This is a genomic window from Pseudoxanthomonas sp., assembly GCF_036845285.1.
In the GTDB taxonomy this organism is placed as follows: Bacteria; Pseudomonadota; Gammaproteobacteria; order Xanthomonadales; family Xanthomonadaceae; genus Pseudoxanthomonas_A.
This window is the reverse complement of record NZ_DAIUEE010000005.1, coordinates 1-230,686: the sequence shown is the minus strand read 5'-3', so window position 1 is coordinate 230,686 and position 230,686 is coordinate 1. Positions and strand designations below refer to the sequence as shown.

The following is a 230,686-nucleotide window of genomic DNA, read 5'->3' as shown; positions in this document are numbered from 1 at the left end:
GAGAAGGTGCCGAAGGCGGATGAGGGGCGCTCTTCGCGCGGAACCCTTCATGCCTGCTCGCAGACGCACGTTGAGCGCAGACCGCACCACCAGCATTCCCACTCCGTTCGCCCCTCACCCGCCCTCCGGGCACCCTCTCCCCGCTGACGCAGGGAGAGGGAGAGGGAGAGGGAGAGGGAGAGGGAAAGCGATGGCTCTTCGCGCACACGTGCAACACCACGATGCACCCGCGAAATGGCATCGCCCCGCCGCATTGCCTACACTGCCGCGATGACCGAATTCATCCCTCCCGGCACCCGCTTCCACCCCCTGCCCTCGCCATTCCGCATGAAGCGCGGCGGCGCGCTGCATGGGGCGCGGATGGCCTACGAAACCTGGGGCACGTTGAACGCACGCCGCGACAACGCGGTGCTGATCGTCACCGGGCTGTCGCCGGATGCGCATGCGGCGCGCAATCCGGGCAATGAGGCCGAGGGCTGGTGGGAGGCGATGCTCGGTCCGGGCAAGCCGATCGACACCGACCGCTGGTTCGTGGTCTGCGTGAATTCGCTGGGCAGCTGCAAGGGTTCCACCGGCCCGGCTTCGGTCAATCCGGATACCGGCGCGCTGTACCGCCTCGATTTCCCCGAGCTGTCGGTGGAAGACGGCGCCAACGCGGCATTCGACGTGGTGCGTGCGCTCGGCATCGAACAGCTGGCCTGCATCATCGGCAATTCAATGGGCGGGATGACGGCGCTGGCCTACCTGCTGCTGCATCCGGGCGCGGCGCGCACGCATATCAACATCTCGGGCAGCGCGCAGGCGCTGCCGTTCTCCATCGCGATCCGCTCGTTGCAGCGCGAGGCGATCCGGCTGGATCCCAACTGGAATGGCGGCCAGTACGACGACGATACGTACCCCGAATCCGGCATGCGCATGGCGCGCAAGCTGGGCGTGATCACCTACCGCTCGGCGCTGGAATGGGACGGCCGCTTCGGTCGCGTGCGGCTTGAATCGGACCGGCCGGACGAGGAACCGTTCGGGCTGGAGTTCCAGGTGGAAAGCTATCTGGAAGGCCATGCGCGCCGCTTCGTGCGCCGCTTCGATCCCAACTGCTATCTGTACCTTAGCCGATCGATGGACTGGTTCGATCTCGCTGAGTACGCCGATGGCGATGTGGCAACGGGGCTGGCGAAGATCCGCGTGCAGCGGGCGCTGGCGATCGGCGCCACCACCGACATCCTGTTCCCGCTGCAACAGCAGCAGCAGATCGCCGAGGGACTGGCGGCCGGCGGGGCGCAGGCGGAGTTCCTGCCGCTGGAGTCGCCGCAGGGCCACGATGCCTTCCTGGTGGATTTCGAGCGCTTCGGGCCGGCGGTGGCGGAGTTCCTGGGTTCGATCTGACTCGCTTTTCCCTTCTCCCTCCGGGAGAAGGTGGCGCGCAGCGCCGGATGAGGGTGTGCGTGCCGCCGAACCTCCACCACTTCGACGGACCCTCACCCCAACCCCTCTCCCGACGGGAGAGGCTCACCATCTCCATCGACAGACGTAGCGTGCGCCATGCGCACGACCTATGAACCCGACACCGCGCGTCGTGCGCACAGCGCACGCTACGGTCCCTTCTCCCCCCGGGAGAAGGTGGCGCGCAGCGCCGGATGAGGGTGTGCGAGCCGCCGAATCTCCACCACTTCGACGGCCCCTCACCCCAACCCCTCTCCCGACGGGAGAGGGGCTCACCATCCCCATCGACAGACGTAGCGTGCGCCATGCGCACGACCTATGAACCCAACACCGCGCGTCGTGCGCACAGCGCACGCTACGGTCCCTTCTCCCCCCGGGAGAAGGTGGCGCGCAGCGCCGGATGAGGGTGTGCGTGCCGCCGAACCTCCACCACTTCGATGGACCCTCACCCCAACCCCTCTCCCGGAGGGAGAGGGGCTATGGCGACCCCCATCCCGCACCGCAAGACGCCCTCCCCGGCCCAGCCGGCTAAAATGGCCGCACATTCTCAAGCGGGCCGTGCCATGACCCTCGATTTTCCTGGCGCCGACAAACTGATCGCCTCGCTGGACGCCGCCGTCACCCTGGGCGACGACCGTACCGTCACCGATGCGCTGCGCAAGACGCTGTGCGAACTGATCTGCGACGAGGACGTCAGCCTGCCCTCGTGCGTACTGGACCCGATCTCCGACCACTACGCGCGCCGCGAGCTGTACACCAGTCCGGAGCACGGCTACAGCGTGATCGCGATGACATGGGGGCCTGGCCAGGGTACGAAGATCCACGACCATTCGGGCATGTGGTGCGTGGAAGGCGTGTGGCGCGGGCGTCTGGAGATCACCCAGTACGAACTGGCCGAACACGACGACGTGCGGTACCGCTTCATCCCGGCGGGCACGATCGAAGCCGGCACCGGCTCGGCCGGCAGCCTGATCCCGCCGCACGAGTACCACACCATCCGCAATCCGAGCGACAAGGCGATCGCGGTCAGCCTGCACGTCTACCAGCGCACGATGGTCCGCTGCGGGATCTTCACGCCGGAGGAAGAGGCCGGCACGAACGGCTGGCAGCGCCGCGGCGAGCGCCTGCTGGGCACGGACCAGGTCAACTGAGGCACTGCAGGTCCGCGCCCCTGTCGGCCGGGGTCGCGCCTCGGCTATACTCCGCGTCCGCGCCGAAGTGGCGGAATGGTAGACGCAGCGGACTCAAAATCCGCCGCCCTTAAAAGCGTGTGGGTTCGAGTCCCACCTTCGGCACCAGTAAAAACAAAGGGTTAGGCTTCGCGGCCTAGCCCTTTTGTTTTGCCCGCACCACCTGTAGCCCGTGCATAGCCCGTCGCGAGGGCTACAAACTACTCCTCAACGCTACGCGCAACCTGCAGGGCTTCCCACGACGAGAACTACGTGTCATAGTTCAACCGTCGAGGTTTAACTCGACAACCACAGAGGAGCCGCAACTATGGTCACCGTCAAGCCATACAACCATCCCGTGAACAAAGAGAAGAAGAAACAGAATCGCGCGACAGCGTTCAGGCCATGAACACGACGCGAGGTTCCGTATGTTGAGCAAATTTGGAAAAACCTTAAGGAAGCTGCGGATAGATCACTCACGAACGTTAGGGCAACTGGGGAATGACATAGGCGTCAGCGCCGCGTTCCTTTCAGCCCTTGAAAGAGGCAAATCGGTACCTGGAGATCTAGTAGGGAAAATTGCATCAGCGATGAATCTCTCGTCGCAGGAACGATTGGAACTTCAACAGGCAGCCGATGCGCAGGTAAAGGAAGTAGCTTTAAAAATTGACACAAGGTCGGAGGCCACGAGGGAACTGGCCGTCGCGTTTGCACGCAGCTTTGAGTCAATGTCAGACGAAGAAATTAGGCGGATTCTCGAACCACTGAAGCAGCAAGCGTAAGAGGTAAAGGATGAGCAGGATCGATTACGAAGTCAGCCCTACCAGCAGGCAAGCCCTGATGCAGTTAGCCGCCGACATCCGAAACACCCTGCGCATCCATGCGCCTTACTTTCCCATTCTGGAAGTCGTTGAAATCGTTCTTCCCAAGGTGCAAGGCATGGAAGACTTCGCTTTAACGATAGGCGACATGACAGAAATGGGAGCGGACCATGGGCTGACCTACACAGACCGCAAGGAGATACGCCTCAGGGAAGATGTTTACGAGGGCGTGTACCGAGGTAAAGGGCGTGACCGTTTTACGTTGGCCCACGAGCTAGGCCATCTGCTGCTGCATGCAAATCAGGCTTATCAAAGGAACATGCGCTTGGCCGAGAATATTCCGCCTTACAAGAGTGCCGAGTGGCAGGCAAACACTTTCGCGGGAGCACTGCTAATGCCGCATGATTACCTGAAGCGCACGCAGGATGTTTTCACCGTGGTTGAAGAATGCGGTGTCACCGTCGATGCAGCTATGACGCACACGAGGCTGCTCCAAAAGGGCGGCCTCTTGTAGTAAAGGGCAAAGAAAAAGGCGAACCATGGACGGCTCGCCTTCGTAAACGGCGTGAAATGGAGCTAGCGCCGCTGCTTATTCAGTGGGTACAACAACCTTAAGCCGACACCATACAGGGTCAGGCACCCCACTGACAAGCATATGTGCTCCAAAAGGAGCAGTACGTTGACCCAGTCAACGAGCAATAAACCAGCCCCACCGGGCTGGAAGTGGGTGTGCTGCCGGCATCGTCGCGTCAAGGGGTCGAAAGATCGCTATCTGGACGCTCACGACTATGGCTATGAAGCGTGGTGCTTTCTGGTCCGCGCGTAACCAAACGGGGTGGCGGGTTCGCCTGCCACCCCTCTCTAAACTGTATGGAGAATTATCTATGTCCAAGATGACCGGGCCGAAAGCGGCCAAAGCTGCATCACATGTCCTGAACTCACCGAGCACGGGAAAGGCATCAAAGGCGGCGGCCGGTAGTGCGCTGACCCAGAGCCGCACCCGAGGTGAATCCACCTCGCCAAAGGCTGCTACCGCAGCATCGCAGGTGCTTCGCGATGGCCGTACGTCTGCAGCGTCCAAGACGGCGGCGGGTAGCGCGCTATCCCAGGCACGCGGCAAGAAGTAACCAGTAGGTGATGGGGCGGCGAAAGTCGCCCCATCTTTTTGGAGCTTTCAATGCCTCTGTACAAATATCTTCCGCACGACGACAGCATAGTCATCGGAAATCTTAAGTTGCGCTTCACCCGCCCCAGCGGCTTGAACGATCCATTCGAGTTAAAACCATACATCGAAGCGATTGCTACAGACGACGAGATTGCTCAGAAATTCTATGAAAAATTCAACATAGGTGAAGCCCTCGAACAGGTCTACGACAAGCTACCGAAGGAACTAACATCAAAGATTCCAAAAGCTGCATTTATGCAGTTCATGCATGACACGATTGCTAACAATAGAACTGAATTTGAAGGAAGCATTCAAGGATTATTGGACAAATTTTCCTCTGAACTACCGAGATACACCGCACAACTTAGAGACGAAATTCATAAGCATCTAGAGCGAGTTGGAATTCTAAGCCTTACGACTGCACCCGATAGCACTTACATGTGGACACACTATGCTGCATCGCACTGCGGCTACGCGGTCGAGTTCGATGAGACGCACCCCTATTTCAATAGACGCAGAACCGAGAAGGATGAGTTCTTCCACCTGCGAGAGGTCACCTACTACGAACAACTCCCAATTCACAAGACACTTAGCGATCTGGACGGAACGAAAGTTTTTTGCACGAAATCGTCTCAGTACGCGGAAGAAAAAGAATGGCGCATGCTCGTTCCTCTCCCCGATGTAACAAGCGAATCCAGCATTGCGGAAGAATTGTTCGACTTTCCTGCTGACGCGGTCAAAAGTGTAATCTTTGGTGAGCGAGCAAAAGACGAGTTCAAGGCGAAAGTGCATAAACGACTTGCAGATAACCCTGAGTTCTCACATGTCAAATGCAAACAGATCGTGGCTGATCACCGCACAGGTCATCTAGTCTTGCAGGACGTCTAACGCGCCCACTCGACCCGGACGGCGTCCACGGGGTCAGGGCGGGACAGGCCGAACACGGCCAGAGCCAAGGCCAGAACAAGGTCGTCGTGCGCCCCTTCGCGGGCGTTGAAAGTCGCGTTGCCGGCCTCGGTGAAACGCACACGAAAGTCCTGCAGTTCACGGGCCAGTACAGCCGCATCGGGCAAGCTGGCGGCGATGCGAAGGTCGCCCGAGTGCAGCAGGGCTTGTAGCTTCGACACCAGCTCCCCTTTCGGCACCGACCACCCTGCCCGGTTGCCCGAAACCTCGCGCCCGCCAGTAATCACCACGCCCTGCGCCATGCGCAGCAGCCTGCGGCCAGCGAACATGTCGAACACTGGGCGACCGACGCCCGTGTAATCGACCAGCACGCGAGGCTGTAGGCGGTTTAGCGGGCTGCGGCCCAGCAGCGCCTCCAGTTGATCCACCTGCTGCGGGTATGGCATTCCGAGCCGGAGCCTTTCGAGATGCGCAACTTCGTAACGCGGCTGCGGATACGGGTTCAACTCGGCGAACGTCGGATTCGTGGGGGTAGTGACGATCTTCGCGGCAACGCAGATAGCGGTCGGATCATGCGCCTGTCCTACGTCGATGCCGACTGCGTAGCTTCGCTTATGTAGCAGCGTGATCGGACCTTTCAATCGGGGATGCTTCGTGTCGAACATGGAATGAGTTTCTAGCTCCACAACGGGTCTACCTCGTGGCTGATAGCGGCTTCGATAAGCTCGCTGGAAAAGAACTGTTCGTCCGTATCGACAAACTCGCAGAGATACTCCTGCCGGAACTGCCAGTCGCCGATCAACCGCTTCTCGTCAGCCAGCCAGCCGGCATCGATGCGCGGGCAGTCGTGCGCGGTTACCTGCGTGCGGTGCCAGCCCTCGCCGAAGGCCCACGACTCGTAGAACCATCCGCGCTTGCCATACGGCGTGGTCAGAGCAACGAAGCGGCCATTGGTCGTCGCCAGCATCGGGCGCACGGCGGCGAAGAGTGCGTCGTCCACCCGCGATGCCTCGTCCACGATCACGGTCTTGGCACCGCTGTAGCCTCGGATAGTGCCCTCGGTACCGGGCAACGCGATGATGCGGCTACCATTCGCCAGTTCCATGCGCATGGCGCTTTCCTGCACGATACGGGGCACGTTCGGCAGCGCCCGGTAAACCTCGTTGACCTTGCGGAACAACTCAGCGCTCTGCCGCTGGGCCGGCGCGATGAGCAGCACGAGGCCCGGGTCATAGATGGCCTGATTCACTGCTAGCGAGGCGCACGTTGTGCTTTTCCCGCTTTGCCTCGAACACAACAACAGCATCCGCCGCGCGTCGCTGTTCAGCACATCTCGCTGCCACGGGTCGGCAGGCATACCAGCGTCCGCCATGATGCTGGCGGGGTCGAGCATTCGGGAGAGGTCACGAGCCAGTGCGGACACGGGTCGCCTCCCCTTCGATCACCTGGCGCTTGGCGCGACTGCGCCGGGTGACCTCGCGTGCCTTCGCCAGTGCGGGTTCCGCCGCTTCGCGCTCCTGCTCGCTCTCCACGTTCGGCAAGTCGGCCGACTGGAAGTGTTGCAGCGCCGCCACAACATCGGCCCGTGCATCGGGGTGACCACGCAACGCCTGCATGATTGTCGTGCGCAGCGCATGGAACTCCGGCATCACTAGGAGGTTGTTGGTGACGTTGACGGTTCCGGTTTTCAGGTCGCCTAGCAGCTTCGCCGTAGTCTCCAAGTTCTTCACGATTCGCTCGCCGATGGCGGCGGCGGCCTTGTAGTCGTCCTGCTGCTCGGCGACGTCCATCAGGCTGTACATGCGAGCGCGCACCGCCACGAGATGCTGTAGCACGCCCTCGGACTCGGTGACCCGCAGGTTTTCCAGCTCAACGGGCGTCATGCGACCACGCGTCATTAGCTGCGCATGCAATTCGGGCCTCATGTGATTCTTTGCGTGTCGCCACACAGCGTCGTGATGCACGCCGTACCGTTTGGCGAGCACTCGCGCAGGAACCTTGTTGGCGACTCCCAGTTCTATGCTCGCGCGGTCGGCGTGGTCGCACACCGTGCAGCGGATTCCTTTAAGACCCATGGCCTTCCACCTTGGCTTTGAGGACCTTGTATTCCTCGACTGCCGCGCCGATTCCGCACTCCAATTTGTGAAGAAGCTCCAGTTCCTGGCGCATGGTGGGTGTCACGAAGCCCCGATGGTCCGGGGTCAGCCCACGCATTGCATACTCGTGCCTACGGCGGTCGACTCTGGCGTCCACCTTGTCGCGCAGGATGCGTACGTCGCGCTCATGCATTCGGAGCTGGTAGCAGAATCCGTTCAGGCGTTCCCGCGTTGTGTCTTGCTGTGCGTTCTCCAACGCTTGCTGTACCCTCGGCGGCAGAAGGTGCTTCACCTCGTTGTACCGACTCATCACGCACCCCCTGCCAGCGAGCGCAGCGCATCCACGGCCTCAAAATCGACCATTTCGTTGATCGATTCTTCAAAGCCGGCCCGGCATCGCGCCAGTAGTTCGCGCTCCCGCTTGTACGCCTTCGGCATCGACAACAACTGCGGCCGCTTCAGAGCGAGAATCGTCGTGGTGATGTCCATTTTCTGGCCTTCGGCGACACCGCTCATCCACGCGGGCGCGCTCGCCACCGCATACATCAGTGCGTAGTAATCTTTACTGGTAGTCTTGGAAAGCAGGTCGTCCCGGTCACGCTCCGAAAGTCCACGCAGGTAGCTGCGAATCTCGGGAGCCAGAGCACGGAACTCGTTCGACGGCGGCTGCAGGAGCGAATCGACTTCCGCGTCCAACTCGCGAATACGTCTGTCGAAAAGTTCGATGGTTTCATCGATCTTGGCGAGCTGAGTTTGTGCAGCATTTCGGGCAAGTTCACCGGCAGCAATTTCAAGCCGTGCTGCATTCTCGGTTGGGTTTTGCCTCGTTCTCCGTACGTCAGTTTGAATTTTTGACGCAGAATTTTTCGAGCCAGCCCGCACTGATCTTCCTGCCCTCAGTGCCGGGTCCTCCGGGCTTTCCGGCCCATGGTCGCAGCAGCGTTCCTCTAGCAGAGCTTCGGAGAGCACGGTGCGCTGCGGCTCCGGCTGGGTAGCTTGTGCATGGGCGCGGCGCACAGCGCGGTCGGCTGCGGCCTGTACGGCAGGGTCGATGTTCGGCATGAGTAGCCCTCCGGGCTGGGGTAGGTACCCCGATGCTCGGGCCACACTTCGGTACGAAGCCATCGGCTTTGGCGTACCAGCCGCGAAAACGCGCCGCGATGCGCTGCACGGGCTACCCACGGGCTACAGCTATCAACGATGCCCCGAAACTCCGGCGGTACCGGAGTACGCAGGGGTTAACACGTAAGGCGCGTAATCAATGCGGCTCCGTTCTCCGGGGCGAGTAACGCGTTCTCGTCCGGAGGATGTGTGATCGGCTCGCCACACGACAGTGCAGAAATGAAGGCGTATGACGGCGCATTAATGCTGTTTTGGGGTACGCACGCGAAACAACTAAGTAGCTACTGGCTATTACAAAAACGCCAGAACGCGCCGTCATACGCCGTCATCGATGGTGTAGGCCGCCACACAGGGCACGGAGCACCGGGTACACCATCCGAAAAACCGCCGCTACCGGATCTGTAAGCCACGCCCACCCGGTGCCCGGTACTACCCCATCCGCCAGCCCTGCACGGGCCGCCTGCGGCCACTGGCGCGGCCGCGTAACTGGCAAGTTACCCACAGGCACGGCCTACCCGAAAGTTATGCACAGGGGAGCCAGGTCACAAGGCGTTTGACAACAATTCTGTTTGGCCCCATACCGGATGAAGTATCCGGAATTGAACACCATGGCGAAACGCGAACGGCAAACCAAAGACCTGCGATGCAACACCTGCGGCAAAGAGGGAACGCTCGCATGGACCGAAAACGAGAACCCTATGCACGCAGGCGGGATGATCGACCCGCAGGTTTCCACGCTATCGAAGGGCTTTATTCTCGGCCCGGATAGCCGCCGTGACAGCCTGCCCCCGGTCGAATGCGGCGATTGTGGAACAAGCGTAGGTTGACCCCTACGCCTGCCCCTTCATGCTTCCTGCACCGCGCAGCCGCAGACCCTGCCACGACCGGTTTCCGCGCCGGTCCTTGGCGGGCCTGTAGCCGTCGCCCTGGAGGCGCAGGCCCAGCGCCTTCTTCGACATTGCACGTTCGCCGTTCTCGGCGCACCAGTCCACGTACCGGGTATAGAGGATCGATGCGGCAACCGTGTGGAGCTTGCCATGCTCGCACTCGTCCGAAAGAAACTCGCCGAGAACGTCGCTCTCGGTGCGGTATTCCTTGGTCGCATCGGCTACGACTTTCGGCAGCGTCAGCTTTCGATTGTTCGCGTGGAACAGGCGGGCACCTTCCACGGCCCAGCGCAGAATACCCGGTGCCTCGGCCCGCAGCTTTTCGGTGAGGGCAGTATCGCGTTCCTCGTCGGGAATAACCTCGTTGAATGGCACCAGCAGCAGGCGACGCCAGATGCCTTCGTCCACGCCACGCACGATGGGCTTGTGATTCGTCATCAGGGCGAAGCTGTGCGACGGCGCGAAGGTGTAGAAGTCCTCACGCATGCGTCGCGCTGTAATCGGGTCAGAACCTGTGAGGGCCTTGATTCGTTCCTCGTCCAGCCGGCCCCCCTCGCTGGTTTCGGCGGCGACAACGAAGCGCTTGCCCTGTAGCGCGGCGAGTTCCGTTGGATGGCGCTCGCCGTACTTCGACATGAGCAACCCCGGTGGCGCAGCCATCGCGTATTCACCCATGGCGTACGTCAGCGCCGAAACGAGCGTGGACTTGCCGTTGGCACCCACGCCATAGAGCACGCTGAGGAACGGAGGGTCGGTAAGCCCCGTAAGCCAGTACCCGGCCAACTGCTGCACGAAAGGAATCAGGTCGGGGTTGCCGCGAAAGATTCGCTTGAGGAATGCGTTCCACGTCGGCGCAGTAGCAGCCGGATCGAACTCGATTCCCGTCGATTTAGTGATGTAAAGCGATGACTCGGATGGCACCAGCTTGCCTACACGCAGGTTTACCACGCCGTTGGGGCAGCCCAGCGCCCACGGGTCGGCATCTAGGGCGTCCGGTTCGGTCCGCAACAGGGGTTCGGCGGCCTTTAGGGCGGCTTCGATCTTGTTCACGTTTTCGGCTTGGCCAGCGAACTTGAACAACCTCTCGGCCTGTTCCTGCTCGCGATCGGATGCGTCCCGGTTGGTCAGCGTCGCCGCGTGCTGCATCATCGCGCCGGCTTCGGCGAGGATCACCCGGCCCAACTTGCTGGTAAGTCGGCGGGCTTCCAAGGCATCAGCCTTCCAGCGAGCACCATCCCACGCATGCCAACCGATACCGGGGGCAAAGAGAAGCGAGCCACCGAAGTGTCTGACGAGCCTATGCCCGTTTGCCGTGTCGCTGAACATGGATGCGGGACCATCGTCTAGCAGCATCCTCGGCGGGGACAGCGATACCTTGGCGAGCATTCCAGCGATATAGTCGAGGCGCTGGCCCTTTTCCCGCTGGGCGAGTTGCGATTCCAGCCACAGGCGTTCGACTTGCGACAGGTTTCCGCTGGCATCCCACAACATGCCGACGTAGGCAAAGTCCGCTTCGGATTGCGAGGGATACCCCGCAGCGCCCCAGTCGCCACGATGCAAAGCCAGAAACTTATCGCCGTTGGACACATTTTCGCCGGCACGCTCCAGGACGACGTTATCCGGCTCCTCAGCATCCTGCGTCGAAATCGACCTGCTCTGCATGGGCTTCGCCGGCCGCAGCGTCGCCGCGATGCTTGCGACCTCGCTTGAGCGCTCGGCGATCTTCTTCGGCTTACCATCCACATCGCCGGTGAAGGTCATAAAGTGCGCGTGGCCGTAGATTTCCACGTGCGCAGTTTTAAGCGGAGCGCCGAGTTCCGACTTGACGACGATATGGGTACCGCGACCGCTGCGACTGCGCTCGGTGTAGCTATCCAACCCTTCGATGATGTCGGAGAACATGCTCAGCGTATTGGCGTCCGCAGGCTTGTCTGCCTTGTTATCCAAATCGACAATGGCATACGGATCCGAGCTTGTCAGCGCGAGCGCCACGTAAGCATGTCCATACTTCTCGCAGGCTTCGGAGGCCTGCTCAATCGTTCCCCAGGTGCTGGGGTCGTTGCTCTTGGCGTGTGCGCCAGTGCGCGGGTTGACCGGTGCGCCGTCGTTAGCAGCGCAAACCCACTGAGGCAGCTTGCGGAGTTCGGACGGAATGTTCTTTACGAGGGTGCGGAGCTTCCCCGCCTTCCAGCTCGGGCACCTGCCCATTACTCACCCCTCGGGCTGCGCTTCTTGGTCCGACCGGGCATTCCGTTCTTCAGAATGTAGTCGCGCCATTCCTGCCGGGAGTAGTACCAGCGGACGCCCAGCTGGCGCGGCGCGGGACCTTGGCCTAGCGCCTTCCATCGCTTCAGCGTAACGACGTGGATGCCTAGTTCTTGGGCGGTCTGGTCGAGGGTGAGCAACCCCTCAAGAATGCTTTCTGCTTGGCCTTGCATAACGAAAACCCCCACGGGTAAGTGCGTGGGGGCCAGTGCAACACCGTGTAGCGGTACGAAACAAACGCCTAAAGCGTACCAAGGGCTAGTCGCCTTCCTCATCCTCGTCATCAGGAGGATCTTCGCGACGCACAGAGGCCTTCCACCTTAGAGTAGCCTTCATGCCGAAGACCGCCTCATGCTGATCCTCCAAGCGGACAATCTCTTTATCTACGGCGTCGTCCGACATCCCAGCTTCTCGCATCCGCATATCCTTATACGCACGTAGCGGCGTCAGATCGAAGTCGTCATCTATTGGGTCACCTTCGGTATAACGCGAGTACGGGGAAAAGGCTCCGGGTTTCGCGTCGCGGTTCTTGGCCCACCATTTCCTCGATTGTTCACCGAGCCATTTCTGGTAACGGCGCTCCCATTCCTCCCACATCGCGTGCCACATTTCTCTGCACTCATCTGCGGTGCGGATTTGTCTCAATGCAGTTTTTGACGGCTGAAGCTCACTGGCTTTCATGTAAGGAGGCAATACGCACGCCCTCACGGCATCGATCCTACATAGCAGTTCGCCATCCTCCGGCTTCAAGTGGTAGCCATCACGGATGTACTCGTGAGCTTTTTCCGCCCAGCGAATCGCGAATGGAGAATAGTATCGAGGGTCAATGTATTCCGCCTCGTACTCCCCGTCCGGAACTTCGTCCACTCCCTGCAGGTAGTCAGGCATAGGGTCGAGACCAGCGCGGTGCTTCCATTCTTGCAAGATTGGGTATCTAAAGCCGCTCATTTCGTCACCCCGCGCAGAGCCACGACGTTACTACGCTCGGGGACTAGCATCGACTCCAACCGTCGCGCCCACTTTTCCAGGGCCTCGCGCTTCTCGTCCTTGTAGTCGTGGACGTTGTAGTGCTTCCCACCCACGCTTGCGTCTACGTGGTTCAGCACCCTATCGCGGTATTCCTTCGGCACTCGCGCAGCAGCCATGCCCGTTTCCACTGTTCGGCGCAGGTCGTGAGTGGTGAATGGCTGCAACCCCAGCCGCGCCAGTCGGCGGCACGCATTACCCAGCGCCTCGCTCAGATGCTTGTCGTTCAAGTGGGAAGTGTGGGCGAACTTGCCCGGGAATACGTAATCACCCGTCGCCGACTCTTTGCGTTCGCGCAGCATCGCCACAATCGGCGGCAACAACGGCAGAAGATGGGCGCGCCGGTTCTTGCTGCGTTCCGCAGGGATAACCCATTCGCCGGCATCTAGGTCGAGTTCCGACCATGGCATCGCGGCAACCTCGTTTGCGCGCGCACCGGTTGCCAGCACCAGCCGCAGCGCGTCGGCAATGGTGCGACTCATGCGGCCTCGCGCTTCCCACGGGACGAATCGTGACCACCCTTTGCGCTTCGACTTCGTCCATGGACCTTCGGAATCGGTAATCCGCCAAAGCAGGCCCAGTTCCTTCGCTGTGGTTAGCGCGCGGTCGCGGGCTGCAATCTTCCCGCCCGGTGCCTTCATACGCAGACAGGGGTGCGATTCGATAATTCCCTTGTCCACGGCGAAGCTAAACATCTTGCGGATAACCGCGAGCCGGTGGTTCGCCTCGGCTGGGCGCGCTGGGGTGCCGTCGTCGGCGTTGCCTAGGGCTACAGGCGCGACAAGGGCATCCACGTCCGCCCTGCGAATGTCCTTTACCTTGCGGTCGCCCCACACTGGCCGTACATGCTTATCCAGCCTGCGCTCGTCCTCGGCCCATCGGCGTTTGCGTGGCCGCGCCCATTCCGCGACGTAGCGCTCAATAAGGCGACCTACCGTTATCTCCTGCTCGGCCACCTGCTTTTCCGCGCGGAGCCGCTGAGTCGCTTGTCGGCGAGTTTCCGGCGCGCTGCCGCTGCTTACCTCGGCGGCCATCTTCGCGGCGGCAGCTTCGGCGCGCGTCATTGCGCCATCGGCCTTGGTGAACTCAACGTCCAACGCGACTCGGCGCTCCACTCGCATTCCGCGAGCGTCGAGTTCTTTTGTCGTGTAGCACAGCAGATAGTGCTTACGGCCGTTGCCCGTTACGCGAACGGCAAGACCTGGCACCGAGTCCTTGAAGCGGTAGATGCGGTTCTTACCTTTCGGTGGCGAAGGTAGCGCCGCTATCGCGGCCTTCGTAAGCGGGATGCGGTTGTCAGACACAGTCGGTAGCTCCTTGGCGAAGTCACGGGCTATAGCCCGTATATAGCCCGTAGCGGGCGATACGCGGCCGGTTGCCGCCGCTACGCCACAATACGCCGAAGCTACATAAACGCAAGTATATCAATGGTTTACTGACACTTACGGGCTACGTTGCTCCGCCAAAACAACGACTTACAAGCGCTTCCGACCTTACTCAAAATCCGCCGCCCTTAAAAGCGTGTGGGTTCGAGTCCCACCTTCGGCACCACGATCAAGCCCTGGACCTCCGGGGTTTTTTCGTTTGTGGGGCCGGAACGTTTCCGCGGCATGGTTTCGACCGCGCATGCCTGCCAACGGCACCGCCGGCGTACGCATTCGCGTGTCTTCCACGGGTTTTCATCGCCCGGTCCGGCAATCCTTCCCTGCGGCGTAGTCCGTTGGCCCGACGCGTGGCAGCCTGGGCGTGGGGCGACGGGCCTCGCAACGAGGGACTCACCGGCATGGATTCCACACGACGCAGGCGTGACTTGTGCCGGCGTGCCATCGCGCTGGCGATGCTGGCGTTCTCTCCGGTCGTGATGGCGACCGGGCTGGAATCACCGCGTTGCGAGATCGGCAGTTACCGCCTGGAGGATGGCCGTACGCTCGACATCGGCCCGGGCAGCGAGACGGCACCGTTGCGCTGGCGCCTGACCGACGGCCGCACCGGCGCACTGACATCCAGCGCGCGTGGGCGATGGACCAGCACGCTCGGCTGGACAACGCGCACCGACGGCCATGTGTTGCGCTTCGACTGCGCGCAGGGAGCACTGCATTTCGATGCACTCAAGGGCACGCGCATTCCCCTGCTGGAAACGGCGACACGCTTCGCCGGCAGCGGCGTGACCCTCGCCGGCCGCTTGACCCTGCCGCCGGGCGATGGCGTGGTGCCGCTGGTGGTGCTGGTGCATGGCGCCGAACATGACGCGGCCCTGCCGCGCTACTCGCTGCAGCGCGAATTCGCCAGCGCCGGCATCGGCGTGTTCGCCTACGACAAGCGCGGGACCGGTGAATCCGGCGGCCATTACACGCAGGACTACCTGACGCTGGCGACCGACGCCATCCATGCCATGCGCGAAGCACGGCGGCTGGCCGGTGCACGCGCGGGCCGCGTGGGCTATCAGGGTGGCAGCCAGGGCGGTTGGGTGGCGCCGCTGGCCGCACGCATCGCACCGGTGGATTTCGTGATCGTCAGCTTCGGCCTGGCGGTATCGCCACTGGACGAGGACCGCGAAGCGCTCGCGTGGGACATGGAACGCGCGGGCTTCGGCGCGGACGCCACCGCCGGCGCGATGGCCATCGCCGACGCGACCGCCCTGCTGATCGACAGCGGGTTCACCGAGGGGTTCGACCAGCTCGCGGCGGTGAAGGCGAAATACGCCAACGCACCCTGGTACCCCTACGCGCGCGGCAACATCACGTGGTATCTGCTCGCCAACGAGGCCGACACCATCCGCGCACAGGCACCGGGCCTCGTCCGCGGCGTGCCTGCGCACTACGATCCGATGCCGCTGCTGGAAACGCTGGACGTGCCACAGCTCTGGTTGTTCGGTGGCCAGGACCGCGATGCACCACCGCACGAAAGCCTGCGCCGCCTGTCGAACCTGCAGCGTGCCGGCCGGCCGATCACGCACGCCGTGTTTCCGCACGCCGAGCATGGCATGTACGACTTCGAGATCGCAGCCGACGGCGAACGCCTGTCGACCCGCCAGCCCGACGGCTATTTCCACCTGATGGCCGATTTCATCCGAGGCCAGCCGTTGCAGCCCGTCTATGGCGAGGCGACGCCTGTGACGATGGATGTCCCTCGATGACGCACGTCCCGACACCGCTCACCAGGCAGGGCAACGCGTGCGAAACCCGACGCGCCGACGCCGGGCTTCACTTCCTGCCCTGGCCGTTCGCATCCGCGCGCGGCCTCATCGGCCTGCAGCGCCAGGCGTAAGCTGGCGCCATGACGACGCTCGCCTCGCTGCTCGGCACCGAACTTCCGCTCATCCAGGCGCCGATGGCAGGCGTGCAGGACGAGGCCCTGGCGATCGCGGTCGCCCATGCCGGCGGACTCGGTTCGATGCCGTGCGCCATGCTGGATTCCGCGCGACTCGAAGCCGCATTGCAGGCGTTCGCGCCGCTGGCGCAACCGGTCAACCTCAACTTCTTCTGCCACGCGATGGCCGAACCTGCTGCCGCGGAAGCGCAGCGTTGGCGCACCGCACTGGCGCCTTATTACGACGAATTCGGCATCGCGCCGCCCACTCCTTCCACTGCCGGCGCGCGCCGTCCGCTCGATGCCGCCACGGTGGATGTGCTGGAGGCCTTCCGGCCACGGATCGTGAGCTTCCACTTCGGGCTGCCTGATGCCGCGCTGCTGCTGCGCATCAAGGCATGGGGTGCGACGGTGCTGTCGTCTGCGACGACGCTGGAGGAAGGCGTGTGGCTGCAACGCCACGGCGTGGATGCGGTGATCGCGCAGGGCATCGAGGCCGGCGGTCATCGCGGCCACTTCCTTTCCGACGACCTGTCGGGCCAGCCCGGCACGCGGGCGCTGGTGGCATCGCTGTCGAAGACATTGACCGTGCCGGTGATCGGCGCTGGCGGCGTGGGAGACCGTGCCGATGTGCAGGCGCTGTTCGCGGTCGGCGCCAGTGCGGTGCAGGCCGGTACGGCGTACCTGCTGTGCCCGGACGCCACCACCTCGGCCGTCCATCGGACAGCGTTGCAGCAGCCTGAGCACGCAGGCGCCATCACCAACCTCTTCAGCGGGCGCGCCGCGCGCGGCCTGGTTAATCGCCTGATGCGCGATCTCGGGCCGATGTCCGACCTGCCGCCTGCATTCCCCTGGGCCGCGCAGGCCCTGGCACCGCTGCGTGCAGCGGCCGAAGCGCGTGGGCGCGATGATTTCTCGCCGCTGTGGTCGGGCACGCGTCCCGGCACGCTGGCGGGACGGAATGCCGCGCAGGTCACGCGCCAGCTGATGGGCGTGGCCTGAGGCCAGACACGCTGTGGCGCGGATCGCCCTTCGAACACCTGCCGTCGCCTGCGGCGTATCCGACGACATGGCGTCATGCATCCGGCGTCCGCCCTGACGCGTAACGTCAGTTTCAGGCATCCGATGGATGCGCGGTGGTGGCCCGTCCAGCCGCGTTCGCGCCTGGGCGCGCTGCAGCGCATGGCACGGGACTTGCTTGAAACGCCTTGATCAGACAGGGGACATCGATGGGATCGCCACAACGCGCATGGCAGACGTGGACCGGACTGCTGGCGCTGGCCTTCGCCCTGCTCCCGCATGCGCACGCCGCAGAGGTCCGCCTTGACGTCAGCAGCGCCGGCCGCCCGGTAGCCGATGCCGTGGTCAGCCTGCAGGGCGGCACGCCTTCGCCCCCGGGCACCGCCACCGCGCGCATGGAACAGCAGCACTCGGCCTTCGTTCCCGGCGTGCTGCCCGTGCAGGTCGGCACGGTGGTGTCCTTCCCCAACCGGGACAACATCCAGCACCACGTCTATTCGTTCTCGCAACCGCGCCAGTTCGAGATCCCGCTGTATTCGGGCGACAAGGCGGCACCGGTCCGTTTCGAGAAACCCGGCGTGGTGGTGGTGGGCTGCAACATCCACGACTGGATGATCGGCCACATCGTGGTGCTCGACACGCCCTACTTCGGCAAGACCGGTGCCGATGGCCGCCTGCGGCTGGACGTGCCGCCGGGCCGCTATACCGTTCGCGTATGGCATGTTCGCGGCGCGGGCGCACCGCTGGAGCGCACGCTGGTGGTACCCGCGGCGGGCACGTCGTCGTCGCTGCAGGTGGCACTGGTGGATGCCAGGGAAGAAGCGCGCGGCAACGAGCGCCTGCGCTCGCTGCAGGAGAAGTTCCGGCAATTGAAAGGCACGACGCCTTGACGCCACGCAGCTTCCAGACGCGCGTCATCGCGGTGATGATCGCGGTGGTGGCCACGGCGCAGCTGGCCACCTTCGCGGTGGTGACCGTGGCCACGCAACGCGCGGTGTCGTCGCGGCTCGAGCAGGAACTGCAGGTCGGCCATCGCGTGTGGGAGCAATTCCAGGAGAGCCGCGCGGAGCAGTTGCTGACCTCCGCCTCGGTGCTGGCGGACGACTTCGGTTTCCGCGCCGCCGCCGCCAGTGGCGATATCCCCACGCTGCGCTCGGCGCTGGCCAACCACGGCACGCGCATCGGTGCCGACCTGGCTTGGCAATTCACGCCCGACGGCCATTGGCAGGCCAGCGCGAACGACATGGCAGCGCCGCCTTCACGGGCGGTGGCCAGGCTGATGACGCAGGCACGCCAGGACGGCGTCGCCTTGCAGACCGTGGTCGCGCAGGACGCGCTGTACCTGGTCGTGATGCTGCCGGTGATGGCGCCGGAACGGGTCGGCTGGCTGGCGTTGGGACGCCGCTACGACGACACCGTCGCTCGCCAGTACCACCGCCTGACCGGACTGGAAGCGGCGTTCATCACGTCCAGCGCCACCACCACGCATGTCCACGCGTCGACCTTGCCCGTCGACCAGCGTGCCGCCTTCGCTGCCGCATGGAACGCCGACAACGCCACGTTGCGCCAGATGACCGTAGGTGAAGACCACTACCTGTCGGATTCGCAGCCGCTGGCGGGCGGCGATGCGCGCGTGGTGCTGCTCGATTCCTACGACCGTGCGCTGGCGCCCTACCGGACGTTGCGATCGCGCATCCTGCTGCTCTCCGGGCTGGCGGCGCTGCTGGCGGTCGTGGTGGCCGTGGCGCTGGGGCGCGGCATCAGCCGGCCGGTGTCGCGACTCGCGCAGGCCGCACGACGCATCCAGGCCGGCGACTACAGCCAGGCCCCGGTGTCGGGCGGCAGCCGCGAGATCGCGGAACTGGCGGGCGCCTTCGACCGCATGCGGTCGGACATCGCCGCGCGCGAGGAACGCATCCTCCACCAGGCGCACCACGACGGCCTGACCGGCCTGCCCAATCGCAGCCATGCCTATGACCGGCTGCAGGCGGCGATCCAGGCCGGCGGCGATGTCGCGGTGCTGGTGATGGACGTCAACCGCTTCAAGGAAATCAACGACACGCTGGGCCACGAATTCGGCGACCAGGTGCTGCGTGAGGTCGCGCACAGGCTGCGCGCCACGCTGGATCCCGGCCACCTGGTCGCACGCCTCGGCGGCGACGAGTTCATGGTGCTGCTGGCAGGCATGCCCGCGGATGCGGCGTACCGCCAGGCGCAGGCATTGTGGAACGGACTGAAACAGCCGCTCGACCTGCCCACCACGCGCGTGAGCGTGGAAGGCAGTTTCGGTCTGGCCTGCCATCCGCAGCACGGCCACGACCCCGATACGCTGCTGCGCCGCGCCGACATCGCGCTGTACGACGCCAAGGCCGCGCACGGTGGCGTGGCGGTCTACCAGCCCGGCCGCGACGAATCGCACCTGCGGCAACTGCAGCTGATGACCGACCTGCGCCAGGCGATCCGTGGCGGGCAACTGGAGTTGAAGTTCCAGCCCAAGCTGGATGCCGCGAGCGCCCGCGTGCAGCACGTCGAGGCGCTGGTGCGGTGGCGGCATCCCACGTTGGGCGCGGTGGCGCCGGACGAATTCATCCCGCTGGCCGAGCGCTCGGGCTTCATCCATGAACTCACCCGCTTCGTGCTGGACCAGGCCCTGGCCTGCAATGCCGCCTGGCGGTCCGGCGGCCTGGACCTGGGACTGGCGGTCAACTTGTCGGCGATGGACCTGCTGGACGCCGACCTGCCCGATTACATCGAACAGCGGCTGGCCACGCACGGCGTGCCGGCAGCGCGCGTGATCCTGGAAGTCACCGAAAGCGCGCTGATGCAGGACATCGAATACGCGCTGCGCATGCTGCACCGGCTGAAGGCCTGCGGCGTGCGCCTGGCGATCGACGATTTCGGCACCGGGTACTCGTCGCTGGCGCAGCTGAAGCGGATGCCGGTGGACGAACTGAAGATCGACAAGAGCTTCGTCATGCAGCTGGAAGAAGGCAGCGACGATGCGGTGATCGTGCGCTCCACCATCGAACTGGGACACAACATGGGCTTGTCGGTGATCGCCGAAGGCGTGGAGAACGACCGCGCACTCGCGCTGCTGCGCCGCTACCGCTGCGACATGGTCCAGGGTTACCTGTTCAGCGCCCCGCTGGGAAGCGCCGACCTGCTGGACTGGTGCCATCGCCGCGACCTGGTGTCCGCCACCGACGACGTTTCGCTGGAAGCCGACGCATGACCCCTGCCCTTCGCCATCACCTGCTCGCTATCGCGTGTGCGGCCGCAGCCGCGCTGTGCGCAGCACCGGCGTCCGCCGGCCAGGGCCGGCTGCTCGCGACCGGGGGCGCCACCCAGATCGAAGGCGCGGCCGGCGGCGGCATCGTGCCGTGGGCCGTGCTGTCCGGCTACGGTACCGACGAACAACAGGGTGGTGCCGCTTTCTACACGCGCGTCGACACCGGCGACTACGCGCTGGATGCCTACGGCGCGTCATACACCATCGCCAACCGGCTGGAACTGTCGTTCGCCCGCCAGTCGTTCGACCTGGGCGAACTGCAGCGGCGCCTGTCGCTGCCCTGGGACGCGCTGGAACAGGACATCTACGGCGCCAAGCTGCGCATCACCGGCGAGCTGGTCTACAGCCGGCATCCGCAAATCAGCGTGGGCGTGCAGCACAAGCGCCTGCGCGATGGCACGCTGCCCTTGGCGGTCGGCGCACGCGACGACCGCGGCACCGATGCCTACGTCAGCGCCAGCAAGCTGTTCCTCGATGCCGCCGGCGGCTATCAACTGCTGCTCAACGCCACCTTGCGGTCGACCAATGCCAACCAGACCGGATTGCTGGGTTTCGGTGGCGACCGGCGCAGCGCACGCGCCTGGGTCTGGGAGGGCTCGGCCGCGGTGTTGCTGGATCCATCCCTGGCGATCGGCATGGAGTACCGCCAGAAGCCGGACAACCTTGGTTTCGCGCGCGAGGACGACTGGCGCGATGTGTTCGTCGCCTGGTTCCCGAACAAGCACGTCGCGGTGGTCGGTGCATGGGCGGATCTTGGCGGGATCGCCACGCTGGACGACCAGCGCGGCGCCTATCTTTCCGTGCAGCTGAGCTTCTGAGGCGACGATCATGCGCATCGCAACCGTGCTCCTCGCCTGCCTGCTGTCCGTGGCCGGATGCGCCTCCACCGCACCGCGTACGGATACGCTGTACGCCGAACTCGGTGAACGCAGCGGCATCGAGGCGCTGGTGGAAACCCTGCTGTTCCGCGTCTCCGAAGATCCGCGCATCGCACACCACTTCGCCGACGTGGACATCATCCACCTCAACGACCGGCTGGTGGAGTTCCTGTGCGTGCAGTCCGGCGGCCCGTGCACGTACCGCGGCAAGGCCATGGCCGAAGCGCACAAGCACGTGACCGTGGGCGAAGCCGACTTCAATGCGCTGGTCGAAGACCTGATGTGGGCGATGGACGAGCGCGGCGTGCCGCGCACGGCCCAGAACCGCCTGCTGCGCCGCCTGGCGGCCATGCAGCGCGACGTCGTGCGGCGCGGACCACCGCAGGCGGAAGCGCCGCTGCTGCCGCCGTCCCGCTGACACCGGCGGGTCGTACCGTCGACATCCACCTCGTTGCGCCGGTCCCTTCGGTGGCGCCGCGCAACGCTTGCGCACGCATCGTTCATCGTCCGTCGACATCCTCGCGTCCACGACCCTGTAGGGTTGGCCTACCGTCGATTCCGCAGGAGGGCATGGTGCCTCACACGACGAAGCCTCCCGCCGATCGCGGGCAGGATGCAGGGCCAGCGGATGTCCGCATCCCGTCGCTGGACAGCGATGCCCGGCAGTTGCGGCTGCTGATCGACGGCGTGGCGGACCACGCCATCTACCTGCTCGATCCCGAAGGCTACCTGCGCAGCTGGAACACCGGCGGCGAACGCATCAAGGGCTACACCGCCGAGGAAGTGATCGGCACCCATTTCTCCCGCTTCTACACGCCCGAGGACGCCGCCAACGGTGCGCCGGCGCGCGGACTGCGCATCGCGCGCGAGGAAGGACGCTTCACCGCCGAAGGATGGCGCGTGCGCAAGGACGGCTCGCGCTTCCACGCCAGCGTGGTGATCGACCCGATCCTGGAAGGCGGCGAGCTGATCGGCTACGCGAAGGTCACGCGGGACACCACCGAGCGTTTCCAGCACGAGGAACGGCTGGGCGTGGCGCGCGATGCGCTGCTGCAATCGCAGAAGCTCGAGGCGATCGGCAAGCTGACGCTGGGGCTGGCGCACGACTTCAACAACCTGCTCAACATCGTCATCAACAGCCTGGAACTGGTCGAGCACTACACGCTGGAACCCAAGGCGAAACGGCACCTGCAGGGCGCGATGCGCGCGGCGGAGCGCGGCGCGTTGCTGACCCGCCAGTTGCTGACGTTCGGCAAGGGACACGCCCTGATCGCCGAACGCCACGCCGTGGGCCGCATCATCGGCGAGGCCATGGATACGCTGCGGCGTGCCTGCCGCGCCGGCGTGACGCTGGAAGCGCACCTGGCGGAAGACCTGCCGGAGATCGATGTCGACCGGGAGCACCTGGAAGCCGCCCTGCTCAACCTGGTATCGAACAGCCGCGATGCGATGCCTGGTGGAGGTCACATCGCGATCACGGCCTCGCTGCGAGACTGCGCGCCTCCCCATGCGACCGACCAGCCCGCCAGCCGGTTCGTCTGCATCGAGGTCAGCGACGACGGCGAAGGCATCGCGACCGAGGACCTGGTGCGCGTGTTCGAGCCGTTCTTCACCACGAAGGACATCGGCAAGGGCAGCGGACTGGGCCTGAGCCAGGTATTCGGGTTCGCACGCCAGTCCGGCGGCTTCGCCGAGCTGAAAAGCGCGCCTGGCGCGGGCACCACCGTCTCCGTCTGCCTTCCCGTTTCCCGAGAGTCCGAATGAGCGATGCCAGGCGCCTGCTGTTAATCGACGACGAAGTCGATCTGCTGGACATCCTCACGGATGCCTTCGAGATCGCCGGCTTCACCGTCGTGACGGCGAACGACGGCCGATCGGCGATGTCGTGCCTGCAGGAGGGAACGCGGTTCGACGTGGTGATCTCCGACATGGCCATGCCCGGCGGCATCTCCGGCATCGACGTGGCACGCGAGGCGACGGTCCTGCATCCGGGTGCGTGCGTGATCCTCGCCTCCGGCCATCCGCGCGCGGAGCTGCCTCCCCTGCCGGACCGTGTGCGTTACCTGCCCAAGCCCTACCGGGTAAGCCAGCTGCTGCAGACGATCGACGCCCGCGACTGAGCGCGTTACCCGTTCGCGCCGCGCCGGGACATCCGTTTCCATCCCGCCAGTCCCCGCTTTGGTCGTGCCTGACGGGATTCCATCGCACCACGCTGGCCGATGGCCGACGATGCCTGCACCCTGCCCGTGACCTCCTTTGTCCACGGGAATCCACCATGAAGACCCTCCTCGCCCTGCTCGCCTGGTGCCTGCTGTTCGTGCTGTGCTGGCCGCTCGCCCTGCTTGCACTGGTCGCATGGCCGCTGGTGTGGCTGTTGTCGCTGCCGTTCCGCCTCATCGGCATCACCTGCGCCGCGCTGTTTTCCTTCCTGCATGCCCTGCTGATGCTGCCCGCGCGCCTCATCGGCGGGCGTCCGCGTTCACCGATGGTGTCGGCATGAACGTCACCCGCCCGCGGAAGGTGAAGATGGCGCTGTCGTGCCTGCTGGGAACGGCGATGCTGGGGGGTGCCGGCGAGGCCATGGCGACCACGGAACGGACCGCGGAACAGCTCTCCCAGGCGATCGATGTCGTGGACGCCGCCGTGTTCGACGCGTTCAACCGGTGCGCCGACCCGGCGCAACTGGCGAAGCACGCGGCGTACTTCGATGAAGGCGTGGAGTTCTACCACGACAACGGCGGCGTCACCTGGACGCGCGACGAGATGATCGGGCGCACGCGCGCCAACGTCTGCGGGCACTACCGCCGCGAGCGCGTGCCGGGCACGCTGGCCGTGTTCCCGATCAAGGGCTTCGGCGCCATCGCGCAAGGCACGCACCGGTTCTGCGATCTGTCCGGCACGACGTGCGCGGGCGAGGCCGACTTCGTGATGATCTGGCGCGAACAGGACGGCCGCTGGCAGGTCACGCGCGTGCTGAGCTACGCGCACCGCCCGACGGTGCCCTGAGGCCGGCCACGACTTCGCACCCGCTTCACACCCACGCCGCGGTTCCCGCACGACGCCGACCCATCCTGTGCCCGGCACTTCCGCCGCCGACACCGGAGTCCGCGCCATGACCAGCGATACCTACCCCGTCGCGATCTGCTGGATCCGCGTGCTGCGGCCGCTGGTGTGGGGCGGTGCCGCATTGCTCCTGCCGGCCCCTTGGGTGGCGATGCGTTTCACCGATGAGGTCGCCTGGACCGGCAGCGACTTCGCGGTGTTCGGCGCGATGCTGCTGTCCGCCTGCGTGGCCTTCGAGATGGCCTCGCGCGCGGCGCGCGTTCCCAGCTACCTGGTGGCCAGCCTGATGGCGATCGGCGCCGCCTTCCTGCTGCTGTGGGCGAATCTGGCAGTGGGCATCGTCGATGCGCCCGGACATCCGGGGAACCTGCTCTTCATGGGAGTGCTGGGGATCGGTGTGATCGGCGCCGGGATCGTTCGCCTGCGGGCGCGCGGCATGGCCTGCGTCATGGTGGCGATGGCGGTTCTGCAGCTGCTGGCGGGCGGCCTTGCGATGCGGATGCACACGCAGGAGTCGCCGGCGTTCGTGCTGGCGTTCACCGGTCTGTATGTCGTGGCATGGCTGTCGTCCGCGCTGCTGTTCCGCAAGGCGGCGAACGCACGCGCCCATGGATGATCATCGTGGCTTCATGTGCCACAACGCGTTGACGATGATCCAGCGGTCGCCGTAGCGGCCCATGTGGAAGTGATCGACGAACCACGGCGTTTCCAGGCGCACGGCCGCAGTCTCGGCGGTGACGTCGAGGATGCGGCAGCTGCGGTTCCACTGCTCCCTGGGCGTCTTCAGCGCGCCCTGCCGCGTCAGCGACACCAGTTCGTCCTTCGACATGCGGCGCAGGCCGAGGCGCTCGTCCGGCGTGTCGCCGATGACGGAACGCTTGGCCAGGTCCGGATGCAGCGCGCGCGCCACGCGCGCGGGATCTCCCTCCAACTGGCCGTCGACATAGTCCAGGCAGGTGGCCTCGATGGCGGCCAGGGTGGCGGCATCCGCCATCGGGGCCGGTGCGGCGGCGGCGGAGGCCGCCATGACCAGGGACAGCAGGGACATCGGGAACTCCTTCATGCGGGTGGCATCGGGCAGATCGCCCGTCCGTCTACACGGCAGCGGGCGCGCCGACGGGTCATCCTCCACGCTGGCCGGCCATCAGGCACGTGCCAAACGTCCGTTGCCTGCGGATGGCGGTAGCTGACACTGGGATGGCCGCTGCCCGTATGGGGTTGCATGGCACGCCCGTCGTCCTGGATGTGCCCGGCGGCAAACCTGTGCATCTGGATCGACAGCAGCCGCACTCAGGGCAGCCAGAGCTTCTCCAGCTCGCGGAAGCCCCACTTCTCCGGCGACTCCACGCCGACGATGCGCTCGCGGTCGCCGCTGGCGGCCAGGTCGAGATCCGTCATGAGTACCTGCTTGCGCAGCTTGGTGGAATAGAACACGCGGACGCGCGGTGCCAGCAGCGTGGCCGGGTTCTGCTCCACCACCACCGCCAGCCGGTCGCTGGACAGGCGGACCAGCGCGCCGATCGGATAGATGCCGATGCTGCGCACGAAGGACTTCATCAATGCCTCGTCGAAATGGCCGTGCCAGCTGGCCATGCGGCGCAGCGATTCGGCCGGGTCCCAACCCGCCTTGTAAGGCCGGTTCGAAGTGATGGCGTCATAGACATCGCAGATCGCGCTCATGCGGGTCAGCAGCGGCAGCTCGGTACCGGACAGGCGCTGCGGGTAGCCGGCGCCGTTGACCTTCTCGTGGTGGTGGCGGGCGATGTGCAGGATCGCCTGGTGGGTGATGCCGCCATCGCGCAGCAGGCGTTCGCCATGCACGGGATGCTGGCGGACGATGTCGAATTCCTCGTCGGTCAGCTTGCCCGGCTTGTTGAGCACCTCGACCGGCAGCATCGCCTTGCCCATGTCGTGCAACAGGCCGCCGAGCGCGGCGTCGCGCACCTGGTCCTCGGGCAACTGGAGCTGCCGCGCCAACATCGCCATCAACGCGCCCACGGCGACCGAATGCAAGTAGGTGTAGCTGTCGGCATCCTTCAGGCGCGCCACGCTGACCAGTGCGGTGGGATGGCGGTCGACGGAACCGGTGATCTCGTCGAGCAGCGGCATCACGTGGCCGGCATCCACGCCACGGCCCAGGCGGACTTCGCGGAACATCGCTTCCACCGCGTCGCGCCCTTCGTCGCAGATGCGGCGGGCACGGGACAGTTCGGAGGCCAGGCTGACGGATCCGTCGACGACGACGCGGCGGCGCTCCGGCTCCGCTTCCGGAGAAATGCCTGGGCCTGTATCGGCGCCCACATCGGCGCCCGCGCCCGCCTCCGCGTCGGATACGACGTCGTCATCGATGCCGTCGACGGCGTCGTGTTCGCTGCGGGACAGATCCACCACCACCTGCTCCACCCCGCTGTCCTGCAGCTCGGCGATGCGCTCGTCATCCAGCAGGAACGAGGTGCGCCAGAACGGATGCTGCATCCACGGACCCAGCAACTTCTGCACGTACATGCCGGGCCGGAGGTCGGCGACATCGACGGTGTGCAGCATGCAGGGCTCCGGCGGGTGGAGGGGTCCGTTATGCTCCCGCCCATCGACCGGCACGGTGGGGCGACCCCAGTCCCCCGAACGGTATCGGCACGGGAACCCACATGCTGAAGACCTATACCGGCAGCTGCCATTGCGGCGCGGTCCGCTTCGAGGCCGACATCGACCTCACCCAGCCCACCTACCGGTGCAACTGCTCGATCTGCCGGCGCAACCGGTTCTGGCCGGCCATCGTGGCGCCCGACCGGTTCCGGCTGCTGGCCGGTGAAGGCGAGCTGGTCGAATACCGCTTCAACAGCCTGCGCAACTCGCACCACTTCTGTCGCACCTGCGGCGTGCGTCCGTTCGGGATCGGCAACGACGTACCGGGAGAAGCGCGCATCTACGGCGTGAACCTGGGCTGCCTGGAGAACGTCACGCCCGAAGCACTGGACGCCGCGCCGGTGACCTACGTAGACGGTGCGCACGACCGTTGGCAGGAAGCGCCCAACTACACGCGTTACCTGTAGCGCGGCGACGACCCGTCCGTCGTGCAGGTGTCACGGTCATACGACCTTTTTGCTAGGCTGGGGTCCACATTGCCACCCAGCCACGTGCAGGGACTTTCCGTGAGTATTTCCTCCGACCATCTGGAAAACGTTTTCAGCGACGCCTCCGAGAACGGCCTGCCGCTACGGCAGCGGCCGCAGGTGGAGTTGTGCCGTCGCGGCGAGATCCGCGCGGAGAAGTTCCTCGATGCCGCCACGGAAGTGTTCGCCGAAAAGGGGTACCAGCATGCGCGCCTGAGCGAGATCGTGGCGCGCGCCGGTGGATCGCTGGCCACGCTGTACCGCATCTTCGGCGACAAGGAGGGCCTGGCCTGCGCCATCCTGGAACGCCGGATGGACATGCACATCCATGTCCTCAGCGACCTCAACCTCACCGACCTGTCGCCGGAGCAGGCACTGCGTCGCGTGGCGATCCGCATGGCCCAGCTGATGGCAGGCACCGATTCGCAGGTGGTCTATCGCATCGTGATCGGCGAGGGACAATCCTTCCCGGCCCTGCGCGACTGGTTCTTCGACCACGTGGTGGCGTCCATCCGCCGCACGCTCGAACAGTACTTCGAACAGCAGGCGGCCGCGGGGCGGCTGCACCTGGCCTCGCCGAAAGCAGCAGCCGCACAGTTCTACATGAGCCTGTTCGGCGACCAGGTCCTCAGGCTGGCGGCCGGTGGCCCCCACCTGCCCGACGTGGACACCCTCGAAGCGCAGGCGCTGGCATCGGTGGACCTGTTCCTGCAGGGCGCACTGCCGCGCTGACCGCGCGACGCCTTCACCCGTCCCTGCCATCGGTCCTGCAAGCATGGCGGCCTGGTGACGAGGCTGGACGTGCATGGACCTGAAAAGCGGTTATCCCTTCTGGGCGGTGAGCAACGGCCTGATGCAGGCCTTTCCTCGCCTGGCCGCCGACCAGCGCTGCGATGTCGCCGTGATCGGCGGTGGCATCACCGGCGCGCTGGTCGCCAACGAACTGGCCGGCCACGGCTTCGACGTGGTCGTGCTGGAGCAACGCGACATCGGTTGGGGCAGCACGTCGGCCAGCACCGCATTGCTGCAATACGAGATCGACACGCATCTGGTCGACCTGGCCAAGCGCCATGGCGAAGCCGATGCCGCGCTCGCCTACCGGGCCTGCGCCGATGCCATCGATCAGTTGCACGACGTCGCGTCTGCGTGGCGCGATGTCGGCTTCGCACGCAACCGCAGCCTCTACTACGCCAGCCGCCGCCGCGACGTGCATGCGCTGGAGGAAGAACATGCCGCCCGCGAGCGCCATGGACTGGCGGTGGAACTGCTGTCCGCCGCGCGCGTGCGCGAGGACTACGGCTTCGATGCACCCGCCGCCCTGCTGAGTACCCAGGCGGCGCGGGTGGACCCGTACCGCCTGACCCACCGCCTGCTGCAGCGCTTGCAGAAGCGGGGAGCCTCCGTGTTCGACCGCACGCGCGTGGAGGACGTGAAGGCCACCTCGCGCGGCGTGACGCTGCGCACCGATACGGGCATGTCCGTGCGCGCGTCGCATCTGGTGATCGCCGCCGGCTATGCCAGCCAGCACTGGCTGAAAAAACGCGTGGCACGCAACCGCAGCAGCTATGCGGTCATCAGCGACCCGATGACGGACGCGCAACTGGGTTTTCTCGGCGACACGCTGTTGTGGGAAACCGCCCGCCCCTACCTGTACGCGCGCAGCACCTCCGACAATCGCCTGTTGCTGGGTGGCGAGGACGATGCCGTGGACATTCCCGCCAAGCGCGATGCCCGCGTGGAAAAGAAGGCGTGCACGCTGCTGAAGCGGCTGCACGACCTGTTCCCCGGCCTCGCGTTCACGCCGGCCTTTTCCTGGGCGGGCACGTTCGCCGAAACCGAAGACGGTCTTCCGTTCTTCGGGCCGCACCCGCAATGGGGGCCACGCGTGCAGTTCGCGATGGCGTACGGCGGCAACGGCATCACCTACAGCATGCTGGGCGCCGGCGTGTTGCGTGCGCTGATCGAGCGGCGCCGGCATCGGCTGTGGCCGCTGTTCTCGTTCCAGCGGATGGACCGCTGACAGCGACGTCGATGTCTTCGCCATGCCGCGCGGCGATGCGCAGGCGCACGCGCGACATCGCCACTCAACCGCCCGGCCACCACCCCTTGCCGGTCAGCGCGTACCGGTCCGCGGCACGCTCGAAGGGATTGCGAACGCTGACGCCGCCACACAGCAGGTAGACGGGCAGGAACAGCGGCCCCAGCACCATGTACTGGTAGACATGCGCGCGTTCGTGGTCGCCCAGCCGGATGCGCGGGTGCTGCATGCGCCCGGCGCGATGTTCGTACGTGATGCATTCCGATTCCAGCGTATCGCCGGTATGCAGGATGCTGTTGCCGAACGTGATGGCGCCGCCCGGTCCCCACGGCCAGCGATGGAACACGACCGCACAGTCCCGTCGATTCCATTCCGGTCGTGCGCCGAAGGGCATGCCCGCGGCACCGGCGACAAGACCGATCAGCGTATTCGGCACGGCCCATACGACACCGAGCGCGCGTGCGCACCAGAGCATGGCCGACGCCACGATTCAGTCCTGTTCGTTGGGCATCAGCAGCCAGAGGATGAGGTAGACGAGAATGCCGGGGAATGCAGCCGACGCGATCGATACGACCACGAAGATGATCCGCAGCAGCGTCGCGCTCCAGCCATAGCGGTGCGCGATGCCGCCCATGACGCCGGCGATCATGCGGTCGTTCAACGAGCGCGCGAACGGTTTGGATGCCGAGTTGTTCATCGCCGACTACTCCCCGCGGTGGTCTGGGCCGAGTCTAGCGCGTCAGCGGACCGGCGCGCCTGAACCGCGCAGCGCCTCGAGCTTCGCCGTGAACCACGTGGCGGCCGGCTGCGCGGGCTGTCCCGGACACCGTACCTGGTAGGCCTTTCCGCTCATGCTGCTCTTGCTCGCCGCGCGCTCGATGAATTGCTCCGCGGTATCCACCAGGTTCTTCTTCAGCAGGTAGTCGTACTTGCGTTGCAGGTGCTTGCGGGCTTCGTCACGCCCGTGCCACGTGCCGTTGCGCTGGAACTCGCAGGACGACGTGGACAACGCCTCCATCAGAGCCTGGATCTCGCGCTTGGCGGTCGCTGAAGGTGCGGCCGACGCGAGCGCGGAAAAGGCGATCAGACAGGTGGCGAAGGTGAGGCGCGACAGCATGGGATTACCCTGATACAACAAAGGTGAAGGGGACGCACTTATCGGGCGCGCTGGCCCAGCCAGTGGTGGATCGCCGTCGGCACTTCGCGCTGCGCACGGCTGGAGACGTAGATGCCGATGTGTCCGCCCTTGAAGCTCAGCTCGGTGTAGTCGGCGGTACCCACCACGTCCTTCAGCGCACGCGAGGCATCCGGCGGCACCAGGTGGTCCTGCTCGGCGTAGATGTTCAGCACCGGCATGTCGACGAAACCCAGGTCCACCGCTTCGCCGCCGATCTCGATGCCGCCCTTGATGAAGCCGTTGCGCTGGTAGAACTGCTTGATGAACTGGCGGAAGGCCTCGCCAGCGAGATTCGGCGAATCGAAGATCCATTTCTCCATCCGCAGGAAATCCTCGATCGCCCGCTTGTCGTCGAGGATGTCGACCAGTCCGACGTACTTCTGCAGGTTCAGTCGGAACGGCTTCAGCATCAGGTAGCAGGCGTTCATCATGTCCGCGGGCACGTTGCCCAGCGCCTCGACGAACAGGTCCACGTCCAGTTCGCGCGTCCAGTGCGACAGCATGTTGTCCGGCGTGTGGAAATCCACCGGCGTCACCATGGTGATCAGGTTCTTGACCTTCTCCGGATGCAGCGAGGCGTAGCACAGCGAGAACGCCCCGCCCTGGCAGATGCCGAGCACGTTCACGGCATCGCGTCCGCTGCTGTCGCGCAGGTGGTCCACCGCACCGTCGATGAAACGGTTGATGTAGTCGTCGAGTTCGAGGAAGCGATCCGAACGGTCCGGATAGCCCCAGTCGATGACGTAGACGTCCTCGCCCTGCGCCAGCAGCCCCTTCACCAGCGAGCGGTCGTGCTGCAGGTCCACCATGTACGGCCGGTTGACCAGCGCGTAGACGATCACCAGCGGGATCTTCGCCGTGGGTGCCTTTTCACCGATGAAGCGGTACAGCACCACCTTGCCGTCGCGCCAGACTTCCTGCTTCTGGGTCGCGCCGTAGTGGACGTCTTCCACTTCCGGCAGCGTATGCAGCCCTGCGGATAGCTTCTGCGTCAGCGTGGTGGCTTCCTGCGCCAGTGTCTCGGCGCTGAAATTGAGCGGTCCGTTCATTTGGCTTTACCCCGCTTCGTTTTCCTGCCCGCCCGGGGCGCGTCTGCGGCTCCACTGCGCGTCGCGTTGCGCGCCACCCAGTCCTTCATCGAGACGACCGATGTCGCCTTCGCGGCGGACGTCGCCGCCTTCTTCCGTGCTTTCCGGACGGGCGACGTTTTCGGCGCCACCTTGGCGGCCGCCTTCTTCACCTTGGCGGGCTTGCGTGCCGCAGCCTTGGTCATCGCAGGCGCGCGCTCCTGCTTGACGGCGGCAGGCGCGGCAGCGGCCACCGCCCTTCGTGCAGGCTTCTTCGGCGCGGCCTTCTTGGTCACCGCGCGTTTCTTGGGCGCGGTCTTCGCCGGTGCCAGCGTGCGGCGGGTCGGCGCGCGCTGCTGCTTCGCCTTCGGTTTCGCCGGTGCCGGCGCGGATGCCCGGGGCACGTCCGCCACCACCACTTCGACCGGCGCCGCGGCCCGCTGCACGGGCGCGCGACGAACCGGTGCCGCCTGCGCACGCGTCAGTTTGCGCATCGCGCGCTCCAACTCGACGATCTTGCGGTGGGCGGAATCGACTTCGGTGCGGGTCGGCATGCCGAACTGCGTGCAGATCTGCTCGACTTCACGCTGCACGCCTAGCCGCAGACGGGCCTGGGCGTTCGCGAGGCCACCATAGGCGTGGCGGAAATCGTCGGACATCGCGACCTTCGCATACGCCTCTTCAGCCGCGTCGATCCAGAGATCGAACAGCGCGCGGGCATTCTGCAACTGGCGACCGGGCTCGGCGTGTTCTTCCAGCTTGCGCTCGAAGCGGGCGAAAGCGTCCTGCGCGACCTGCAGCATCAATTGATCGTATTCGCCGACCTGTCGCTGGTAGTCCTGGTACGCCTGCGCCAGCTGCTGCCAGCGCTCCTGGTGTTCGCGCGACAGGCCGAAGGTCGGCAAGTGCATCCAGCGGTCGCCGTCGCGCTGCAGGTTCTCCAGCCACGGACGCACCTGCTGCATCCAGCCGTCCAGGCCGTGCGCGCCGCCCTGCATGCTGCGGAAGATGTCGGCGAACGGATTGTGCGCCGGGGTGGGATCGGCCATGCCGAGCGCCGAACGCCAGGCTCGGCCGATATCGGTGGCGTCATGGTCCCGGCCGGCGAACTGCGCGGCGACCTGCTGCATCTGCCCGAACCACTGGCCGGCCTGCCGCTGGAAGCGGCCGACGGCTTCGTCCACCTGCGGTTGTCCGCCCGGCACCAGCTTGGACCACCAGTCGACCGTCTGCTGCCAGCCCGGCGCGGCGCCGGGCATGGACATCGTCGGCGTTGCCCCCGCCTGTCGCAGGGCATCGCCCCACAGGCTCCAGTACTGCTGGGCCACCGATTCGAAATCGCCCGGCCACGGTGGAACGAAATTTGCCATGTGCCCTCCCTTCCCGGCCGATTCTAGCCGCGACCGGCGGCGCGCGCATGATGCGCCTTCACCTCGCGGTTCAGGGCTTGGGAATGCGCAGCGTCTTGCTGATCATCAGCGTGCCGGACACGGCGTACAGGAGCACCAGCGGGTGCAGCAGCCACGGCCCCAGCTTCACCACGCCCAGCCAGAGCTGCGGCCCGACATGGCCGAGATACGCGGCGATCGCCAGCAGCACCACCAGCAGCAGGCTGGTCGGGATCGGCGTGCCCTCGAAGAACTTCACCTTGTCGCCACCCTCGGCGAGCGACTCGGCCGTAACGTTGTAGCGCGCCAGCCGGCTGACCCCGCAGGCGACGAAGTACGACAGCACCAGCCAGTCCCAACCGCCCTGCATGCCGCAGGCGTAGGCCAGCGCGGCCGGGGCCATACCGAAGGAAATGACGTCGGCCAGCGAATCCAGTTCGCGCCCCAGCACCGAGGCCTGGTTGCGCCAGCGTGCGACGCGCCCGTCCAGTGCATCGAAGATGAAGGCCAGCGGGATCAACGCCATGCCGATCATCAGGTCGCGCAGGATGCCGTCCTGCAGGAAGCGCATCGACGCGAAGACCGCACCGGTGCCGCAGAACGCATTGCCCAGCGTGAACCAGTCGGCCAACTGGAAATCGCGGATCATCGAGAAATGTCGGGACATGGCGGCAGTCGTGACCGGGGACGGCCTACAGGGTAAGCCGAACCGGGTGAAGACGTTGCCGCATCCCCTCTCCCCGTTTACGGGGAGAGGGTGCCGAAGGCGGGTGAGGGGCGAACGAAGACCGGACAGGTCGATGCACGCGGTTGTACCGCGCCCTGCCCCTCATCCGCCCTTCGGGCACCTTCTCCCCGCCAGCGGGGAGAAGGCATTTCTCAGCGCGGAATCGCCAGCTGGCTGGCCTCAACGCTGCCCGCGCCACGCGGATTCGCGTTGATCAGCGCATTCGCCGGCATCTCGCGGCTGCCGTCCAGCGTGGCATTGACCTGATCCAGCGCGGCGTAGACATACGGCAGCAGCGGCACGTAGCGCGCCCCGTACGCCGGCAGTGCGAGGAAGCCGTCGAAATGCTGCGCATGGCGCACCTGCCAGTAGCGCACGTCGGGGTTGGCGGCGCGTGCCGCCGCCACGTAGGGTGCGCTGGAGAAGGCCGGCGGCACCAGGCCATCGTCGAGTCCATGGATCACCACCACGGGACGACGCGTCTTCGGGTAACGCGCCGCCGTCTGCGCGATGCCGGCCTGCACGCGGCGCGCATCGTCGCTGCTGCCGGTCTGCAACGCGCGCAGGCACTGCAGGCCCGGCAGGGTGAAGTCCGGCGGTGCGAGCTTCGTATCGACGATACCGACACCGGCACCTGGCGGAATGCCGCTGCCCTCGGACCACCACGCGGCGCGCTCGGCGGCCGTCGCGGCGCGTGCAGTGAAGTCCGCGTTCTGCGCGGAGAACGCGAAGCCGCACGGATGCTCGCCCACGCCATAGCGGCCGTAGGCGGACGCATACGTCACCGCGACCGCACGCCACAGGTCGAAACCCACGCTCAACGCGCCGGCGATCAGCGCCTCGTCGGTCCAGCCGTTCGCTTTCAACTGCGCACGTGCAGACGCGGCCTGCGCCTTCGCATCGGTCCCGGTCACCAGGCCAGCCGCCTTCAACGTGGCGCAACGTGCCGTCCACAGCGGTTCGACCTGTGCGCGCAGCGGCGGCTGCGGCAGCGATTCCGCAGGCAGGTCCAGCAATGCGCACGGCATCAGCAAGGCGGCTTCGGTGGTGTAGTCGTAGAGCGAGCGCGCACCGGGCGCATCGGCCGCCAGGATGTTCGGTTCGCCCGCGACCACCGCATCCAGCCAGCCGCCCTCCTCCTCGCTGGCGCGCAGTACCGCGCCGCCGCCATTGGAGATGCCGACCGCGATGACGCGGGTGTTGTCGAAACGGAACGGCGCCGCGTGCGGAAACGCCTGGTCCAGCGCGGCCAGCGCGAATTCCGCCGCCTGCTTCACGTGCCGGCCCCAGTCCGCCTCCGGATTGTCCTTGGAATGCGCGTGCTTGACCTCGACGCCAGTGGCGCCGACAGGCGCGTCGGGCGTGAAGGCCAGCGTGTCGACGCCGAGTTCGCCGATCGTGCCGTCTTCGCGTGCACCGCGCTGATCGGTCAGGTCGAAGTAGTCCGTGCCCGCGCCCTTGTCTGTATAGGCGACCGCGCAGCCTTTCGGCAGCGCCCACGGTGCAGCGACGGCGATGGCGCCATAGACGCCGCGCGAGCCGGACGCGGCGGTCACGACGACGCAGCGCTTCGTGGCATCGAAGTTGTCCGGCACCTGTACCAGCACGCGGTGCGGCTGCTTCGCGCCGGCGACTGTCGCCAGGGCGGAGTACTCGCGGCCGGGTACGCTGGCCACGCTGCCATAGGCCTGGCCGTAGTTGCCGGTCAACGACAGGTCGGCGATGCCGCGCCAGTTCGCCCAGATCGCGCGGCGACGCAGTTCGGCCGGAGTCGGATTGGCAGGATCGGCGAACGCAGGCGCCGCCATCGCGCGCAGGCCGTCCAGGCCCAGCCCGGCGGTGAGCAGGTCATCGGTACCACGATGGTCGGTGACGCGCTGGGGCTGGTTCATGTGGGCCACCGCTTCGGGCTTGGGCGGCGCGCTGCTGCAGGCGGCGAGTGCCGCACCAAGCAACAGGCCGCAGGAGATGCGCGTCTTCGCGTTCATGCGTGGAAAGCGTCCAGGGTTCCGGTCAGTGCCACGAAACTACCCTCTGCAGGAAGCCCCGTCATCGTACTTTGGTACCACGAACCGCGCGCGCCTGCCTGCTACCCTAGCGACGACACGCAGGAGTCCCCATGCAACCCACCCACACCGTCCTCATCACCGGCGCCGCCAGCGGCATCGGCGCGGGCATCGCCGCGCAGCTGGCCGAAGCCGGCCGCCACGTCATCGTCAGCGACCTCAACCTGGATGCCGCCGAAGCGGTCGCCACGCAGATCCGCAGCGAGGGCGGTTCCGCCGAAGCCGTCGCGCTGGACGTCACCTCGCAGGACAGCATCGACGCCGCGCTGGCAACGATCTCGCGGCCGATCGACGTGCTGGTCAACAACGCTGGCCTGCAGCATGTGTCGCCGCTGGAGGACTTCCCCATCGAGAAGTGGGACTTCCTGGTGCAGGTGATGCTGGTGGGCGTGGCGCGACTGACGCGCGCCGTCCTGCCCGGCATGCGCGAGCGCGGCTTCGGCCGCATCGTCAACATCGGCAGCATCCACGCGCTGGTCGCCAGCCCGTACAAGAGCGCCTACGTGGCCGCCAAGCACGGCCTGGTCGGTTTTTCCAAGGTGCTGGCGCTGGAAACCGCCGACACCGACATCACCATCAACACGGTCTGCCCCAGCTACGTGAAGACGCCGCTGGTGGACAGGCAGATCGCCGACCAGGCGCGCACGCGCGGCATCTCCGAGGCCGACGTGGTCAGCCAGGTCATGCTGAAGCCGATGCCGAAGGGCGTTTTCATCGGCCTGGACGAACTGGCCGGCATCACCGCCTTCCTCACCTCGCCCGCCGCCCGCAACATCACCGGGCAAACGATCGTCGTGGACGGCGGCTGGACCGTGCAGTAAGCCGCCTCGCATGCCCAACCTGCTGATCGCCGACGACCATCCACTGTTCCGGGCCGCCCTGCGCGGCGCGGCGGCGGATGCCGTGGCGCAGCTGTCGGTGCGCGAAGCCGAATCGCTGGACGGCGTCATCGCCACGCTGGAAGCGCACGACGACATCGACCTGGTACTGCTCGACCTGCACATGCCCGGCAACCACGGGCTGGCGGGACTCGCGGCGATCCGCGCGCAGTTCCCGGCGGTCGCAGTGGTCGTGGTTTCCGCCAACGACGATCCACGCGTGGTGCGCCGCGCGCTGGACCATGGTGCGGCCGGCTACCTGCCGAAGAGTTCCGGGCTGGATGAGCTGCGCGACGCCATCCGCAGCGTGCTCGCCTGCGAGCAGTGGTTACCGGCGTCGCTGCGCGGTGCGGTGGCGCGCTCGCAGTCTTCTGCACACGACACCGAACTGGCCGGCCGCCTCGCCAGTCTGTCGCCGCAGCAGTTCCGCGTGCTGACGCTGGTCGCGCAGGGCCTGTTGAACAAGCAGATCGCCGACCGCCTGGACGTGCAGGAGCGCACCGTCAAGGCGCATCTCTCCGCGATCTTCGACCGCCTGGGCGTGCGCAACCGCACCCAGGCCGGCGTGGTGCTGCGCGAACTGGAACTGGCGGATCCGGCAAGGCAGATCGAGTAAGCCGACGCATCGCGTCTGGATACGCAGTGACAATGAATCGTCATCCCGGCGAAGGCCGGGACCCAGCGACTTGCGTCGTTGCGGTGCATGGAAGAGCAAAGGCACTGGGTCCCGGCCTGCGCCGGGATGACGTATATGCGTGAAACATCCGCCATCGCACGACTGCCACAAGCACTGGTCATATTTTCACCACACATCTTGACAGCGTTGTGCCGCAACGGCTGTCGCCGCTTATCCACATGTTCGTCGACAGACCATCCACATGCGGTGTGGACAACACCGGGACCGACCCGTCACATGCTGGTCAAATTTTCGCCACGCATCTTGACAGGCATGCGGCACAAGGCGTCGCGCCGGTTATCCACATGGTTTCCCATGCACTCTCCACATGGCATGTGGACAAACGAATCGCGTGGAACAGGGGGTGACTCATTGTAGGAGCGACGTGAGTCGCGACCGTGGACCCGGCATGCCTTCCGTCAATGGACGATACGGACAAGGAGCAACTATTTCGTGGCCGCTCCGCCCATACAAAGCACAGTGGCCACTCTGCATACCGGTCGCGACTCACGTCGCTCCTACAGAAGCGGCGCGCGCCCCGGCAGTCTCAGATCCGTGAATAATCCCACGACACCATGCGACCGTCGTGGTAAGGCATGACGCCGTGGAAGCCACGCGGGTCGTCGTCGAACACCAGCGGCAGGAAATGGCGGTCGCCGTCCCACAGCGGCAGGTCCATGATCTTTTCCACGGGCACCCATTCCAGCGTGCCCTCCGGATTGGAGTCGAACGGCGTACCGCTGTACGCGGTAATGACGAACACGAAACCCAGCCAGTCCTCGCCATGCTTGCCGAATCCCGGCCAGCTGATCGTGCCGCGCAGCGTCATCTCATCGCAGTCGATGCCGGCCTCCTCGTGGATCTCGCGACGCATGCCCGCCACCACGTCTTCGTCGCGCTCAATCTTGCCGCCCAGGCCGTTGTACTTGCCCAGGTGCTGGTCGTCGGGGCGTGCGTTGCGGTGGATCAGCAAGACCTGCGAGCGGTCTGGCGACAGCACGTAACCGAGCGTGGCGACGATGGGGGTGTAGGGCATGGAGGCGCAGCCGACAGTTGGGGCCTGATTCTACCTGTGAACCATCAGCCGTCGTCCCAGCGAACGCTGGGACCCACTTTGCTTCTTGCGGGTTCGAGCACAGGGCGGAGGATGTGCGGAAAAAAAAAACAACATGGGTCCCAGCGTTCGCTGGGACGACGATGACTGCTACATCGCCCGCGCCGCCAACAACCGGTCCAGTACCGACTTCAGCGCCAGCGGCCGCACCGGCTTGGCCAGCAGCGGCAGGTCGGCATCGCGCACGGCACGACGCACGGCGTCGGTCTGGTCAGCGGTGAGGATCAGGCAGGGGCGCAGGCCATGCGTTGCGCGCAAGCGTCCGGTCAGCGCCACGCCGGTGTCGCCGCCGTCCAGGTGGTAGTCGAAGAGCCAGAGATCGGCGGCCTGCCCCTGCAATTCGCGCTCCGCCTCTGCGCCATCGCGCGCGACGGCGACACGGCATCCCCATCCTTCCAGCACCTGGCGCAGCGCGGACAACGCAACGGGATCGTTGTCCACCGCCAGGACATGGCGACCGGCAAGTCCGGGCTTGCCGAACGATGCCGGCGCGGGTGCGGGCGTGGCCACGCGCACCAGATCGACCGCGAAGACCGCACCGCGTCCGATGCGGCTGCGCAGCGACAGCGGGGCATCGAGCAGTGCCGCGATGCGATCGGCGATCGACAGGCCCAGACCCAGTCCCTGCCCCGGCACATCGTCGCCGCGACGGAATTCCTCGAAGATCCGGCGCTGGTCCACCTCGGCGATGCCCGGACCGGTGTCCCATACCTCCACGCGTACCTGGGCGCCGCGCCGGCGCACGCCCAGCCGCACACCGCCACGCGCCGTATAGCGCACCGCATTGGCGAGGAAGTTCTGCAGGATGCGGCGCAGCAGTTGCGGATCGGTGTGCACCCAGGCATGCGTCGGCACCATGTCGAACGACAGGCCGCGCTCGCGCGCCAGCACGCGGAACTCCGAGGCCAGCGGCTCCAGCACTTCCATCAGCGGCAGGTCGCGCGGCTCCGGCAGCAGGCCGCCCGCTTCCAGCCGCGACATGTCCAGCAGCCCGGTCAGCAGGTCGGTGGTGGAATCCAGCGCGCCGCGCACCTGCAATGCGGTTTCGCGCTGGCGCGTCTCCGGCAGTTGCTGCGACAGCGCATCGGTGAACAGTTGGGCGGCGTGCAACGGCTGCAGCAGATCGTGGCCGATCGCGGTCAGGAAGCGGCTCTTCGCGTCGTTCGCATGCTCGGCCTCGCGCTTGGCGGTTTCCAGCAACGCGGTGCGCTCGACGACGCGCTGCTCCAGCGTTTCATTCGCCTGCTTCAGTGCGCGCTCGGCCTGCCGCGATGCGGTCACGTCGGTATAGGTGGCGACGAAGCCGCCGCCCGGCATCGGATTGCCGCGGATCTCGACGATGCTGCCGTCGGGGAACACGCGCTCGGTCAGGTGCGGCGTGCCGGCGCGCATGAAGGCGAGCCGACGTTCGAGCGCACGATCGTCGTGGCCGCGTTGCGGCATGCGCTGCAGCGCCCAGCGGGTCAGGTCCGCGATCGGCCTGCCCACCTGCAACATGTCGTTGGGGAACCCGAACATCTGTGCATAGCGTCGGTTCCAGGCGACCAGCCGCTGCTCGCGATCGACCACGCTGATGCCCTGGCTCATGTTCTGCAGCGCGGCCTCCAGCACCTGCTGGTTGAAGCGCAGGTCCTGCGACACCTCGCCGACGATGGCGGCCACCGTATCCAGTTCGCCCCGTTCGCGCCGCGCCGCGTCCAGCAGCAGGCGCGCGGAAGCGGAACCCAGCACCGCCGCCAGCTCACGCTCCAGCCGCGCTTCGATTGGCGCGGGCACCGGTCCCTGTCGTGGCGCGTCCGCCAGCAGTTCCTCCACGCGCTCGCGCGGCAGGAAGCGTCGACCGGCATCGCGCAACGTCCTGGCATCGAATCCGCGACTGTCGTCGCGCCGCGGCGCGCTGCCGCGCCAGCCCATCGCCAGCAGCGTGACCACCGTGCCGAGGAACAGGCTGACGCCGACCGCGCGTCCCAGCCGGCTCCAGCCGGTCAGGCCGAAGAAGCCGTCGGGGGACAGGCTGGCGAGGCCGAACGGGCCACTCTGCAACCATGGCGGCGCGACACCGCGCGCATCCATCGCCACCGGCAGCAACAGCAGCCAGACCCACACCGCGAAGCCGGCGACGATGCCGGCGATCACCGCGCGCGGTGGCGTCTGCGGACGCCAGATGGCGAAACCCAGTGCCGGGGCCAGCGTGGCCAGCGCCGAGAACGACACGGCGCCCACGTCGGCCAGCGCGTCGTTGCCGGCCACCAGCCGGCTGTAGGCCCACGCCAGCAGCATCACCGCCACGATGCCGACACGGCGCTGCGCCAGCACGGCACCGCGCAGGTCGCCGCCGGTGCCGCGCAGCCAGCCGCCGCGCAACAAACCCGGCGCCAGCCAGTGGTTGCCGATCATCAGGCTCAGCGTCAGCGTGCTGACGACCACCATGCCGGTGGCCGCGCTGAGTCCACCAAGGAACGCCAGCAACGCCAATCCATGTTGCCCCTGCGACAGCGGCAGCGCCAGCACGTACAGGTCCGACGGCACGGTGTCGCCGAACAGCGCCCCGCCCGCCCGCGCCAGCGGCAACAGCGGCGCCGCCATCAGCACCATGTACAGCGGGAACAGCCAGCGCGCCGTGCGCACGTGGCGTTCGTCGCGGCATTCCACCACGCCTACGTGCACCTGGTGCGGGAGGGTGAACATCGCCAGCACGCCCAGCGCGACCAGCGGCAGGAAGCCGTAGGTGGTGGACGCAGGCGCCGACACGATGGGCACCGCCGGCAGGTCCGGCAATCCGAACCAGACGAACAGGCCCAGCGCCAGCATCGCCGCCAGCTTGAACAGCGACTCGAATGCCATCGCCAGAACCAGCCCGCGGTTGTGTTCCACCGCGCTCGCACGTCGCGTGCCGAACAGCATCGCGAACACCGCCATCGCCAGTGCCACGTACAGCGCGCTGTCCTGCCAGGCCGGCAGTGCATCGTTGCCCGGCGAACGCGTCAGCAGCGCGAAACTCATCGCCACCGCCTTCAGCTGCAGCGCGATGTAGGGGATCAGGCCCAGCGCGGCGACGAGGGTCACCGTCGCGGCCAGCCAGCCGTCCTTGCCCAGGCGCGTTGCGATCAGGTCGGCGAGCGAGGTCGCATTCGACTCGCGCGCCATGCGCACCAGCCGCCCCAGCAGGAACGCGCCGAACACGTACAGCAGGATGGTCCCGACGAAGGTCGGCGGCAGCGGCCAGCCGTAGCGCGCGGCCTGCGTCACCGTGCCGAAGAACGTCCACGAGGTGCAGTACACCGCCAGCGACAGCGCGTAGATGTAGGGCCATTGCATGGCGAACACATGCGGACGGCGCTCGGCGTACAGCGCGGACCCGAACAGCACGCCCAGCCACAGCAGGCCGGCCAGCACCACCATGCCGACGCTCAGCATGCGACACCCCACGTGGCGTGCGCCACGTTGCGGACACGCGTGGACATAAAACCAGCAGCAAAAGCCCGCCCCATCGTAGCGTGCGCTACGCGCACGACCTCCCGATGCCGGAACCCGCGCGAAGACAGCCCCATGACGTCCGACGCCGCATCACGGCCCAAGCCCATGTGAGGCATGAAGAGTTCCGTGGTCGTGCGCGCAGCGCACGCTACGTTGGGGACCCTACCCGTGGACATGAAACCCACGACCAAAGCCCGCCCCATCGTAGCGTGCGCTACGCGCACGACCTCCCGATGCCGGAACCCGCGCGAAGACAGCCCCATGACGTCCGACGCCGCATCACGGCCCAAGCCCATGTGACGCATGAAGGGTTCCGTGGTCGTGCGCGCGGCGCACGCTACGTTGCGGACACGCGTGGACATGAAACCCACGACCAAAGCCCGCCGCACCGTAGCGTGCGCCACGCGCACGACCTCACGATGCCGGAACCCGCGCGTCGATCCCATCACGACGGTCGATGCAGCTCCGCACCCGGACCATGCGAAGCGCACGGCGGATTCTGCGGTCATGCGCATGGCGCACGCGACGAGGCGGGAAGACATGCGCGGGAGCATAACGCAGCAACGGCGGGCTTTCGCCCGCCGTTGCCGTTCCCTCACCGCTTTCCTGCGCGTACTCAGAAGTCGTAGCGCGCGGTCAGGCTGTACTGGCGCGGCGGACCGTAGAAGCCGGTCAGCACGCCGTAGGCGGCGATGTTGTAACCGGTGGTGCGGTACTCCTCGTCGGCCAGGTTGCTGCCCTGCAGCGACAGGCTCCACGCGTCGTTGACCTTCCAGATCACGCCGGCGTTGACCAGGCCGTAGCCGTCCTGCTTGATCAGCGGACTCAGGTCGGTGGTGGGCCACACCTCGGACTGGTAGGAATAGCCCACGCGCGCCGACAGGTTGCCGCCGTTGGCCAGGTCGGTGCGGTACTCCACGTTGATCGCACCTGAGAACTCAGGCGCGTTGGTGAAGTGCTGCGTGGCGGCGATGTTGACGCCGCTGCTGATGAACTCGTCGTACTTCGCGTCCAGCCAGGCCAGGTTGCCGCTGATCAGCCAGTTGGCCGTCGGCAGGAACTGGTATTCGACTTCCACACCGTTGACGGTGCCCTTGCCGGCGTTGGTGAAGTCGCCGAAGAAGCTCTGCGTGTTGTTCGGCAACGTGTACGAGGTGAACACCGACAGCTGGATGTCCTTGTACTGGTTGTGGAACGCGGACAGGTTCAGGAACAGGCGCTGGTCGAACAGCGACATCTTGCTGCCGATTTCGAAGCTGTCGACCGACTCGTCGTCGAATGGCTCGCCCGAACGCGGCACGGCGGTGGTGTTGGCGCGGATGTTGTAGCCACCCGACTTGAAGCCGCGCGATGCCAGGCCGTAGATCATGATGTCCGGGGTCACCTGGTAATCCAGCGAGACCTTCGGCGAAACGTTCTTGAAGTTGACCGTCTTGTCGAAATTGGCCGCGGTACCCCAGGACGTCTCGTATGCCGTACTGGTGTAGAAGCGGTTCAACGCGACGGCGTGCTTGTCCTCATCGGTGTAGCGCGCGCCGACGTCCAGCGTCAGCCGGTCGGTGAGATCAAACGTCCAATCGGCGTACAGCGCGATGCTCTTGGTGTTGACCACGCCCTGGGTGTCGCCGAACAGCGGATTGGTCAGGCCGGTGGCCAGCAGCGGATTCCAGAAATAGTTCAGTACCTGGCCGCCGGCGTCGCCGTTGAACCAGTACAGGCCCATCACGCCGCGGGCGCGACCACCGCCGTCGTAGTTGACCTGGAATTCCTGGCTGACCTGGCTGTCGCTGTAGAACGCGCGCACGTCGACCAGCGGCCGCGGCGTGGTGTCGAAGTCGATGTTGGTCTCGGTGTCCGACTCGCGCTTGGCGGCCACGTACTTGAACGCCCAGCTGTCGTTCGGACGCCAGTTCGCCGTGACCGAGGCACCCTTCATTTCCGTGTCGTTGACGTTCTTCATGCCACTGCGGATGTCGTAGCGGTCATCGATCGGCGGGTAGGCCGGGGCCAGCGGGTTCGGCGCCAGCATCTTCGCGCCGCGCACGCCGGACTGGTCGTCCATGTAGTCGAACGCCACCTGCACATCGAAATCGTCCTGCGAGTACGCGCCCAGCTGCATGCGCATCGCATTGATTTCCTTGTCGCTGACCTCCTGGCCGGTGAACGTGTTGGTGCCGAAGCCGTCGCGGTTCATGCTGGCGACCGACACCCGGCCGCGCAGGCCGCTGTCCTTGCCGCCGATCTCGCCGCCCAGCGCCGCCTTGACGTCCAGCTGGTTGTAATTGCCCACGGTGACCGAGGCGAACCCGGTGGTTTCCTGCGGCAAGCCGCGCGAGATGTACTTGATCGCGCCGCCGATGGTGTTCTTGCCGTACAGCGTGCCCTGCGGGCCGCGCAGCACTTCGATGCGCTCGACGTCGAACACGTCCAGCAGGGCGCCCTGCGGACGGGCGATGTAGACGTCGTCCAGGTAGATGCCCACGCCCGGGTCCACGCCCCACAGCGGATCGGCCTGGCCGACGCCGCGGATGTAGGCGGTCACCGTGCTGGTGGAGCCGCGCGCGGCGTAGATGGTCAGGTTCGGCACCTGCGCGTCGAGGTCGCCGATGTCCTCGATGGCCAGCTTGTCCAGCGTCTCGGCGGTGAACGCGGTGACCGCGACCGGCACGTCCTGCAGCGTCTCCTCGCGCTTGCGCGCAGTGACCTTGACAGCGTCGAGCGTGGTGGCGGTGTTGGCTGGCGGTGCGGCGGCCGGTGCGGCGTCCTGCGCCCATGCCACGGGCATGGACGACAACAGGACACAGCCGATGGCCAGGCTCAGGTGCTTGCGCTTCATGGGTCTCCCCCTCCCGGGTATGACATGGCGGCGGACGGATGCCGCCGATTGAAGCGAACACTAGGGCGCTGGCCGCGCGGACGGCATCGTACCTTCGTACAGTGGGACGGGCACGGCGCCGCTGCCGATACTCGCCGCACTTGCAAGCGGCCGTGGCCGAGGGGTGTGGGATGTCGTTCCTGATCGTGCTGGCCGCGCTGTGCTTCCTGATGTTCGTGGCCTACCGCGGCTACAGCGTCATCCTGTTCGCGCCCATCGCCGCATTGGGCGCCGTGCTGCTGACCGATCCCTCGCTGGTCGCGCCGATGTTCACCGGCCTGTTCATGGACAAGATGGTGGGCTTCCTGAAGCTGTACTTCCCGGTGTTCCTGCTGGGCGCGGTGTTCGGCAAGCTGATCGAGATCTCCGGCTTCTCGAAGGCGATCGTCGCCGGCACCATCAAGGTGGTCGGTGCGCAGCGCGCCATGCTGTCGATCGTGCTGGTGTGCGCGCTGCTGACCTACGGCGGCGTATCGCTGTTCGTGGTGGTGTTCGCGGTCTATCCGTTCGCGGCGGAGCTGTTCCGCCAGAGCAACATCCCCAAGCGGCTGGTGCCGGGCACGATCGCGCTGGGCGCCTTCACCTTCACCATGGATGCGCTGCCGGGCACGCCGCAGATCCAGAACATCATTCCCACGTCGTTCTTCGGCACCACCGGCTGGGCGGCGCCCGTGCTGGGCACGATCGGCGGCGTGTTCATCCTGATCGTCGGCATGACTTACCTGGAATGGCGCCGCCGCGCGGCCGCGCGTAACGGCGAGGGCTATGCCGGCACAGACGAACTGCGCAACGAACCGGAACCCTTCAAGGGCGACCGGCTGGCGCATCCGCTGGTCGCGATCCTCCCGCTGCTGCTGGTGGGCGTGGCCAACTTCCTGTTCACCCGCTGGATCCCCGGTTTCTATGGCGAGAGCCAGTCGTTCGTGCCCGCGGTGATCGGCAATCCGGCACCGGTGGTGCAGGAGGTATCGAAGGTGGCCGCGATCTGGGCCGTGCAGGGCGCGCTGCTGGTCGGCATCGCCTCGGTCATCCTGTTCGCGTGGAAGCCGGTGTTCGCCAGCTTCGCCGAGGGCACGAAGAGCGCCATCGGCGGCGCGCTGCTGGCGTCGATGAACACCGCTTCGGAATACGGCTTCGGCGCGGTCATCGCCGCCCTGCCCGGCTTCCTGGTCGTCGCCAATGCGCTGCAGGCCATCCCGGATCCGCTGGTCAACGAGGCCATCTCGGTCACCGCACTGGCCGGCATCACCGGCTCGGCCTCCGGCGGCATGAGCATCGCGCTGGCGGCGATGGCCGACAGTTTCATCGCCAACGCCAACGCGGCCGGCATTCCGATGGAGGTCCTGCACCGCGTGGCGTCGATGGCTTCCGGCGGCATGGATACGCTGCCCCACAATGGTGCGGTGATCACGCTGCTGGCCGTCACCGGCCTCAGCCACCGGCAGTCCTACAAGGACATCTTCGCCATCACCCTGATCAAGACCACCGCCGTGTTCGTCGTGATCGGCGTGTTCTACGCCACGGGCCTGGTCTGACGCCGCCGATGGGGTGACCGGGCTGTGCGCGCGGTCGCAAACGGCGTACGGTTCTTGGCCAATACTTCCCGCATTCCGGGGACAGCAGGGAAATCCGCATGGCGTACTACACCGTCCCGTGGCGTCGGCTCTTCGCGCGTGGCCCGTGGCGGCGCAAGACCGCCGGCACGCGTGCCCGCCTGGACGCCCGCGTCCCGTCACCACCGCAGGCGGCCGCGCCCAGTCTCGACACCCAGGTCCGCCAGCGGCTGAACCGCCTGTACGGCTGGAAAGGCGGCGAACGCGCCAGTCCGAAGGACACCGCGCCGGCGCCGGAAGCCGTGGTGGAACAGGCCGGCGGTCGCGTGGCGATGGGCCAGTCGAATCCGCGACTGCTGACGATGGCGCGCCCGCCGTTCGCGGTGCAGGCGCTGAACAACCTCGGCTACGGCGCCACCACCGCCACGGTCGCCGAGTTCAATGCGCTCGGCAGCAGCGATCGCCAGCGGTTGGCGAACTACGTGGACTGGCAGCTCAACTGGGACGCGATCGACGACAGCGCCGTCACTAACCGCCTCACTGCCGCCGGCTACACCACGTTGAACAAGTCGCTGACGCAATTGTGGGCCGACCACGTGGTGTCGGACCCCGAGTACGGCATCCGCATCCGGCCGGCCAATGAAGTGCAGCGTGCGGCGTTCGTGCGCGCGGTGTATTCGCGCCGGCAGGTGCGCGAAGTGCTGGTGAATTTCTGGCACGACCACTTCAACGTGCTCGGCAACGACTTCAGCACCGGCCCGGTGTTCGTACACTACGACCGCGACGTGATCCGCGCCAACGCCAAGGGCAACTTCCGCACCATGCTGGAAGCCGTCGCCCAGAGCACGGCGATGCTCTACTACCTGGACAACATCAGCAATTCGCGCTCCGGGCCGAACGAGAACTTCGCCCGCGAGCTGCTGGAGCTGCATACCTTCGGCGCCGAGAACTACCTGGGCTTCATGGATCCGTTCCAGGTGCCGCCCTGCCCCGAGGACCCGGCCTACCCGATCGGCTACACCGACATTGACGTGTACGAGACCTCGGCCGCCTTCACCGGCTGGTCGGCGAAGAACGGCCACTGGCAGTTCCCCGCCGAGAACGACGGCACCTTCGCCTACCGGCAGTCGTGGCACGACGCCGGGCCGAAGTTCCTGCTCGGCATGCTGATCTATCCGGAACAGCCCGCGCTGAAGGACGGCCGCGATGTGCTGGACCGCCTGGCCAGCCATCCGCGCGTGGCCAAGTTCATCTGCAAGAAGCTGATCCGCCGCTTCATCAGCGATACGCCGAAGCAGGCACTGATCGACAGCGCCGCGGCGATCTTCCGCACCAACTGGCGCGCGTCGAACCAGATCGAACTGGTGCTGCGGCACATCCTGAATTCCGATGACTTCATCAACAGCTTCGGCCAGAAGAACCGCCGTCCGTTCGACTGCGCCGTCGCCGCGATGCGCACGCTAGGCGGCGACTGGACGATCCGCCTGGACCACGGCCGCAGCGGCGACTTCATGTGGCTGTACGGCTTCACCGGCCACACGCCGTACAACTGGCCGGCGCCGAACGGGTATCCGGACACGGGACTGGCGTGGTCCGGCTCCAACTCGTACGCGATGACCTGGCGCCTGCTGGGCTGGCTGACCGAGAGCAAGGACGGCGACGTGCCGCTGCATCCGGTCGTGGACACCACCCGCGCCAACGTGCCGGTCGCCAACTGGACGGCGAACACCCTGGTGACATGGTGGTGCACGCGCCTGCTCGGCTACCAGCCGGAAGCCGCGCGCAAGCAGGCGCTGGTCGCGTTCATGGCGCAGAACGGCGATCCGAACACCTACGTCATCACCGACACCAACACGTGGCAGGGCAGCGACCTGAAGCGGCACTACAACCACGAGCGCCTGCGCAGCCTGGTGGCGCTGATCCTGATGACCCCCGAATTCATGAGCCGCTGAGGCCCCGATGACCGACTTCCGAGTAACCCGACGCGAGTTCGTCAAAGGCTGCGGTGCGGCCGCCATCGTCGGCACCGCGGGCGGCAGCCTGATGTTCGCCGATCCCGTCGACGCCGCCGTCAACAGCTACGATACCGTGGTGCACCTGTTCCTGCGCGGCGGACTGGATGGCCTGAACCTGGTGGTGCCGGTCAGCGGCGTGGACCGCGGCTTCTACGAGGAAGCCCGGCCCAGCCTGCAGATCGCCACCAGCGGTACGTACGGCGCCCTGCCGCTGACGCTGTCCGGCGGTGCCGCCACCGGCTTCGGCCTGCATCCGTCGGCCACCGGCCTGCGCGACCTCTGGAACGACGGCAAGATGGCCGTCGTGCACGCCTGCGGCATGGCGACCACGGTCACCCGCAGCCACTTCGACGCGCAGCTCTACATCGATCTCGGCACGCCCGGGAAATACGGCTCGCCGAGCGGCTGGATGACGCGCGCGTGGGAAACACGGCCGAACGGCACCGGCACCCTGCCCGCTCTGGGCGTCAGCGGCACGCAGCCCGCCGGACTGATGGGCGCGGTCGATGCGATGACGATGAACAGCCCGGGGGACTTCTCGCTCAACACCACGGCATGGAGCTGGCAGCGCACGCGCAGCGATTCCCCCAGCGGCCTGCGCGGCGTCAACGAAACCGTGGCCTCGTTGTGGAACGGCCAGACCGGCATGGAAAACGCCGGACGCCGCGCCGATGGCGCCCTGCGCCTGATCGGACAGCAGGGCTACGCCAGCCTGCCGGCCAGCTGGCCGACCGGCAACTTCGCGCAGCAGCTGTGGACCATCGCGCAGAGCATCCGCTTCAACCTGGGCTTGCGCTACGCCACGCTCGACCTGGGCGGCTGGGACACGCACGAGGGCCAGGGCACCGCCGGCAGCGGCTACCACTACTACCAGAACAAGATCAACGAACTGTCCGCCGCGCTGTCGGCGTTCTACGCCGAACTCAACGGCACCGGCGAGATGGCACGGGTGACGGTGATCGTGCAGTCCGAGTTCGGTCGCCGCGTGCGCGCGAACGCGAACGGCGGCACCGACCATGGTTACGGCAATCCGATGCTGGTGCTCGGCGGCCCGGTGAACGGACGCCGCTTCTACGGCACCTGGCCCGGCCTGAATCCGGAAACCCTCTCGCCCACGTTCGGCGACGTGCCGGTGACCACCGACTACCGCCGCGTCATGTCGGAAATCCTGATTCGCCGCATGGGCAATGCCAACCTCAGCCAGGTCTTCCCCGGCTACACCGGCTACGCCCCGCTCGGCATCGTGCAGGGATCGGACATCGCACCGAAGGGGGAAGCAGCCGCGGCGGTCACCGCGACGTCGATTCCCTCGCTGGTGGTTCCGGATGCGTCATCCGCCATGCCATCGACAAGCACATCCGCCGAACGCGCCGTGCCCGACTGGCAGCGCCGCGGCCCGGTGGACCGCATGCTGGTACGACGGGAGCGCTGACACTCCCGCGTTGTCCGTCAACCGGGTGCGGATGATGGACAACGCTGGTTCACGCGTTCCACCAGTTGCGCGTTGGCCCGCGTGACGGCCGCGCCAAGATCCTCGTAGAGTTCGGCTTCGCTGCCCCACCAGTTCACCGATGGTGCCTGTGGCCTCACGATGAACGAGGGCGTGTCGCCGAGCTGCGCCTGCAGGACCACCACCGGCGTATTCACCGCGTGCTGCTGCGCCATGTAAAGGCGCTTCAGGTGAACCGTCAGCCTCAGGCCTCCGGCCTCCGCTCCGGTAGCTGCGCCAGCGGCCACTAGGTGTTCCCGGATCAGATCGGGCGCGCGCTCGAACTGCAGCGCACGCCCGTTGTAGAGACCGGCAGACTCGCCGCCCGGTCGGGCATCCTCCACCTCCACCAGCGTCACCGCGCACGCCAGGCGGATGCGCGGCGCGTCCGCCGCCAGGCGTTGTGCTTGAAGAGGCGTCCGCTCTATCTGGGTCACGCAGCCGGAAGCCAGTCCCGTCAGCGCCAGCAGCAGGACGCGCGGGTATCGCGTCACGCGCCTGCCCCGGCGTCCACCGGCGTTGCCGGAAGTGGCTCGGCGGCGGGCGCGACGTCCGTGCCGGGTGCGGCATCCGTCGCCGGCGCTGCCTGCGTACCGGGCACCGTCGCCTCGTCCGTCACCGCCGCCGATGCAGGCAGGTTTCCGTCGGCTTGCGCCGCCACGGCCGTATCGTTGAGCGCCACCGCCGGCAATGCTCCTGCGCGCACCGGGTAGTAGCCCTGCAATGCCAGGCCCACGTTGAGGCGTGTCCATACCCAGTGGTCGGCGGCCTTCACCTGTTGGCCATTGAACATTTCGCCCTTGAACGGAGTGGACCCGCGCTTCTTCTCCTGGCGCTCGGCGCGGCCAGGCGCAGAGAAGTCGTACGCCATCATCTGGATGGTCTGGTCGATGCCGTGATCGAGCATGGCCGCAAGCTGGTCGCCGCCCAGTGCGATCCAACGCATCGCGTTGTCATCCGGCTTCTGGCCGCCGAGCGATTCCAGCGGGTAGTTGAACTGGTACAGGTGCGACGACACGACGCGGAGCTTTGGTTTGCCGTTCGACTTCGTCTCGCGGTCGATCAACGCCACATGCAGCCTGACCGCAAGATTCTGGAAGCGGCTATCGATCGCGTAACGCGGCGACACGACCAGCACGCCCTGTGTCGGCACGACACTGCAACCGAAGGACAAGCCGGCGATCACCACCATGCCGCCGCCACCGACGGCGGCCGGTGCGTCGCAACTGGTGATCTGCGGCTGGAGCGACAGGCCGTCGGAGGCGATACCGGCACGCAACGCCGCTTCCGCCTTCTGGCTGAAGGGATAGTCGACCAGCAGGTTGCGGAGCTCCACCACGCGTTCTTCCGCGTTGGACACTGCAGCCTTGTCGATCGCCGCGCCGATCAGCGCCCCCAGCAACCCACCTACCGCCGCACCGGTGGCGGCCCCGCTGGCCGGCACTTCGACCGCCAGTTCCTGCTGGCCCAGCACGATGTCCACCGGCAACCGCTCGGCGACGGGCATGGGCAGTGGCGCCGGCTTGGCGGCGTACGCAGACGTGGAGAGTGCGACCAGACTGGCGGCCGCGAACAGCATTCCCTTCATGATTTCCCCCTGGATGATGTGCGCGACGCATTCGCGTCGCGCGATCCAGGCAGGTCGTGTAGCGGCATTACCCCTAACGCCGCGCGCCTTCCTGGACGCGGCGAGTGTCGCCAAACCAGCGCGTTGCGGCAAGCCGCATCGCGGCATGCCGGGCTACGCCGGCAAAGCCAGGGCGCTCACCCCGTGCGCGCGTGCCACGCCTTCAGCAGTTCCGCTTCCTTTTCCCGCGTGATGCCCGCATTGAGCTTGGCCTGGCGCTCGGCCGGCAGGCTGCGGAACCACGCCAACAGGTCCTGCACGGTGGTGGCCAGCGGACGGAACGTCAGGCCGGCGGCGATCGCACGCTGGTTGCTCACCGAACCGTAGCCGGCGTAGTCGCTGTCCTTCGACGGCACCCAGATCGGCAGGCCGACCTGCTGTTCTTCCAGGAACTTGGGCGTCACGTGCGTCAGCGTCATGCCGCCGCCGGTGACGGCCTGGCAGCCGTACAACATCGCATCCATCGACAGCGGGTAATCCGGACCACAGGCGTTGAAGGTGCCTAGGGTCTTCGCTTCGGCCAGGCGGATCATCCACTCGCCCAGGTCGCGGCCGTCGATGATCTGGATGGGATCGCTGCCCTCGCCCGGCACCAGGATCTCGCCGCCCTGCGCCACGCGGTGCGGCCAGTAAGTGAAGCGGTCGGTCTCGTCGCGCGGACCCACGATGTAGCCAGGACGCACGATGGTGACGTTCTTGCCGAACTGCTTGTGCGCCTCGGCTTCGCTCAGCGCCTTCAGCGGGCCGTACAGATTGCCGATGTCGGCGCGCAGGGATTCCTGCGTTTCCGCCATCGCATCCTTGCCCTTGTACTGCGCCAGCGCCGAGGTTTCGGCAATGCCGGGCTTGCTGCCGTCGGCGTAGACCGAGATGGTCGAGATGAAGAGGTAATGGCCGACGTTGCCCTTCAGCACCTTGCCGGCATCGCGCACCCAGAACGGCAGGCTGGTGGGGTTGTCGATGCAGACATCCCATTTGCGCCCCTTCAGTGAGGCCAGGTCGCCGGTGTTGCGATCGCCGTGCAGTTGCTCGACCTCGGCCGGCCATTCCGGCGACGGTCGCTTGCCACGGTTGAACAGGGTGACCTTGTGGCCGCGCTTGAGCGCATAGTCGACCTGGAACGGACCGGTGAAGCCGGTGCCGCCGAGAATCAGGATGTTCAGCGGCTTCGCGGCCTTGCCGACTGGCCTGGCTTCGCTGGAGGCGGTGGCGAACGAAGGCAGCGCGGCGGCGGCGGCCGCCAGTGCGCCCAGCTTGAACAGGTCACGACGGGTGGTCATGCGGTGCTCCCCAGCATCGGTCAGGAAGATGACTAGATAGCACCGGCGCCGGCGCCCGCCCCCTGCCGGAAGTCGTTGTGACTTCCGTGCCCGGCGTATGGACCTTCCCGGAAGGCCTGCCGCCACCTGCCCGGTATATCCCGGGCAGGCCCACCGCATGGATCGGCGGATGCGACGGAGCAGGAAGATCCGCGGCGGCCTGTCCAGCGTCCGTCGGACGTGTCGTTGCAGGCCCGGCGACCGTCCCGGCTCCCGATGTGCGTTGATGCTCTCGGGGGCCAGACCGATGGAGAGACACGATGCCCGCTTCGCAGTCATTGATGACCACCCGCCGCGGCGAGTTCCGCACGCTGTACCGCGCCCTCGCCCGCAAGCCCGCCGCCTTCGCGTCCACGCCCATCGTGTTCTGCGAAGGGGATTCGTGGTTCTCCACGCCGCTGTCGATGAACCTGCTGGACTGGCTGGTCTATCCGACGCCGGAAGACGAGAAAAAAGGCGTGCCGCTGTTCGGCGCCGGCGGCCTGTTCTTCCGCACCGAGGACAGCGGCGATCTGGCCGTCGACATGTTCAACGCCCGCGGCATCCGCGACCTGTCCACGTGGTATCGCGGGTTCGAGTTCGACCTGGTGCTGATCAGCGCCGGCGGCAACGATTTCGTCGACACCTTCCTGCAGAGCACGTTCCGCGGCGCGGCGCCGATGAGTCCGGCGGCCGGCTTCCAGCGCGTGATCGCGACGGGCCGCTACGACGAGGTGCTGGCACGCTACCGCGCCTTCGTCACTGCGTTCCAGGCTATCCGCCCGCATACGCCGATCCTGGCGCATACGTACGACTACCCGCGCGAACTGGGCCGCGCAGCACGGCTGACACTCGGCAACCTGGGTGCAGCCGCGCTGCTGAAGAAAGGCGTGGGTCCATGGATCGGCAACAAGGTCGCGCACGTGCTGCCGCGCATCGAACAGCAGCGCGAGTTCGCACGCCTACTGATCGATGGCTTCGTCGACCGCGTGCTGGTCCCCCTGCGCGACGACCGCACCACCGGCAAGGTCTTCGACTTCGTCGACCTGCGAGGCGTGCTGACGCGCAGCGATCAATGGTTCGACGAGATGCATCCGACCGGCGCGGGATTCGCCGCGCTGGCAACCAAGTTCCGCCAGCAGATGCGGGCGAAGCTGGAGATCAAGTTGGGGTGAGGCGATCCATGGCTTCGCAGGATGGGTGGAGCGAAGCGATATCCATCACGCCATATGACGGGTGAGCGGCGCGCCTTCCTACCGCGAAGCCGGTCCATCTGTCGAGCCGAGTACCTTCCACGAAGAGGATGGGTATCGCTTCGCTCAACCAATCTTACGGGCTTAACGCGCTAGTGCCACGTGTCTTCCAGATACCGCGGCTTGCACGCGAGATAGCCGCCGATCACCAGCACCAGGATGCAGGCGCCGAGGAATGCCATCGGCAGCGCCCAGCCGTGCGTGTGTTCGTGCAACAGGCCGAAGGCGAGCGGGCCTGCGCACGAAAGCGAATAGCCCACGCCCTGCATGAAGCCTGACAGCGATGCCGAGCCTTCCGGCGTGCGCGTGCGCAGGTTGATCATCGTCAGCGACAGGGGGAACGTGCTGGGCCCCAGGCCGAGCAGCGCGACCCACAGCGCAGGCGCCGCCATCGGCGCGATCAACAGGCCGGCGAACGCGGCGGCGTAGAAACCCGCGCAGACCACCACCACGATGAAGGGATTGCGCATGCGCACCGCGATCTGCGGCATGGTCAGCGACGCCACCAGTCCCAGCGCGGAGAACAGCGCCACCATCGTGCCGCCGAGCGCGGGCGTTCCGCCGGCCTCGACCAGCAGCTTGGGCAGCCAGGTGAACATCGAGTACGTCACCAGCGAGGTCATGCCGAACATCAGCGCCATGCCCCACGCCACCGGAGAGCGCCATGCGCGGCCCGTCGGACGCGGTGCAGCCAGTTCCGGCGCCTCGTCGTCAACGGTGACTGCCGCATCGTGCACCCGCGCCAGCGTGCTCTTGTGTGCACGCTCCTGCCACAGCAGGAGGCACCAAGGCACGGCCGACGCCGCGGCGAACACCGCCCACAGGCCCAGCGAGATCCGCCAGCCGGCGGCTTCCATCACCGGCACCGCGACCAGCGCCGGCAGGATGGTGCCGGCTTGCAGCACGGTGATGTACAGCGTGCTGACCGTGCCGACGCGATCGGCGAAGTACCGCTTCACCAACGGCGGCAGCACGATGTTGCCGATGCCCATGCCGGCCAGCGCGGTCAGCGAGGCCGCCATCAATGCGGTCGTATCGCCCGCCGCACTGCGCAGCAGCAGGCCGAGCATCGCCAGCAACATGGCCAGCAGCGCCGTCCGCTCCAGGCCGGTGCGGTGCGCCAGCGACGGCGTCGCCACGCCGAACAGCGCGAACGCTGCCGTCGGCAGCATGCCGAATACCCCCGTCATGGTCGCGCCGAAACCGAACGTGTCGCCCAGCGTGCCGAGCAGCGGCGTTAGCGAGGTCACCGCCGTGCGCAGGTTGAACGCGGACAGCACGATGCCGAGCAGTACGAGTCCGCGGCCGGACCAGAGCGAAGCAGGTGCGGCGGGGGGTGTAGTCATTGAATCCATGGTGCCCATTATCGTCGACCGAATGATCGTGATCGGCACGCGCACGCAGACGCTGTGTCCCGCCCGACCGGCGAAGGCACGCATGCCGCACGCCTTGACGACAACGCCCGCGTAGCGTGCGCCGTGCGCACGACCTCATGATGCCGACCCATCGCGACGCGGGATGCGCTACCGCGTGATCGCGTGAACCTTCTCTCCGCCTGCGGGGAGAGGGAACGTGTAGCCTGCGCCGCGCGCACGACCTCAAGAAGCCTGACACCTGGCGATAGACAAAGAAAAAGCGGGCCGAAGCCCGCTTTTCCGTAACACGTCGCGATGTCGTGCGGCTTACTCGGCCGACACGCCCTCGCCTTCTTCCACGGCCTTGATCGACAGGCGGATGCGGCCCTGCTTGTCGACTTCCAGCACCTTGACCTTGACCACGTCGCCTTCCTTCAGCGCGTCGCTGACCTTCTCGACACGGTCGTTGGAGATCTGCGACACGTGCACCAGGCCGTCCTTGCCCGGCAGGATGGTGACGAACGCACCGAAGTCCATGATCTTGGCGACCTTGCCTTCGTAGATGCGGCCCGGCTCGACGTCGGACGTGATCTGCTCGATGCGGGCCTTGGCGGCCTGGCCGGCGGCGCCGTTCACCGAGGCGATGGTGATGGTGCCGTCGTCCTGGATGTCGATCTGCGTGCCGGTTTCCTTGGTGATCGCCTGGATCACCGAACCGCCCTTGCCGATCACTTCGCGGATCTTGTCGGGGTGGATCTTGATGGTGATCAGGCGCGGCGCGAACTCGCTCAGCTCCTGGCGCGGTGCGGACATCGCGTGGGCCATTTCGCCCAGGATGTGCAGTCGGCCGGCCTTCGCCTGCGTCAGCGCCTGCTTCATGATCTCTTCGGTGATGCCTTCGATCTTGATGTCCATCTGCAGCGCGGACACGCCGTTGGCGGTACCGGCGACCTTGAAGTCCATGTCGCCCAGGTGGTCTTCGTCACCCAGGATGTCGCTCAGCACGACGAAGTCGTCGCCTTCCTTCACCAGGCCCATCGCGATGCCGGCGACCGGCGCCTTGATCGGCACGCCGGCATCCATCAGCGCCAGCGAACTGCCGCAGACCGAGGCCATCGAGGACGAACCGTTCGACTCGGTGATTTCCGAGACCACGCGGATCGTGTACGGGAAGGCTTCCATCGTCGGCATCACGGCGAGCACGCCGCGCTTGGCGAGGCGGCCGTGGCCGATCTCGCGACGCTTCGGACCCATCATGCGGCCGGCTTCGCCCACCGAGAACGGGGGGAAGTTGTAGTGGAACAGGAAGTGGTCCTTCCACTCGCCGCCGACGGCGTCGATCACCTGGCCGTCGCGGGCGGTGCCGAGGGTGACGGCGACGATCGCCTGCGTCTCACCACGGGTGAACAGCGAGGAGCCGTGCACGCGCGGCAGCACGCTGACCTTGGAGGAGATGGGACGCACCTGGTCCAGCGCACGGCCGTCGATGCGGACCTTGGTCTTCAGGACCGAGGCGCGCATGGTCTGGTATTCCTGCTCGCTGAACTCCTTCGACAGGTCGCCCGTGCTCCACGCATTGGTTTCCGCCTGCGGAGCCAGCGTACCGATGATGGCCTTCTTCAGGCTGGAGATGGTGTCGCGGCGCTCGATCTTGTCGCGCACCTGGAACGCACCGGCCAGGCTGTCGCCCACGGCGTGGCGCAGGGCGGCGATCAGGCCTTCGTTCTTGGCCGGCGGCTGCCAGTCCCACTTCGGCTTGCCCGCTTCGGCGACCAGTTCGTTGATCACGGCGATGACCTTCTGCATCTCGCGGTGGCCGAACATCACGGCGCCCAGCATCACCTCTTCCGACAGCTCGGCGGCTTCGGATTCGACCATCAGCACGGCGTTGGCGGTACCGGCGACGACGAGCTCCAGCTTGGAGTCCTTCAGTTCGCTGACGGTCGGGTTCAACACGTATTCGCCGTTGACGTAGCCGACCTTGGCGGCACCGATCGGGCCGTTGAACGGCGCGCCGGTCAGGGCGACGGCGGCGGAGGCGCCGATCAGCGCCGGGATGTCGCCGTCGATGTCCGGGTTCAGCGACATCACCGTGGCGATGACCTGCACTTCATTGCGGAACTCTTCCGGGAATAGCGGACGCAGCGGGCGATCGATCAGGCGGGAGATCAGCGTCTCCTTCTCGGTCGCGCGGCCTTCGCGCTTGAAGAAGCCACCCGGGATGCGGCCGCCGGCGTAGAACTTCTCCTGGTAGTCGACCGTCAGGGGGAAGAAGTCCTGGCCTTCGCGGGCCGACTTCGCCGCCACGGCGGTGACCAGCAGCACGGTGTCGTCGAACTTGACGACGACGGCGCCACCGGCCTGGCGGGCGACTTCGCCGGTTTCCAGGGTGACCTGGTGCTTGCCGTACTGGAAGGTTTTGGTGATTTTTGCCACGGGGGTTTCCTTGGGATGCCTTGTGCGGGTTGGACCTCACACGACCCTTGTCGCGTGCGGCTGGCCGGATGCGTCCGGCCGGTGGTACTGAACGGGGCGGGCCCGGTGCGGCCAGCGGATGCAGCGCATTCCGTTCCCTGAAATGCAAACCGCGGCGCATCTCTGCGCCGCGGTCGGGGGTATATCAGCGACGCAGACCGAGCTTTTCGATCAGGGTCTTGTAGCGCTCGTTGTCTTTCTTCTTGAGGTAGTCAAGCAGGCTGCGGCGGCGGTTGACCAGCTGCAGCAGACCACGGCGGCTGTGGTGATCCTTCTTGTGGGTCTTGAAGTGGCCGCTGAGGTGCTCGATGCGAGCGGTGATCAGGGCGACCTGCACTTCCGGGGAGCCGGTGTCGTTGGTGCCACGGGCGTTGTCGGCAATGACTTTCTGGGTATCGATGGACATGGTGTTCTCGGTTGATGCGTGGCCTGCAGGAACGCGGGCTGTCCTCCGCGCGCACCGCCTGGCTCGCCATTGATGAAGCTGGGGAAATAACGGACGTGCCGGTACAAAACCGGCGGCGTAGTGTAGCCGCCGGGTCCTTGTGAAACAAGGTTTTATTGTTCCTTGCCCGCCTTCGTGGCGGTACCGGCGACCGCCCAGGCGAACAGGCGCTGTGGCGACAGCGTGCCATCGGCGGACACCGAACCCAGCCCGATCACGCGTCCCTCCGGCCCATGAACGGCGACCGGACCCTCGCTGGGAGGATGTCCAGGCAGCCGTTGGCCCTGGGCCAGCCGGCGCACGCCGGTGGCATCGACATCCACGCGCGGAAAGCCGGTCAGGCCGGCGTCGATGGGCAGCAGGCAAGCCTGGAGGGCCGCTTCGCCACCCTGTTCAGCCAATGCCTGCAGCGCCTGCAGGGTGTACATCCGGGGCTGCCTGAACGGATCGACCCAGAGGCGTCGCAAGGCCCCGACATGCGCGCCGCATCCCAGGGCCTCGCCCAGGTCACGGACAAGACTGCGCACGTAGGTGCCGGAGCCGCATTCCACCCGCAGCGACAGGCGATCGGGAGCCATCTCCAGGATCTCGATGCCATGCACCTCGACGTCGCGCTCGGGCGCGTCGATGGCATCACCGCGGCGCGCCTTCGTATAGAGCGGTTCCCCGCCCTGCTTGAGCGCCGAATAGATCGGGGCCCGCTGGCGGATACGGCCCTTCAGCGGCGCCAGCGCGGCCTCGAGCGTGGCGACGTCCAGCGATGGCACCGGGCGTTCGCGCAGCGGCGCGCCCTCGGCATCGTCGGTGTCGGTGGTGGTGCCCAGCACGGCCACCGTGTCATACGCCTTGCGGGAACCCAGCAGCAGGCCGGCGATCTTGGTGGCTTCGCCGAAGCAGAGCGGCAGCAGGCCGGTCGCGAGTGGATCGAGGCTGCCGGTGTGCCCGCCCTTCTCCGCGCGGAACAGGCGCCGCGCGACCTGCAGGGCGCCGTTCGAACTCATGCCCTGCGGCTTGTCCAGCAGCAGCAGGCCATCCAGCGGACGGAATTTGAGCTTCGGCAGCGACATCGGGCGGCGCGCTTTCCTGGGTGGGAGCGGGCGTCATGCCCCGCATGGGTTCATGCCCGCGATGCTGTCGCACCAACGCCCCACGGCGTGCACGTCAACGCTTTACGCGTTGTCGTCGTCGGCCGGTGGCGGCGGCAGGTCGCGCAGCAGGTTCTCGATGCGTTCGCCGCGGTCGACGGAGTCGTCGTAGTGGAAGTGCAGTTCGGGCACGTGGCGCATCTTCACGCGACGCGCCAGCTCCATGCGCAGCCCCCAGGCCAGTTCCTTCAGGCCCTTCACGGCTTCGACGGAACGGTCCGGCAACAGCGCGGTGACGAAGACCTTGGCATGCGCCATGTCGCGGGTCACTTCGACGTCGGACACGCTGACCGACGGCAGGCCGTGCTCACGCACGGCCTCGTGCACCAGCGTACCCAGCTCGCGACGGAGCTGGGCGGACACGCGGTCGGTGCGGTGGAACGACTTGGTGGGCACGTGATTAGTGATTCGCTATTCGTGATTCGTAGAAAACGGGGCCGGGACTGGGAGGACTCGTGATCCGCTGTTGCGAATCACGAATCACCACTCCCGAATCACGCGAACCCTTACAGGGTTCGCTGGACTTCGATGCGCTCGAAGCACTCGATCTGGTCGCCGGGCTTGACGTCGTTGTAAGCCTTCACGCCGATGCCGCATTCGGTGCCGTTGCGCACTTCGTCGACGTTTTCCTTGAAGCGGCGCAGCGATTCCAGTTCGCCCTCGAACACCACGGTGTTGTCGCGCAGCACGCGGATCGGCTTGTTCCGCTTGACCGTGCCTTCGACCACCATGCAGCCCGCGACCGCGCCGAACTTGGAGCTGCGGAACACGTCGCGCACTTCGGCGATACCGATGATCTCTTCGCGGATCTCCACGCCCAGCAGGCCGGACGCCACCTGCTTCACCTGGTCGATCACGTCGTAGATGATCGAGAAGTAGCGCATGTCCACGCCATTGGCTTCGACGATGCGGCGTGCCGACGCATCGGCGCGCACATTGAAGCCGATGACCGTGGCCTTGGAGGTGACCGCGGAGTTGGCGTCGGATTCGGTGATGCCACCCACGCCGGAACTGATGATGTTGATGCGGATGGATTCGTTGGACAACGCGGTCAGCGAATGGCGCAGCGCCTCCACCGAACCCTGCACGTCGGCCTTGATGATCAGGTTGAGGCTGAGCTGGCCTTCGCCCTTGCCCAGCTGCGCCATGATGTCTTCCATGCGGCTGCCGGCGGACTGCACCAGGCGCGATTCGCGGCGCTTGGTATCGCGTTGCTGGGCCACGTCCTTGGCCAGGCGCTCGTCCGCGACCACTACGAAATCGTCACCGGCCTCGGGCACGCCGGACAGGCCGAGCACCTGTACGGGGATCGACGGGCCGGCCGAGTCCGGCTGCTTGCCGGTCTCGTCGAACAGGGCGCGGACGCGGCCGTACTGCACGCCGCACACCAGGTAGTCGCCCTTCTTCAGCTGGCCCTGCTGGACCAGCACCGTGGCGACCGGGCCACGGCCCTTGTCCAGCGAGGACTCGATGACGGTGCCGCTGGCGCGGCCATCGGCCACTGCCTTCAGCTCCAGCACTTCGGCCTGCAGCGAGATGGCGTCCAGCAGCGCGTCGATGCCCTGCCCGGTCTTGGCCGAGACTTCGATGAACTGCGTGTCGCCACCGAACTCCTCTGCGACCACGTTGTGCGCCAGCAGCTCGTTCTTGACGCGCAGCGGGTCGGCGCCGGACTTGTCGATCTTGTTGACCGCGACGATCAGCTGCACGCCGGCCGCCTTGGCCTGCTGCACCGACTCCACGGTCTGCGGCATGACGCCATCGTCTGCCGCCACCACCAGCACCACGATGTCGGTCAGCTTGGCGCCACGGGCGCGCATGGCGGTGAACGCCGCGTGGCCCGGGGTGTCCAGGAAGCTGATGACGCCCTTGCCGGTTTCGACGTGATAGGCACCGATGTGCTGGGTGATGCCGCCGGCTTCGCCGGTGGCGATCTTGGTACGACGGATGTAGTCCAGCAGCGAGGTCTTGCCGTGGTCGACATGGCCCATGATGGTGACCACCGGCGGACGCGCGACCTTGTCGCCCTGGTGCTCTTCCGAATGCGCCAGCAGTTCGTTCTCGACGTCGTTGGCGTCGGCACGCACGGCCTTGTGGCCGAGCTCTTCGGTGATCAGCGCAGCGGTGTCGTGATCGATGGACTGGGTGATGGTGGCCATCACGCCCATCTTGAACAGCGCCTTCACCACGTCGCCGCCCTTCAGCGCGAGCTTCTGCGCCAGATCGGCCACGGTGATCGTTTCGCCGATCGCCACTTCGCGCACGATCGGCGCGGTCGGACGCTCGAAGCCATGCGCACCACCGCCACCGCGGCTCTGCTCATGGCGACGCGGCGGCTTGGGCTTGCCACGCGACGCGCCGCGACGGGCGCGGTCGGCGGCGGACAGGTGCAACTGGCCGGCGAAGCGGCTGGTGTTGTCGTCGTCTTCGACGCCGGCCACCATCGCGTGCGAGCCGCGGGTCTTGTGCTTGGCGGCGGCCGCATTGTTGCGGTCGTCGGTGCGCGGCGGATCCTTGCGCACGACCAGCTTGGGCACGTGGTGGCCCTGCGTGGCCGGCTTCGCGGGACGTGCGGTCTCGTCGCCATCGACGGCCACGGCACCGGCGGCCAGGGCGGCGGCTTCGGCATCGGCCTGCGCACGCGCGGCTTCGGCTTCGGCGCGGACAGCGGCCTCTTCCTGGCGGCGACGCTCGAGTTCCTCGGCGCGCTTGGCGTCTTCCTGTGCCAGGCGCTGCTGTTCGTCCAGGTTGCGCTGGCGCGACTCTTCCAGCTTGCGCAGGATCTCGGCGCGTTCCGGATCGGCTTCGTTCTGCCAGTTGGTGCTGACGGACTCGGCATCGGTCGGCTTGGTGTAGGTGCGCTTCTGGCGCACTTCCACGTTCACCGTGGTCTTGCTGCGGCCGGCCGCGACGGTGACTTCCTGCACCTTGCGGCGGTTCAACGTGATCTTCTTGGGCGCAGCCTCATCCACTGCGGCATCGCTCTTGCCGTGCGAGCGCTTGAGGAAGCCGAGCAGCTTCACTTTTTCCATGCTGGTCACGACCTGGTCTGGACCGCTGAAGCTCATGCCGGCTTCGGACAGTTGCTCCAGGAGTTTTTCGACCGGCGTGTTGACCAGTTCAGCGAGCTTGCGGATGGTGGTTTGCTGCGACATTCGGATCCTAGGTTGGGTTTCGCGCCCCCCCGGTGGCGGTGGGGCAACCCTGTTCAAGAGGGGGAATTCTAAGCCCTGCGGGTGCCAGGGCGGTGTTCATGGGTGGCTCATGCGCCGGGTTCCATGCGGGCCCGGACGGCGGTCACTCGCCGCGCTCCAGGCGGGCGATTTCCTCGGCGCGGGCGGCCAGGATGAGCGCCGCAGCGCGGCCCTCGTCCAGCCCCTCGATACCGAATTCGACCACCTCGTCGGCGGCCAGGTCGGACAGGTCCTCGCTGGTGCGGACGCCATGCGAGGCCAGCGCGAACGCGGTCTCCTCGTCCATGCCCTCCAGCGCCAGCAGGTCGTCGGCCGGGTGGTCGCCTTCCAGACCCTCCTCCTCGGCCAGTGCCTCGTTCAGCAGGGCGTCGCGGGCACGCGAACGCAGCTCCTCGACGATGTCCTCGTCGAAGCCTTCGACCGCCAGCAGTTCGCCGACCGGCACGTAGGCGATTTCCTCGACCGTGCTGAAGCCCTCGGCGACCAGGATGGCAGCGATTTCCTCGTCCACTTCCAGCTTGTCCATGAACAGCTGCCGGGCGACGACCTGCTCGGCCTCGCTCTTGGCCTGCACCTGGTCGGCGGTCATGACGTTGAGCTGCCAACCGGTCAGGCGACTCGCCAGGCGCACGTTCTGGCCGCCCTTGCCAATCGCCTGCGCCAGGCGGTCTTCCGCCACGGCCAGGTCCATCGAGTGCTTCTCTTCATCGACGATGATCGACTGCACTTCGGCCGGCGCCATCGCATTGATGACGAAGGTGGCCGGGTTGTCGTTCCACAGCACGATGTCCACGCGCTCGCCGTTGAGTTCGTTGCTCACGGCCTGCACGCGCGAACCACGCATGCCGATGCAGGCGCCGATGGGATCGGTGCGGGTGTCGTGCGCCAGCACGGCGATCTTGGCGCGGTCGCCCGGGTCGCGTGCGCAGGCCTTGATCTCGACCAGACCCTGGCCCACTTCCGGCACTTCCAGCTTGAACAGCTCGATCATGAATTCCGGCGCGGCGCGGCTGATGAACAGCTGCGGGCCGCGCGGTTCGTAGCGCACGTCGAACAGGTAGCCGCGGACGCGGTCGCCGGCGCGCAGCACGTCGCGCGGGATGCCCTTGTCCTTCGGGATGAAGGCTTCGGCGTTGCCGCCCAGGTCCACGTAGATGTTGCCGCGCTCGGCGCGCTTGACCACGCCGGTGACCAGTTCGCCCACGCGGTCCTTCCAGGCGTCGACCACCTGTGCGCGCTCGGCCTCGCGGACGCGCTGCACGATGACCTGCTTGGCGGCCTGCGCGGCGATGCGGCCGAAGTCGGGGTTCTCGATCTTCTCTTCGATCCAGTCGCCCACTTCGGCGCCTTCGGCTTCGTCCTCGGCGTCCATCAGGCGGATCTGGCGATCCGGCGACTCCATCACGACGTCGTCGGCCACCACTTCCCAGCGGCGGAACGTCTCGTACGCGCCATCCTTGTGGTCGATGGTGACGCGCACCTGCACGTCCTGGTCGAGGTAGCGCTTCTTGGCGGCGGACGCCAGCGCGGCCTCGATGGCTTCGAAGATGACTTCGCGCGGCACGCCCTTCTCGTTGGCCACCGCATCCACGACCAGCAACAGTTCCTTACTCATTGATCACTCCGCGCGCGGCTTGCGGGCCGCCGGTTGGTTGGGTTTTTTCTTGGTTTTTCCGGCAGGCGCGCGCTTGGCGTCTGCCGGCTTCTTGGCGCCGGCCTTGCGGCCGCCACCGGGTTTCTCGGGTGCCAGGCCCAGCGCGGCCCAGTCGGGGACCAGTCGTCCCTTGTCGATGTTGTCGAACGCCACCGTCATCTCGGCGTCGTCCACGGTGAAGACGATGTTCTCGCCCTCGATACGGCTGATCGTGCCCTGCAGGCGACGACGGCGGTCCTGCGGCAGCTTCAGCACGACCTTCGCCGACTCGCCGACGAAGCGCGCGTAGTGCGCCAGCTGGAACAGCGGACGGTCCACGCCGGGCGAGGAGACTTCCAGCGTGTAATTGCCGGTGATCGGATCCTCGACGTCCAGCTGCGCCGACACTTCGCGGCTCACGGCTTCACAATCTTCGATGTTGACGTGGCGCGTCGCACGCTCGGCTTCCTGCACATCGATGTACAGGCGCACCGTGGCGCCGCCCGGCGCGGGCAGGTATTCGATGCCGAGCAGTTCCACGCCCAGTGCCTGGACGGTCGGTGCCAGCAGGTTGGCGATGTCGTTGGCCTTGTCGCTCACGGATTCGCTGCCGATGTTCGTGGTATTCGTGACGCTGAAACAGACAAGGGGCCCGATGGGCCCCTTGTCCGATACGCTGGATGTCGGTGCAACGACGGGAACATGCGTCGTTGCGTGCCCAGGTTTTTCGTCGGCCGCCGTATTCGGCGACCTCGGTCAAACATGGTAGCGGGGGCAGGATTTGAACCTGCGACCTTCGGGTTATGAGCCCGACGAGCTGCCAGACTGCTCCACCCCGCAGCAGAAGCGAAATTATGATGAATACGCTGGTGCATTGCAAGCCTTGTCATGCACCAAGTTGAAACATCGCGTTCATCACGCGTGCCGGCGATGCCTGCAGGCGGGATACCTCATTCAAACCGGGAGCCGACCTCAGCCGGCGAAGGCCAGCCTGCACCACGCCATGATCGGGTTCCAGGCCACGCCCAGCGCCAGCAATGCGAGCGCGTTCACGCCGAACACCAGCGGCACCACGCGGTCCGCGCGCGGCGGCGGGATCTCGCCGACCGGCTCGTCGAAGTACATCACCTTGATCACGCGCAGGTAGTAGAAGGCACCGATCACCGCGCACAGCACGCCGACGATGGCCAGCCACAGGAAACCGCCATTGACGGCCGCACCCAGTACGACCAGCTTCGCCCAGAAGCCCAGGAACGGCGGTACGCCGGCCAGCGACGCCATCACGCACAGCACCAGACCGGCCTGCCACGGGTTGCGCGCGTTCAGGCCCTTGAAGTCGTCGATCCGGTCGGCCTCGAATCCCTGCCGGGACAGCACGATGATCGCGCCGAACGCCGCCGCCGACATGATGGCGTAGCTGATCGCATAGAACAGGGCTGCCGAATAACCCGTTTCGCCGCCGCCAGCGAAGCCGACCAGCAGGAAGCCGACATGCGATACGGTCGAGTAGGCCAGCATGCGCTTGAGGTTGGTCTGCGCGATGGCGATGACGTTGCCGATCACCAGCGACGCGGCCGCGAGTCCGGCCAGCAGCCACTGCCACTGCTCGGCCGCCGGGCCGACACCGTCCTGCAGCAGGCGGAACGCCATGCCGAACGCGGCCAGCTTCGGCGCCGCGCTGATGAACAGCGTCACCGGCGTCGGGGCACCGTGGTAGACGTCGGGCAGCCACATGTGGAATGGCGCCGCGCCCAGCTTGAAGGCCACGCCAGCGACCATGAACACCACGCCGGTCAACAGCAGCATGCGCTGGTCGCCGCCACCGCCAAGCGCATTGCCCGTGGCATCGAAGATCGCCGGCAGGTGCAGCGAACCGGTCGCACCATAGACCAGCGACATGCCGTACAGCAGCAGGCCCGACGCCAACGAGCCCAGCACGATGTACTTCATCGCCGCCTCGGCCGACAGGCCATCGTCGCGGTTCAGCGCGACCAGCGCGTAGGAACACAGCGCCAGCAGTTCCAGGCCCAGGTACACCATCACCAGGCTGCCGGCGGACACCATCATCATCATGCCGGCGGTGGCGAACATCACCAGCACCGGTGCTTCGCCCGGATACAGATTGCGCTCGCGCAGGTAGGGCCAGCCGTAGACCAGCGACAGCGCGCTGACCGCGACGATCACCACCTTGCTGACATCGGCCAGCGTATCGCGCACGAACATGCCGCTGAACGCACTGCCCTGCCCGCCCACGCCCGTGGCCAGCATCCACACCACGGCGGCCATGACGACGAGCGCCAGGGCATGCGTGATGATGCGGCGGGAGTTGTCGAGGAACAGGTCCAGCATCAGCAGCGCGAACGCGCCGCCGATCAGGGTCAGCTCGGGCAGCAGCGGCTGCAGGTCGGCGGCGGAGATGGGCATCGGCGTCGTCATGGTTCTTCCTTACAGCTTGCTGTTGGCGAGCTGCATCGCCAGTTGCGCGATCGACGGTTCCATCAGGTCGGTCAGCGGCTTGGGATACACGCCCAGCGCCAGCACGCAGACGGCGAAGCCGCCGAGCACGAGCGACTCGCGCAGGGACACGTCCTTCAGTTCGGCCACGTGCGCGTTCGCCACGTCGCCGAGGATCACGCGCTTGACCAGCCACAGCGTGTAGGCGGCACCTATCACCAGCGTGGTCGCGGCGAAGAACGCGATGAGCGGATGCTGCTGGAAGCTGGCCAGGATCACCATGAACTCGCCGACGAAACCGCTGGTGCCCGGCAGGCCCGAATTGGCCATGCCGAACAGGATGAAGAACGCACCGAACCACGGCATCGTGTTGATGACGCCACCGTAGTCCTTGATCATTCGGGTGTGCATGCGGTCGTACAGCACGCCGACGCAGGTGAACATCGCGCCGGAAATGAAACCGTGGCTGATCATCTGCACCATCGCACCCTGCAGGCCGAGCCGCGCACCGTCCAGGTTGCCGTAATCGCGCACCAGGCTGAAGGCGATGAAGATGCCGAGGGTGACGAAGCCCATGTGCGAGACCGACGAGTAGGCGATCAGCTTCTTCATGTCGTCCTGCACCAGTGCCACCAGGCCCACGTAGACCACGGCGATCAGCGACAGCACGATGACGAACATGGCCCATTCGTGGCCTGCATCCGGCACGATCGGCAGGCTGAAGCGCAGCAGGCCGTAGCCGCCGATCTTCAGCGCGATCGCCGCCAGGATCACCGAACCGGCCGTGGGCGCCTCGACGTGCGCATCCGGCAGCCAGGTATGCACCGGGAACATCGGGATCTTCACGGCGAAGGCGATCAGGAAGGCGAAGAACAGCCACGTCTGCTCTTTCGCATCCAGCGGCATCGCGTAAAGGTCCGCCAACTGGAAGCTGCCGCCCTTGATGTACAGGTACACCAGGCCGACCAGCATCAGCACCGAGCCGAGGAACGTGTACAGGAAGAACTTCAGCGAGGCATAGATGCGACGCGGGCCGCCCCAGACACCGATGATCAGGAACATCGGGATCAGCATCGCCTCGAAGAACACGTAGAACAGCATCGCGTCGCTGGCCGCGAAGATGCCGTTGGTCAGGCCTTCGAGGATCAGGAACGCGGCCACGTACTGGGCGACGCGCTTGTTCACCGAACCCCACGCACCCGCCAGCGTCAGCACGGTGATCAGCGTATTGAGCAGCAGCAGCGCCACCGCGATGCCGTCGGCACCGAGGTTGTAATGGATATCGAAGCTCGGGATCCACGCGTGGCGCTCGACGAACTGCAGGCCCGGATCGGCGTAGTTGAACCAGGTCAGCAGGCCGACGCTGAAGACGAAGGTCAGCACCGCGACCGCCAGGCCCAGCCAGCGGGCGACGTCCGCGCGGGCGTTCCCCACGGCGAGCACCAGCGCACCGCCCAGGATGGGCAGCCAGATCAGAACACTAAGCAGGGGCCAGTTCGACACGTTGTGTTATCCGTTGAGTTCTTCGCCAGGACGCTCTGGGAGGAGCGACGCCAGGTCGTTACTGCCAAAACTTGATGACGACGCCCAGCAGCAGGATCAAGCCGATGATCATCGCGAATGCGTAGTGGTACAGGTAGCCGGACTGGGTCTTGCGCAACAGTTGCGCGCCCAGGTCGACCAGTTTCGCCGTGCCATTCACGGCCGCGCCATCGATCACGTAGGTATCGAAGGCGCGCGAAGCCTTGCCGAGCTTCACGCCGCCGCCGGCGAACCCGTTGATCCACAGATGGTCGGCCCAGTACTTCTTGTCCAGGATGTTGGTCAGGAAGGCACCGACGGTGCTGCGACGCATCTTGCCCGGCAGCTCCGGCTTGAACAGGTAGAGGAAGGTCGCCAGCAGGAAGCCGCCCAGTGCCAGCCAGAACGGTGACATCTGCATGCCGTGGATCGCATACCGCACCGGCCCGTGCCAGAACTCGTCCTTCAGCGCCATCACTGTGTCACGGGGCGACAGCGCGACGCTCGGATCGATGCGCAGGAAGTCGATCGCACCCAGGAAGAACGGCGTCACTTCATGGTGGCCGCTCCAGTCGGTACCGAACAGCATCGGCCCGATGGTGAAGAAGCCGATGAAGATCGAGGGGATCGCCAGCAGTACCAGCGGCACCGTCACGACCCACGGCGATTCGTGCGGTTCGTGTGCGCCATGGTGGCCGTGATCGTCGTGCGCATGATCGTGATGCGCATCGTGACCGTGGTCGTCATGGGCGTCGCGGAACCGTTCCTTGCCATGGAACGTCAGGTACAGCAGCCGGAAACTGTAGAAGCTGGTGACGAACACGCCCAGCAGCACCGCCCAGTAGCCGTAGGTGGCAATCCACTCGCTCGGACCGCTGATGCCCTGGGCTGCCATCACGCCCATCTCGGCCACTTCCCTGCCTACCTCGTGCGCCACGTGCTGGTGGTGCGCCGCGGCCTCGATGATGGTGTCCTTCGAGTAGAAGCCCGAGAAGAACGGCGTACCGACCAGTGCCAGCGTGCCGACCAGGCTGGTGATCCAGGTGATGGGCATGTACTTGCGCAGGCCACCCATCTTCCGCATGTCCTGCTCGTGGTGCATGCCGATGATGACCGAGCCGGCCGCCAGGAACAGCAGCGCCTTGAAGAAAGCGTGCGTCATCAGGTGGAACACGGCCGCCGAGTAGGCGGACACGCCCAGCGCCACCGTCATGTAACCCAGCTGCGACAGCGTGGAGTACGCGACCACGCGCTTGATGTCGTTCTGCACGATGCCGATCAGGCCGGTGAACAACGCGGTGGTCGCGCCGATGAACAGCACGAAGTCCAGCGCGGTCTGCGACAGTTCGAACAGCGGCGACATGCGCGCCACCATGAAGATGCCGGCGGTCACCATCGTGGCGGCATGGATCAGCGCCGAGATCGGGGTCGGGCCTTCCATCGAATCCGGCAGCCACACGTGCAACGGCACCTGCGCCGACTTGCCCATGGCACCGATGAACAGGCAGATGCAGGTCAGCGTGGCCATCGACCAGATCATCGGCTGGTCGAGCACCTGCCAGGTGTGGCCGAACAGGGTGACGGCACCGGACCACACCGGCACGGCCTTGCCGGCCAGCATTGGCGTGTTGGCGAACACCGTGGCGTAGTCGAGCGTGCCGAACATCAGCAGCACGCAGCCGATGCCGAGCAGGAAGCCGAAATCGCCCACACGGTTGACCAGGAACGCCTTCATGTTGGCGAAGATCGCCGTCGGGCGCTTGAACCAGAAGCCGATCAGCAGGTAGGACACCAGGCCCACCGCTTCCCAGCCGAAGAATAGCTGCAGGAAGTTGTTGCTCATCACCAGCATCAGCATGCTGAAGGTGAACAGCGAGATGTAGCTGAAGAAGCGCTGGTAACCCGGGTCCTCCGCCATGTAGCCGATCGTGTAGACGTGCACCAGCAGCGACACGAAGGTCACCACGACCATCATCATCGCGGTCAGCTTGTCGATCATGAAACCGACATGGCCGTTGATGTTGCCCACCTCGAAGAAGGTGTACAGGTTCTCGTTGAAGGGCGACGCGCCCTGCGCCACCAGTTGGTACAGCACCCAGCACGACAGCACGCAGCTGGTCGCCACGCCCAGGATGGTCGCCGTGTGCGCGCCCGCGCGGCCCACGAAACGGCCGAACAGGCCGGCGATGATGCTGCCCAGCAGCGGCGCCAGCACGATGGTCAGCAGCACGTTCTTGGAAAGGAGGACTTCCATACCGGTCATCGGTGCATCAGCCTTTGAGCGTGTCGACTTCGGCCACGTTGATCGTGCGCCGGGTGCGGAACAGGGTGACCAGGATCGCCAGGCCGATGGCGGCCTCGGCGGCGGCCACGGTGAGGATGAAGAAGACGAAGATCTGGCCGGCCGCATCGCCCAGTTCGCGCGAGAACGCGACGAAGTTGATGTTCACGGACAGCAGCATCAGTTCGATCGACATCAGCAGGACGATGACGTTCTTCCGGTTGAGGAAGATGCCCGCCAGGCTGATGCAGAACAGCACGGCGCCAAGCGCCAGCAGGTGGCCTACGGAAATCATGCCTTGCCCTCCCCTTCCACCGGCTCACCGGCCGGTGTTTCGCGCACCGGCTTCTCCGCCGGCATCGACACCAGGCGGATGCGGTCGCTTGCCTTGACCCGCGACTGCTCGCCCGGGTCCTGCGTCTTGATGCCGGTGCGCTTGCGCAACGTCAGCATCACGGCGGCCACCACGGCCACGGTCAGGATGACGGCGGCGAACTCGAACGGCAGCAGGAACTCGGTGAACAGCGTGCGCGCCAGCCAGGCCGTATTGGATACGTCGGCAGCGGCCGATGCGGCGTTGTCCGGGAACGGCACGGCGCTGCGCGCCTTGATGCCGATCAGCACCAGCATCTGCGCCAGCATCACCAATGCGACCACCAGGCCGACCGGAAGGAACTTCACCCAGCCCTCGCGCAGCGCGTCGATATCGATGTCGAGCATCATCACCACGAACAGGAACAGCACCATCACCGCGCCCACGTAGACGAGGATCAATGCGACGCCGAGGAACTCCGCGCCGACCAGCAGCCAGATGCAGGCCACCGAGAAGAACGTCAGGATGAGGCACAGCACGGCATGCACCGGGTTGCGCACGCTGATCACCGCGCCGGCGGCGATGACCGCGACGGTGGCGAAGGCGTAGAAACTGATCAGGACCCAATCCATGCTTCGGACCTCAACGGAAAGCGGCGTCGGCGGCGCGGCGCTCGGCGATCTCGGCTTCCAGCCGGTCTCCGATCGCCAGCAACTGCGGCTTGGTGACGATGTTCTGCCCGCGCTTGTCGAAGTGGTACTCCAGCACGTGCGTTTCCACGATCGAGTCCACCGGGCAGCTTTCCTCGCAGAAACCGCAGTAGATGCACTTGAACAGGTCGATGTCGTAACGCGTGGTGCGACGGGTGCCGTCCTCGCGCGGGGCCGAGTCGATGGTGATCGCCAGCGCGGGGCACACGGCCTCGCACAGCTTGCAGGCGATGCAGCGTTCCTCGCCGTTCGGATAGCGGCGCAGCGCGTGCAGGCCACGGAAGCGCGGCGACTGCGGGAACTTCTCCATCGGGTACATCAGCGTGTACTTCGGCTTGAAGGTGTACTTCAGCGTCAGCCACAGGCCCTGGAGCAGTTCCAGCAGCATCAGGCTCTTGAAGTAGTGCACAACCTTGCTCATGTCTTACACACCCTTCTCGAACACGCCGAAGAACACCATCAATGCCGTCACCGCGATCCATACGATGGTCAGCGGAATGAACACCTTCCAGCCCAGGCGCATGATCTGGTCGTAGCGGTAGCGCGGGAAGCTGGCGCGGAACCAGATGTAGGCGCTGGCGAAGAACAGCACCTTCAGCAGCAGCCACGGCCAGCCGCCCACCCAGATCCAGTTGATCCACGGCGAGACGTCGGCGGTGATCCAGCCCTGCAGCGGACTCAGCCAGCCGCCCAGGAAGAACAGCGCCACCAGGAAGCTGACCAGGATCATGTTGGCGTATTCGGCCAGGAAGAACAGCGCGAACGCCGCACCCGAATACTCGACCATGTGGCCGGCGACGATTTCCGATTCGCCCTCCACCACGTCGAACGGCGAGCGGTTGGTTTCGGCGACGCCGGACACCCAGTACACGATGAACAGCGGGAACAGCGGCAGCCAGAACCACTCGAAGAAACCGGAATCACCGGCCTGCGCCATCACGATGTCGGTCAGGTTGAGGCTGCCGGCGGCGATCAGCACGCCGACCAGGGCGAAACCCATCGCGATCTCGTAGCTGACCACCTGCGCCGCGGAGCGCATGGCACCGAGGAAGGCGTACTTCGAGTTCGAGGCCCAGCCGGCGATGATGATGCCGTACACACCGAGCGAGGTCATCGCCAGCAGGTACAGCAGGCCGGCGTTGGCGTTCGACAGCACCAGTTGGTAGTCGAACGGCACCACCGCCCACGCGGCGAAAGCCGGCGCCAGCGTGATCAGCGGCGCCAGGATGTACATCGTCTTCTGCGCGCTGCTGGGCTGGATGATCTCCTTGAACAGCAGCTTGAAGACGTCGGCGAAGGCCTGGAAGATGCCCATGCCCACGTACATCGGCCCATGGCGCACGTGCATCCAGCCGATCAGCTTGCGCTCCCACACCACGTAGAACGCTACCGAAATGATCACCGGCATGGCGATCGCCAGGATCTTCAGCACGATCCACAGCACCATGCCGATGTCGCCCAGCCCGAAGAACCACTCGCGCAGGGGACCGACCGCATTGATCAGCAATTCGTTCATGCGCCCACCACCGTGACACGTCCGGCGCCCAGCGGCGCCGTGGCCCCGTAGCCGCTCTCGATCCAGGCGACGCCCGCGGCGACGCGGGCATCCACCACCACCGGCAGCGCGGCCGTGCCGATGCCGTTGCCGACCTTCGCCACCTGGCCTTCGGCGACGCCGGCAGCCTGCGCATCGGCGGGATTCAGCACGATGCGGTCACCCACGTTCAGCGGGTGCGCCTGCAGCGCTTCGGCGCGGCGGACGGTACCGTCCGTGCGGTAGATCGCCGCGGTGACGGCCAGCTCCAGGCCCTGCCCGTTACCGGTCGGCGCTGCCGACGTCGACACCGCGACCGCCTTGGCGTCGGCGATGGCCTCGCGCGCACCGGCGATGTCGGTGAACTCGAAACCGGCCAGCTGCAGCTCGCCACCCAGCGCACGCAGCACCTTCCAGCCGTCGCGTGCCTCGCCCGGCAACTTGCCGGCGGCCTGCGTGCGCTGGTCCTTGCCATCCAGGTTGGTCAGCGTCGCGTCGATCTCGGGCAGCAGGCCGATCGGCAGGATCACGTCCGCCACGTCACGCGTCGACTTGCAGGCGAAGTGGCTGAACGCCACGACCTTGGCCGAGGCCAGCGCGCGCGAAGCGGCCGGCGTGTCGGCGAAGTCCAGGCCCGGCTCGATGCCGTAGATGACATACGCGCTGCACGGCTCGGCGAACATGCCGGCCACGTCGCGCCCGGTCGGCAGCACGCCACGGCGCGCCAGACCGACCGCGTTCGCACCCTGCGGAATGCGGCACAGCGACGCATCGGTCGCACCGGCGAACGCGGCGACAGCGGCGCGCAGCGCGGCGGCCTGCGGATGGTTCTCGGCGATACCACCGACGATCACGACGGCACGGTTGGCCGCCTTGGCGACGTCGCGCAGCGCGACATCGTCCAGCGCATCGCCGAGCTTCGACGGCGCCACGATCTGCTTGCCTGCGATGCTGAAAGCGAAATCGAAGTCGACCGGGTTGACCACATGTACCCTGGCGCCCTTGTTGACGGCCTTGCGGATGCGCTGGTGCAGCAGCGGCAGCTCGTGGCGGACGTTGGTGCCGAAAAGCACGATGACGTCAGCCTGCTCGATCTCCGCCAGCGGCAGCGCGAACGGTTCGGCGACGGCGCCATCGGAGAAGTCGCGGTTGTTGATGCGATGGTCCAGGTTGCCGGTGCCGAGGCCGCCGGCGAGCTTGGCCAGCAGGCCGCCCTCCTCGTTCGACACCGCCGGATGCACCAGCACGCCCAGGCTGTCGCCGCGACTGGCGCGCAGGATCTCGGCAGCGGCCGCCAGGCCTTCGGCCCACGACACTTCGCGCCACTCACCGTTGACCTTCTGCAGCGGCTTCACCGCGCGGTCGTCGGCGTACAGGCCCTGGTGCGAATAGCGGTCGCGGTCCGACAGCCAGCATTCGTTGACCGCCTCGTTTTCGCGCGGCACGGTGCGCAGCACCTGGCCACGGCGCGAGTGGTAAAACACGTTGGAACCCATCGCATCGTGGAAGCCGACGGATTCGCGCGCGATCAGTTCCCACGGACGGGCGCGGAACTGGAACACCTTGTTGGTCAGCGCGCCTACCGGGCACACGTCGATGACGTTGCCGGAAATCTCGGTGGTCAGCGGCTTGCCGTCGTAGGTGCCGATCTGCAGGTTCTCGCCGCGGTACATGCCGCCCAGCTCGTAGGTGCCGGCGACGTCCGCGGTGAAGCGCACGCAGCGCGTACACTGGATGCAGCGGGTCATCTCGGTGGCGACCAGCGGACCGATGTCCTCGTCCGGCACCACGCGCTTGCGTTCCTGGAAACGGCTGACCGAACGGCCGTAACCCAGCGACAGATCCTGCAGTTCGCACTCGCCGCCCTGGTCGCAGATCGGGCAGTCCAGCGGATGGTTGATCAGCAGGAATTCCATCACGTTGCGCTGCGACTTCAACGCCTTGTCGCTGCGCGTGGCGATCTTCATGCCATCCATCACCGGCGTGGCGCAGGCCGGTGCCGGCTTCGGCATCTTCTCCACTTCGACCAGGCACATGCGGCAGTTCGCGGCGATCGGCAGCTTCTCGTGGTAGCAGAAGCGCGGGATCGGGATGCCGGCCTTGTCGGCCGCCTGGATGATCATCGAACCCTTCGGTGCCGCCAGTTCCACGCCGTCGATGAAGACGGTCACGTGGTCAGGCGGCAGGCCAGGATTCACGGGCTGCGCACTCATGCGGCCACCTTGCTTTCAACGACCGTGCCGGCGCGCTGGTCGTCGACCAGGAAGCGCTTGTTGACGATCGCGTATTCGAATTCGTGCCAGTAGTGGCGCAGGAAGCCCTGCACCGGCCACGCGGCGGCTTCGCCGAACGCGCAGATGGTATGGCCTTCGATCTGGCCGGCGGCCGCCCGCAGCATGTGCAGGTCGTCCAGCGTTGCTTTCTGCTCGGCGATGCGGGTCAGCATGCGGTACATCCAGCCAGTGCCTTCACGGCACGGCGTGCACTGGCCGCAGCTTTCCTTGTAGTAGAAGCGCGCGATGCGCTGGCACGCACGCACCATGCAGGTGGTGTCGTCCATCACGATGACCGCGCCCGAGCCCAGCCCGGAGCCGGCCTTCTGGATGGCGTCGTAGTCCATCGTCAGGCCCATCATCACCTCGCCCGGCAGCACCGGCATCGAGGAACCGCCCGGAATGACGGCCTTGAGCTTGCGGCCTTCGCGCATGCCGCCGCACAGTTCGAGCAGGTCGGCGAACGAGGTACCCAGGCGGATCTCGTGGTTGCCCGGCCTGGCGACGTGGCCGGAGACCGAGAAGATCTTGCAGCCGCCGTTGTTGGGCTTGCCAAGGTTCATGAACCACTCGGCGCCGTTGCGCACGATCGCCGGCACCGACGCATACGTCTCGGTGTTATTGATCGTGGTCGGCTTGCCGTACAGGCCGAAGTTGGCCGGGAACGGCGGCTTGAAGCGCGGCTGGCCCTTCTTGCCTTCCAGCGACTCCATCAGCGCGGTCTCTTCGCCGCAGATGTAGGCACCCGCGCCCAGCGCGTTGTACAGGTCGATGTCCACGCCCGAACCGAGGATGTTCTTGCCCAGCCAGCCGTGCCTGTAGGCCTCGGCGGTGGCTTCTTCCAGGTGCTCGAACGGCTCGTGGTGGAACTCGCCGCGCAGGTAGTTGTAGCCCACGGTCGAACCGGTGGCGTAGCAGGCGATCGCCATGCCCTCGATCACCGCGTGCGGGTTGTAGCGCAGGATGTCGCGGTCCTTGGCGGTGCCCGGCTCGGATTCGTCCGAGTTGCAGAGGATGTACTTCTGCATGTCGCCCTTCGGCATGAAGCTCCACTTCAGGCCGGTGGGGAAGCCCGCGCCACCGCGACCGCGCAAGCCGGACTGCTTGACCATCTCGACGACGTCGGCCGGCGGGATCTTCTCTTCGATGATCCGGCGCAGCGCGGCGTAACCGCCGGTCTTCAGGTAGTTCTCGTACGACCACGGCTTGTCGAAATGCAGCGTGGTGTAGACGGCCTGGTGCTCCTTGGGAGCTGGGCCGACCGGGCCGTAGCCCTCTGAGTAGTGTGAATGGCCTGCCATGCGCTTACTCCAGCCCGTCCAGCAGTTCGTCGACCTTGGCCGGCGTCAGCTTCTCGTGGTAGTGACCGTTGATGACCACGACCGGCGCACCGCAGCAGGCGGCGACGCACTCTTCTTCGCGCTTCAGGTACACGCGGCCGTCGGCCGTCGATTCGCCCAGCTTGCAGCCCAGCTTCTGCTCGGCATGCGCCACCAGGTCCTGCGCGCCGTTGAGCCAGCAGCTGATGTTGGTGCAGAAGGCGACGTTGTTGCGGCCGACCTTCTCGGTCTCGAACATCGAGTAGAAGCTGGCGACTTCGTACGCCCACACCGGCGGCAGGTCGAGGTACTTGGCGACCGCGGCGATCAGCTCGTCGGTCAGCCAGCCATCGTTCTGTTCCTGCGCGGCATGCAGGCCCTGCAGCACCGCGGAACGCTTGCGGTCCGGCGGGAACTTGGCCAGCCAGTGATCGATGTGCGCGCGCGTCCTGTCACTCAACGCCACCAGCGGATCGACGTGCTGCGCCGCTTCGAAATTACCCGTGGCCCTCATCGGTCCACCTCACCAAAGACAAGATCATAGGTACCGATCATCGCGACGACGTCGGGGAGCATGTGGCCGCGCACGATCTCGTCCATCGAGGACAGGTGCGCGAAGCCCGGCGCGCGCAACTTCACGCGGAAGGGCTTGTTGGCGCCGTCGGACACCAGGTAACAGCCGAACTCGCCCTTCGGCGCTTCGACCGCGGCGTAGGTCTCGCCGGCCGGCACGCAGTAGCCTTCGCTGAAGAGCTTGAAGTGGTGGATCAGCGCTTCCATGTCGTCCTTCATCTCCTCGCGGGAGGGCGGCGCGACCTTGAAGTTCTGCACCATGACCGGGCCGGGGTTGGCCTTCAGCCACTTCACGCACTGCTGGATGATGCGGTTGGACTGGCGCATCTCGGCGACGCGGACCAGATAACGGTCGTAGCAGTCGCCATTGACGCCGACGGGGATGTCGAAATCGACGACGTCGTACTTCGCGTACGGCTGCTTTTTGCGCAGGTCCCAGGCGATGCCCGAGCCGCGCAGCATGGCGCCGGTCATGCCGAGCGCACGCGCCTGTTCCGGCGACACCACGCCGATGCCGACGGTGCGCTGCTTCCAGATGCGGTTGTCGGTCAGCAGCGTCTCGTATTCGTCGACGCGCTGCGGGAACGACTGGGTGAAATCCTCGAGGAAGTCGAGCAGCGAACCTTCGCGGGCCTGGTTGAACTGCTTCAGCGCCTTGCCCTTGCGCCAGGGCGATTCCTTGTACTTCGGCATGCGGTCCGGCAGGTCGCGGTAGACGCCACCCGGACGGTAGTACGTGGCGTGCATGCGCGCACCGCTGACCGCCTCGTAGCAGTCCATCAGCTCTTCGCGTTCGCGGAAGGCGTAAAGCATCACCGCCATCGCGCCGAGATCGAGCGCGTTGGAGCCGATCCACATCAGGTGGTTCAGGATGCGGGTGATCTCGTCGAACATCGTGCGGATGTACTGCGCACGCTCCGGCGCCTCGATCCCCATCAGGGTTTCGATGGCGCGCACGTAGGCGTGCTCGTTGCACATCATCGACACGTAGTCGAGGCGGTCCATGTAGCCGATCGACTGGTTGAACGGCTTGGACTCGGCCAGCTTCTCGGTGCCACGGTGCAGCAGGCCCACGTGCGGGTCGGCACGCACGATGGTCTCGCCGTCCATCTCCAGGATCAGGCGCAGCACGCCGTGCGCGGCCGGATGCTGGGGACCGAAGTTCAGCGTGTAGTTGCGGATTTCCTGCTTGCTTTCGGCAGGATTGCTGGCGAACGCGACGCCGGATTGCGGATTGCTCATGCCTTGCCCTCGCGCGCGGCCTGCTCGCCGGCGGCGGTCTGGTAGCGGGCGTCGTCGCGGATCACGCGCGGCACGCCGACGCGCGGCTCGACCGAGGTGACCGGCTCGTACACCACGCGCTTCTTCTCTTCGTCGTAGCGGACTTCGACGTTGCCGATCAGCGGGAAGTCCTTGCGGAACGGATGGCCGACGAACCCGTAGTCGGTCAGGATGCGGCGCAGGTCCGGATGGCCTTCGAAAATGATGCCGTACAAGTCGAACGCCTCGCGCTCGAACCAGTTCAGGCCCGGCCATACGTCGCACAGCGACGCCACCACCGGCAGGCCATCGTCCGGCGCGAAGCAGCGCACGCGCACGCGACGGTTGTGCTGGTAGGACAGCAGATGCAGCACGACGGCGAAACGGTTCGGACGGACCGGGTCGCGCGGGCGCTGGTCCCAGTTGAAGCGACCCGGACCAAAGCCTTCGACGCCACGGCTGAAGCCTTCGGACGACACGTCGGCGGTATCCCACTCGGCGCTGCCGTAGCCCAGGTAGTCCACGCCGCTGACGTCGACGGCCTGCTCGAACCCGAACTCGTCGCGCAGCGCCAGGCAGACCGCGTGCCAGGAGGCGGACGGCACTTCCAGGGTGACTTCGCCGCGCGGCTCGGCGACGCTGACCGTCGCGTCGGCGAAACGCGCGCGCAATTGGTCGGTGAAGTTTGCAGCTTGCTCAGCCATGGGGCGTGGCGTGCTCTAGAAAGGGATGTCAGGGGGAAGAGGACTCAGCGCGCGATGGTCTGCGTGCGCCAGATCTTCTTCTGCAACTGCAGGATGCCGTACACCAGCGCCTCGGCGGTGGGCGGGCAACCGGGCACGTACACGTCCACCGGCACCACGCGATCGCAACCGCGCACCACCGAGTACGAATAGTGGTAGTAACCGCCGCCGTTGGCGCAGCTGCCCATCGAGATGACCCACTTCGGCTCGGGCATCTGGTCGTAGACCTTGCGCAGCGCCGGGGCCATCTTGTTGACCAGGGTGCCGGCGACGATCATCACGTCGGACTGGCGCGGCGACGGGCGGAACACCACGCCGTAGCGGTCCAGGTCCAGGCGCGACGTACCGGCGTGCATCATCTCCACCGCGCAGCAGGCCAGGCCGAACGTCATCGGCCACATCGAGCCGGTACGCGCCCAGTTCATCAGCGCGTCGACGCTGGTGGTCACGTAGCCCTTTTCCAGCAGCGGGTTGTCGCCTTCGGGGCGCAGGATGTCGTCCACCCGCCCTTCCGGGATCGGGTTGTTCATCAGACGGTCGACGGTCTGGATCACTCCCATTCGAGCGCTCCCTTCTTCCACACGTAAATGAAGCCGAGGAACAGCATGCCCACGAACAGGCCCATCGTGACCAGCGCACGCGGACCCAGCTCCTGGAACACCAGCGTCCACGGAACGATGAAGATGATTTCCAGATCGAAGACGATGAACTGGATGGCGATCAGGTAGTAGCGCACGTCGAACTTCATGCGCGCGTCTTCGAAGGCCTCGAAGCCGCATTCGTACGGGGACAGCTTCTGCGCGTCGGGACGACGCGGACCCAGGAAGCGACCCGCCACCATCAGCGCGATGCCGATGCCGGTGGCGACGATCAGGAACAACAGGGTGGGCAGGTAATTGGCCAGCACTCGCTTGTCTCTCTTGTCCTATCCGCCGGCGCGCACGACGCGGCACGGCATGAATGGGGCTGCTTCGCCCGCCCGCGGCCCGGGCCGCGTGCGACCCGTGGCGCGACCACCGGGCCCATCTTCTGCGGGAACCCTTCCGCAACACGTACCGGGCACCCGATGAATCGGCGGGATTGTAACGGTTCGTGAACTCGCTAGTAAACGATTACCGGCGCTTATGGCCGCACTCGGCAAAAGAAAAAACCCGCCGGAAGGCGGGTTTTTTCGATGCGGAAGCGACGTTGCCGCCGATCCGCCATGTTGGTGCCCAAGAGGGGACTCGAACCCCTACGACTTTCGCCGCTACCACCTCAAGGTAGTGCGTCTACCAATTCCGCCACCTGGGCTTTGAAACCTGTGCGACGCGTTGCGCGCGTCGCCATTGTAGCCGGGCTCAGCCGCCCTGCGGCGGCGTCACCGGCGGCGTTTCCGCCGATGGAGCCGTTTGCTGCGGCGCGGCCGGAACGCTGCCGGCCGGCGCGGCGGGCGCCTGCTGGATCGGCGTGCTCGGCACCGTCGACGGCTTGGGCAGTTCGCCCGCCGGCGCCGCGGGTGCCGCCGGCAGCTGCGACATCACGCCGAGGTTCTGCTGGGTGGTCGGCCGCGCACTGTGTGTCGCGTACCACGCCATGAACAGGCTGATGCCGAAAAACGTGATGGCCAGCCACTTGGTGCTCTTGGACAGGAAGTTGGACGCGCCCCGCGCGCCGAACACCGTGCCCGACGCGCCGCCGCCGAAGCCCGAACCCGCCTGGGCGCCGGAACCGCGCTGCATCAGCACCAGCGCGATGATGGCGATGGCCACCAGCACGTAAACCACATTCAGGATCAACATCCACATTTGGAATCAGTCTCAACCGGTTGAGTCGTCCGGCCCCGAGGGAACCGGTCTTGCCGGGGTTATCCCCGACCGGCCGCCGCCTGCGCGATGGCCAGGAAATCCCGGGCGACCAGGGAAGCGCCGCCCACCAGCCCTCCATCGACATCGGGCTGCGAGAACAGTTCCGCGGCGTTGTCGGGCTTCACGCTGCCGCCGTACAGGAGGGGCAACGAGCCGGCGATTCTAGCATCGCGCGCGGCGACTTCGCCACGGATGAAGGCGTGCACGTCCTGCGCCTGCGCCGGCGTGGCGGTCAGACCGGTACCGATGGCCCACACCGGCTCGTAGGCCACGACAGCATTTTCGAACGCCTGCGGGCCGGCCAGGTCGAACACCGCCTGCAGCTGCTTCTGGATGCGGAACTCGGTCTGCCCGTCCTTGCGCTGCTGCTCGGTCTCGCCCACGCAGAGCACCGGGACCAGGCCGGCGTTCTTCGCGGCCACGAACTTCTTCGCCACCAGTTCGCTGCTTTCGTCGTGGTACTGGCGGCGCTCGGAATGCCCCACCAGGCCGTAGCGCGCGCCTACGTCCACCAGCATCGCGGCACAGACTTCGCCGGTGTAGGCGCCCTTTTCATTGCTGCTGACATCCTGCGAGCCGAAGGCCACGCCGCGGTCGCCGTAATCCTCGATCAGCTCGCCCAGGTAGGGCAGCGGCGGCAGGATCAGCAGGTCCACGCCGTCCAGCGGCAGGCCTGCGACCAGTTCATCCATCAGCGCCGTCGCGAAATCGCGGGTGCCATGAAGCTTCCAGTTGCCGGCCACGAGCTTGCGACGCATAAGACCAATTCCTGTCCAGTTCGAGGCCGCGCAGTCTAGCCGATGTTGGCCGGCGCACCTACCCGCCGCGCTATCGTGGACGCCATCCACGCACCGCAGGACCCTGCCATGCCCGCCGCCTCCCCCGCTCCACCCTCCGGCTATGCCCTCGTCACCGGAGCCTCCAGCGGGATCGGCGAGCAGATCGCCCGCGAATACGCACGACGCGGCGTGCCGCTGGTGCTGACGGCACGCCGCGTGGACCGGCTGCAGGCGCTGGCGACCGAGTTGCAGGCGCAGGTCCCGGTGGAAGTGGTCGCAGCCGATCTCGCCGATCCCACAGCCCCCGCGGCGTTGGTGGCCGAACTGGAAAGACGCGGCGTGAAGATCCGCATCCTGGTCAACAACGCCGGCTACGGCATGCCCGGCCGCTACCGGAGCAGCGAGTGGGCGGACCACGCCGCGTTCCTGCAGGTGATGGTCACCGCGGTATGCGAACTGACATGGCGACTGCTGCCTTCGATCCGCGCCTCCGGCGAGGGCCGCATCCTCAACATCGCCTCGTTCGCCGCGCTGATGCCCGCCGCCGACGGACAGACGCTGTATGCGCCTGTGAAAGGCTTCCTCGTGAAATTCAGCGAGGCGCTGGCGCTGGAGAACACCGACCGTGGCGTGCAGGTCAGCGCGCTGTGCCCCGGCTTCACTTACTCGGAATTCCACGACGTCACCGGCACCCGCGCGCGCATGCGGGTCTCGCCCACGATGTGGCTGCAGGCCGCGGACGTGGCGCGTGCCGGCATCGAGGGCAACGAGCGTGGCGACGTGCTGGTGGTGCCTGGCTGGCGTTATCGCCTGCTGCACGCGATCGTGAAGCTGCTGCCGCACCGCCTGGCGATGGGAATGATGGCCAAGAATTCCCGCAAGGTGCGTCCCCTGGATTAAGCAGACCGGAAACGCACGCCGCCGGGATATCCCGGCGGCGTGGCGGCGCGCGATGGCGGGCCGGGGCCCGCCCTATTTCAGTTTGATCTCGCGCAGGCGTTCTTCCAGATAGCCCTGCGCCGTGATCGGCTCGGCGTAGCGGCTCGGATTGTCCGGCGTGATCGTGGACGGCAGCACATCGATCAGGAAGTCCGGGTTCGGATGCAGGAAGAACGGCACCGAATAACGCGGCTGGCGCGCCTGTTCACCGGGCGGATTGGTTACGCGATGCGTGGTCGACGGGTACACGTGGTTGGTCAGGCGCTGCAGCATGTCGCCGATGTTGACCACGATGGTGTCGGCGTCCGAAGTGAACGGTACCCACTCGCCCTGCTTCGAACGCACTTCCAGGCCAGCGGCGCTGGCGCCGACCAGCAGCGTGATCAGGTTGATGTCTTCGTGCGCACCGGCGCGCACGTTCGGAATGTCGTCGGCGGTGATCGGCGGGTAATGGATCGGCCGCAGGATCGAGTTGCCGGAATCGGTCTTGTCGGCGAAGTAGGTTTCCGGCAGGCCGATGTGCAGCGCCAGCGCCGACAGCACCCGCGAACCCAACTGGTCCAGCGCCTGGTACAGGGCATAGCCGTGCTCGCGGAAGCCGGGCACTTCGTCGGGCCACAGGTTCGGCGGCATCACATCGCGGTACTTGGAGTCGTCCGGGATCTCGCGCCCGATGTGCCAGAACTCCTTGAGGTCGAAATGCTTGGAGTCCTTCGCGGTCTCCACGCCGAACGCCGTATAGCCGCGCGCGCCTCCGCTGCCGGGCACGTGATAGCGCTGCTTGGCATCGTCGGACAGCGCGAAAAAACGCTTGAACACGTCGTAGGCGGCATCGATCTGCGCCTGCGGGATACCGTGGTTGCGGATGCCGGCGAAACCCCATTCGCGATACGCCGCGCCGAGTTCGGCCACGAAGGCCTCGCGGTCGGTATCGAAACGGGTGATGTCCAGCGTGGGGATTCGGGCACTCATGCACTCTGCTCCAACAGGGGAAAGGCGCGGGAGGCCGTTGGACCGTCACCACGCCGGAGGTTCATTGATTCGGCTTACGCCGCTGCGGCGGCGCGCACGGCCTCGGCCAGGGTTTCCAGCGTGCGCTTCACCAGGGCGTCGTCGTCCGCCTCGACGGTGACGCGCACCACCGGCTCGGTGCCGGACGGACGCAGGAACGCGCGACCGCGTCCCGAGACAGCCGCCTGGGCCTGCACCAGCGCGGCCTGCACGCTGGCCGCCTCGGTCGGCCGGGCGCCCTTGGCCAGCTTCACGTTGATGGTCTTCTGCGGCAGCATCGTCAGGCCATCCAGCGCGTCGCGCAGCGTTACCTTGCTTCGCTTCAATGCTTCCAGCACCTGCAATGCCGCGATGATGGCATCGCCGGTGGTGGTGCGGTCCAGGCACAGCAGGTGGCCGGAGGCTTCGCCGCCGAGCACCGCATTGCCCTCGACGAGCGCCTGGTGCACGTAGCGGTCGCCGACCTTGGTGCGGACGAACGGAATCTCGAGCTTGCCCAGTGCGCGCTCCAGGCCATAGTTGGTCATCAGCGTGCCGACCACCGGGCCACGCAGGCGGCCGATGGTCTGCCAGTCGCGCGCCAGCAGATAGATCAGCTGGTCGCCGTCCACCGGCGCGCCCTGCCCGTCCGCCATCAGCACGCGATCGCCGTCGCCATCGAATGCGATGCCGAGATGGGCGCCTGTTTCGCGGACCTTCGCGGCCAGGCTGTCGATGTGCATGGAACCCACGCCATCGTTGATGTTGATGCCGTTCGGCTCCGCGCCGATGGTGACCACGTCGGCGCCCAGTTCGCGGAACAGCAACGGCGCGATGTGGTACGTCGCGCCATGCGCGCAGTCCAGCACCAGCTTCATGCCCTTCAGGTCGAAGCGGCGCGGCACGCTGGCCTTGCAGAACTCCATGTAGCGACCGACCGCGTCGCGCGTGCGGATCGCCTTGCCCAGCTTGTCGGATTCGGCGGTGAAGAACGGCGCATCCAGTGCCGCCTCAATGGCGGCCTCGGTGGCGTCGTCCAGCTTCTCGCCTTCGGCGGAGAAGAACTTGATGCCGTTGTCGTAGTGCGGGTTGTGCGAGGCGCTGATCACGATGCCGGCGTCGGCACCCAGCGTGCGGGTCAGGAAGGCGACGGCCGGCGTCGGCATCGGGCCCATCAGCTGCACATCGGCACCCGCGGCGACCAGACCGGCCTCCAGCGCGGCCTCGAACATGTAGCCGGAAATGCGCGTGTCCTTGCCGATCACCACCACCGGGCGCGTGTCGCCGGCCTTCTCGCACAGCACGCGTCCCAGGGCATTGCCGAGGCGCAGGACGAAATCGGCCGAGATCGGACTGGTGCCGACGCGGCCACGGATGCCATCCGTACCGAAATACTTGCGGCTCATGCGGTCACCAGTTCGCTGTCCTCGGGCTTCGGCTGTCGCATCATCAACGCCAGCAGGTCCGCCAGCCGGTCACGCATTTCGCGGCGGTCGCAGATCTGGTCGATCGCGCCGTGCGCGACCAGGAACTCGGAACGCTGGAAACCTTCCGGCAGCGTCTCGCGCACGGTCTGCTCGATCACGCGCGGGCCGGCGAAGCCGATCAGCGCTTCCGGCTCGGCCAGGTTGATGTCGCCCAGCATCGCGAAGCTGGCCGATACGCCGCCGGTGGTCGGGTGCGTCATCACCGAGATGTACGGCAGGCCGGCCTCGCGCAGGCGACCGAGTGCGGCCGAGGTCTTGGCCATCTGCATCAGCGAGAACAGGCTTTCCTGCATGCGCGCACCGCCGCTGGCGGAGAAGCACACGAACGGCGAACCGATCTCGAGCGCCTTCTCGGCACCCAGCGAGAAGCGTTCACCGACCACCGAGCCCATCGAGCCGCCCATGTAGGCGAAGTCGAACGAACTGGCGACCAGGTCGCGGCCCTTCAGGGTGCCCTGCAGCGTGATCAGCGCGTCGCGCTCGCCGGTGCTCTTCTGCGCGGCCTTGATGCGGTCGGCGTACTTCTTCTGGTCCTTGAACTTCAGCACGTCGGTCGGACCGAGCGCGGCGCCGATTTCGCGCGTGCTGCCCGGATCGAACAGCGCCGCCAGACGGGCGCGGGCGCGGATCGGCATGTGGAAGCTGCACTTCGGGCAGACCTCCAGGTTTTCCTCCAGCTCCGGCCGGTACAGCACCGCGCCGCAGCGGTCGCATTTTTCCCACAGCCCCTCGGGGACGCTGCGTTTGCTCTTGCCCGCGTTGCCTTCGGTGCGGATGCCCGACGGCATCAGTTTGCTGAGCCAGCTCATGCGTGGTCTTGCTGCCTGCCCCTGGCGGGGCCTCATGGATTAGCGCGGCAGTTTAGCTCAGTCGTCCATGCACAGCCGTACGGTGCCTCAGCCGTCCAGTGCCGCCCTCAACGGGGCCAGGAAAGCCGATGCCCGCGACGGGGCGTCTGCGCCCGCATCGGCCAGTGCGGCCACCAGCGCGCTGCCGACCACGACGCCATCGGCATCGGTCGCCATCGCACGGGCGCTGTCGGCGTCCCGGATGCCGAACCCCGCCACCACCGGCACGCGCGAATCCGCCCGCAGCAGCTTCAGGCGTTCACCGGCCGCAGCGGTATCCAGCCGCTCGGAGGCCCCCGTCACGCCGGCGAAACTGACGTAGTAGAGATAGCCCTGCGCGGCTTCGCACAGCATCCGCAGCCGCTCGGGCGAGGTGGTCGGCGAGGCCAGGGCGATCAGCGCCAGTCCCTCGCGGTCGAACACCGCACGCGTCTGTTCGGCTTCCTCGGGCGGCAGGTCGACCAGCAGCACGCCATCGACCCCGGCGGCGACCGCCTCGCGGGCGAAGCGCTCGGCGCCGTGGATCTCCACCGGGTTCAGGTAGCCCATCAGCACGATCGGCGTGCCGTCGTCCTGCTGGCGGAACACCTCCACCGCTTCCAGCACGTAACGCAGGCCGGCACCGCGTGCCAGCGCGCGCTCGGAGCTGCGCTGGATGACCGGGCCATCCGCCATCGGGTCGGAAAACGGGACGCCCAGTTCGATGACGTCGGCGCCAGCCGCGACCAGCGCATGCATCACGGGCACCGTGGATTCCAGCGAGGGATCGCCGGCGGTGATGAACGGCACCAGCGCCTTGCGGCCGGCGGATTTCAGTTCGGCGAATTTCTGTTCGAAACGGGACATGGCGTGCTCAGAGTGTTCGATGGGTCGGCCGTTGCAGGAGAGCCTTCAGCCCCGACCGCTGCCGCATCCACGGTGGGGCTGAAGCCCCGACCGCAGGGTTACAGGGTGATGCCTTCGCGGGCAGCGATGGTGTGCACGTCCTTGTCGCCGCGACCGGACAGGTTGCACAACACCAGTTGGTCCTTCGGCAGGTCACGCGCCAGCTTGATCGCCTGGGCGACGGCGTGGCTGGACTCCAGCGCGGGCAGGATGCCCTCGGTGCGGGTCAGGCGATGGAAGGCGGCCAGTGCCTCCTCGTCGGTGATACCGACATATTCGGCGCGGCCGCTATCTTTCAGGAAAGCGTGTTCCGGCCCGACGCCCGGGTAATCCAGGCCGGCGGAAATCGAATGCGTTTCGATGATCTGCCCGTCGTCGTCGCAGATCACGTAGGTGCGGTTGCCATGCAGCACGCCCACGCGGCCGGCCGACAGCGACGACGCGTGGCGACCGGTCTCGATGCCATCGCCTGCGGCTTCGGCACCGACGATGCGCACGCCCGGATCGTTGAGGAAGGCGTGGAACAGACCGATGGCGTTGCTGCCACCACCGACGCAGGCGGTGATCGCGTCCGGCAGGCGGCCGTAATCGGCCAGCATCTGCGCCCTCGCCTCGCGGCCGACGATGGCGTTGAAGTCGCGGACCATGCGCGGATACGGATCCGGGCCGGCGACGGTACCGATGATGTAGAAGGTGTCATGCACGTTGGTCACCCAGTCGCGCATCGCTTCGTTCAGCGCGTCCTTCAACGTGGCCGACCCACTGGTCACCGGCACCACCGTCGCGCCAAGCAGCTTCATGCGGTAGACGTTGATCTTCTGCCGCTCGATGTCGGTGGCCCCCATGTAGACCACGCATTCCAGGCCCAGCCGCGTGGCGACGGTGGCGCTGGCGACGCCGTGCTGGCCGGCGCCGGTCTCGGCGATGATCCGCTTCTTGCCCATGCGGCTGGCCAGCAGCGCCTGCCCGATGGTGTTGTTGATCTTGTGCGCGCCGGTGTGGTTCAGGTCCTCGCGCTTGAGCAGGATCTGCGCGCCGCCCACTTCGCGACTCAGCCGCTCGGCGTGGTAGATCGGGCTGGGCCGGCCGACGTAATGCTTCAGGTCCTTGTCGAATGCCGCGATGAAGGCCGGATCGACGCGCGCGGTGTCGTAGGCGGCGGACAACGCCTGCAGCGGCCCGATCAGGGTTTCGGCGACGAAGCGACCGCCGTGCCGGCCGAAATGGCCGCGGGCGTCGGGATAGGCGTGGTAATCGGCGGGCGTGGACATGGGAGGGGACCGGAGAAACGAGCCGTCACTCTAGCGCACGGGTCGTGGCCCGAAAATCAATGAAATATCACCAACCAGTGACTTAAACTCACGCCATGTCGCGTCCCCTGCCCCCACTCAACGCCCTGCGTGCCTTCGAGGCCGCCGCCCGCTGGGGCAGCGTGAGCCGGGCCGCCGGCGAGTTGCACGTCACCCACGGCGCTGTCAGCCGGCACATCCGTACGCTGGAAACCGCGCTGGGCCGGTCGCTGTTCGTCCGCGATGGCCGCGGCCTGGCGCTGACGGCGGATGGCCTGCGGCTGCGCGACCTGGCAGGCGAGGCCTTCTCGGCCCTCCAGGCCGGCTGGGCCACGTTGCAGCGCGACCGGCGCCCCGCGGCCTTCGTACTCGGCTGCCCGGGCAGTCTGCTGGCACGGTGGGTGATTCCCCGGCTGGAACCGCTGGCCACCGATCTTCCCGACCTGAAACTGCACCTGTCGGCGCAGGAAGGCGGCTTCGATGCCGCATTGACCGGACTGGATGCGGCCTTGTTGCTGGGCGAAGCACCATGGCCGCCGGGATGGGACGTGCATCCACTGGCTCCCGAACGGATCGGCCCCGTCGTCAGTCCCCGCTATGCCGGATTCGCCCGGTTGCAGCAGGCGTCCGCCGGCGCGCTGCTGGACGAGGCGGTCCTGCATACCGCGTCGCGACCGCAGGCGTGGCCGCGCTGGTTCGACGCCCATGGACTGGACCCCGCCGCACTGCGCCCTGGCGCCGGCTTCGACCACCTGACCTACCTGCTGGAAGCCGCCGCCGCCGGCCTCGGGGTCGCGATCGCCCCGCGCGAGCTGGTCCAGGCGGACCTGGACAGCGGACGGCTGGTTGCGCCGTGGGGCTTCGTCGACACCGGCGGCGAATGGGCGCTCTGCGCCGTGCGTGGCAACGACGATCCCCGAATCGCCGCGCTGGCAGCCTGGTTGCGCGCCACGCTGGCCTGACGTCAGGCGCGGAGGTCGGCCTCGCGCACGGCGTCGACGAAGCGGCGCATCTTCTCGGCGTCCTTGATGCCCGGCGCGGTCTCGAGTCCGCTGGACACATCCACGCCCCACGGTCGGGCGGTGCGCAATGCCAACCCCACGTTCTCGGGCGACAGGCCACCGGCGAGCAGGAACGGCTTGTCGGTCGAGGTCGGCATGCGCCGCCAGTCGAAGCGCTGGCCGCTGCCGCCCTGCTCGCCGGCCGCATGGCCATCGAACAGGAAACCGGACGCGCCCGGATACGCCGACAGGCTGGCGAACACGCTGTCGTCCTGCCCGCCCATCGCGATCGCCTTCCAGAACGGCCGACCGAACGAGACGGCGAGAGCATCGTCCTCCGCCCCATGGAACTGCAACAGGTCCGGCTGCACCGATTCGACGATCTGCTCCACGTCGCCACGCGGGTTGTCCATCACCAGCGCCACCACCGCGATCTCCTCCGGCACCAGTTCGCGCAGCATGCGCGCCTGCCCGAGCAGCAGCCGGCGCGGACTGTGCGGCGCGAACACCAGCCCCACGTAATCCACGCCCAGTTCCACCGCCAGGCGGACGTCCTCGGCGCGGGTCAGTCCGCAGAACTTGATGCGCGTATGCATGGCCGAAGGGTAACCCGCCGGCTCAGCCCATGGTCGCCGGCAGGGTCACTTCCGACGGCAGGTTCCATTCGGCCGGATACAGCGGATTGACGAACACCAGACCGTCGGACGATGCGGTGGGGCCGGCGACGGTGCGGTCGCGGCCGGCCAGCAACTCGGCGATCCACGCCTCCGGCTGTTCGCCACGCCCCACCACCAGCAGCGAGCCGACGATGTTGCGGACCATGTGGTGCAGGAAGGCATTGGCCTGCACCTCGACCACCACGCGCTCGCCATGGCGCGCCACCGAAATCGCATGCAGGTTGCGGATCGCATGCGGCGCCTGGCAGTGGACGGTGCGGAACGCGTTGAAGTCCTGCTCGCCGCACAGGTGCTGCGCGGCACGGTGCATGGCGTCCGCATCCAGTGGCAGCCGTTCCCAGCCCAGGTAGTGGCGCTCCAGCGCCGGGCGCGCGATCCGGTTCACCAGCGTGTAGCGGTAGCGGCGGGCACGCGCGGAAAAGCGCGCGTTGAAGTCGTCCGCCACGGGCTGGCACCAGCGCACGCACACCGCCGGCGGCAGGCGCGCGGTCGCGCCCAGCAGCCAGCTGCGCGGCGTGCGGGCGACATCGCTGTCGAAGTGCACCACCTGGCATTGCGCGTGCACGCCGGCATCGGTGCGCCCGGCGCAGATCGTGTCGATCCGCGCATCGGCGACGGACGACAGCGCACCTTCCAGCGCCGCCTGCACGGTGGTGTCATCCGGCGTGCCGGACTTGGTCAGTCGTTGCCAGCCCTGGAATTCGCTGCCGTCGTACTCGACGCCCAGCGCATAGCGCGTCACTGCATCGCTCCGCGCCTGTCAGCCGATGTCGCGCAGCAGCTGCAGGGCTTCATCGCGCGCGATCGCATCGTTGCCGGCCGCGACTTCGTTCAACAGGTCGCGCGCGGTCGCCACGTCGCCCAGATCGAGGTAGGCCACCGCCAGTTCCAGCCGGTCACGGCCCACCGGTGCAGCTGCAGGCATCACGGCGGAGGCAGGCGCGCCGCCACCGGCATGCCAGGTGGGACCAGGCGCGGGGGCGGGTTGCGGTGCAGGCTTCGGGACCGGCGTGGGCGCCACCGCCACCGGCACGCTCACCGCCGGTTCGAGCACAGGACTCGGGGCGGGCGCCCGCTCGACTTCGGCCGGCGCTGCATTCGGCATCCCTGCCGCCAGCTCCGCGGCGCGGCTGCCTGCGGCATCGCCGCCGAACACGGGATTGCGCGGTACCGGCGCCGGCGCGACGCGCTTGCGGCGCTGGGCGAACCCCCAGGCCAGCGTGCCGACGAACAGCAGGCCGAAGCCGGCCCAAGCCCAGACCGGCACCCCACCGTCGCTGCCATTGCTCTGCGCCAGCCGCTGCTGGGCGGCGGCCAGGTCGCTGTCCTTCATGGCCAGCAGCTTTTCCTGCTGCGCCTTGAGCTTCTCGAGGTCGGCGACCTGCGAGCGCAGCTCCTGCACTTCGGCTTCGCGCGCGGCCAGGTCTTCCTTCGACTGCTGCAACTGCTCATTCGCCAACATCTCACCCTCACCGCCGGCGCTAACGCCGGACTGCGTTCCAGAACCCGACGTGCTCGTGGCCGCGGGTGCGATTTCCAGGCGGGCATCCGCCACCTGCGCAGGCGTCCGCGACGGGCTGGACGGAGGCGCGGGTGCCGACGCTGGCGCCACCACGGCCGCCGGCTGCGGGATCGGCGCACGCGCGCTCCGCCACTCGGCGATCTGGCTGCGCACCAGCGCGGCCGCTTCGCTTTCGAGGATCGTCTGCGCTTCGGCCGACTCGGGCACACGCAGCACCGCGCCCTGCTTCAGCAGGTTGAGGTTGCCGTTGATGAAGGCCTCGGGATTGGCGCGCAACAGCGCGACCATCGCCTGGTCCAGCGTGTAGCCCTGTGCTCGCGCCAACGGCGCGGCGATCTGCGACAGCGATTGGCCGCGGCGCACCGGCGCCAGCGTATCGCCGGGGACCACGGAAGGCGCCGGGGTTGCCGCGACCGATGCAGGCGCAGGTGCGGGAGGCGCGGGCGCTTGCGGCGGGGCCTGCGGAACCGGCGCCGGTTCCGGCGGAGCCACCGCGACCGGCTCGGCCGGCCGGACGATGGTGTCCGTCGGCGCGGCCATCGGCGCATCGATCACCGGCTGCCCGGCGGCCGCCAGCGTGCCCGGCGCACTGACCAGCGCGGAGTACTCGCGCACCAGCCGGCCCTGCCCCCAGTCGACCTCGATCAGGAAATTGACCGCGGCCACGTCCACGGGCGTGCGGCTGGTGACGCGCACGACCGGACGCCCCGCCTCGTCCAGCGCGACGGCGAAATCCAGTTCGTTGACCAGCCCCTGCGGGCGGGGCAGGCCGACGCGTTCGAACGTCACCGGCGACGCGAGGCGCGCGCGCAGTTGCTCGAGCTCGCCCGGCTCGCTGGAAATGACCGGGATCTCGGCCAGCAGCGGCTGGCCGGGTTGCGATTTGACCCTGATCTCCCCCAGGCCGAGCGCCAGGGCGGCGTTGCTCAGCAACGCCAGCCCCAGCCCGATCACGCCGGCCAGACGGAGACTTGCCGGCCGAGGTCTGTGCTTCGGTGTCACGGCCCTTCCCCAAGTTTCCCGGGCACGACTATAGCCGCTCAGCCGTTTTTCGCCACCAGCTCGGCCACCTGCACGGCGTTCAGGGCGGCACCCTTGCGGATGTTGTCGGACACGATCCACAGGTTCAGGCCACGCGGGTGGGAAAGGTCCTCGCGGATGCGACCGACGTAAACCGCGTCGGTGCCCGACGCATGGGTCACCGGCGTCGGATAACCGCCGGCTGCACGATCGTCCACCACCTCGATGCCCGGCGCGGCTTCCAGCAGCGCGCGTGCCTCGGCGGCGGTGATCTTCTCGCGGGTCTCGATGGCCACGGCTTCGGAATGGCCGTAGAACACCGGCACGCGTACCGCGGTCGGATTCACCTGGATGCTCTCGTCGCCGAGGATCTTGCGCGTCTCCCACACCAGCTTCATCTCTTCCTTGGTGAAGCCGTTGTCGAGGAAATCGTCGATGTGTGGGATCAGGTTGAAGGCGATCTGCACCGGGAAACGCTGCGGATCCGGATCCTGGAAGTTGAGCAGCGCACCGGTCTGGCGGCCGAGTTCCTCCAGCGCCGAGCGTCCGGCACCGGAGACGGACTGGTAGGTCGCCACGTTGATGCGCTCGATGCCGACCTTGCGGTGGATCGGCGCCAGTGCCACCAGCATCTGCATGGTCGAGCAGTTCGGGTTGGCGATGATGCCGCGCGGGCGGTTCTGCACCTGCTCGGGGTTCACCTCGCTGACGACCAGCGGGACATCGGCGTCGTAGCGGAAGGCCGAGGAGTTGTCGATGACCACGGCGCCCGCGGCCGCGAACTTCGGCGCGAACTCCTTGGAGATGCCGCCGCCGGCGGAGAACAGCGCGATGTCGATGCCGGCCGGGTCGAACGTGGCCAGGTCCTGCACGGTTATTTTTTCACCGTTGAACTCGACAGCGCTGCCGGCGGAGCGCTCGGAGGCCAGCGCGACGAGCGTGCCGATCGGGAAATTCCGCTCGGCCAGGATGGACAACATGGTTTCGCCGACGGCGCCGGTGGCGCCCACGACGGCGACGTTGAAGGTACGGTTCTGGTTGCTCATGGAAGATGGTTTTCGCGGGAAAGGAGTGAAGACAGCGGACAGGAGAAGGCTGTGCTCGGGGAACCTGCGGACGCGCCTCAGGCTCCCTGTCGTTTGGCGATGGTGGTTTTGATGGTGGTGGCAATGGCCAGCGCGTCCGGATTCACCGGCGTCGGCGGATGGCCGGCATCCGGGCCTTCGCCCAGCGCGGCGATCAGGTTGTCCACCGCCAGCGACACCATCGCGCGGCGCGTGGCCAGGCTGGCGCTGGCGATATGTGGCGTCAGCACCACGTTGCGCAGCGCGAGCAGTTCGGAGCGAACCGCAGGCTCGCCTTCGTAGACGTCCAGGCCCGCCGCGGCCAGGCGGCCATTGGCCAACGCATCGGCAAGCGCGATCTCGTCGATGACGCCGCCGCGCGCGATGTTCACCAGCGTGGCGGTCGGCTTCATCTTCGCGAGCGCGGCCGCATCGACCAGATGGTGGACCTGCGGCGAGTACGGCAGCACCAGCAGCACGTGATCGGCCTGTGCAAGCAGGTCGTCGAAGCTGGCGTAGGCCGCACCACACTCCCGCTCCACCGTCTCCGGCAGCCGGCTGCGGTTGTGGTACAGCACGCGCATGTCGAACCCGCGCGCACGGCGGGCGATGCCCTGCCCGATCCGGCCCATGCCGACGATACCCAGCGTACTGCCATGCAGGTCCGCGCCAAGCAGCGTGCCGAACGACCACTGCTGCCATTGGCCTTCACGCAGCCAGCGCTCGGCCTCGGTGATGCGGCGCGCCGTCGCCATCAGCAATGCAAAGCCGAAGTCGGCGGTCGTTTCGGTCAACACGTCCGGCGTGTTGGTGGCGACGATGCCGGCCTGCGTCAGCGCGGCGACATCCAGGTTGTTGTAGCCCACGCCAACGTTGGCGATGGCGCGCAGGTGCGACGCGGCGGCGATTTCCTGCGGACCGATACGTTCGTTCAACGTCACCAGCGCGCCAGCGCTGTCGCGCAGCGCGTCGGCGATGGCCTGCGGCGTGTACTCGGTGACGTCTGCCGTCGACTGCACGTCGAAGTGCGCCGCCAGCCGCACGACGATGTCGTCGAACAGCGGCTGCGACACCCAGACGCGCGGCCGCGATTCAGCCATCGACGCGGCCGGGAACCAGCGGCGGCACGTCCCCGACATCGCCGCATTGCGCGCGATGGCGCAGCGCCTGGTCCATCAGCACCAGCGCCATCATCGCCTCGGCGATGGGCGTGGCGCGGATGCCGACGCACGGGTCGTGGCGGCCGGTGGTGATGACGTCCACGGTGTTGCCGTCCACGTCCACGGTCGCGCCCGGCAGGCGCAGGCTGGAGGTCGGCTTCAGCACGATGGACGCGGTGACCTGCTGGCCGGTGGAAATGCCACCGAGGATGCCGCCGGCGTGGTTGGACAGGAAGCCGTCCGGCGTCATCAGGTCGCGGTGTTCGGTGCCCTTCTGGGTGACGGCGGCAAAACCGTCGCCGATCTCCACGCCCTTCACCGCGTTGATGCTCATCAGCGTGGCAGCGAGGTCGCCGTCGAGCTTGCCGTAGATCGGCTCGCCCCAGCCGGCGGGCACGCCATCGGCCACGACATTGACGCGCGCGCCGATGGAATCGCCGGACTTGCGCAGCGCATCCATGTAGGTTTCCAGCGCCGGCACCTGTGCCGCGTGCGGCCAGAAGAACGGGTTGTCTTCCACCGCGCTCCAGTCGAAGCCGTCCGGCACGATCGGACCGAGCTGCGACAGGTAGCCGCGCACACTCACGCCGTACCGTTGCCGCAGCCATTTCTTGGCGATCACGCCGGCCGCCACGCGCGTGGTGGTCTCACGTGCGGACGAACGCCCGCCACCGCGCGGATCGCGGATGCCGTACTTCTGCCAGTAGGTGTAGTCGGCGTGGCCGGGCCGGAACTGCCGCGCGATGTCGGCGTAATCCTTGCTGCGCTGGTCGGTGTTGCGGATCAGCAGCGCGATCGGCGTGCCGGTGGTGCGGCCTTCGTACACGCCGCTGAGGATCTCGACCTCATCGGCCTCGCGGCGCGCGGAGGTGTGCCGCGACTTACCGGTGGCGCGGCGCTCCAGGTCGTGGCGGAATTCCTCGGGTGCGATCTCCAATCCTGGCGGGCAGCCGTCGACCACGCAGCCGATCGCCGGCCCGTGCGATTCGCCGAACGTGGTGACCGTGAGGAGTTTTCCGAAACTGTTGCTGCTCAAGCGCCGCTCCGCGGATGGGACCACCGGTGCCGGGCGTTGAAGCATCGCATACCGGCCGCCCTATTGTGCAGTGCGCCAACGCCGTCCGCGACGGTTGCAGGCGCAACCGCTGCCGACACCGGATGCGGCGGGCGCGGCCTTATTTTCGTGCGGCGGCGAGTGCGCCGATGTGCGCGTTGTGGCGGATCAGTTCGGCGCATTCGATGGCGAAAATGCCCATCTGGCCGACCTTGAACTCGATCCATGCGAACTCGACGTCGGGCAGCAGTTCCACCAGCGCGCGTTCCGACTCGCCGACCTCGCAGATCAGCAGGCCGTCCTGGCTCAGGTGCAGCGGCGCATCGCGCAGGATCTTCAGCACCAGGTCCAGACCGTCGTCGCCGGCGCGCAGGCCGAGTTCGGGTTCGAAGGAGTACTCCTTCGGCAGCGCGTCGGTTTCGTCGTTGGTGACGTAGGGCGGGTTGGTGACGATCAGGTCGTAGTGGCGACCGGTCAGCCCGGCGAACAGGTCCGACTTGAGGAACTGCACGTTGTCGGCCAGCAGGCGCGCCTTGTTCTCGGCGGACAGGGCCAATGCGTCGTCGCTGATGTCGACGCCGTCGACCTGCCAGTCCGGGTTGTAATGGCCCATCGCAATGGCGATGCAGCCCGAACCGGTGCACAGGTCCAGCGCGCGGTTGACCTCGCGGCCGCCCAGCCAGGGCTCGAAGCCGGCTTCGATCAGCTCGGCGATCGGCGAGCGCGGCACCAGCGCGCGCGCATCGCTCTTGAAGCTGAGGCCGGCGAACCATGCCTCGCCAGTCAGGTAGGCGATCGGCACGCGCTCGTTGACGCGGCGCTCGAACAGGGCCAGCACCTGCGCCTTCTCCGCGCCGGTCACCCGCGCCTGGCCGTAAGCCGGGCCGAGATCCGGCGGCAGGTGCAGCGTGTGCAGCACCAGGTGCGAGGCCTCGTCCAGCGCGTTGTCGTAGCTGTGGCCGAAGGTCAGGCCGGCGGCGTTGAAGCGGCTGGCGCCATAGCGGATCAGGTCGATGATGGTGTGCAGTTCGGCGGCGACGTCGGCGGTCATGGCAAGGCTTGTGAAGACGCCGGAACGGCGAAGGCCGCCGATTATAGGGGCTGCCCCGGTATCATGACCGCCCTCGTGCCGCGCCCATGCGGCCCCGGCCTACCGGCCGCGCCCCTCCTCCGTGGGAATCCCAAGCGCATGTTCAACAAGAAGATCGGCCTCATCCTCATCCTGGCGCTGGCCGCCGGCCTGGGCCTGCTGGCCGCACAGAAATTCTTCGGTCCGGCCACGCCCGCCACGCAGTGGCCGGCCACCCAGACCGTCACCCTGTTCCAGCAGACGCGCCCGCTGCCACCGTTCTCGCTGCGCCAGTCCGACGGCACGCAGCTGACCGATGGCGAACTGAAAGGCCACTGGACGCTGGTCTTCCTGGGATTCACCTTCTGCCCGGATGTCTGCCCGACCACGCTGGCCGAACTGGCCCAGGCGCAGGCGCAGTGGAAGGACCTGCCCGACTCCACCCGCCCGCGCGTGCTGTTCGTGTCGGTGGACCCCGAGCGCGACACGCCCACCCGCATCGGCGAGTACGCCCACGCCTTCCATCCCGACACGATGGCGGCCACGGCCGACGTGCCGACGCTGGAGAACTTCGCCAAGTCGCTGGGCTTCGTCTTCATGAAGGTGCCGGGCGACGGCTTCGACCAGAACCCTAACGACTACAGCATGGACCACTCCTCGGCGATCGGCGTACTCGACCCGCAGGGCCGGCTGGCCGGCCTGATCCGCCCGCCGTTCCAGCCGAAGGCGATCGCGGCCGACATGCGCGCGCTGACCGAGGCTTCGGTGAAATGAGCCTGCTGACGTCGCTGACGTACGTCCTGCCGCACCGCGTCCTGTCGTCGCTGGCCCGCCGGCTGGCGTATTCCACCTCATCGGGCACCAGCCGCTGGCTGATCGACACGGTGACGAAGAAGTTCAACGTCGATCTCGACGAGGCCGCGAATCCCGACCCGCGTTCCTACCCCAGTTTCAATGCCTTCTTCACCCGTGCGCTGAAGCCCGGCGCGCGCGCGGCCGACGCCGATCCACGCGCGTTGCTGATGCCGGCCGACGGCCACATCAGCCAATGCGGCGCCATCGAGGACGGCCGCATCTTCCAGGCCAAGGGCCAATCGTTCACCGCCGCCGAACTGCTGGGCGATGCCGCGGCCGCAGAGCCGTTCCGCAACGGCCTGTTCGCCACGGTCTACCTGTCGCCGCGCGACTACCACCGCGTGCACATGCCGTGGACCGGCACGCTGCGCGAAACCGTGCACGTGCCCGGCCGTCTTTTCAGCGTGGGTACCGATGCGGTGGCGAACGTGCCGCGCCTGTTCGCCCGCAACGAGCGCCTGGTCTGCCACTTCGATACCGATTTCGGCCCGATGGTGTCGGTGATGGTCGGCGCCCTGCTCGTCTCGGGCGTGGAAACCGTATGGAGCGGCGAAGAGATTCCCGCGTACGGCACCGCGATCACCCGCAAGGACTACCGCGGCAAGGGCATCACGCTGGAGCGGTTCGCGGAGATGGCCCGTTTCAACTACGGCTCGACGGTGATCGTGCTGCTGCCACCGGGCGTGGCGAAGCTGTCGCCGGAGCTGAAGGCAGAATCGCCGGTTCGGCTGGGCGAAGCACTCGCCAGGCTGCCGCAGTAGCGTGCGCCATGCGCACGACCGCACGATGCATCCCCGTGCACCTGAGCCAACCTTTCATCACATGGTCGTGCGCGCAGCGCACGCTACGAACGACGTCGTAGTGCCCGAACTCTCCAGCTTCATTCCCGCCTGGCCGATTCACCCTGCGACAACAAAAGAACCGGGAACCGTAGCGTGCGCCATGCGCACGACCGCACGATGCATCCCCGCCCACCCGCGCTCACCATGCATCACATGGTCGTGCGCGCAGCGCACGCTACGTGCTGCATGGACTCGCCCGCCATTGGGACCGACATGATTCGTAGTCTTTCGCCCGACGAGGCGGACCCACGTCCCACACGTTTCCGACGCATATTGTTAATGGCGCCGATGTTCCATGGACCGCATCATCACCACCTGTTCTCTCCGAAAGGTGGCCAGGGATGGCGACGTTCCGACGACTATTCACGCCAGGCGCGACGTGGTTCTTCACGGTCGTCGCCGCAAGACGGCGCCCCCTGCTGACCGACCCGCGCGTGATCTCCGCATTCGGCACCGCGATGCGCGAAGTCCGGGAAACGCTGCCGTTCTCGATGCCGGCCTGGGTCATCCTGCCGGACCACCTTCATGTGATCTGGACACTGCCGGAGGGCGATGCGGACTATCCGCGGCGCTGGTCGATCATCAAGCGCAGGACGTCCCAGTTGGCCGGCTTGCCGTCGATGGCGCGCGCCTGCTCGATGGTCGCGCGCCGTGAAAGCGGGCTATGGCAACGACGCTATTGGGAGCACCTGATCCGCGACGCCGATGACCTGCAGCGGCACGTCGATTACATCCACTTCAATCCCGTCCGGCACGGCTATGCGGGCGTAGCCGCAGCGTGGCCGTATTCGAGTTTCGCCCGACATGTCCTAGCGGACACCTATCCACAGGACTGGTGTGCCACTCGAGATCCCGATATCGACAACCGCGGTGAACCGTAACGTGCGCCATGCGCACGACATCGTTACGCCGCGATGCCGCGATGCCGCAATGCCGGCATCTTGCGGTCGTGCGCACGGCGCACGCTACGTATCATGCCCATACCTCCCGCGAAGTGCCCGCGCGGGAGGTATGGCGGAACCGGCGTGCCAGCGGCAACATCGCTACCGCCGGCGAACGTAGCGTGCGCCGCGCGCACGAGTGCAATCAGTCCGGCACCGCGCAATCGTGCGCATGGCGCACGCTACTTTTTGCAGCTTTCCAGCTTCAGTTCCTGGCCCGGTCGCACCGAATACGCCGGCGCCTTCAGCTTGTTGGCTTGCGCCAGCTTCTTCAGGTCGCACTGGAAGCGCTGCGAGATGCGGCCCAGCGTGTCGCCCTTCGCCACGCGATAGTCGCGCGCCTGCTTGGCCTTTGGCTCGGCCGGCTTCGGATCGCCGGTCGCCACCGTGGTCGGCACGCCGGCCACCGGCATCACGTCACCGACGGCCACGGTGCCTGACCGTGACGCACGACGGATGGCGGCGGCCGGATCGGCGCTCACCAGCGTGCGCGCCAGTTCCGCGCGCGGGCCGTTGACGCAGTAGCGCGTGTACAGGCCCGCGATGCGCGCGTTGGCCTTGAGCGTGGTGCCGGCAGGAATCCACGCTTCCGGTTGGTAGCGCGGGTTGAGGTTGCGCAGCGTGCGCAGGTAGCCTTCACGCGTGCCGCCGTTGCCCAGGCAGATGGTCAGTTCGTACAGCGACGCATCACGTGCAAGCTTCAGCGACACCGGCTGTGCAGTGACCTTCGGGAACTCCAGGCCGTACTGGCGCGGGTGCAGGAACAGCCACGCCGCCGCGATCACCATCGGCACGTAGTCGCGCGTCTCACCGGGAAACTGGCTGTAGACCACGTCGTCCCAGAAACCCAGGCCGGGATTCTCGCGATACACGCGCGCGGCGCGTCCTTCGCCGCCGTTGTAGGCGGCCAGCGCCAGTTCGATGTTGTTGTTGAGGCTGCGCATGCGCTCGTTCATGTATTCCGCGCTGGCCTGGCCCGAGGCATACGGGTCATAGCGCGTGTCGAAGCCGCTCGCATCGCGCCCCAGTCCGAAGCGCGCACCGGTGTGGAACATGAACTGCATCGGCCCCGCTGCACCCGCACGCGAGGTGGAATGCACGCGACCGTTGGACTCCTTGGCCATGATGCCGAACAGCAAGGCTTCCGGCAGGCCGCTGCGCTCCCATGCCGGATACAGCTCGGCGCGCATGTTCTGGTAGTTCTCGTAGCTGTTGATGAGCGCCGGGCGCATGTCGGTGAGCCAGCGCCGGATGCCCGCCTGGATGGCGGGGTTGTATTCGACCATGCGATCGAACGCGTGGCGCTGGTCGTTCAACAGCGCCGCCGTGCGTGCCGTCTCCGGTACCGGCGATCCGCTCGGGGCCGCATGGTCGGTGCCGTCATCCAGCGCATCGATGGCCTCGCCCTCTTCCGTCTCGCCGTCACCCTGCGCATCGGCATTGCCTTTCAGCAGGCGCTTGTAGGTCGCGAGCAAGGTCGCCATCTGGCAGCCGCGTTGCCGGGTGCACGCCGCCAGCACGTCTTCCATGTCCTCCAGCGCGGCATCGCTCTCGGTCGCGCCGCGCGGATCGCTGTTGGCCACCAGCACCAGGCCGTCGCGATACCGTTTTTCGGCCGCGGCCATGCGCTGTTCGAGCGCCTCGGAAGCCGCGCGATCGCGGGCGGACACACGCTGGGCCAGAGACGACGGCGACACCAGCAGCAGGGAAAGGGCGACCGCAACGGGCCAGTGGCGCAGACAGGCAGGAACCACAAACGACATCAGGTATGCATCCAGGGTGTGAGCCGGGAGGGTAGCCCCGGCCACGTACCCCGGGCAAGGTCGCACATCGCAGGTCTTTATCCCCGAGGGGGTTTGCAGCCGCTAGAATCCCGCCATTACCACGCGAGGTTGCACATGGATCCGATCCTGCTGGGCAAGGGCATCACGGACGACATCCCGGTCACGCTGCTGCCGAAGTTCGGCAACCGCCACGGCCTGGTGGCCGGCGCCACCGGTACCGGCAAGACGGTCACGCTGATGACGCTGGCCGAAGGCTTCTCGCGCATGGGCGTGCCGGTGTTCATGGCCGACGTGAAGGGCGACGTGGCTGGCCTGGCGGTAGCAGGCGACGGCAGCGAGCGCGTCATGCAGCGGGCGAAGGACATCGGCGTCGCGGACTACGCACCCATCGCCAGTCCGGTGGTGTTCTGGGATCTGTACGGCAAGCTCGGCCACCCGGTCCGCACCACGGTCAGCGAGATGGGCCCGACCCTCCTCTCGCGCATCCTGGAACTGAACGACACCCAGAGCGGCGTGCTGGACATCGTGTTCAAGCTCGCCGACGACCGCGGCCTGCTGCTGCTCGACCTGGAAGACCTGCGCGCGCTGCTGGGCCTGGTCGCCGCCGAGCGCAAGGACATTTCCACCAGCTACGGCCTGGTCAGCACGCAGTCGGTGGGCGCCATCCAGCGCGCGCTGCTGCGGCTGGAGCAGGAAGGCGGCGAGATGTTCTTCGGCGAACCCGCGCTGGAACTGACCGACCTGATGCGCACGAACACGGACGGCCGCGGCGTCATCGGCATCCTGGCGGCGGACCAGCTGATCCTGAAGCCGCGCCTGTACTCCAGCTTCCTGCTGTGGCTGCTGTCGGAACTGTTCGAGACGCTGCCGGAAGTGGGCGACCTGGACAAGCCGAAGCTGGTGTTCGTGTTCGACGAAGCGCACCTGCTGTTCGACGACGCACCACCCGCCCTGCAGCAGCGCATCGAACAGGTCGTGCGCCTGATCCGTTCCAAGGGCGTGGGTGTGTACTTCTGCTCGCAGTTCCCCGACGACGTGCCCGACAACATCCTGGGCCAGCTGGGCAACCGCGTGCAGCACGCGCTGCGTGCGTTCACCCCGCGCGACCAGAAGGCGGTGAAGACGGCCGCACAGACCTTCGTGCCGAACCCGAAGCTGGACGTCGCCCAGGCCATTTCCACGCTCGGCACCGGCGAAGCGCTGGTATCGACGTTGCAGGACAAGGGCATCCCGTCCCCCGTCCAGCAGACGCTGGTCTCGCCGCCGCGGTGCCGCATGGGCGCGATCAACGAGGCCGAGCGCCAGCAGGTCCGCAATAACAGTCCGGTCGGCGGCAAGTACGACACGGCCGTGAACCGCGAGTCGGCGGCGGAAATGCTGGCCAAGCGCGCCGAGACGGCCGTGCAGGCCACCAACGCGCCGGCCGCGAAGACGGAGAAGGACGATCCCGACGCTGGTGGCTTCGGCCAGGCGGTGAAGGATGCGGTCTTCGGCACCAAGCGCCGCCAGGGCATGATCGAGACGATGGCCAAGCAGACCACGCGCACCGTCGGCACCAAGCTCGGCAACCAGATCGTGCGCGGCATCCTGGGCAGCATCTTCGGCGGACGACGCTGATCGCACGGATGAAGTGGCTTGTCGCTCTCTTGGTCTGCTCGATGCCGCTTGCCGTCGTCGCCGCCAATCCAACGCCTGAGACCTTCGCTGGCCAGTTCTTCGGCACCATGACGGAGCGCGCCTGCGCATCGCAGGATGCGCTGCTGTCCCTGCGCACCGACGGACACTACAGGCTGCAGATGCATTGCCAGGATGACCTGCAGGCAACACCGGTGCGCCGCGGTCGCTGGTCGGTGACGTGGAACGGCACGTGCGTGCAGCTCAGTCCGCAGGACGACGCGCGCATCCTCGAACTCGCCATCCACGACGACGACCTGCTGGTGCTGACGGCAGGCAGTTGCATCGAACCGGTCGAAGACCCACGCGGCCGCACCCTGCGCCGTGTGGTCGACGACCGCGGAAACGACTGAGATGTCGCGCTGGCGCCCGCCGGGCGAGAAAAGCACTGCCCTGATCACCCGCGAAGGCCACGACCGCCTGAAGGCGGAACTGGACGACCTGTGGCGCGTGCGCCGTCCGGAAGTAGTGAAGGCGCTGGCCGCCGCCGCGGCCGAAGGCGACCGCTCGGAAAATGCGGAATACACCTACCGCAAGAAGCAGCTGGGCGAGATCGACCGCCGTGTCCGTTACCTCAGCAAGCGGCTGGAAGCGTTGCGCGTGGTGGATACCGCGCCCAGCGATCCGGAGGCCGTGTTCTTCGGTGCGACGATCGAACTGGAGAACCTCGCCAGCGGCGAGACCTCGCGCTACCGCATCGTCGGCCCGGACGAGACCGACGCGGCGCGTGGATGGATCAGCATCGATTCGCCCATGGCACGCGCCCTGCTGAAGAAGCGCATCGACGACGAGTTCGCCGTGGAGCTGCCCGGCGGACTTACCCACTTCGTGCTGGTGGATGTGGGCTACGCGGGCTGACGTTACAGCGGCCGCGGGTACACGCGGCCTTCCCGCAGCGGCCGGAAGTAGTCTTTCTGCGCGTAGAACGCCGCGCCCTGTTCTGCATGCCACCCCGGGATGCCGGCCAATGGCAGCGGACGCAGTTCCGTCGGCATGACGAGGCTCGTGCCCGTCGAGATCGACGCGACCACGCGCGCGATCGCGTCGACCGGGTCGCCCAGCACCACCAGGCATTTCCCGACCAGCAGGCGTCCCGGCACCAGCACCTGCTCCATCAGCGCATGCCCCACGACGGCAGCGACCGTGATTCCGCCATCGTTCCATCGCCCGGCGTTCGCGTGGAACAGCGCCGTCCAGTCGTGCCGGTCCCACAGATCCAGCAAGGTCGTGTCGCGTACCTGCACGACGACGCCGCTCTCATCGAACTGCGCCAGCGCCTGCTGCGCAGGACTGCGCTCACGCGACCCCATCCGTTCGAGATGCCGGCACTGCTGCCGGTTGAGGGCGTGCTTGAGCACGGGGTAGCGCACCCAGACCATCGCGTTGAACAGGTCGTGCCAGTTCTCTGCCCGCGTGGCGATGCGCCCCTGCGCGATGCGCGCTTCGTAGTGCAGTCCGTCGGCAAGTAGCGTCGCGTCCTGCACGACGAAACGAGGCCCGGTTGCCGGCATCCACGCATTGAGGGCGTCGATATCCGGCCATCGTGCGGCCGTCATCAGGTCCAGATGGTCGCCATAGCCGTCGAACACAGGATGCCGGAAACACGCGGCATCCACCTGTCCACGCAAGGGAGCGACGAAACGACGCGGACCGTCGCCCGCACGGATTGCGCCCGTCGGCGCGGTCACAGCACCTTGAGATCGAGCGGCTGGCCCGCCGTGCCGGCGATGGCGTCGCCGATCAGGTCGTGCTCGTCGCTTTCGGTGATCTCCACGTCGACGAACTGGCCGACCCGCAGGCCGAGTTCGCCACCGTTCTGGATATGCACCAGGCCGTCGATCTCCGGCGCGTCGGACTTTGAACGCGCGACGGCGATGTCGTCTTCGATCAGGTCGACCAGGCACTGCTGCACGGTGCCGATCTTTGCCTCGAGACGGGCGGCGGAAATCTCCGCCTGCTTCTCCATGAAGCGCGCCAGGCGCTCCTGCTTGACCGCTTCCGGCACCGGGTCGGGCAACAGGTTGGCGGCAGCGCCTTCGACCGGCGAATAGGCGAACGCACCGACGCGGTCCAGCTGCGCTTCGTCGAGGAACTGCAGCAACTCTTCGAACTCCTGGTCCGTCTCGCCAGGAAAGCCGACGATGAAGGTCGACCGCAGCGTGATGTCCGGACAGATCGAACGCCAGCGCTTCACGCGCTCCAGCGTCTTGTCGACGGCACCGGGCCGCTTCATCAGCTTGAGGATGCGCGGACTGGCGTGCTGGAACGGGATGTCGAGGTACGGCAGCACTTTGTTCTCCGCCATCAGCGGGACGATGTCGTCGACATGCGGATACGGATACACGTAGTGCAGGCGCACCCACGCATCGAGTTCGCCCAGGCCTTCGCACAGCGCCTTCATGCGGGTCTGGTACGCCTTGCCACGCCATTCGCGTTCAGCGTACTTCACGTCCACGCCGTAGGCGGAGGTGTCCTGCGAGACCACCAGCAGTTCCTTCACGCCGCCGCGTACCAGCCGCTCGGCCTCGCGCAGCACATCGTCGACGGGACGCGAGACCAGGTCGCCGCGCATCGACGGGATGATGCAGAAGCTGCAGCGGTGGTTGCAGCCTTCGGAAATCTTGAGATAGGCGTAGTGACGCGGGGTCAGCTTGATGCCGTAGTCGGGCACCAGGTCCACGAAGGGATCGTGCTTCGGCGGCAGCGCTTCGTGCAGCGCCTCCATCACGCTCTGGTAGTCCTGCGGGCCGCTGATCGCCAGCACGTCCGGGTACTGCTCGCGGATCTGCTCCGGGCGCTTGCCCAGGCAGCCGGTGACGATGACCTTGCCATTCTGGTTCATCGCCTCGCCGATCGCATCCAGCGATTCGGCCACGGCGGAATCGATGAAGCCGCAGGTGTTCACCACCACCACGTCCGCCGCATCGTAGGTCGGCACGATGTCGTATCCCTCCACGCGGAGCTGGGTGAGGATGCGCTCGGAATCGACCAGGGCCTTCGGGCAGCCGAGGCTGACGAAGCCGACTTTGGGGTTCTGCAGGGACATGGAGACAGTACGGCGGCGGCGTGTACGGGGCGCGGATTATAGCCTCCCCCTCCCCCGGCACCCGGAATGCGCGTTCAGGCGGTCGTCGCCGCTTGCGCGGACTTGGGGCCTCCGCTGCCCCGGCATACACTGGCGGCATGGGCCACTGGACCACCCTCGACACACCCTGCGGCCGCATCGCGGCATGGCGGGCGGATCCCGATGGCCCGCCCCGCGGCGCCGTGGTGGTCGTGCAGGAGATCTTCGGCGTGAACGCGCATATCCGCAGCGTGGCCGAAGGGTATGCGCTCGAGGGCTACGCGGTGCTGGCGCCGGCCTATTTCGACGTCGTCGAACCCGGTGTGGAACTCGCCTACGACGCCGCCGGCGTCGAACGAGGGCGCGCACTGAGGACCGCCGTCGGCCTAGAGCGGGCCAACGACATCACCCGCGCCGCCGCCGACGCGCTTGCGACCTCGCATCACCTGGTCGGCACCGTCGGCTACTGCTGGGGCGGCACCGTCGCCCTGCTGGCTGCCATGCGGCTGGGCCTGCCCTCGGTCAGCTACTACGGCGCACGCAACCTGCCTTTCCTGGATGAAACACCGCGTGCGCCGGTGATGTTCCATTTCGGCGAACAGGACGCTTCGATCCCGCCGGACATGGTGCAGGCCCATCGCGACGCGCTGCCCGGGATGGAGGTCTTCACCTACCCTGCCGGGCACGGCTTCAACTGCGACCTGCGCGCGGGCTACGAACCGTCCAGTGCGCGGCTCGCACGCGAGCGCACGCTCGACTTCTTCACCCGGAACCTCGCATGACCGATTTCACGCTCGACCCGCGCCTGGCCGCCGACAGCGCGTTCATCGCCGATGGCCCGCTGTCGCAGGTGCGGCTGATGGACGACACGCGCTATCCATGGCTCGTGCTGGTGCCGCGTGTGGCGGGCATGAGCGAATGGCTGGACCTGGATGGCGGCCAGCAGCGCCTGCTGCTGGCGGAGATCAACCGGGCCGGCCAACTGATCCGCACGCAGCCTGGCGTGCAGAAGCTCAACATCGGCGCGCTCGGCAATATCGTGCGCCAATTGCATGTGCACCTGATCGGCCGCCATGACGGCGATGCAGCGTGGCCGGGACCGGTGTGGGGCCATGGGAGCGCGATCCGGCACGCACCGGATCGACTTGCGGTGGAAATCGAACGCTGGCGCCAGCGGCTGGCATGAGCGCGCCGCGTTTCGAACCGCTCGGCGACGACGCCCTGCTGGTGCGCTTCGGCGATACGATCGATGCATCCACCAATGCACGCGTCCATGGGCTGACCGCCCGCTTGCGCGCGCTGTCGCCTCCCTGGCTGCGCGATGCGGTACCGGCTTACGCCAGCCTCGCCGTGTTCTTCGACGCTGCGCGGCTGCGCGGCGACGATCCCCATGCCACCGTGGTGGATGCGGTGAACCGCCTGCTGTCCGATGCCGGCGCCGGACCCGTCGGCGACGGTGTGCTGCATGAGATTCCCGTCTGTTACGGCGGCCGGCATGGTGAAGACCTCGCGAGCGCTGCATACGAGCTGGGGCTCGACGAAGCCACGCTGATCGCCCGTCATTGCGCGCCGATCTACACGGTGGCGATGATCGGCTTCGCCCCGGGGTTTCCCTATCTGCTGGGGCTGGACCCGGCCCTGGCACTGCCGCGCCTGGCCACGCCACGCACGCGGGTCCCGGCAGGCGCCGTGGCGATCGGCGGCGCGCAAGCCGGCATCTATCCACGCGAAAGCCCTGGCGGCTGGCGACTGCTGGGACGCACGCCACAGGTGCTGTTCGACGTCCGCCGCGCGCAACCGTCCCTGCTGCAGCCAGGCGATCGCGTGCGCTTCGTCCCCATCGATGATGCCGCGTTCGATCGCATGGGGATAACCGCATGACCGCATGGCAGGTACTGGCGCCGGGCGCGCAGACCACCGTGCAGGACCAGGGCCGGCATGGCTGGCGCCACCTGGGCGTGGCCCGTGCCGGCGCGATGGATGTCGCCGCGCTCGGCATGGCGAACCGGCTGGTCGGCAACGAAGAAAGTGCGGCCGGGCTGGAAATCGTGTTGCGTGGCCCGCGCCTGCGACTGTCCCGACCCTGTCGTGTCGCGCTGACCGGCGCCGCCATCCAGGCGTGGTGGAACGAGGTGCCACTGCCGATGGGACGCCCGCTGGACCTGCCTGCGGGCGAACTGGCCCTGGGGCCGCTGCGCGACGGCCTGCGCGCCTGGTTGGCCGTGGCCGGCGGCATCACCACCCCCATGCTGCTGGACAGTCGCAGCACCGACCTGCGCGGCGGCTTTGGCGGGCACGAGGGGGGCGCGTTGAGGGAAGGTGATCGCCTGCCGCTGGGAGACGCCCGCCCCGCCCCCGTCGTGCGGCAGCCCGCGTACCCAGCTTGGTGGATCGACGTGGACGATCCCTGGACCGCGGATCGCCATGTGCTTCGCTATCTGCCTTCCCCCCATCCCGCAGCGCCGTCGTTGTCGGCAACCGTGTGGCGTACCCACGCGAACAGCAACCGGCAGGGCCTGCGCCTCGACGGCGCCAGCCTGCCGGCGGGCGGCGGCGATGGCGTGTCCGAGCCAGTCGCGGTGGGCACGTTGCAACTGCCGCCGGACGGGCAGCCCATCCTGCTGTTGGCCGATGCGCAGACGGTAGGGGGCTACCCGCGCCTGGGCCACGTGCTCGCCTGCGATCTCGGACGCGCCGCGCAACTGCGGCCCGGCGAGCCGGTGCACTTCCAGCGGGTCACGCCGGCCCAGGCCCATGCGCTGAACCGGCAGCACGCGCATCGCCTGGCCCGGCTGCGCCTGGCCATCGCGCACCGCCTGTGAGGCTGCGGTAGGCTCCCCGGCATGCGCACCATCGACTTCAACTGCGACCTGGGCGAAGACTGCGGCGACGATGCGGCGATCGTGCCGTATATCAGCTCGGCCAGCATCGCCTGCGGTTTCCATGCCGGTTCGCCGGACACCATGCGGCGCACCGTGGCGCTGTGCCTCGCGCACGGCGTGGCCATCGGCGCGCACCCGTCGCATGCGGACCGCGAGCACTTCGGCCGCGTTGCGCATGCGCTTTCTGCCGAAGCAGCATATGCACTGACGCTGTATCAGGTGGCCGCGCTGGACGGTTTCGTAAACGCCGCGGGCGGGCGCCTCCACCACGTCAAACCGCACGGCGCCCTGTACAACCAGGCCGCCCGTGACGCCGTCCTGGCCGATGCCATCGCGCACGCCGTGCGCGACCATGACGCGGGCCTGGCGCTGTACGGATTGTCAGGCAGTGCGTTGACCGCTGCGGGGGAACGCGTCGGCCTGCGGGTGGCGCACGAAGCCTTCGCCGAACGTCGTTACGAGGCCGATGGCGCGCTGACGCCGCGCTCGCAGGCCGATGCCAGCATCGATGACCTGTCCACGGCCGCCGCACAGGTCGCCCGGATGCTGGACACCGGCATCGTCGTTGCGCGCACCGGCGAACCGGTGCCATTGCGCGCGGACAGCATCTGCCTGCATGGCGACCGTAGCGATGCCGCTGCGTTCGCGCGGGGACTTCGACAGACCATCGAATCCAGGGGGTTCGCCATCCGCGCCATGGAGCGTCTCGCATGAGTTATTGGCCCCTGCTGGGCATCGTCGTCGTGGTGGCGGGTTTCGTACTGCGCTTCAACCCCGTCATCGTGGTGGTCACGGCGGGCCTGGCCAGCGGCCTCGCGGCCGGCAAGTCCATCCCTGACCTGCTCGCGCTGCTCGGCGATAGCTTCGTGTCCAACCGCGCCCTGCTGATGTTCGCGCTGACGCTGCCGACCATCGGCCTGCTGGAACGCGCGGGCCTGCGCGAACACGCGCTGCGCTGGATCGCGCGGCTGCGCGGCCTGACGCTGTCGCGCCTGCTGGCAGGCTACCTGCTGGTGCGCCAGGGACTGAGCATGGTGGGCCTGATCGATATCGCCGGGCATGCGCAGACCGTGCGGCCGCTGCTGGCGCCGATGGCCGAATCCGCCGCCGGCAAGACACGCGCGCCGCTGTCGCGGGAGGAAACCCAGCGGGTGCATGCGATGTCGGCCGCGACCGACAACATCGGGCGCTTCTTCGGCGAGGACGTGTTCCTCGCCTTCGGCGCGGTGCTGCTGATCCAGGGTTTCTACGCCCAGCATGGTATCGCCCTGGAGCCACTGCAGATCGCGTTGTGGGCACTGCCGACGGCGATCGCCGCCTTCATCATCCATGCGGTGCGCATCGTGCTGTTCCAGCGCCGGCTGGACCGTGCGGAACCCGCGAGCGAGGAGCAGCCCGATGCTGTCGACTGAGCACTTCTACTGGGTGCTGGCGGCTTTCCTCGCCTACGCCGGCTGGAGCAACCTGCGCCAGCGGCGTTACGCGCACGCCGCATTCTGGAGCCTCATCGCGGCGCTGTTCGCTGCGGGCGATGTCGTGCTGCGCGCGAGCAAGGCCGGCGATGCACTGCCGGCGCAACTCGCCGGTGGCGCGGTGCTGGCGCTCGCCCTGCTGGCCACGCGCATGCGGCGCGAACCGCTGGACGAAGCGCCGGAATCGGAACGGCTGGCGTCCGCGTTGCGGCTGGGCCACCGGCTGTTCCTGCCGGCGCTGCTGATCCCGGCGCTGACGATCACCGTCGTGCTCGCCGGCCCGCACCTGTCCTTCGGCGGCACCCCGTTGTTCGCGCCCACCGGCATGACGCTGGTCGGCCTGGCGTTGGCGTGCGTGGCCTCGGCCATCGCGGCGATCGCGGTGACGCGGCAACCGCCGCTGCGTGCCGCCGATGAAGGGCGACGGCTGCTCGACACGATGGGCTGGGCGGCGCTGCTGCCGCTGGTGCTGGCGACGCTGGGCGGCGTGTTCGCGGCCAGCGGCGTGGGCGAAGCGGTGGCCTCGCTGGTGTCGATGGTGATCCCGGCCGACAACCGCATGGCCTGCCTGCTGGCGTTCGCACTGGGCATGGTGGTGTTCACCGTCATCATGGGCAATGCGTTCGCCGCCTTCCCGGTGATGATGGCCGGCATCGGCCTGCCGTTGCTGGTGCAGCGGCACGGTGCCGATCCCGCCATCCTCGGCGCGATCGGCATGCTGACCGGCTACTGCGGCACGCTGCTCACGCCGATGGCGGCGAACTTCAACATCGTCCCCGCCGTGCTGCTGGAACTCGACGACCAGTACGGCGTGATCCGCGCGCAGGCCGCGACGGGTCTGTGGCTGATGGGCACCAACGTGCTGCTGATGGCGTGGCTGTGCTTCCGCTGATGCTTCTCCCACGGGATATCCGATGACGACGACGCGCACCGTCCTGCTGACCGGCTTCCAACCCTTCGGCGGCGAGCTGGTCAATCCCAGCTGGCAGGCAGTGTCCGCCCTGCATGGCGCGCGCATTGCCGGCCATCGCGTGGTGGCGCACGAATTGCCGGTCGCCTTCGGCGCGTCGCTGAAGGCGCTGCGTGCCGCCTTGCGGGACGTCAGGCCGTCGCTGGTGATCTGCGTCGGACAGGCCGGCGGACGCGCGCAACTGTCGCTGGAACGGGTGGCGATCAACATCGACGATGCGCGCATTCCCGACAATGCGGGACAACAGCCTGTCGACCTTCCCGTGGTCGAGGGCGGTCCGGCGGCCTACTTCTCGACGCTGCCGATCAAGGCCATGCGCGAAACGCTATGCGACACCGGATTCCCGGCCGAGGTCTCGCAGACCGCGGGCACCTACGTCTGCAACCACGTGTTCTACGGGCTGATGCATGCACTGCGGCGCCAGCGTACGGTGCGGGCGGGCTTCATCCACATCCCCTACTCGCCTGCGCAGGCGTCGATGCACCCCGGCGCGCCCAGCGTGGCAGTGGAAACGGTGACCGAAGCGCTGCGCCTGGCGGTGCGGGTCGCATTGAAGACACACACGGATGCACGCCTAGCCGCCGGCGCGGAGCACTGACCCGACCGCGCTCGATCAGTGGGCGCGGATGACGCGCGTACCCGCGATCAGATCGTGCAGGCAGCGCTGATCCTGGCGGAAGATCATCAGCGAATCGACCACGACGTACAGCAGGCCCACGCACGGGATGTTGGCGATGGCATTCGTCGGCAGGTAGCGCTTGACCAGCAGGTCGGTCAACGAGGGCTTGTTGCCCTGCAGATCGACAATCTTTACGGACACCAGCTTCTTCCCCCAGGTTTGCCCCGTGGCGTGCAGTGGGTACCCCTGGATCAGGGCGAACACGGCAAAGCCGATGACCGCCCATAGCAGCGTCGTGCCGAGCGGCATCAATCCCAAGCCGCCGGACCGCCCCGCTTCGAACGCCGCTTCCCAATACCCCCCGACGAACATCAGCGGCACGATCGCCACGAGCGCGATGACGCCGTCGATCAGCACGGCAGCCAGCCGTAGCCAGCGCAGCTCGGAATCCGGTGCCCCCGCGACATTCTGATTGACGATATCCGCGTCGGGAGTGCGGTAAGGATCCTGCGGCATCTGCGGCGGTGTCTGCATCCTGATTCCTTTCAATTCAATGCGATCGGGAGAGGCTCAGGTGCGCGGCAGCGTCACGCCGGTCTGGCCCTGGTACTTGCCGCCCCGGTCCTTGTAGCTGGTCTCGCAGACGTCATCCGCGTCGGACTGGAAGAACAGCATCTGCGCCACGCCCTCGTTGGCGTAGATGCGTGCAGGCAGCGGCGTGGTGTTGCTGAACTCCAGCGTCACGTGGCCTTCCCACTCCGGCTCCAGCGGCGTCACGTTGACGATGATGCCGCAGCGCGCATAGGTGCTCTTTCCCAGGCACACCACCAGTGTGTCGCGCGGGATGCGGAAGAACTCCACCGTGCGCGCCAGCGCGAAGCTGTTCGGCGGGATGATGCATTCATCGGCTTCGATGTCCACGAAGCTCTTCGGATCGAAGTGCTTGGGATCGACGATGGTGGAATTGATGTTGGTGAACACCTTGAACTCGCGCGAGCAGCGCACGTCGTAGCCGTAGCTGGAGGTGCCGTAGCTGACGATGCGCTCGCCATTGACCTGCTTGACCTGCCCCGGCTCGAACGGCTCGATCATGCCCTGCTGCTCGGCCATGCGGCGGATCCAACGGTCGCTCTTGATGCTCATGCAAATCCTGGTCTGGGGAACGAAGCCGCGCGCCCAGCGCGGCGGAGGGGGATTGTAGGGCGGCCCCCGGCCCGCCGTCTGCGTCCGGCGGGTCAGACCAGCGACGAGGCGATCGGCACGCTGGCCCGCGGCCGCTGCGCCAGCGTGGCCGCCATGACCCGTGCGGTCTGCCGGTAGGCCTGTGCCACGACGGAGTCCGGCGCCGCGACAACGACCGGCTTGCCGGCGTCCCCCTGCTCGCGGATCGCGATGTCCAGCGGCAGCGAGCCCAGCAACGGCACGCCGTACTGCGCCGCCATCCGTTCGCCGCCACCCTGGCCGAACAGGTGTTCGACATGGCCGCAATTCGAGCAGGTATGGACCGCCATGTTCTCGACGATACCCAGCACGGGCACCTCCACCTTCTCGAACATCTTCAGCGCCTTCCTGGCGTCCAGCGTGGCGATGTCCTGCGGCGTGGTGACGATGACCGCCCCCGCGACCGGGATCTTCTGGGCCAGCGTCAGCTGGATGTCGCCCGTTCCGGGCGGCAGGTCGACCAGCAGGTAGTCCAGGTCGCCCCACAAGGTGTCGGTGAACAACTGCATCAGCGCCGACGTCGCCATCGGCCCCCGCCAGATCATCGGCGTGTCCTGGTCGACGAGGAACCCGATCGACATGGCCTCCACCCCGAACGCCCGCATCGGCTCGATCGACTTGTTGTCATGGCTCTCCGGCCGCCCCGACAGGCCCAGCATGGCCGGCACGCTGGGACCATAGACGTCCGCGTCCAGCACGCCCACCCGAGCGCCTTCAGCCGCCAGTGCCAGCGCCAGGTTCACCGAGGTCGTCGATTTCCCCACCCCCCCTTTGCCGGAGCCGACGGCAATGACGTTGCGGATGCGGGGATGGGGGGACAGGGAACCCTGGACGGCGTGCGAGGCGATGCGGGAGGTAAGCGACAGCGAACCCAGCCGCTGCTGCCGTGCCGCCAGAGCCGCCGCGAGCTGCGATTCGATGCCTTCCCGCATCCCCTCCAACGGAAATCCAGCGAGCAGCGAAACCTCTTCCCCGGCAGGCCCCGGGGAAACACTCCAACGGAGGCCCCTGTTCAGCTCAACCGTCAATCCAGGCAACGTGATTTGCGACAGGTATTCCACTTCCAAGCCAACTCCCGGATAAATTTGTGACATACATCACACTTTAGACAGTAACGCCGGTAACATGTTTGCGTGCTATGGGCTTCCGCGTTAATCCCATGTTAACGTCGGATCACGAGGACGTTTATGTGCGGCTGGGACTGAAGGATCAGTCCAATTGGGGTCGCATCCATTGACAGTTTAGGGGATTCACCACATGTCAGTTCGCAACACGAATGCGCCCAAGCGCAGCCGCCTGAGTGCGGCATTGATCACCACTCTGATGGTGCCGTTCGCGGGCAGCGCGTTCGCCCAGGACGCAAGCTCCACCAGCCCGCAGCAGCCCACTCAGTCGACCTCCACGCTGGACAAGGTCACCGTGACGGGTTCGCGCATTAAGAAGGCGGAAGTCGAAGGACCCGCCCCGGTGGTCGTCCTGACCGCGGAAGACATCGAGCGCGAAGGCTTCAGCACGGTCTACGAGGCACTGAGCACCCTCAACCAGTTCACGGGTAGCGTCCAGAACGAAATGACGCAGAGCGGCTTCACGCCGAATGCGCAGTTCATCAATCTGCGCGGCTTGGGCCCCGGCTATACGCTGATCCTGGTCAACGGCAAGCGCATGGCGGACTACCCGGTCCCCTATAACAGCCAATCCAACGCCGTCAGCCTGAGTTCGATCCCGGCGTCGGCGGTCTCGCGCATCGAAGTCCTGACAGGCGGCGCGTCGGCCATCTACGGTTCCGACGCGGTGGCAGGCGTGCTCAACGTGATCACGAAGGACAACTACGAAGGCGACAGCATCCGCCTACGCGGTGGCACCACGACCATGGGTGGCGGCGACACCGGCCTGGCCCAGTGGACTGGCGGTAAGACCGGGGACAAGTGGAGCCTGACCTACTCGCTGGAATACCTGAACCGCGAAGGCATTCTGGGTTCGCAGCGTGAAGATCGTGACTCGTATTACGACAACCCCGACTTCCGGGGTCGCCCGGAGTTCGCGACCGCGGTGGGTGGCGTGTATTTGTATCGCAACACCGGTGCGGCCTATAACTGGCTGACGCCGGCAGGCACTCTGTCGACCTCGGTCGATGCATTGCGTTACGCGTGCGACCGTACGTCTTCCGAGTTCGAACCGTACAACTCGTCAGCGTCGGTCAGCAATGCGACCCCGAACCGCTGCGGCTACTTCGGATACCCCGCTACGTCCGCGTTGCAGAATAGCTATAACAAAACCTCGGCGTACGTATCGGGCACCTTCGATTTCGACAATGGAACCCAGCTGTACGGCCAGTTCCTCGGAACCGACTCGCGCAACACCGGCGTCAGCTCGACCCAGTTCTGGCAGACGCCTGGCTATGTGTTTACGCCGGCCTACGGTTACATCCAAGCCCAGCGCATCATCACACCGGAAGAAATCGGCGGCGCCCAACGCACCGAATACAACGAAAAATCCTACAACCTGTTCGCGGGCATCCGCGGCTCCATGTTCGACAACCGCTTCGACTGGGACTTCGGCGTGTCGTACTCGCGCTTCGAGTTCGAATCCAACCGTCCCCGTTTCCTCAAGGACAAAGTTAACGAGTATTTCCTCGGAACCCAAACCGGCTTCCAGAGCATCTACCCCCGCTACAACGGCTATGGCCTGACCCATCTGCAGCGGCTGTTCGGGCCGATGACGCCCGATACTTACCGCTCGCTGTCGACGACCGTCCACAGCACGGGTGAGTCCGAGAACACCACGGCATCATTCAGCATGTCCGGCGATCTGTTCGAACTTCCGGCAGGCGCAGTGGGTGCGGCGCTGGTGGTCGAAGCTGGTAAGCAGGAATACACGCTAACGCCGGATCCCCGCACCACGCCCGACTACGCGGGCACCGACGCCATCTACAACCTAACCAGCACCGGCGGCGGCGGTGATCGTGATCGCTACGCGATCGGCCTGGAGTTCAGCGTACCGATCTTCGATAGCCTGAAGGCCAACTTGGCTGGCCGTTACGACAAATACGACGACGTGACCGATGTCGGCGGCGCATTCACTTGGTCGGCCGGCCTAGAGTATCGTCCCGTCGACTCCCTGCTGCTGCGCTCGAGCTACGCCACCAGCTTCCGCGCACCCGACATGCACTATGTGTTCGCCGGTTACTCTGGTGCGTACACCTACATCACTGACGCCTACCTGTGCCGCGTCAATGGCATCGATCCGCAGTCCTCCGACTGCAGCGGCGACAGCGACTACTACTATCAAGTCTTCCGTACTTATGAAGGGCGCCGGGACCTGGAAGAAGAGACTAGCAAGTCGTGGACCGCGGGTCTGGTGTGGGACATCATGGACAACATGTCGGTCACGGTCGACTATTACAGCATGAAGCTCGAGAATCAGGTCGCCGAACTGGATAGTGATTTCCTGATGCGCCAGTACGCCGACTGCCGACTGGGCGAGGACGTCAACGGCAATCGGGTCGATGGGAACTCGCCGTCCTGCCAGGCATTCTTGGCGCAGGTCTCCCGTGCAGGCGGCGAGCTTTCCAACGGACAAGTCTCCGAGTACAGCTCGTACCCGATCAACCAGGCCAGCCTTGAAACCCAGGGTATCGATGCGAATTGGAAGTACTCGCTGGACACCGACCGCTGGGGGACCTTCGGCTTCGAGCTGGGTTATACCCACGTACTGAAGCTGGACCTGGTGCGTTTCGAAGGTGACGAAGTCGAGAACATCCGCGACCACCTGCAGTACTTCAACTACCGCAGCCGCGCCAATGCACGCGTGAGCTGGAGCAACGACGACTGGCTGGTTACCACCTATGCGACTCGCATGGGTTCCCTGCCGAACTGGGCGGAAACCGGTCGCATCGCTCCGTACATACGCTACAACCTAGACGTGCAGAAGAAGGTCACCGACAAGCTGACGCTCGGTTTCTCGGTGGTCAACCTCTTCAACAACCGCCAGCCGAAGGACGACACGTTCAACAGCTGGCCTTATACCTGGCGCTCGCATGACGTGATCGGTCGCCAAGTGTATGCAGATGTCCGCTACACGTTCTAAGGTCAGGGTCAGCCCCTAGAGCAGGAGAAAAGCCCGGCGCAAGTCGGGCTTTTTTTCTCGGCCATTTCGCGGCAGACTCAAAACGTGTTGCCGAGCCCTTCGCTGAGTGTTCCAGACTCCACGGATGGCTGCGCAGGAGACACGAGCGCAAGTCATTTCCGGCCAAGGCCGGCAGCCTGCCTCCAGCACTAAACTTCGGATAACAGCACCCTTATCAAGGGGCCATCAAGGGGATGACAAAAATGAAACCAATCCGTACCACTGCTGCGTGGCTGATTACCGCCGCCTGCGCGCTGTCGATCGCCGATGCGAATGCGCAGTCGATCGCTGATTTCGTTAAGCATCCGACCTACAGCAGCGCGCGCATCTCACCCGACGGAAAGTACCTTGCCCTGCGCGTCGACCGTGGCGAACAGGACGTCCTGACCGTCCTGCGCACCAGCGATCTGCAGATCGTCAAGATCAATCAGTTGCCGGAGAAGAAGAGCGTTGGCTCCTTCTACTGGACCAGCCCTGAGCGCCTGATGTTCAACGCCGTCAGGAAGATCGGCTCTTTCGAGCGCCCAGTCGGTACCGGTGAGTGGTTCTCGGTCAATGCGGACGGCTCACAGCCACGCACGCTTATCGAGTACGGCACTCAGAATGTCACCCAACGTTCCAAGCAGGTCGACGGCCAGTCATTCTCGCTGCTCGACACGCTCCCCGACGATGATGTCAACGTCATCATGACTGCCCGCTATCAGCGCTCCAGCACCGGCGCAGGTGCGGAAGTCGTAATGGTGGACACGATCAGTGGCCGCAGAAAGCCTCTCGGTCGGGCACCGAAGGAAAACTGCTCCATGGTTCTTGACCATGAGAAGCAACCAGCGTTCGCCGTGTGCTACAGCGACAAGGATGAGGAATCCGGCTTCGATACGCACAACGAGGTATATGCGCGCGCAGCTGACGGCAAATGGAACCAAATCAGCTCATCGAAAAGCAACGGCGCGCGCCTGAGCATATTGGGATCCGCCGTTAACGGCGACATCTACGCGCTGCGCGATGACGGGAAGGCCCCAGCCGGCTTCGGCACTCTGGATGCGCGTAGCGGCGATTTCAAGGAGCTGTTCAAGGATCCAGTTTCCGATGTCTCGGGCTACGTGCAATCTGTGGACGGCTCGGAAAGGATTCTCGGCGTAGTAACCGAAGCAGGTGAACCAGAGGTCACCCTGGTGGAATCCAAGCACTCGGATGCACAGCTTTATGCCTCCTTGGCTTCTGCGTTTCCCGGCCAGTTCGTCAGCTTCAGCAGTGCTACCCGAGACGGCCAGCTTATCGTCGTCAGCACCTACAGCGACCGCAATCCAGGCGAACTTTACCTGTACGATCGCAAGGCCAACAAAGCCCGATTCCTGATGAAGAACCGACCGTGGATCGACCCGAAGAAAATGGGTTCCATGCAGTCGATCTCGTTCACCGCTAGGGACGGACGCAAGATCCATGGCTACTTGACCATTCCACACGGCTCCGACGGCAAGAACATGCCACTGATTGTCAACGTCCACGGCGGACCTATGGGACCGCGCGACAACTGGGGCTACAGCACCGAACCACAACTGTTTGCCAGTCGTGGATACGCCACCCTGCAGATCAACTATCGCGGCTCCGGCGGTTTCGGCAAGGAGTTCCAAGACCTAGCTTACGGACAATGGTCGCAGGGCATCATGAATGACATCATCGACGGAACGCGTCACGTCATTGCCCAAGGGCAGGCGGATAAGGACAAGGTCTGCATCTATGGCGGCAGTTTCGGTGGATATGCTTCATTGATGGCGCCATCCCGCGACACCGAACTATTCAAGTGCGCGTTTGGCTATGTCGGTCTCTACGACGCGCAGATCCAGCTCAGCAAGAGCGATACAAGCCGTAGCGAAAGCGGCCGCCGGTACCTGATACGTGCGTTTGGACGCACCCGTGCCGAGCAGGATGCGATGTCGCCGATCACCTATGCCAGCAAAATCAAGCTCCCGGTCTACTTGGCTGCAGGCGCGCGTGATGAACGCTGCCCGCCCGAGCACACTGAGGCGATGGCCAAGGCGCTTACCGCCGCCGGCAACTCGCCAGAAGGCATGATCATCCAGTCCGGCGAAGCGCACGGATTCTACAAGGAAGAAAACAACGAGCGTTTGTATACCGCAATGCTCGCCTTCTTCGATCGGCATATTGGCCCCAAAAAAAGCGGCGGTGCCACCCTGGCTGACTGACCGCTGTCGAGCATGGCTTTCAGCACATCCCCCCGATTGGGATGTGCTGTCATGCTGCAATACAGTCGTGCATGCTTCGGAAGGAAATAGATATGCGTTCAAGGACCACGAATGCGCTGTTCGTAGCGCTGCTCCTCGCCTGCGCACAGCAATCCGCGCCTGCCCAGAGCGGGAAAAAAGCACTTATCCCGCCCGATCCCGCAGCCGATGCACAGTTCCGGGCAGCTGGCTTTCTGGAAAGCCATCCCGACATCCGCTATCGCCTGCTTGGCCTTGAAGAGTTCCGCAACAACAATCATGCCGATGCGTTGCGCTTCTTCAAGCGCGCCTCGTTCTACGCCGACAAGCCCTCCCAGGGCATGGTCGCCGAGATGTACTGGTCGGGTCAGGGCGTGGAAAAAGACCCGGTGATTGCCTACGCATGGATGGATCTCGCAGCAGAACGCGGTTACGAGGGCTTCCGCGGCCTGCGTGAGCGCTACTGGAAGTCACTGTCTGCGGAAGAGCGCCAACAGGCGCTGGTACAGGGAGAGGCCATATACGCCACCTACGGTGACGCGGCCGCGAAGCCTCGACTTGCCACCGTGCTTCGACGGGAACGCAAGAAGGTCACCGGCAGCCGGACCGGCTTCGCCGGCTCACTAAAGATCTACGTCCCCGGCCCGAGCGGTTCCGAGCAGATCGATGGCAGCAAGTTCTACGACGAGCGTTTCTGGGACGTTGAGAAGTACTACACATGGCACGACAGCATCTGGATGAAGCCAAGAATCGGCAAAGTGAGCGTCGGTAACATAGACCAGGTCGATGCCGCGTCACCCGCGCCGGCCTCTCGCATCCCGGCAACTGCACCGAACACCAGCGCCCCTGAGCCAGAAACCCCAACGCGCGATGAAACGGAACTAGGCACGCGCGAACAGGATTGAACAGGGACCTTCCATACCCCACCGGATGCGGTATAAAAGCGTCATCCTGCCAGCTCTCGCCGGCGGGCCTGACCTACATCCCTGGGAGGGGAACATGCGCAAGACCCTGATGGCCGCGATGCTGGCCGCTCCTCTGATGGCCCTGTCGATGATGGCGTCCGCCGCCGATCCGGTGGTGGGCCGCTGGAAGACCATCGACAGCGACACCGGCAAGCCGAAGTCGTTCGTCGAGATCACCCAGGCCGCCAACGGCACGATCACCGGCCGCATCGTCGAGCTGATCAACCCGAGCAAGCCGAACCCGACCTGCGACAAGTGCAAGGACGACCGCAAGAACAAGCCGATCACCGGCATGGAGATCATCCGCGGCATGAAGGCCGAGGGCGGCGGCGACTACGCTGGCGGCACCATCCTCAAGCCCGACGAGGGCAAGGTCTACAAGTCGAAGATGGAGCTGATCGACGGCGGCAAGAAGCTGGAGGTTTCCGGCTGCATCGCCTTCATCTGCAAGTCGCAGACCTGGATCCGCCAGTAAGTCCTCGCGGATCTTCGATGGCACGGGCCCGGCATCGCCGGGCCTGTTTCGTTTGCGGGGCGGGAAGTGCGTCCACGGCTCCATGCGATAATCGCCGTCCCCCGCCGCGAAGCCTGTCATGAGCCGTACTGCCCTCGTCACCAATGCCCTGCCCTATGCCAATGGCCCGCTGCATCTGGGCCATCTGGTGGGCTACATCCAGGGCGACATCTGGGTTCGCGCGTGGCGGATGCGCGGCGACACGGCCTACTTCGTCTGCGCAGACGACACGCACGGTACGCCGATCATGCTGGCGGCGGAAAAAGCCGGCGTCACGCCGGAAGTCTTCATCGCCGGCATCCAGGCCAGCCACGAGCGCGACTTCGCCGCGTTCGGCGTGGCGTTCGACCATTACGATTCGACCAACTCCGCCGCGAGTCGCGAGCTGACCGAGCAGTTCTACCAGCGTCTGGAGGCCGGCGGCCATATCAGCCGCCGCACGGTCGCCCAGTTCTACGATCCGGCCAAGGGCATGTTCCTGCCCGACCGCTACATCAAGGGCATCTGTCCGAATTGCGGCTCCGCCGACCAGTACGGGGACAACTGCGAGGTCTGCGGCGCGACATACGCGCCGACGGATCTGAAAGAGCCGAAGTCGATCCTGTCCGGCAGCACGCCGGAGATCCGCGATTCGGAGCATTACTTCTTCGAGGTTGGCCGCTTCGATGCCTTCCTGCGCGAGTGGCTGGCTGGCGACGTCGCACTGCCGGGCGTCAAGGCGAAGCTGCGCGAGTGGCTGGATGCTGAGGGCGGCCTGCGCGCGTGGGACATCTCGCGTGATGCGCCCTACTTCGGCTTTGAAATTCCCGGCGCGCCCGGCAAGTACTTCTATGTGTGGCTGGATGCGCCGATCGGCTACCTGAGCAGTTTCCGCAACCTGTGTGCCGAGCGCGACCTCGACTTCGCCTCGCACCTGGAGGCCGGCACCGACGTGGAACTGCACCACTTCATCGGCAAGGACATCGTCAATTTCCACGGACTGTTCTGGCCAGCGGTGCTGCACGGCACCGGGCATCGCGCGCCGACGCGCCTGCACGTCAACGGCTACCTGACCGTCGATGGCGCGAAGATGTCGAAGTCGCGCGGCACCTTCATCATGGCGCGCACTTATCTGGACGTTGGCCTGGAGCCCGAAGCGCTGCGCTATTACTACGCGGCGAAGTCGTCCGGAGGCGTCGATGACCTCGACCTCAACCTGGGCGACTTCATCGCGCGCGTCAATGCAGACCTGGTCGGCAAGTTCGTCAACCTCGCCAGCCGCTGCGCCGGCTTCATCGACAAGCGCTTCGGCGGCAAACTCGCCAACGCATTGCCCGATCCCGCCACATACCAGCGTTTCATCGACGCGCTAGACCCGATCGCCGATGCCTACGAGCGCAACGAACCCGCCACGGCGCTGCGGCTGACGATGGCGTTGGCCGACGAGGCCAACAAGTACATCGACGAGACCAAACCCTGGGTGATCGCCAAGCAGGAAGGCGCGGACGCCGAACTGCAGGCCATCTGCACGCAGGGCCTGAACCTGTTCCGCGTGCTCGCCGCAGCACTGAAACCGGTGCTGCCGCGCACGGCCGCAGAAGCGGAGGCGTTCCTCAGCGCACCCGTCATCACCTGGACTGATGTGGCCGCGCCCTTGCAAGGGGGGCACACCATCCAGCCGTATTCCCCCCTCTTCACCCGTATCGACCCGAAACTGATCGACGCCATGACCGACGCCTCCAAGGACACCCTCGCCGCTCCGGTGCCTGCCGCCGCCCCCGAGAAGAAGACCGAAGCGAAGGTGGCCGCGCCCGCAGAACCGAAGGACGCCGGCGGCATCATCGGCATCGAGGACTTCGCCAGGCTCGACCTGCGCATCGGCAAGGTGCTGGAGTGCGGCTTCGTCGATGGCTCCGACAAACTGCTGCGCTTCCTCCTGGATGCGGGCGACCTGGGCCAGCGGCAGATCTTCTCCGGCATCCGCGCCAGTTACGGCGAGCCGGAGAAGCTGGTCGGCCGCAACGTGGTGTTCATCGCCAACCTGGCGCCGCGCAAGATGCGCTTCGGCATGAGCGAAGGCATGATCCTGTCGGCCGGTTTCGATGGCGGTGCGCTGGCATTGCTCGACGCCGACGCGAGCGCCCTGCCCGGCATGCCGGTGCGTTGATAGCCCCCCGTCGTGCAACGGCGATGAATGCCGATCTCGTCGAACGGCTCGATCGCCTGCTACCGCAGACCCAGTGCGGCCAGTGCGGTTATGACGGCTGCCGGCCGTATGCGCAGGCGATGGCGCGCGGCGAGGCCGGCATCGATCATTGCCCGCCCGGGGGCGACGAAGGGGCGAGGAGCCTTGCCCGTGTGCTCGACGTGCCGCTGCTGCCGTACGACCGCTCGCGCGGCACGCACAAACCGGCGATCGTCGCCGTCGTGATCGAGGCCGATTGCATCGGCTGCACGAAGTGCATCCAGGCCTGTCCGGTGGACGCGATCATCGGCGGCGCCAAGCACATGCACGTCGTGATCGACCCCCTCTGCACGGGCTGCGAACTCTGCGTGCCTGCATGCCCGGTGGACTGCATCGTGATGGAACCGGCCTGAGCACGACGGCAACGGCTGTACCACGACTCCTTCAGGCAGGCTTTTCCTCAGCGAGCGCCAGCCTCGCACGCTGAGCACACCCGCTCGACGGCGTAGCCCTGTGCGCGCAGCTTCTCGACCACACCGTCCTCGCCCAGCAGGTGCAGCGCGCCGACGACTACCAGTGCGTCGTCGTCACCCGGCTGGTCGAGGATCTGCCGGATCTTCGGCAACCAGGCATCGTTGCGGTCCACGTTGATGCGCCGGTACAGGCGCGGATACTGCGCGCGCATGTCGGCCGCCATGCCCTTCCACAGACCCTCGGCATCGCCCCGGCGCCATGCGTCGTGCAGGCGCCTGGTCTCGTCGGCGCCCTTGTCGGCCTGCTCGAGCGCCTCGGCGATGAACTGGCGCTGCTCGGCCGCATCCATGCCGTCCAGCACGCCAATCTGTTCCTCTGCGCGCTCAAGCCCGCCCGTCGGCTTCCCGGCGGCCTGGGCCTTGTCCATGAAGTGGTTGTCCAGACCGAGCTTCGGTTCCAGACCCTGCTTGGTCATCTCGACGATGCTGATGGTCAGGCCGACGAACCAGGGTTCGAAGCCGTTGAACGATGCCAACGGCAGGCCATTCTTGCTGGCCCACGCTTCCAGCCGTGTCCACGTGGTGGCATCCAGCTCCTGCTGCAGCGTTTTGCCATCCGTCCGCATCGCGGCCTGCATCATCAGCTGTGGCAATGCCGGCGATCGCATCTCCTCGGGCGACATCTCGAAGATCACGCGCTCGGCATCGGCGAAGGCCGCATCCACATCCGCGGACAGCGGGTAGTCGGTGGGGCGAAGCAGGTGGAACGACCCGAGCAGATAAACCGCGTTGTCGCTGTCGGAAACCTTCCACAGCAGCGGAATCGGTGCGGCATCCACCGTTGGCGTATCCGCGGCCAGCACGGACGCACTGCCGAGCAGCACGGTGAAGACGAGGACTTTCAGCGAATTGCGCAGCGACATCCTTTTCTTCCCTGACAGCTCAGAGCACTTTGATTGGTTTTGCGTAAGCCTTCTCGCCGGCATCGATCGCCACATCGAGTCGGTTCTCCGCGGGCGGCAGCGGACACGTCGCGTACGGGGTGAACGCGCACGGCGGGTTGTAGGCACGATTGAAATCCAGCACGACCTTCCCGTCCTTCGGCCCGTCCGCATCCAGGAAGCGTCCCGCAGGATAGCTGCCGTGACCGCTGGTGCGATCGGCGAGCAGGAAGAACAGCGGCCCTTCGGGTGGCCCCAACGCTTCCAGGCGAAACGTCTTGCCATCCCGCTCGAACTCGACCGCGCCGGGATTCGGTGATTCGTTGGCCACGCCGATGACATCGACGATGGTCAGGGTCTTGCCCGGCGGGTGTGGAACGTAGCGGCCCTCGACGCGCCACGCCTCCTGCGCAGGCCAGTAGTCCAGCCCCACGAACTGCGTGCGCGATTCGGCGTCGGCATGCTTGACGCGCAAGGCATGGCGACCGCCGCGCTCGATGACGGTCAACAGCCCCTTGCCCTCGTCGAAGCCCACCACGCCCGGCGTTGGATCGCGATCGCTCTGCAGTTCCACGCGTCCCTTGAATGGCTCGCCGTTGAGCGTGAGGTCGACGCCGCGCTCGGGGGTGAGGAGGATTCGCCCCGACTGCTGCGTGATCATGCCCATCTTCGCCGGACCGACGGCGAGCTTGATGCCGCTGCCCGGTCCACTGCCGATGAAGTGGGACTTCAGTTCGATCCAGTGCAGGCCGACCAGGCTGGTCCAGCCGTCCGGCGCGAGCAACTCGGTCTTGCGCTGTTCACGCCAGGCCGCATTGTCGGCAAGGAAGGTGACGTCGGCGACCTTGCCGCCCGTCACGTCCTTGCCGCCGTCGCCGCCACATCCGGCCAGCGCCACCAGCAGCATGGCCATCCCCAGCCAGCCCGTGTTCTTCCCCATGTCAGCGTCCTCGCAGGAACCAGCGGTCGATCTCGTTCAAGGAAAAGCGCGCCCACGTCGGGCGGCCGTGGTTGCATTGCCCGGAGCGCTCCGTGGCTTCCATCTCGCGCAGCAGCGCATTCATTTCAGGCAGCGTCAGGCGCCGGTTCGCGCGCACGGCGCCGTGGCAGGCCATCGTCGCCAGCAGTTCGTCGCGCGCCGCCGCCACGCGTCGGCTCTCGCCATGCTCGCGCAGGTCCGCCAGCACGTCGCGCAGCAGCGCCTCCGGTTCGGCATTGGACAGCAGGGCAGGAATGCTGCGCACGTTCAACGACTGCGGGCCGCTGCGGGTGATGTCGAAACCGAGCGTCGCCAGCGTGGCGGCTTCGCGCTCCGCCACGTCCGCCTCGCGTTCGGCCACCGCCAGCGCCATGGGTACCAGCAGTGGCTGCGAACGCAGGCCGATGCTGTCGTGCGCGCCTTTCAGCTTCTCGTAGCCGATGCGCTCATGGGCCGCATGCATGTCGACCACGATCAGGCCATCGGCGTTCTCCGCCAGGATGTAGATGCCGTGCAGCTGCGCGATGGCGAAACCCAGCGGCGGGATGCCGTCGGTGTCGCTCGCCGGCATCGCCTGCACGGACGACGTCGGTGGCATCGTGCCCGCCTGCGTCGCACCTGCCGTCGGAGCCGCATACAAGGCGGCATACGCCGCTGGCGCCTCCGCCACGTTGAGTCCCAGTGGCGACTGCTGCGTGGGCATCCAGGCGGACGGCACGGACACGGAAGGCCGCCCGGCGAACGGAGCCGGGGCGATATCCTGCGGCAGTGCGCCGGCGCGCGTCTCCGCCAGCGCTTCGTGCAACGTGCGATAGACGAAATCGTGGATCAGCCGCGTATCGCGGAAGCGCACTTCGTGCTTGGCCGGATGGACGTTGACATCCACGCGGGTGGGGTCGAGTTCGAGGAACAGCACGTAGGCCGGCTGGCGACCATGGAACAGGACGTCCTGGTACGCCATCTTCACCGCGTGCGCGATGTTGCGGTCGCGCACCGAACGTCCGTTGACGTAGACGTACTGCTGGTCGGCACTCGCGCGTGAATAGCTCGGCTGTGCGATCCAGCCATGCAGCCGCAGTCCGGCCGCCGCATGGTCCACGCGCAGCGCGCTGCGGGAAAAGTCATCGCCGAGCGTTTCGCTCAACCGGGCGAGCGATTCCAGCTCGTCCGCCTTGTAGCGCCGCGACGGCCGACCGTTGTGCGAGACGCGCAGCTCGATGTCGGGACGCGCCAGCGCCAGCGAACGCAGCCACTCTTCGATGTGGCTCATCTCGGTGCGCTCGGCGCGCAGGAACTTGCGCCGCGCCGGTACGTTGTAGAACAGCTCGCGCACTTCCACGGTGGTACCGACGGCATGCGGCTTGGGGGCCACCTCGCCGACCCTGCCCCCCTCCACCTGCAGTGATGCGCCGTGTTCGTCCTGCGCACGCCGCGACGTCAATGCGAAGCGGCTGACCGAGGCGATCGACGGCAGCGCTTCGCCACGGAAACCGAGCGTGGCGACGGCTTCCAGGTCGTCGAGCGAGGCGATCTTGCTGGTGGCGTGGCGCGACACGGCCAGCGGGAGTTCTTCCGGCGCGATACCGCCGCCGTCGTCGCGGATGCGGATCAGGCGGACGCCGCCTTCTTCCAGGTCGATGTCGACGCGGCGTGCGCCGGCATCCAGGGCATTTTCGACCAGTTCCTTGACGACGGAGGCCGGCCGTTCGACGACCTCGCCTGCGGCGATCTGGTTGATTAGGGTGTCGGGAAGCTGACGGATCGGCACGTGCTGGCGGCGCGGTGGCGCCGTCTCGGGGAATCAGCCGTGATGATAGCCGAGCGGGTGTGCGATCAGGGCGCGCCGGCGGCGCCGCCCGCCGCGACGGTACGCGCGTCGGACTCGGCCTGCGCGCGCGCCGCGAACAGCGTGCCCGGCGGCGGCTGGCGGGTGAAGTACGACTGGATGCCTTCCAGCACCGCCCCCGCGACCTTGCGCTGGTGCGCGGGGTCGAACAGGCGCTTTTCTTCGTCTGCGTTGGAGATGAAGCCCGTCTCCACCAGCATCGCCGGCATGTCGGAGTTGCGCAGCACCTCGAAATTGGCGAACTCGATCTGCGGCTTGTGGGTCTTGCCCAGCCCCTTGAGCGACGTCAGCACATGCCCTGCCGCATCCTGCGAGGCTTTCATGTGGCCGCTCTGCGCCAGATCCAGCAGCACGTTGGACAGCGTGTCCTTAGTGAGCCGCACGCCTCCGACCAGGTCGGAGGCGTTTTCCTTGTCGGCCAGCCAGCGGGCATGCTGCGAGGAGGCGCCGCGCAGCGACAGCACGTAGACCGACGAACCCCAGGCGCTGCGGTTCTCGGCGGCGTCGGCATGGATCGAGACGAACATGTCGGCCTTCGCGCTGCGGGCCTTGCGGGCACGCTGCGGACGCTCGACATAGACGTCGGTATCGCGGACCAGATAGGCCTTCATGCCCGGAGTGGCGTTGATCTGGCGCGCGAGCTCCTTCGAGATGGCCAGCACCGCGTGCTTCTCGTAGCGGCCACTGGGGCCAATGGCGCCGGGATCCTGTCCGCCGTGCCCGGGGTCGATGGCAACGACCAGCGGCCGCATGCCGGCGGCGATCGCGGTTGGTGGCTTGGGCACATCGAGCGCAGGCGTGGTGTCAGGCGCGGGTGCGTTCGTCGTGTTGGCGACCGGAGCTGGCTGCCCCGTCGCAATGGTGTACGTCGGACGCTCACCGGGACCGGTCGTCGCAGGCGCCTGGACCGTGGTCGACTGGCCATTGAGGATGGCCTGCGGCGAATTCAGGGACGGCGTGGTCGAGGCCGGGGGCGCCTGCACGGCTCCCGCCTGCACGACCTGGGCGGTCAGCAGCGCCGTCGCGCGCGCGGCTTCCGCCTGGGGCGACGCCGTGGTGGCCGGCACCGGCATCGTGTCCGGCGTGTTCGCGGGTGCCGTGGCCGCCGCAATGGATGCCGTGGGGGCGACGCCGTCACCTGGCCATTCGATCACCAGGCGCGATGTATCGCCGCCCTGCTCCATGCGTGGCGCAAGCGCGGCGACCGGCGATGCCAGGTCGAACACGATGCGCAGCGTGTTCGCATCAGGCTGTCCCGTGCGCACGGCGCGCACGATGCCGGCCGGCACCGGCAGGCGCAAACCGGCCTTCGCCTTCGACGCCGGCAGGTCGACCACCAGGCGGTCGGGACCTTTCAGGGAAATCGTCTTGTACTGTCCGGCACCTGCGAGCTGGATTTCAGCCCGGGTCCCCGTGCTTCCCTGCGCCAGCGTCACGCCGGTCACTTCGCCCGCCGTCAGCGCAAACGGCGCACACGCGAGCAGGCCCGCGAGTGCGAGACGCAACATGGTGGTGGGCTTCCCCGAGGTCATGCCGCGGATTCAAGCACCATCGGACCACGAATGCAAGGCGTTTTCCCTTAATAATCCGTGACCTGGCGGATGTTTCTAACCAGTCTGACGAGCTGGTGCCCGCAACTCGGTATCCAGAGCGAGCCGCGCAAGCCAGTCGCTGCCGCCCGCAGACAGCCCGGTCAGGCGGGCCGACCGCCCTTCGCCATCGACATCAAGCGCCACATGCAGGTCGGCCGCCGGCAGCGACGTACCGCCACGTTCCGGCCATTCGACCAGCCAGAGCACCGCGGCGCCCTCGTCCAGACCGAGGAATTCCAGTTCGCCCGCGTCGCCGATCCGGTAAAGATCCAGGTGCCAGGCTTCGCCGCCTTCGACCGGATAACGCTCCACCAGCGTGTAGGTCGGGCTGCGGATCGCGCCGCTCACGCCGAGCGCGCGCAACAGGGCGCGCGCGAGCGTGGACTTGCCTGCACCGAGATCACCCTGCAGGTGCACCACGGCGAACGCGGGTCGCGTACGCGCCAGCGCTTGGCCCAGCGCTTCGGTGGCGTCACTGTCGGGAAGGAACGCGTGCATGCGGCAATTCTATGCGCTCGCCGGCGACACGCGACAGGACCAGGCCGTTTACGGATTCGCCAACCGGCGCACATGCGCAAACAGATCGGACGGGAGCAGGCCGCGCGCTCCATCCCAGGCGGCCGCATCTCCGGCGAGTCCGTGCAACAGCGCGCCCGCGCTTGCCGCGTCGAAGGCGGAGAGGCCCTGCGCACGCAATGCAGCGATGACGCCGGTAAGCACGTCGCCCATGCCGCCCACTGCCATGCCGGGATTGCCGGCATCGATCACACGTGCGGTTTCACCGGGCGCCACCACCACCGTGCCTGCCCCTTTCAACACCACCACGCATGCATGGCGCTGCGCGATGGCCTGCGCAGCGGCGAAACGATCGTGCTGCACGTCCGCAGTGGTGCAATCCAGCAAGCGCGCGGCCTCCCCAGGGTGCGGCGTGAGGATCGCATCGTCCAGCGCTAGTGCCGATGCAGCCAGCAGGTTCAATGCATCGGCATCCATCACAAGCGATTTTCCGCTGTGCGTGGCGCGCTGGAACAGTGCCCGCCCCCATTCGCCCTGCCCCATGCCGGGACCGAGGGCGATCACGCGCGCGCGCTCCAGCAGCGGCGCCAAGTCACCGGTCGATTCCACCGCCCGCACCATCGCTTCGGGTCTGCGGGCCAGCAGTGGTGCGACATGGATCGGGCGCGTGGCCACGCTGACCAAACCGGCGCCGGCGCGCAATGCGGCTTCGGCACAGAGTGCGATCGCGCCGCCGCTGCCTTCGTCGCCGCCGATGCAGAGCACGTGGCCGGACTCGCCCTTGTGCGTGTTGCGGCGACGCGGGAGCAGCCAGCGCGCAAGTGCATCGTGCTGCAGCAGCGACGCCCGCACGGCGACACCGTCGAATGCCGATGCGGGTATGTCGAGCTCATCCAGCTCCAGTACGCCGGTGTATTCCAGCGCATCACCGGTATGCAGGCCGGCATGCCGCGCGATGAACTGCAGCGTCCGCGTTGCCAGCACCGCCGCACCAGGCGCGCTGCCGCGGTCGGCATCCACGCCACTCGGCACGTCCAGCGAGAACACGGGCACGCTTTGCGCGTTGATGGCATCGATCAGCACGCGCACGTCGCGATCGGGCGCACGCGACAGACCGATGCCGAACAGCGCATCCACCACGAGGTCGGCCGCCGGCAGCGCACCATCGAACAGCGTCACGCGGCCACCGCCCGCGACGTACTCGGTGCAGGCACGCTGCGCAATGGGGTTCCCAGGCACGTGCGAGGGCAGATGGACGACCTCCACGTGCCGTCCTGTACGGTGCGCGTGCCGCGCCAGCACGTAACCGTCGCCGCCATTGCTGCCCGGGCCGCACACCACCATGATGCGCCGGACCTCGGGCCAGTGCTGCAGCAAGTGCTGCCAGGCGACGTGTCCCGCACGCTGCATCAGGACATGGGCGTCGCCGCCCAACGCCTGCGTCGCACGCTCGTCCAGCAGGCGTGCTGCATGCGTCGAATACAGGGGCGAGGTACCGGACATGGCCGGATTCTAGGACCGACGAGGGTTGCGGAGAAGTGAATCCCGCCGCGGCTCCTATAATTCCCGCATGCCCCTTCCCGAACCCATGACGTCCCTGCCCGATCCGCCCGCGCTCGCCCGGCGCGTGCGGGCACTCGCGCACGAGTTCGGATTCCAGCGCTGCGGCATCGCCGGCATCGAGCTGGGCGAAGACGAGGATCACCTGCGCCGCTGGCTGGCCGAGGGACTGTACGGCTCGATGGACTGGATGGCCCAGCACGGCGACAAGCGTTCGCGGCCGCAGGAACTGATCCCGGGCACGTTGCGGGTCATTTCCGTGGGGCTGGACTACGGCCGCAACGACAGCGACGACGCCTGGGACACGCTGCACGCCGGCGAACGCGCTTACGTGGCGCGGTATGCGCTGGGCCGCGATTACCACAAGCTCATGCGCAACCGCCTGCAGAAGCTCGCCGAACGCCTGCAGCAGGAGGTCGGCGCGTTCGGGCATCGGGTGTTCGTGGATTCGGCGCCGGTGCTGGAACGCGCGCTGGCACGCAACGCCGGGCTCGGCTGGATCGGCAAGCACACCTGCCTGATCGACAAGGACGGCGGCTCGTGGTTCTTCCTCGGCGAAATCTACGTGGACCTGCCGCTGCCGGTCGACGCGCCGGCCACCGCGCACTGCGGCACCTGCACGCGCTGCATCGATGTCTGTCCGACGCAGGCGATCATCGCCCCTTACCGGCTGGATGCACGCCGCTGCATCGCCTATCTGACCATCGAGCACGAAGGCGCGATTCCCGAAGACCTCCGTGCAGCGATCGGCAACCGTATCTTCGGCTGCGACGACTGCCAGCTCGTGTGCCCCTGGAACAAGTTCGCCAAGCGCACGGACGAACCCGACTTCCGTGCCCGCAACGATCTGGACGTGGCCACACTGCCACAGCTGTTCGCCTGGAGCGAAGACGAGTTCCTGCGCCGCACCGAGGGTTCGGCGATCCGCCGCAGCGGCCACGAGCGCTGGCTGCGCAATATCGCGGTGGCGCTGGGCAATGCGCCGGCCACGCCCGACGTGCTGGCCGCTCTCGAAAGCCGACGGGAGGATATGTCCACGCTGGTACGCGAGCATGTCGCCTGGGCGTTGCACAGGCATCGCCCCCTGTAGGAGCGACGTGAGTCGCGACCGCACGAACGAAACATCCTCGACAAAGAATTGCGCAGAGCGCGAAAGACGTGGCCGTACGAACGACCTTTCGCACCGGCCCGCATGGTGCACGATCGCGTACGCATCGTCCGTACGGTCGCGACTCACGTCGCTCCTACAAAAAGAGCGAAGCATCGCGCTGCGCGCTCACCCGCGCGCTGCGATCTCCGCCAACAAAGCCCGGGTCACCGGATCCTTCGCCTCGGTTTCGCCCTTCAACGCGGGCAACAGGCCATTGGCCAACTGCTTGCCCAGTTCGACACCGAACTGGTCGAAGGCGTTGATGCCCCACAGCACCGACTGCGCATATACGCTGTGTTCGTACATGGCGATGAGGCCGCCCAGCGATTGCGGTGTCAGCGCATCCAGCAGGATCATCGTGCTGGGACGGCCACCGGCGTAGCTGCGGTGCGGATCGTCGCTGGCCTGACCGTTCGCCAGGGCTTCGCTCTGCGCCAGCAGGTTGGACATCAGGGCGAGGTGGTTTTCGGCGTACGGATCATCGTTGCGCACGGTGCCGACGAAGTCCAACGGCACGATCTGCGTGCCCTGGTGCAGCGCCTGGAAGAAGCTGTGCTGCACGTCGGTGCCGGCGCCGCCCCACCAGACCGGCACGGTGTCGATCCCGACCGGACTGCCGTCCAGCCTGACCGACTTGCCCAGACTCTCCATCACCAGCTGCTGCAGGTAGGCCGGCAACAGCGCCAGGCGCTGGTCGTACGTCATCACGCCCTGCGCGGCGTGGCCAAGGACGTTGCGGTTCCAGACCGCCGTCAGCGCATGGCGCACCGCGATGTTGTCGGCGATCGGCGACCCGATGACATGCGCATCGAACGCCGACGCGCCGGCGAGCAACTGTTCGAACCGGTCGAACCCGATCGCCAGCGCGATCGGCAGGCCGACCGCGGACCACAGCGAGTAGCGGCCACCGACCCAGTCCCACATCGGCAGCACACGATCGGGCGCGATGTCTAAGGCCGCCGCGGCGCGTTCGGGATTGGCGCTGACCGCATAGAGCCGCTCGCTGCCGCCCAGCCAGTCGCGCAGGATGCCGCCGTTGAGCAGTGTTTCCTGCGTACCGAAGGTCTTGGAGATCAGCACGGCGGCGGTCCGCGCCGGATCGAGCGGCGCCAGCGTGCGTTGGGCCGCCGCGCCATCGACATTGGACAGGAAATGCACGCGGAAACGGCGCGGCAATGGATCGCGCAGCGCATCGGCCACGAGGCGCGGCCCGAGATCGGAACCGCCGATGCCGACGCTGACGATGTCGGTAACGTCGCTCGCTTCGAGCTGTGCGATCAATGCCGACATACGCTCGCGGACATCGAGCGCCGTGGCGTAGGCCTCGCGTGCGACGACGGCGTCCGAGTGCTGTCCGCGAAGCGCGGTATGCAGCGCCGCACGTCCTTCGGTGACATTGACTTTCTCGCCATCGAACAGGCGGCGGAACGCACCGGCCAGGTCGGCGTCCTCACCCTGCGCCAGCAACGCGTGCCACGCGGCCGTGTCGTATGACTGACGGGCGAAGTTGAAGTAAAGCGGACCGCTGCGCAGCGTGTGGGCGGCGATGCGGTCGGGTTCGCGCGCCAGCAGCGCACTCAACGGGGTACCACGCAGGCGCGTGGCGTGGGACTGCAGTGCGTCGAAACCGGTGCTCATGTCAGGCCGCCTGCTTGGGAATGCTGCGATTGGTATGGGTGATGCGGTTCCGCCCGTCCACGTAGACCAGCGTGGGCTGGAACGCATCGGCGTCCTGTTCGCTCATCGAGGCGAACGCAGCGATGATGATCAGGTCACCGACCTGCACATGGCGCGCGGCACCGCCGTTGAGCGATACCACGCCACTGCCTTCATCGGCGCGGATCGCGTACGTGGAGAAGCGCGCGCCGTTGGTGACGTCCCAGATGTGCACCTGCTCGAACTCGCGGATACCGGCGGCATCCAGCAGCAGACCGTCGATGGCGATGGAGCCTTCGTAGTTCAGCTCGGAATGGGTGACGGTGGCGCGGTGGATCTTGGTCTTGAGCAGGCTGAGGTGCATGTCGGCGGGGATGAGTGCGGGAGCGCGAAGTCTATCCCCTCGTGCCTCGCCTTGCGCGCGCCGCACGGCATCCGGCGCGGTCAGAATTCCAGGTTGTCGATCAACCGCGTGCGTCCCAGCTTCGCCGCGATCAGCGCGACCCGGGCACCCTGTTCGCCATCCCGCGGTTCGCTCAGGTCGTGCCGGCGAATGACGGTGTAATCGACCACGTAGCCCACGTCGCCGAGCTGGCGGGCGGCATCGGCCTCCACCTGCGCGCGCGGGGTCCCGGCCACCAGGCTTTCGCGCATGGCAATCAGTGTCTTGCGGATCTCGGCGGCGCGCGGACGTTCGTCTTCCGACAGGTACTGGTTGCGCGAACTCATCGCCAGGCCATCGGCCTCGCGCACGATGCTGCCGGCGAGGATCTGGATCGGAAAGGCCAGGTCGGTGACCAACTGTCGGATCACGGCGAGCTGCTGGTAGTCCTTCTTGCCGAAGGCGGCCACATCGGGCTGCACCTGGTTGAACAGGCGGCCGACCACGGTGCACACGCCATCGAAATGACCGGGACGGTGCGCGCCTTCGAGCACGCTGCTGACGCCGGGGACATGCACGTTGGCCGCCAGTTCGACACCGAACGGATACATGGATTCCACCGTCGGCAACCACAGGACATCGCAGCCCGCACCTTCGAGTCCGCTCATGTCCGCTTCCGGCGTACGCGGATAGCGGGTGAAGTCCTCATTGGGACCGAACTGGGTCGGATTGACGAAGACGCTGGACACCACCCGGTCCGCGTACCGCCGCGCCAGCATGACCAGCGAGTAGTGGCCGGCATGCAGGTTGCCCATCGTCGGCACGAAACCGACCCGCAGGCCCTGCTGCCTCCACTCCCTGACGCGTGCACGCAGCGCGTCAAGTTCGGTGATGGTCTCGATCATCGTGGCCCCTGTGGCGAGTCGGTGCGCGCGGCGCGGTCAGTAGGAATGGGCGTCGTCGGGAAATGCCCCGCTGCGCACGGCGTCGGCGTAGGCGCGTACCGCACCCGCCACGGAACCGCCTTCGGCCAGGAAATCCTTGACGAACTTCGGGCGCCGGTGGCCGGTATCCAGGCCGAGCAGGTCGTGCAGCACCAGCACCTGACCGTCGCAACCGGAACCGGCGCCAATGCCGATGGTGGGAATGGCCAGGTCGGTGGTGATCGCGGCCGCCAGCGACGACGGCACGCATTCCAGCACCAGCAACTGGGCGCCGGCCTCGGCGACCGCACGCGCTTCTTCGCGCAGACGCGCCGCTGCGGCGTCATCGCGACCCTGCACGCGGTAGCCGCCGAACTTCAGCACCGACTGCGGCGTCAGGCCCAGATGCGCGCAGACCGGGATGTCGCGCTCGACCAGGAAGCGGATGACCTCGAGCTTGTGGCCCGCGCCTTCCAGCTTGACCATCTCGGCACCCGCCTGCAGCAGCGCGATGGCGGCATCCAGCGCACGCTCTGGCGTGGCGTCGGACTGGAACGGCAGGTCGGAGACCAGCAGCGCGCGATTTAGGCCGCGGGCGACGGCACGCGTGTGGTAGACGATGTCGTCCACCGTCACCGGTAGCGTCGAGTCATGCCCCTGCACCACCATGCCCAGCGAATCGCCGATCAGCACCAGGTCGACGCCATTGGCGTCCAGCACGCGGGCGAAGCTGTTGTCGTACGCCGTCAGCATCACCAGCCTGCGGCCATCGCGCTTGGCATCGGCGAGGGCGGGAACGGTCCAGGGCTTGCTGTCGGCATGCGTGCTCATAGCGCCGCATTATCCACTCATAACGGCTGGATGTTGGACATTTCCAGCACGGACACAGCATCCCGCGCATCGCCGTAGCCGGGAATCCGGGCCGCGGGCAGCACGTCGAGCAACGGCACGAGTGCGAACGCACGCTCGTGCAGGTGCGGATGCGGCACGCGCAACCCCGGCTCGTCGATCACCGCATCGCCATAGAGCAGCAAGTCCAGGTCCAGTGTCCGCGGCCCCCAGCGCTCGCCGTCGGCCCGATGGCGGCCGAAGTCGGCCTCGATCGCCAGCAACTGCGCCAGCAGCTTCGATGCAGGCAGCGTGGTCTCGATCAGCACGACCGCGTTGATGAAGTCGGGCTGGTCTTCCCTGCCCCAGGCCGGCGTGCGGTAGAAGCGCGACACGCCGCGCATGGCCACGCCATCCCGACTGCCGAGTGCATCGATGGCCTGTCGCAGCGTCCCGGCGGCATCGCCGAGATTGGCTCCCAGGCCAACGCAGGCCTGGACCTGCGCCGTCATTCTGGCGAAGACGCCGCGCTGCGGCTGCGACGCCGGCGGCGCCGCTTGGACGGCGGCGCGTCCTCGGCGAAAGCGTCGGTCGAAGCGGCGACGCCCAGCGACGCCGACAGTTCCTCGCCCGACTGCGTCTGTGCCTCGCGCCAGAACGCCACGTCGTCCGCATGCTCCGGCGAGGCCGCCAGCCGCAGCACAAGGAAATCGAACGCCGCACGGAAGCGCGGATGGCTCAGCAGGCGCGTCACCCGCTTGCGCTGGCGGTTGCCGAAGCGGGTCTGCAGCAACCAGATCTCCTGCATCGGCAGCGAGAAGCGGCGCGGCAGGGCCACGGTCTTCAACTGGTGCAGGGTGACTCGGTCGGCGGCGCGGCGTTGCGCTTCCTCCGCCTGCACGCCCTGCGCCTGCAATCCCATCAGCGCGCGGCAGTAAGCCGGCCACAGCAGCAGCGCGAACAGGAAGGCCGGCGATACCGGTTCGTCATTGGCGACTCGCTGGTCGGTACCGGTCAGGCCGGCCAGGACCATCCGGCGCAATGCGCCGCTGCGGTTGGACGCCAGCGCGGCCGCCGTTTCGGGAAACAGCACGTTCAACAGCCCGAACCGCTCCAGCCCTTCGAAGCTGGCCACGCCATGTCCGGACAGGAACAGCTTCAGGATCTCTTCGAACAGGCGCGCCGGCGCGGCTTCGGCCAGCAGCGGCGCCAGCGGCGCAATCGGCGCGGCGGTCTCCGCCTCGATCTCGAAGTCCAGCTTGGCGGCCAGGCGCACGGCGCGCAGCATGCGCACGGGATCTTCCCGGTAACGCTGCTCGGGATCGCCGATCAGCTTCAGGCGCCGCGCCATCGTGTCCTCGAAGCCGCCCACGTAGTCGCGGACCGAGAAATCGTCGATGGCGTAGTACAGCGCGTTGGCGGTGAAGTCGCGGCGCACCGCATCGTCTTCCACCGTGCCGTAGACGTTGTCGCGGACCAGGCGGCCGTTGTCCATCTCGCGGTCGCCGCTGCCGTCGTCGACGTTCGCACGGAACGTGGCGACCTCGATGATTTCGCGGCCGAATACCACATGCGCCAGCCGGAACCGACGGCCGATCAGACGGCAGTTGCGGAACTGCTGGCGGACCTGTTCGGGCGTGGCGTCGGTGGCGACGTCGAAATCCTTGGGATGGCCACCGACCAGCAGGTCGCGCACCGCGCCGCCGACCAGATAGGCCTGGAAACCGGCGTCCCGCAGGCGGTAAAGCACGCGCAGCGCGTTCGGGCTGATGTCCTTGCGCGAGATGGTGTGCTGGTCGCGCGGGATGGTTCGCAGAGCGGTGACGGGCGTAATAGCGGCAGTTCCATGCAGGAGGGTCGCGCGGCAGGCAGGGTGGATTGCCCTGAGCCTGAGCGCCACCTATACTAATCCGCTACGCCGGTTTCACCAAAAACGCTCCCTTCGTCTAATGGTTAGGACGTGGCCCTCTCAAGGCTAAAATAGGGGTTCGAGCCCCCTAGGGAGCGCCATCCGGTCGAGGCTGCGGGTTGAGATCCGCAGCAGGTGAACCACCAGAACCCCGCCCCGGCGGGGTTTTGTGTTTGCGGACCCGGGCACGGACACATTAAAGACGGTTTAATCGCGCCGACCTAGCATGGTCGCCCCCACCCGCCCGAGGGCCGCCCGTGTCGCGCCTGCTCCTGGTTGAAGACGATCGCATGCTCGGCGACGCCCTGGCGGCCGCACTGGTGCAGGACGGCTGGTCCATCGACCGTGCCGAAGACGTCGCCGGCGCACGCCTGGCGCTGGTCGACCACGGCTACACCGCCGTGCTGCTGGACCTCGGCCTGCCGCGCGGCTCCGGGCTGGACGTACTGGCCGCGCTGCGCCAGCGGTACGACACTACGCCGGTGCTGATCATCACCGCGCGCGACCAGCTCAGCGACCGCGTCCGCGGCCTGGATGCCGGCGCCGACGACTACATCGTCAAACCCTTCGAAGCCGGCGAACTCAGCGCGCGGCTGCGCGCCGTGGTCCGCCGTACCCAGGGGCGCGTCTCGCCCGTGCTGCGGCACGGCGAGATCATGCTCGACCCGGCCGACCGCTCGGTCCGCCTGGGCGACCGCCCGGTCCGGCTGGGCGTGCACGAATACCGCACCCTGCTGGCGCTGATGGAACGGCCCGGACGCGTGATCGCGCGCGATACGCTGGAGTCGCTGGTGTACGGCGGTGAAGGCTCGATCGAGAGCAACACCATCGCGGTGTACATCCATCAACTGCGCAAGAAACTGGGAGAAGGCGTGATCACTACCGTGCATGGCTTCGGCTACCGGTTGGGAGAGGGTGAATGAGCCACTCGCTGAAGTCGAAACTGCTGCTGGCGGTGATGACGCCGCTCGTGGTGGGATGGGGCTGCTGGCTGGGTAGCCAGCACTTCCAGATGACGCGGCAGCAGCAGGGCCACGAAGACGGATTCCTGCGCGAGGTCGGCGAACAGATCCTGCTGTCGATGCCCGCCAACATCGACGCGCTCGACGCCGGACCGCGCCTGCAGCTGCCCTTGCGCGCCACCTCGACGAAACGGAAACTCGAGGTGCTGCGTTACCAGGTCTGGATCCTCGACAGACAGGTACCGATCGTGTTGTCCGCAGGCACGCCGACACAGCCGTTGCAGCCGGACTTCAAGCCCGGCTTCGCCCTCACCGAGGTAGGCGGCGAGCCTTGGCGTGTCTACGCCGTCTCCGATGCCCGCGGCCGCATCCAGGTGCAGACCGGCATGTCGCTGTCGGCCATGCGCACGGAACTGGGGTACTGGGTGAAAGTCAGTGTCTGGAGCGGCGTCGGCATCCTGCTGGTGCTGGGTGCCTGCGTCGGCCTCGCGATCCACTGGAGCCTGCGCCCGATGAACCGCCTGCGCCGTGGCATGGCGGAGCGCGCGCCGCACGACCTGGCGCCGTTGCCCGTCGCGGGACTGCCCCGCGAAATCCGTCCACTGGTGGATTCGTTCAACGTCCTGCTCGAGCGCCTGTCGGACGCAATGCGCGGCGAGCGCCAGTTCCTGGCCGATGCCGCGCACGAACTGCGCACGCCGCTGGCGGCACTGCTGACGCAGACGCAGGTGGCCATGCGCGCCGGCAGCCAGGCGGATGCGCAGGCGGCGTTGACGCAGCTCGCGCACGGCATCCAGCGCACCTCGCGCCTGGCGCAACAGTTGCTCGACTCGGCGCGCGTCGACGCATCGCCGCTGCGCGAGGACCGACCGGTAGTCGCGCTACCGGACGTAGTGACGATGGTCGCGCGCGAGTTCGAATCGATGGCCAGCCGCCGGCAGCAGACGCTCGCTCTCCACGCCGAGCCCGCCAGCGTGCGCGGCGACCTCGACGATCTCGGCATCCTGGTCCGCAACCTGCTGGACAACGCGGTCCGCTACAGCGGCGACGGCGCACGCATCGAGATCGCCTGTGGTGCAGACGACGAAGGCGGGACGGCCTGGCTGAGGGTGCGCGACAACGGTCCCGGCGTACCCGCCGACGAGCGCGAGCGCATCTTCGAGCGCTTCTTCCGCGGCAGTCAGGGCAATGGCGAACGAGGCAGCGGCATCGGCCTGTCGCTGGTGGACCGCATCGCGCGCGCGCACGATGCGCGCATCACGGTGGAGGACGGGATCGCTGGCCGGGGATTCGGTTGTCGCGTCGAGTTCCGCGCGACACCGGATGCCTGATGCGGGGATGCGGCGTTATTCGCCGCGCCACCAGGGTTGCGTGTCTTCCGGACGGGCGATCGTCAACGGCTGGCCGATCACCGGCGTGACGATGTCGACCCCCGCGTCCTGCGACAGCACGTACAGCGTCTCCATCGGCTCGTTCCAGCCATGGAACGCCAGGTCGAAGGTGCTGTTGTGGATCGGCACCAGCGACCCGCCGCCCAGATCGCGATGCGCCTGCAGCGTCTGCGCCGGCAGCATGTGCACGTCCTGCCAGCGGCTATCGTAGGCGCCACACTCGAGCAGGGTGAGATCGAACGGCCCCAGGCGCTCACCGATGGTGCGGAAGCCGTCGAAGTAGCCGGTATCGCCGCTGAAGAACACCTTCAGTTCGTCCGTCCGGATCACCCACGACGCCCACAACGTGGCATTGCGGTCGAACAGCGTGCGGCCGGAGAAGTGCTGGGACGGCGTCGCGGTGAAACGCACGCCATCGAGTTCCACATCGTCCCACCAGTCCAGCTGGCGCACCTTCTCAGGCGGCACGCCCCAGCGGACCAGGCGGTCGCCGACGCCGAGCGGCGTCAGGAATACCTCCGTCTTCGCCGCCAGCGCACGCACCGTGTCGCGATCCAGATGGTCGTAGTGGTCGTGCGACAGCACCACGGCGGACAGCGTCGGCAGATCGTCGATGGCGATCGGCGGTGCATGGAAGCGCTTCGGCCCCGCCCACTGCACCGGCGAAGCGCGCTCGGAAAACACCGGATCGGTCAACCAGAAGCGTCCGTCCAGCTTCAGCAGCACGGTCGAATGGCCGAGGCGGTACAGCGTGCCATCCGCCGCGGCGTCCAACTGCTGCCGGGTCAACGCCTGCATGGGAATCGAGCGGGTCGGGACCGTGCCAGCCGGCTTGCCGCCGACGATGAAATCCCACCAGAGCTTGCTGGTTTCCCGCCAGCCCAGCGGGCGTGGCTTGCGTTCGTTCTGGAAGCCGTCTTCGCCGAACTGCGGCGATTGCGGATAGGACAGCGTGGCGCAGCCGGACAGGCCGGCATAGGCGACCGCCGTGGCCGACACGCAGGCGGCCGCCGCGATCCGCTTCAACCGCTTGCCGCGGCGAGGCACCATCGTGGATGCATCAGTCATCCTGGTCGCTCCGCAGCGTGGGGAACACGTACTGGATGATCGTCGCCGCGCCGGCCTGACCAGGCAGCGCCATGTCCGTGCCACCCTGCCCCACCGGCACCTGCCAGCGCAGGTCCACGCAGCCCAGGTCCGACGCCGTGCGGCGCGCCTCGGCGAGCAGGCGCGCGGCGACCCCGGAAGGCCGCGCCTTCGCCGGCACGAAGAGCGTTTCCAGATTGAAGTAGTAGGCACGCTCGATCATCGAGAAGCCGACGGTGGCGAAGGCATATCCCGCCGCTTCGCCCCGATGCTCCGCCATCCACGCCCATGCGCGCAGCGGCGGTTCGAACAGGGCCTCCATCAATTCCAGCACGCCGGTACCGGCTCGCGTACGCGGGGGGTCAGGCGACTCCGCCCTCTGCTGGTCGCACAACTGCATCAGCACGGCGGCGTGCGCGCGGGTGACGCGACGGACATCGATACCGTCGCCGACGGAAGCATGCACCCACGCGGGATGCGCAGGTGCCGGAAGAAAGGCAACGGGTGCCGGACGCGGCGCCGTCGCGGCCTGGGTGCGGGAAGGTCGGGCGTTCATGGGGAACTCCATGGGAGGGCGTGGGGGCGGAAACTCAGAATCCGCGCGAGAGGCCGACGAACAGGGACGTGCTGGAATTCTTGCCCGCTTCGACCAGCGGACTGTCCTGCAGCGCATCGGGCAACGCGCGGTATTCCACGCTGCCCGTCAGGGCCCAGCGCCGGGCGAACGGCTGGATCAGCGTGAGGCTGGCACGCGGCACCGTGGCTGCCCCGGGGCGGTAGGCCACCACGCCGCGCGCGACTTCTTCGTCCAGGATGCCGTAGTAGTAATCGGCCATGTCGGCCGACAGGCGCACTGCGCCGATCGAGGGGACCAGCGTCGTACGCCCCCGCGTGAGCGGATAGCTGTAGTCGAGCGCGACGGCATACCCGTCGCTGGTGCCGCTGACGTCGATGCGCGCGTCGAGATCGAGCTTGCCACCGGCGCCTTTCCAACTCGCGCCGACACCGACGTCGACACTGTCGTCACGGTCGGACAGCAGGCGACGGTCCACGCCGCGACGCGCCAGTTCGGCGACGCCGAAATCATCGGCATCCAGGCCGTCCAGTCGGCCGGCGATGAAGGTCCGCACTTCGAAACGGTCATCGGTGTAGGCGCGATAGCCGAATGTGGCGCCGCGCAGGTAGAAGCGATCGCCGTCGTAGGCGATGTTGGGATACAGGCGCGTCCGCGTCCCCTCGCCCGCGTATTCGCTGTCGCGATGGACGACCGCCAGGCCGGCACTCCAGCGCGACGGCAGCTGGTCCTGCGCCTTCGCGTCGGCGCGCTCCACGATCTGGGCGAACGCGGAGAACGGCAACAGCAACAACAGGGGCAGACAGGCGCGCAGCGCACTCATGGAAACCTCGGCAATGGGGGAACCGGAGGAATCCGGCTCACCCATGCTCGCGTCCGCTCTTTAAGAACTCCTTAAGCGCCGCGCATTCCTGCCGCCACCGTTCACTGCATCCGCGGCAGGTCGAACACCAGCACTTCCGCGCCGCTACCGCGTTCGATGCTGACCAGCGGCTCCGCGTCGTACAGCAAGGCATCGCCGGCCTTGAGGGCCTGACCGTTGACGGTCACCTCGCCACGCGCCACGTGCACGTACCCGAGCCGCCCCTCGGACAGGCGAAGCTCCGCCTTCTCGCTGCCATCGAACAGGCCCGCGTACATGCGCGCGTCCTGATGGATGCTCACCGAACCGTCGTCGCCATCCGGACTGACCACCAGGCGAAGGCGGCCCTGCTTGTCGGCGGCCGGGAACGACTTCTCCTCGTACGAGGGCGCGACGCCCTGTCGGTCGGGAATGATCCAGATCTGCAGGAAGTGCGTGGCGCCCGACTCGTTGTAGTTGTACTCGGAATGCTGCACGCCGGTGCCAGCGCTCATGCGCTGCACGTCGCCGGGCACGATGCTGGAACTGTTGCCCATCGAATCCTTGTGGCCCAGCGCGCCTTCCAGCACGTAGCTGATGATCTCCATGTCGCGGTGGCCGTGTTCGCCGAAGCCGCGGCCCGCGGCCACGCGATCCTCGTTGATCACGCGCAGCGGACCCCAATGGACGTGCTTGTCGTCGAAGTAGCTGGCGAAGGAGAAGCTGTGCCAGGAATCCAGCCAGCCGTGGTTGGCATGGCCGCGGGCCTGGGCAGGTCGCAGGGTGATCATGGCGGAACTCCTGGTGGGATGAGGCGCGCAGCATGATCCCGCGCACCCATGAAATAAATTGGCCAAGAATCAATTGATTGTTCCATTTATGAAATTTAAATCCCTCCCGGTAAAGACGGACAGCCGATCCTGGAACAATGATCGACCGGTCCAGCTGCCTTGGCAGGCGCCGCACACCGTCCGCGCACGCCGTGGCGACAACCGGTCGCAGGCAGCGCGCAAGAAAGAGTTCCAACTCGAATGACGCGGTGATTTAAACTTGCGCGGTTCTCTCCGCTGCGCATCGAGCCTCATGCCTTTCGTCGTCACCGAAAACTGCATCAAGTGCAAGTACACCGACTGCGTTGAAGTCTGTCCCGTGGATTGCTTCCACGAAGGGCCGAACTTCCTGGTGATCGATCCCGACGAATGCATCGACTGCACGCTGTGCGAGCCGGAATGCCCCATCAACGCCATCTATCCCGAGGACGACGTGCCCGCCGGGCAGGAAGGCTACGTGGCGCTCAACGCCGAGCTGTCGCGGGCCTGGCCGGTGATCACCACGCGCAAGGATCCCCTGCCGGACGCCAAGGAGTGGGAAGGCAAGACGGACAAGCTGCCGCTGCTGGAGCGCTGACCGCATGGCGGGCCGCAACGCCCGTCCATGAAAAAGGGCGCCTCGCGGCGCCCTTTTCTTTTCCGGAACAAGCCCGTGGCTCAACCGCCCAGCTTGGCCTTCAGTGCCGCCAGCAGCTTGGTGGCCGCCGGCGACGTGGCCGGCAGGCCGCGCGGATCGACCGCCGACACGTAGGCGCCCGCCTCGACCGCCGCCACGCGCACCAGGAAACTCGCGCCTTCGTAACTCACGTCGTAGGTACCCAGCAACTGCGCGCGGCTGGCGATGGTGACGCCGTCGACGCCGGCCAGCGCGTCACCGACGCGCGCGAACGCCTCGTCACGCGACCCGGCCACGTTGAAACCGCCAGCCGCCGGTGCCACCGACGACGACGTGGCCTGCGCTGCGGTCGGCACCTGCATGGCACCACTGGTGCTGGGCAGGGTGAGGTCCGGCGGGACCTCCAGCGGACGCGCTTCCGGCGCCAGCGCGTAATCGCCCTTCGCGCCCTTCTTGAACCACGAGCAGCCGGCGACGGACACGACCAGCAGCACGAGGGCAAGCGGACGCACGAGGGAAGACGAAAGACGCATGGGGTTCTCCTGGGTTCAGGCCGCGAGGCTGTCGCGGCTGGATTGTGCTTCAAGCGCCTGCACCACGGCAGCGAGGCGATCGGCGGTATCGGTGTATGCGGACGACAGCGTGAGCAACGGCAGGCGCAGGCCATGGCCGAAGCCCGCACGCTGCAGCAGTGCCTTCACCGGAATGGGATTGGATTCCACGCCGAGGAAACCGTAGATCTCCTGCAACCCGGTATCCAGTGCGGCCGCCGCAGCGGCATCGCCGCCGCGCGCGAGGTCGCAAAGGCGACGGAACGTGCGCGGCAGCGCGTTGGAACCGACCGAGATCAGGCCATCGGCGCCGGCCAGCATCGCGCGCGATGCGGTCGGATCGTCGCCACTGAGGATGGCGAACCCGGCCGTGCGCAACGCCAGCAACGCGGACATGCGTTCGGGTTCGGCGCGCGCTTCCTTGATGCCGATGATGTTCGGATGGTCGACCAGTTCCGCCACCGTTTCCGGCAGCAGGTCGCAGCCGGTGCGGCCAGGCACGTTGTAGAGCACCACCGGCAAGCCCCCCTGGTCGGCGACGGCGCGATAGTGCGCCACCAGGCCGGCCTGCGTGGGCCGCACGTAGGGTGGCGTCACCACCAGCGCGAACTGTGCGCCACCTGCCGCTGCACGGCGCGTGGCGGCAATGGTCCTGGCGGTATTCATCTGGCCGGTGCCGGCCAGCACGGCAATGCGTCCGCGCACCTCTTCCACGGCAATGCGCAGCAGGGTGTCGTACTCCTCGTCGGACAGCGCCGCCGCCTCGCCGGTCGAACCCGCCACCACCACGCCCTGCGTACCGCCGTCGAGCTGCTGTTTGAGCAGCGCGCGCCAGGCGTGCAGGTCGAGTTCGCCCGACGCCAGGAACGGCGTGGCCAATGCGGTGATGCTGCCGGAAAGGTGCAAGGGAAGGCTCTCGGTGGGGATCCGGCGACCCGGTGGCGCCCGTAAGCGCAGTTATCCCGGTCCGCCTGCAATGTCGGCCGCATGTTACTTGCGGGTTCAAAGGGCGGGCAAGTATGCTGCCAACGTCGCCGGGCCGCAGCCCGGCCGCCATTCAGCCTGACCGCAACGCCGGAAGCTCTCTTGACCGATTCCACGCCCCGGCCTTCGCCGACCGAAAACCACCTCCTGATCACCGCCTATACGACGCATCCGGAATCGCCGCTCCTGTCGGTGACGCGCCGGATCGCCGACAGCGGCTGCAATCTGGTGGACGCGCGGCTGTCCACGGTCGGGCGCGACGTGTCGGTGACCGCGCTCGCGACCGGTTCGTGGGACGCCGTGGCGAAGCTGGAAACCATGCTGTCGCGGCTTGAGCGCGACGACGGCCTGAAGCTGGTGTTCTACCGCACCGGCCCGAAGGTGGTGCAGTCCAACCTGCTGCCGTACATCGTGGAAGTCGTGGCCGCCGACAAGCCCGGCATCCTGTTCCAGCTGGCCGATTTCTTCGACCGCCAGGGCATCACCATCGAGAACCTGCAGAGCACGCGCTATCGCGCGATGCAGACCGGCGCGGAGATGTTCTCGGCGCAGGTCACGATCGGCGTGCCGGCGAACATGCACATCGCCGCGCTGCGCGACGACTTCCTCGAATTCTGCGACCATCTGAACCTGGACGCGATCATGGATCCGATGAAGTTCTGACGATGACGGCGAAAAGCGCGAACGCCCTGCCAAAATCGACACTGAAACTGCCGCTGGCGCTGTCCGGCGGCGAGACCACCACCCTCGCCGACTACGCCGGCACTTGGTTGGTCCTGTACTTCTACCCGAAAGACAGCACGCCCGGTTGCACCACCGAGGGCCTGGATTTCAACGCGCTGCTGCCGAAGTTCAAGAAACTGGGGGCGACCGTCCTCGGCGTCTCGCGCGACTCGGTGAAGTCGCACGACAACTTCTGCGCGAAGCAGGGCTTCAGGTTCCCCCTGGTGAGTGATGCCGACGAAGCCCTGTGCAAGGCCTTCGACGTGATCCACGAAAAGAACATGTACGGCCGCAAGGTCATGGGGGTGGTGCGCAGCACCTTCCTGATCTCGCCCGATGGCCGCATCGCCCAGGAGTGGCGCGGCGTGAAGGTCCCCGGCCATGCCGACGCCGTGCTGGACGCCCTGAAGGCCCTCCAGGCCCAGTGACGGAATCCCCTTCCCTCCCATCCACCATCCCGCGCCGCGGCGGGTCATGGTGGTTCGCTGCTGTCCGCGGAAACGTCGCCCGTGTTCACACATCTTCCTCGATGAGGTTGCCCGAATGACCCGTAGCAAGCGTATCTATGTGTTGGACACCAACGTGCTGATGCACGACCCCACCGCGCTGTTCAAGTTCGAGGAACACGATGTCTACCTGCCGATGCAGGTGATCGAAGAACTGGACAACGGCAAGAAGGGCACCTCGGAAGCGAGCCGCAACGCGCGGCAGGTCAGCCGCTTCCTCAACGAACTGGTCCAGACCTCGGGACTGGACAACGTGGCCGCCGGCATTCCGCTGATCCAGCCCAACAGCCTGCAGCTGCGCGGCTCGCAGAGCGCCGGCCTGTTGCGCTTCCAGACCAGCCATTTCGACGCCGGCAAGAGCTTTGGCGCGGTCATTCCGGACAACGCCATCCTCGGCGCGATCCTGGCGCTGAAGGAGCAGGAGCCGGAGATCCCGGTGGTGTTCGTCTCCAAGGACATCAACCTGCGCATCAAGGCGGCGATCGCCGGCATCGTGTCGGAGGATTACGAGAACGACCGCGCGCTCGACGACTTCAGCCTGCTGTACACCGGCGCCGATCCGCTGCCCGAGGATTTCTGGCAGCGGCACGGCAAGGACCTGCGGTCCTGGACCGACAAGGGACGTACGTTCTACGAAGTCGTCATGGCCGAGGACGCCGGCTGGTATCCCAACCAGTTCCTGTACCTGCCGGGCGACGACGAATCCGAGTTCCGCGTCAGCAAGGTCGAGGGCAACAAGGCGACGCTGCAGATCGTCGACGATTTCCGCCACAGCCAGCACGCGGTGTGGGGCATCAACGCGCGCAACCGCGAGCAGAATTTCGCGCTCAACGCGCTGATGGATCCCGAGGTCGACTTCGTCACCCTGCTCGGCACCGCCGGCACCGGCAAGACGTTGCTGGCGCTCGCCGCCGGCCTGGCGCAGACGATGGACCAGCAGCGCTACCGCGAGATCATCATGACGCGCGCCACGGTCAGCGTGGGCGAGGACATCGGCTTCCTGCCCGGAACCGAAGAGGAAAAGATGACGCCGTGGATGGGCGCGCTGACCGATAATCTGGAAGTGCTGACGCACAACCAGGAAGGCGGCGCCTGGGGCCGCGCGGCGACCAACGACCTGCTCGCCTCGCGCATCAAGATCCGCTCGATGAACTTCATGCGCGGCCGCACGTTCCTGTCCCGCTACCTGATCCTCGACGAGGCACAGAACCTCACGCCGAAGCAGATGAAGACGCTGATCACCCGTGCCGGTCCCGGCACCAAGATCGTCTGTCTCGGCAACGTGGAGCAGATCGACACGCCCTACCTGACCGAGACGACGTCCGGCCTGACCTACGCGGTAGACCGCTTCAAGAACTGGGCGCACAGCGCGCACATCACGCTGCGGCGTGGCGAGCGTTCGCGCCTGGCGGACTACGCGTCGGAAGTGCTGTAACCCCGACCCGCGCGCCGTGAACTTCCATCTTCCCCGCTGGGTGTGGATCGGTGCGGTGACGTTGGCCTGCGTGGCCGGCATGGTCAACGTCATCGGCTACCTGGGCTTCGAGCACCAGGCGGTCAGCCACCTGACCGGCACCACCAGCCTGCTGGGTGCGGCGATCGCGCAGGGCAACCTGCGCGCCGTGATCCATCTGTGGGGCGTGCTGATCGCGTTCTGCCTGGGCGCGATGCTGAGCGGGCTGATCATCCAGGACCAGACGTTGAAGCTCGGGCGGCGCTATGGCGTGGTGCTGGCGCTTGAGGCCGCGCTGCTGCTGGCGGCGATCCCACTGTTCAAGCAGGAACAGATCTGGGGTGCGCTGCTGGCGGCCGTGGCCTGCGGATTGCAGAACGCGATGGTCACGACCTACAGCGGCGCTGCCGTGCGCACCACGCACCTGAGCGGCATGTTCACCGACCTCGGCATCGGGCTGGGCCACCTGCTGCGCGGCATGCCGCTGCCGGTGCGCCGGCTGACGCTCAGCGGGCTGATCATCAGCGGATTCCTGGGCGGCGGCGTGCTGGGTGCGTGGCTGTATCGCCAGTTCGGTTACGACGCCTTGATGGCGCCCGCGCTACTGACGGGCGGCACAGGCGTCGGGTACGTGCTGTACCGCCAGTGGACGCGGTCACGACCGCACGCGCCCTGATCGATCCACGCGCACGCATGCAGGCGGATGGCACAATCCACGCATGACAGCGCCTTCCGTGGTTTCCGCCCTGACCATCGCCGGCTCCGATTCCGGCGGTGGCGCCGGCATCCAGGCCGACCTGAAGACCTTCGCCGCGCACCGCGTGCACGGCCTCTCGGCGATCGCCGCGCTGACCGCGCAGCACACGCGTGGCGTCACCGCGGTGAACGTGCCGCCGATGGATTTCCTGCGCGCGCAACTGGACGCCTGCTTCGAGGACTTCGATATCCGCGCGGTGAAGCTGGGCATGCTGGCCACCGCCGAGGTGATCGCGGTGGTCGCCGATGCCGTGCGCTCGCATCATCCGGCCACGCTGGTGGTCGACCCGGTCATGGTCGCCACCAGCGGCGCCAAACTGCTGGAAGACCACGCGTTGCACGCCCTGCGCACGCAGTTGCTGCCGTTGGCCGACGTGGTGACGCCGAACCTGCCTGAAGCGGAACTGCTGCTGGGCCGCCGCATCCCCGATGCCGCGTCGATGCGCGTGGCAGCGCACGACCTGCTGGCACTCGGTGCGCGCGCGGTCTTCCTCAAGGGCGGACACCTGCCCGGCGATGGCGATGTGGTCGACCTGTATGTCGACAACGACGGGCTGATCGAAACGTCGCATCCGCGCCTGGCGCTGGAAGCGCACGGCACCGGTTGCACGCTGGCCTCCGCCATCGCCGCCCGCTGCGCGCAGGGCATGGCGATGAAGGGCGCCTGCCTCGCCGCCTCCGACTACGTGCACGCCGCCCTGCGCCGGGGCTATCGGCCGGGGCGCAGCGACACCGTCGTCCTCGACCATATCGGGGCCGCACCGACCGCATGAAGGCCCTCGACGACCACGGCGTCGCGGCCGAGGAGTATCCGCTGCAGTCGCAGGACGGCCACGCCTGCACGCTGATCGCGCGCATTCCCGTGAATCCCGCAAGCGCGCTGCTGTGGGTGCCGGCACTCGGCGTGGCCGCGCGCCACTACCTGCCGTTCGCGGAGGCACTCTCGGCCCGGGACGTGGCCGTGTTCGTGCACGAATGGCGCGGCAACGGCAGCAGTTCGCTGCGCGCCAACCGGCGCACCGACTGGGGCTACCGCGAACTGCTGGGTACGGACCTGCCACTCAGCCACGCAGCGGTGCGCACGCGGCTGCCGGGTATTCCGCACCGGATCGGCGGCCACAGCCTGGGCGGCCAGTTGGCGGCCTGCCACGCAGGCCGGGATCCGGACGCATTCGCCGCCCTCTGGCTGGTCGGCAGCGGCACCCCCTACTGGCGCAGTTTCCCCATGCCCCGCGGCTACGCGCTGCCGTTCTTCTACCAGTTTGCTCCCTGGCTGGCGCATGCGTGCGGTGCGCTGCCGGGCCGGCGGCTGGGCTTCGGCGGCGATGAAGCACGCGGCCTCATCCGCGACTGGGCGCGCGTGGGACTCAGTGGCCGCTATCGCGCGGCGGGCTGGCCGGTAGACCTGGAAGCCGGCCTGCGCGACGTGCGGGCACCGGTACGCGGCGTGCTGTTCGACGACGACTGGCTGGCGCCGGAAAGTTCGCTGCGGGCGCTCATGGCCAAGATGCCCCACGCCCCGGCGCGCGTCACCGTGCTGGACCACGCCCGCCTGGGCGTACGCGCCGACCACTTCGCCTGGATGAAGCAACCGCAGGCCGTCATCGACGGCCTGCTCGCCTGAGCGCGCCTCAACAGCCGACGACGATGCAGTCGCGCCCCTGCGCCTTCGCCCGGTAGAGCGCGCTGTCGGCGCTGTTGATCCAGTCCGATACCGAGGCGATGCCGGCATGCGATTCGGCCAGTCCGATGCTGACGGTGCAGCGCAGGCCGCGCGCAGAGAATGCGCAGGCCGCGACCTGCCGCCGCAGGCGTTCCGCCGCCACGATGGCTTCTTCCCAGCGCGTGTCGGGCATCACCACGCCAAACTCGTCGCCGCCGTAGCGGCCGCCGGTGTCCACGTCGCGCAGGCATGCTTTCAGCAGGCGCGCGAATTCCTCCACCACCTCGTCGCCGACCGTGTGGCCGTAGCCGTCGTTGATGTCCTTGAAGCGATCGATGTCGATCAGCACCAGCACGGCGGTACGCCCCACGCGCTGGTAGCGGTTCAACTCCGCGGTGGCCGCATGCAGCCACTGCTGGCGGTTCATCAGCCCCGTGGCGGCATCGAAGCGCGCCATCTTTTCCAGCAGGTCTTTCTGCTGCCGTGCCTTGCGCGACAGCGAATGCGTGGCGAAGCCGATCGCCATCGGATAGATGGCCAGGAACGGCAGGCACGCCAGCACCACGGGATAGCTGGTGCGGGGTTCGAACGCGAATCCCCACGCAGCGCTCGCCGCCAGGCAGGTCAGCGCCATCGCCCCCAGGGTGCGCAGGCCGAAGCGCCCGCCCCCGACGATCACCTTGTCCATCGTCAGCATCACGGCCAGCAGCACGCTGGGTAGCGCATCGAAGTGCATCGCCGCGATCCAGAAGCCCCCCATCGCCGCGTCGAAGGTCAGGTTCTGGAACTCTGCCCGCAACGGCTCGTCGCGCTGCGCCTTCACCCGCCGGTAGGCCAGGTGCGGCCACACCAGCCCGTGGGCGAGCAGCAGCGCCCACAGCGCCGGTGGCGCAGCATGCTCGTGGAGCGCGGCGCCCACGCAGACCATGCCAAGCCCCAACCCCAGCGCACGCATGCGGTACATGCGAAGGCCGTAGCGAGCGCGGTTCTGTTCCGCCAAGGTGCGCACAGCGTCGGAAGGCAAACGGATCCAGGCGATGTGGGGTCGGCCGATTTTCGGCCAATCGCCCCCCTGCCGCCAGCCCGCGACACGCTGCCGCAGGGCGCTTATGCCAATCCGGTCACGTTCGGGACGTTGCTCAGGCCGCCGGGTAGCCCTGCGGGTTCTGCGACTGCCAGCGCCAGGCATCGCGACACATCGCATCGACCCCCAGTTCGGCACGCCATCCCAGCACCTCGTTGGCCAGCGCGGGATCGGCGTAGACCTCGGCCACGTCACCCGCGCGCCGGGCGACGATCTGGTAGGGAATCTCGCGTCCGGCAGCGCCGGCGAACGCGCTCACCAGTTGCAGCACGCTGACACCCTGCCCGGTGCCCAGGTTGACCGTCAGGCTGCGGCGCTCGCGCTGCAGGAAATCCAGCGCATCCGCGTGCGCGCGTGCGAGATCCATCACATGGATGTAGTCGCGCACGCCCGTGCCATCGGGCGTCGGCCAGTCGCCGCCGAAGACGCTCAGGTGCTCCCGTCGACCCACCGCCACCTGGCAGATGTACGGCATCAGGTTGTTGGGAATCCCGGTCGGGTCCTCGCCGATGAGACCGGATTCATGCGCGCCGACCGGATTGAAGTAGCGCAGGTTGGCGGCGTGGAATCCGGGGTCGCTGCGGCACAGGTCGCCGATGAGCTCCTCCATCACCAGCTTCGTGCGGCCATAGGGATTGGTCACCTGCAGGGGCGCGTCCTCGCGGACGGGCACGCTGGCCGGGTCGCCGTAGACGGTCGCGGAGGAACTGAACACCAGGCGCTTCACGCCCGCCGCCTGCATGCCGTGCAGCAGGTTCAGCGTGCCGCTGATGTTGTTGTGGAAGTAGTCCAGCGGGCGCTCGCACGACTCGCCCACCGACTTCAGCGCGGCGAAGTGGACCACGGCGTCGAACGGTTGCCGCGCGAAGAACTCCACCACCGCTTCGCGATCGCGCAGGTCCAGCGGCTGGAACGGTACCGGACGCCCGGTGATCTGCTGCAGGCGGGCCAGCACACCGGGAGAGCTGTTGCTGAAATTGTCGGCCACCACGACATCGTGGCCCCGCTCGACGAGCACCACGTAGGTATGCGCGCCGATATAGCCCGCGCCACCGCACAACAGGATCCGCATGTCGACTCCCCGGTCGCTGGTCGTCCACCCGTGCAGGTGGCCGGTCATGACCATGGTACGCAAGCGGCGTCCCGATCAGGTCATCGCGGCGTGCTGTCCTCTGGGCGCGCCATTGCACGTTCATCGACTCGATACCAGGCTCGGGACGTAACACCCCCGCACCACGCCGCCCTATAGACTCTCCATATCGCAGCACGCAGGGGACCCCCTTTGACAAACGCTCCATTGCCCACCCTGGACCAGGTCAGGATCGCCGTGATCGGACTGGGGTACGTCGGGCTGCCACTGGCCGTCGCCTTCGGCCGCAAGTTCCCCACCCTCGGCTTCGACATCAACCGCAAGCGGGTAGCGGAACTGCGGAGTCACCAGGACCACACGCTGGAAGTCAGCGCGGACGAGCTGCGCGACACGCCGCAACTGGATTTCAGCGACGATCCCGCTTCGCTGGCCGGCTGCAACGTGTTCATCGTCACCGTCCCCACGCCGATCGACGACTACAAGCGGCCCGACCTGCATCCGCTGGAGTCCGCCAGCCGCACCGTCGGCCGCGCGATAGGCAAGGGCGCGGTCGCCATCTACGAGTCGACCGTGTACCCGGGCGCCACCGAGGAAACCTGCGTCCCGATCATCGAGCGCGAATCCGGCCTGCGCTTCAACCAGGATTTCTACGCCGGCTATAGCCCCGAGCGGATCAATCCCGGCGACAAGCAGCACCGCCTGGAAACCATCATGAAGGTCACCTCCGGCTCGACCGTCGAGGTCGCCGACTTCGTCGACGCGCTGTACGGCAGCATCATCACCGCCGGCACGCACAAGGCCAGCAGCATCCGCGTGGCCGAGGCGGCCAAGGTCATCGAGAACACCCAGCGCGACGTCAACATCGCGCTGATCAACGAACTGGCGCTGATCTTCCACCGCCTCGGCATCGACACCCACGAGGTGCTCGAAGCCGCCGGCACCAAATGGAACTTCCTGCCGTTCCGTCCCGGCCTGGTCGGTGGCCACTGCATCGGCGTGGACCCGTACTACCTGACCCACAAGGCGCAACAGATCGGCTACCACCCGGACGTGATCCTGGCCGGACGCCGCATCAACGACGGCATGGGCAGCCACGTGGCCCGCCGCGTCGCCAAGCTGATGGCCCGGCAGAACCTGCCGACGGCGGGTGCGAAAGTGCTGGTGCTGGGCCTGGCGTTCAAGGAGAACTGTCCCGATGTGCGCAACACGCGCGTGGTGGACATCGTGAACGAGCTGCGCAGCTACAACGCGCAGGTCGACGTGCACGACCCGTGGGTCGATGCGGACGAGGCGCGCCACGAGTACGGGCTGGACCTGGTGGCGGAACCCCTGGCCGGCCACTACGACGCGGTCATCCTGGCGGTCGCGCACCGGGAATTCACCGAACGCGGCGCCGCCGGCGTGCGCGCCCTCGGCAAGCCCGGCGCCGTGGTCTTCGACGTGAAGCGGACCCTGCCCCGCGACGCGGTCGACGACTGCCTGTAACCGCCCCTCCTGCACGAGACTTCCTGATGCGCGTCCTGGTCACCGGTGCCGCCGGCTTCATCGGCTCCCATCTCAGCCATCGCCTGCTCGACCGTGGCGACGAAGTGCTGGGGTACGACAACCTCAACGATTACTACGACCCGACCCTGAAGGAAGCCCGCCTCGCGCGGCTGCTGCCTAAGGACGGGTTCCGCTTCGTCCGCGGCTCGCTGGAGGATCGCGCGGCGATGGAAGCCGCGTTCGACGACTTCAAGCCGCAGCGCGTGGTGAACCTGGCCGCGCAGGCCGGCGTGCGCTATTCGCTGGAGAACCCGCACGCCTACATCGACAGCAACATCGTCGGCTTCACCAACATCCTCGAGGCGTGCCGCCACCGCGGCGTCGAGCACCTGGTGTACGCCTCGTCGAGTTCCGTCTACGGGGCCAACCGCAAGCTGCCGTTCGCGGTGGAGGACAGCGTCGACCATCCGGTCAGCCTGTACGCCGCCACCAAGAAGGCCAACGAGCTGATGGCGCATACCTACAGCCACCTGTTCGGGCTTCCGACCACCGGGCTGCGCTTCTTCACCGTCTACGGCCCGTGGGGGCGCCCGGACATGGCGCTGTTCCTGTTCACCAAGAGCATCCTCGAAGGCAAGCCCATCGATGTGTTCAACCACGGCCGCCATACCCGCGACTTCACCTTCGTCGACGACATCGTCGAAGGCGTGATCCGCACGCTCGACACCGTGCCCGGCCCCGACCCGACCTACGATCCGCTGCTGCCGAACCCCGGTTCATCCAGCGCGCCGTGGCGCGTCTACAACATCGGCAACCACCAGCCCGTCGAACTGCTCCGCTACATCGAGGTGCTGGAAGACTGCCTGGGCCGCAAGGCGGAGAAGCGCCTGCTGCCCATGCAGCCCGGCGACGTGCCCGACACCTGCGCCGACGTCGAAGCGCTGCGCCGGGATACCGGCTACCAGCCGTCCACGCCCATCGAAACCGGCGTGCGCCGCTTCGTCGACTGGTACCGGGAGTTCTACCGCGTGTGATCGCGGTCCCCTGCGCGTGATGGCCGGGCGCGGGCGTCGCCTGCGTTATATGAGGCAATCCGCAACAACATCAGGGGATGTTCGATGAACCGCACTTTCGCCGGCCTTCTGGCCGCCGCGCTGGCGCTGCTGCTCGCCGGCTGCGCCTCCGGCAGCGCCACCAGCAAGTCCGCTCCACCGCAGCAGGCCAGCGCCGCGGTCGACAACTACCTGATCGGCGTGGACGATATCGTCCAGGTCTCCGTCTGGCGCAACCCCGAACTCGGCATCACGGTGCCGGTGCGTCCGGACGGCATGATCTCCGTGCCGCTGGTGGGCGACGTGGCTGCCGGCGGCCGCACGCCGGCCGACGTGGCGGGCGACATCCAGAAGAAGCTGGCCGACTTCGTGCGCGACCCGCAGGTGGCCGTGATCCTGACCGAATTGCGCAGCCACGAGTACCTCTCGCGCGTGCGCGTCACCGGCGCCGTGCGTCAGCCGATCTCGATCCCCTACCGCCAGGGCATGACCGTGCTCGACGCGGTGCTGGCGGCCGGCGGCATCAACGAGTTCGCCGCGCCCGACCGCTCCGACCTGTTCCGCAAGAACAAGGACGAGACCACCGCCACCTACCCGGTGCGCCTGGACCGCATCCTCAACCGCGGCGACCTGTCGACCAACTACACCGTGGCACCCGGCGACGTCATCGTGATCCCGGAGCGGACGTTCTGATGAGCTCCAACACGATACTGCCCCCGCCGCGCACCGCCGCACAGGCACGCAAGGCGGACGAGCTGACCCCGCAGGAGCTCGCGTTCGTCCTGCTGAAGGAAGCGCGCAAGCGGGTGCTCGCCATCGCCGCGACGTTCAGCGCCATCACCCTGTTGACGCTGGTCGTGGGCCTGCTGGTGATTCCGCGCAACTACATCGCCTCCACGACGATCCTGGCCCAGGACAGCGACATCATCCAGCCCCTGCTGGAAGGGCGCGCCGTGCCGACGGGCGTGGCCGACCGTGCCGGCATGGCACGGCAGATCGTCTACAGCCGCAAGGTGCTGCAGGAGATCCTGGCCGTCGGCAAGTGGACCGAGAAGGACCTCAGCCCGATCGCGCAGGACAAGCTGATGGAGGACATCCGCAACAACACCACCATCGGCAGCCCGCGCAACGACCTGGTGCAGATCAGCTACCGGGATACGAATCCCGAGCGCGCCTACCGCGTTGCCGAAGCCTTCGGCACGCTGTTCATGCAGGAAGCGCTGGCCGCCAAGGAACGCGAGAGCCGCGAGGCGTACGAGTTCATCGACAAGCAGGTACAGGAATACCACCGCAAGCTCACCGACGCGGAAAAGAACCTCCAGGACTACCGCTCGCGCAATGCCGACGCCCAGCCCGGCAGCGCCACCGACGTGAACACCCGGATCAGTTCGCTGCGCACGCAGGTCGAGCAGACGCGGATGTCGCTGCTTGAACAGGAATCGCGTGCCGCCGCCATCACCGACCAGCTCTCCGGCGAATCGGCCGTCACCGCCGTGCAGACCCGCGAGAGCCTCTACCGCACGCAGCTGATCGAGCTGCGCTCCGAACTCGACCGGTTGATGCTGAACTTCACCGAGCGCCACCCCGACGTGGTGCGCGTGCGCCACCAGATCGAAGACGTCCAGCGCGCCATCGCACAGGAGCAGGAGCGCCGCCAGCAGCCTTCGTCCGGTGTACTGGCCTCGGAGGATGCGCAGCTCAATCCGCTGTACAACGAACTGCGCAGCCAGCAGTCGCAGGCCCGCCACGAGGCCGCGGCGACACGGTCGCGCATGGGCATCGCCGAATCGATGCTGGGCGCGGAACTGGACCGCAGCCGCCGGATCGCCGAATCGGAAAGCGCACTGGCCGAACTCACGCGCGACTACGAGGTCAACCGCGAGATCTACCAGGACCTGCTGCGCCGTCGCGAGAACGCCCGCGTGTCGATGGGACTGGACCAGGAAAACCGTGGCCTGACGCTGCGCGTCCAGGATCCCGCCACGATGCCGCTGCGTCCCAGCGGACTCCGCTTCATGCACATCGCGGCGGCGGGCTTCGCGTTTGCGGTGGCATTGCCGCTGGGCCTGATCTTCCTGCTGGTGCGCTTCGACCCGCGCGTGCGCGTGGCCCGCCAGATCACGCAGAAGACCGCCTATCCCCTGCTGACCGTGATCCCCACCTACCTCACCCCGAAAGAACGTCGCCGCCAGTCGTTGAGGCTGATGGCCAGCGCGGCGATGGTCTGCGGCGTGTTCGTCGTGTACGCCCTGGTATTCGCCTTCAAGCTCACCAGCGCCTGATGCCATGCCCGTGCACGAGAGCCGTCGCCAGGAAGACATGATGAACACCAACGCAAACCCGCGCACCGATGGCGCAGACGACGTCAATCCCTCCGCGGCGCGCTCCATCGCGCGCGCCACGGAGCCCCAGTTGCTGAGTCCGCGCGCCCTCGAGGACCGCCGGCTCATCCACCGCAACGACTCCACGCGCCTGCAGGCGGATGCCTTCCGGGATCTGCGCACGCGCCTGCTCGCCCTCGGTGGAGACCGCAACTTCGTCACCCTCGTGGCGCCCGTCGTACCGGGTTGCGGGGCCAGTTTCGTGGCCCGTAACCTCGCCGCGGCGTTCGCCTTCGACGAAACCAAGACCGCGACCCTGATCGACTGCGACGCCCTGCGCCCGGCCCAGCATGGCGCGCTCGGCGTGGATGCCGCCGACGGCGGACTGATGGACTACCTGGACGGTCGCATCAACGACATGGCACCGGTGCAGTACCGGACGGTACTGCCGCGCATGTACCTGGTGCCGACCGGCGGCGTCCGCGAGATCACCGGCGAATCGTTCTCGTCGCTGCGCATGCGCAGCCTGGTCGATTCCCTGCGCAGCACGCATGGCAACCGGTACCTGGTGCTGGACAGCCCGCCCGTGCTCAAGTCGCCCGATGCGCGCATCCTGTCGGACCTGGCCGACCTCGTCGTGCTGGTGGCCGGCTACGGCCGGGTGACCACCGAGCAGATCGAGAAGGCCGCCGCGAACTTCGAACCCGAGAAGCTGGCCGGCGTCGTCTTCAACGACATCCAATGAACGTAGCCATCGGAGAGTCCGCATGATCCGGCATTCCCGTCGCACGACGCTGATCGCCACCGCGATCGCGGCTGCCCTGCCGATCACGGCGCACGCCGTGCGCATCGACTACACGCTCGACGCCGGCATCGAGCGCGACGACAACGTGACGCTGTCCGAGACCGACCCGGTCGAGCAGAACATCCTTCGCGCCGGGCTTGGTTTCGCCATCACGCAGGATTCGTCCGCCGTGCAGGCGAGGATCAGCGGTCGCTTCGACCACCGCCGCTACGAAGACATCTACGCGAACGCGACCGACCGCATGCTGGACGGGCGCCTGAACTGGATGGTGGTTCCCGATCGCCTCGGCCTTGTCGTGGAAGACAGCTATGGCGTGCAGACCATCGACCGCTTCGAGCCGGACTCGCCAAACAACCGCCAGCAGATCAATGTCCTGTCGCTCGGTCCGGACTTCCATTTCCGCATGGGCGACACGCTGCGGGGCCGCGCCGAGCTTCGGTTCATCAACAGCCATGCCGCGGTGACCCAGGATTTCAACTCCGACCGCATCGCGGCTGCGCTGCGGATGGTCAAGGACCTCGACGCGACGAGTTCGGTGTCCCTCAACCTGCAGGCGCAGGATGTCGATTTCGACAACGACCTGTTCGCGCGCGACCACAAGCGGTACGAGGCCTACGCCAGTTACAGCCGTCGGCTCAACCGCATCGACATGCTGCTGGACGCCGGCTATGCGCGCCTCGACTACAAGGATGGCCAGACCCGCAACAATCCGCTGTTGCGCGCCGAACTGGGCTGGCGGATGAGCGAGCGCAGCCGCTTCAGCGTGAATGCCGCCAACCAGTTCTCCGACGCCGCAACCAGCGCGCTCAGCGCCATTGCCGGCGCGGACCCGGGCATCCCCGGTTCGGTCCTCACCGGTCGCGCCACCATCACGCCTTCCGCGTATGAGCAGCGTGGCGTGATCGTCGGCTACGAATACACCGGCGTCCGCGCGGTCTATTCGATCTCGGGCAACACGCAGAAGATCGACTATGTCGATCCGGGTGCGTCCAACGAGGAAAGCCGCGGCGTCACCGCTGAAGCCAGCTATCGCCTGCGGCCCTCGCTGACGATCCGCGGGGCTGTCTCGCGGGACCGTACGGAAGCGGCCCCGCCGGCGCCGCGCCTCGAGCACAACCGGCTGTATTCGCTCGGACTGGAGAAGCAGTGGTCGCGCCACTGGTCTTCTTCGCTCCAGTACAACCGGTATGAGCGCAGCAGCGCGAGCGCGACCGGCGACTTCAAGCAGAATGTGATCTACCTCAGCATCGCCTACAACAACCGATGAGCAACGAGCACAAGGCGGCGAAGCCGTCGATGCGGCAGTGGATCGCCACGTCGGAGCACCCGTTCGCAGCGACCCTGCGCAACACCCGTCGCGGCCTGCGCGGGTTCACCCTGCCGGCCCCGCGGGTCGTGGTGCTGCCCTACCTGTGGCTGTTCCTGGCCGGTCGCGGCCTGATCTTCTTCATCCGCCGCGCCTTCATCGCCGAACCGCTGTTCAAGGCGTACTGCACCCGTGTCGGCAAGGGCGTCACCACCGGCATCTACGTGCCGTGGGTACAGGGCAAGGGCGACATGATCGTCGGCGACCACGTGCGCATCAGCGGCAAGCTGTCGATCAATTTCGCCGCGCGCTTCGCCAAGCGCCCGCGGCTGGAGATCGGCCACCACACCGACATCGCACACGACTGCCGCCTCGTGGTCGGCAAGGAAGTGAGGATCGGTGCGCACGTGGAGATCGCCGGCGCCGTCACCATCCGTGATTCCGGCGGCCATCCCGCCGACCCGGCCCGGCGCGCCGCCGGCGCGCCGCCGGACGAGGCCGACGTCAAGCCGATCGTCATCCACGACAACGTCTGGATCGGTTCGCACGTGCTGATCCTGCCGGGCAGCGACATCGGCGAGGGCAGCATCGTCTCCGCGCACTCGGTGCTGTCGGGCGTGGTCGCCCCCTATACCGTGGTCGCCGGCAATCCGGCCCGGCGCATCGGCACGCTGACGCCGCCGCCCGATCGCGCCCATCTGGCGCCGGCCGCCAAATCGGCGGTGGCCGCCAAGCCCGACATCGCGACAGCATCGCCGACGACCGGCAGCGCGGCCGCCGGCGGCTGAACCGGCTGGCGGCAAGCGTCCATCGCGGGTATCGGTGAAAAAGCGCCGGTCCGTCAGACCAGCGCTTCGACCGCTTCCGGATGACTGAGGAAGGCGCGCGGACTGGCGCTTCGGCCATAGGCGCCCGACTGGAAGACGACCACCAGGTCACCCGGCTCGGCCACGTCCAGTTCCATGCGGTCGGCCAGCAGATCCAGCGGCGTGCACAGGGGACCGACCACGTTGGCCGTTTCGCGCTCGCCGCGTCGGCCGTTGACCGCGACCGGATAGTTGCGGCGGATCACCTGGCCGAAGTTGCCCGACGCCGCCAGGTGGTGGTGCATGCCGCCATCGACCACCAGGAACACCTGGCCGCGCGAGATCTTGCGGTCGATCACGCGCGCGACGTAGATGCCGGCCTCGCCGACCAGATAGCGCCCCAGTTCGATCACGATGTGGGCGCCCGGCAGATCCCGCAGCAACCGGTCCGACAGCGCCACCAGGTTGTCCATCACCGGCGTGGCGTCCAGCGCCGCTTCGCCGGGCGAATACGGAATGCCGAAGCCGCCACCCAGGTTCAGGCTACGGATCGGTGCCGGCAGCAGGTCCTGCCATTCCAGCGCCTGCTCGTAGCACTTGGTCTGCGCCTCGACAATGGCCGCGTGCCGCAGGTTCTGCGAACCGGCGAACATGTGGAAGCCCTCGAATGCCAGCCCGGCGCCCGCGATCTCGCGCAGCAGCTGGGGGACGCACTCGGCATCGACGCCGAACTGGCGCGCGCCGCCGCTCATCTTCATGCCCGACGCCTTCAGCTCGAACGGCAGGTTCACCCGTACCGCCACGCGCGCCGGCACGCCGTTCCGCTGCGCGGCCTCGGCCAGGACCTTGATCTCACGGAACGATTCGACATTCACCAGGATGCCGGCAGCGACCGCCTGCTGCAGTTCGCCATCGGACTTGCCGGGACCGGCGAAGCTGATGTGCTCCGGCGCCATGCCGGTATCCAGTGCAACGCGCAGTTCGCCGGCCGATGCCACGTCGAGGCCATCGACCAGGCGCGCCATGTGGCCGACCAGTGCCGGCATCGGATTGGCCTTCATCGCGTAGTGCAACAGCACCGCTTCCGGCAGTGCGGCGCGAAGCGTGCGCGCGCGCTCGGCCAGGCGCTGGCGATCGTAGATATAGCAAGGCGTGCTGCCGATGGCGTTGACGACGCGCGTCAGCGGTTGTCCGCCGATGAGGATTTCGCCGGTGGCGTCGCGTGGCCAGTCCCAGCTGGGAGTCGATGCATTCATGCGGTGCGGATGTCCGTCTGTCCGGTGGAGCCCTGTCCGATCGCCTGGTGGAACTCGACCAGTTGCAGGATGTTGTTGCGCCATTGGCGGTGGCGGGTGATGTAGGCGCGGGCGTTGGCCCCCACGCGCTGCAACGCCTGCGCGTCCTGGCTGTACTTCAGCACACTTTCCACCGCCGCTTCCATGTCACCGGCCGGGAACATCCAGCCCGTCGTGCCTTCTTCCAGCACTTCGCGAATGGGCTCGAAGTCCGGCGCCACCGGCGCCACGCCGCATGCCATGAACTCGAACAGCTTCACCGGCGAGGTATAGTCGCCCGCGCTCGGCAGCACGGCCATGTCCATCGCCGCGAGCAGGCCCGGTACCGCGTCGTGCGGCACCCGCCCCGTCAGCACCACGCGGTCGGACAGGCCTCGTTCCTCGACGAATGCACGCAGCGCCGGATAGGTCGAGCCGTCGCCCACCAGCAGCAGCTTGAGGTGCGGCGCCTCCTCCAGACGATCGGCGATCTGGTGGACGAAGCGGTCGATGGCATGCCACGGGACGAACGCGCCCAGGTAGCCGCAGACCACATGGCCCTCCAGCCCGTAGTGACGGCGCGCATCGTCGCGCTGGGCCTGGGTGAAGGTGAACTTGTCGATGTTGGCGGCGTTGGGCGTGATGATCGTGGGTGCCAGCACGGCATGCGCCGCGAGCGCGCGATCGCGGAAGACCGACGACACGAAGACCAGCCCGTCGGCATGGCGGAAGGTCCAGCGCTCGATCGCCATCGCCAGCCGCTTGAAGAACAGCGGGCGGACGCGCTCGACGGTCGCCGAGTCGTTCACTTCCATGATCATCGGCACGCCGCGTTTCCGCGCCAGCCAGGTCGGCAGGAACATGAAGAGCGAATAGCGCTCGTAGATGAAATCCAGGTCCGGATGCTGGCGAAGGTAGGCGAGCAGCCGCCAGCCGGCGATCAGGTTGTAGGCCACCTCGACCAGTTCGAACAACGGCTCCGGCAGCTTGTTGACCACGCCCATCCACGGCCGCGCCTGCTTCGTCGGCGACATGGCCTTGGGCGAAGAGTACGGGTCCGCGCCCGGGACGGAGATGATGTCCACGGTCACGCCTTCGGCCCGCAACGCATCGGTGACGCCACGGATGTGCACGCCTTCCACGGCCTTGCCCTGGGTGCGGTGGTGGTAGAGCACGCGCTTGACGGGGGTTTCCATGTTCACTCGCCGGATGAAGTAAGCGGCGCTTGGCGCGCCAGGGGAATGCCGAAGGTACCGGTACCCAGCGCCTGCGCGATCATGCGTTCGCTGTCGTGCGCCAGTCCGGGTCGCCGCACGTCGATCCACTCCAGCGTGCGTGCCTCATGCGAAAGCCGGCGCTTGTAGGGCTGCGCGCCGGCCAGGAAGTCGAACGCCTGCAGCCCCTCGTCCAGGCAATGCTGGATGCAGGTGGCCAGGGCGACCGAACCCGGACTGTCGTAGCGCGGCAGCGCGCCATAGTTCAGCCCGCAGTTGTAGAAATACACCGTGCCGCGCCAGTGCAGGTTGTACAGATACCCCACGACCAGCGGGCCCGCACTGACCCGGGTCAGCCGGATGTAGCCATCGTCCATGCCTTTCCGCACCAGCGCCTGGTGGAAGGCATGGAAGAAGTCGCCGGAGAACGAACCCTCCTGCCCCTTCGACCGCCATCGGCGTTCGTGCAGCGCGCGCAGTTCGTCCAGCCACGCCAGTGCCTGTTCGACGCTGCCGGCCAACTCGACCCTCAGGGCGCCGTGCGCCTCGTAAGCACGCAGGCTCTGCCGCAGGTGATGGCGGAAGTTGCGCTTCAGCGAGTCGACGTAACCCTTGCCGCTGTCCCGCAACCAGTCCAGGTCGACCCGGCAACAGGGCTGGCTGAGCACGCAATAGCAGTGCAGGCCGGCGGGCAGCGCGGAGGCGATATGCGGTCCGTGGCTGGTGGCGGTGATGCGGAAGCGCCGCCACCCTTCCCAGTTGCTTTCGAGGGCGCGGAACAGGGCCGCGTAGGCGGCGACTTCGCCGCCGCGCCTCACCAGCAGGCCCGAGTACTCGATGCTGATCTCGTCCACGGCTTCGATGCCGGTTTCCTGCAGCCGCAGCGAATGCCGCCCGAAGAACCGGCCCTTGCCCTGTTCCGGTGCGTCGACCGCCAGCGCCAATGCCAGCAGTCCCTGGCTGTCCTCGATACGGCAGACGCGCGGCGCGATCTGCGCCGGCAGTTGCTCCAGCCAGGTCGATATCCAGTACCAGTGCGTGAACGGCGTGCCGTCGGCCTGCGCCTGCAGGCGCCTCCAGTCATCGGCAAGATCCGGATAGTCCGCCAGCCTCCGCCATTCCCCCCGCGCGTCGCCCGCCATTCGCGGCGCCACGCCCACGGCCCCCGCCATCAGGCGCGACCCAGGCACACGTCGCCGCCGCGCACCGCCAACACCTGCCTGCAGACGGCCAGCGTATCCGCCGCGACATCGTCCCAGCCGCGGCTCACCGAGGCCGACAGCGCATCGGCATCCCATGTCCTGGCCAGCGCATCGGCCAGGCCGCGCTCGAGTGCCGCCGCATCCCGCGGCGGCACCATGATGCCGTTGCCTGCCGTGATGATTTCGCCGGTACCGCCCACGGCGGTAGCCACGACGGGCCGGCCGCAGGCGATCCCCTCGACGACGACATTGGGGTAGCCCTCCGACCAGCTGGGCAGCGTCAGCACGTCGGACGCACCGATCCACTCGGCGACCTGCACCGGCTCCAGTCCGCCGGTCATGGTGACGCGCCCGCCCAGGCCGGTGGCCTGTACCAGGCCAGCCAGTTCTTCGCGCATCACACCGTCGCCGATCAGCGCCAGGCGCAGCAGCGGGTCGCCCGCGGCCAACGACTGGAAGGCCTGCAGCAGTTCGCGCATGCCCTTGGCTTCGACGAAGCGACCGACATAGGCGATCAGCCGCGCATCCTCGGGCACTCCCAGCTTCGCGCGCATGGCCCGACGGTCGCGTGGATGGAACACGTCCGTATCGATGCCATTGACGATCGGATGCACGCGCTCGGGATCGGCGCCGAACGCGGCGATGGCGGTATCGCGCATCGCGCTGCTGACGGTCAGCATCGCATCCAGGCCGTGCAGCGTGCGACGGGTCATGTAGGCGTTGAGGCCCGAGCGCACATGGATGTCCGAACCGCGCGCACCGACGATGCAGGGCACGCCGATGCGCCGGGCCGCCCGCTTGGCCGCGAACCCATCCGGATATACCCAGTAGGCCAGCACGAGGTCCGGCTCGAAACGACGCAGCCGCGGCACCAGCGCCCGGCTGGCCATCCAGCCGTTGGTGGCGCGCGATATGCCCGGCAACGCGGGATACGTGTAGGCCTCGACATCGATCCCGTCGAGCGCGTAGTCCGCCCCCACCTCGCCACGCAGGAAGCTGCGCGGCGACAGGCCGGGGACGCGGGGATAACTCGCCTGCTGGAAGAACACGCGCACCCGTGCAAGCTGCGAAAGCGCACGCGCCGTTTCATGGATGTAGCGCCCCCGCGTCTGGTCGTGGGGCACGGGCAGGATCGGGGTAACGAGAGCTATTCGGGGCATCATCAATCCTGTTGAACGCAATCCGTCCCGATCCGAGGCCATGGCCGCGGGTCACCCCATGGCCAGCAGAACCTTCAGCACGACGTAGAAGCAGGCCACGGCACCCAGCGTCAACACGATCCAGCGCAGCACGTGGTTGCCCAGACGCAACTCTCCAAGCGCGGGAAATCGGGCCAGAACATTGGAATGGTGCGCCACGACAAGGGCGGACAGCAGGTAAAGCAGGATCACGTAGCTGCGGCTGAGGAAGAAGGCCGCGGCGAAGAATCCCGACAACGCCACCAGCAGGGCCAATGCGATGGTCCTCGCATCCTGCCACTCAAGAATATCGTCCTCGTCCTCGAACTCGGGTTCGAAACGGACGATGCGGTACATCATCCAGAAGCCGTAGCCGATGAAGGCGAACCACAACGCGAACCCGATGATGCCGGTCTCCGCCAGCACCAGGATGATGGAGTTGTGCGCGGTCAGGTAGTGGTGCTGGGTGAACTGTCCGGCACCCACGCCCAGCAGGGGATGGGTGATGAACATCTGCATGCCTTCGTACCACGCATCGATGCGACCGGATGCCGACGATTCCTGCACGTTCAGCTGGTCCAGCCGCGAGGGCATCAGCCGCAGCAGCACCAGCGCGCCCGCGCCCAGCATGGCCGCCCACACCCGGCCACGCTGGATCCAGATGTAGACCGCCGTCATCGTCACCACGGCGAGGAACGAGCCGCGCGAATTCGTCAGGTAGATGCCGTAGCACAGGAGCAGGCATCCACAGAACCAGAACAGCCGCCGCATGCCGAGGAAGCCGCCACGGCTGCCCAGGTAGACCGCCATGGGAATCGAGATGACGAACAACATGCCCAGGTCGTTGGGATCGCTGAAGATGCCCACGTACTGGATGCGGCCGTCCTCCACCGTGGTCTGGCCCGTCCATCCCACCCCGGAGGACGCCTGCTGCACGCCGTGCACGGCCAGCACGAAGGCGCACAGCACGATCACCGTCATGATCACCCGCGTGTAGGACGGCCGGTTGACGGCGTTGGCCAGCAGGAAGAACGAGATCACGCAGGGCAGAAAATCCACGGCCGCGATGCGCGCGCCGCCGATCCATCCCGTAACGGCCAGGGAGAGGAACAGGGCCACCAGGAACAGCGGCAGCAGGAGATACTGCGGGGCGTTGAATCGCTTCTCGCGCGAAAACACCCACGCGATCGCCGCAGACACCATGGCCAGCGGCAGGATCGGAATGCCGAAACCCGCCATCTGCGGATAGTCCTGCGGCCTCAGCAGCACCAGCATCAGGTAGATCAGCACGAAGACGAACATCATCATCGGCATGTCCCCCGCAGGCGTCGCACGCGGCGCCCGGTCACCACAGGTGCAGCCTCGGATTGCGGACGTACGCCACCAGTGCCTGGCCCGCGTAGACGTTCATGTGGAAGAACGTCGACAGCAGCCGTACCGGCACCCAGTCCGACAGGGCCGGAAGCCAGTTCGCCGCCACCAGCAGCGCGATCGCACCCACGCCCGCAAGCAGGCATGCCAGGTAGAGCGGATGCGAAAACGCCAGGAAAACCGAGGATGCGGCCAACAGGCACAGCAGCCAGGGCACCATCAACCTCAACAGCTTGTGGCTGACGAAGCGGAACCACAGCGGGTTCTGGAACGGCACCACCAGCCATGGCGCGAACGCAACCGCCTGGTAGTTGCCTGCCAGCGTCCGTACTTTGCGCAGACGCTCCTGAGCCGACGTCGTGGACGGCGTGTCCCACGCGACGGCACCGGCCTCGAACACGACGCGATAGCCATCGCGCACCACGTTCATCGGCGTCAGCACGTCGTCGAGTACGGTGCCGGGCGGAAGCGGCACGTACAAATCACGCCGGATCGCATACAGCGCACCCGTGACACCTACGACCGAACCGCTGCGGGCCTCCGCGTGGCGGATCATCTTCTCGTATCGCCAGTAGGCACCGACCTTGGCCGCGAAACCTCCCTGCTCGTCGACGAAGCAGAGTTCGCCGCTCACCGCTCCCACGTCAGGATCCGCGAAATTGGCAGCCAGTCGGGTCAAGGCATCCGGCTCGAGCCGCTGTCGCACATCCACCATCAGGAGCACTTCGCCGGTGGCCATGGGCACCAGATCGGCGAGGCACGCCGCCTTTCCCCGGCGATGCGGAAACTCGACGACGCGGACGCGGCGCGACGCGATTTGGCGCAGCGCATCCGCCGTGTGGTCCGTGCAGCCATCGCAGGCCACGAGGATGTCCAGATTCTCCGCCGGGTAATCCAGCGACAGCAGGTTCTCGACCTTGGCGACCGCGCTCTCCGGCGCATTGCGCACGGCCAGGATCGCCGTCACGCGGGGAGAATGCGGACGCTTTCGCACCGGATTCGGGAACAGCCGGCCCCACGCCACCACCCACATCGGGTAGCCGGCGTAGGTGAACAGGATGATGATCAGACTGCCCCAGAAGGCCAGCAGCGCAAGTATCGGCAACATCAACGCGCACCATCCGTCGGCAATCCGTCGGCCCACCGTTGCAGGCGTCCCTGCACGCGATTCGAGAGCGCCGGGAAGCGCTGCAGCAACAACCCGAGCTGGTTGACGTCGCCCGCCCGCCAGGCGCGCATGACGACCGTTCCGGATACGAAGAACGCGGCATAGATGAGGCCCGCAGCCAGTTCGGTCCATGGATTGATCCCGCCCAGCAGCATCGGGATGAGGGCGATGGCGATGGCGACCAGCGCACACGCCAACATGCGCCCGAGTTCGCGCCACGGCACTCGCAGCTTCAGCAACCGCGACACGCCCGTGGCCATCAGCGCGAAGATCAGCACTTCGGAAATGGCATGCGCCGCCACGGCACCATTGAGGCCATAACGCGGGATCAGCAGCACGGACAGCACGGCCACGCTCAGGATCGAGAAAAGCACGTAGCCCACACGCAGGTGCTGGTTGTCCGTCGTGGACAACAGGGCGTTGAACGCGCCGCCGATCATGGTGAAGCCGCCGACCACCATCATTGCCCTCAGCGGACCCACGACCGGCCGGTACTCGGCGCCGTACAGCAGCGCTACCGCGCTGTCCGCCAGCAGTGCGCCCGTCCCCGCCAGCAACAGGCCGATGAATGCGAAGTAGCGCATGGCATTCGCCATGATCGTATTGACGCCGTCCTGCCCGTCCCTGCCGAATGCATGTCCCATCATCGGCATCAGCACCGTGGCCAGTCCCGAGGCCAGCAGGTCCACGCCACCGCGCGTGAGCGCCGCCGCGATCGCGAAGAAGCCCACGGCGGCCGAGCCGATCATGGCATTCAGCATCCAGGTTTCGATGGACTTGTTGCTGATCGCGTAAGCGAGGGTCAACAGCACGGTCCAGCCCAGATGCCGCTTCAGCCGAGCCAGCGTGGCCGGCTCCGTCGGCGCATGCGAGGGCCGCACACCCGCCTTGCGCAGCATGATGGACGAGCACACGACGTAGCCGACGCTGACCACGGTGAACAGCAGCAGATACGCCAGCAGCGGCGCCTTGATCGCGACAAGCACCAGGACGGCGACGATGTTGAGCAGGCTCATCGTCACGGTCGACCGCGCTTCGACGTGGAACAGGCCGTAGCCCTTGGCGACGGACACATCGAACAGGAACATGGCCTTGGCGATGGCGGCCACCAGCACGACCCCTGCGAATACCGCCAGATGCCCTTCCCAGCCGGCCGGCGTGAAGAACGGCATGGTCAGCAGGAAGGCCAGCGTCACCAGCCCGACGCAGGCGAGTTGCCAACGGCGCAGCCACCCATGGATGCTTCGGGCGGTTTCCGGCGATCCTCGACCCAGGCTTTCCGACGCAAAGCGGATGACCGTCGTGGTCAGGCCGTTGTTGCTGAACATGATCAGCAGCCCGGCCATCCATACCATGTAGGTATAGCGGCCGAAGTCGTTGGGGCCCAAGGTCCGCGCCACCAGCACGCTGGTCAGCAACCCCAGCGCGTACGTTACGTACGTGGAGCCCATGACCATGATGGCACCGCGGATGGCCGTTCTGCCGTTGAAAGGCTGGTTCATATTCCCCTGTGGTCGGTGCAATGGCCCGCACCTGTGCTGATTGTCAGGAACAACGCAAAAAACACCCAACAGTGGTCACCGACTCCTCGTCGCTCGCATGGCGGACGTTCATGCACTGACCTCCTGCGGGCGTCTTTCACGTTCTCCGCTTCATATGAAACCTTCAGGCACGCTGGGCATCGTTCATGTCATTGATTCTCTTGAGTTCGGAGGCCTGGAACGCGTCGTCGCCGACCTCGCCATCGCGCAAGCGGCGCATGGCCATGCCGTCAGCATATTCAGCCTCTGCGACACCGAAGGATTTCGTCCACTGCTGGCGGAAGCCGGCGTACCGGTCACCATCGGCCACAAGCGTGGCGGCGCGGATCCCAGGCTGATCCGCTTGCTGCGGGCCTCCCTGCTGGATCGCAGCGTGGACGTCGTGCATACCCACAACTTCGTCCCGAGCTACTACGCCGTCACGGCGACGCGATTCGCCCTGCGACGGCCGGCGGTGGTGAATACCTGCCACAACATGGGCGGGCGACTCGGCAATCGCCGCCTGCGTTGGCTCTACCAGTGGTCGTTGAAGCATTCGCAGAAGATCGCCATGGTCGGCACCAAGGTGCGCGACCATCTGCTGGCGCGCGACCTGGTGCCCGCAGCCAAGAGCGGCACCGTGATGAATGGCATTCCCGTCGATCACTTCCAGCACTCGTCCATCGCCCGCACCCAAGTCCGGGACGAACTCGGTATCGCGCCCGACGCGCTGGTGGTCGGCACCGTCGGCAGGCTGGTCGAGCTGAAGAACCAGCGCCTGCTGCTGGAAGCGGTGGCCGGGTTGCTGCCATCCCGTCCCGACACGAGGGTGATCCTGGCCGGCGATGGCCCCCTCCGCGACACGCTGCAGGCGTTCGCCGGGCAACTCGGCCTGCAGGATGCAGTCGTCTTCACCGGTCCCCGCAAGGACATTCCCAGGCTCCTCAGCGCATTCGACGTGTTCGCCCTGCCCTCCCGCACGGAGGGCCTGTCGATCGCGTTGCTGGAAGCCTGCGCGGCAGGACTTCCCCTGGTGGCAACCCGCGTGGGCGGCAACGATGAAATCGTGCAGGAGAACCACACCGGCCTGTTGATTCCGCCCGACGATGTCAACGCACTCCGAACGGCGCTCTCACGCCTGTTGCACGATCCCGGCGAGCGCCTGCGCATGGGAGCGCGCGCCCGCGAATGGGTGCTCGAACACGGATCGATCGACGTCATGCGGAAAAACTACGATGCGCTCTACGCCAGCGCGCTGAGCGCGCGCTGATCCCGGCGCGCGGCCGTCGCGGCCACCGTACCCTGCAAGGCAATCCGGGGTCGCGCCATGCACGGCCGGCCTTCCGGCCGGGCCGGCACTAGCCAGCGCGACCCGCCAGGTCATCGAACGCGCGCTCCAGGCCGATCTGCGTCGGGACGCGCGGCTGCCATCCGATCGCCTTCAGCTTGCCGTTCGGATAGTCGAAGCGCCGGTACATCGAGCGCACCACGTACGGCGTGAACACCGCGGGCAGCTGGCCCTTCGACCACTGGTGGTAACGAAGCAGCACCTTGGCGCCCAGCATGAACAACGGATACGGCACCGGCACCACGCGCAGCTTCGCTACCCGGCGCCGGTAGGCGCGCAGGTACTGGGCGCAGGTCGGGATGTCGTCGTCGACCACGTTGTACGCTTCGCCATCGACGCCATTCAATGCAGCGCAGGCGATCGCGTCGGCGCAGTTGTCGACGTACGTCAATGGCAGCGGCGCACCACGGCCGAGGCTGAAGAACAGGCCCATCGCGCCGATCCCCACCCGGTTGGAAAACGCGCCGCCGCCCGGCCCGTAGATGACGCCCGGACGGAGCACCACGGTCTCGAAGCCGTAGCGTTGGCGGTACTCGTCGAGCAGGTGCTCCTGCCGCGTCTTGGCATGCGCGTACGGCCCCTTGTCGATGCCGATCGGCTCGATCGGCACCGTCTCGTCGTGCGCCGCGCCGGTCGGCAGCGACGCCGTGCGATAGACCGCAAACGAACTCACCATCACCACCCGGCGCACGCCCGCATCGGCCGCTGCCTGCAGCAGGTTGCGGGTACCGACGACCGTGTTGGCGAACATGTCCGCTGCCGAACCCCGCATGCCGGCTGCGGCGTGCACCAGTACGTCCACGCCTTCCAGCATCGGTGCCAGGTCGTGGCGATGCAGCAGGTTGGCCGCCACCACGCTGACGCGCGCGTCGGGATGCGCACGCTGGAGTTTCTCCAGCAGGCCGGCCGGTGCCGTCCGGCGCACGTGGATGCGCAGGTCCTTCACGCCTGAAGCCAACAGGCTTTCGGCGATCCTGCGGCCGAGAAATCCGGCCGCGCCGGTCAACAGGACGGTCATGCGGGGCGCTCCAGCGCTTCGACGATGCCGTCGATCAGGGTGGCCACCCGCAGGATGTGCGTGTGCGGCACCGGATCCTCGCCGCGGCCCTCGATGGCATCGTAGAACCCGCCCAGCAGCACCCGCATGCACTGGAAGTAGTGGAACCGGTTGCGCATGAAATCCCCTGTGTTCTTCGCGCCGTTGCCGGCGAAGCGCAGCGCCTGCACCCATGCCGGGAACAGCCGGCCCAGCGCGCTGGGCTGGTCCTGGCGTGCGCTGCGCACCAGCGTGCGGGCGGCGTAGTCGAGCTCGACGGTGTCGCGCGTGCCGTATACCTTCATGGCATGCGACACCGGCCTGGCATGCGAACTGACCATGCCGGACACGGTGACGCCGTTGCCGCCAGCCAGGGTGAAGCGGAGTTCGTCCGGCATCGCGTCCAGCGCCGCATCGCCGCTGCCTTCGCGCATGCGGAGTGCGAACGCGTTCACCGCCACCGGCTCCTCGAGGAACGGCGCCACCTTGGCCAGCACGTGGTCGAGCACGTTATGGAACAGCTTGCCGGGCAACCGGTGGACCCAGTGCGCCGGGTCGCCCATCACCGCGATGCCGTAGTCGCCGCCCAGGTTGTAGCCATAGCTCGTGTCCACGTGCACGACGTCGCCCAGCGCATGCTCCGCCATCAGGTCGCGCAGCTGCAGGCCGGGCGTCTCGAAGTTGTAGAGGTAGTTGACGCTGATCCTGCGGCGCGTCGCCTGCGCACAGTCCAGGATGCGCCGCGTGCCGGCGGCATCGAGCGCGAACGGTTTCTCAAGGAAGACGTGGCAGCCCAGTTCCATCGCCTGGCAGGCAAGCTGCACATGCGAATCCGGGGGCGTCACGATGTGGACCACCTCCAGGCGTTCGGCGCGGATCATGTCCGCCATGTCCGCATGGCCGGCCACGCCGCTCCATCGCTGTGCGAAACGCTCGACCATCAAAGGCTCGCGGTCGCAGGCCGCGACCAGGTCGGCGCGACCGATCGCGCGCAGTTGCTCGGCATGACCGTCGGCGATCTTGCCGCACCCCACAATCCCCACCCTCATCCGATGCTCCCGGCAACGCGCGGCATGGCCGGCTCGGACACCGCCGGTGCAACGCCGTACGCGGGCCGCGGGATCACGTAGTCGCGGTACAGGCCCGGTTCGCCGATTTCGCCAGCCTCCGCTGCCTTCGCCAGGTTGTACATCTCGCGGGCGCTGACGTAGTGCAGCTTCCACGCGCGGCCATCGTTGTAGCGCGACTCCAGGTAGCTGTGCGCCTCGTCCATCGAGCGGCCCAGCAGCGTGTCCATGTCGCAATCCTCCGCGCCGTGGGTATGGATCTTGACGAAGGTCCACTCGGGCCGACCCTCGATATGGATGCCGGTCTGCACCCAGGCGTCGATGCGGTCACGCGACGGCGGCGCCACCTTGCGGATATCGGAATTCTCGATGCGCGGGATCAGGCCGAACTTGCGGCTCTTCCAGCGGAAGCCCAGCGGCCCCTGGATGATCATCAGGTCGCCGTCCTGCTGGCCGCCGACGCGAACGCGCGGGCCGGTATCGTGCGACTTGCATCGCACCGGATCGTCCTTGGCGTAGTGGATACGGTTGACCGTCCGCGTCTGGCAGGGATCCGGCGCCGCCGGCAACGTGAAGTCGGCGTAGCAGCCCTCCTCCCGCAGCACGATCAACTCGTTGTCGACACCGCAATGACGGCCGCTGGGATGGCTGTTGTCCAGCGCCCAGTTGCCGTGGATGAACGCCCAGCGCGGCTGCCCGCTGACCGGATCGCGCGGCAACGCGTCATGGCGCGCCGCCAGCAGCTCGGTGAAGCGCGACAGCTTTTCGCGCAGTCCGGCCTCGGTATCGTCGTCATGGTGGAGGTGGATCTCGATCTCGCCGAGTCCTTGCCGGCACAGTTCCACCAGGGCATCGAGATGTTCCTCCCGATACTCTTCTTCGGGATAGAAGAACGAATGCACGGGCGGCCTGCCGTCGGCATCACGATGGCCTTCGCACAGGCGCGGCAGGTCACGCCGCCAGCGGGCGACGCGCGCGCGCTCCTTCTCCAGGTCCGGTTTGCCCCAGGCCGGCTCGTAGTGGTCCACGAAACAGAACAGCAGGTGGCGGGTGGCGCCCTCAGGCACCGGCGCGCGCCAGTCCTGCTTCATCCACGCGAGCAACCAGCCCATGACATTGCGCTTGCGCACCAGCCGCACCACAAGCACCAGAGCCAGCAGCGCGACCGCCGCCAGCGAAAGCAGAATGAACTTCATCAGTGATATCCCGGGATCAAATCGGTTCCATGCAGCCTGCAGGGCGGCGTAGCGCGAGCGTGCCACCACACCGGCATCGTCGGCACTGGCACGCACGGCCGCAAGGGTGTCATCCGCAACGACCGCAGCCGGCGCAGGCGCCGGCAGCGCTGCGGCGACAGGCAGGCCGGTCTCGTAGGCGCCCAGGTCGGGCGGGTCGCCGCGCGGGGCGCCATCGATGTCGTCGGTCACCGCATCCAGCGCCATGCCGGCCTTGATCGCCGGACTGCCGGCTTGCGGCTTGCCGGTGTCGTCCAGCAGGAACGCCGCCTGCTTGCCGTGGACATCGGTGCCCATCCGCCGCTGCCAGCGTTCGAAGTCGCCGACGGCGGCCAGCATCGGCGTCTGCGGGCGCTGGTCGATGAAGCGGCAGGCGCCACGACGATCCGAGTAGCCGTTCCCGTCCATGCCCGGGTCGCCATCCAGCGCGGACAGCGCGCCCCCCAGTTCCTCTTCGTGCGTCCAGCGTATCTCCACGCATGGATGTCCATCCTGCACCACGAGGTTGTTGCGGATCGTCGGATTGACGTTGGCCGGTCGCTTGGCGTTCTGGTCCCAGTCCTGGAACGAGAGGCCGAAATAGAGGGCCGAATGGCCCAGGCGGCCGGCATTGACGATGGTGTTGTTGGCCACGATGGCGTCCTTGGACGCGTACATGCCGATGCCCGAGTAACCGGTGTTGCGCACCACGTTGTTGCGCACGATCCCCCGGATCGACTCGTAGTACTGCGGGTTCACGCTCAGGTCGAAGAACTCCGTGCTGGTGTCGAAGCCCACCAGGATCCCCGCATCGCCCGTGTTCTCGATCCGGTTGCGCTGCACCACCACATCCCGCGCACCACCCTTGAAGTACATGCCCGTGGTGGCCGTGTCGTGGATGTAGCTGTCTTCCACCAGCATGCCGTCGGCATTGACGTTGTCGATGCCGTCGGCATTGCTGTTGTCGCGCGCACCCGTGGTGTGGATCTCCACCCGGCGGATCGTGGCCCGGTTCGACTTGGGCGTGATCTTGATCCCGTCCCGGCCGGTGCTGTGGATCAGCAGATCTTCCAGCACCACGTCGCTGGCACCGGTATCGGTGGCAGGACCGCCCTGGTACCAGTTGGTCTGCAGCATGATCCCGTAGTAGTAGCCGCCGCTGATCTCCAGGTTCGACAGCCGGCTGCCCGAGGCCGCCGGATCGATCTGGATGGTGACCGAGTCAGGCGTGGTGATCGCGCAGTGGATGCGCGCCTTGCCTTCGCCGGCGTAGGTCTGCAGCGTCATCTTCTGCCGCAGGCGCACGTCGCACTCGTTGTAGGTGCGGTTGTTGGCCGGGGCGCGCAGGGTGATGGTGTCGCCGGCACGGCCGAGGCTGATCGCTCGCTTGACCGTGCGGTAGGGGTTCTGCAGCGTGCCCGTGCCGCTGCTGTCGTTGCCAGACGTCGAGACGTACAGCTCCGCCGACAGTGCGGGGGTACCCAGCGATACGCAGGCGAAAAACACGGCGGCTGCCACGGCACCGGGGACGCGCGCAGGAGTTGGCATGTACATCGGTGGCGGATTTCCTGAAGTTCCCAGTCCCGCCGTGTACCATCACGACAGGGCGGCAGGCCCGGAAGCACCGGAGCACACACGTCGCCTTCGTCGCCAGCATGGACAACGCGTTCGTCGTGATCGCTCCGAGGATTGCCCCGCGCACCGCGTCTCACCTCAGAAAAACGCGGATGTGCCCGAAATCCGGCCACGGCAGTCCTGTTTCGGGGCCAATCCGCGTTACAAGGTAAAGAGGGACAGGATCTGCATGATCCGCGACGCATGAGGGATCCGCGTGCGGAGTCGAGAAGGGGGATGGAACGTTGAAGAGAGGGATGATCGCCAAACTGCTTTCGGTGACGGGATTCGGCCGCCTTCTGGCTACGCTTCCACGCCGCGGGGTACTGGTGTTCAACTACCATCGCATCGGCGATGGCGCACAGTCGCAACCGTACGATCGCGCACTCTGGAGCGCGAGTGTCGACGGCTTCGACGAACAGGTCGGCCATCTGGCCCGTGGTTTCGACGTCATCTCGCCGAAAGACCTGGACCATGCCCTCGGCGACCGCAGGGGTCGCTACGCACTGATCACCTTCGACGACGGCTATCTCGACAACTACGAACTCGCCTTCCCGATCCTGCAACGGCATCGCGTTCCCGCCGCATTCTTCATCGCCACCGGCTTCATCGACAGGCCCTCGCTGCCGTGGTGGGATGAAATCTGCTGGTTGCTCCGCACCTCCACCCGGTCGCGCATCTCGCTGGCGCCGTGGATCGGCCAACCGCTCCTGCTGCAACCCTCGTGCGACATCGCCATCGCGCTGGTGCTCACCCGGTACAAATCGCTGCCGTCGAGCGATGCCGCGGCCATGCTGCGCGCATTGCGCGATGCGGCAGGCGTCCGGCATCCCGACGACGTGTCCGGGCACTGGATGAACTGGGACATGATCCGCGAGATGGCACGTGCCGGCATGACCATCGGCGGGCACACCGTCAATCATCCGGTGCTGTCGCGGATGCCGAAGGAACAGCAGTTCCTCGAAATCTCCGGCTGCGCCGCGCGCCTGAAGGCGGAGGTCGGCTGCGACATGGAGTATTTCGCCTATCCGGTCGGCAACCGCAATTCGTTCAACGACGATACCCGCAGTTGCCTGGAAGCGATGAACGTACGCCACGCCTTTTCCTACTATGGCGGCTACGCCACGCAGTCATCGCCCCGCTTCGACATTCCCCGCGTGGCGATGGAACGCCACATCAGGAAGCACGAGTTCGAAGCCATGGCATCGCTGCCGCAGATCTGCGCGCGTCCCTACAACTGAACCACGTTCCACCCTGACATGAACCACGGCGCGGACTTCCTGGCCCTGTACGAAGCACTCGGTGTCGGCCCGGAGTGCGATCCCGACGCCTTCAAGCGTGCCTACCGCAGGCGCGTATCCGGATTGCATCCGGATCGCGCGGGCGGCGATCCCCGCGACGAGGACACGCTGAAGACGCTGAACTACGCCTACTCGGCGGCGCTGGAGTTCCATCGCGCCCATGGCCGCTTCCCCGGCACGACCGTCAGGGCCTCGCATGCGGGGCCGGCCACGCGCACGGAAATCGCGCACGGAGGGGAGGTCGTCGACACAGAAGCAAGAGGCCCGTCGCGATGGCGGATGGCCGTATGGCTGGGACTGGCGGTGGCGCTGATCGCGCTGCTGCTCGCCGCGAACGATGACGACCGTGCCGCGGACCAGGCCATGCCCTACGGAGCGGAAAGGCCCGCGACGCACGTTGCATCACCGCGGACGGCCACGGAACCGGTACTCAAGCTGGGCATGTCGCCGGATGAAGTGATCGCAGTCATCGGCCCGCCGTTCAGCAGCGACGACACCGGCCAGCAATGGCTGTACGGCGCCTCATGGGTGCGGGTCGCCTGCGGACAACTGGTGGACTGGTACAGCTCACCGTTGCAGCCGCTGAAAGTGGCTCATGATCGGCCGGGCCCGAGCGACACGGTCGACGATTTCCGTCCGCGCCGGCACTGCCCCACCACATCCTGACTCCATGTCGAGGACATGACGTTGCGCGGAGCCTGCCGGCGTTCCGCGCCGCCGGTTTACGCCGGCTCTTCGTCTGCGGGAATCGGCTTCCCTTCCGCTTCCGCCTGCAGCACGCTGCGGCGGATCTTGCCGGTGCCGGTCTTCGGCAGCGCATCGCGGAATTCCACGGTGCGCGGGATCATGAACTCTTCGAGGTGGGCGCGGCAGTGCGCCATGATGGCGCGGGCATCGAGGTCGTCGCGGTCGGTGACCACGATCGCCTTCAACGCATGGCCCATCACCGGGTCCGGAACGCCGACCAGTGCCGCCTCGCGGATACCGGCCAATGCGTACAGGACGTTCTCGACTTCCTTCGGGCTGACCTTCTCGCCGCGGGACTTGAGGATGTCGTCCTTGCGGCCGACGAAATACAGGAAGCCCTCTTCGTCCATGCGGAACAGGTCGCCGGTGTGCAGCACCTTTTCCCACGGATAGCGTCCCGTCTTGAGCGCCTTCGCGGTCGCCTCCTCGTTGCGCCAGTACCCCTGCATCACGTGGCCGCCCCGCACCACGAGTTCACCGACGACGTTCGGTGCCACCGGCCGGCCTTCGTCGTCCGCCACCCAGACTTCCGTGCCGGGGATCGCGATGCCGACACTGTCCGGACGCGTGCTCAGCTGCTCCGGCGGCAGGTAGGTGCAGCGCTTGGACTCGGTCATGCCGTACATCGAGTAGATGCGGGCGTTCGGGAAGATCTCCTGCAGCTTCAGGATGTGCGCTGGCGGCAGCGCCGCCGCCGTGTTGGTCAGGTAGCGCACGCCGCGCGCCCACGCCGGGTCGAAATTGCCGATCTGCACGATCAGCGCGGCCATCGTCGGCACCAGCGGGAAGCCGGTGATGTTTTCCGATGCCAGCAACGGCAGGATCTTCTGCGGGAAGGCGAACGACTTCTCCAGCACCAGCGTGGCGCCCATCTTCACGCACATCAGCAACTGGTAGAGGCCGTAGTCGAACGACAGCGGCAGCACGCTCAGCACCACGTCGTCGCGGTGCGACCGCAGGTAGGTGGTGATGGAGGTCGCGGCGTGCTCGATGTTCTTGTGCGTCATCATGACGCCCTTCGGATTGCCGGTGGAACCCGAGGTGTAGACCAGCATCGCCAGGTCGATGTCGACGCCCGCATGGCGCTTCGCCGCGGCACCGGGCTGAGCGAGATCGACGAACGCGGCATAGGATTCGGCACCGGCAGGCAGCGCCGCCGCGGTATCGTCGACGACCACCACCCGGCGGATGCTCGGCGCCTGCGCGGCGGCGGCCAGCGCCACGGTGGCCAGGCTGGCCTGGGTGAAGAGGACCGAAGCCTCGCAGTTGTTCAGCACGAACGCCAGCTTGTCGGTCTTGGTGGTCGGATTGACCACACTGAAGATGCCGCCCGCGCGCAAGGTGCCGAAAACGCCGATCGCGGTTTCGACGCGATTCTCGAGGAACAGCACGCAACGCTCGCCATTGTCGAAGCCGACTCGCTCGACCAGCGCATCGGCAAAGCGGTCGGCGGCCGCATCCAGCGCCGCGTAGGTGGTGCGCACGCCAGCCTGGACGATCGCCGCCTTGGAAGGGTCGTGCGCGGCAGCGGCGGCCAAGTGCTTCTCGTACCTCAGCATGGTTACGCCGCCTCCTGCTGCTTGCGCTCCACGTAGGCCACGATGCCCGCGATGCTGCCCAGGTTTTCCGGCAACACGTCCTCGTCGTCCACGGTGACCTCGAACGTCTCTTCGATCCACGTCACGATCGTCAGTACGCCGATCGAGTCGACGACCCCGGCATCCAGCAGGTTCTGGTGGGTGGCGAGCTCTTCCCCGGCATCGACGGGAAACGTCGTGCTGATGAACTCCCGTACGCGACTCTCCATCGATTCCATGCAAGGCGGTCCAGTTTGTTTTCTACAGGGTAGGCAAGGTCGATGGCGCGGGAACACACCCACGCCGATCGGCCCGCGATTCTGACCCGGCCACGAGGCGAACATCATCCCCATCGAAGCGGACGGCGGGCGCATCGCGTGACGCGCGCCAAGTCCATCCGCATGCAGGCGGCCGAGGTACCGAAGCCGTGCTCCGATGCCGAGAAGAACGCACAAGCGGGGCGGGAGCGGCCAGACCGGACGCGGCACGCGCGCCATTTGCCGGAAAGCAAACAGGGTCCGGCGATGCCGGACCCTGCCCTTGCAGACACGGCGTGTGCGACAGGGACTAGCGGAGCCAGCCCATCCTCGCCAGCAGCCAGCGCCACGCAACGATCGCGGGCGGCGTGTACCTGCTGACCACCGGCTTGGCCGCCGGCGTTGCGGTCGACGCAGGTGCACGGGGCAACGCCGTGCCGGTCTGCGCAGGCGCGGGCGTCGCCGCCGATCCGTTCGGGGCGCTGGCGGCCGTCACCGGTGCGGACGACGCGCTGCTGCCGCGTACCGGTATCAGCGGCTGCACGCCGTTCACCCGGATCGGAGCGGTGCTCTGCTGGCCGTACTCGTCGGCGCCCAGGTCGTATGGGGCGGAACGCGCCTGCCCGTCGATGTCGTCGGTCACCTGCGCCAGCGTGGTGCCGGCATCGATCGCCGGACTGCCCGCAGGCAGGTGGCCGGTGGCATCCACCGAGAACGCCGCCTGCTTGCTGTTGGCATCCGCGCCGGTGCCGCTGCGCCACTGCGCCAGGGTTCCCGCCGTCACGGTGCTGCCCGGGCGGCCATCGCGGAACACGCAACCGTTGTTGAAGCCGTTCCAGTTGCTGTTCGGCGAGCCGGACAGGCCCGACAGGCCACCCAGCTCGGACGAATAGCGGATCTCGACGCAGCGGTTGTTGTCCTGGATGACCAGGTTGTTGCGGAGGGTCGGGTTGGTGTTCGCCGGGCGGCCCGCCTTCGGGTCCCAATCCTGGAACGTGACGCCGAAATAGAGGGCCGAATGGCCCAGGCGGCCGGCATTGACGATGGTGTTGTTGGCCACGATGGCGTCCTTGGACGCGTACATGCCGATGCCCGAGTAACCGGTGTTGCGCACCACGTTGTTGCGCACGATCCCCCGGATCGACTCGTAGTACTGCGGGTTCACGCTCAGGTCGAAGAACTCCGTGCTGGTGTCGAAGCCCACCAGGATCCCCGCATCGCCCGTGTTCTCGATCCGGTTGCGCTGCACCACCACATCCCGCGCACCACCCTTGAAGTACATGCCCGTGGTGGCCGTGTCGTGGATGTAGCTGTCTTCCACCAGCATGCCGTCGGCATTGACGTTGTCGATGCCGTCGGCATTGCTGTTGTCGCGCGCACCCGTGGTGTGGATCTCCACCCGGCGGATCGTGGCCCGGTTCGACTTGGGCGTGATCTTGATCCCGTCCCGGCCGGTGCTGTGGATCAGCAGATCTTCCAGCACCACGTCGCTGGCACCGGTATCGGTGGCAGGACCGCCCTGGTACCAGTTGGTCTGCAGCATGATCCCGTAGTAGTAGCCGCCGCTGATCTCCAGGTTCGACAGCCGGCTGCCCGAGGCCGCCGGATCGATCTGGATGGTGACCGAGTCAGGCGTGGTGATCGCGCAGTGGATGCGCGCCTTGCCTTCGCCGGCGTAGGTCTGCAGCGTCATCTTCTGCCGCAGGCGCACGTCGCACTCGTTGTAGGTGCGGTTGTTGGCCGGGGCGCGCAGGGTGATGGTGTCGCCGGCACGGCCGAGGCTGATCGCTCGCTTGACCGTGCGGTAGGGGTTCTGCAGCGTGCCCGTGCCGCTGCTGTCGTTGCCAGACGTCGAGACGTACAGCTCCGCCGACAGCGCGGGGGCACTCGCCACCAGGCCGGCGGACAGCAGAAGGACGGGAAACAGGGATCGGGGACGCAGGGGGGCGATAGCCATGAAAGCTCCGTTAAAGCGTGACAGCGCCCCCTGTTGCGCCGTGATCGTTTTTGAAAAATCATTCAAAATCAATCATTTATGATTGATTTGAGGCGGGAGTCTAGCACGTTGAAATGACATTGCGCACGACCAGTGGTGGCCGGAACGGGCTGCATTCATCGTTTTGCAGCCAGACGCGCCCGCCTTGCCGCTTTGGCAAGGGGCGCGCTCAGGGATGGAAGGGCCGGCAACCGCGACGCGTTCGCCGGCATCGCGCTGCCCCCACGCGGGAGCGCACACACCTCAGCATCGCCACGTGCGCAGTGTGCATGCTGGCTCTGGACACGCGATGACGATGGGTGCGGCGAGCAGGCCTCGCCCGCATGCGGCAGCGATCCCTGTTCGGCACGCCGCGTCATGCATCGCATGCGGACCGAAACCGGCTGCACGGGAAGCCGCGTGGACCGCGGCGGGAGGCGGTGTCAGCAGGCGGACACCGGAACGACGGGACGCGTGATCAGCCGGCGTAGCGCGCCTTCATCCACGCGACCACGGTAGCCGACAGCCGCTCGCGGTGGCGGCGGGCGTAGAACGTATGGTCGCAGTCCGCCCAGTACTCGGTGCTCATGCGCGGTGAGCGCATGACCGGGCCAAAGCACTCCTTCGCCTGACGCTGGTGGTTGTAGTAGCGCTCGATGCCCCCGGTATAGAGCATCAGCACGCTGGCGCCCCGCGCATCCAGTGCCTTCAGCCGCTCGATCGCTTCCGGCTGGCTCGGGAAATCGCGGAAGCTGTTCGGGTCGATGGTCTCCTGGGCGGTCGGCGCACTCCGTCGCAGCAGCCGGCGCAGGCCGCGCAGGACCTTGCCGGGGTGCATCAGGCGGGGCAGGTAGTAGCGCAGCCGGTACAGGAAGGTGGTGTATGCCACGCCATCCAGCAGCAGCAGTCCGGTCACCCGCGTTTCGGCCGGCGCGATGTTGAACGCATCGTCCGCCGCGGAACACAGTCCACCCAGCACGCACTGGTGCACGCCGGTCTCGCGCGCCACCACGTCCATCGCTGCCACGGCTTCCCTGCGCTTGCGTCCTTCGCCCGCCTGCGACGACACCGGGCTGTCGCCCAGCCCCGACTGGTCGAAACGGAACACGACGAAGCCTTCTGCCGCCAACGACCTCGCCACCTGCACATACGTGCGGAACGGTCCGACCCGTGGAAGCAGGCCGGCATTCAACAGCACCAGCGCGGTACCGGCCGGTGTGCCCGCCGGTCGCGTCAGTACGCCGACCAGGCCATCGCCGAACGTGTGCGCCGTTTCCACGATGCCCGGCGCGGCGTCCGCGTCCGTCATCCGCGTGATGTCCACCGCCATGACCGTCATGCCTGTGTCTCCGTCAGAAGCGCGGCCAACTGGACCACGCTGCGGCGTGGCAACGCTTGGTTCTCGAACTGCATCGGATCGTCCCAGGGCGGCCTGTCGTCGGTCGCCAGGTGCGTGACCTGCACCGCGACCCCTGCGGCCTGCTGCGTATCGATGAACGCCTGGACGTCGGCATCGACGCGCCAGACGACCACGTGCACGCGGCTCCCCGACGGCAATGGACGCGCGCGGAAATCCAGTGCGGACAAGGCGTCCAGGAACGACGGCGCCACGTCGAAACCCAGCAGTTCGTCCGCCGCGGTCGCATGGCCGCGGCGCGTGATGTAACGACCCACGTCCTTGATCTGTTCCTGGTGCTGGCGGCGCCAGCGATCGACCATGGGCGCGCCATGCACGACCGGATCCCACAGCACCAGGTCGACCGGCGCGGCGCCGGCGCTCGCCGACAACAGCACGGGCAGGCAGGCGCTCCGCAACGCCAGCGTGCGCGGCGCAAGCGCACCGGCCCCCATCTGCTCGACGGCGATCCGCAGGTCCCGCTGCATGCCCTCCAGGCCCAACTGCCGCGTATCGCCCGCGGAGTCGCCCGCGCCGAACCAGTCGAAGCGCAACGCGCTTCCCTGCTGGCCGGCGACTGCCTCGCACAGCGTCCAGAGGGCGCGCTGGCTCATGATGCCTTCCTGCAGCAACGGCGCCACGCACAGCAGGCTCGGCGCGGCCCCGTCGGACGACCCGTCACGCCGATGGCGCATGCCGAACAGGCGCCGGTCGGCCGGACCGAAGAAGAACGCCTTGCCCGCATCGGCCCCCGCCTCCGTGGCCACCGCGGATACCGCGTCCTTGTCTTCCTGCGCGAACATCGACGACGGCAGTTCCATCGCCAACTGCGCCAGGGTCTGCGTGGCCAGCGGCATCATCTTCAGTTTCGCGCCGGTGTCCTTGGCGACACGGCTCGCCATCTGCACGGCCAGCATCGAGTGGCCGCCCAGGTCGAAGAAGTTGTCGCTCGCCGAGACTCGGGTGTCGAGCATCCCGGACCACACCTCGATCAGATAGGTGATGCGCGGGTCCTGGCCGGGTGTGCGCGCCACGGCCGGCGCGCGGTCGCTGCCATCCGTGGCCACGGGCGCACCTGTCGTGTCACGTCGTTGCACGACAGGAGGCAGGGTGAAGTCGCCGAGCGCTTCGACGTGGTCGTGCGGCGCCGACGCGATGCGTTCCAGCAGGGCGACATAGTGGCCGCGCAACGTCGTGACATCCTCCTCCAGCAGCACATCGGCGTTGTAGACCATGCTGGCGATGATTCCGTCGTCGCGCTCCAGGATCCACAGGCCGAGATCCTCCGTTGCGCCCGGCTGGAAAACCTCCAGTCGCTCATGGTCCAGGTTGCCCCACCGCGTCACGCGCTGGCGGATGTCCTGCATCGAGAACAGCGTCTGGTAGAGCGCGGACATGCGCTGTCCACCGCGCGAACTCAGTTCCTGCGCCACTTCCTCCAGGCGGATGTCGGGGTTGGCGAAACTGTCGAGCACCACGTCCTTGACGCGCTTGACCGCCTCGGAGAACGGCAACGCGGGGTCGATCTTCACCCGCAGCGGCAGCAGGTTGGTGAAGTAGCCCATCAATTCTTCGACATCGGCGCTGTTGCGACCGCGCACGGGCGTGGCGATCACCATGTCGCGGCGACCGGTGATGCGGTTGAGCAGGACGAAATAGGCGCTCAGCAGCACGACGAACAACGTGGCGTCCATGCCCAGGCCGACCTTGCGCAGCCGGTCGCCGAGTGCCTTGTCGATGTGGAAGCCCTGCGCCAGCCCGCGCCCGGAGGCCGTGCCGCGCTTGCTGCGTCCCCGCGAGAGGTCGAGCGTGCCGCCCTCGCCTGCCTCGTAGGTCGCGCCCAGCTTGTTGCGCCAGAACTCGCGCTGGCGCGCATAGCGTTCGCTGGTCACCCATTCGTGGTGCCACACCGAGAAGTCGCCATACGTCACCGGCAACGGCGGCAGCACCGGCGCACGATCTTCGAGCAGCGCGGCGTAGATTTCCGCGAGGTCGCGATAGAGCAGGTCGAACGACCAGCCGTCCCAGATGATGTGGTGCGTCATGAACAGCAGCGCATGACGGTTGTCGTCGAACTTGAACAGGCGCGCACGGAACAGCGGCGCGCCGACCAGTTCGAACGGCGTTTCGATCATGCCCTTCAGGCGCTGCGCGAGGAAACGTTCGCGCTCGGCCAGCGGCATCGCGGTCAGGTCTTCCACGTCCAGCAGGCCGCTGTCCATGCGGTCGTGGACCACCTGCACGGCATCGCCGTCGCGCTCCTCGATGGTGGTGCGCAATACCGACTGCCGTTGCATCACTGCCTGGAACGCCTGCTCGAACTTCGGCAGGTCCAGTGCGCCGGCCAGCCAGTGCGCGGATGGCGTGTTGTAGGTCAACTGTCCCGGATTGAACTCCTCCATCAGCTTGAGGCGTTCCTGGATCAGCGAGAGCGGCGCCTCGCGCTGGTCGGCCCGGTGCAGGATCGGCGGTCGCGGAGGCAGCGTGTCCGGTGAGGCGGACTCGATGGTGGCCGCCAGTTTCTCCACCGTCGGCGCATCGAACAGCGTGCGCAGCGACAGGCCGAGCGACAGCTCCCGGTTCAGGCGGGAGGTCAGCTGGGCCGCGAGCAGCGAGTGTCCGCCGCTGGCGAAGAAGTTGTCGCGCAGTCCCATCTGCGGCAGTCCCAGGACGCCGGCCATGATCGCAGCGACCTGCTGCTCCAGCGCGGTGCGCGGCGGCTCGAAATCGCCGGAACGCGCGACGTTGATCTCCGGGGCCGGCAGCGCGCCGCGGTCGACCTTGCCGTTGGGAAGCAGCGGAATCGCCGGCAGGCGGACGAAATGCTGCGGCACCATGTAGTCGGGAAGGTTGAGCTTGAGATGCGCGACCAGCGCCGCATCGTCCAGGACCACGCCGTCGGCCAGCACGACATACGCCACCAGACGCACATCGCCCGGACGGTCCTCACGCGCCATCGCGACGGCACGGGAGATATCGCGATGCGACAGCAACTGGCCTTCGATTTCCCCCAGCTCGATGCGGAAGCCGCGGACCTTGACCTGGAAATCCAGACGGCCCATGTGCTCGATGCAGCCGTCCACGCGCCAGCGTCCACGGTCGCCGGTGCGGTACAGCGTGGGCGACGGGATGTCGGTGCCGAAACCGCGCGCGGCGTCGGCGAACGCATCGGGCAGGAAGCGTTCGGCGGTAAGCTCGGGACGATTCAGATAGCCGCGCGCCACACCTTCGCCGCCGATGCAGATCTCGCCGGCTGCGCCGTACGGACACAGTTGCCCCTGCGCATCCATGATCCAGACCTGCGTGTTGTCCAGCGGACGGCCGATATGGATGACGGGCCAGCGTTGCCCGTCCGTCGCCGGCATGACCCGCATGCCCGTCGAGTACACCGTCGTCTCGGTCGGACCGTACAGGTTCCACAGCTGTCCGCAGCGCGCCAGCAATGCGGTCGCGAGGTCGGGCTGCATCGGTTCGCCGCCGCAGAAGATCTTCAGCGCGGGATTGCCCTTCCAGCCCGCTTCCAGCAGCACGCGCCACGTCGCCGGCGTCGCCTGCATGACGGTCGCACGCGCGTCCTGCAACAGCGCGGCAAGCGCCTGGCCATCGCCGGCGACCGCCTTGTCGGCAATCACCACCTGCGCGCCGACGCTCAGTGGCAGGATCATCTCCACCACCGAGATGTCGAACGACAGGGTGGTCACCGCGAGCAGGCGATCATCCGGGTCGATGCCCGGTGAGCGCTGCAGGCTCGCCATCAGGTTGGCCACGGCGCGATGCGGCAGTTGCACGCCCTTGGGCTTGCCGGTCGAACCCGAGGTGTAGATGACATAGGCCGTCGACTCGGCGTCGGCCGCGGACGCATCGCGGCCGAGACGACCGTCCGGTTCGGCCGCCAGGGCGGATGCCAACGCGTCCAGCGCAAGCACCGGGCGCCCGCGCAGGTCCAGTCGCCCCGCATGCGCGTCCTGCGTCACCAGGGCCGCCAGTCCGGCATCCTCGACCATGTAGGCCAGCCGTCCCTGCGGGAATGCCGGGTCCAGCGGTACATAGCCGGCACCGGCCTTCAGGATGCCGAGCAACGCGGCCAGCATGTCCAGCCCGCGGTCCAGCGCAAGGCCGACCAGCGCACCACGGCCGATGCCGTGGCGACGCAGCAGGTGCGCAATCCGGTTGGCGTGCGCCTCCAGTTGGCGGTAGGTGAGGCTGGCGTCGCCATGACGCGCCGCGATGCGGTCCGGCGAGCGATCGCACTGGGCTTCGAAATGCTCGTGCATCAGGCAGTGGCGGTCGAACGCGACCGGCGCCGGCTGCAGGGCCGCCAATTCCGCCAGCGCCGGCGCATCCACCAGCGGCAGCCGCGCCATCGGCGCTCCGGGGCTGTCGACGGCGGACCGCAGCAGCGTCTCGTACGCAGCCAGCCAGCGCCGCACGGTCGCGGCATCGAAAAGATCGCGGTTGTACTGGCACTCCAGCCGCACTTGCCCGTCCACCTGCACGGCGTTCACCGACAACTCGAAGTTGTCGTGGCTGCGCGGATTGGTGGTGAAGTCCAGTTGCAGGTCCTGGAAGCCCGTCTTGGCCGGATCCAGCGCCTGGTCGATGTTGAACAGGACGCTGATCAGCGGCGTGCGCGAAGGGTCGCGTGCCACGCGCAGTTGCTTGAGCAACGTGCCGAACGTGTAGCGTTGATGGTCCAGCGCATCCAGCAGCGTTTCCTGGGCTGCATCCAGGCTGTCGGCGAAACTGCGCGCGTGGTCCAGGTCGAAGCGCAGCGGCAGCAGGTTGACGCAGTGGCCGACCAGATGCTCATGGCCGTCCACGGACTGGCCCGCCGCGGGGATGCCGACGACGACGCGTTCCTGCCCGCTGATGCGCGACATCAGCGCGGCGAATCCGTTCAGCAGCGTGGCGAACAGGCTGGCGCCATGGCCCGCGCCGAGCTTCTTCAGTCCGCTCGTCAATGCCGCGTCCAGCATGCGGTCCTCGCGCGCCGAGGCGGTCGTGCGGTGCATCGGCCGCGGATGATCCAGCGGCAGTTCCAGCACGGGCAGCTCACCGGAGAAACGCGACAACCAGTAGCGTTCGTCGTCCGCGCAGGCATCGCCGTGCGGATGCGTCGCCATGTCGACGGCATAGCCGGCGAACGAGTCGGCCGGTGGCAGCGACACCGACGCATCGCGGTACAGTGCGCCGAGTTCGCGCACGATCACCCACCAGGACCAGCCATCGCACACGATGTGGTGGGCATGCATCAGCAGCACGTGGTCGTCCGCCTGCAACCGCAGCAGCTCGGCGCGGAACAGGCGACCCCGTTCGAGGACGAACGGTGTGTCGACGCCCTGCTCGCGCCGCGCGAGCACGGCCGCGTCGCGCGCCTGCGGCGACAGGGCGGAGAGATCCTCGAACGCCACCGTGAGCGCCTGCGGTTCCAGCACGCAGAAGCTCTCGCCGTCCGGGCCGATGCTGGCACGCAATGCGTCGTGCCGTTCGACCACACTGCGCAGCGCTACCCGCAGCCGCTCGACATCCAGCGTGCCGCGCAGGCGCAGGGACACCGATTCGTTGTAGGCCAGCGAAGCATCATGGTCCAGCTTGGCCGCCAGCCACACTTCGCGCTGCGGTTCGGTGGTCGGCACGACGCGCTGCAGGGCGCCGCCGGCGAAAGGATCGTAGTCGACGCGCGTGTGGCCGCCTTGGCCCGTCCGTGGCATTGCGCTCATGCGTCCACCTTGGAGTATCGACCGGGCTGGTCGGGGTCGGCCACGTACCAGCCGGGACGGCCGTCCGGATCGCGACCGAGGCGTGCTCCGGGCACCACCGGCCGGTCGGCCTCCATCGTGCCGGGGACGCTCTGGCTGCCGTTGCCCGGCAGCAGCCGCGCTTCCTGCAGCTCCAGCACGGCCTCCTTGTAGGCCTGGATGATGGCCTGGAAATCGGCCTCGCTGTGCGCCGTGGTGAAGAAGCACGGGAAGTTGTCGAGGATATGGATGCCGCGGCTGCGCATCATCGCGAACAGCAGGTCCTGCAGCGGATGGTCTTCCTCGAAGTGCGTGCGCCACAGCGAGGCGAAGTGCTTGATGCGCAACGGTGCGCCGACCTTGGCGCAGAACGTGTTGACCTCTTCGGCCATCGCCGCGGTGCGCTCGTTGAGCCGCTGCTGCAAGGCCGCGCCGTGCTGCTTCATGTGCAGCAATGACGCTTTTGCCGCCGCCAGCGTCAGCGGATGCCGCACGAACGTGCCGGCAAAATACGTCACGCCGGCCGGCGGGACGGAGTCGTCGCCGTACTGCCAGTACCCGCCATCCAGTGCATCCATGTATTCGCGCTTGCCCGCCATCACGCCGATCGGGTAACCGCCGCCGACCACCTTGCCGTAGGTGCACAGGTCGGCCTGGATGCCGAACAGCGCCTGCGCGCCGCCCGGGTGCGAACGGAAACCGGTGATCACTTCATCGAAGATCAGCACGGCACCGGCGTCGGCGGTGATCTTGCGGACGTCCTTCAGGAACTCGACGGGCTGGAAATCCGGGCGGCGACTCTGCACCGGCTCGACCAGCACGGCGGCAAGTTCATGCGCGCGCTCGCGGATGATCGCCAGCGTCTCCGGCGTGCCGTACTCCAGCACCAGTACCTTCTCGGCGGTGTTCCTGAGGATGCCCGGCGCGGCGGGCACGGCACGCAGCTTCTTGGTGCCGCGCACGATCACTTCGTCGTTGATGCCGTGGTACGAACCCGAGAACACCACGATGGTCTCGCGGCCGGTCACCGTGCGCGCGATGCGCATGGCGCCCAGCACGGCTTCGGAGCCGGTGTTGCACAGCGCGGCGCGGTCGTGGCCGGTCAGTTCGCAGACCAGTTGCGATACCTCGCCGGCGAGCGGATGCATCGGCCCGATCTCGTAGCCGTTGTCGATCTGGCGCTTGACGGCGTCCACGACGAAATCCGGTTGCCAGCCGAACAGGCTGGTGCCGAAGCCGTTCAGGGCATCGACGTATTCGTGACCGTCGATGTCCCACACGTGCGCGCCTTTCGAACGCTCCACGACGATCTGGTAGACGATTTCCTTGGTCAGCGGACGGAAGCCCGTGACCACGCGCGGGTCCGCCATGTGGCCGCGATGCTGCTGCGTGTAGGCCTTCGATTTCGGCGTGCGCGCGGTGTAGCGGCGCATGAACCCGTCCAGGCGTTCGCGCTGGTGCAGATCCAGCTCGATGCCGCCGGTCGCATCGATGCGGGCGATGGCACCGAATGCCTTCTTCAGGTCGTAGCGCGTATGCGCCAGCGCCGCGTCGTCGTCGCCGGCCGCTGCAGGCGCCGCGGACACCGCGCTGGCCGGTGCGGTGTGCTGGCGCGGCGATGCCGCGATCGCGTCCTGCATGGCACCCGCGGTGGAGGCAGGCGCCACGCCGGCCAGCAGCGCCAACTGCTGCGACATCAGCTGCATCTGCTGGGCCACCACGCTGAGGATCGCGTCGCCGTCGGCCGCCATCGGCAGTGCGCCGGTGAACGCCACGGCCGCAGGTGGTGGCGGCGCCGTAGGGGCGGACCCGGCGGTCGGCGCCGGCGCCACGACCTCGCGCGCCTGCACCGGCTCGGCCGGCAACTGCGCATCCAGTCCCGCCGCCAGCCTGTCCAGGCTGGCGTACTCGCCCATCAGCTGGCGGAAGGTGACCTTCACCGGGAAGGTCTTCTGCAACTGCAATGCCACCTGGGTCAGCATCAGGCTGTCCAGGCCAAGCTCGATGAAACTCGCATCGCCGTCGGTTTCGGACAGTTCGAAACCGGCCACATCCTCGAACACCTCGCGCAATTGCGCGGCCAGGCGCGGGCGACGGTCGGCCTGGACGACGGGGGTGGGGGCGATGGACATCAGGGACTCCAGATTCGCGCGATCGGCGATGACGGCATGGGATACGGCGTTACCGGCGGCCGCCGCAGGCGGCTCCACCCAGTAGCGCTTCCTTTCGAAGGGATAGGTCGGCAGGCGGACGCGCGAACGGCGCTGCCGGCGGTCCAGCTGCGCGGGCGACAGCTCGACGCCGCGCGCCCACAGCTGGCCGAATGCGCCGAGCAGCGCGGCATGCTCGCCCTGGACCTGATCGGCCAGCGAGACGACAGCGACGATGCCCTGCGTCTGCAACAGGGGCTGCTGGCGCGACAGCGAGGCCAGCGTATTGCGCGGCCCGATCTCCAGCAGCACGCGTCCCGGACGATCCAGCACCCGGCCGATCGCAGTCGAGAAGCGGACGGGTTGGCGCAGGTGGCGCGCCCAGTACTCGGCGGACACGGCCTGTTCGTGCTGCAGCCAGTCGCCGGTCGCAGTGGACACGATGGGCAGCGAGGGCGCGCTGCGCACCAGCGCCTCGACCTCCGCACGGAACACCGGCACCACCGCGTCCATCATCATCGAGTGGAACGCATGCGATGTGTGCAAGGCACGACACGCTACGCCCTCGCCCTCCAGTTGCTGCTGGAACGCCGCAATGGCCTCGTGCGGTCCCGCCACCACGCAGGCACCGGGCGCATTCTCGGCCGCCAGCGACAGCGTTTCCGGCAGGCGCGCGAGCAGCACTTCCGCCGGCACGCGCACCGACAGCATCGCGCCCGAGGGTTGCGCCTGCATCAGGCGGCCACGCCGCGCCACCAGCCGCAGCGCATCCGGCAGCGCGAAAACGCCGGCCAGCGTCGCGGCGACGAATTCACCGACGCTGTGGCCGATCATCGCGGCCGGCACCACGCCCTGCGCCATCCACCAGCGCGCGAGCGAATACTCGATGCTGAAGATCGCCGGCTGCATGATCGCCGTCGGCAGCAGCGCCTCGGCGTCATCGCCGAACACCAGCGTGCGCAGGTCCTGGCCCAGTTCCCCGTCGAGCACGCGGGCACAGTCGTCGAACGCCGCGCGGAACGCCGGCTCGCGTGCGTACAGCATGCGGCCCATGCCGGCGTACTGGCAGCCCTGCCCGGGGAACAGGAAGACCACGTCGCCCGCCTGCGCCGGCCGCGACTTCGCGACGGCGGCGGACAGGTCGGCACCGCGCAACTGCGCGACGGCGGCAGCGGTCGTGTCGTTCGCCACGGCGATGCGATGCGGAAACGCCTTGCGTCCCACCGCCAGCGTCCAGGCCACGTCGGCGAGGTTGCCGTCCGGTTCGCTCTCCAGGTGATCGGCGAGGCGGATGGCGGCGTCGAGCAAGGCGGCCGGCGTGCGTGCGGAAAGCGTCAGCAGCTGCGCACCTTCGGCAGGCTCCGACGGTTCGAGCGCCGGCGCCTCCTCCATCACCACGTGCGCATTGGTGCCACCCACGCCGAACGAACTGACGCCGGCCCGGCGTGGCTGACCTTCGGCGGTCTGCCACGGCTCCAACTCGCCGCTCACGCGGAAAGGCGTGCGTGCAAAATCGATCACCGGATTGGCCTGGCGGAAATGCGCGGTGGGCGGCAGGCGACCGTCGCGCAGCGCATACGCCGTCTTGATCACGCCCGCCGCACCGGCGGCCATCAGCAGATGGCCGACATTGCTCTTCACCGACCCGACCACGCAGAAGCCGGTGTCGTCGGTGCTCTGGCGGAACGCGCGGGTCAGGCCTTCGATCTCGATGGGATCGCCCAGCGGCGTGGCCGTTCCGTGCGCCTCGACGTAGCCGATGCTGCGCGCGTCCACGCCGGCATCGGCGTGCGCCATCGCGATCACCGCCGCCTGCCCTTCGCTGCTGGGCGCGGTGAAGCTGGCCTTGCGGCCGCCATCGTTGTTCACTGCCGCGCCGCGCACCACCGCGTGGATCGGATTGCCGTCGGCGATCGCATCGGACAGGCGCTTCAGCAACACCACCGCCGCGCCATCGCTGAACACCGTGCCGCTCGCGTCGGCATCGAAGCTGCGCGTGTGGCCGTCGGCCGACAGCATGCCGCCTTCCTGGTAGAGATGGCCGCTGCGTACCGGGCATGTCACCGCGATGCCGCCGGCCAGGGCCATGCCGCAACGGCCGGCGCGCAGGCTGTCGATCGCCTGGCTGATCGCGACCAGCGACGTGGAGCACGCGGTGTGCACGCTGACCGCCGGGCCGGTGAGGTTCAACTTGTGCGCCACGCGCGTGGCGATGTAATCCTTCTCGTTGCCGAGCATCACCTGGAACGCACCCAGCTTCTCGATCAGGTCCGGGTGCGCCAGCACGTTGCGCTGGTAGTAGCTGGCGTTGTACATGCCGGCGAACACGCCCACCGGCACGTCGGTCGCATCGGGCACATGGCCGGCGCGTTCGATGCATTCCCAGCACAGCTCCAGGAAGACGCGCTGCTGCGGATCCATCAGTTCCGCTTCCTTCGGCGAGATGCCGAAGAAGGCGGCGTCGAACTTGTCGACGTCGTCGAACACGCCGCGCGCCGCGACGTAGGCCGGGTTGGCGCGCTGCGCTTCCGGAATGCCGGCGTCGAGTTCATCGGCGGCGAACATGCTGACGCTGTCGCGGCCGGCACACAGGTTGTCCCAGAACGCTTCCGCCGTCGCCGCACCCGGGAACCGCCCGGCCATGCCGACGATGGCGATCGGCTCGTTCGCCTGCGTGTCGCGACGCACCGTGATGCGCGAAGCCTCCAACGGCTCGTGCCGGCCGGCCGTCATGGCCGCGGCAAGCTGTGCGGGCGTGGGCGCATGGAACAGTGCCATCGCCGGCACGTCGCCCAGGCGCTCGCGGCGCGCGGCTTCCAGCACGCGGATCGCCAGCAGCGAAGTGCCGCCGAGGTCGAAGAAGTGGTCGTCGCGCCCCAGGTCTTCCAGGTCCAGCACATCGGCAAAGATGCGGCACAGCGCGGCTTCGGTCGCATCGCGTGGGGCAACGTACGTGCCAGCCCATTCGGGACGCTGGCGACCCGGCGCCGGCAGCTTGTGGCGATCGAGCTTGCCGTTCGGCGACAGCGGCAGCGCGTCCATCTGCAGGTAGGCCACCGGCACCATGTAGTCGGGCAATACGCCGGCCAGGTGCCGACGCAGGCGCTCGATGTCCACCGGCGCGGCGCGGTCCTGTGGCGACAGGTACGCGACCAGGCGCTTCAGGCCAGGCACGTCCTCGCGCGCCAGCACGCCGGCCTCGCGCACGCCGGGGAACGCCATCAGCTGCGCCTCGATCTCGCCCAGCTCCACCCGGAAGCCGCGGATCTTGACCTGGAAATCCTGCCGGCCGAGGTACTCCAGCGAGCCGTCCGGCAGCCAGCGGCCGAGGTCGCCGGTGCGGTACATCCGCGCATCGGCGGCATCGACGAACGGATCGCGCAGGAAGCGCTCCGCCGTCAGGTCGTCGCGCTGCAGGTAGCCGCGCGCCACGACCGGGCCGGCAAGATACAGCTCGCCCACCACGCCCTGCGGCGACGGCTGGCCGCATGCGTCCAGCACGTACACGCGCGCGTTGGCGATGGGCTGCCCGATGGTCGGCAGGCGCGGCCAGGCATGCGGATCTTCCGGCAGCGTCAGCGCGGTGACCACGTGGGTTTCGGTCGGGCCGTAATGGTTATGCAGCCGGCAACCCGGCAACTGCTCGAAGAAGCGCACGATCTTGGGTTCGATGCGCAGCTGTTCGCCGGCCGTGATGACCTCGCGCAGCGCGCAATCCAGGCGCTGGCCTTCCGGCAGCGCGGCCAGATGGCCTTCCAGGCCTTCCGCCAGCATCTGCAGCGCGAAGTACGGCAGGAACATGCGCTCCACGCGCTGCTCGACGATGAAGTCGAACAGCTTGCCCGCGCTCATGCGGGTGTCCTGGTCGATGGCGAGCAGCGTGCCGCCCGTGGACAGCGTGGCGAAGACCTCCTGGAAGGCGACGTCGAAACCGAGCGCCGAGAATTGCAGCGTGCGCAGCGGCGCGCCGTTCCCCGGCTCGCGCATCTGCCAGTGGATCAGGTTCACCAGCGGGCCATGCGGCATGGCCACGCCCTTGGGTTTGCCGGTGGAGCCGGACGTGTACAGCACATAGGCCAGGTGGTGTGCCTCGACGCGGCATTCGCCGTGGTCCAGCACGTGCGCGGGCATCATGGTCCATGCCGGCGCCGGGTCGCGCAGGTCCACCACGACCAGTCCGTCGGGCAACTCGCCGAGCACCGATCGCGCGTCCTGTTCCATGCCGGACATCGTCAGCAGCACGCGTGGCGCACTGTCGGCCAGGGTGTAGACGAGACGGTCGGCGGGATACGTCGGATCCAGCGGCACGTAGGCACCGCCCGCCTTCAGGACGGCCAGCAGGCCCAGCACCACTTCCACGCCGCGTTCGACGTAGATGGCGACGCGCTCGTCCGGCCCCACGCCGTGCTGCTTCAGCAAGCGCGCCAGCTGGTTGGCCTGCGCGTCCAGCTGCGCATAGGTAACGCGACGCCCGTCCTGGATCAGCGCGGTGGCATCGGGCGTACTGGCAGCCTGTGCTTCGAACAGACGATGCACACCCGCGACCCCCGGGAGGGATGCGATGGCCCCGCTGCCGGCATCGATCACCGCCTTCGCCTGGATCGGCGTCAACATCGGCAGCCGGCACAGCGGCTGCGACAAGCCGATGCACAGGCCATCCAGCAGGTTCAACCAACCGTCCAGCATCCTCCGCAGCGCCTGCGGCGAGAACGCACCCGTCGCACTGCGCAACACCAGGACGCCGTCGGCGACCCTCAGGTCCAGTTCCACCATACGCTGCGGGAGATCGCCCACACCGGCCAGGAACGCCCGCTGCGTATCGTCACCCGTCGCGTGGCCCAGATCGGCCTGCCACTCGGGCGACAGCGCAGAAGGTGCGCCATCGGCACCACGTTGCCGACGCATCTGCGCAATCGCGGCATCCAGCGTCGTATCGGCATCGAAATCGAAGCGCAGCGGCAGCACACCCACGCCATCGGCGGTGATGGCCAGCACGACGCTGGCTTGGTTCGCCAGGCGCGCGATCAGTAGCGCCCACAATACGGTGGCGATGTCATCGCGGGAGGCGGACACCCGTGCCGCCACGTCCGCGAGCGATGGTGGCAGAGCGGCTTCCGCGCGCGTCGCCACGCCGGTCGACGCCTGCCTCCAGGAAATCTCCGGATACGCCGCCACGCCAGACAGGATTTCCTGCCCGTAGCTGACGCTGTCAGCGGAAGTACTCAACGATCCCCCGTCCCGCCATCACTGGCTGGCTTGCCCTGTTCACTCCCTGAACGTATGTCGCGCCGCGAGGAGGCCAGCCAGAGTCGGGAGTGACCAGCACCCGTCAGCTGCGACCCGGGTCCAGGGACGGGTACGTGCGGGAGCATGGACGGGCAGCGCTGCGCTGCCGCCTACCACATGGAGGGGCGCCGGGGGCGGCGCGGATGCTCAGCGTGCGCCGCGCCCGAACAGCACCACTTCGACCGTCTGCAGCAGGATCATCATGTCGAACACGAGACCATGGTTCTTGACGTAGAAGAGGTCGAACTTCAGCTTCTCCTCCGCATCCTTCACCGACGCGCCGTACGGATAGCGCAGTTGCGCCCAGCCGGTCAGGCCCGGCTTCACGCAATGACGGACGCGGTAGTAACGCACCTCGTCGTTCAGCATGTCGACGAACTGCGGCCGCTCGGGGCGCGGCCCGACGAAACTCATGTCGCCGCGCAGGACGGCGAACAATTGCGGCAACTCATCGAGGCGCGTCTTGCGGATGAAGCGACCCACCCGGGTCGTACGATCGTCGTCCTTGCTCGCCCAACGCGCCACGCCGTCCTTTTCCGCATCGATGCGCATGCTGCGGAACTTCGTCAGCTTGAAGTGGTTGCCACGCTCGCCCACGCGGACCTGGCTGTAGAGAATCGGGCCAGGCGACTCCAGCCGCACGGCGAGCGCCGTCAACAGCATCAGCGGCCAGGCCATCAGCAGCAACGCGCCAGCGGCCAGCAGGTCGAAGAAGCGCTTGCTGAGGCGGCGCGGCGTGGAGTAGTCGAAGCCGCCCGAGAACACCAGCCACGACGGATCGACGATGTTCAACTGCACCATGCCCGCTTCGCGTTCAAAGAAGGTGGACAGGTCGATCACGTTCACGCCCTGCTGCACGCACTGCAGCATGTCCTCCATCGGCAGGCCGCCGCGTCGCTCGTCCGGCGCGATGACCAGCTCGTCGATTTCCATCTCCTCCACCAGGTCCACCAGCGCACCCGCCGGCCTCACCAGCAGATCGTCGTGCACGACCACCGACTGCCCCTCCACCGGCACGAACCCGACGATGATGAAGCTGCGCCGATCGGCCTTGCGCCGCATGCGGCTGTTGATGAGGTCCGCATTGTTGCCCGCACCCAGCACGAGCAGGCGCTGCTTCAGCACGTCGGTGCGGAACAGGCTGACCGACAGCATGCGCACCGCGACGATGCCTCCCGCCGAGATCAGCAGCGAGAGCGCCAGTACGCCACGGCCGATATAGGCCTGCGGTATCACGTAGTACAGCACCAGCAGCGCGATGCCGCCGAGTACGAACGACATGAGGAAGCGCAGGAAGAAATCCATGCGACTGTGGCGCATATGCACCTGATACAAGCCGAAGGCCGCCATCGCGCCCGTCAGGCACAGCGCCACGAGCAGGGCGCGCGCCGGCGCATGCTCGACGAATTCCAGGTGCGTCGTGGGGTCGTTCAGGAAGCGCAGCCAGGCCGAGCCCAGCACCGCCAGCACGATAATCACTATTTCGAGCAGCCACAGGAACCGGATGGCCCTGGACTTGTGGCTGGCATGAGTCGATTTCATTGCTTTCCCCGTCTGTACGCCGAGTCCGGTTGCACGCCATCACGCGGCCTTGCCGCATGAACAAGCACCCGGCCCAGGTGCCCTTCTCCACCCAAAAACGCAAAACGTGACATATCCGGACAGACCCCTAGCGTCGTTCGAGCCACTGTTGCGGACGTAGCCAGCCAGCGACGCACGGCACCCCTGGAACCCTTGCCACCGCGCAGGCAACGGACGGCCCAAGGTCCAGCAGGTCGACGACGCTCTGGACTGGCTGGCCCGCGTGCAGGGCCTGCGCACGTCCCTCGGGCAGCGCGAAGCTCTCCATCTCGCGCTCCAGCCCCACGCCTGCGGCCTTGAGAAATGCCTCCTTCCGCACCCACAGCTCGAGCAGGGCCGCGCCCTGCCCCGCACCGCCGTGCGCCGCCATGTCGGCGACCTCATCGGCATGGCATATCCGCTCGGCGATCTCGGGCATGACGCCTGCGCGATGGGCAGGCTCGATGTCCACGCCGAGGGGACCCGCCAGCCCCAGCGCCACTGCCACATAACCCTCGGCGTGGCTCAGGCTGGTGTCCACCTCGACCCCCTCGACCAGCGGCCGTCCCCGCGCATCGCGCCTCAACGGCACGCGCTCGTACGGCATCCCCAGGGCATGTGCAAGGACGAGACGATGCAGGGCATAGGCCAATGCCAGATGGTCCCGGTAATGCGCCTGCCGCTGGCGTTGCACGCGCTCGCGCTCGCGTGCGTCCAGCATGTCGAATGCGTCGCCGATCCAGTTCCGCCAGTCGTCCAGCGCGAACGCCGCCACCACGACGCCACGCTTCAGCAGTCGATCGAAGCACTGACCATCGAACGCATGCGGAAATACCGACACCAGCAATGTCGCCGCAACGGGCAAGACACGACGGGAGCATTCCGGATGGCGCGTGGGTACGAAGGACATGCGAGGGTCACGAGCGCGCAGGGAAGCACGACTACATGCATGCACGGATGCAACAGCGGGAACAGGCCATCCAGCGCGATGCCCGGACGCGGTTGCGGACGCAGAAACGCAAAGAGCCAGCGGATGACCGCTGGCTCTTTGCGTTGTAATGGCGCGCCCGGAGAGATTCGAACTCCCGACCGCCTGGTTCGTAGCCAGGTACTCTATCCAGCTGAGCTACGGGCGCGTGAGGAGCGGAATTATGCGTGAAGCGTTTTCCACTCGTCAATCTTTTTTCTACTTCTTTCTCGCATCCGCGCGCGCCATGGAAAACGCATTCGGGAGATGGAGCAATGCGGGAATTTTTGCAGTACAGGCATCGTTACCGCATGCGTGCATCCAGGGGATGCATCGCGACGAACTTCAAACTGGCGGAGTGAGAGGGATTCGAACCCTCGATAAGGCTTTTGACCCTATACTCCCTTAGCAGGGGAGCCCCTTCAGCCGCTCGGGCATCACTCCGGTTTGACGCACGTTGCAGCCAGGCTGCAGCGGCCGCATAGGATAGCGGCTCACCGCGCAGGCGGCAAACAAAATCAATCGGACGTCACGTTTTCCGAGGCGGACGGCGAGGAAATCTCTTCGCCACGCTGTATGCGCTGGTAGATTTCTTCGCGATGCACGGCCACATCCTTGGGCGCGGTGATGCCGATGCGCACCTGGTTGCCTTTCACGCCAAGCACGGTCACCGTGACCGAATCGCCGATCATCAGGGTTTCGCCGACACGGCGGGTCAAGATCAACATGTTTCTTCTCCGTAGTCCGGCAAAGGATAGTGCCGGGGGCGCACGGCCCCTGTGAAAAGGGGCGGCGGCTTCTTGGTACATTCATGAACCTAAAGCATGTTAGCGGCCGGAGGTGCACGGCCGCAAGCGGCGATTGGTCCAACGCTGGGGGTCAGCCGAGCCGCTGCTGGACCCACTCGGGAACGCCCTTCAAGGCTGTCGCAAGGGCGGACCCGTCCTCACCACCACCCTGGGCGAGATCCGGGCGGCCACCGCCCTTGCCGCCGATCTGACCGGCGATATGTGAGAGGAGTTCCCCCGCCTTGACCCGGCCGGTTGCAGCACCATTCACACCGGCCACCAGGGCCGCCTTGCCGTCCGCCGTCCCGGCCAGCACGATCACGGCATCGCCCAGTTGCTGCTTCAGGCGATCCATCGCATCGCGAAGCGCCTTGGCGTCGAAGCCTTCCAGCCGCGACGCCAGCACACGGATGCCGCCCACTTCGACGGCCGCACTGCCCAGGTCCGACGTGGCGCTGGATGCCGCCTTGGCCTTCAGCGCTTCAAGTTCGCGCTCCAGCTTCTTCTGCCGATCAGCCAAGCCCCGGATCTTTTCGACTATCTCGCCGGTGTTGCCTCCCAGCAGACTCGCCGCCTCGGACAGCCGGCGCTCTTCGTCGGCCACGTAGTCCAGGGCGCCCTGCCCGGTCACCGCCTCGATGCGCCGCACCCCCGCAGATACGCCACTTTCGCCGACCAGCTTGAACAAGCCGATGTCGCCAGTACGGCCGACATGGGTGCCGCCACAGAGTTCGGTGGAGTAGTCGCCCATTTTCAGCACGCGTACCTGTTCGCCGTACTTCTCGCCGAACAGCGCCATGGCGCCGAAATCCAGCGCCTCCTGCATGCCCATCCGGTGCACCTCGGCCACATTGTTGGCACGGACCTGCGCGTTGACGCGACGCTCGATCTCGGCAAGCTCGGCCGCCGTCATGGGCTGGAAGTGCGAGAAGTCGAAACGCAGGCGGTCCGGTGCGACCAGCGATCCCTTCTGCTGCACGTGGGTACCCAGCACGTCGCGCAGCGCCGCGTGCAGCAAGTGCGTGGCGGAGTGATTGAGGATGGTGCTGGCGCGCCGCGCCGCATCCACCGACGCGACCACATGGTCGCCCACCTTCAGCGCGCCCTTCGCGACGCGGCCGGCGTGGCCATGGAACTGGCCGGCGAACTTCAGCGTGTCGGCAATCTCGAACTCCACGCCCTGCTCGGCCAGCAAGCCTGTGTCGCCGACCTGGCCGCCGGATTCCGCGTAGAACGGCGTACGGTCCAGGATGACCACGGCCTCGTCGCCCGCTTCCACCGACTGCACGGGACGACCGTCCTTCAGCAGCGCGACCACCTGCAATCCGCCCGCATCGAGCTGGTCATAGCCCAGGAACACCGTCGGCGAGAGCTGGGCGACCAGGTCAGCGGGCAGACCGGTGCTGGAGGTGAACTTGCCGGCGGCACGCGCGGTTTCGCGCTGTTGCGCCATGGCGGCCTCGAAACCGGCCATGTCCACCGTGAGTCCGCGCTCGCGCGCGATGTCGGCCGTCAGGTCGACCGGAAAACCATAGGTGTCGTACAGCCTGAATGCGTCGGCGCCAGGAATCACGCCATCCGTTACCCGCGCCGCGACATCATCGAAGATGCGCATGCCGGAATCGAGCGTTTCGGCGAAGCGTTCCTCCTCGGCCTTGAGCGCACGCCCGACCAGCTCCCGCGCCGCGGGAAGTTCGGGATAAGCCTGGCCCATCAGCTCCGACAGCGTACCGACCATCTGGTGGAAGAAGGGCTGGCGCATGCCCAGCATCCAGCCATGGCGCAGGGCCCGGCGGATGATCCGGCGCAGCACGTAACCGCGCCCCTCGTTGGACGGCAGCACTCCGTCCACGATCAGGAAACTGCACGCACGGATGTGGTCAGCGATGACGCGCAGCGACTTGTTCTCGAGGTCGCGAGTGCCCGTCAGTTCTGCCGCCTTGCGGATCAGTACCTGGAACAGGTCGATCTCGTAGTTCGTATGGACGTGCTGCAGCACCGCCGCGAGCCGTTCCAGCCCCATGCCGGTGTCGACGCAGGGTGCAGGGAGCGGCACCAGCGTACCGTCGGGCTGGCGGTCGAACTGCATGAAGACGTTGTTCCAAATCTCGATGTAACGATCGCCGTCCTCATCCGGCGAGCCGGGCGGACCGCCGGCGATATGGTCGCCATGGTCGTAGAAGATCTCCGTGCACGGGCCGCACGGGCCGGTGTCGGCCATCTGCCAGAAATTGTCCGACGCGTACGGCGCGCCCTTGTTGTCACCGATACGGACGATGCGCTCGGCAGGCAGGCCGATCATGCCGTGCCAGAGATCGTAGGCTTCGTCATCGTTGTGGTACACGGTGACCAGCAGGCGCTCCTTCGGCAGCTTCCAGACCTCGGTCAGCAGTTCCCACGCCCAGCCGATGGCCTCTTTCTTGAAATAGTCGCCGAAGGACCAGTTGCCCAGCATTTCGAAGAAGGTGTGGTGACGTGCGGTGTAGCCGACCGAGTCCAGGTCGTTGTGCTTGCCGCCGGCCCGCAGGCAGCGCTGGACATCGGCTGCGCGCACGTAGCTGCGCTTTTCCGCTCCCAGGAATACGTCCTTGAACTGCACCATGCCGGAGTTGGTGAACAGCAGCGTGGGGTCGTTGCCGGGCACCAGCGAGGCGGACGGCACGATGGTGTGGCCCTTGCCGGCAAAGAAATCAAGGAAATCCTGTCGGATCTGGGAGGTGGTGAAGGTCTTGGGAGTGGTCATCTGGCGGGCATTGGCTGGAAGGCGCTTCCTTGCACCGCGCTTCCCGCAACTTGCAGGCACGGCCGGGTGGAAGCAACCCAATGCCCTAGATTATCAGGCCACCCCGTCCCAGTCGTCAGGCTCAAGCCGGCTGGCGGCACGGATGGCAGTGGCGTCGAAGCCGCGCCGGACCAGGAAATCGGCGATCTTGCGCCGCTGCGCCTGATCGATCTGGCGGCCTGGACCGAAACGCCGGCGGACGAGGTCGCACGCCGTTTCGGTCCAGTCGCCATCGAAGGTGGCCATCGCCATTGCGATCGCCTCGCGATCCAGCCCGTGGGTGGATAGCTCGGCCTTGATCCGCAGTGGACCATAACCACCCGAGGCCCGGCAGCGCACCAAGGCTTCGGCAAAGCGCGTGTCGCTCTGCCAACCCTCATCCGCCAACCGGTCCACGGCCGATCGCACATCAGCCGCATCCACACCACGGGAACTCAACTTGCGGGACAGCTCGCGCCTGGAATGCTCCCGGCGGGTGAGCAGCCCCAATGCTCGCTGCAATGGGGTCAGCTGGGCCGGCCTGCGGCGTCCGGCCCTTGCCGCCTTTTGCTCATCCACCATCGCGCAGGCCCCTCACGCTCGCCTCCGGCTTATTCGCCGTCGTCGGCGCTTTCTTCACGCTGCGCTTCGGCCGGCTGGAATTTCTCGCGCAGTTCGGCTTCCAACTTGGCCGCAATGGCGGGGTTTTCACGCAGGAAGGTGCGGGAATTGTCCTTGCCCTGCCCGATGCGCTCGCTGCCGTAGCTGTACCAGGCGCCGGCCTTCTCAACCAGCTTGGCTTCCACGCCCATATCGATCAGTTCGCCTTCCCGGCTGATGCCTTCGCCATACAGGATTTCGGTGACGACCTGCTTGAACGGGGGCGCCAGCTTGTTCTTGACCACCTTGATCTTGGTCTGGTTGCCGATGATCTCGTCGCCCTTCTTGATCGCGCCGATGCGGCGAATGTCCAGGCGCACCGAGGCATAGAACTTCAATGCGTTGCCACCGGTGGTCACTTCCGGACTCTGGCCCGGCATCATCACGCCGATCTTCATGCGCAGCTGATTGATGAAGATGACGGTGGTGTTGGAGCGCTTGATGTTGCCGGTCAGCTTGCGCAGTGCCTGGCTCATCAGGCGGGCCTGCAGGCCCGGCAGCTGGTCGCCCATCTCGCCTTCGATTTCCGCCTTCGGCGTCAGCGCCGCCACGGAGTCGATCACCACGATATCGATGGACCCGGAGCGCACCAGCATGTCGGCGATTTCCAGTGCCTGCTCGCCTGTATCCGGCTGCGACAGCAGCAGGTCGTCCACGTTCACGCCCAACTTGGCGGCGTAGATCGGGTCCAGCGCATGCTCTGCGTCGATGAAGGCGGCCGTGCCACCCTGTTTCTGGCACTGGGCGATCGCCTGCAGGGTGAGCGTGGTCTTGCCCGAGGATTCCGGACCGTAGATTTCCACGACGCGACCGCGCGGCAGGCCGCCAATCCCCAGGGCGATATCCAGCATCAGCGAGCCGGTGGGAATGATCTCGACGGGTTCGATGACCCGGTCGCCCATGCGCATCACCGATCCCTTGCCGAACTGGCGCTCGATCTGGGTCAGTGCCGCGGAAAGGGCGCGCTTCTTGTTCTCGTCCATCGTCGTGGTCCTAGTCAATGTGGTCAGGTGCGGTCAGTGTGGAGGGAGCCCATCGCACAGGCTGCGACGCTACGGGCAGGAGTGAAATTAGTCGTCGACACGGGCTGGCCGGCATCGGGGCGCGGCGCACGCTGGCATCGGGAAACGCCATCCGGTGACGTCGGAACCCCGGTCGCCATCACCGGTTCGGCCTCACCAGCCCGCAGTACAGGCCCTCAATGGCGAAATCCTGGTCCGGCGACACTTCGATGGGCGCATAGTCGGGATTCCGCGGCAGCAGGCGGATGCGGTCCTTGCCGATCTTCAGCAGCTTGACGGTGATCGCGTCATCGATGCGCGCCACCACGATCTGGCCAGACCGCGCATCCGGCGTGCGGTGCACCCCGATCAGGTCACCATCGAAGATGCCCTCGTCGCGCATCGAATCGCCTTTGACCTTCAGCAGGTAGTCGGGCGCAGGTGCGAAAAACGCGCGGTCCAAGAGGACGTAGTCGTGGTGACCCGCATCGGCGCCGATGGGAGCGCCGGCGGCCACCTGCCCCAGCACCGGGATGCGCAGGCCGTCATCGTTGGCGGACGGGAACGCCAGGTCCGGTTGCGTGGACGGCGGCGCCTTCAGAAGGCGGATGCCGCGCGCGCGCCCGGGCACGCGTTCGATGGCGCCCGCCTGTTCCAGCGCCTCCAGGTGGTACTGCGCGGCGCGTACACCCTTGAATCCGAAGGCCTTGGCGATCTCCGCCTGCGACGGCGGCATGCCTTCGGCTTCGAGCCGCTCGGCGATCAGGGCGAGGATGGCGTGCTGGGTATCGGTCAGGTCCATGGTTAGTAGTAATACTACTAACCGAAGCGACTGACAACTACCTGCTCAACAAGTCTCTGCACCCGACAAGGGCATCAGAGGTGTTCAAGCCCTCTCAGGGCGGTTTCGACCGTCTGCCGGCGCACGGCCTCGCGGTCTCCCTCGAACTGGAAGACCTCCGCCCGCGCGTAGCCACCACGTCGTTTCCAGCCGATCCACACGGTTCCGACCGGCTTGTCGGCGCTGCCGCCACCGGGGCCGGCGATGCCGGTCACCGCCACGGCGATGCTGGCACCGGAGTTCACCAGCGCACCCGACACCATTTCGATCACCGTCTCGCGGCTGACGGCACCATGGGTTTCCAGTGTCTGCGGGCGCACGCCCAGCAATGCCTGCTTGGCCTCGTAACTGTAGGCGGCCATCCCGCAATCGAACCAGTCAGACGAACCGGCGATATCGGTGACGCACTTCGCGATCCAGCCGCCGGTGCAGCTCTCGGCGGTCACCAGATGGTCCCGCGCCTGGCGCAGGCGTTCGCCAACGTGCTGGGCCAAGGCCAGCAGCGTTTCATCGTTCGGTGCGGACATCATGGGTTCCAACGGGAGGGCATGCGTGTTGTAGCCGATTTGACCCTCGCTGTCGCCCGCCGAATGCCGGAAAGGAAACGGCCCGCCTCGAAAGGCGGGCCGTGGGCAGTTCAAGCGAAGGAGATCAGTAGCGGACGCGCAGGGTCATGCCGTACATGCGCGGCGCGCCGAGGAACGCGTTGAAGGTGTTGAGCGGGTTGTTCGGATCCGGGAACAGGCCCTGCAGCGGACCATCGAAGCCGACCTGCACGTAGTTCTCGTCGGTGAGGTTGGTGCCCCACAGTTCCAGCATCCAGCGGCCATCGCTGCGGCCGAAGCCGACGCGTGCGTTGAATACCGTGTAGGAACTCTGGTGCTTCTCGACGTCCAGGTCCGAGCCGGTGTTGTAGTCGCCCATGTACTTGCCGCCGATGTTGAAGCGGCCGATGTGGTCGGCGCCGAAGTCCCACTCGTAGGTGGCCGACAGCGAACCCGACCACTCCGGTGCGAACGGCATCGTCGCGCCCGGCAGCTTGTACAGCGCACCCGAGGTGCTGAGCGGAGTGCGCTCGACGAAGTCGCCACCCGGGATGTCCTTGCCGAACTCGGTCTTGGCGTACATCAGGCCGCCCTGCAGCATCAGGCCCTGCACCGCGCGCGGCTGCCACAGGATCTCCGCATCCAGGCCCGAGGACGTCACCTTGGGGATCGAACGGACCACGAAGCTGGTGCCCAGGAAGCTGTTGAGCTGGAAGTCCTCGTACTCCTGATGGAACAGGGTGGCGTTCAACAGCAGCGTGCCGTCCGCCCACGTGGTCTTGGTACCCAGCTCGAAGCTGTCGACGAACTCACCACCGAACGAGGTGTCGTTCACCGGCCGGATGCCCTGCCCGCTGCTCGACAGGCCATCGGCCGACTGCACGCGATCCAGGTTGAAGCCGCCGCCCTTGTAACCGCGTGCGAAGGACGCGTAGGTCATCACGTTCTCGTTCCAGCGGTAGGCCGCCTTCACCGTGCCCGACCACTCCTTGTCTTCCATTTCCTGGAAGGTGTTGCGGCCGTTGTGCAGCGCGTTGGCCCACGGCAGGCACATGTAGCCGGCGATGGTCGGCCCCACGGAGGCCAGGATGGCGTTCTGGTTGGCGGCCGGCAGCGACGCGAACACCGAACTGCGCGATGCCAGCGCGGCGCGCAGCAGCGCGAAGCGGTTCGGATTGGCGGCATTCTGGTCGGTCAGCGTGCCGGTACAGGCGAGGCTGCCGTTGGGGTTGCTGTAGGACGAGGTCAGGTCCTTCTTCTCGCGGGTGTAGCGCAGGCCCAGGGTCAGGTCCAATGCGTCCGTCGCGTGCCAGGTGTTGTTGGTGAACAGCGCCAGGCTCTTGGCGTCCTGCTTGTAACGGTCCAGCGAACCCAAGCCGACGAAGCCGGTACCGAACGGGCGCCCACCTACCTGCGCGAGGAACGCGGCCGGCGAGATGTTGTTTGGATTGTTCAGCGGTACGCCCGCCGCGCCGAGGCTCTGACCGACCAGCTGGTAGACCAGCGTAGACACGTACGGTTCGTAATGCGGACCGATGCGGTAGGTCTCGTTGCGGGTCAGTTCCTCGTCCGAATAGAACGCGCCCACCATCCAGTCGACGCGTTCGGTGGAGCCGGTCAGGCGGAATTCCTGGCTGAAGGTATCGAAGCCGGTGAACGATTCGTCCTTGTCGGCGTTGCGGTAGAGCAGGTCGGCGGTGCTGAAGTCGTAGTCGAGGCCGTTGATGGCTTCCCACTGCCGCGAGGCGGTGATCGAGGTCAGCGTGGCGCCGCCGAACCAGGGCGTGTCCCAGTTGATCTCGGCGGACAGGCCCCTGTCCATGATGTCCTGCGTGGTGGGGCGGTTGCTGTAGGCCACGCGGTCGAACGGATCGTCGCCCGGTGCCGCCACGGCGCGGCCACCCGCCAGCGCGTTGAGAATCGCTGCGGTACCGCCGACCGTGGTCTGCACGGCCGTGCAGCAGTTTTCGTCACGGCTGGTGAAGTCGCCCGACAGCAGGATTTCCAGGTTTTCGGTCGGCTCCAGCAGCAGCTTGGCGCGCAGGGTGTGGAAGTTCTGGTCGTAGTCGTCGGTTTCCTGGCGCGGCCCGTTGCCGGTGCGCACGTCCATCCAGCCGTCGCGCTTGCGCTTGGCCGCGAAGATGCTGAAAGCCGCGTTGTCGGACAGTGCGTCGTTGTAGCTGCCGGACACGCCGATGGCACCGTAGTTGCCGACCGTGATCTCGCCTTCTGCGCTCTGCGTGTAGCTGGGACGGCGGGTGACCACGTTGATCACGCCGGCCGAGGTGTTCTTGCCGAACACGGTGCCCTGCGGCCCCTTCAGCACCTCGATGCGCTCGAGCTGGCCGAGGTCGCCGAATCCGACGCTGTTGCGCGGGCGGTACACGCCATCGATCACCACGCCCACCGACGACTCCAGGCCGACGTTGTCGCCCACCGTGCCGATGCCGCGGATGCGCGCCGTGGTGATGGCTTCATTCTGCGTGCTGGTCACGGTCAGGCCCGGCACCAGGACCTGCAGGTCCTTGATGTCGCGGACGCCGGTATCCCGCAGCAGTTCCTCGGAGATCACGGCGACCGTGATCGGCACGTCCTGCAGCACTTCCTCGCGCTTCTGCGCGGTGACCGTCATGGTCCCCAGCGTGGTGGGCTCGTCCTCGCCGGCCGGTGCGGCCGCCTGTTGCGCATAGGCATGCGAGCTGGCGCAGAGCGCGGTGAAGACGGCAAGCGAAAGCGCTTTGTGCCTGGGCGATGCATTGACCATGTTGTCCCCTCCCAAGGGTCATGTTCTGGCGGTTGGTGCCTGTGTGGTTCCCGGTGTGGCGTGCGGCAAGGCCGCCGATGACGAACGCAACTCCCCTTGCGTCAACGCGAAACTAACATCCGCTTCACAACGCGGCATTCTGCACTGCGTCGATACGCCGCACCGGACTTTGGCACGGATAAGCGACTGATTTTACGAACGATCGTGCGAAACCCCGATCGCACCCCATTTCGTTGCCCACCCGTCGTCGTCGATGCGAGGTGCGCCGGACACGTCGCGAACATGCCGGTGCGGTCCACGGATGCCGCTTGCCGCCGCTACAATCAACGCCCTTTTGCCTCCCCCTCCCCGCTGGCCTCGTGAGCAAAGACAAGTCGGAACACACGCCCCTGATGAAGCATTAGTGGCGTGCCAATAGGAATAGCCAAATTACTGGCGTTTTTACCTACTTTTCTTCTACAGCATATTCAGAGCTACACGGGAGCGCCATTCCGCCCTCTGAAGTTGTCCACACTCGCGCCTGCCTTCGTGCCTGCATTTGGCCGAAGCCATCGGCAGTCTTGTCCAGGTTCGCGAACTCGTGACGTGCATCGACCGAAGTTGGAAAGAGGCTAAGGGATTACTTGGTTTTGAACAGCGGAGCTCTTGAATGCCTCTTAGGCTGGAATTAGTTCAGGCCTATCAATTGGGTGTCGCAGTAGGTGCGACCTGGAATCCGGGGCTATGATTGGCTGAATGGGGATTTTCGGCAAAGGGAATGTCGACGCCAAAAACCAAGCACAGCGCCGCCGGACCATATCTGGGCTTCGGCCTTCAGACAGTTCGGCTCTGCGCCCGACTACTGTCTGAGCCGCCCACTGCCACAGTTTTCATCGAACACGATGACGATGTCTCGGTGCACTACGCTGATGGCACAAAGCTTCTGGAGCAAACCAAGAGCGCCCAGAAGCAAAACCCAGCGGCAGATTGGGCAAGAGATCTATGGAAGTGTCTTCACAACTGGCTTGAAGATAGTGCGCCCATCACAGCAGCCGATCAGCAGATCTCCTTCAGGCTCTATGTAACGCCAACTCAAAGCGGCTCATTCGTTTCGGCATTGTCAGCTGCCAAGACCGCTCCTGAAGTTGAAGCGTTCGTGGCCAAGGTGAAATCGGAAATCACCTCTGCCAAGAAAAAGACTGAGGCCTATAAGTTCGCAAAACGCTACCTCGAAGGAACAACCGAAGAGCAGGCGGGACTTACGACTCGATTTCAGTTGATCTGCGAAGACGACCCACTTGACAGCATCCGCAACCTGTATCGGCCGGCAGTTGCGGAGCAGTTGCTCAATCAAATTGCTTCCTACGCAATTGGGGAAGCAAAACGCCAGTCCGACATTCTTCTCCTCGCCGGAAAGCCCGCTGGCATTGTCGCAGGTCCGTTCCAGGAACAAATCAGGAACTATGTTCAGCGCACAAATTTGCCGGCGCTATTTTCATTTGATCCAGCGCCGCCAATTCCCGCGCTCGTCAGCTCTACCTTCTCGTGCCGCCCAGTATTTGTTCGGCAGCTTGAACTAATTGGTGCCGACACGGAGCAGCAACTCCTGGCTGTAAGCGACTTTCTGAGGTCCGCGTCTGACAAGACACACTGGGGCGTAGAGGGAATCCTCTTGCCACATTCCCTTGATGACTGGGACGACACCTTGGTTCGTCGACACAAGGCAGTCCATGACAGCATCTCAACACTTCACGCCCATTTGGACCCAACCAAACTCGGAACTGCGATCTACGCAGAGTGCAGGAAGCTCAATCTCAGCCTCGAAGCAAAATCGGTGCCTGACCACTTCACCCACGGATGCCTGAATGATCTCGCAGATCGTCGAGAGCTCGGCTGGCATCCTGACTACGCAACTTTGCTCGACAAGTAGGGCGTCTTATGGGGATAAAGAAATCGAAGGACCAAGAGCCTGGTCGGGGTCAACTTTCAGAGCTTGACTTGGTCTACAACCCTTCCCTCGGCGCCTATCTCTTGTGGTGCGCCGACCGAGGCTACTTTTCGGAAGTCAGCGAAGGCATGCCCATCCCCTTGGCATATCTCGTGCTCCCCTTAGCCCTTCACTGGCAAAGCAGAAAGATCGGAATCAGCACAAATAAGCCATCCGGATTAACGATGTTCGCCGCAAAACTTGGGGAACACCAAGAAGACCTGCTCGCAGTCCATCAGCGCGCACTCGCCTTGCGGGAACTATCCCTCGCGTCCATATCCCTGGCCTGCGCGACAAGGCTTATGGCGATCGATCCCGGAGCTGCGAAAGTTCTTCCCCTCGAGGCCAACAAGCTTCCCAAGCCATCGGAGAGCATTCAAAAGCTCGGCGCCCTTTGCGAGAAATTCGGCACTTGGTTTGCGCGCCTCCCTCCCGAGCAAGTTGGATCCGTCCTGAGGATCGAGTTCTAATGCACTTTCAAATACTTAAGATCGTTCTTTGGGCAAAAAGCGACCAGCCACCGCGAATTGTTGAGTTTGCGCCGGGAATGGTCAATGTCATTAGCGGCTCATCAAAGACCGGAAAGTCCGCCGTCATTCCAATAATTGACTATTGCCTGGCCTCCAAACACTGCTTCATTCCCGTTGGCGTCATCCGCGAAAAGTGTGCCTGGTTCGGCATCGTGGTCGACACCGTTGAAGGACAAAAGCTTCTCGCCCGTAGGGAGCCTGGCGCACAACAGTCTACTGGCGACATGTTCATAGTCGAGTCTGTGGAAGTCGAAATTCCGCCATTGATCACCGAGAAGAATTCCAGTGACGAGATCGTCCGCGGCATGCTTGATCGCCTCGCAGGATTGACTCAACTCGATTTCGAAGTGAATCCAGAGTATGGCTACAAACTGAGACCATCGTTCCGGGATCTTGCGGCATTCATGTTCCAGCCTCAGAACATCGTCGCAAACCCAGGCGTCCTGTTCTACAAAGCAGACACCACCGAGCATAGGGAAAAACTCAAGACGGTAATGCCCTACGTTTTGAATGCTGTAACTCCCAAGGTCATGGCACTGAAGCACGAGGCAGACCAGTTAAACAGGAAGCTCAGAAGACTAGAATCAGATCTGAAAGAAAGACTTCAAGTCTCCGCCAGGCGAATTTCAGAGGGAAGAACTTGGCTCAACCAGGCACGCGAGCTGGGCATCGCTTCGGACGCACCCACTCCCGATCAATGGCCAGAGATCGTTGCTGCATTGCAGATGATATCGGAGCAAGAGACCTCTACCAAGACAACCACAATTTCTGGAATTGATCAGACACTCGAAACATTGGGCAGATTGCGAAGGGAAGAAGGAAAGTTGGTATCGGAGGCTTCCACTCATCGTCAGCGCCTGATGGAGCTAAGAAGGCTTCAGGAAGGCAGTGGGCAGTATGCCGGGGCGCTACGCCTGCAGCGAGAGCGGTTGTCTCTTTCAACATGGATGAGGAGCGAGATCGAGAATCGCCAGGACACCAACCTTCTTTTCCCTGGAAAGACTTCGCAGTCTCTTGATCAGCTATGTGATGCGCTGAGTGAGCTTGAAGGAAAACTCCAGGCCCATCCTTTGGCCACAACAACGCTCGATGCAGAGATGCAACGACAACGCCAGAAAACGGAAGAGGTTCTGGCAGCACTCGTATCCATTCGCCAAGAAATTCGCGCCTACGAGGCAACCTCGGAACTGGCCCAGCAGGAAATCCGTCGCATTGCTTCAATTGATAGATTTCTGGGAGGACTCCAACAAATATTGATCCAGTATGAGAAGTCTGATGAATCCGGCGAGCTGAGCACTCAAATTGATGAGCTACAGAAGCGCATCAACAGAATCCAAGCCGAGATACAGGAGACGAGCATCCAAAAGAGGCTCGACAGCATTCTGGACGAGATTCAGCAGATCACGGGAACTATCGTCCCAACACTGAATGCCGAATGGGGAGATAGCCCTGTCCGCCTCAACACAAAAGAACTGACCGTGCAGGTCTCACGTGAAGGCAGGAAGGACTATCTTTGGGAAATAGGCAGCGGAGCCAACTGGTTGGCCTACCACGTGGCTATCACCCTTGCCCTACAAGTCTATTTCTTGAAGCACCCGCCCAGCCCGGTGCCTAGCCTGCTTGTCTACGACCAACCAAGCCAAGTTTATTTTCCCAAGCTTTCAGTCGAGCAAAGCAAAGGAACCGCAGACTTCAAGCTCACCGACCAAGAGGATATCCAAGCAGTTCGCCGTGTTTTCAAAGTTATGGGAGAACAGGTTGTTGCCACAGATGGCAGACTGCAGATCATCGTCCTTGACCACGCCCACAGCGAGGTGTGGGGTGATCTGCCTGGCATCACCCTTGTGGAAGAGTGGAGAGGCACCAAGCTGGTCCCTATCGATTGGTAACCTGAGTGATTTCCATCAGCGAGGGCGCCAACCCTTCCCCCGCCAGGTGCCGGTGGAACAAGTCCAGCACGGCAGCTTGGCGGTCGGGGGACCATGCAGTAAACAGTTAGACCCATCCGGGCGAGCGAGTCTATCGGCAGATCACGCTCGGTCCGTATCACGGATAGACACGCGAAAAGTCAGCCGGTTGGCGGCGGCTTTTCAAATGCCATGCATCAACCAGTTCATGCCGGATGCTCTGCTGGGGCGTGCACCCCTTACATCGAACACTTAACCTCCTTGTTTGCCCCTGGCTTCCAGACCACACCTGGCTTCAATCGCTCACCAAGCTTGGAAACGAGCTCCTCGGGAGAAGCGATGAATTCAATCAACGGATAAACCTGCTCAGACCTAAACGTCTTTCGACAGATCATGTCATCAAGTCGCGCTTCGAAAGATTTCCAGTGCCTTTCCTTATCGCCGATGATGTAAATAGGAACATCTTTCAACTGATCACTCTTCATCATCTCAATGATCTGGAAGATCTCCCACTCGGTGCCTGTGCCACCTGGAGCGATGACGATGGCCGCTGAATGAAGAATCATTGAAGTCTCGCGAATCGACACGCTCGAGAAAATTAGCCCTTCGGTGATGATGTCTATCTGGTTCTGGCCCTTCTCAGGATACTTGGCAAATGCTGCCGCAGCATTTCCCGTCTTCGGTAAAAGCGACCCAGCCGGTGCCGGTTCGTAGTATGTGGTGTAACCGATGCTCGGACCACCCGCTTCCATCGCCCCACGACTACCCGCCTCCATAAGCCCAGGGCCAGCCCCCGTCATGATCGGGAACTCACTTCCATGTTCCTTCGTCCAAAGTCTCGCGAAATCCCTAACGATGTCGTAAGTCTTCTTATACGCCTCAACTTCTGCCGCATACCCAACCCCGTAGCTACTCGTGAGGGCAAACCTACTCATGAGCAGATCGCTCTCCGTGATCTTGGAGCTTCCATAGATGGTGACATACCCATTTGGATACCGGCTTTGTCGATACGCATTCGCGCAGTAAATATCGAGCGCCATGTCATCCGGCCCCAATCTGCTGTCTTCTCCTTTGTAAGGCCCCACATACATGGCCTTCGCTTCATCGTCGCTTCGTGGACATTTATCGGGAAGTTGAGCCTTGAACCCCAGGACTGGCGCCGCAGTTGCATCCATCTGAGCAGCGCCGTCCACTGCAATAGGCGCTGACACTTGGGCTGCAACATTACCCCAAGGCGAGATGGCCACGATGAGGACAACGAGTATCGATTTCATGATCCACCCTCATAAAAATGGAAGTTGAATAGACCGTTCTCTTGGCGCCAAGCCTTTACGCGGGCGGAAGGCACGACTGAAGCCTCTCAGCGCTCTCTCAACCTGATTTCGTTTGACCTATGGCGTTGGACGGAACTACTTCCGGAAGTGTTCCGCAGTCTTCCGTAATAGGGCTTCCTGCCACCCCCGATGCCCAAGGAATAGGCGCTCCTCTTGTCTTCGTTAGAACAGACAGCTTTATAGGCGCTGAAACCGTAGCCAGCTTGCATATCCTTCGACGCGGAACCCCGTCACTGCTCAACTGAATGACCGATGCTTGAACGGGCAGATGAAGAAATGCCCTGCCGCCCTTGCTGAATAGATTGTCTTTCGTCAATAGCATTGGCGACGCATTGGTGTTCGAAACAAATGCGACGCACTTCCTATGCGTTGGCTCGGCCGATGCTATGGCCACCGGGGATAGCAATGCAGTTGTAACGATCGGGAGAATGCCGCTCGCGTCTGGCTTGAGCATTGCGACTCGTAGTTCTTCAATTCTCTTGAGAAGATCTTTCTTCTTCTTGCTTACATCTGGAATGCCTTGGGCGTTCTCTTTTAGGAAGTCAAGTTTGGCGATATACAGATCAACATTGCTGCGATTCGGAAATCGCTCCGACTCGAAGTTAGATCCACCCATGACGATTGAGGATATTAGCCAATCCATGTCGACCTCCATCTCCGCATTCGAGATCTTGTAATCCGTCTTGAACATGCTCGCGTAGGAAATCAGCGCACCGGCCGCTGCCACAATGGTAGCCGTGCCTGATAACCCTGGCCCTCGGGGTCGCGCGTCACTTACTTCCCTTTCAAGGATCTCGATTTGCTTCGCGAACGAAATTGCCGTAGCCATCTTTTCGCTAATCGCCTGCCCGCTTATGACAACCGTGCCATTGGAGCAGTCCTTGTGTTCTGCAAGGGCTTTCGCGATGCTACTTCCTACAATGTTTGTTGCCCTCGGCAAGTGCTGATAAGCCATTCCTGCGAGCTTGTCGGCACCCTCAACCGCCCCGGTTTTACCCCCCTCGAACTTTGGGTAGTTGGCAGCGAATAGTTCGTTCTTAGCCTTCTGGAAAGCCAGCTCGTCCTGAAGCCTTTTGATCTCTTCTTCATTGGTGGATTGGGCGCTGACCTCCAAAGAGGCAGCGCCGAGAAACAAGGACATCATCAAGGCTGCTGGCACATGCCCTCCATGCAAACGCATAGATATTCCCCATTTTCTCCCTAGGTAAAAAGCGCAACGCTGCAGGCGCAGGGAACCGGCCAAAGCGCGCGGCTCTAGTTGGCCTGTCTAGGCCGCGCCGGCCATTGCAGTCCTTTCGCCCTACACCCGTGGCCTTGCCCTGGGCTTCAATTCCTGCCTATTAGAATCGCTCTTACGCTCTCCCCCACCCTGCTCCCGAGCCACCTCCGTAAACGGTGGATTCGAGGATTGATAGGTCGCGCCATACGAACTGACATAGAAGCGATCTTCGAACCGCTCGCGCAGCTCATCCATGTTCTTCTGGGCCTCCCGGATCCGCAGATCGCTCGACCGGCGCGCCGGCGAACTGATATTGGCCTGGGCACGAGTCAGCGCCCTTCGCGCACTCACCATCTCGGCACTTCGCTGCCCGGCACCGCTGGCTTCCAGCCCGGACAGGAATACCCGCGCCTTGTGGGCGCGATCGCGCATCTGTGCCGGCTCACATAGCGCTGCCGCAAATTCGACGATCGCTGCGGTGAGCTCTTCCGTATCTTCGAAGAAGAAGTCGTGGGTTCCATAGACGGAAACACGCGGACGATTGAGAGAGGCCGCGGCATCGAGCAAGGGTTTCTGCATATGAATGCCACACTCCTGCAGGCTATCCAGAGCCGCCCTGGCTGCTTCCTGCTGCGAAGCTAACCACTCCTCGATCAACTCCGCTTCCGCGTTGAGGAATTCTGCGCCCACACCCCGCATTCTGCCAAGCCGCCCCAGCCGACTCAGATGTCGCGCCGTCGCACTGGGCGACCAGACCGGAACAGGTCGCCCGCGAGCCAGTGTTGTCGTCGCTGGTCTCGCAGCGGGCGCTTCTGCCGATTTCTCAGGTTGATGCTGCGTCTTCTCCAACTCGCCAATGCGATCCAGGAAAGCGGACTCGCGGCTATGGCCAATCGACGTCTCGACATACCTGCCTTCACGGATGGCCTTGGCGATCGCGTCATCCATGGCCTCGGTGTCTGAGCCCGCCCGCTTTTCCAGAGGATCCAGCACACCTCGACGCAGCATGGCCGTGATCGCCTGGCCCAGATGCTTGGTGGGCGGTCGCGACAATTCCTCGGCCGCCTTGTGATCACCCCGGGCACGCGCCGCATTCGCCTGATCGTGCAGGCTGCGATGATCCACCGTGGCTTCAATCCCAGCCGCGGCCAGATGCTCATTGAGCATCCTGGCAACAATCGCCCGGACCTCGCGAATTTCCTCCGCGCCTTTTCCGCCGCGCGCATCGAATGCTTCCCCCGCGCGCTTGCCCAGACCCTCAGGGCCAACCTGTCGCGCAGACATCAGTAAATGCGTGTGGAAGTTGCGCTGATCCCCGTCTTTTCCCGGTTCGTGGATGGCGACAAGCACGGCCACCTGGTAGCGCTTCACCAGCATACGACCCAGTGCCACGGCCAGCGCTTCGCGCGCCCGCTCATCCAGTTCATTGGGCAAGCTGACTTCAAGCTCACGCGCCAGGCGGGAATTGGTGCGACGCTCGTGCGCCTCATTCAGATCCCAGAACACATGCGCATCCAGACACCAATCGAGCGCGCCCTTCGGTGCAAGCATCTGATACGACGCAACACCATGACGATGCGAGTAGCGATGCAGGGTGTGCGAAGTGGTGCAAACCAGATCGATACCCGCGCGATATGCGGCCGCGGCAACTGAGGATTCGCCCTTGCCACGACTGAAGGATTTTACAGATGCATGGTAGATCGCCATGAGCTCTCCTGTTTCGGAAAGCTCAATAAAAGGCTTGTTTTTCGCTTGTAAAGTGCCGCAGGCCGCACGGAATTCATGGTAATGAAATCCATAAGTGCGCTCTTGCGTTGTCCATTTTCCGAAGCGTCGCGAACCGCAGTTGCCATATGCGCTAAAGAGTTACTGTGTGCGAGATCGCCTCGTGACTGTGATGGCACCAACACTACGATGAACGTAGTATTTGATTCGCCATTTTTTTGTCACCTGGCCCTTGCGCCCCAAACGGATTCTGCTTGCATGCGCGCCCCATCCAGCAGGAGTCGCACATGAACGCACGCATCGCCATCGCTTTGCCCATCTACGCAGGATTGATCCTTCGAGACCTGGAGGCCTCGATCAGCAATCCCATGATCAATGCCCAGCGAGCGCTGCTCTTTGCCGATGCGTTGCTGCTGTGCGACGCCTCGAACAATCCCGGCGCCGGGGACGGCTACGCGATGGAAATCCAAGTCCAGGCAAAGGACACCGATGGCGATCAGGCCATCTTGGTTCGCGCGGCCAAGGCACGATTTGCCTCACAACTTGATAGCCGCCGCGGCAAGGGCCGAGGCCCAGCGAACTGACCGGTGGGCCTAAGAAAGCTACTTGCCTTCCTTTGTCGCCTTTCCCAACGCATCCAGCTCGGCCAGAGCCTTGTTCTGCGCTGCCACGGGAAGGCGATCGAATTTCAGAATAGCTTCGGCCAGCCGCTCATCTTGGGCGAGCAAGTAGGCCAAGGGCACGCCGAGCGCCTGCGCCAATTTCTCTGCAGTTTCGATGTCGGGCAAGTGAATTCCCCGTTCGTATCGGTTGATACGCGTGGACGCCACCTCAGGTGGCAAGCCACTGCGCAGACCTAGCTCTGCCTGTGAAATGCCCATAGCCGTGCGCACCGCTTTGAGGCGGGCAGCGAACACAGCGCGGGCACGAAGCTTGGGCATACCGGGAACAGACAACGGGTCCGTTCAGGATGCCTTCAACGGCGTTACGGTGGTACTACGTTCAACGTAGTATAGCAAGCCGGACCAGCCCGGGACGGCATCAAAGGGGGAGCCATGAAGTCGACCGAACTTGTCCGTTGGGGTGTGCCCGCACTGGGTTTCCTGGCCTATCTGCCTTGGGGCGGCCTGGGGCTGGCATTGATGCTGTTTGGCATCCTGTTCGCCGTGCTTTCCGGATTTATCCATTGGCACGGCAAAGACCCGCATGGGTTCCACAAGGGTGTGCGTGTGTGGATCGTGCTGCTTTTGCTGATTCCCTCTGCCCTGCTTACCCTCGGCGCCGCGATCACATCCCCGCTGCTCCTGCCCGTGGCAGCCGCGCCCTTGGCCCTGTCAATCTGGCTATTGATGCGAAGCAACAAACAGATCCGACGCCATGACCTTCCTTCGCACTGATCACGAGCCGACCATGCGCGCATCCTTGCTCCTCGCCTTGCTCATTATCAGCGTCTGGGCCACGGCCGCCCCGCCCGCCGCCCGTCCCGGTGTCGTGCTCGATCACCAGACCTCATCAGCTAGCTCTGCGTCGGGAGCCTGCGGCGGCTCGGCGGTTCGCGTCTCGGGGCTGGAATCCAGTTCCCAAGCCCGCACCTTTATCGGTCCGCAAGGGAGCATCAAGATCATGGGAGCCACCACACTGACTATCGGCCCCGAAGCTCACGGCAACTCGGGCATCTTCTTACAGGATCGCAACGAACTGCACTGTCTGAGCACCGGCAAGGGGCAAATGTTGCTGCTCGCCATGCATTGCGACGGGCGCTCATGCCCCATAGTGGACTATCGCGTCGTCGATCCGAAAGCCGCCAGGGTTATCAGCGCGCAGAGCGCGATGGATGAATGTGACTTGCCCTGCGCTGAGAAAGCGCTGGGTGTGTCAGTGCCCAAAGCATTGAGAAACTAGCGAGCGGGCTCGTCGAGTTCGCCGCGAGAAACATGACGCTGACCGAGTCATAAACACCGTCGCCAAAGTTCTATATGAAGGCAACTCTAGCGAATATTCCCCCTGCAGCTCAGCACGACAGCCGAGCGCACTTGATCTGAGTTAGTCGTTAGACCGAAATCCGGGCGCGCTGGCGAGCCATCGGCGACAGTCGACCCCTCATCTCTGGCACTTACGCACGGTACCAATAATCTTCGACGCCGCAGCGCTGTTTGATGAATCAGAGAACGCCTCCACATACAATATGCGGCCAACGACATCGGTACCGATCACCGCTAACGCCTGCACTTTATCTTGCTGATAAATATCAACAAGTCTTGTGGCGACCTCATCGCTCACTTTTTCACCGTTTCTGATCACCGGATGGTACTGAGCGATAAGCATCGCAGGGGCGGTCGGTCGAGACGAGATTCCAATTTTTATCACAGACGCTCCTTGTCGAACAAAGGTCCCCTCATGATCTTCGTTCACAGAAAAGCTGACCTCGGCACCCTTCGGCACTTCGGCGCAGAGTCCATAGTCCTTGCTAATTACAGCGATCTCACCATCGGTGCAGCCAACTGCGAGCATGGAAAGACATGCCATGCTCGCAACGAGCCTACCAAACCGAACGCTACTCACAATTGCAGCCTTTAGCTTTGAAGTTTTCATTGGATTGCATCATGTCCAGGATCATCTGCTCGGTAACACCTGAGTTCTCCACATACTCATCCATCGTTGTAAGTGGATAGTGACCAAGCCCCATTAAATGCCCCCCTTCATGCGCGTAAGTCTCACCGCGCTGCGGCGGGTATGAGAAGTCCCACTCGTTCGATCGCACTGGACCAGGCACAATCCTTACGTTGTTCCCGATAGCCTGACCAGGCGGTGCGGATGCGAACGCGCCAGACGACACTATCACGTGCACACGCAATGTGAATCGCCCAACCTGCCGCCTCCAAAATGTCTCTATTGAACTCACGATCGCGGCAATGCTCTCCGGGTTGGCCTCAGGACCCGAAAAATGCACAGGAATTCCGACGCCGATAACGTTGCCGTTCCTGCACCAATACGCGACCAGACCTAAAGGATCAATCGCCGACACGGGATTTCCACCGACGTAGCCATAGGTATTTAGTCCACCAGCCAATCCGATCGGATCAGATTGCGTATACCGCCCAAGGCGCGCGTCGTAGTAGCGATTGACGTTGTACCAAAGCCCGGTCTCCTGATCGAAATACTGCCCAGGGAAACCGACATTCAAACCGCCAATAGTGTCCAGCGTTACTGCACGATCAAATGCGTAATTGCTGGCGCGCCACACCACCGCGTTTGCACTGTTCGTGGCCACTTCAGGACGGCCGAGGTGATCGTTGTGAATCCAATAAACTTGGGATCCACGCGTGATACCGACCAACTCGCCTCCAAACCAAAGGTAGTTGGTCCACAACCCACTCTCATCGCGGTGCTCGCTCAGCAAGCGACTGCTCGGGCCATATATGTATCGATAGTGGCCATGGCTAGGCGCGGACTTCCATACGCGCTCGTTGAAACTGTTGTAGCCGTATGAGGCATCAGCCACGAAGCCTGATCCCTGCCATTTCTCGGTTCTGGAAAGCTCGTTGAATGCCCCATACAAGTAGTTCGTCGCGTATTGACCCGGATAGTGAGCCTGACCGATGTTCCCACGCGCGTCGAAAGCGTAGCTAACCGGACCTGCCTGACTGGTCGAATTGTTCGCGCCGGAAACGGTGTACGCCTCCGCGTTGTACTGCGTACGATTTCCGTTCGCGTCATAGGTGATCGAAGCGTTCCCGGATGGCGATGTCACACTTGTTAGTCTGAAGGCGGCATCGTAGCCGTAAGTCTGGCTAAGACTTGAATTCACCGCGTTTGTAAGCTGCGTGATCTGACTATCAACATCGTATCCGTACGTCAAACCCTGCAACGCAGAGGAGCCGTTCGCAACAATATTTGACGTCATTCGCCCGTCCATATCCCGCGGCTGATTTCTTATCAACCCGTTACCGAGGGTAGTTTGCGCCGCAGGCCCGAACGGCATGTACTTTCGGTCGGACACGATAAGCGAGATGTTTCCCCCGATGTTGACGGACATCGTCATCGACTTTCCGGCCGCGTATCCATAGCCTACTGCCACACCGTTTGGGTATGACATAGAGTTCAACCTACCCACCGTGTCGTAGTAGTAGCCCGTCCAGTGCTCTGGACCGCCCACGGTATTGATATCGCGCTGGACAGCCAGTCTTCCATCAGGCAGGTAACCGAAGATCCGGGAGTTCAGCTCCTGCGTAGGCGTTGAGGTCGATATGCCGCACAGACGAGACTTGCCTGCGTTACACCAATCGTATGTAAACCAGCGCGCATCCGACCCCGTCCCGGTCCAATGGAGGCGCCCAAGGCCATCATAGGAGTAGCCCAGCGCACTGCCATCATTGCGCTGCATATATGTCAGCTGACCCGAGGCATTGTGCTGATAGGTGGTTGAGCCCGTGTCCGGACTGAATTGCGCCCACGTTTGTCCGAAACCATCATGCGAAAAAGTACTGACCTTTCCTCGAGGATCAGTAACCTTCGTAATTCGATCGCCCGCATCATACTCAAAATAGGTCGCCTGGTTCAGCGGATCGACAGAGGACACAACCCTATCCAGCGCATCGTAGTTCAGCGTCGTAACTCGCCCTTGAGAGTCTTTAATAGTTTTTATGTTTCCACTGAGGTCATACGTATAGCGGGTGTTCCTTCCATAGTTTCCACGAGAAGCACGAGGCCGACCCAACTCGTCGTAGTCGACGAATGCTGATTGCTTTGCTACAGGAGAATCTGTCGACTGCTCGTACCAGAATGGTTCATAGCACTGCTCTGGTGGAGCCCCTAAGGGGCCATGGCATTCGAACACCCAGCTCGTTGTCTGCTCAACCACCCAATTGATAGTCGAAATCTGGTTTCCCGCGAGATCTCGTCCATAGCTCTGCTGCTCTTGTGCACTTCCACCGAAGAGAACACCAGGCACATTTCGCGCACTCATCGCCAGAGCAAGCCTCGCATCGTAAGTGTACGAGGTTGTTACACCATCCGGAGATGTCATGGAACTCAATGTCCCATTACCTCCATACACATAGCTCGTGTCTGCGGGCGTGGTGCCGTCGGGATAGTGGCGAATGCGTGTAATGCGACCTTGAGCATCATAGAGGTAGTCAACAATATCCCCGTTGACTCCAGTAACACGCCCAGGCAAACCAAGTCCGTTGTGATTTGTGAAAACCGTTTGGTGGCCGAGTGTGTTGTATGTTGATGTCAGGTTGCCAAAAGAATCATATGCGGTGGTCGTTGCATCCTGCGAGCCGGCGACAGGCCAATCGATCCTGATCGTAGCGATCATCCCTGGCGAGATGACGCCGCCAGACATAGAACCATAATCGGTATAGCTGAATGTAGTCGTTTGAGTCTGATTTGCTACACCGATAGGTGAGAGATTGGTAACCGCTATGTCAGTGATACGACCAACAGGGTTGTAGTTGTAGACTGTGCGACTCAGCCCAACTACAGTCTCACTCATTAGCCGATAACTTTGATTGGGCCCCCACCACTCATAGTTCGTGGTGCGCGCAAGTGACGTGCCGTACGCCTCAATCTTCTGAAGCAAAAGACCAGCCGCACTATAAGAATAGGCCGTCTTGTTATTGTTGAAGTCGGAAACCATCTGCGGGTAGCCATTGGCATCGTACTCAATCAGCGCTAGGGAAGATGGACAGTACGTGCTGGCATGCCCTGTAGTTGTTGTTAGGTTTCCGTCCTTGAATGCATATGTCGTTTGTTTTCCCAGCGGGTTAGTCTCCAGGACAGTCAGTAGCCCATTCGCTCCCGGCGTGTAGCTGAAAGTGTACTTGTCAAGACCGTTGTGCTCAGTGCTGGTCGCGTATCCGGTCGCGTTGTACGTGAATTTTGAGTAACGGACACCATTGAAGCTCTTTCCGGTTAGCGCCGTTTGATCTGTAATTTCGTAGTGATAGGTAGTGGTCTGAGCTGGTACGCCCGGCTTTGCACTAGAAGCAAGTCGATGCAATCCCGTGCCAAACTTGTTGGCAGTGTAGGCGTAGCCATAGTAGTTTCCAGCGGGATCGCGAACTGCGGTCAGCTGGCCCGCCGACCAGGTAAATTCGACATACCTACCTGATGTATGTGTAATGCGATGCGGATAAGTTCCGTTCGTGTAGGTGAACGTCCAACTTACATTGGTGTGATTGCGCACCCACTCCACGTATCCAGCAGACGAATAGATCTCAAACCCTGCATCCTCCGTACGGACATGGAATTTCCCGTTCGGCTGCACTTCGATACTTGCGAGCGGTGACGGCTTGTCCTCAAAGAACGTATTACTTGTCCCATTTCTGATGAACTTTATGGTCCGACCATCTGGCCGCCACGCGTAAATGACAGTGTTCGCCCCTATGCCACATGCCCCTCCGCCAGGACGCGGGTAACAAGTATTGAGGGCTACGGTTCCGAATGTGAGCTTGTAGTCAAAGCTACTTACCCAATGCTTCCCGAACAGTCCAACACCTGTCCAGTAGTGGTTATAGGTCCTAACTAGCTCTAACGGCATCTCACCAGAAGTAGAGAAATCGCTCTCGATTTCTATCTTGTTACCGGTGGACGGGATAATCGGATTACCCCTACATGTCTTGTCGTTGATTCCTGGATTCTTTGTTTGATCGAGAGTATTTCGGTTGCCGATCTGAGGCGCTCCCGATCCAGGCGCCGAGTGACCAATGCCAGGACGTATATTTCTCGTGAACTCCAACCAACACACAACCACCGGCCGCGTCGATGTAGGCGTGCTCGTACTGCCGGAGCGACATATCCTCTCCATGCCAGCATGCGCTTCGTCAATACTGAACATCAGAAGCAAGAAGAACATCAGCGACCAGCATGCGAAGCCGAAGCCGAGGAGGGTTCTAGAGCGGAATGGGTTCGGAAGCGGCTGCGTTGTGGCCATTAGGCGCTGCGTGCCCCCAACAGATGCACAGCGTTCCCCACACACCTCACCGAAGTGCGCAATGTCATGTCCTGACTTCATTACTCCGCTCCATTCCAGCCATTGCAGACTGGAGTCCATGCGTCCACCACCCCGGTGGGACACCCCATGTCGGCGAACCTACTCCTAGAAGCTCATTTAAAACAGTCGGGAGACGACGTAAACGTAAATACTTTCCATTCTTGGCCGACGCCGGCCCTTATCCTGGACGCGGCCGCTTCTATTGGAATGATTTTTGCGTCCAGGAAGACCTGATCGCCTCATCTACAAATCCTGCGGCAAGCCTCATGCAACCCCGCTCGCCCACCATCGGGCAGCCAAATCGCTGCCAACTCATCTGATAGGCGCTTTTCCACAAGGATCCTGCAACGCGCGCCGCAAAACGGGTGCCGTCGGGCTGCCCTGATGATCGGCAACGGCGCCTCACTCTGGGTCCTAGCCTGAGAATCTTGCGATGCAGCAAATTTAGAGCGCATCAGCCGCCAGGCGTTTCCGCAGCGTTGTCCCGATCCTCGCTCTCGCGATGGTTGTGCGCGACCAGCCTGCCCAGCTTCGGCAGCAGCCACAGCTCCGCGTCCTCGACGAATTCGTAGACCACCGGGACGAGGGCCAGCGACAGGATCGCCGAGCTGATCAGGACCGCTGTTCACGGTCGGACCTGCCTGGTTTGTCCAGCAGGAGAATGAGATGGGGAAGATCGTGCCGGGCCAGCTTGCCGACTTCGCGCTCTTGGACAAGGACTACGTCACCATTCCGGAAGAGCAGATCAAGACCATCTCGTCCCTGCTTACCGTGGTCGATGGTCGCGTGGTCTACGGCGCACAGAACTACGCCGAGCCCGCCCCGAAGCGGCCGCCTACCCTGCCCGAGTGGTCGCCCGTGAAGCACTTCGGCGGCCACTACCCGCCCAAGTGATACCCATCGTTCGGTAAGCGAACTCGATCAACCATAGGCCCGCCTCTCAACAGGGGCGGGCCTTTTGCTACCTGGCCTCCACTACCTTGCTAGTGGTGAGGTCGGACTACTTGGCTATCGGACAGGGGAATGTGACGATGCCGCCATTCTTCCTGCACATGGAAAGGGGCAGCAATGGGTATCGTCCACTCACGGATCCAGCACGGCGTCGGCCAAGGCTCATTCCACTCGGCCAGCGTTGAAACAAGTCCAGGTGCCGCCGGTCCTCGCTACCGCTTCGACTATGTCTACGACTGCGGGGCGATGGCCGGCCCCAACCCGTCCAAGGCGCTTGAGAAGGCGATAAACCGGCTCGGGCTGGAACAGCGCAAGGGATCTTCCGGGCCAGGTGTCCTGGACATGCTCGTCCTGTCCCATTTCGACTCTGACCACCTCAATGGGGCTCAACTGCTTTGCAGCAAATTCACTGTGCGCCGGATCTTTGTTCCCTATCTGCGTCCGGACATGCTGTCTCTGGTCGTAGCAAGCCTGGCTGAGAGAATCACGGACAGCCACATCCGCGCACTGCATCAGCTCGCTCACGGCGAAGGAACCCTTTGGGACACTCCTGTGACCATGGTGCGCTCCGGCGACGATACTCCGCCACGACGTGAGATCTACGAGCCCGACGAGCCCGGCGAGCCTCGCCACCCGGACGACGAAAGCCAGATCCCACCATTGGCCGACCTGGTGCTCGGCTCAACCGGCCAGCGTCCCGCCACGGAGATGGCGGATGTGGACACTGTCTTGACTGAGTTTGGCTCCATCAGCCACATATGGAAGTTCAAGTTCTGGAACCGGGAAGCAGATCAAGGTCTGCTCGATGAAATCAAGCGAAAGCTGGATGCCTGCGGCTTCCCAAGGGCCGATCTGCAAGACCCCGCCGGCGCCGCCGCTGCAGCCAAATGGCTAAGAAGCGGAGTGAATCGCGACAACACCGTGGCCGCGTATCGAAAAGCGATTGCGTCCTATAAGCCTGCCTGGGGGCATGAGGCCACGCAAAAGGGCATCGCCAATCTGTTGTCTTTGGCGATGTATTCCGGACCCGCTTTCTACGCTAGCAAGCCCCTCTATCGATCTCGATATCACATCACCAACATCTACGCACATGATTGGTGGCCTTACGAAACCCGTGCTTTGACAGGCTGGCTGGGGACCGGTGATGCGCCATTGGGCGAGCCGGAGGTATGGGACGATTTCCAAGCACACTATCTTGTCGAGCTACCCAACGTCAGCACCTATGTAGTGCCTCACCATGGCGCCGCGCCAAGCGGTGGCCCTCGTTACTACAACGCCAAGCTAAACCACACGGCGGGCGTTGCTTCGGTCATCTCCTATGGCTCCAAGAACACCTACGGGCACCCGCGGTTTACTGTGCTGACACATATCCAAGCCACGCATGGGCACATTGTTGAGGTTACGGAAGAGTGCAGGAACGGATTCCAAGAGATCCTCCTTCTCAATACCGCACACCAAATGGCGACGTAGTCATTGCGTTCTGACAGCATCACTTTCATCCCTCTACAATTGCAGAGACGCTACATCCTCCGACTGGAAGCGGCTTTAGTCGTTCGTAGCGACAGACCAACAACTACAAAGGACGTGTAGGTATGCCAGTTAAGATTGCAATCATTGGCGGCGGGGCCAAAGCAGCAGCCATCGCCGCACGGAGCCACTGCATTGAGCTCGCCCGGAAGGAGAAGGGTTCGAAGAGTATTCCGCCCGCGCCAGAGATTACGATATTTGAGCAAAGAGCAATCGGATCAGGATGGACGGGAGCAGCCGGATATACCGATGGAGCTCAGCGACTATGCACCGCGATTGAGCGAGACTTGGGGTTTCCGTATACATCCAAGCATCCAAAGCTCGATGAGCTAATGCTCAAGCACTTCTCATGGCATTCTTTTCGCCAAAGTGAGAAAACCTATCAGAGATGGATAGATGAAGGGCGGAAGCCACCACGTCACAGCCTTTTCTCCCGATATCTGAAATGGGCAACTACAGCGTCAGAGTGCGATGTAGTCATAGCAGAGGTAAAAGGATGCAAGGCCCATGAAGGAAAGTGGCGAATCAAGATTCAGGGCAAAGAAGACTCGCGCGGACGGTTCTACCGCGAAGAGTTCGATGGGCTGGTGATCACCGGTCCAGGACCAGCTAATCGCATCACTAGGACTGGTTCTCCAAGAAACTTTTTCACCGGTCAGGATTTTTGGTCGCGACTTGGCGAGGTCCGACGTTGTTTAAAGCAGTTGGCAAAAGACACCGAGGCGGAGATCGCGATCATTGGCGCTGGAGGTACGGCGGCTGCGATCTTAGCTTGGCTGATCAGGAACGGACAACAAGACCGAATCATTCGCCTCGTTGCAGATCAGCCCGCGTTCTTCACGCGAGGAGACAGTGTTTTTGAGAACAGCCTGTTTAATGACGACACTGCATGGGGTGATCTCTCTAATGAAACGCGTATTGCATTCACCACCCGACTCAACCGAGGTGTAGTCTGGCAATCAGTAATGAGTCAGCTTGAAGAAGCGACCGGCCTGAGGTTCGTGGAGGGCATGGCGAAATCGGTATCCTTTGGAAATACCATTAAAGTCCTCGTGGAACCGACTGCGAAAGACAAAATGAAGTTCCATCTTCAGCCAGGCATGGTTATTGATGCGTCCGGATTTGATGCAACATGGTTCTCGCGCTTGCTCGAGCCAAACAATTTCCCAGAGGGAACGCCGCGCGACCTGAGGAAATGGATCGCAGAACGGGTGGATGCCAGCTTGCAGATCAGCGATCCTGCGCTTGGGTTGCCTAACATTCATGTTCCCGGACTTGCGGACCTCCAAGGGCCAGGCTTTGGAAGCCTGATGTCATTGGGAGGCATGGCTCAGCGAGTACTGATGGGCTATTGGGATCCTTGACACTCACGACGCATATGCGTATATATACATACGCAATAAAGCAATGGAGTGAACTACTATGAGCGACAATGGCTTTGTCCTGCGATCCTTCTACATCAGCCCAAGTGTAGACGAGCAACTGAAGCATGAGGCGTTTGCGAACGGCGTAAGCAAGAACGAGTTGATTCGTAAGTATTTGAGGGCTGGAATGGCGGCGAGTAAAACGAAGAACGCCACAGTCAAGAAGCGCGTCTCTGCCCCTCGGAAGAGAAAGGCAGCTGTGCCCGCAGGCGCATAGGTTTCAATTGATTCAGATCTTTCCGGTCTGCATGGCAACTGCAGGTTACTGACCAAGATTGACTTCCAGGCGTGTGGGGGCTAGTCGGCCTCGATGCCCTATCCCGGTGAAGCTACTCAGAACCGCTAACTGTAGCTGGCCACCATCCACTTGGAAATCGAGGGCGGCGTCACCGGGTATCACCGGGAAATCGGGAGCGATCGATCCAATCAAGTTGACTTGACTTCAACGGTGCACATATCGCCGCTGTCCATGGCGCCAAAATGGTTGATCTCGGTCAGATCAAGATGGACGGCTCTATGGACAACTTTGCTCCGAGCCCTCAGCAAGCGCAAGGTGCGTTGATCCGTACCGCCAGATCGGCTTGGGTGCTTGACGACATCGCCGAATCGGCTATGTAACGAAGATGAGCCAGCCCCGCACTTACACCCGACACGTCGCCGAGCCTCGCGATTGGATGGATGAGGAAGAGCGCGTCATCCGACAAAACATCATCAATGACATGATTGAGCTAACCAAGCGGCGTGGCTGTATACCTCTGGTCGTAGGCGAGCTTCTGGCACGCTACATAGAAGGTGAACTCGACGATCAGCAGTTAATGAGCGAGTTTGACAGGGCCTATCGCTCGCGCTGCCACTGAACTCATGGATACTTCTTCGCATTAGGGCCCAACCGGTGGTCAAACTGACCTGGACTGTAGATCGGTAGCACCACCCCCGGCTTGAAGCTTGCAAGCGCCTGCACCTGCTTAGGCCGCAAGCTTTCGGAGGACTCGCACGCGGTGTAGCGATCGAGATTGCGATACTTCCCCTCGCGCGCGTCGTCGCCTTCGTACTCGCCTTCGGAATGGCCAGTGATGCTAGCCACCACATCCTTGGACTGCCCCGCCGTTCGGAGCGCGGTGACCAAGGTATGCCGAAAGGCGTGAGACCCGATACCGGACTTTAAGCCGGTGGTCTTACGCAGATAGGCCGCAAACTGCATCACGTGCCCCACACTGTAACCAGCACCATTGAGTTCGCCGGTCTTCCTGCAAGTGCCCGCCTTCAACTGGGGGAACAAGCGCAGCAACCCTGCCTGACGAACTTCTTCTACATATTGCATCAACCCCGCATCGAGCAGCGCTTGTGCCACGGGCACCACCCGGGATGATGAGTCGTTCTTGAAGCTCTTCTCACGCATGCCCACCACCGTGTGCTCAGCGTCTTCGCCCAAGGGCTTGAAGAAGAAGCACATCACACCTTGATCCATGCCGATATCAGCAGCCCGCAGCTGCGCGATTTCTTCCACCCTTGCCCCGGTGTGCAAGGCAATGGAAGGTATCCACCAGCGGTGAGGGAATTTCCGTGCCCACGGCTCGAACGTGTCTGGATTGAATATCTTTGCCAGGGTTGCTGGATCCAACGGGAAACGCGTTTTCTTGGCCTTTGTGGAGGGGTTCTCGGCCTTGAAAATCTCCATGGGATTGCTTGGCACTTCCCCCACTTTCAAGAACATCTCAAAGAAGGCGTTGAGCACCGCCAAATGCGACCTACGGGTCCCTTCTGCCACTGGGACCTCCTGGCCCTCCGCAATGCCAACATCCAGCTTCTGACGCGGCGTCAGTCCACGCAGGTCCACTCTGCTATTGGCCCTGCGCGGCCACCACCTGAGGTGATTGAAGAATTCCTCGATGACTTTGTATCCAATCTGTGAAATCGGCACATCGCCGGCCACCGCCATCAGGATGTGGAGAGTTCCCTGGGTGTTGGTGAGAATGCTTTTTCCGCGCTTACGATCACGCATTTTCTTCAGATAGAACTTGGTCGCCTCAGACAGCTTCGGGGAAGGCACGTCAGAGCGCCGAGCCTGCGGTAGCGGGGATACGACCGACCGGCTAGGCCGACGGTTCTTGTCGATGACCACACCGATGAACTCTTTGGCGTTGTGGATCTCTGCCTGGCTAAGATCCAAATCAATCTCCACCATCGCCCGGCCCACCTTCATCCGGAAGGTGCGTCCACGCACTTCGAAGTGTCGGCCGGGCGGTGCTAGTTGAGCGGCGATGGACTGGATCTGCATACAAGCGTTTCTTTCAGCAATGGAAACACTTGGATAAAACCTATCTCAACTTTGTCAACGCAGCGCATCGAAAATACGCTTGAAATCACAGTCATATGGATTGCGAGGCCGTGGTCAGTTAGCGCACGCAGCAACCTTTGGAATTAGCCTGAAAAAAATGGTAATTCCTAGCCAAACCGGACCAAATCTTCGAGGATTTGGTCATGAAGCA

At 65.8% G+C, this 230,686-nt stretch carries 196 protein-coding genes and 6 tRNA genes; 80 read left to right on the top strand and 122 right to left on the bottom strand.

All coding sequences use genetic code 11. From position 1 onward, the window contains the following. The first annotated feature begins 270 nt into the window (after positions 1 to 270). The 6 genes from V7060_RS08630 (at position 271) to V7060_RS08605 (ending at position 5,483) form a co-directional block, all read left to right on the top strand. On the top strand, positions 271 to 1,383 hold the full coding sequence (locus V7060_RS08630) for a homoserine O-acetyltransferase (RefSeq protein WP_334178888.1): 1,113 nt from the start codon (positions 271 to 273) through the stop codon (positions 1,381 to 1,383). 620 nt (positions 1,384 to 2,003) lie between these two features. Continuing rightward, on the top strand, positions 2,004 to 2,591 hold the full coding sequence (locus V7060_RS08625; RefSeq protein WP_334178828.1) for a cysteine dioxygenase family protein: 588 nt from the start codon (positions 2,004 to 2,006) through the stop codon (positions 2,589 to 2,591). 61 nt (positions 2,592 to 2,652) lie between these two features. Next, positions 2,653 to 2,738, top strand: a tRNA-Leu gene (locus tag V7060_RS08620). Between the two features lie 299 nt (positions 2,739 to 3,037). Then, positions 3,038 to 3,391 carry a helix-turn-helix transcriptional regulator gene (locus V7060_RS08615; RefSeq protein WP_334178827.1) on the top strand — a complete coding sequence of 118 codons (354 nt, stop codon included), beginning with the start codon at positions 3,038 to 3,040 and terminating at the stop codon, positions 3,389 to 3,391. 10 nt (positions 3,392 to 3,401) lie between these two features. After that, on the top strand, positions 3,402 to 3,944 hold the full coding sequence (locus V7060_RS08610; protein WP_334178826.1) for an ImmA/IrrE family metallo-endopeptidase: 543 nt from the start codon (positions 3,402 to 3,404) through the stop codon (positions 3,942 to 3,944). A 663-nt stretch (positions 3,945 to 4,607) separates the two neighbouring features. After that, a complete protein-coding gene (locus V7060_RS08605) occupies positions 4,608 to 5,483 on the top strand; it encodes a DUF2971 domain-containing protein (protein WP_334178825.1) in 876 nt (291 codons plus the stop codon). Here V7060_RS08605 and V7060_RS08600 read toward each other — a convergent pair. From V7060_RS08600 to V7060_RS08580, 5 genes are all read right to left on the bottom strand, one after another. Then, positions 5,480 to 6,166, bottom strand: a complete 687-nt coding sequence (locus V7060_RS08600) for a hypothetical protein (RefSeq protein ID WP_334178824.1) — start codon at positions 6,164 to 6,166, stop codon at positions 5,480 to 5,482. The genes V7060_RS08605 and V7060_RS08600 overlap by 4 nt on opposite strands. A gap of 11 nt (positions 6,167 to 6,177) precedes the next feature. Beyond that, positions 6,178 to 6,924 (bottom strand): phage terminase large subunit, encoded by a 747-nt coding sequence (locus V7060_RS08595; protein ID WP_334178823.1) that lies wholly within the window; start codon positions 6,922 to 6,924, stop codon positions 6,178 to 6,180. Then, entirely contained in the window at positions 6,905 to 7,426 is a 522-nt protein-coding gene (locus V7060_RS08590) for a hypothetical protein (protein ID WP_334178822.1), read from the bottom strand. Before V7060_RS08590 ends, V7060_RS08595 begins: the two co-directional genes overlap by 20 nt. A 139-nt stretch (positions 7,427 to 7,565) precedes the next feature. Then, positions 7,566 to 7,907 (bottom strand): hypothetical protein, encoded by a 342-nt coding sequence (locus tag V7060_RS08585; RefSeq protein ID WP_334178821.1) that lies wholly within the window; start codon positions 7,905 to 7,907, stop codon positions 7,566 to 7,568. After that, a complete protein-coding gene (locus V7060_RS08580) occupies positions 7,907 to 8,659 on the bottom strand; it encodes a hypothetical protein (protein WP_334178820.1) in 753 nt (250 codons plus the stop codon). Before V7060_RS08580 ends, V7060_RS08585 begins: the two co-directional genes overlap by 1 nt. Before the next feature lie 644 nt (positions 8,660 to 9,303). Here V7060_RS08580 and V7060_RS08575 point away from each other — a divergent pair. Then, positions 9,304 to 9,546 (top strand): hypothetical protein, encoded by a 243-nt coding sequence (locus V7060_RS08575; protein ID WP_334178819.1) that lies wholly within the window; start codon positions 9,304 to 9,306, stop codon positions 9,544 to 9,546. A gap of 3 nt (positions 9,547 to 9,549) precedes the next feature. Here V7060_RS08575 and V7060_RS08570 read toward each other — a convergent pair whose 3' ends face one another. The 3 genes from V7060_RS08570 to V7060_RS08560 form a co-directional block, all read right to left on the bottom strand. Then, complete coding sequence (locus V7060_RS08570) at positions 9,550 to 11,814, bottom strand: phage/plasmid primase, P4 family (protein WP_334178818.1); 2,265 nt, start codon at positions 11,812 to 11,814, stop codon at positions 9,550 to 9,552. 315 nt (positions 11,815 to 12,129) lie between these two features. After that, complete coding sequence (locus tag V7060_RS08565; protein WP_334178817.1) at positions 12,130 to 12,759, bottom strand: hypothetical protein; 630 nt, start codon at positions 12,757 to 12,759, stop codon at positions 12,130 to 12,132. Between the two features lie 56 nt (positions 12,760 to 12,815). Further along, positions 12,816 to 14,201 carry a site-specific integrase gene (locus tag V7060_RS08560; protein ID WP_334178816.1) on the bottom strand — a complete coding sequence of 462 codons (1,386 nt, stop codon included), beginning with the start codon at positions 14,199 to 14,201 and terminating at the stop codon, positions 12,816 to 12,818. Between the two features lie 479 nt (positions 14,202 to 14,680). Between V7060_RS08560 and V7060_RS08555 the strand changes: the two genes are divergently transcribed. The 11 genes from V7060_RS08555 to V7060_RS08505 all read left to right on the top strand — a co-directional run bounded on the left by V7060_RS08555 (position 14,681) and on the right by V7060_RS08505 (position 25,072). Further along, on the top strand, positions 14,681 to 16,033 hold the full coding sequence (locus V7060_RS08555; RefSeq protein WP_334178815.1) for an alpha/beta fold hydrolase: 1,353 nt from the start codon (positions 14,681 to 14,683) through the stop codon (positions 16,031 to 16,033). A 140-nt stretch (positions 16,034 to 16,173) separates the two neighbouring features. After that, positions 16,174 to 17,208 carry a nitronate monooxygenase gene (locus V7060_RS08550; protein WP_334178814.1) on the top strand — a complete coding sequence of 345 codons (1,035 nt, stop codon included), beginning with the start codon at positions 16,174 to 16,176 and terminating at the stop codon, positions 17,206 to 17,208. Positions 17,209 to 17,435: 227 nt separating this feature from the next. Then, entirely contained in the window at positions 17,436 to 18,116 is a 681-nt protein-coding gene (locus V7060_RS08545) for a methylamine utilization protein (protein ID WP_334178813.1), read from the top strand. A 35-nt stretch (positions 18,117 to 18,151) separates the two neighbouring features. Further along, a complete protein-coding gene (locus V7060_RS08540; protein WP_334178887.1) occupies positions 18,152 to 20,458 on the top strand; it encodes an EAL domain-containing protein in 2,307 nt (768 codons plus the stop codon). After that, positions 20,455 to 21,333 carry a DUF3034 family protein gene (locus V7060_RS08535; protein WP_334178812.1) on the top strand — a complete coding sequence of 293 codons (879 nt, stop codon included), beginning with the start codon at positions 20,455 to 20,457 and terminating at the stop codon, positions 21,331 to 21,333. Before V7060_RS08540 ends, V7060_RS08535 begins: the two co-directional genes overlap by 4 nt. A 10-nt stretch (positions 21,334 to 21,343) precedes the next feature. Then, positions 21,344 to 21,811 carry a group 1 truncated hemoglobin gene (locus V7060_RS08530; RefSeq protein ID WP_334178811.1) on the top strand — a complete coding sequence of 156 codons (468 nt, stop codon included), beginning with the start codon at positions 21,344 to 21,346 and terminating at the stop codon, positions 21,809 to 21,811. A gap of 218 nt (positions 21,812 to 22,029) precedes the next feature. After that, positions 22,030 to 23,157: an ATP-binding protein gene (locus V7060_RS08525; RefSeq protein WP_334178886.1), complete on the top strand. Its 1,128-nt coding sequence runs from the start codon at positions 22,030 to 22,032 to the stop codon at positions 23,155 to 23,157. Then, the gene (locus V7060_RS08520) at positions 23,154 to 23,513 is read left to right on the top strand and encodes a response regulator (RefSeq protein WP_334178810.1); all 360 of its coding nucleotides are present in this window, start codon (positions 23,154 to 23,156) and stop codon (positions 23,511 to 23,513) included. Before V7060_RS08525 ends, V7060_RS08520 begins: the two co-directional genes overlap by 4 nt. 155 nt (positions 23,514 to 23,668) lie before the next feature. Further along, complete coding sequence (locus tag V7060_RS08515; protein WP_334178809.1) at positions 23,669 to 23,893, top strand: hypothetical protein; 225 nt, start codon at positions 23,669 to 23,671, stop codon at positions 23,891 to 23,893. Beyond that, positions 23,890 to 24,399 carry a nuclear transport factor 2 family protein gene (locus V7060_RS08510; protein WP_334178808.1) on the top strand — a complete coding sequence of 170 codons (510 nt, stop codon included), beginning with the start codon at positions 23,890 to 23,892 and terminating at the stop codon, positions 24,397 to 24,399. Before V7060_RS08515 ends, V7060_RS08510 begins: the two co-directional genes overlap by 4 nt. A 106-nt stretch (positions 24,400 to 24,505) precedes the next feature. Next, positions 24,506 to 25,072 (top strand): hypothetical protein, encoded by a 567-nt coding sequence (locus V7060_RS08505; RefSeq protein WP_334178807.1) that lies wholly within the window; start codon positions 24,506 to 24,508, stop codon positions 25,070 to 25,072. Here V7060_RS08505 and V7060_RS08500 read toward each other — a convergent pair whose 3' ends face one another. Together V7060_RS08500 and V7060_RS08495 are read right to left on the bottom strand one after the other, a co-directional pair. Continuing rightward, on the bottom strand, positions 25,073 to 25,504 hold the full coding sequence (locus V7060_RS08500) for a nuclear transport factor 2 family protein (protein WP_334178806.1): 432 nt from the start codon (positions 25,502 to 25,504) through the stop codon (positions 25,073 to 25,075). Between the two features lie 242 nt (positions 25,505 to 25,746). Next, complete coding sequence (locus V7060_RS08495; RefSeq protein ID WP_334178805.1) at positions 25,747 to 27,000, bottom strand: HD-GYP domain-containing protein; 1,254 nt, start codon at positions 26,998 to 27,000, stop codon at positions 25,747 to 25,749. Between the two features lie 101 nt (positions 27,001 to 27,101). On the opposite strand from V7060_RS08495, the gene V7060_RS08490 reads away from it, so the two are divergent. The 3 genes from V7060_RS08490 to V7060_RS08480 all read left to right on the top strand — a co-directional run bounded on the left by V7060_RS08490 (position 27,102) and on the right by V7060_RS08480 (position 29,586). Continuing rightward, on the top strand, positions 27,102 to 27,506 hold the full coding sequence (locus V7060_RS08490) for a GFA family protein (protein ID WP_334178804.1): 405 nt from the start codon (positions 27,102 to 27,104) through the stop codon (positions 27,504 to 27,506). 99 nt (positions 27,507 to 27,605) lie between these two features. After that, on the top strand, positions 27,606 to 28,298 hold the full coding sequence (locus tag V7060_RS08485) for a TetR/AcrR family transcriptional regulator (protein ID WP_334178803.1): 693 nt from the start codon (positions 27,606 to 27,608) through the stop codon (positions 28,296 to 28,298). Positions 28,299 to 28,371: 73 nt separating this feature from the next. Further along, complete coding sequence (locus V7060_RS08480) at positions 28,372 to 29,586, top strand: FAD-dependent oxidoreductase (RefSeq protein WP_334178802.1); 1,215 nt, start codon at positions 28,372 to 28,374, stop codon at positions 29,584 to 29,586. Between the two features lie 64 nt (positions 29,587 to 29,650). Here V7060_RS08480 and V7060_RS08475 read toward each other — a convergent pair whose 3' ends face one another. From V7060_RS08475 to V7060_RS08445, 7 genes are all read right to left on the bottom strand, one after another. Next, positions 29,651 to 30,079 (bottom strand): hypothetical protein, encoded by a 429-nt coding sequence (locus tag V7060_RS08475; protein WP_334178885.1) that lies wholly within the window; start codon positions 30,077 to 30,079, stop codon positions 29,651 to 29,653. A 15-nt stretch (positions 30,080 to 30,094) separates the two neighbouring features. Next, positions 30,095 to 30,301: a PspC domain-containing protein gene (locus tag V7060_RS08470; protein WP_334178801.1), complete on the bottom strand. Its 207-nt coding sequence runs from the start codon at positions 30,299 to 30,301 to the stop codon at positions 30,095 to 30,097. A 42-nt stretch (positions 30,302 to 30,343) separates the two neighbouring features. Then, positions 30,344 to 30,721 (bottom strand): DUF5329 domain-containing protein, encoded by a 378-nt coding sequence (locus tag V7060_RS08465; protein ID WP_334178800.1) that lies wholly within the window; start codon positions 30,719 to 30,721, stop codon positions 30,344 to 30,346. Positions 30,722 to 30,759: 38 nt separating this feature from the next. Then, positions 30,760 to 31,830 (bottom strand): class III poly(R)-hydroxyalkanoic acid synthase subunit PhaC, encoded by a 1,071-nt coding sequence (locus V7060_RS08460; protein WP_334178799.1) that lies wholly within the window; start codon positions 31,828 to 31,830, stop codon positions 30,760 to 30,762. Further along, positions 31,827 to 33,218, bottom strand: a complete 1,392-nt coding sequence (gene phaE / locus V7060_RS08455) for a class III poly(R)-hydroxyalkanoic acid synthase subunit PhaE (protein WP_334178798.1) — start codon at positions 33,216 to 33,218, stop codon at positions 31,827 to 31,829. The genes V7060_RS08460 and phaE overlap by 4 nt, the downstream gene beginning before the upstream one ends. A 70-nt stretch (positions 33,219 to 33,288) precedes the next feature. Further along, entirely contained in the window at positions 33,289 to 33,903 is a 615-nt protein-coding gene (locus tag V7060_RS08450) for a CDP-alcohol phosphatidyltransferase family protein (protein WP_334178797.1), read from the bottom strand. 212 nt (positions 33,904 to 34,115) lie between these two features. Then, positions 34,116 to 35,951, bottom strand: a complete 1,836-nt coding sequence (locus V7060_RS08445; protein WP_334178796.1) for a 3-hydroxybutyrate oligomer hydrolase family protein — start codon at positions 35,949 to 35,951, stop codon at positions 34,116 to 34,118. A gap of 131 nt (positions 35,952 to 36,082) precedes the next feature. Here V7060_RS08445 and V7060_RS08440 point away from each other — a divergent pair, with 131 nt between their 5' ends. Then, complete coding sequence (locus V7060_RS08440) at positions 36,083 to 36,850, top strand: 3-hydroxybutyrate dehydrogenase (protein WP_334178795.1); 768 nt, start codon at positions 36,083 to 36,085, stop codon at positions 36,848 to 36,850. Positions 36,851 to 36,860: 10 nt separating this feature from the next. Next, positions 36,861 to 37,523, top strand: coding sequence for a response regulator transcription factor (locus tag V7060_RS08435; RefSeq protein WP_334178794.1), 663 nt, complete (start codon positions 36,861 to 36,863; stop codon positions 37,521 to 37,523). A 607-nt stretch (positions 37,524 to 38,130) separates the two neighbouring features. On the opposite strand, the gene V7060_RS08430 is transcribed toward V7060_RS08435, so the two are convergent. From V7060_RS08430 to V7060_RS08420, 3 genes are all read right to left on the bottom strand, one after another. Next, complete coding sequence (locus tag V7060_RS08430; RefSeq protein WP_334178793.1) at positions 38,131 to 38,619, bottom strand: 8-oxo-dGTP diphosphatase; 489 nt, start codon at positions 38,617 to 38,619, stop codon at positions 38,131 to 38,133. 168 nt (positions 38,620 to 38,787) lie between these two features. Next, the gene (locus V7060_RS08425) at positions 38,788 to 42,114 is read right to left on the bottom strand and encodes a PAS-domain containing protein (RefSeq protein ID WP_334178792.1); all 3,327 of its coding nucleotides are present in this window, start codon (positions 42,112 to 42,114) and stop codon (positions 38,788 to 38,790) included. 676 nt (positions 42,115 to 42,790) lie between these two features. Beyond that, complete coding sequence (locus tag V7060_RS08420) at positions 42,791 to 45,010, bottom strand: TonB-dependent receptor (RefSeq protein ID WP_334178791.1); 2,220 nt, start codon at positions 45,008 to 45,010, stop codon at positions 42,791 to 42,793. 170 nt (positions 45,011 to 45,180) lie between these two features. Between V7060_RS08420 and V7060_RS08415 the strand changes: the two genes are divergently transcribed. From V7060_RS08415 to V7060_RS08405, 3 genes are all read left to right on the top strand, one after another. After that, positions 45,181 to 46,584, top strand: a complete 1,404-nt coding sequence (locus V7060_RS08415; RefSeq protein WP_334178790.1) for a GntP family permease — start codon at positions 45,181 to 45,183, stop codon at positions 46,582 to 46,584. A 98-nt stretch (positions 46,585 to 46,682) separates the two neighbouring features. Then, positions 46,683 to 48,554: a DUF1800 domain-containing protein gene (locus V7060_RS08410; RefSeq protein ID WP_334178789.1), complete on the top strand. Its 1,872-nt coding sequence runs from the start codon at positions 46,683 to 46,685 to the stop codon at positions 48,552 to 48,554. A gap of 7 nt (positions 48,555 to 48,561) precedes the next feature. Next, positions 48,562 to 50,049, top strand: coding sequence for a DUF1501 domain-containing protein (locus V7060_RS08405; RefSeq protein ID WP_334178788.1), 1,488 nt, complete (start codon positions 48,562 to 48,564; stop codon positions 50,047 to 50,049). A gap of 17 nt (positions 50,050 to 50,066) precedes the next feature. Here V7060_RS08405 and V7060_RS08400 read toward each other — a convergent pair whose 3' ends face one another. The 3 genes from V7060_RS08400 to V7060_RS08390 all read right to left on the bottom strand — a co-directional run bounded on the left by V7060_RS08400 (position 50,067) and on the right by V7060_RS08390 (position 53,013). Beyond that, positions 50,067 to 50,600, bottom strand: coding sequence for a hypothetical protein (locus tag V7060_RS08400; protein ID WP_334178787.1), 534 nt, complete (start codon positions 50,598 to 50,600; stop codon positions 50,067 to 50,069). Next, the gene (locus tag V7060_RS08395; protein ID WP_334178786.1) at positions 50,597 to 51,694 is read right to left on the bottom strand and encodes a hypothetical protein; all 1,098 of its coding nucleotides are present in this window, start codon (positions 51,692 to 51,694) and stop codon (positions 50,597 to 50,599) included. The genes V7060_RS08400 and V7060_RS08395 overlap by 4 nt, the downstream gene beginning before the upstream one ends. Before the next feature lie 176 nt (positions 51,695 to 51,870). Continuing rightward, on the bottom strand, positions 51,871 to 53,013 hold the full coding sequence (locus V7060_RS08390) for an NAD-dependent epimerase/dehydratase family protein (RefSeq protein ID WP_334178785.1): 1,143 nt from the start codon (positions 53,011 to 53,013) through the stop codon (positions 51,871 to 51,873). 320 nt (positions 53,014 to 53,333) lie between these two features. Here V7060_RS08390 and V7060_RS08385 point away from each other — a divergent pair, with 320 nt between their 5' ends. Further along, the gene (locus V7060_RS08385; RefSeq protein ID WP_334178784.1) at positions 53,334 to 54,206 is read left to right on the top strand and encodes a hypothetical protein; all 873 of its coding nucleotides are present in this window, start codon (positions 53,334 to 53,336) and stop codon (positions 54,204 to 54,206) included. A 170-nt stretch (positions 54,207 to 54,376) separates the two neighbouring features. On the opposite strand, the gene V7060_RS08380 is transcribed toward V7060_RS08385, so the two are convergent. The 26 genes from V7060_RS08380 to tpiA all read right to left on the bottom strand — a co-directional run bounded on the left by V7060_RS08380 (position 54,377) and on the right by tpiA (position 82,117). Beyond that, positions 54,377 to 55,630 carry an MFS transporter gene (locus V7060_RS08380; protein WP_334178783.1) on the bottom strand — a complete coding sequence of 418 codons (1,254 nt, stop codon included), beginning with the start codon at positions 55,628 to 55,630 and terminating at the stop codon, positions 54,377 to 54,379. A gap of 336 nt (positions 55,631 to 55,966) precedes the next feature. After that, a complete protein-coding gene (gene pnp, locus V7060_RS08375) occupies positions 55,967 to 58,075 on the bottom strand; it encodes a polyribonucleotide nucleotidyltransferase (RefSeq protein WP_334178782.1) in 2,109 nt (702 codons plus the stop codon). Positions 58,076 to 58,259: 184 nt separating this feature from the next. Then, positions 58,260 to 58,520 (bottom strand): 30S ribosomal protein S15, encoded by a 261-nt coding sequence (gene rpsO / locus V7060_RS08370; RefSeq protein WP_062353563.1) that lies wholly within the window; start codon positions 58,518 to 58,520, stop codon positions 58,260 to 58,262. Positions 58,521 to 58,672: 152 nt separating this feature from the next. Further along, positions 58,673 to 59,626 (bottom strand): tRNA pseudouridine(55) synthase TruB, encoded by a 954-nt coding sequence (gene truB / locus V7060_RS08365; RefSeq protein WP_334178781.1) that lies wholly within the window; start codon positions 59,624 to 59,626, stop codon positions 58,673 to 58,675. Between the two features lie 102 nt (positions 59,627 to 59,728). Further along, complete coding sequence (rbfA, locus tag V7060_RS08360) at positions 59,729 to 60,100, bottom strand: 30S ribosome-binding factor RbfA (RefSeq protein ID WP_334178780.1); 372 nt, start codon at positions 60,098 to 60,100, stop codon at positions 59,729 to 59,731. A gap of 110 nt (positions 60,101 to 60,210) precedes the next feature. After that, positions 60,211 to 62,859 carry a translation initiation factor IF-2 gene (gene infB / locus V7060_RS08355; protein WP_334178779.1) on the bottom strand — a complete coding sequence of 883 codons (2,649 nt, stop codon included), beginning with the start codon at positions 62,857 to 62,859 and terminating at the stop codon, positions 60,211 to 60,213. Between the two features lie 142 nt (positions 62,860 to 63,001). Continuing rightward, entirely contained in the window at positions 63,002 to 64,513 is a 1,512-nt protein-coding gene (nusA, locus tag V7060_RS08350) for a transcription termination factor NusA (RefSeq protein WP_334178778.1), read from the bottom strand. Positions 64,514 to 64,516: 3 nt separating this feature from the next. Continuing rightward, complete coding sequence (gene rimP / locus V7060_RS08345) at positions 64,517 to 65,131, bottom strand: ribosome maturation factor RimP (protein ID WP_334178777.1); 615 nt, start codon at positions 65,129 to 65,131, stop codon at positions 64,517 to 64,519. A gap of 163 nt (positions 65,132 to 65,294) precedes the next feature. Further along, positions 65,295 to 65,371, bottom strand: a tRNA-Met gene (locus tag V7060_RS08340). Between the two features lie 132 nt (positions 65,372 to 65,503). After that, the gene (gene nuoN, locus V7060_RS08335) at positions 65,504 to 66,967 is read right to left on the bottom strand and encodes an NADH-quinone oxidoreductase subunit NuoN (RefSeq protein ID WP_334178776.1); all 1,464 of its coding nucleotides are present in this window, start codon (positions 66,965 to 66,967) and stop codon (positions 65,504 to 65,506) included. Positions 66,968 to 66,976: 9 nt separating this feature from the next. Further along, positions 66,977 to 68,488: an NADH-quinone oxidoreductase subunit M gene (locus V7060_RS08330; RefSeq protein WP_334178775.1), complete on the bottom strand. Its 1,512-nt coding sequence runs from the start codon at positions 68,486 to 68,488 to the stop codon at positions 66,977 to 66,979. A gap of 58 nt (positions 68,489 to 68,546) precedes the next feature. Beyond that, the gene (nuoL, locus tag V7060_RS08325; RefSeq protein WP_334178774.1) at positions 68,547 to 70,760 is read right to left on the bottom strand and encodes an NADH-quinone oxidoreductase subunit L; all 2,214 of its coding nucleotides are present in this window, start codon (positions 70,758 to 70,760) and stop codon (positions 68,547 to 68,549) included. Between the two features lie 16 nt (positions 70,761 to 70,776). After that, positions 70,777 to 71,082 carry an NADH-quinone oxidoreductase subunit NuoK gene (gene nuoK / locus V7060_RS08320; protein ID WP_056881218.1) on the bottom strand — a complete coding sequence of 102 codons (306 nt, stop codon included), beginning with the start codon at positions 71,080 to 71,082 and terminating at the stop codon, positions 70,777 to 70,779. Beyond that, positions 71,079 to 71,732, bottom strand: coding sequence for an NADH-quinone oxidoreductase subunit J (locus V7060_RS08315; RefSeq protein WP_334178773.1), 654 nt, complete (start codon positions 71,730 to 71,732; stop codon positions 71,079 to 71,081). The genes nuoK and V7060_RS08315 overlap by 4 nt, the downstream gene beginning before the upstream one ends. A gap of 10 nt (positions 71,733 to 71,742) precedes the next feature. Next, positions 71,743 to 72,231 (bottom strand): NADH-quinone oxidoreductase subunit NuoI, encoded by a 489-nt coding sequence (gene nuoI, locus V7060_RS08310; RefSeq protein ID WP_162108528.1) that lies wholly within the window; start codon positions 72,229 to 72,231, stop codon positions 71,743 to 71,745. Positions 72,232 to 72,234: 3 nt separating this feature from the next. Next, on the bottom strand, positions 72,235 to 73,326 hold the full coding sequence (nuoH, locus tag V7060_RS08305) for an NADH-quinone oxidoreductase subunit NuoH (RefSeq protein ID WP_334178772.1): 1,092 nt from the start codon (positions 73,324 to 73,326) through the stop codon (positions 72,235 to 72,237). Next, positions 73,323 to 75,557 (bottom strand): NADH-quinone oxidoreductase subunit NuoG, encoded by a 2,235-nt coding sequence (nuoG, locus tag V7060_RS08300; RefSeq protein ID WP_334178771.1) that lies wholly within the window; start codon positions 75,555 to 75,557, stop codon positions 73,323 to 73,325. The genes nuoH and nuoG overlap by 4 nt, the downstream gene beginning before the upstream one ends. Then, positions 75,554 to 76,918, bottom strand: coding sequence for an NADH-quinone oxidoreductase subunit NuoF (nuoF, locus tag V7060_RS08295; protein ID WP_334178770.1), 1,365 nt, complete (start codon positions 76,916 to 76,918; stop codon positions 75,554 to 75,556). The genes nuoG and nuoF overlap by 4 nt, the downstream gene beginning before the upstream one ends. Before the next feature lie 4 nt (positions 76,919 to 76,922). Next, positions 76,923 to 77,450, bottom strand: a complete 528-nt coding sequence (nuoE, locus tag V7060_RS08290) for an NADH-quinone oxidoreductase subunit NuoE (RefSeq protein ID WP_334178769.1) — start codon at positions 77,448 to 77,450, stop codon at positions 76,923 to 76,925. Then, on the bottom strand, positions 77,447 to 78,751 hold the full coding sequence (locus V7060_RS08285) for an NADH-quinone oxidoreductase subunit D (protein ID WP_334178768.1): 1,305 nt from the start codon (positions 78,749 to 78,751) through the stop codon (positions 77,447 to 77,449). Before V7060_RS08285 ends, nuoE begins: the two co-directional genes overlap by 4 nt. Further along, a complete protein-coding gene (locus V7060_RS08280; RefSeq protein WP_334178767.1) occupies positions 78,748 to 79,473 on the bottom strand; it encodes an NADH-quinone oxidoreductase subunit C in 726 nt (241 codons plus the stop codon). Before V7060_RS08280 ends, V7060_RS08285 begins: the two co-directional genes overlap by 4 nt. 44 nt (positions 79,474 to 79,517) lie before the next feature. Continuing rightward, a complete protein-coding gene (locus V7060_RS08275; protein ID WP_055943825.1) occupies positions 79,518 to 80,072 on the bottom strand; it encodes an NADH-quinone oxidoreductase subunit B in 555 nt (184 codons plus the stop codon). Beyond that, positions 80,063 to 80,419, bottom strand: a complete 357-nt coding sequence (locus V7060_RS08270) for an NADH-quinone oxidoreductase subunit A (protein ID WP_055943822.1) — start codon at positions 80,417 to 80,419, stop codon at positions 80,063 to 80,065. Before V7060_RS08270 ends, V7060_RS08275 begins: the two co-directional genes overlap by 10 nt. Before the next feature lie 301 nt (positions 80,420 to 80,720). Next, a tRNA-Leu gene (locus V7060_RS08265) sits at positions 80,721 to 80,805 on the bottom strand. A gap of 47 nt (positions 80,806 to 80,852) precedes the next feature. After that, a complete protein-coding gene (gene secG, locus V7060_RS08260; RefSeq protein WP_334178766.1) occupies positions 80,853 to 81,299 on the bottom strand; it encodes a preprotein translocase subunit SecG in 447 nt (148 codons plus the stop codon). Between the two features lie 59 nt (positions 81,300 to 81,358). After that, complete coding sequence (tpiA, locus tag V7060_RS08255; RefSeq protein WP_334178765.1) at positions 81,359 to 82,117, bottom strand: triose-phosphate isomerase; 759 nt, start codon at positions 82,115 to 82,117, stop codon at positions 81,359 to 81,361. A gap of 108 nt (positions 82,118 to 82,225) precedes the next feature. Between tpiA and V7060_RS08250 the strand changes: the two genes are divergently transcribed. After that, positions 82,226 to 83,038: an SDR family oxidoreductase gene (locus tag V7060_RS08250; RefSeq protein WP_334178764.1), complete on the top strand. Its 813-nt coding sequence runs from the start codon at positions 82,226 to 82,228 to the stop codon at positions 83,036 to 83,038. 72 nt (positions 83,039 to 83,110) lie between these two features. On the opposite strand, the gene V7060_RS08245 is transcribed toward V7060_RS08250, so the two are convergent. The 5 genes from V7060_RS08245 to trpB form a co-directional block, all read right to left on the bottom strand. Further along, a complete protein-coding gene (locus V7060_RS08245) occupies positions 83,111 to 84,049 on the bottom strand; it encodes a 2-oxoglutarate and iron-dependent oxygenase domain-containing protein (protein WP_334178763.1) in 939 nt (312 codons plus the stop codon). A 74-nt stretch (positions 84,050 to 84,123) separates the two neighbouring features. Further along, complete coding sequence (gene glmM / locus V7060_RS08240) at positions 84,124 to 85,473, bottom strand: phosphoglucosamine mutase (protein WP_334178762.1); 1,350 nt, start codon at positions 85,471 to 85,473, stop codon at positions 84,124 to 84,126. After that, positions 85,470 to 86,363 carry an acetyl-CoA carboxylase, carboxyltransferase subunit beta gene (gene accD / locus V7060_RS08235; protein ID WP_299343042.1) on the bottom strand — a complete coding sequence of 298 codons (894 nt, stop codon included), beginning with the start codon at positions 86,361 to 86,363 and terminating at the stop codon, positions 85,470 to 85,472. The genes glmM and accD overlap by 4 nt, the downstream gene beginning before the upstream one ends. A gap of 87 nt (positions 86,364 to 86,450) precedes the next feature. After that, positions 86,451 to 87,248 (bottom strand): tryptophan synthase subunit alpha, encoded by a 798-nt coding sequence (gene trpA / locus V7060_RS08230; protein WP_334178761.1) that lies wholly within the window; start codon positions 87,246 to 87,248, stop codon positions 86,451 to 86,453. 98 nt (positions 87,249 to 87,346) lie between these two features. After that, complete coding sequence (gene trpB / locus V7060_RS08225) at positions 87,347 to 88,558, bottom strand: tryptophan synthase subunit beta (protein WP_334178760.1); 1,212 nt, start codon at positions 88,556 to 88,558, stop codon at positions 87,347 to 87,349. A gap of 95 nt (positions 88,559 to 88,653) precedes the next feature. Here trpB and V7060_RS08220 point away from each other — a divergent pair, with 95 nt between their 5' ends. Continuing rightward, on the top strand, positions 88,654 to 89,538 hold the full coding sequence (locus V7060_RS08220) for a LysR family transcriptional regulator (RefSeq protein WP_334178759.1): 885 nt from the start codon (positions 88,654 to 88,656) through the stop codon (positions 89,536 to 89,538). A 2-nt stretch (positions 89,539 to 89,540) separates the two neighbouring features. On the opposite strand, the gene V7060_RS08215 is transcribed toward V7060_RS08220, so the two are convergent. From V7060_RS08215 to prmB, 7 genes are all read right to left on the bottom strand, one after another. After that, positions 89,541 to 90,173 carry a phosphoribosylanthranilate isomerase gene (locus V7060_RS08215; RefSeq protein WP_334178758.1) on the bottom strand — a complete coding sequence of 211 codons (633 nt, stop codon included), beginning with the start codon at positions 90,171 to 90,173 and terminating at the stop codon, positions 89,541 to 89,543. Between the two features lie 22 nt (positions 90,174 to 90,195). Continuing rightward, positions 90,196 to 90,996, bottom strand: coding sequence for a tRNA pseudouridine(38-40) synthase TruA (gene truA, locus V7060_RS08210; protein ID WP_334178757.1), 801 nt, complete (start codon positions 90,994 to 90,996; stop codon positions 90,196 to 90,198). A gap of 18 nt (positions 90,997 to 91,014) precedes the next feature. After that, complete coding sequence (locus V7060_RS08205) at positions 91,015 to 92,778, bottom strand: FimV/HubP family polar landmark protein (RefSeq protein WP_334178756.1); 1,764 nt, start codon at positions 92,776 to 92,778, stop codon at positions 91,015 to 91,017. Positions 92,779 to 92,816: 38 nt separating this feature from the next. Beyond that, a complete protein-coding gene (locus V7060_RS08200) occupies positions 92,817 to 93,842 on the bottom strand; it encodes an aspartate-semialdehyde dehydrogenase (RefSeq protein WP_334178755.1) in 1,026 nt (341 codons plus the stop codon). Between the two features lie 77 nt (positions 93,843 to 93,919). Then, positions 93,920 to 94,960, bottom strand: a complete 1,041-nt coding sequence (locus tag V7060_RS08195; RefSeq protein ID WP_334178754.1) for a D-glycerate dehydrogenase — start codon at positions 94,958 to 94,960, stop codon at positions 93,920 to 93,922. After that, complete coding sequence (gene aroC / locus V7060_RS08190) at positions 94,953 to 96,056, bottom strand: chorismate synthase (protein WP_334178753.1); 1,104 nt, start codon at positions 96,054 to 96,056, stop codon at positions 94,953 to 94,955. The genes V7060_RS08195 and aroC overlap by 8 nt, the downstream gene beginning before the upstream one ends. A gap of 139 nt (positions 96,057 to 96,195) precedes the next feature. Then, complete coding sequence (gene prmB, locus V7060_RS08185) at positions 96,196 to 97,125, bottom strand: 50S ribosomal protein L3 N(5)-glutamine methyltransferase (protein WP_334178752.1); 930 nt, start codon at positions 97,123 to 97,125, stop codon at positions 96,196 to 96,198. Positions 97,126 to 97,263: 138 nt separating this feature from the next. Here prmB and V7060_RS08180 point away from each other — a divergent pair, with 138 nt between their 5' ends. From V7060_RS08180 to V7060_RS08170, 3 genes are all read left to right on the top strand, one after another. Next, positions 97,264 to 97,917: an SCO family protein gene (locus V7060_RS08180; RefSeq protein ID WP_334178751.1), complete on the top strand. Its 654-nt coding sequence runs from the start codon at positions 97,264 to 97,266 to the stop codon at positions 97,915 to 97,917. Further along, entirely contained in the window at positions 97,914 to 98,759 is an 846-nt protein-coding gene (gene asd / locus V7060_RS08175; RefSeq protein WP_334178750.1) for an archaetidylserine decarboxylase, read from the top strand. The genes V7060_RS08180 and asd overlap by 4 nt, the downstream gene beginning before the upstream one ends. Positions 98,760 to 99,181: 422 nt before the next feature. Continuing rightward, the gene (locus tag V7060_RS08170; RefSeq protein WP_334178749.1) at positions 99,182 to 99,721 is read left to right on the top strand and encodes a transposase; all 540 of its coding nucleotides are present in this window, start codon (positions 99,182 to 99,184) and stop codon (positions 99,719 to 99,721) included. Between the two features lie 242 nt (positions 99,722 to 99,963). Here V7060_RS08170 and V7060_RS08165 read toward each other — a convergent pair whose 3' ends face one another. Continuing rightward, entirely contained in the window at positions 99,964 to 101,544 is a 1,581-nt protein-coding gene (locus V7060_RS08165) for a transglycosylase SLT domain-containing protein (RefSeq protein WP_334178748.1), read from the bottom strand. Between V7060_RS08165 and V7060_RS08160 the strand changes: the two genes are divergently transcribed. The 3 genes from V7060_RS08160 to greB are packed head-to-tail and all read left to right on the top strand — an operon-like array spanning position 101,512 to position 104,097. Then, positions 101,512 to 103,182, top strand: a complete 1,671-nt coding sequence (locus V7060_RS08160; RefSeq protein WP_334178747.1) for a helicase HerA-like domain-containing protein — start codon at positions 101,512 to 101,514, stop codon at positions 103,180 to 103,182. The genes V7060_RS08165 and V7060_RS08160 overlap by 33 nt on opposite strands. 41 nt (positions 103,183 to 103,223) lie before the next feature. Beyond that, a complete protein-coding gene (locus V7060_RS08155; protein ID WP_334178746.1) occupies positions 103,224 to 103,592 on the top strand; it encodes a copper resistance protein NlpE N-terminal domain-containing protein in 369 nt (122 codons plus the stop codon). Position 103,593: 1 nt separating this feature from the next. Further along, entirely contained in the window at positions 103,594 to 104,097 is a 504-nt protein-coding gene (gene greB / locus V7060_RS08150; RefSeq protein WP_334178745.1) for a transcription elongation factor GreB, read from the top strand. Between the two features lie 2 nt (positions 104,098 to 104,099). Here greB and V7060_RS08145 read toward each other — a convergent pair whose 3' ends face one another. Both V7060_RS08145 and rimO read right to left on the bottom strand, forming a co-directional pair. Next, positions 104,100 to 104,927, bottom strand: a complete 828-nt coding sequence (locus V7060_RS08145; protein WP_334178744.1) for a DUF3025 domain-containing protein — start codon at positions 104,925 to 104,927, stop codon at positions 104,100 to 104,102. Continuing rightward, complete coding sequence (gene rimO, locus V7060_RS08140; protein ID WP_334178743.1) at positions 104,924 to 106,285, bottom strand: 30S ribosomal protein S12 methylthiotransferase RimO; 1,362 nt, start codon at positions 106,283 to 106,285, stop codon at positions 104,924 to 104,926. The genes V7060_RS08145 and rimO overlap by 4 nt, the downstream gene beginning before the upstream one ends. A 137-nt stretch (positions 106,286 to 106,422) precedes the next feature. Between rimO and V7060_RS08135 the strand changes: the two genes are divergently transcribed. From V7060_RS08135 to pcp, 8 genes are read left to right on the top strand one after another with little or no spacing between them, the layout of a single operon-like run. Next, on the top strand, positions 106,423 to 107,085 hold the full coding sequence (locus V7060_RS08135) for a dienelactone hydrolase family protein (protein WP_334178742.1): 663 nt from the start codon (positions 106,423 to 106,425) through the stop codon (positions 107,083 to 107,085). Next, positions 107,082 to 107,489 carry an HIT family protein gene (locus V7060_RS08130; protein ID WP_334178741.1) on the top strand — a complete coding sequence of 136 codons (408 nt, stop codon included), beginning with the start codon at positions 107,082 to 107,084 and terminating at the stop codon, positions 107,487 to 107,489. Before V7060_RS08135 ends, V7060_RS08130 begins: the two co-directional genes overlap by 4 nt. After that, on the top strand, positions 107,486 to 108,184 hold the full coding sequence (pxpB, locus tag V7060_RS08125) for a 5-oxoprolinase subunit PxpB (protein ID WP_334178740.1): 699 nt from the start codon (positions 107,486 to 107,488) through the stop codon (positions 108,182 to 108,184). Before V7060_RS08130 ends, pxpB begins: the two co-directional genes overlap by 4 nt. Further along, positions 108,181 to 109,125, top strand: coding sequence for a biotin-dependent carboxyltransferase family protein (locus V7060_RS08120; RefSeq protein ID WP_334178739.1), 945 nt, complete (start codon positions 108,181 to 108,183; stop codon positions 109,123 to 109,125). The genes pxpB and V7060_RS08120 overlap by 4 nt, the downstream gene beginning before the upstream one ends. Before the next feature lie 21 nt (positions 109,126 to 109,146). After that, a complete protein-coding gene (locus V7060_RS08115) occupies positions 109,147 to 109,899 on the top strand; it encodes a 5-oxoprolinase subunit PxpA (protein ID WP_334178738.1) in 753 nt (250 codons plus the stop codon). After that, complete coding sequence (locus tag V7060_RS08110) at positions 109,896 to 110,597, top strand: DUF969 domain-containing protein (protein ID WP_334178737.1); 702 nt, start codon at positions 109,896 to 109,898, stop codon at positions 110,595 to 110,597. Before V7060_RS08115 ends, V7060_RS08110 begins: the two co-directional genes overlap by 4 nt. Continuing rightward, entirely contained in the window at positions 110,584 to 111,549 is a 966-nt protein-coding gene (locus tag V7060_RS08105) for a DUF979 family protein (RefSeq protein ID WP_334178736.1), read from the top strand. Before V7060_RS08110 ends, V7060_RS08105 begins: the two co-directional genes overlap by 14 nt. A gap of 22 nt (positions 111,550 to 111,571) precedes the next feature. Beyond that, positions 111,572 to 112,225: a pyroglutamyl-peptidase I gene (gene pcp / locus V7060_RS08100; protein ID WP_334178735.1), complete on the top strand. Its 654-nt coding sequence runs from the start codon at positions 111,572 to 111,574 to the stop codon at positions 112,223 to 112,225. Between the two features lie 15 nt (positions 112,226 to 112,240). On the opposite strand, the gene V7060_RS08095 is transcribed toward pcp, so the two are convergent. The 3 genes from V7060_RS08095 to apbC form a co-directional block, all read right to left on the bottom strand. Further along, positions 112,241 to 112,780 carry an RDD family protein gene (locus tag V7060_RS08095; RefSeq protein ID WP_334178734.1) on the bottom strand — a complete coding sequence of 180 codons (540 nt, stop codon included), beginning with the start codon at positions 112,778 to 112,780 and terminating at the stop codon, positions 112,241 to 112,243. A gap of 36 nt (positions 112,781 to 112,816) precedes the next feature. Further along, positions 112,817 to 113,389: a dCTP deaminase gene (gene dcd / locus V7060_RS08090; RefSeq protein ID WP_062353420.1), complete on the bottom strand. Its 573-nt coding sequence runs from the start codon at positions 113,387 to 113,389 to the stop codon at positions 112,817 to 112,819. A gap of 92 nt (positions 113,390 to 113,481) precedes the next feature. Further along, positions 113,482 to 114,333 (bottom strand): iron-sulfur cluster carrier protein ApbC, encoded by an 852-nt coding sequence (gene apbC / locus V7060_RS08085; RefSeq protein ID WP_334178884.1) that lies wholly within the window; start codon positions 114,331 to 114,333, stop codon positions 113,482 to 113,484. A 391-nt stretch (positions 114,334 to 114,724) separates the two neighbouring features. Between apbC and V7060_RS08080 the strand changes: the two genes are divergently transcribed. From V7060_RS08080 to rnfB, 6 genes are all read left to right on the top strand, one after another. Next, on the top strand, positions 114,725 to 117,553 hold the full coding sequence (locus tag V7060_RS08080) for a TonB-dependent receptor (protein WP_334178733.1): 2,829 nt from the start codon (positions 114,725 to 114,727) through the stop codon (positions 117,551 to 117,553). Positions 117,554 to 117,795: 242 nt separating this feature from the next. Then, a complete protein-coding gene (locus V7060_RS08075; protein ID WP_334178732.1) occupies positions 117,796 to 119,796 on the top strand; it encodes a S9 family peptidase in 2,001 nt (666 codons plus the stop codon). A 92-nt stretch (positions 119,797 to 119,888) separates the two neighbouring features. After that, the gene (locus V7060_RS08070) at positions 119,889 to 120,719 is read left to right on the top strand and encodes a hypothetical protein (protein WP_334178731.1); all 831 of its coding nucleotides are present in this window, start codon (positions 119,889 to 119,891) and stop codon (positions 120,717 to 120,719) included. Positions 120,720 to 120,813: 94 nt separating this feature from the next. Then, a complete protein-coding gene (locus tag V7060_RS08065; protein WP_334178730.1) occupies positions 120,814 to 121,254 on the top strand; it encodes a DUF2147 domain-containing protein in 441 nt (146 codons plus the stop codon). Between the two features lie 118 nt (positions 121,255 to 121,372). Next, positions 121,373 to 123,439 carry a methionine--tRNA ligase gene (gene metG, locus V7060_RS08060; protein ID WP_334178729.1) on the top strand — a complete coding sequence of 689 codons (2,067 nt, stop codon included), beginning with the start codon at positions 121,373 to 121,375 and terminating at the stop codon, positions 123,437 to 123,439. 23 nt (positions 123,440 to 123,462) lie between these two features. Further along, positions 123,463 to 123,870, top strand: a complete 408-nt coding sequence (gene rnfB / locus V7060_RS08055) for an Rnf electron transport complex subunit RnfB (RefSeq protein ID WP_334178728.1) — start codon at positions 123,463 to 123,465, stop codon at positions 123,868 to 123,870. Between the two features lie 47 nt (positions 123,871 to 123,917). Here rnfB and V7060_RS08050 read toward each other — a convergent pair whose 3' ends face one another. The 6 genes from V7060_RS08050 to V7060_RS08025 form a co-directional block, all read right to left on the bottom strand. Further along, entirely contained in the window at positions 123,918 to 124,853 is a 936-nt protein-coding gene (locus V7060_RS08050) for a TraB/GumN family protein (protein WP_334178727.1), read from the bottom strand. Positions 124,854 to 124,872: 19 nt separating this feature from the next. After that, positions 124,873 to 125,811 (bottom strand): DUF1684 domain-containing protein, encoded by a 939-nt coding sequence (locus V7060_RS08045; protein ID WP_334178726.1) that lies wholly within the window; start codon positions 125,809 to 125,811, stop codon positions 124,873 to 124,875. Position 125,812: 1 nt separating this feature from the next. After that, a complete protein-coding gene (gene mutL / locus V7060_RS08040; RefSeq protein ID WP_334178725.1) occupies positions 125,813 to 127,618 on the bottom strand; it encodes a DNA mismatch repair endonuclease MutL in 1,806 nt (601 codons plus the stop codon). 65 nt (positions 127,619 to 127,683) lie between these two features. After that, positions 127,684 to 129,204, bottom strand: a complete 1,521-nt coding sequence (locus V7060_RS08035; protein ID WP_334178883.1) for an N-acetylmuramoyl-L-alanine amidase — start codon at positions 129,202 to 129,204, stop codon at positions 127,684 to 127,686. Between the two features lie 99 nt (positions 129,205 to 129,303). After that, a complete protein-coding gene (gene tsaE / locus V7060_RS08030) occupies positions 129,304 to 129,786 on the bottom strand; it encodes a tRNA (adenosine(37)-N6)-threonylcarbamoyltransferase complex ATPase subunit type 1 TsaE (RefSeq protein WP_334178724.1) in 483 nt (160 codons plus the stop codon). Between the two features lie 48 nt (positions 129,787 to 129,834). Further along, positions 129,835 to 131,307 (bottom strand): NAD(P)H-hydrate dehydratase, encoded by a 1,473-nt coding sequence (locus V7060_RS08025; RefSeq protein WP_334178723.1) that lies wholly within the window; start codon positions 131,305 to 131,307, stop codon positions 129,835 to 129,837. A gap of 85 nt (positions 131,308 to 131,392) precedes the next feature. Here V7060_RS08025 and queG point away from each other — a divergent pair, with 85 nt between their 5' ends. Beyond that, positions 131,393 to 132,454, top strand: coding sequence for a tRNA epoxyqueuosine(34) reductase QueG (queG, locus tag V7060_RS08020; RefSeq protein WP_334178722.1), 1,062 nt, complete (start codon positions 131,393 to 131,395; stop codon positions 132,452 to 132,454). Positions 132,455 to 132,640: 186 nt separating this feature from the next. On the opposite strand, the gene pgi is transcribed toward queG, so the two are convergent. From pgi to pcnB, 6 genes are all read right to left on the bottom strand, one after another. After that, positions 132,641 to 134,152, bottom strand: coding sequence for a glucose-6-phosphate isomerase (pgi, locus tag V7060_RS08015; RefSeq protein WP_334178721.1), 1,512 nt, complete (start codon positions 134,150 to 134,152; stop codon positions 132,641 to 132,643). A 1-nt stretch (position 134,153) separates the two neighbouring features. Continuing rightward, positions 134,154 to 134,534 (bottom strand): aspartate 1-decarboxylase, encoded by a 381-nt coding sequence (gene panD, locus V7060_RS08010; RefSeq protein WP_334178720.1) that lies wholly within the window; start codon positions 134,532 to 134,534, stop codon positions 134,154 to 134,156. Between the two features lie 80 nt (positions 134,535 to 134,614). Next, a complete protein-coding gene (gene panC, locus V7060_RS08005; RefSeq protein WP_334178719.1) occupies positions 134,615 to 135,457 on the bottom strand; it encodes a pantoate--beta-alanine ligase in 843 nt (280 codons plus the stop codon). Positions 135,458 to 135,493: 36 nt separating this feature from the next. Beyond that, entirely contained in the window at positions 135,494 to 136,306 is an 813-nt protein-coding gene (gene panB / locus V7060_RS08000; protein ID WP_334178718.1) for a 3-methyl-2-oxobutanoate hydroxymethyltransferase, read from the bottom strand. A gap of 17 nt (positions 136,307 to 136,323) precedes the next feature. After that, a complete protein-coding gene (gene folK / locus V7060_RS07995; RefSeq protein WP_334178717.1) occupies positions 136,324 to 136,815 on the bottom strand; it encodes a 2-amino-4-hydroxy-6-hydroxymethyldihydropteridine diphosphokinase in 492 nt (163 codons plus the stop codon). Further along, a complete protein-coding gene (gene pcnB, locus V7060_RS07990; protein WP_334178882.1) occupies positions 136,812 to 138,155 on the bottom strand; it encodes a polynucleotide adenylyltransferase PcnB in 1,344 nt (447 codons plus the stop codon). Before pcnB ends, folK begins: the two co-directional genes overlap by 4 nt. A gap of 83 nt (positions 138,156 to 138,238) precedes the next feature. On the opposite strand from pcnB, the gene V7060_RS07985 reads away from it, so the two are divergent. From V7060_RS07985 to V7060_RS07975, 3 genes are all read left to right on the top strand, one after another. Continuing rightward, positions 138,239 to 138,313, top strand: a tRNA-Glu gene (locus tag V7060_RS07985). Between the two features lie 156 nt (positions 138,314 to 138,469). Next, positions 138,470 to 139,135, top strand: coding sequence for a response regulator transcription factor (locus V7060_RS07980; protein WP_334178716.1), 666 nt, complete (start codon positions 138,470 to 138,472; stop codon positions 139,133 to 139,135). Beyond that, the gene (locus tag V7060_RS07975) at positions 139,132 to 140,505 is read left to right on the top strand and encodes an ATP-binding protein (RefSeq protein ID WP_334178715.1); all 1,374 of its coding nucleotides are present in this window, start codon (positions 139,132 to 139,134) and stop codon (positions 140,503 to 140,505) included. Before V7060_RS07980 ends, V7060_RS07975 begins: the two co-directional genes overlap by 4 nt. A 15-nt stretch (positions 140,506 to 140,520) precedes the next feature. Here V7060_RS07975 and V7060_RS07970 read toward each other — a convergent pair whose 3' ends face one another. From V7060_RS07970 to V7060_RS07955, 4 genes are all read right to left on the bottom strand, one after another. Then, entirely contained in the window at positions 140,521 to 141,633 is a 1,113-nt protein-coding gene (locus tag V7060_RS07970; RefSeq protein ID WP_334178714.1) for an MBL fold metallo-hydrolase, read from the bottom strand. After that, positions 141,626 to 142,207 (bottom strand): GNAT family N-acetyltransferase, encoded by a 582-nt coding sequence (locus V7060_RS07965; RefSeq protein WP_334178713.1) that lies wholly within the window; start codon positions 142,205 to 142,207, stop codon positions 141,626 to 141,628. Before V7060_RS07965 ends, V7060_RS07970 begins: the two co-directional genes overlap by 8 nt. 34 nt (positions 142,208 to 142,241) lie before the next feature. Then, positions 142,242 to 143,048, bottom strand: coding sequence for a MipA/OmpV family protein (locus V7060_RS07960; RefSeq protein ID WP_334178712.1), 807 nt, complete (start codon positions 143,046 to 143,048; stop codon positions 142,242 to 142,244). A gap of 101 nt (positions 143,049 to 143,149) precedes the next feature. Beyond that, positions 143,150 to 143,857, bottom strand: a complete 708-nt coding sequence (locus V7060_RS07955) for a pirin family protein (RefSeq protein ID WP_334178711.1) — start codon at positions 143,855 to 143,857, stop codon at positions 143,150 to 143,152. Positions 143,858 to 144,149: 292 nt separating this feature from the next. On the opposite strand from V7060_RS07955, the gene fdxA reads away from it, so the two are divergent. After that, positions 144,150 to 144,473, top strand: coding sequence for a ferredoxin FdxA (fdxA, locus tag V7060_RS07950; protein ID WP_334178710.1), 324 nt, complete (start codon positions 144,150 to 144,152; stop codon positions 144,471 to 144,473). An 80-nt stretch (positions 144,474 to 144,553) separates the two neighbouring features. On the opposite strand, the gene V7060_RS07945 is transcribed toward fdxA, so the two are convergent. Both V7060_RS07945 and dapA read right to left on the bottom strand, forming a co-directional pair. Next, the gene (locus V7060_RS07945) at positions 144,554 to 145,045 is read right to left on the bottom strand and encodes a hypothetical protein (RefSeq protein ID WP_334178709.1); all 492 of its coding nucleotides are present in this window, start codon (positions 145,043 to 145,045) and stop codon (positions 144,554 to 144,556) included. Positions 145,046 to 145,060: 15 nt separating this feature from the next. Then, the gene (gene dapA / locus V7060_RS07940) at positions 145,061 to 145,969 is read right to left on the bottom strand and encodes a 4-hydroxy-tetrahydrodipicolinate synthase (RefSeq protein WP_334178708.1); all 909 of its coding nucleotides are present in this window, start codon (positions 145,967 to 145,969) and stop codon (positions 145,061 to 145,063) included. 180 nt (positions 145,970 to 146,149) lie between these two features. Between dapA and V7060_RS07935 the strand changes: the two genes are divergently transcribed. The 6 genes from V7060_RS07935 to V7060_RS07910 all read left to right on the top strand — a co-directional run bounded on the left by V7060_RS07935 (position 146,150) and on the right by V7060_RS07910 (position 151,109). Then, a complete protein-coding gene (locus tag V7060_RS07935; protein WP_055943639.1) occupies positions 146,150 to 146,710 on the top strand; it encodes a glycine cleavage system protein R in 561 nt (186 codons plus the stop codon). Between the two features lie 2 nt (positions 146,711 to 146,712). Beyond that, positions 146,713 to 147,198, top strand: a complete 486-nt coding sequence (locus V7060_RS07930; protein WP_334178707.1) for a peroxiredoxin — start codon at positions 146,713 to 146,715, stop codon at positions 147,196 to 147,198. Between the two features lie 115 nt (positions 147,199 to 147,313). Beyond that, positions 147,314 to 148,711 (top strand): PhoH family protein, encoded by a 1,398-nt coding sequence (locus tag V7060_RS07925; protein ID WP_334178706.1) that lies wholly within the window; start codon positions 147,314 to 147,316, stop codon positions 148,709 to 148,711. Positions 148,712 to 148,727: 16 nt separating this feature from the next. Further along, entirely contained in the window at positions 148,728 to 149,405 is a 678-nt protein-coding gene (locus V7060_RS07920) for a YoaK family protein (protein ID WP_334178705.1), read from the top strand. A gap of 43 nt (positions 149,406 to 149,448) precedes the next feature. Further along, the gene (gene thiD / locus V7060_RS07915; RefSeq protein ID WP_334178704.1) at positions 149,449 to 150,258 is read left to right on the top strand and encodes a bifunctional hydroxymethylpyrimidine kinase/phosphomethylpyrimidine kinase; all 810 of its coding nucleotides are present in this window, start codon (positions 149,449 to 149,451) and stop codon (positions 150,256 to 150,258) included. Continuing rightward, positions 150,255 to 151,109, top strand: coding sequence for an alpha/beta fold hydrolase (locus V7060_RS07910; RefSeq protein ID WP_334178703.1), 855 nt, complete (start codon positions 150,255 to 150,257; stop codon positions 151,107 to 151,109). The genes thiD and V7060_RS07910 overlap by 4 nt, the downstream gene beginning before the upstream one ends. Before the next feature lie 7 nt (positions 151,110 to 151,116). Here V7060_RS07910 and V7060_RS07905 read toward each other — a convergent pair whose 3' ends face one another. Both V7060_RS07905 and galE read right to left on the bottom strand, forming a co-directional pair. After that, the gene (locus V7060_RS07905) at positions 151,117 to 152,112 is read right to left on the bottom strand and encodes a diguanylate cyclase (protein ID WP_334178702.1); all 996 of its coding nucleotides are present in this window, start codon (positions 152,110 to 152,112) and stop codon (positions 151,117 to 151,119) included. Positions 152,113 to 152,287: 175 nt separating this feature from the next. Next, complete coding sequence (gene galE, locus V7060_RS07900) at positions 152,288 to 153,304, bottom strand: UDP-glucose 4-epimerase GalE (RefSeq protein WP_334178701.1); 1,017 nt, start codon at positions 153,302 to 153,304, stop codon at positions 152,288 to 152,290. Between the two features lie 225 nt (positions 153,305 to 153,529). Here galE and tviB point away from each other — a divergent pair, with 225 nt between their 5' ends. The 7 genes from tviB to V7060_RS07865 all read left to right on the top strand — a co-directional run bounded on the left by tviB (position 153,530) and on the right by V7060_RS07865 (position 161,079). Further along, entirely contained in the window at positions 153,530 to 154,807 is a 1,278-nt protein-coding gene (gene tviB, locus V7060_RS07895) for a Vi polysaccharide biosynthesis UDP-N-acetylglucosamine C-6 dehydrogenase TviB (protein WP_334178700.1), read from the top strand. Positions 154,808 to 154,833: 26 nt separating this feature from the next. Next, positions 154,834 to 155,841: an NAD-dependent epimerase gene (locus V7060_RS07890; RefSeq protein WP_334178699.1), complete on the top strand. Its 1,008-nt coding sequence runs from the start codon at positions 154,834 to 154,836 to the stop codon at positions 155,839 to 155,841. 84 nt (positions 155,842 to 155,925) lie between these two features. Further along, positions 155,926 to 156,552, top strand: a complete 627-nt coding sequence (locus V7060_RS07885) for an XrtA/PEP-CTERM system exopolysaccharide export protein (protein ID WP_334178698.1) — start codon at positions 155,926 to 155,928, stop codon at positions 156,550 to 156,552. After that, the gene (locus V7060_RS07880) at positions 156,552 to 158,141 is read left to right on the top strand and encodes an XrtA system polysaccharide chain length determinant (RefSeq protein WP_334178697.1); all 1,590 of its coding nucleotides are present in this window, start codon (positions 156,552 to 156,554) and stop codon (positions 158,139 to 158,141) included. Before V7060_RS07885 ends, V7060_RS07880 begins: the two co-directional genes overlap by 1 nt. 40 nt (positions 158,142 to 158,181) lie before the next feature. Next, entirely contained in the window at positions 158,182 to 158,925 is a 744-nt protein-coding gene (locus V7060_RS07875) for a polysaccharide biosynthesis protein (protein WP_334178696.1), read from the top strand. Positions 158,926 to 158,947: 22 nt separating this feature from the next. Beyond that, a complete protein-coding gene (locus V7060_RS07870; RefSeq protein ID WP_334178695.1) occupies positions 158,948 to 160,252 on the top strand; it encodes a hypothetical protein in 1,305 nt (434 codons plus the stop codon). Beyond that, positions 160,249 to 161,079 carry an acyltransferase gene (locus V7060_RS07865; RefSeq protein WP_334178694.1) on the top strand — a complete coding sequence of 277 codons (831 nt, stop codon included), beginning with the start codon at positions 160,249 to 160,251 and terminating at the stop codon, positions 161,077 to 161,079. Before V7060_RS07870 ends, V7060_RS07865 begins: the two co-directional genes overlap by 4 nt. A 53-nt stretch (positions 161,080 to 161,132) precedes the next feature. On the opposite strand, the gene V7060_RS07860 is transcribed toward V7060_RS07865, so the two are convergent. From V7060_RS07860 to V7060_RS07830, 7 genes are read right to left on the bottom strand one after another with little or no spacing between them, the layout of a single operon-like run. After that, positions 161,133 to 162,353 (bottom strand): pyridoxal-dependent decarboxylase, exosortase A system-associated, encoded by a 1,221-nt coding sequence (locus V7060_RS07860; RefSeq protein ID WP_334178693.1) that lies wholly within the window; start codon positions 162,351 to 162,353, stop codon positions 161,133 to 161,135. Further along, complete coding sequence (locus V7060_RS07855; RefSeq protein ID WP_334178692.1) at positions 162,350 to 163,567, bottom strand: glycosyltransferase family 4 protein; 1,218 nt, start codon at positions 163,565 to 163,567, stop codon at positions 162,350 to 162,352. Before V7060_RS07855 ends, V7060_RS07860 begins: the two co-directional genes overlap by 4 nt. A 2-nt stretch (positions 163,568 to 163,569) precedes the next feature. Next, complete coding sequence (locus tag V7060_RS07850; RefSeq protein ID WP_334178691.1) at positions 163,570 to 164,757, bottom strand: GNAT family N-acetyltransferase; 1,188 nt, start codon at positions 164,755 to 164,757, stop codon at positions 163,570 to 163,572. Further along, positions 164,757 to 165,947: a glycosyltransferase gene (locus V7060_RS07845; RefSeq protein ID WP_334178690.1), complete on the bottom strand. Its 1,191-nt coding sequence runs from the start codon at positions 165,945 to 165,947 to the stop codon at positions 164,757 to 164,759. Before V7060_RS07845 ends, V7060_RS07850 begins: the two co-directional genes overlap by 1 nt. A gap of 51 nt (positions 165,948 to 165,998) precedes the next feature. Then, complete coding sequence (locus V7060_RS07840; protein WP_334178689.1) at positions 165,999 to 167,273, bottom strand: O-antigen ligase family protein; 1,275 nt, start codon at positions 167,271 to 167,273, stop codon at positions 165,999 to 166,001. Between the two features lie 37 nt (positions 167,274 to 167,310). Further along, the gene (locus tag V7060_RS07835; protein WP_334178688.1) at positions 167,311 to 168,444 is read right to left on the bottom strand and encodes a glycosyltransferase family 2 protein; all 1,134 of its coding nucleotides are present in this window, start codon (positions 168,442 to 168,444) and stop codon (positions 167,311 to 167,313) included. Continuing rightward, positions 168,444 to 169,961 carry an oligosaccharide flippase family protein gene (locus V7060_RS07830; protein ID WP_334178881.1) on the bottom strand — a complete coding sequence of 506 codons (1,518 nt, stop codon included), beginning with the start codon at positions 169,959 to 169,961 and terminating at the stop codon, positions 168,444 to 168,446. The genes V7060_RS07835 and V7060_RS07830 overlap by 1 nt, the downstream gene beginning before the upstream one ends. 199 nt (positions 169,962 to 170,160) lie before the next feature. Between V7060_RS07830 and V7060_RS07825 the strand changes: the two genes are divergently transcribed. Continuing rightward, positions 170,161 to 171,294, top strand: coding sequence for a glycosyltransferase (locus tag V7060_RS07825; RefSeq protein WP_334178687.1), 1,134 nt, complete (start codon positions 170,161 to 170,163; stop codon positions 171,292 to 171,294). Between the two features lie 88 nt (positions 171,295 to 171,382). Here V7060_RS07825 and V7060_RS07820 read toward each other — a convergent pair whose 3' ends face one another. Genes V7060_RS07820 through V7060_RS07810 form a run of 3 tightly spaced genes read right to left on the bottom strand, consistent with a single transcriptional unit; the run spans position 171,383 to position 176,243 of the window. Continuing rightward, positions 171,383 to 172,390 (bottom strand): NAD(P)-dependent oxidoreductase, encoded by a 1,008-nt coding sequence (locus V7060_RS07820; protein WP_334178686.1) that lies wholly within the window; start codon positions 172,388 to 172,390, stop codon positions 171,383 to 171,385. Then, on the bottom strand, positions 172,387 to 173,457 hold the full coding sequence (locus V7060_RS07815) for a Gfo/Idh/MocA family oxidoreductase (protein ID WP_334178685.1): 1,071 nt from the start codon (positions 173,455 to 173,457) through the stop codon (positions 172,387 to 172,389). Before V7060_RS07815 ends, V7060_RS07820 begins: the two co-directional genes overlap by 4 nt. Further along, positions 173,454 to 176,243, bottom strand: a complete 2,790-nt coding sequence (locus V7060_RS07810) for a right-handed parallel beta-helix repeat-containing protein (RefSeq protein WP_334178684.1) — start codon at positions 176,241 to 176,243, stop codon at positions 173,454 to 173,456. The genes V7060_RS07815 and V7060_RS07810 overlap by 4 nt, the downstream gene beginning before the upstream one ends. Positions 176,244 to 176,560: 317 nt before the next feature. Between V7060_RS07810 and V7060_RS07805 the strand changes: the two genes are divergently transcribed. Both V7060_RS07805 and V7060_RS07800 read left to right on the top strand, forming a co-directional pair. Further along, on the top strand, positions 176,561 to 177,544 hold the full coding sequence (locus tag V7060_RS07805; protein WP_334178683.1) for a polysaccharide deacetylase family protein: 984 nt from the start codon (positions 176,561 to 176,563) through the stop codon (positions 177,542 to 177,544). A gap of 18 nt (positions 177,545 to 177,562) precedes the next feature. Then, positions 177,563 to 178,270 (top strand): DnaJ domain-containing protein, encoded by a 708-nt coding sequence (locus V7060_RS07800; protein WP_334178682.1) that lies wholly within the window; start codon positions 177,563 to 177,565, stop codon positions 178,268 to 178,270. A 56-nt stretch (positions 178,271 to 178,326) separates the two neighbouring features. Here V7060_RS07800 and V7060_RS07795 read toward each other — a convergent pair whose 3' ends face one another. From V7060_RS07795 to V7060_RS07715, 17 genes are all read right to left on the bottom strand, one after another. Beyond that, the gene (locus V7060_RS07795; RefSeq protein WP_334178681.1) at positions 178,327 to 179,910 is read right to left on the bottom strand and encodes an AMP-binding protein; all 1,584 of its coding nucleotides are present in this window, start codon (positions 179,908 to 179,910) and stop codon (positions 178,327 to 178,329) included. A 2-nt stretch (positions 179,911 to 179,912) separates the two neighbouring features. Continuing rightward, positions 179,913 to 180,167, bottom strand: a complete 255-nt coding sequence (locus tag V7060_RS07790; RefSeq protein ID WP_334178680.1) for an acyl carrier protein — start codon at positions 180,165 to 180,167, stop codon at positions 179,913 to 179,915. Positions 180,168 to 180,495: 328 nt separating this feature from the next. After that, entirely contained in the window at positions 180,496 to 182,142 is a 1,647-nt protein-coding gene (locus V7060_RS07785; RefSeq protein WP_334178679.1) for a right-handed parallel beta-helix repeat-containing protein, read from the bottom strand. 496 nt (positions 182,143 to 182,638) lie between these two features. Beyond that, positions 182,639 to 183,499: a hypothetical protein gene (locus V7060_RS07780; protein ID WP_334178678.1), complete on the bottom strand. Its 861-nt coding sequence runs from the start codon at positions 183,497 to 183,499 to the stop codon at positions 182,639 to 182,641. Further along, positions 183,496 to 189,276 (bottom strand): amino acid adenylation domain-containing protein, encoded by a 5,781-nt coding sequence (locus V7060_RS07775; RefSeq protein ID WP_334178677.1) that lies wholly within the window; start codon positions 189,274 to 189,276, stop codon positions 183,496 to 183,498. The genes V7060_RS07780 and V7060_RS07775 overlap by 4 nt, the downstream gene beginning before the upstream one ends. Next, positions 189,273 to 196,670 carry an amino acid adenylation domain-containing protein gene (locus V7060_RS07770; RefSeq protein WP_334178676.1) on the bottom strand — a complete coding sequence of 2,466 codons (7,398 nt, stop codon included), beginning with the start codon at positions 196,668 to 196,670 and terminating at the stop codon, positions 189,273 to 189,275. Before V7060_RS07770 ends, V7060_RS07775 begins: the two co-directional genes overlap by 4 nt. Positions 196,671 to 196,877: 207 nt before the next feature. Continuing rightward, complete coding sequence (locus tag V7060_RS07765; protein ID WP_334178675.1) at positions 196,878 to 198,272, bottom strand: TIGR03013 family XrtA/PEP-CTERM system glycosyltransferase; 1,395 nt, start codon at positions 198,270 to 198,272, stop codon at positions 196,878 to 196,880. Between the two features lie 127 nt (positions 198,273 to 198,399). Beyond that, positions 198,400 to 199,200 carry a 4'-phosphopantetheinyl transferase superfamily protein gene (locus V7060_RS07760; protein WP_334178674.1) on the bottom strand — a complete coding sequence of 267 codons (801 nt, stop codon included), beginning with the start codon at positions 199,198 to 199,200 and terminating at the stop codon, positions 198,400 to 198,402. 149 nt (positions 199,201 to 199,349) lie between these two features. Further along, positions 199,350 to 199,426: transfer RNA gene (locus V7060_RS07755), tRNA-Arg, on the bottom strand. Between the two features lie 182 nt (positions 199,427 to 199,608). Further along, positions 199,609 to 199,701 (bottom strand) — tRNA-Ser (locus tag V7060_RS07750). 74 nt (positions 199,702 to 199,775) lie between these two features. After that, positions 199,776 to 199,985, bottom strand: coding sequence for a carbon storage regulator CsrA (gene csrA / locus V7060_RS07745; protein WP_334178673.1), 210 nt, complete (start codon positions 199,983 to 199,985; stop codon positions 199,776 to 199,778). Positions 199,986 to 200,136: 151 nt separating this feature from the next. Next, positions 200,137 to 202,788 carry an alanine--tRNA ligase gene (alaS, locus tag V7060_RS07740; RefSeq protein WP_334178672.1) on the bottom strand — a complete coding sequence of 884 codons (2,652 nt, stop codon included), beginning with the start codon at positions 202,786 to 202,788 and terminating at the stop codon, positions 200,137 to 200,139. A gap of 93 nt (positions 202,789 to 202,881) precedes the next feature. Beyond that, a complete protein-coding gene (gene recX / locus V7060_RS07735) occupies positions 202,882 to 203,385 on the bottom strand; it encodes a recombination regulator RecX (RefSeq protein WP_334178880.1) in 504 nt (167 codons plus the stop codon). Between the two features lie 32 nt (positions 203,386 to 203,417). Beyond that, positions 203,418 to 204,449 carry a recombinase RecA gene (gene recA / locus V7060_RS07730; protein WP_334178671.1) on the bottom strand — a complete coding sequence of 344 codons (1,032 nt, stop codon included), beginning with the start codon at positions 204,447 to 204,449 and terminating at the stop codon, positions 203,418 to 203,420. A 178-nt stretch (positions 204,450 to 204,627) separates the two neighbouring features. After that, on the bottom strand, positions 204,628 to 205,269 hold the full coding sequence (lexA, locus tag V7060_RS07725) for a transcriptional repressor LexA (RefSeq protein ID WP_334178670.1): 642 nt from the start codon (positions 205,267 to 205,269) through the stop codon (positions 204,628 to 204,630). Between the two features lie 74 nt (positions 205,270 to 205,343). Then, complete coding sequence (locus tag V7060_RS07720; protein ID WP_334178669.1) at positions 205,344 to 205,835, bottom strand: CinA family protein; 492 nt, start codon at positions 205,833 to 205,835, stop codon at positions 205,344 to 205,346. A 124-nt stretch (positions 205,836 to 205,959) separates the two neighbouring features. Beyond that, positions 205,960 to 208,617, bottom strand: a complete 2,658-nt coding sequence (locus V7060_RS07715; protein ID WP_334178668.1) for a TonB-dependent receptor — start codon at positions 208,615 to 208,617, stop codon at positions 205,960 to 205,962. Between the two features lie 757 nt (positions 208,618 to 209,374). Between V7060_RS07715 and V7060_RS07710 the strand changes: the two genes are divergently transcribed. The 3 genes from V7060_RS07710 to V7060_RS07700 all read left to right on the top strand — a co-directional run bounded on the left by V7060_RS07710 (position 209,375) and on the right by V7060_RS07700 (position 213,002). Continuing rightward, positions 209,375 to 210,526, top strand: coding sequence for an ABC-three component system protein (locus V7060_RS07710; RefSeq protein WP_334178667.1), 1,152 nt, complete (start codon positions 209,375 to 209,377; stop codon positions 210,524 to 210,526). 68 nt (positions 210,527 to 210,594) lie between these two features. Next, on the top strand, positions 210,595 to 211,053 hold the full coding sequence (locus V7060_RS07705) for a three component ABC system middle component (RefSeq protein WP_334178666.1): 459 nt from the start codon (positions 210,595 to 210,597) through the stop codon (positions 211,051 to 211,053). Continuing rightward, positions 211,053 to 213,002, top strand: a complete 1,950-nt coding sequence (locus V7060_RS07700; protein WP_334178665.1) for a DUF3732 domain-containing protein — start codon at positions 211,053 to 211,055, stop codon at positions 213,000 to 213,002. The genes V7060_RS07705 and V7060_RS07700 overlap by 1 nt, the downstream gene beginning before the upstream one ends. A 257-nt stretch (positions 213,003 to 213,259) precedes the next feature. Here the strand turns inward: V7060_RS07700 and V7060_RS07695 are convergent, their stop codons facing one another. The 3 genes from V7060_RS07695 to V7060_RS07685 form a co-directional block, all read right to left on the bottom strand. Further along, positions 213,260 to 214,294 (bottom strand): LOG family protein, encoded by a 1,035-nt coding sequence (locus V7060_RS07695; RefSeq protein WP_334178664.1) that lies wholly within the window; start codon positions 214,292 to 214,294, stop codon positions 213,260 to 213,262. A 97-nt stretch (positions 214,295 to 214,391) separates the two neighbouring features. Beyond that, on the bottom strand, positions 214,392 to 215,495 hold the full coding sequence (locus V7060_RS07690; protein WP_334178663.1) for a hypothetical protein: 1,104 nt from the start codon (positions 215,493 to 215,495) through the stop codon (positions 214,392 to 214,394). Positions 215,496 to 215,654: 159 nt separating this feature from the next. Continuing rightward, complete coding sequence (locus V7060_RS07685; RefSeq protein ID WP_334178662.1) at positions 215,655 to 217,280, bottom strand: MobA/MobL family protein; 1,626 nt, start codon at positions 217,278 to 217,280, stop codon at positions 215,655 to 215,657. A 305-nt stretch (positions 217,281 to 217,585) separates the two neighbouring features. Between V7060_RS07685 and V7060_RS07680 the strand changes: the two genes are divergently transcribed. Then, complete coding sequence (locus tag V7060_RS07680) at positions 217,586 to 217,882, top strand: hypothetical protein (RefSeq protein ID WP_334178661.1); 297 nt, start codon at positions 217,586 to 217,588, stop codon at positions 217,880 to 217,882. Between the two features lie 18 nt (positions 217,883 to 217,900). Here the strand turns inward: V7060_RS07680 and V7060_RS07675 are convergent, their stop codons facing one another. Then, entirely contained in the window at positions 217,901 to 218,239 is a 339-nt protein-coding gene (locus V7060_RS07675) for a helix-turn-helix transcriptional regulator (RefSeq protein ID WP_334178660.1), read from the bottom strand. A 114-nt stretch (positions 218,240 to 218,353) separates the two neighbouring features. Here V7060_RS07675 and V7060_RS07670 point away from each other — a divergent pair, with 114 nt between their 5' ends. Together V7060_RS07670 and V7060_RS07665 are read left to right on the top strand one after the other, a co-directional pair. Continuing rightward, a complete protein-coding gene (locus V7060_RS07670) occupies positions 218,354 to 218,695 on the top strand; it encodes a hypothetical protein (protein WP_334178659.1) in 342 nt (113 codons plus the stop codon). A gap of 13 nt (positions 218,696 to 218,708) precedes the next feature. Continuing rightward, positions 218,709 to 219,200: a hypothetical protein gene (locus V7060_RS07665; RefSeq protein ID WP_334178658.1), complete on the top strand. Its 492-nt coding sequence runs from the start codon at positions 218,709 to 218,711 to the stop codon at positions 219,198 to 219,200. Between the two features lie 198 nt (positions 219,201 to 219,398). Here V7060_RS07665 and V7060_RS07660 read toward each other — a convergent pair whose 3' ends face one another. From V7060_RS07660 to V7060_RS07650, 3 genes are all read right to left on the bottom strand, one after another. Then, entirely contained in the window at positions 219,399 to 219,809 is a 411-nt protein-coding gene (locus V7060_RS07660) for a hypothetical protein (protein WP_334178657.1), read from the bottom strand. A gap of 43 nt (positions 219,810 to 219,852) precedes the next feature. Next, positions 219,853 to 224,355: an RHS repeat-associated core domain-containing protein gene (locus tag V7060_RS07655; RefSeq protein ID WP_334178656.1), complete on the bottom strand. Its 4,503-nt coding sequence runs from the start codon at positions 224,353 to 224,355 to the stop codon at positions 219,853 to 219,855. Positions 224,356 to 224,749: 394 nt separating this feature from the next. Beyond that, positions 224,750 to 224,872: a hypothetical protein gene (locus tag V7060_RS07650; RefSeq protein WP_334178655.1), complete on the bottom strand. Its 123-nt coding sequence runs from the start codon at positions 224,870 to 224,872 to the stop codon at positions 224,750 to 224,752. A gap of 44 nt (positions 224,873 to 224,916) precedes the next feature. Between V7060_RS07650 and V7060_RS07645 the strand changes: the two genes are divergently transcribed. The 4 genes from V7060_RS07645 (at position 224,917) to V7060_RS07630 (ending at position 229,054) form a co-directional block, all read left to right on the top strand. Then, on the top strand, positions 224,917 to 225,189 hold the full coding sequence (locus tag V7060_RS07645; protein ID WP_334178879.1) for an amidohydrolase family protein: 273 nt from the start codon (positions 224,917 to 224,919) through the stop codon (positions 225,187 to 225,189). A gap of 174 nt (positions 225,190 to 225,363) precedes the next feature. After that, on the top strand, positions 225,364 to 226,716 hold the full coding sequence (locus tag V7060_RS07640; RefSeq protein WP_334178654.1) for a hypothetical protein: 1,353 nt from the start codon (positions 225,364 to 225,366) through the stop codon (positions 226,714 to 226,716). Between the two features lie 122 nt (positions 226,717 to 226,838). Next, positions 226,839 to 228,137 (top strand): SidA/IucD/PvdA family monooxygenase, encoded by a 1,299-nt coding sequence (locus tag V7060_RS07635; RefSeq protein ID WP_334178653.1) that lies wholly within the window; start codon positions 226,839 to 226,841, stop codon positions 228,135 to 228,137. A 683-nt stretch (positions 228,138 to 228,820) separates the two neighbouring features. Continuing rightward, positions 228,821 to 229,054, top strand: coding sequence for a hypothetical protein (locus V7060_RS07630; protein WP_334178652.1), 234 nt, complete (start codon positions 228,821 to 228,823; stop codon positions 229,052 to 229,054). Between the two features lie 2 nt (positions 229,055 to 229,056). On the opposite strand, the gene V7060_RS07625 is transcribed toward V7060_RS07630, so the two are convergent. Beyond that, positions 229,057 to 230,475 carry a site-specific integrase gene (locus V7060_RS07625; RefSeq protein WP_334178651.1) on the bottom strand — a complete coding sequence of 473 codons (1,419 nt, stop codon included), beginning with the start codon at positions 230,473 to 230,475 and terminating at the stop codon, positions 229,057 to 229,059. Positions 230,476 to 230,686: the final 211 nt, after the last annotated feature.

What these genes read in the sequence shown, in the direction of transcription:
- V7060_RS08395 (WP_334178786.1), bottom strand. Translation starts at nt 51,694, where the DNA reads ATGAAGGGAATGCTGTTCGCGGCCGCCAGTCTGGTCGCACTCTCCACG.
- V7060_RS08440 (WP_334178795.1), top strand. Translation starts at nt 36,083, where the DNA reads ATGCAACCCACCCACACCGTCCTCATCACCGGCGCCGCCAGCGGCATC.
- V7060_RS08245 (WP_334178763.1), bottom strand. Translation starts at nt 84,049, where the DNA reads ATGAGTGCCCGAATCCCCACGCTGGACATCACCCGTTTCGATACCGAC.
- V7060_RS07840 (WP_334178689.1), bottom strand. Translation starts at nt 167,273, where the DNA reads ATGATGATGTTCGTCTTCGTGCTGATCTACCTGATGCTGGTGCTGCTG.
- V7060_RS08550 (WP_334178814.1), top strand. Translation starts at nt 16,174, where the DNA reads ATGACGACGCTCGCCTCGCTGCTCGGCACCGAACTTCCGCTCATCCAG.
- V7060_RS08590 (WP_334178822.1), bottom strand. Translation starts at nt 7,426, where the DNA reads ATGAGGCCCGAATTGCATGCGCAGCTAATGACGCGTGGTCGCATGACG.
- V7060_RS08450 (WP_334178797.1), bottom strand. Translation starts at nt 33,903, where the DNA reads ATGTCCCGACATTTCTCGATGATCCGCGATTTCCAGTTGGCCGACTGG.
- V7060_RS07830 (WP_334178881.1), bottom strand. Translation starts at nt 169,961, where the DNA reads ATGGTCATGGGCTCCACGTACGTAACGTACGCGCTGGGGTTGCTGACC.
- V7060_RS08155 (WP_334178746.1), top strand. Translation starts at nt 103,224, where the DNA reads ATGCCGCTTGCCGTCGTCGCCGCCAATCCAACGCCTGAGACCTTCGCT.
- V7060_RS07875 (WP_334178696.1), top strand. Translation starts at nt 158,182, where the DNA reads ATGAACACCAACGCAAACCCGCGCACCGATGGCGCAGACGACGTCAAT.
- V7060_RS08555 (WP_334178815.1), top strand. Translation starts at nt 14,681, where the DNA reads ATGGATTCCACACGACGCAGGCGTGACTTGTGCCGGCGTGCCATCGCG.
- V7060_RS07715 (WP_334178668.1), bottom strand. Translation starts at nt 208,617, where the DNA reads ATGGTCAATGCATCGCCCAGGCACAAAGCGCTTTCGCTTGCCGTCTTC.
- V7060_RS08445 (WP_334178796.1), bottom strand. Translation starts at nt 35,951, where the DNA reads ATGAACGCGAAGACGCGCATCTCCTGCGGCCTGTTGCTTGGTGCGGCA.
- queG (WP_334178722.1), top strand. Translation starts at nt 131,393, where the DNA reads ATGACGTCCCTGCCCGATCCGCCCGCGCTCGCCCGGCGCGTGCGGGCA.
- V7060_RS07810 (WP_334178684.1), bottom strand. Translation starts at nt 176,243, where the DNA reads ATGTACATGCCAACTCCTGCGCGCGTCCCCGGTGCCGTGGCAGCCGCC.
- V7060_RS08500 (WP_334178806.1), bottom strand. Translation starts at nt 25,504, where the DNA reads ATGTCCCTGCTGTCCCTGGTCATGGCGGCCTCCGCCGCCGCCGCACCG.
- nuoE (WP_334178769.1), bottom strand. Translation starts at nt 77,450, where the DNA reads ATGAGGGCCACGGGTAATTTCGAAGCGGCGCAGCACGTCGATCCGCTG.
- V7060_RS08035 (WP_334178883.1), bottom strand. Translation starts at nt 129,204, where the DNA reads ATGTTGCGTCTCGCACTCGCGGGCCTGCTCGCGTGTGCGCCGTTTGCG.
- recA (WP_334178671.1), bottom strand. Translation starts at nt 204,449, where the DNA reads ATGGACGAGAACAAGAAGCGCGCCCTTTCCGCGGCACTGACCCAGATC.
- V7060_RS07905 (WP_334178702.1), bottom strand. Translation starts at nt 152,112, where the DNA reads ATGTACCGCATGCGTGCGCTGGGGTTGGGGCTTGGCATGGTCTGCGTG.
- V7060_RS07845 (WP_334178690.1), bottom strand. Translation starts at nt 165,947, where the DNA reads ATGCCCCGAATAGCTCTCGTTACCCCGATCCTGCCCGTGCCCCACGAC.
- V7060_RS08165 (WP_334178748.1), bottom strand. Translation starts at nt 101,544, where the DNA reads ATGTCGTTTGTGGTTCCTGCCTGTCTGCGCCACTGGCCCGTTGCGGTC.
- V7060_RS08610 (WP_334178826.1), top strand. Translation starts at nt 3,402, where the DNA reads ATGAGCAGGATCGATTACGAAGTCAGCCCTACCAGCAGGCAAGCCCTG.
- V7060_RS08105 (WP_334178736.1), top strand. Translation starts at nt 110,584, where the DNA reads ATGCTGTCGACTGAGCACTTCTACTGGGTGCTGGCGGCTTTCCTCGCC.
- V7060_RS08480 (WP_334178802.1), top strand. Translation starts at nt 28,372, where the DNA reads ATGGACCTGAAAAGCGGTTATCCCTTCTGGGCGGTGAGCAACGGCCTG.
- V7060_RS07655 (WP_334178656.1), bottom strand. Translation starts at nt 224,355, where the DNA reads ATGGACTCCAGTCTGCAATGGCTGGAATGGAGCGGAGTAATGAAGTCA.
- V7060_RS07815 (WP_334178685.1), bottom strand. Translation starts at nt 173,457, where the DNA reads ATGAGGGTGGGGATTGTGGGGTGCGGCAAGATCGCCGACGGTCATGCC.
- V7060_RS07700 (WP_334178665.1), top strand. Translation starts at nt 211,053, where the DNA reads ATGCACTTTCAAATACTTAAGATCGTTCTTTGGGCAAAAAGCGACCAG.
- dcd (WP_062353420.1), bottom strand. Translation starts at nt 113,389, where the DNA reads ATGAGCATCAAGAGCGACCGTTGGATCCGCCGCATGGCCGAGCAGCAG.
- V7060_RS08605 (WP_334178825.1), top strand. Translation starts at nt 4,608, where the DNA reads ATGCCTCTGTACAAATATCTTCCGCACGACGACAGCATAGTCATCGGA.
- rimO (WP_334178743.1), bottom strand. Translation starts at nt 106,285, where the DNA reads ATGTCCCTGCAGAACCCCAAAGTCGGCTTCGTCAGCCTCGGCTGCCCG.
- V7060_RS07720 (WP_334178669.1), bottom strand. Translation starts at nt 205,835, where the DNA reads ATGTCCGCACCGAACGATGAAACGCTGCTGGCCTTGGCCCAGCACGTT.
- V7060_RS08180 (WP_334178751.1), top strand. Translation starts at nt 97,264, where the DNA reads ATGTTCAACAAGAAGATCGGCCTCATCCTCATCCTGGCGCTGGCCGCC.
- V7060_RS07965 (WP_334178713.1), bottom strand. Translation starts at nt 142,207, where the DNA reads ATGAACGCCCGACCTTCCCGCACCCAGGCCGCGACGGCGCCGCGTCCG.
- V7060_RS08570 (WP_334178818.1), bottom strand. Translation starts at nt 11,814, where the DNA reads ATGGGCAGGTGCCCGAGCTGGAAGGCGGGGAAGCTCCGCACCCTCGTA.
- V7060_RS07860 (WP_334178693.1), bottom strand. Translation starts at nt 162,353, where the DNA reads ATGAATGCATCGACTCCCAGCTGGGACTGGCCACGCGACGCCACCGGC.
- V7060_RS08630 (WP_334178888.1), top strand. Translation starts at nt 271, where the DNA reads ATGACCGAATTCATCCCTCCCGGCACCCGCTTCCACCCCCTGCCCTCG.
- V7060_RS07930 (WP_334178707.1), top strand. Translation starts at nt 146,713, where the DNA reads ATGACGGCGAAAAGCGCGAACGCCCTGCCAAAATCGACACTGAAACTG.
- V7060_RS08600 (WP_334178824.1), bottom strand. Translation starts at nt 6,166, where the DNA reads ATGTTCGACACGAAGCATCCCCGATTGAAAGGTCCGATCACGCTGCTA.
- V7060_RS08435 (WP_334178794.1), top strand. Translation starts at nt 36,861, where the DNA reads ATGCCCAACCTGCTGATCGCCGACGACCATCCACTGTTCCGGGCCGCC.
- V7060_RS08120 (WP_334178739.1), top strand. Translation starts at nt 108,181, where the DNA reads ATGACCGCATGGCAGGTACTGGCGCCGGGCGCGCAGACCACCGTGCAG.
- galE (WP_334178701.1), bottom strand. Translation starts at nt 153,304, where the DNA reads ATGCGGATCCTGTTGTGCGGTGGCGCGGGCTATATCGGCGCGCATACC.
- V7060_RS08170 (WP_334178749.1), top strand. Translation starts at nt 99,182, where the DNA reads ATGGCGACGTTCCGACGACTATTCACGCCAGGCGCGACGTGGTTCTTC.
- pxpB (WP_334178740.1), top strand. Translation starts at nt 107,486, where the DNA reads ATGAGCGCGCCGCGTTTCGAACCGCTCGGCGACGACGCCCTGCTGGTG.
- phaE (WP_334178798.1), bottom strand. Translation starts at nt 33,218, where the DNA reads ATGGCAAATTTCGTTCCACCGTGGCCGGGCGATTTCGAATCGGTGGCC.
- V7060_RS07710 (WP_334178667.1), top strand. Translation starts at nt 209,375, where the DNA reads ATGTCGACGCCAAAAACCAAGCACAGCGCCGCCGGACCATATCTGGGC.
- pgi (WP_334178721.1), bottom strand. Translation starts at nt 134,152, where the DNA reads ATGAGCACCGGTTTCGACGCACTGCAGTCCCACGCCACGCGCCTGCGT.
- V7060_RS07680 (WP_334178661.1), top strand. Translation starts at nt 217,586, where the DNA reads ATGAACGCACGCATCGCCATCGCTTTGCCCATCTACGCAGGATTGATC.
- V7060_RS08510 (WP_334178808.1), top strand. Translation starts at nt 23,890, where the DNA reads ATGAACGTCACCCGCCCGCGGAAGGTGAAGATGGCGCTGTCGTGCCTG.
- V7060_RS07670 (WP_334178659.1), top strand. Translation starts at nt 218,354, where the DNA reads ATGAAGTCGACCGAACTTGTCCGTTGGGGTGTGCCCGCACTGGGTTTC.
- V7060_RS08390 (WP_334178785.1), bottom strand. Translation starts at nt 53,013, where the DNA reads ATGACCACCCGTCGTGACCTGTTCAAGCTGGGCGCACTGGCGGCCGCC.
- V7060_RS08470 (WP_334178801.1), bottom strand. Translation starts at nt 30,301, where the DNA reads ATGAACAACTCGGCATCCAAACCGTTCGCGCGCTCGTTGAACGACCGC.
- V7060_RS08045 (WP_334178726.1), bottom strand. Translation starts at nt 125,811, where the DNA reads ATGGGGAAGAACACGGGCTGGCTGGGGATGGCCATGCTGCTGGTGGCG.
- folK (WP_334178717.1), bottom strand. Translation starts at nt 136,815, where the DNA reads ATGACGGCGCAGGTCCAGGCCTGCGTTGGCCTGGGAGCCAATCTCGGC.
- V7060_RS07835 (WP_334178688.1), bottom strand. Translation starts at nt 168,444, where the DNA reads ATGTTGCCGATACTTGCGCTGCTGGCCTTCTGGGGCAGTCTGATCATC.
- infB (WP_334178779.1), bottom strand. Translation starts at nt 62,859, where the DNA reads ATGTCGCAGCAAACCACCATCCGCAAGCTCGCTGAACTGGTCAACACG.
- V7060_RS07635 (WP_334178653.1), top strand. Translation starts at nt 226,839, where the DNA reads ATGCCAGTTAAGATTGCAATCATTGGCGGCGGGGCCAAAGCAGCAGCC.
- V7060_RS07825 (WP_334178687.1), top strand. Translation starts at nt 170,161, where the DNA reads ATGAAACCTTCAGGCACGCTGGGCATCGTTCATGTCATTGATTCTCTT.
- V7060_RS08530 (WP_334178811.1), top strand. Translation starts at nt 21,344, where the DNA reads ATGCGCATCGCAACCGTGCTCCTCGCCTGCCTGCTGTCCGTGGCCGGA.
- accD (WP_299343042.1), bottom strand. Translation starts at nt 86,363, where the DNA reads ATGAGCTGGCTCAGCAAACTGATGCCGTCGGGCATCCGCACCGAAGGC.
- rpsO (WP_062353563.1), bottom strand. Translation starts at nt 58,520, where the DNA reads ATGTCCATCGATACCCAGAAAGTCATTGCCGACAACGCCCGTGGCACC.
- nuoF (WP_334178770.1), bottom strand. Translation starts at nt 76,918, where the DNA reads ATGGCAGGCCATTCACACTACTCAGAGGGCTACGGCCCGGTCGGCCCA.
- nuoK (WP_056881218.1), bottom strand. Translation starts at nt 71,082, where the DNA reads ATGATTTCCGTAGGCCACCTGCTGGCGCTTGGCGCCGTGCTGTTCTGC.
- V7060_RS08615 (WP_334178827.1), top strand. Translation starts at nt 3,038, where the DNA reads ATGTTGAGCAAATTTGGAAAAACCTTAAGGAAGCTGCGGATAGATCAC.
- V7060_RS08625 (WP_334178828.1), top strand. Translation starts at nt 2,004, where the DNA reads ATGACCCTCGATTTTCCTGGCGCCGACAAACTGATCGCCTCGCTGGAC.
- V7060_RS08575 (WP_334178819.1), top strand. Translation starts at nt 9,304, where the DNA reads ATGAAGTATCCGGAATTGAACACCATGGCGAAACGCGAACGGCAAACC.
- truB (WP_334178781.1), bottom strand. Translation starts at nt 59,626, where the DNA reads ATGTCGCTGCCGAAGCTCAAATTCCGTCCGCTGGATGGCCTGCTGCTG.
- V7060_RS08110 (WP_334178737.1), top strand. Translation starts at nt 109,896, where the DNA reads ATGAGTTATTGGCCCCTGCTGGGCATCGTCGTCGTGGTGGCGGGTTTC.
- V7060_RS07910 (WP_334178703.1), top strand. Translation starts at nt 150,255, where the DNA reads ATGAAGGCCCTCGACGACCACGGCGTCGCGGCCGAGGAGTATCCGCTG.
- V7060_RS08095 (WP_334178734.1), bottom strand. Translation starts at nt 112,780, where the DNA reads ATGCAGACACCGCCGCAGATGCCGCAGGATCCTTACCGCACTCCCGAC.
- V7060_RS08195 (WP_334178754.1), bottom strand. Translation starts at nt 94,960, where the DNA reads ATGGCTGAATCGCGGCCGCGCGTCTGGGTGTCGCAGCCGCTGTTCGAC.
- thiD (WP_334178704.1), top strand. Translation starts at nt 149,449, where the DNA reads ATGACAGCGCCTTCCGTGGTTTCCGCCCTGACCATCGCCGGCTCCGAT.
- V7060_RS08075 (WP_334178732.1), top strand. Translation starts at nt 117,796, where the DNA reads ATGAAACCAATCCGTACCACTGCTGCGTGGCTGATTACCGCCGCCTGC.
- V7060_RS08200 (WP_334178755.1), bottom strand. Translation starts at nt 93,842, where the DNA reads ATGAGCAACCAGAACCGTACCTTCAACGTCGCCGTCGTGGGCGCCACC.
- V7060_RS08565 (WP_334178817.1), bottom strand. Translation starts at nt 12,759, where the DNA reads ATGCCTGACTACCTGCAGGGAGTGGACGAAGTTCCGGACGGGGAGTAC.
- lexA (WP_334178670.1), bottom strand. Translation starts at nt 205,269, where the DNA reads ATGGACCTGACCGATACCCAGCACGCCATCCTCGCCCTGATCGCCGAG.
- V7060_RS08065 (WP_334178730.1), top strand. Translation starts at nt 120,814, where the DNA reads ATGCGCAAGACCCTGATGGCCGCGATGCTGGCCGCTCCTCTGATGGCC.
- V7060_RS08135 (WP_334178742.1), top strand. Translation starts at nt 106,423, where the DNA reads ATGGGCCACTGGACCACCCTCGACACACCCTGCGGCCGCATCGCGGCA.
- V7060_RS08115 (WP_334178738.1), top strand. Translation starts at nt 109,147, where the DNA reads ATGCGCACCATCGACTTCAACTGCGACCTGGGCGAAGACTGCGGCGAC.
- V7060_RS08420 (WP_334178791.1), bottom strand. Translation starts at nt 45,010, where the DNA reads ATGAAGCGCAAGCACCTGAGCCTGGCCATCGGCTGTGTCCTGTTGTCG.
- pcp (WP_334178735.1), top strand. Translation starts at nt 111,572, where the DNA reads ATGACGACGACGCGCACCGTCCTGCTGACCGGCTTCCAACCCTTCGGC.
- nusA (WP_334178778.1), bottom strand. Translation starts at nt 64,513, where the DNA reads ATGAGTAAGGAACTGTTGCTGGTCGTGGATGCGGTGGCCAACGAGAAG.
- fdxA (WP_334178710.1), top strand. Translation starts at nt 144,150, where the DNA reads ATGCCTTTCGTCGTCACCGAAAACTGCATCAAGTGCAAGTACACCGAC.
- V7060_RS07970 (WP_334178714.1), bottom strand. Translation starts at nt 141,633, where the DNA reads ATGACTGATGCATCCACGATGGTGCCTCGCCGCGGCAAGCGGTTGAAG.
- glmM (WP_334178762.1), bottom strand. Translation starts at nt 85,473, where the DNA reads ATGAGCCGCAAGTATTTCGGTACGGATGGCATCCGTGGCCGCGTCGGC.
- V7060_RS08380 (WP_334178783.1), bottom strand. Translation starts at nt 55,630, where the DNA reads ATGACTACACCCCCCGCCGCACCTGCTTCGCTCTGGTCCGGCCGCGGA.
- V7060_RS08315 (WP_334178773.1), bottom strand. Translation starts at nt 71,732, where the DNA reads ATGGATTGGGTCCTGATCAGTTTCTACGCCTTCGCCACCGTCGCGGTC.
- V7060_RS07695 (WP_334178664.1), bottom strand. Translation starts at nt 214,294, where the DNA reads ATGAAATCGATACTCGTTGTCCTCATCGTGGCCATCTCGCCTTGGGGT.
- V7060_RS07885 (WP_334178698.1), top strand. Translation starts at nt 155,926, where the DNA reads ATGAACCGCACTTTCGCCGGCCTTCTGGCCGCCGCGCTGGCGCTGCTG.
- prmB (WP_334178752.1), bottom strand. Translation starts at nt 97,125, where the DNA reads ATGACCGCCGACGTCGCCGCCGAACTGCACACCATCATCGACCTGATC.
- V7060_RS07925 (WP_334178706.1), top strand. Translation starts at nt 147,314, where the DNA reads ATGACCCGTAGCAAGCGTATCTATGTGTTGGACACCAACGTGCTGATG.
- V7060_RS08285 (WP_334178768.1), bottom strand. Translation starts at nt 78,751, where the DNA reads ATGAGCAATCCGCAATCCGGCGTCGCGTTCGCCAGCAATCCTGCCGAA.
- V7060_RS08280 (WP_334178767.1), bottom strand. Translation starts at nt 79,473, where the DNA reads ATGGCTGAGCAAGCTGCAAACTTCACCGACCAATTGCGCGCGCGTTTC.
- V7060_RS07820 (WP_334178686.1), bottom strand. Translation starts at nt 172,390, where the DNA reads ATGACCGTCCTGTTGACCGGCGCGGCCGGATTTCTCGGCCGCAGGATC.
- V7060_RS08385 (WP_334178784.1), top strand. Translation starts at nt 53,334, where the DNA reads ATGACCACCCGCCGCGGCGAGTTCCGCACGCTGTACCGCGCCCTCGCC.
- V7060_RS08460 (WP_334178799.1), bottom strand. Translation starts at nt 31,830, where the DNA reads ATGAACGGACCGCTCAATTTCAGCGCCGAGACACTGGCGCAGGAAGCC.
- alaS (WP_334178672.1), bottom strand. Translation starts at nt 202,788, where the DNA reads ATGACCACTCCCAAGACCTTCACCACCTCCCAGATCCGACAGGATTTC.
- V7060_RS07880 (WP_334178697.1), top strand. Translation starts at nt 156,552, where the DNA reads ATGAGCTCCAACACGATACTGCCCCCGCCGCGCACCGCCGCACAGGCA.
- V7060_RS08580 (WP_334178820.1), bottom strand. Translation starts at nt 8,659, where the DNA reads ATGCCGAACATCGACCCTGCCGTACAGGCCGCAGCCGACCGCGCTGTG.
- nuoN (WP_334178776.1), bottom strand. Translation starts at nt 66,967, where the DNA reads ATGACGACGCCGATGCCCATCTCCGCCGCCGACCTGCAGCCGCTGCTG.
- V7060_RS08275 (WP_055943825.1), bottom strand. Translation starts at nt 80,072, where the DNA reads ATGGGAGTGATCCAGACCGTCGACCGTCTGATGAACAACCCGATCCCG.
- panB (WP_334178718.1), bottom strand. Translation starts at nt 136,306, where the DNA reads ATGAGCACGCATGCCGACAGCAAGCCCTGGACCGTTCCCGCCCTCGCC.
- V7060_RS08050 (WP_334178727.1), bottom strand. Translation starts at nt 124,853, where the DNA reads ATGTCGCTGCGCAATTCGCTGAAAGTCCTCGTCTTCACCGTGCTGCTC.
- nuoG (WP_334178771.1), bottom strand. Translation starts at nt 75,557, where the DNA reads ATGAGTGCGCAGCCCGTGAATCCTGGCCTGCCGCCTGACCACGTGACC.
- V7060_RS07630 (WP_334178652.1), top strand. Translation starts at nt 228,821, where the DNA reads ATGAGCCAGCCCCGCACTTACACCCGACACGTCGCCGAGCCTCGCGAT.
- V7060_RS07760 (WP_334178674.1), bottom strand. Translation starts at nt 199,200, where the DNA reads ATGTCCTTCGTACCCACGCGCCATCCGGAATGCTCCCGTCGTGTCTTG.
- V7060_RS08520 (WP_334178810.1), top strand. Translation starts at nt 23,154, where the DNA reads ATGAGCGATGCCAGGCGCCTGCTGTTAATCGACGACGAAGTCGATCTG.
- V7060_RS07890 (WP_334178699.1), top strand. Translation starts at nt 154,834, where the DNA reads ATGCGCGTCCTGGTCACCGGTGCCGCCGGCTTCATCGGCTCCCATCTC.
- V7060_RS07780 (WP_334178678.1), bottom strand. Translation starts at nt 183,499, where the DNA reads ATGACGGTCATGGCGGTGGACATCACGCGGATGACGGACGCGGACGCC.
- V7060_RS08405 (WP_334178788.1), top strand. Translation starts at nt 48,562, where the DNA reads ATGACCGACTTCCGAGTAACCCGACGCGAGTTCGTCAAAGGCTGCGGT.
- V7060_RS07945 (WP_334178709.1), bottom strand. Translation starts at nt 145,045, where the DNA reads ATGCGTCTTTCGTCTTCCCTCGTGCGTCCGCTTGCCCTCGTGCTGCTG.
- V7060_RS08220 (WP_334178759.1), top strand. Translation starts at nt 88,654, where the DNA reads ATGTCGCGTCCCCTGCCCCCACTCAACGCCCTGCGTGCCTTCGAGGCC.
- V7060_RS08495 (WP_334178805.1), bottom strand. Translation starts at nt 27,000, where the DNA reads ATGCTGCACACCGTCGATGTCGCCGACCTCCGGCCCGGCATGTACGTG.
- V7060_RS08545 (WP_334178813.1), top strand. Translation starts at nt 17,436, where the DNA reads ATGGGATCGCCACAACGCGCATGGCAGACGTGGACCGGACTGCTGGCG.
- V7060_RS08130 (WP_334178741.1), top strand. Translation starts at nt 107,082, where the DNA reads ATGACCGATTTCACGCTCGACCCGCGCCTGGCCGCCGACAGCGCGTTC.
- V7060_RS08250 (WP_334178764.1), top strand. Translation starts at nt 82,226, where the DNA reads ATGCCCGCCGCCTCCCCCGCTCCACCCTCCGGCTATGCCCTCGTCACC.
- V7060_RS08505 (WP_334178807.1), top strand. Translation starts at nt 24,506, where the DNA reads ATGACCAGCGATACCTACCCCGTCGCGATCTGCTGGATCCGCGTGCTG.
- V7060_RS08535 (WP_334178812.1), top strand. Translation starts at nt 20,455, where the DNA reads ATGACCCCTGCCCTTCGCCATCACCTGCTCGCTATCGCGTGTGCGGCC.
- V7060_RS07685 (WP_334178662.1), bottom strand. Translation starts at nt 217,280, where the DNA reads ATGGCGATCTACCATGCATCTGTAAAATCCTTCAGTCGTGGCAAGGGC.
- V7060_RS08070 (WP_334178731.1), top strand. Translation starts at nt 119,889, where the DNA reads ATGCGTTCAAGGACCACGAATGCGCTGTTCGTAGCGCTGCTCCTCGCC.
- V7060_RS07775 (WP_334178677.1), bottom strand. Translation starts at nt 189,276, where the DNA reads ATGAGCGCAATGCCACGGACGGGCCAAGGCGGCCACACGCGCGTCGAC.
- V7060_RS07975 (WP_334178715.1), top strand. Translation starts at nt 139,132, where the DNA reads ATGAGCCACTCGCTGAAGTCGAAACTGCTGCTGGCGGTGATGACGCCG.
- V7060_RS07805 (WP_334178683.1), top strand. Translation starts at nt 176,561, where the DNA reads ATGATCGCCAAACTGCTTTCGGTGACGGGATTCGGCCGCCTTCTGGCT.
- V7060_RS07785 (WP_334178679.1), bottom strand. Translation starts at nt 182,142, where the DNA reads ATGGCTATCGCCCCCCTGCGTCCCCGATCCCTGTTTCCCGTCCTTCTG.
- panD (WP_334178720.1), bottom strand. Translation starts at nt 134,534, where the DNA reads ATGCACCTCAGCCTGCTCAAGACCAAGATCCACCGCGCCACCGTCACC.
- tpiA (WP_334178765.1), bottom strand. Translation starts at nt 82,117, where the DNA reads ATGCGTCGCAAGCTCGTGGCCGGCAACTGGAAGCTTCATGGCACCCGC.
- V7060_RS07800 (WP_334178682.1), top strand. Translation starts at nt 177,563, where the DNA reads ATGAACCACGGCGCGGACTTCCTGGCCCTGTACGAAGCACTCGGTGTC.
- greB (WP_334178745.1), top strand. Translation starts at nt 103,594, where the DNA reads ATGTCGCGCTGGCGCCCGCCGGGCGAGAAAAGCACTGCCCTGATCACC.
- trpB (WP_334178760.1), bottom strand. Translation starts at nt 88,558, where the DNA reads ATGTCCACGCCCGCCGATTACCACGCCTATCCCGACGCCCGCGGCCAT.
- V7060_RS08425 (WP_334178792.1), bottom strand. Translation starts at nt 42,114, where the DNA reads ATGCTGAGCGTCGGCATGGTGGTGCTGGCCGGCCTGCTGTGGCTGGGC.
- V7060_RS07850 (WP_334178691.1), bottom strand. Translation starts at nt 164,757, where the DNA reads ATGGCGGGGGCCGTGGGCGTGGCGCCGCGAATGGCGGGCGACGCGCGG.
- V7060_RS08415 (WP_334178790.1), top strand. Translation starts at nt 45,181, where the DNA reads ATGTCGTTCCTGATCGTGCTGGCCGCGCTGTGCTTCCTGATGTTCGTG.
- V7060_RS07790 (WP_334178680.1), bottom strand. Translation starts at nt 180,167, where the DNA reads ATGGAATCGATGGAGAGTCGCGTACGGGAGTTCATCAGCACGACGTTT.
- V7060_RS08475 (WP_334178885.1), bottom strand. Translation starts at nt 30,079, where the DNA reads ATGCTCTGGTGCGCACGCGCGCTCGGTGTCGTATGGGCCGTGCCGAAT.
- trpA (WP_334178761.1), bottom strand. Translation starts at nt 87,248, where the DNA reads ATGTCCCGTTTCGAACAGAAATTCGCCGAACTGAAATCCGCCGGCCGC.
- V7060_RS08465 (WP_334178800.1), bottom strand. Translation starts at nt 30,721, where the DNA reads ATGCTGTCGCGCCTCACCTTCGCCACCTGTCTGATCGCCTTTTCCGCG.
- tsaE (WP_334178724.1), bottom strand. Translation starts at nt 129,786, where the DNA reads ATGCACGCGTTCCTTCCCGACAGTGACGCCACCGAAGCGCTGGGCCAA.
- V7060_RS08585 (WP_334178821.1), bottom strand. Translation starts at nt 7,907, where the DNA reads ATGAGTCGGTACAACGAGGTGAAGCACCTTCTGCCGCCGAGGGTACAG.
- V7060_RS07690 (WP_334178663.1), bottom strand. Translation starts at nt 215,495, where the DNA reads ATGTCCTTGTTTCTCGGCGCTGCCTCTTTGGAGGTCAGCGCCCAATCC.
- V7060_RS08515 (WP_334178809.1), top strand. Translation starts at nt 23,669, where the DNA reads ATGAAGACCCTCCTCGCCCTGCTCGCCTGGTGCCTGCTGTTCGTGCTG.
- V7060_RS07960 (WP_334178712.1), bottom strand. Translation starts at nt 143,048, where the DNA reads ATGAGTGCGCTGCGCGCCTGTCTGCCCCTGTTGTTGCTGTTGCCGTTC.
- V7060_RS08080 (WP_334178733.1), top strand. Translation starts at nt 114,725, where the DNA reads ATGTCAGTTCGCAACACGAATGCGCCCAAGCGCAGCCGCCTGAGTGCG.
- V7060_RS07625 (WP_334178651.1), bottom strand. Translation starts at nt 230,475, where the DNA reads ATGCAGATCCAGTCCATCGCCGCTCAACTAGCACCGCCCGGCCGACAC.
- panC (WP_334178719.1), bottom strand. Translation starts at nt 135,457, where the DNA reads ATGATCGAGACCATCACCGAACTTGACGCGCTGCGTGCACGCGTCAGG.
- rnfB (WP_334178728.1), top strand. Translation starts at nt 123,463, where the DNA reads ATGAATGCCGATCTCGTCGAACGGCTCGATCGCCTGCTACCGCAGACC.
- V7060_RS08540 (WP_334178887.1), top strand. Translation starts at nt 18,152, where the DNA reads ATGATCGCGGTGGTGGCCACGGCGCAGCTGGCCACCTTCGCGGTGGTG.
- V7060_RS07675 (WP_334178660.1), bottom strand. Translation starts at nt 218,239, where the DNA reads ATGCCCAAGCTTCGTGCCCGCGCTGTGTTCGCTGCCCGCCTCAAAGCG.
- V7060_RS07640 (WP_334178654.1), top strand. Translation starts at nt 225,364, where the DNA reads ATGGGTATCGTCCACTCACGGATCCAGCACGGCGTCGGCCAAGGCTCA.
- V7060_RS08215 (WP_334178758.1), bottom strand. Translation starts at nt 90,173, where the DNA reads ATGCATACGCGCATCAAGTTCTGCGGACTGACCCGCGCCGAGGACGTC.
- V7060_RS07665 (WP_334178658.1), top strand. Translation starts at nt 218,709, where the DNA reads ATGCGCGCATCCTTGCTCCTCGCCTTGCTCATTATCAGCGTCTGGGCC.
- metG (WP_334178729.1), top strand. Translation starts at nt 121,373, where the DNA reads ATGAGCCGTACTGCCCTCGTCACCAATGCCCTGCCCTATGCCAATGGC.
- nuoI (WP_162108528.1), bottom strand. Translation starts at nt 72,231, where the DNA reads ATGAGCAAGGTTGTGCACTACTTCAAGAGCCTGATGCTGCTGGAACTG.
- V7060_RS08410 (WP_334178789.1), top strand. Translation starts at nt 46,683, where the DNA reads ATGGCGTACTACACCGTCCCGTGGCGTCGGCTCTTCGCGCGTGGCCCG.
- V7060_RS07795 (WP_334178681.1), bottom strand. Translation starts at nt 179,910, where the DNA reads ATGCTGAGGTACGAGAAGCACTTGGCCGCCGCTGCCGCGCACGACCCT.
- V7060_RS07660 (WP_334178657.1), bottom strand. Translation starts at nt 219,809, where the DNA reads ATGCTCGCAGTTGGCTGCACCGATGGTGAGATCGCTGTAATTAGCAAG.
- V7060_RS07765 (WP_334178675.1), bottom strand. Translation starts at nt 198,272, where the DNA reads ATGAAATCGACTCATGCCAGCCACAAGTCCAGGGCCATCCGGTTCCTG.
- secG (WP_334178766.1), bottom strand. Translation starts at nt 81,299, where the DNA reads ATGTGGATGTTGATCCTGAATGTGGTTTACGTGCTGGTGGCCATCGCC.
- V7060_RS08490 (WP_334178804.1), top strand. Translation starts at nt 27,102, where the DNA reads ATGCTGAAGACCTATACCGGCAGCTGCCATTGCGGCGCGGTCCGCTTC.
- nuoL (WP_334178774.1), bottom strand. Translation starts at nt 70,760, where the DNA reads ATGGAAGTCCTCCTTTCCAAGAACGTGCTGCTGACCATCGTGCTGGCG.
- V7060_RS08025 (WP_334178723.1), bottom strand. Translation starts at nt 131,307, where the DNA reads ATGTCCGGTACCTCGCCCCTGTATTCGACGCATGCAGCACGCCTGCTG.
- V7060_RS07855 (WP_334178692.1), bottom strand. Translation starts at nt 163,567, where the DNA reads ATGGAAACCCCCGTCAAGCGCGTGCTCTACCACCACCGCACCCAGGGC.
- nuoH (WP_334178772.1), bottom strand. Translation starts at nt 73,326, where the DNA reads ATGAACGAATTGCTGATCAATGCGGTCGGTCCCCTGCGCGAGTGGTTC.
- V7060_RS07870 (WP_334178695.1), top strand. Translation starts at nt 158,948, where the DNA reads ATGATCCGGCATTCCCGTCGCACGACGCTGATCGCCACCGCGATCGCG.
- asd (WP_334178750.1), top strand. Translation starts at nt 97,914, where the DNA reads ATGAGCCTGCTGACGTCGCTGACGTACGTCCTGCCGCACCGCGTCCTG.
- V7060_RS07865 (WP_334178694.1), top strand. Translation starts at nt 160,249, where the DNA reads ATGAGCAACGAGCACAAGGCGGCGAAGCCGTCGATGCGGCAGTGGATC.
- csrA (WP_334178673.1), bottom strand. Translation starts at nt 199,985, where the DNA reads ATGTTGATCTTGACCCGCCGTGTCGGCGAAACCCTGATGATCGGCGAT.
- V7060_RS07955 (WP_334178711.1), bottom strand. Translation starts at nt 143,857, where the DNA reads ATGATCACCCTGCGACCTGCCCAGGCCCGCGGCCATGCCAACCACGGC.
- V7060_RS08430 (WP_334178793.1), bottom strand. Translation starts at nt 38,619, where the DNA reads ATGCCCTACACCCCCATCGTCGCCACGCTCGGTTACGTGCTGTCGCCA.